At 39.3% G+C, this 230,686-nt stretch carries 192 protein-coding genes, 8 tRNA genes and 3 rRNA genes (2 of these 203 cut by a window edge); 138 read left to right on the plus strand and 65 right to left on the minus strand.

Annotated elements, in window-relative coordinates; all coding sequences use genetic code 11:
* Window positions 1–241, minus strand: the start of a protein-coding gene (gene rimM / locus T8I65_RS01900; RefSeq protein ID WP_322301810.1) for a ribosome maturation factor RimM. 287 nt of this gene lie to the left of the window's left edge; 241 of the gene's 528 nt are visible here — the first part of the coding sequence; the start codon lies at window positions 239–241; the stop codon falls past the left edge of the window.
* An 11-nt stretch (window positions 242–252) separates the two neighbouring features.
* Window positions 253–849: a 30S ribosomal protein S16 gene (locus T8I65_RS01905; protein ID WP_322301811.1), complete on the minus strand. Its 597-nt coding sequence runs from the start codon at window positions 847–849 to the stop codon at window positions 253–255.
* 255 nt (window positions 850–1,104) lie between these two features.
* Here T8I65_RS01905 and T8I65_RS01910 point away from each other — a divergent pair, with 255 nt between their 5' ends.
* The 7 genes from T8I65_RS01910 (at window position 1,105) to T8I65_RS01940 (ending at window position 11,644) form a co-directional block, all read left to right on the plus strand.
* Window positions 1,105–1,551 (plus strand): PA2169 family four-helix-bundle protein, encoded by a 447-nt coding sequence (locus tag T8I65_RS01910; protein WP_322301812.1) that lies wholly within the window; start codon window positions 1,105–1,107, stop codon window positions 1,549–1,551.
* Window positions 1,552–1,820: 269 nt separating this feature from the next.
* Entirely contained in the window at window positions 1,821–6,206 is a 4,386-nt protein-coding gene (gene dnaE, locus T8I65_RS01915) for a DNA polymerase III subunit alpha (protein WP_322301813.1), read from the plus strand.
* A gap of 206 nt (window positions 6,207–6,412) precedes the next feature.
* Window positions 6,413–6,730: a thioredoxin gene (gene trxA / locus T8I65_RS01920; protein ID WP_322301814.1), complete on the plus strand. Its 318-nt coding sequence runs from the start codon at window positions 6,413–6,415 to the stop codon at window positions 6,728–6,730.
* A 79-nt stretch (window positions 6,731–6,809) separates the two neighbouring features.
* The gene (locus T8I65_RS01925) at window positions 6,810–7,739 is read left to right on the plus strand and encodes a DUF58 domain-containing protein (RefSeq protein ID WP_322301815.1); all 930 of its coding nucleotides are present in this window, start codon (window positions 6,810–6,812) and stop codon (window positions 7,737–7,739) included.
* A gap of 86 nt (window positions 7,740–7,825) precedes the next feature.
* A tRNA-Asp gene (locus tag T8I65_RS01930) sits at window positions 7,826–7,899 on the plus strand.
* Window positions 7,900–8,167: 268 nt separating this feature from the next.
* Entirely contained in the window at window positions 8,168–9,364 is a 1,197-nt protein-coding gene (locus T8I65_RS01935; protein ID WP_322301816.1) for a GAF domain-containing sensor histidine kinase, read from the plus strand.
* 282 nt (window positions 9,365–9,646) lie between these two features.
* Window positions 9,647–11,644: a protein-disulfide reductase DsbD family protein gene (locus T8I65_RS01940; RefSeq protein WP_322301817.1), complete on the plus strand. Its 1,998-nt coding sequence runs from the start codon at window positions 9,647–9,649 to the stop codon at window positions 11,642–11,644.
* A gap of 212 nt (window positions 11,645–11,856) precedes the next feature.
* On the opposite strand, the gene T8I65_RS01945 is transcribed toward T8I65_RS01940, so the two are convergent.
* Together T8I65_RS01945 and T8I65_RS01950 are read right to left on the minus strand one after the other, a co-directional pair.
* The gene (locus T8I65_RS01945) at window positions 11,857–12,093 is read right to left on the minus strand and encodes a hypothetical protein (protein ID WP_322301818.1); all 237 of its coding nucleotides are present in this window, start codon (window positions 12,091–12,093) and stop codon (window positions 11,857–11,859) included.
* Between the two features lie 30 nt (window positions 12,094–12,123).
* The gene (locus T8I65_RS01950; RefSeq protein ID WP_322301819.1) at window positions 12,124–12,858 is read right to left on the minus strand and encodes an SDR family oxidoreductase; all 735 of its coding nucleotides are present in this window, start codon (window positions 12,856–12,858) and stop codon (window positions 12,124–12,126) included.
* Window positions 12,859–12,988: 130 nt separating this feature from the next.
* Between T8I65_RS01950 and T8I65_RS01955 the strand changes: the two genes are divergently transcribed.
* From T8I65_RS01955 to T8I65_RS01990, 8 genes are all read left to right on the plus strand, one after another.
* Complete coding sequence (locus T8I65_RS01955) at window positions 12,989–13,999, plus strand: hypothetical protein (protein WP_322301820.1); 1,011 nt, start codon at window positions 12,989–12,991, stop codon at window positions 13,997–13,999.
* Between the two features lie 150 nt (window positions 14,000–14,149).
* On the plus strand, window positions 14,150–16,714 hold the full coding sequence (gene topA, locus T8I65_RS01960; RefSeq protein ID WP_322301821.1) for a type I DNA topoisomerase: 2,565 nt from the start codon (window positions 14,150–14,152) through the stop codon (window positions 16,712–16,714).
* A gap of 3 nt (window positions 16,715–16,717) precedes the next feature.
* Complete coding sequence (locus T8I65_RS01965) at window positions 16,718–17,878, plus strand: formimidoylglutamase (RefSeq protein WP_322301822.1); 1,161 nt, start codon at window positions 16,718–16,720, stop codon at window positions 17,876–17,878.
* 117 nt (window positions 17,879–17,995) lie between these two features.
* Window positions 17,996–19,360 carry a gliding motility lipoprotein GldK gene (gldK, locus tag T8I65_RS01970; protein WP_322301823.1) on the plus strand — a complete coding sequence of 455 codons (1,365 nt, stop codon included), beginning with the start codon at window positions 17,996–17,998 and terminating at the stop codon, window positions 19,358–19,360.
* A 54-nt stretch (window positions 19,361–19,414) separates the two neighbouring features.
* A complete protein-coding gene (gene gldL / locus T8I65_RS01975; protein ID WP_322301824.1) occupies window positions 19,415–20,062 on the plus strand; it encodes a gliding motility protein GldL in 648 nt (215 codons plus the stop codon).
* 47 nt (window positions 20,063–20,109) lie between these two features.
* Window positions 20,110–21,660: a gliding motility protein GldM gene (gene gldM, locus T8I65_RS01980; RefSeq protein WP_322301825.1), complete on the plus strand. Its 1,551-nt coding sequence runs from the start codon at window positions 20,110–20,112 to the stop codon at window positions 21,658–21,660.
* 12 nt (window positions 21,661–21,672) lie between these two features.
* Window positions 21,673–22,566 (plus strand): gliding motility protein GldN, encoded by an 894-nt coding sequence (gldN, locus tag T8I65_RS01985; protein ID WP_322301826.1) that lies wholly within the window; start codon window positions 21,673–21,675, stop codon window positions 22,564–22,566.
* Window positions 22,567–22,624: 58 nt separating this feature from the next.
* Window positions 22,625–23,695, plus strand: a complete 1,071-nt coding sequence (locus T8I65_RS01990) for an FAD-dependent oxidoreductase (protein ID WP_322301827.1) — start codon at window positions 22,625–22,627, stop codon at window positions 23,693–23,695.
* Here T8I65_RS01990 and T8I65_RS01995 read toward each other — a convergent pair.
* Complete coding sequence (locus T8I65_RS01995; RefSeq protein ID WP_322301828.1) at window positions 23,692–24,078, minus strand: DUF983 domain-containing protein; 387 nt, start codon at window positions 24,076–24,078, stop codon at window positions 23,692–23,694. The two genes, T8I65_RS01990 and T8I65_RS01995, sit on opposite strands and share 4 nt — an antisense overlap.
* A 64-nt stretch (window positions 24,079–24,142) precedes the next feature.
* Between T8I65_RS01995 and T8I65_RS02000 the strand changes: the two genes are divergently transcribed.
* From T8I65_RS02000 to T8I65_RS02030, 7 genes are all read left to right on the plus strand, one after another.
* Window positions 24,143–26,059, plus strand: a complete 1,917-nt coding sequence (locus tag T8I65_RS02000; RefSeq protein WP_322301829.1) for an ABC-F family ATP-binding cassette domain-containing protein — start codon at window positions 24,143–24,145, stop codon at window positions 26,057–26,059.
* A gap of 50 nt (window positions 26,060–26,109) precedes the next feature.
* Window positions 26,110–27,282, plus strand: coding sequence for an efflux RND transporter periplasmic adaptor subunit (locus tag T8I65_RS02005; protein WP_322302817.1), 1,173 nt, complete (start codon window positions 26,110–26,112; stop codon window positions 27,280–27,282).
* Window positions 27,279–30,512, plus strand: coding sequence for an efflux RND transporter permease subunit (locus T8I65_RS02010; RefSeq protein WP_322301830.1), 3,234 nt, complete (start codon window positions 27,279–27,281; stop codon window positions 30,510–30,512). The genes T8I65_RS02005 and T8I65_RS02010 overlap by 4 nt, the downstream gene beginning before the upstream one ends.
* A gap of 33 nt (window positions 30,513–30,545) precedes the next feature.
* Window positions 30,546–31,880 carry a TolC family protein gene (locus tag T8I65_RS02015; RefSeq protein WP_322301831.1) on the plus strand — a complete coding sequence of 445 codons (1,335 nt, stop codon included), beginning with the start codon at window positions 30,546–30,548 and terminating at the stop codon, window positions 31,878–31,880.
* Between the two features lie 2 nt (window positions 31,881–31,882).
* Window positions 31,883–32,065 (plus strand): CPXCG motif-containing cysteine-rich protein, encoded by a 183-nt coding sequence (locus T8I65_RS02020; RefSeq protein ID WP_322301832.1) that lies wholly within the window; start codon window positions 31,883–31,885, stop codon window positions 32,063–32,065.
* A 68-nt stretch (window positions 32,066–32,133) separates the two neighbouring features.
* Complete coding sequence (locus tag T8I65_RS02025) at window positions 32,134–32,487, plus strand: STAS/SEC14 domain-containing protein (RefSeq protein ID WP_322301833.1); 354 nt, start codon at window positions 32,134–32,136, stop codon at window positions 32,485–32,487.
* Window positions 32,488–32,544: 57 nt separating this feature from the next.
* Window positions 32,545–32,617 (plus strand) — tRNA-Met (locus T8I65_RS02030).
* 63 nt (window positions 32,618–32,680) lie between these two features.
* Here the strand turns inward: T8I65_RS02030 and T8I65_RS02035 are convergent.
* Window positions 32,681–33,277 (minus strand): NAD(P)H-dependent oxidoreductase, encoded by a 597-nt coding sequence (locus tag T8I65_RS02035; RefSeq protein ID WP_322301834.1) that lies wholly within the window; start codon window positions 33,275–33,277, stop codon window positions 32,681–32,683.
* 94 nt (window positions 33,278–33,371) lie between these two features.
* Here T8I65_RS02035 and T8I65_RS02040 point away from each other — a divergent pair, with 94 nt between their 5' ends.
* Window positions 33,372–34,280, plus strand: coding sequence for a LysR family transcriptional regulator (locus T8I65_RS02040; RefSeq protein WP_322301835.1), 909 nt, complete (start codon window positions 33,372–33,374; stop codon window positions 34,278–34,280).
* Between the two features lie 226 nt (window positions 34,281–34,506).
* On the opposite strand, the gene T8I65_RS02045 is transcribed toward T8I65_RS02040, so the two are convergent.
* The 3 genes from T8I65_RS02045 to T8I65_RS02055 form a co-directional block, all read right to left on the minus strand.
* Window positions 34,507–35,052 carry a lipid-binding SYLF domain-containing protein gene (locus T8I65_RS02045; protein WP_322301836.1) on the minus strand — a complete coding sequence of 182 codons (546 nt, stop codon included), beginning with the start codon at window positions 35,050–35,052 and terminating at the stop codon, window positions 34,507–34,509.
* 313 nt (window positions 35,053–35,365) lie between these two features.
* Complete coding sequence (locus T8I65_RS02050) at window positions 35,366–35,560, minus strand: helix-turn-helix transcriptional regulator (protein ID WP_322301837.1); 195 nt, start codon at window positions 35,558–35,560, stop codon at window positions 35,366–35,368.
* A complete protein-coding gene (locus T8I65_RS02055) occupies window positions 35,557–35,967 on the minus strand; it encodes a hypothetical protein (protein ID WP_322301838.1) in 411 nt (136 codons plus the stop codon). The genes T8I65_RS02050 and T8I65_RS02055 overlap by 4 nt, the downstream gene beginning before the upstream one ends.
* Before the next feature lie 197 nt (window positions 35,968–36,164).
* Between T8I65_RS02055 and T8I65_RS02060 the strand changes: the two genes are divergently transcribed.
* From T8I65_RS02060 to T8I65_RS02070, 3 genes are all read left to right on the plus strand, one after another.
* A complete protein-coding gene (locus tag T8I65_RS02060) occupies window positions 36,165–36,797 on the plus strand; it encodes a DUF4403 family protein (RefSeq protein WP_322301839.1) in 633 nt (210 codons plus the stop codon).
* Window position 36,798: 1 nt separating this feature from the next.
* Complete coding sequence (gene deoC, locus T8I65_RS02065) at window positions 36,799–37,440, plus strand: deoxyribose-phosphate aldolase (RefSeq protein ID WP_322301840.1); 642 nt, start codon at window positions 36,799–36,801, stop codon at window positions 37,438–37,440.
* A 137-nt stretch (window positions 37,441–37,577) separates the two neighbouring features.
* Window positions 37,578–41,426 carry a triple tyrosine motif-containing protein gene (locus tag T8I65_RS02070; RefSeq protein ID WP_322301841.1) on the plus strand — a complete coding sequence of 1,283 codons (3,849 nt, stop codon included), beginning with the start codon at window positions 37,578–37,580 and terminating at the stop codon, window positions 41,424–41,426.
* Between the two features lie 70 nt (window positions 41,427–41,496).
* On the opposite strand, the gene T8I65_RS02075 is transcribed toward T8I65_RS02070, so the two are convergent.
* The 3 genes from T8I65_RS02075 to T8I65_RS02085 form a co-directional block, all read right to left on the minus strand.
* Complete coding sequence (locus T8I65_RS02075) at window positions 41,497–43,896, minus strand: glycoside hydrolase family 31 protein (RefSeq protein ID WP_322301842.1); 2,400 nt, start codon at window positions 43,894–43,896, stop codon at window positions 41,497–41,499.
* 64 nt (window positions 43,897–43,960) lie between these two features.
* Window positions 43,961–45,868, minus strand: coding sequence for a 1,4-alpha-glucan branching protein GlgB (gene glgB, locus T8I65_RS02080; RefSeq protein ID WP_322301843.1), 1,908 nt, complete (start codon window positions 45,866–45,868; stop codon window positions 43,961–43,963).
* Window positions 45,869–46,137: 269 nt separating this feature from the next.
* Window positions 46,138–46,764 carry a diheme cytochrome c-553 gene (locus tag T8I65_RS02085; RefSeq protein ID WP_322301844.1) on the minus strand — a complete coding sequence of 209 codons (627 nt, stop codon included), beginning with the start codon at window positions 46,762–46,764 and terminating at the stop codon, window positions 46,138–46,140.
* Between the two features lie 132 nt (window positions 46,765–46,896).
* Between T8I65_RS02085 and T8I65_RS02090 the strand changes: the two genes are divergently transcribed.
* On the plus strand, window positions 46,897–47,361 hold the full coding sequence (locus T8I65_RS02090; RefSeq protein WP_322301845.1) for an RNA methyltransferase: 465 nt from the start codon (window positions 46,897–46,899) through the stop codon (window positions 47,359–47,361).
* Here the strand turns inward: T8I65_RS02090 and T8I65_RS02095 are convergent.
* The gene (locus T8I65_RS02095; protein ID WP_322301846.1) at window positions 47,358–48,803 is read right to left on the minus strand and encodes a TonB-dependent receptor; all 1,446 of its coding nucleotides are present in this window, start codon (window positions 48,801–48,803) and stop codon (window positions 47,358–47,360) included. The two genes, T8I65_RS02090 and T8I65_RS02095, sit on opposite strands and share 4 nt — an antisense overlap.
* A gap of 173 nt (window positions 48,804–48,976) precedes the next feature.
* Between T8I65_RS02095 and T8I65_RS02100 the strand changes: the two genes are divergently transcribed.
* Window positions 48,977–49,423: a VOC family protein gene (locus T8I65_RS02100; RefSeq protein WP_322301847.1), complete on the plus strand. Its 447-nt coding sequence runs from the start codon at window positions 48,977–48,979 to the stop codon at window positions 49,421–49,423.
* Here T8I65_RS02100 and T8I65_RS02105 read toward each other — a convergent pair.
* The gene (locus T8I65_RS02105) at window positions 49,420–50,958 is read right to left on the minus strand and encodes a SulP family inorganic anion transporter (RefSeq protein ID WP_322301848.1); all 1,539 of its coding nucleotides are present in this window, start codon (window positions 50,956–50,958) and stop codon (window positions 49,420–49,422) included. The two genes, T8I65_RS02100 and T8I65_RS02105, sit on opposite strands and share 4 nt — an antisense overlap.
* A gap of 247 nt (window positions 50,959–51,205) precedes the next feature.
* Between T8I65_RS02105 and era the strand changes: the two genes are divergently transcribed.
* The 4 genes from era to T8I65_RS02125 all read left to right on the plus strand — a co-directional run bounded on the left by era (window position 51,206) and on the right by T8I65_RS02125 (window position 56,635).
* Window positions 51,206–52,093 (plus strand): GTPase Era, encoded by an 888-nt coding sequence (era, locus tag T8I65_RS02110; protein ID WP_141876728.1) that lies wholly within the window; start codon window positions 51,206–51,208, stop codon window positions 52,091–52,093.
* A gap of 78 nt (window positions 52,094–52,171) precedes the next feature.
* Window positions 52,172–53,476 (plus strand): ribosome biogenesis GTPase Der, encoded by a 1,305-nt coding sequence (gene der / locus T8I65_RS02115; protein ID WP_141876729.1) that lies wholly within the window; start codon window positions 52,172–52,174, stop codon window positions 53,474–53,476.
* 111 nt (window positions 53,477–53,587) lie between these two features.
* Window positions 53,588–56,326: an outer membrane beta-barrel protein gene (locus T8I65_RS02120; protein ID WP_322301849.1), complete on the plus strand. Its 2,739-nt coding sequence runs from the start codon at window positions 53,588–53,590 to the stop codon at window positions 56,324–56,326.
* Window positions 56,327–56,485: 159 nt separating this feature from the next.
* The gene (locus T8I65_RS02125) at window positions 56,486–56,635 is read left to right on the plus strand and encodes a hypothetical protein (RefSeq protein WP_322301850.1); all 150 of its coding nucleotides are present in this window, start codon (window positions 56,486–56,488) and stop codon (window positions 56,633–56,635) included.
* A gap of 129 nt (window positions 56,636–56,764) precedes the next feature.
* On the opposite strand, the gene T8I65_RS02130 is transcribed toward T8I65_RS02125, so the two are convergent.
* Window positions 56,765–56,837 (minus strand) — tRNA-Phe (locus T8I65_RS02130).
* Window positions 56,838–56,941: 104 nt separating this feature from the next.
* On the opposite strand from T8I65_RS02130, the gene T8I65_RS02135 reads away from it, so the two are divergent.
* From T8I65_RS02135 to T8I65_RS02165, 6 genes are all read left to right on the plus strand, one after another.
* Window positions 56,942–57,673: a type III pantothenate kinase gene (locus tag T8I65_RS02135; protein WP_322301851.1), complete on the plus strand. Its 732-nt coding sequence runs from the start codon at window positions 56,942–56,944 to the stop codon at window positions 57,671–57,673.
* Window positions 57,670–58,914, plus strand: a complete 1,245-nt coding sequence (locus tag T8I65_RS02140; protein WP_322301852.1) for an OmpP1/FadL family transporter — start codon at window positions 57,670–57,672, stop codon at window positions 58,912–58,914. Before T8I65_RS02135 ends, T8I65_RS02140 begins: the two co-directional genes overlap by 4 nt.
* An 18-nt stretch (window positions 58,915–58,932) precedes the next feature.
* Window positions 58,933–60,300: a hypothetical protein gene (locus T8I65_RS02145; protein ID WP_322301853.1), complete on the plus strand. Its 1,368-nt coding sequence runs from the start codon at window positions 58,933–58,935 to the stop codon at window positions 60,298–60,300.
* A gap of 1 nt (window position 60,301) precedes the next feature.
* The gene (gene lptC / locus T8I65_RS02150) at window positions 60,302–60,874 is read left to right on the plus strand and encodes an LPS export ABC transporter periplasmic protein LptC (protein WP_295181006.1); all 573 of its coding nucleotides are present in this window, start codon (window positions 60,302–60,304) and stop codon (window positions 60,872–60,874) included.
* A 189-nt stretch (window positions 60,875–61,063) separates the two neighbouring features.
* Window positions 61,064–62,350, plus strand: coding sequence for a hemolysin family protein (locus T8I65_RS02160; protein ID WP_141876736.1), 1,287 nt, complete (start codon window positions 61,064–61,066; stop codon window positions 62,348–62,350).
* Between the two features lie 94 nt (window positions 62,351–62,444).
* Window positions 62,445–64,565, plus strand: a complete 2,121-nt coding sequence (locus T8I65_RS02165) for a peptidylprolyl isomerase (protein ID WP_322301854.1) — start codon at window positions 62,445–62,447, stop codon at window positions 64,563–64,565.
* Window positions 64,566–64,616: 51 nt separating this feature from the next.
* Here the strand turns inward: T8I65_RS02165 and T8I65_RS02170 are convergent, their stop codons facing one another.
* Together T8I65_RS02170 and T8I65_RS02175 are read right to left on the minus strand one after the other, a co-directional pair.
* Window positions 64,617–65,540, minus strand: coding sequence for a GYDIA family GHMP kinase (locus tag T8I65_RS02170; RefSeq protein WP_322301855.1), 924 nt, complete (start codon window positions 65,538–65,540; stop codon window positions 64,617–64,619).
* On the minus strand, window positions 65,540–66,856 hold the full coding sequence (locus T8I65_RS02175; protein WP_322301856.1) for a hydroxymethylglutaryl-CoA reductase, degradative: 1,317 nt from the start codon (window positions 66,854–66,856) through the stop codon (window positions 65,540–65,542). The genes T8I65_RS02170 and T8I65_RS02175 overlap by 1 nt, the downstream gene beginning before the upstream one ends.
* Window positions 66,857–67,034: 178 nt before the next feature.
* Between T8I65_RS02175 and T8I65_RS02180 the strand changes: the two genes are divergently transcribed.
* From T8I65_RS02180 to T8I65_RS02195, 4 genes are all read left to right on the plus strand, one after another.
* Window positions 67,035–69,206 (plus strand): S9 family peptidase, encoded by a 2,172-nt coding sequence (locus T8I65_RS02180; RefSeq protein WP_322301857.1) that lies wholly within the window; start codon window positions 67,035–67,037, stop codon window positions 69,204–69,206.
* 18 nt (window positions 69,207–69,224) lie between these two features.
* The gene (locus T8I65_RS02185; RefSeq protein WP_322301858.1) at window positions 69,225–71,126 is read left to right on the plus strand and encodes a peptide MFS transporter; all 1,902 of its coding nucleotides are present in this window, start codon (window positions 69,225–69,227) and stop codon (window positions 71,124–71,126) included.
* A 12-nt stretch (window positions 71,127–71,138) separates the two neighbouring features.
* The gene (locus T8I65_RS02190; RefSeq protein ID WP_322301859.1) at window positions 71,139–72,926 is read left to right on the plus strand and encodes a peptide MFS transporter; all 1,788 of its coding nucleotides are present in this window, start codon (window positions 71,139–71,141) and stop codon (window positions 72,924–72,926) included.
* Between the two features lie 75 nt (window positions 72,927–73,001).
* Window positions 73,002–73,544 carry a thioredoxin family protein gene (locus T8I65_RS02195; RefSeq protein WP_322301860.1) on the plus strand — a complete coding sequence of 181 codons (543 nt, stop codon included), beginning with the start codon at window positions 73,002–73,004 and terminating at the stop codon, window positions 73,542–73,544.
* A gap of 7 nt (window positions 73,545–73,551) precedes the next feature.
* On the opposite strand, the gene T8I65_RS02200 is transcribed toward T8I65_RS02195, so the two are convergent.
* Genes T8I65_RS02200 through surE form a run of 5 tightly spaced genes read right to left on the minus strand, consistent with a single transcriptional unit; the run spans window position 73,552 to window position 78,338 of the window.
* Window positions 73,552–75,576 carry a ComEC/Rec2 family competence protein gene (locus tag T8I65_RS02200; RefSeq protein WP_322301861.1) on the minus strand — a complete coding sequence of 675 codons (2,025 nt, stop codon included), beginning with the start codon at window positions 75,574–75,576 and terminating at the stop codon, window positions 73,552–73,554.
* A 35-nt stretch (window positions 75,577–75,611) separates the two neighbouring features.
* Entirely contained in the window at window positions 75,612–76,169 is a 558-nt protein-coding gene (locus T8I65_RS02205) for a C40 family peptidase (RefSeq protein ID WP_322301862.1), read from the minus strand.
* A 3-nt stretch (window positions 76,170–76,172) separates the two neighbouring features.
* Window positions 76,173–77,282, minus strand: a complete 1,110-nt coding sequence (gene lpxB / locus T8I65_RS02210) for a lipid-A-disaccharide synthase (protein WP_322301863.1) — start codon at window positions 77,280–77,282, stop codon at window positions 76,173–76,175.
* The gene (locus T8I65_RS02215) at window positions 77,279–77,563 is read right to left on the minus strand and encodes a hypothetical protein (RefSeq protein WP_141876747.1); all 285 of its coding nucleotides are present in this window, start codon (window positions 77,561–77,563) and stop codon (window positions 77,279–77,281) included. Before T8I65_RS02215 ends, lpxB begins: the two co-directional genes overlap by 4 nt.
* Window positions 77,556–78,338: a 5'/3'-nucleotidase SurE gene (surE, locus tag T8I65_RS02220; RefSeq protein WP_322301864.1), complete on the minus strand. Its 783-nt coding sequence runs from the start codon at window positions 78,336–78,338 to the stop codon at window positions 77,556–77,558. Before surE ends, T8I65_RS02215 begins: the two co-directional genes overlap by 8 nt.
* Window positions 78,339–78,486: 148 nt before the next feature.
* Here surE and T8I65_RS02225 point away from each other — a divergent pair, with 148 nt between their 5' ends.
* Window positions 78,487–80,640, plus strand: coding sequence for a carboxy terminal-processing peptidase (locus T8I65_RS02225; protein WP_322301865.1), 2,154 nt, complete (start codon window positions 78,487–78,489; stop codon window positions 80,638–80,640).
* Window positions 80,641–80,776: 136 nt separating this feature from the next.
* Here T8I65_RS02225 and rodA read toward each other — a convergent pair whose 3' ends face one another.
* The 6 genes from rodA to purH are packed head-to-tail and all read right to left on the minus strand — an operon-like array spanning window position 80,777 to window position 87,830.
* Window positions 80,777–82,027: a rod shape-determining protein RodA gene (gene rodA, locus T8I65_RS02230; protein WP_322301866.1), complete on the minus strand. Its 1,251-nt coding sequence runs from the start codon at window positions 82,025–82,027 to the stop codon at window positions 80,777–80,779.
* Window positions 82,028–83,896, minus strand: a complete 1,869-nt coding sequence (gene mrdA, locus T8I65_RS02235; protein WP_322301867.1) for a penicillin-binding protein 2 — start codon at window positions 83,894–83,896, stop codon at window positions 82,028–82,030. It abuts the gene before it with no gap.
* Window positions 83,893–84,399, minus strand: coding sequence for a rod shape-determining protein MreD (locus T8I65_RS02240; protein WP_322301868.1), 507 nt, complete (start codon window positions 84,397–84,399; stop codon window positions 83,893–83,895). Before T8I65_RS02240 ends, mrdA begins: the two co-directional genes overlap by 4 nt.
* On the minus strand, window positions 84,389–85,213 hold the full coding sequence (gene mreC / locus T8I65_RS02245) for a rod shape-determining protein MreC (RefSeq protein ID WP_322301869.1): 825 nt from the start codon (window positions 85,211–85,213) through the stop codon (window positions 84,389–84,391). Before mreC ends, T8I65_RS02240 begins: the two co-directional genes overlap by 11 nt.
* A 14-nt stretch (window positions 85,214–85,227) precedes the next feature.
* Window positions 85,228–86,256, minus strand: a complete 1,029-nt coding sequence (locus tag T8I65_RS02250) for a rod shape-determining protein (protein ID WP_026914537.1) — start codon at window positions 86,254–86,256, stop codon at window positions 85,228–85,230.
* Between the two features lie 41 nt (window positions 86,257–86,297).
* A complete protein-coding gene (gene purH / locus T8I65_RS02255; protein WP_322301870.1) occupies window positions 86,298–87,830 on the minus strand; it encodes a bifunctional phosphoribosylaminoimidazolecarboxamide formyltransferase/IMP cyclohydrolase in 1,533 nt (510 codons plus the stop codon).
* Between the two features lie 146 nt (window positions 87,831–87,976).
* On the opposite strand from purH, the gene T8I65_RS02260 reads away from it, so the two are divergent.
* Window positions 87,977–89,233 carry an ABC transporter permease gene (locus T8I65_RS02260; RefSeq protein WP_322301871.1) on the plus strand — a complete coding sequence of 419 codons (1,257 nt, stop codon included), beginning with the start codon at window positions 87,977–87,979 and terminating at the stop codon, window positions 89,231–89,233.
* A 299-nt stretch (window positions 89,234–89,532) separates the two neighbouring features.
* Here T8I65_RS02260 and T8I65_RS02265 read toward each other — a convergent pair whose 3' ends face one another.
* Window positions 89,533–89,988, minus strand: coding sequence for a GAF domain-containing protein (locus T8I65_RS02265; RefSeq protein ID WP_322301872.1), 456 nt, complete (start codon window positions 89,986–89,988; stop codon window positions 89,533–89,535).
* Window positions 89,989–90,077: 89 nt separating this feature from the next.
* Between T8I65_RS02265 and xrtF the strand changes: the two genes are divergently transcribed.
* From xrtF to T8I65_RS02290, 5 genes are all read left to right on the plus strand, one after another.
* Entirely contained in the window at window positions 90,078–90,626 is a 549-nt protein-coding gene (xrtF, locus tag T8I65_RS02270) for an exosortase family protein XrtF (protein ID WP_322301873.1), read from the plus strand.
* The gene (locus T8I65_RS02275) at window positions 90,623–91,057 is read left to right on the plus strand and encodes an exosortase F system-associated membrane protein (protein WP_322301874.1); all 435 of its coding nucleotides are present in this window, start codon (window positions 90,623–90,625) and stop codon (window positions 91,055–91,057) included. The genes xrtF and T8I65_RS02275 overlap by 4 nt, the downstream gene beginning before the upstream one ends.
* A gap of 94 nt (window positions 91,058–91,151) precedes the next feature.
* Window positions 91,152–91,691 (plus strand): DUF3347 domain-containing protein, encoded by a 540-nt coding sequence (locus T8I65_RS02280; protein WP_322301875.1) that lies wholly within the window; start codon window positions 91,152–91,154, stop codon window positions 91,689–91,691.
* A 207-nt stretch (window positions 91,692–91,898) separates the two neighbouring features.
* The gene (locus tag T8I65_RS02285; protein ID WP_322301876.1) at window positions 91,899–92,219 is read left to right on the plus strand and encodes a four-helix bundle copper-binding protein; all 321 of its coding nucleotides are present in this window, start codon (window positions 91,899–91,901) and stop codon (window positions 92,217–92,219) included.
* A 113-nt stretch (window positions 92,220–92,332) separates the two neighbouring features.
* Window positions 92,333–95,065, plus strand: a complete 2,733-nt coding sequence (locus tag T8I65_RS02290; RefSeq protein ID WP_322301877.1) for a heavy metal translocating P-type ATPase — start codon at window positions 92,333–92,335, stop codon at window positions 95,063–95,065.
* Between the two features lie 70 nt (window positions 95,066–95,135).
* On the opposite strand, the gene T8I65_RS02295 is transcribed toward T8I65_RS02290, so the two are convergent.
* Window positions 95,136–95,561: a hypothetical protein gene (locus T8I65_RS02295; RefSeq protein WP_322301878.1), complete on the minus strand. Its 426-nt coding sequence runs from the start codon at window positions 95,559–95,561 to the stop codon at window positions 95,136–95,138.
* A gap of 108 nt (window positions 95,562–95,669) precedes the next feature.
* Window positions 95,670–98,162, minus strand: a complete 2,493-nt coding sequence (locus T8I65_RS02300) for a zinc-dependent metalloprotease (protein WP_322301879.1) — start codon at window positions 98,160–98,162, stop codon at window positions 95,670–95,672.
* Window positions 98,163–98,373: 211 nt separating this feature from the next.
* Here T8I65_RS02300 and T8I65_RS02305 point away from each other — a divergent pair, with 211 nt between their 5' ends.
* Window positions 98,374–98,580, plus strand: a complete 207-nt coding sequence (locus tag T8I65_RS02305) for a hypothetical protein (RefSeq protein WP_322301880.1) — start codon at window positions 98,374–98,376, stop codon at window positions 98,578–98,580.
* A 72-nt stretch (window positions 98,581–98,652) separates the two neighbouring features.
* On the opposite strand, the gene lysS is transcribed toward T8I65_RS02305, so the two are convergent.
* Window positions 98,653–100,344, minus strand: a complete 1,692-nt coding sequence (gene lysS, locus T8I65_RS02310) for a lysine--tRNA ligase (protein ID WP_322301881.1) — start codon at window positions 100,342–100,344, stop codon at window positions 98,653–98,655.
* A 120-nt stretch (window positions 100,345–100,464) separates the two neighbouring features.
* On the opposite strand from lysS, the gene T8I65_RS02315 reads away from it, so the two are divergent.
* Together T8I65_RS02315 and lipB are read left to right on the plus strand one after the other, a co-directional pair.
* Window positions 100,465–100,623 (plus strand): YqaE/Pmp3 family membrane protein, encoded by a 159-nt coding sequence (locus T8I65_RS02315; protein ID WP_084509746.1) that lies wholly within the window; start codon window positions 100,465–100,467, stop codon window positions 100,621–100,623.
* A gap of 7 nt (window positions 100,624–100,630) precedes the next feature.
* A complete protein-coding gene (gene lipB / locus T8I65_RS02320) occupies window positions 100,631–101,329 on the plus strand; it encodes a lipoyl(octanoyl) transferase LipB (protein ID WP_322301882.1) in 699 nt (232 codons plus the stop codon).
* A 2-nt stretch (window positions 101,330–101,331) separates the two neighbouring features.
* On the opposite strand, the gene T8I65_RS02325 is transcribed toward lipB, so the two are convergent.
* Together T8I65_RS02325 and T8I65_RS02330 are read right to left on the minus strand one after the other, a co-directional pair.
* On the minus strand, window positions 101,332–103,701 hold the full coding sequence (locus T8I65_RS02325; protein WP_322301883.1) for a hypothetical protein: 2,370 nt from the start codon (window positions 103,699–103,701) through the stop codon (window positions 101,332–101,334).
* A gap of 31 nt (window positions 103,702–103,732) precedes the next feature.
* Complete coding sequence (locus T8I65_RS02330; protein WP_322301884.1) at window positions 103,733–104,329, minus strand: ribonuclease HII; 597 nt, start codon at window positions 104,327–104,329, stop codon at window positions 103,733–103,735.
* Between the two features lie 170 nt (window positions 104,330–104,499).
* Here T8I65_RS02330 and T8I65_RS02335 point away from each other — a divergent pair, with 170 nt between their 5' ends.
* The 8 genes from T8I65_RS02335 to rrf all read left to right on the plus strand — a co-directional run bounded on the left by T8I65_RS02335 (window position 104,500) and on the right by rrf (window position 117,099).
* Window positions 104,500–107,577 (plus strand): TonB-dependent receptor, encoded by a 3,078-nt coding sequence (locus T8I65_RS02335; protein WP_322301885.1) that lies wholly within the window; start codon window positions 104,500–104,502, stop codon window positions 107,575–107,577.
* 3 nt (window positions 107,578–107,580) lie between these two features.
* Complete coding sequence (locus tag T8I65_RS02340; protein ID WP_322301886.1) at window positions 107,581–109,002, plus strand: RagB/SusD family nutrient uptake outer membrane protein; 1,422 nt, start codon at window positions 107,581–107,583, stop codon at window positions 109,000–109,002.
* A gap of 118 nt (window positions 109,003–109,120) precedes the next feature.
* Window positions 109,121–111,016 carry a putative porin gene (locus T8I65_RS02345; protein ID WP_322301887.1) on the plus strand — a complete coding sequence of 632 codons (1,896 nt, stop codon included), beginning with the start codon at window positions 109,121–109,123 and terminating at the stop codon, window positions 111,014–111,016.
* Between the two features lie 844 nt (window positions 111,017–111,860).
* Window positions 111,861–113,390, plus strand: a 16S ribosomal RNA gene (locus T8I65_RS02350).
* A gap of 99 nt (window positions 113,391–113,489) precedes the next feature.
* Window positions 113,490–113,563: transfer RNA gene (locus T8I65_RS02355), tRNA-Ile, on the plus strand.
* A gap of 122 nt (window positions 113,564–113,685) precedes the next feature.
* Window positions 113,686–113,759, plus strand: a tRNA-Ala gene (locus T8I65_RS02360).
* A gap of 233 nt (window positions 113,760–113,992) precedes the next feature.
* Window positions 113,993–116,827, plus strand: a 23S ribosomal RNA gene (locus tag T8I65_RS02365).
* A gap of 162 nt (window positions 116,828–116,989) precedes the next feature.
* Window positions 116,990–117,099, plus strand: a 5S ribosomal RNA gene (rrf, locus tag T8I65_RS02370).
* The 16S, 23S and 5S rRNA genes sit together here with 2 tRNA genes alongside, the layout of an rRNA operon.
* A 379-nt stretch (window positions 117,100–117,478) precedes the next feature.
* Here the strand turns inward: rrf and T8I65_RS02375 are convergent.
* On the minus strand, window positions 117,479–118,939 hold the full coding sequence (locus tag T8I65_RS02375; protein ID WP_322301888.1) for a glutamate synthase subunit beta: 1,461 nt from the start codon (window positions 118,937–118,939) through the stop codon (window positions 117,479–117,481).
* Window positions 118,940–118,942: 3 nt separating this feature from the next.
* On the minus strand, window positions 118,943–123,454 hold the full coding sequence (gene gltB, locus T8I65_RS02380; RefSeq protein WP_322301889.1) for a glutamate synthase large subunit: 4,512 nt from the start codon (window positions 123,452–123,454) through the stop codon (window positions 118,943–118,945).
* Between the two features lie 455 nt (window positions 123,455–123,909).
* Between gltB and T8I65_RS02385 the strand changes: the two genes are divergently transcribed.
* Entirely contained in the window at window positions 123,910–128,253 is a 4,344-nt protein-coding gene (locus T8I65_RS02385; RefSeq protein ID WP_322301890.1) for a hypothetical protein, read from the plus strand.
* Between the two features lie 70 nt (window positions 128,254–128,323).
* Here T8I65_RS02385 and T8I65_RS02390 read toward each other — a convergent pair whose 3' ends face one another.
* Window positions 128,324–129,466, minus strand: coding sequence for an acyl-CoA dehydrogenase (locus T8I65_RS02390; RefSeq protein WP_322301891.1), 1,143 nt, complete (start codon window positions 129,464–129,466; stop codon window positions 128,324–128,326).
* 92 nt (window positions 129,467–129,558) lie between these two features.
* Here T8I65_RS02390 and T8I65_RS02395 point away from each other — a divergent pair, with 92 nt between their 5' ends.
* The 10 genes from T8I65_RS02395 to T8I65_RS02440 all read left to right on the plus strand — a co-directional run bounded on the left by T8I65_RS02395 (window position 129,559) and on the right by T8I65_RS02440 (window position 136,672).
* A complete protein-coding gene (locus T8I65_RS02395) occupies window positions 129,559–130,623 on the plus strand; it encodes an anhydro-N-acetylmuramic acid kinase (protein ID WP_322301892.1) in 1,065 nt (354 codons plus the stop codon).
* A gap of 65 nt (window positions 130,624–130,688) precedes the next feature.
* Window positions 130,689–131,915 (plus strand): Glu/Leu/Phe/Val dehydrogenase dimerization domain-containing protein, encoded by a 1,227-nt coding sequence (locus T8I65_RS02400; protein WP_322301893.1) that lies wholly within the window; start codon window positions 130,689–130,691, stop codon window positions 131,913–131,915.
* Window positions 131,916–132,028: 113 nt separating this feature from the next.
* Window positions 132,029–132,730, plus strand: coding sequence for a MotA/TolQ/ExbB proton channel family protein (locus tag T8I65_RS02405; protein ID WP_322301894.1), 702 nt, complete (start codon window positions 132,029–132,031; stop codon window positions 132,728–132,730).
* A 1-nt stretch (window position 132,731) separates the two neighbouring features.
* Window positions 132,732–133,124 carry an ExbD/TolR family protein gene (locus T8I65_RS02410; RefSeq protein WP_026915097.1) on the plus strand — a complete coding sequence of 131 codons (393 nt, stop codon included), beginning with the start codon at window positions 132,732–132,734 and terminating at the stop codon, window positions 133,122–133,124.
* Between the two features lie 3 nt (window positions 133,125–133,127).
* The gene (locus T8I65_RS02415) at window positions 133,128–133,952 is read left to right on the plus strand and encodes an energy transducer TonB (RefSeq protein WP_322301895.1); all 825 of its coding nucleotides are present in this window, start codon (window positions 133,128–133,130) and stop codon (window positions 133,950–133,952) included.
* Entirely contained in the window at window positions 133,953–135,173 is a 1,221-nt protein-coding gene (locus tag T8I65_RS02420; protein WP_322301896.1) for a folylpolyglutamate synthase/dihydrofolate synthase family protein, read from the plus strand.
* Window positions 135,174–135,330: 157 nt separating this feature from the next.
* Entirely contained in the window at window positions 135,331–136,143 is an 813-nt protein-coding gene (locus tag T8I65_RS02425; protein WP_322301897.1) for a hypothetical protein, read from the plus strand.
* Window positions 136,144–136,273: 130 nt separating this feature from the next.
* Window positions 136,274–136,348, plus strand: a tRNA-Val gene (locus T8I65_RS02430).
* Between the two features lie 100 nt (window positions 136,349–136,448).
* Window positions 136,449–136,523: transfer RNA gene (locus T8I65_RS02435), tRNA-Val, on the plus strand.
* Between the two features lie 74 nt (window positions 136,524–136,597).
* Window positions 136,598–136,672: transfer RNA gene (locus tag T8I65_RS02440), tRNA-Val, on the plus strand.
* A 249-nt stretch (window positions 136,673–136,921) separates the two neighbouring features.
* Here the strand turns inward: T8I65_RS02440 and T8I65_RS02445 are convergent.
* Both T8I65_RS02445 and gldJ read right to left on the minus strand, forming a co-directional pair.
* Window positions 136,922–138,232, minus strand: a complete 1,311-nt coding sequence (locus T8I65_RS02445; RefSeq protein ID WP_322301898.1) for a UDP-N-acetylmuramoyl-tripeptide--D-alanyl-D-alanine ligase — start codon at window positions 138,230–138,232, stop codon at window positions 136,922–136,924.
* 65 nt (window positions 138,233–138,297) lie between these two features.
* The gene (gene gldJ / locus T8I65_RS02450) at window positions 138,298–139,992 is read right to left on the minus strand and encodes a gliding motility lipoprotein GldJ (protein WP_322301899.1); all 1,695 of its coding nucleotides are present in this window, start codon (window positions 139,990–139,992) and stop codon (window positions 138,298–138,300) included.
* Window positions 139,993–140,410: 418 nt separating this feature from the next.
* On the opposite strand from gldJ, the gene porV reads away from it, so the two are divergent.
* The 10 genes from porV to T8I65_RS02500 all read left to right on the plus strand — a co-directional run bounded on the left by porV (window position 140,411) and on the right by T8I65_RS02500 (window position 150,250).
* Window positions 140,411–141,565: a type IX secretion system outer membrane channel protein PorV gene (gene porV, locus T8I65_RS02455; RefSeq protein ID WP_322301900.1), complete on the plus strand. Its 1,155-nt coding sequence runs from the start codon at window positions 140,411–140,413 to the stop codon at window positions 141,563–141,565.
* A 73-nt stretch (window positions 141,566–141,638) separates the two neighbouring features.
* On the plus strand, window positions 141,639–142,121 hold the full coding sequence (gene cdd, locus T8I65_RS02460) for a cytidine deaminase (RefSeq protein ID WP_322301901.1): 483 nt from the start codon (window positions 141,639–141,641) through the stop codon (window positions 142,119–142,121).
* A 111-nt stretch (window positions 142,122–142,232) separates the two neighbouring features.
* Entirely contained in the window at window positions 142,233–143,234 is a 1,002-nt protein-coding gene (gene pdhA / locus T8I65_RS02465) for a pyruvate dehydrogenase (acetyl-transferring) E1 component subunit alpha (RefSeq protein WP_322301902.1), read from the plus strand.
* 3 nt (window positions 143,235–143,237) lie between these two features.
* Window positions 143,238–144,950 (plus strand): pyruvate dehydrogenase complex dihydrolipoamide acetyltransferase, encoded by a 1,713-nt coding sequence (locus tag T8I65_RS02470; RefSeq protein ID WP_322301903.1) that lies wholly within the window; start codon window positions 143,238–143,240, stop codon window positions 144,948–144,950.
* Window positions 144,951–145,013: 63 nt separating this feature from the next.
* On the plus strand, window positions 145,014–145,979 hold the full coding sequence (locus T8I65_RS02475; protein ID WP_322301904.1) for a M28 family metallopeptidase: 966 nt from the start codon (window positions 145,014–145,016) through the stop codon (window positions 145,977–145,979).
* Complete coding sequence (locus T8I65_RS02480) at window positions 145,972–146,655, plus strand: SDR family oxidoreductase (RefSeq protein ID WP_322301905.1); 684 nt, start codon at window positions 145,972–145,974, stop codon at window positions 146,653–146,655. The genes T8I65_RS02475 and T8I65_RS02480 overlap by 8 nt, the downstream gene beginning before the upstream one ends.
* A gap of 3 nt (window positions 146,656–146,658) precedes the next feature.
* A complete protein-coding gene (locus tag T8I65_RS02485) occupies window positions 146,659–147,258 on the plus strand; it encodes a SprT-like domain-containing protein (RefSeq protein ID WP_322301906.1) in 600 nt (199 codons plus the stop codon).
* A gap of 2 nt (window positions 147,259–147,260) precedes the next feature.
* A complete protein-coding gene (locus tag T8I65_RS02490; protein WP_322301907.1) occupies window positions 147,261–148,352 on the plus strand; it encodes a mannose-1-phosphate guanylyltransferase in 1,092 nt (363 codons plus the stop codon).
* A gap of 1 nt (window position 148,353) precedes the next feature.
* Window positions 148,354–149,787, plus strand: a complete 1,434-nt coding sequence (locus tag T8I65_RS02495) for a DUF389 domain-containing protein (protein WP_322301908.1) — start codon at window positions 148,354–148,356, stop codon at window positions 149,785–149,787.
* Window positions 149,788–149,929: 142 nt separating this feature from the next.
* Window positions 149,930–150,250, plus strand: a complete 321-nt coding sequence (locus tag T8I65_RS02500; protein ID WP_322301909.1) for a hypothetical protein — start codon at window positions 149,930–149,932, stop codon at window positions 150,248–150,250.
* A 216-nt stretch (window positions 150,251–150,466) separates the two neighbouring features.
* On the opposite strand, the gene T8I65_RS02505 is transcribed toward T8I65_RS02500, so the two are convergent.
* Both T8I65_RS02505 and T8I65_RS02510 read right to left on the minus strand, forming a co-directional pair.
* Window positions 150,467–151,231 (minus strand): ABC transporter ATP-binding protein, encoded by a 765-nt coding sequence (locus T8I65_RS02505; protein ID WP_322301910.1) that lies wholly within the window; start codon window positions 151,229–151,231, stop codon window positions 150,467–150,469.
* Window positions 151,232–151,234: 3 nt separating this feature from the next.
* On the minus strand, window positions 151,235–151,972 hold the full coding sequence (locus tag T8I65_RS02510) for an ABC transporter permease (protein WP_322301911.1): 738 nt from the start codon (window positions 151,970–151,972) through the stop codon (window positions 151,235–151,237).
* A 117-nt stretch (window positions 151,973–152,089) separates the two neighbouring features.
* Between T8I65_RS02510 and pafA the strand changes: the two genes are divergently transcribed.
* Window positions 152,090–153,721, plus strand: a complete 1,632-nt coding sequence (gene pafA, locus T8I65_RS02515) for an alkaline phosphatase PafA (protein WP_322301912.1) — start codon at window positions 152,090–152,092, stop codon at window positions 153,719–153,721.
* On the opposite strand, the gene T8I65_RS02520 is transcribed toward pafA, so the two are convergent.
* The 4 genes from T8I65_RS02520 to gcvP all read right to left on the minus strand — a co-directional run bounded on the left by T8I65_RS02520 (window position 153,710) and on the right by gcvP (window position 159,168).
* Window positions 153,710–154,573 carry a glycosyltransferase family 2 protein gene (locus tag T8I65_RS02520; RefSeq protein ID WP_322301913.1) on the minus strand — a complete coding sequence of 288 codons (864 nt, stop codon included), beginning with the start codon at window positions 154,571–154,573 and terminating at the stop codon, window positions 153,710–153,712. The two genes, pafA and T8I65_RS02520, sit on opposite strands and share 12 nt — an antisense overlap.
* A gap of 36 nt (window positions 154,574–154,609) precedes the next feature.
* Window positions 154,610–155,131, minus strand: coding sequence for a methyltransferase (locus T8I65_RS02525; protein WP_322301914.1), 522 nt, complete (start codon window positions 155,129–155,131; stop codon window positions 154,610–154,612).
* On the minus strand, window positions 155,131–156,189 hold the full coding sequence (locus T8I65_RS02530; RefSeq protein ID WP_322301915.1) for a ketoacyl-ACP synthase III: 1,059 nt from the start codon (window positions 156,187–156,189) through the stop codon (window positions 155,131–155,133). Before T8I65_RS02530 ends, T8I65_RS02525 begins: the two co-directional genes overlap by 1 nt.
* A 129-nt stretch (window positions 156,190–156,318) precedes the next feature.
* Entirely contained in the window at window positions 156,319–159,168 is a 2,850-nt protein-coding gene (gene gcvP / locus T8I65_RS02535; protein WP_322301916.1) for an aminomethyl-transferring glycine dehydrogenase, read from the minus strand.
* Between the two features lie 131 nt (window positions 159,169–159,299).
* Here gcvP and T8I65_RS02540 point away from each other — a divergent pair, with 131 nt between their 5' ends.
* The gene (locus tag T8I65_RS02540) at window positions 159,300–160,139 is read left to right on the plus strand and encodes a hypothetical protein (RefSeq protein WP_322301917.1); all 840 of its coding nucleotides are present in this window, start codon (window positions 159,300–159,302) and stop codon (window positions 160,137–160,139) included.
* On the opposite strand, the gene T8I65_RS02545 is transcribed toward T8I65_RS02540, so the two are convergent.
* The 5 genes from T8I65_RS02545 to T8I65_RS02565 all read right to left on the minus strand — a co-directional run bounded on the left by T8I65_RS02545 (window position 160,105) and on the right by T8I65_RS02565 (window position 164,913).
* Window positions 160,105–160,374 carry a hypothetical protein gene (locus T8I65_RS02545; protein ID WP_322301918.1) on the minus strand — a complete coding sequence of 90 codons (270 nt, stop codon included), beginning with the start codon at window positions 160,372–160,374 and terminating at the stop codon, window positions 160,105–160,107. The genes T8I65_RS02540 and T8I65_RS02545 overlap by 35 nt on opposite strands.
* 2 nt (window positions 160,375–160,376) lie before the next feature.
* Window positions 160,377–160,928 carry a sigma-70 family RNA polymerase sigma factor gene (locus T8I65_RS02550; protein ID WP_322301919.1) on the minus strand — a complete coding sequence of 184 codons (552 nt, stop codon included), beginning with the start codon at window positions 160,926–160,928 and terminating at the stop codon, window positions 160,377–160,379.
* Window positions 160,929–161,020: 92 nt separating this feature from the next.
* Window positions 161,021–163,051 (minus strand): M3 family metallopeptidase, encoded by a 2,031-nt coding sequence (locus tag T8I65_RS02555; RefSeq protein ID WP_322301920.1) that lies wholly within the window; start codon window positions 163,049–163,051, stop codon window positions 161,021–161,023.
* Between the two features lie 205 nt (window positions 163,052–163,256).
* Complete coding sequence (purE, locus tag T8I65_RS02560) at window positions 163,257–163,748, minus strand: 5-(carboxyamino)imidazole ribonucleotide mutase (RefSeq protein ID WP_322301921.1); 492 nt, start codon at window positions 163,746–163,748, stop codon at window positions 163,257–163,259.
* A 1-nt stretch (window position 163,749) separates the two neighbouring features.
* Window positions 163,750–164,913 carry a 5-(carboxyamino)imidazole ribonucleotide synthase gene (locus T8I65_RS02565; protein ID WP_322301922.1) on the minus strand — a complete coding sequence of 388 codons (1,164 nt, stop codon included), beginning with the start codon at window positions 164,911–164,913 and terminating at the stop codon, window positions 163,750–163,752.
* A gap of 122 nt (window positions 164,914–165,035) precedes the next feature.
* Here T8I65_RS02565 and T8I65_RS02570 point away from each other — a divergent pair, with 122 nt between their 5' ends.
* The 3 genes from T8I65_RS02570 (at window position 165,036) to T8I65_RS02580 (ending at window position 167,738) form a co-directional block, all read left to right on the plus strand.
* Window positions 165,036–166,148, plus strand: coding sequence for an adenylate kinase (locus T8I65_RS02570; protein WP_322301923.1), 1,113 nt, complete (start codon window positions 165,036–165,038; stop codon window positions 166,146–166,148).
* Window positions 166,149–166,151: 3 nt separating this feature from the next.
* Window positions 166,152–167,147, plus strand: coding sequence for a GTPase ObgE (gene obgE / locus T8I65_RS02575; protein WP_141876816.1), 996 nt, complete (start codon window positions 166,152–166,154; stop codon window positions 167,145–167,147).
* A 69-nt stretch (window positions 167,148–167,216) separates the two neighbouring features.
* Window positions 167,217–167,738: a DUF4136 domain-containing protein gene (locus tag T8I65_RS02580; RefSeq protein WP_322301924.1), complete on the plus strand. Its 522-nt coding sequence runs from the start codon at window positions 167,217–167,219 to the stop codon at window positions 167,736–167,738.
* Between the two features lie 85 nt (window positions 167,739–167,823).
* Here the strand turns inward: T8I65_RS02580 and T8I65_RS02585 are convergent, their stop codons facing one another.
* The 3 genes from T8I65_RS02585 to T8I65_RS02595 are packed head-to-tail and all read right to left on the minus strand — an operon-like array spanning window position 167,824 to window position 175,564.
* Window positions 167,824–169,518: an OmpA family protein gene (locus tag T8I65_RS02585; RefSeq protein ID WP_322301925.1), complete on the minus strand. Its 1,695-nt coding sequence runs from the start codon at window positions 169,516–169,518 to the stop codon at window positions 167,824–167,826.
* A 12-nt stretch (window positions 169,519–169,530) separates the two neighbouring features.
* Complete coding sequence (locus tag T8I65_RS02590) at window positions 169,531–170,463, minus strand: type IX secretion system membrane protein PorP/SprF (protein ID WP_322301926.1); 933 nt, start codon at window positions 170,461–170,463, stop codon at window positions 169,531–169,533.
* Between the two features lie 22 nt (window positions 170,464–170,485).
* The gene (locus T8I65_RS02595; RefSeq protein ID WP_322301927.1) at window positions 170,486–175,564 is read right to left on the minus strand and encodes a gliding motility-associated C-terminal domain-containing protein; all 5,079 of its coding nucleotides are present in this window, start codon (window positions 175,562–175,564) and stop codon (window positions 170,486–170,488) included.
* 213 nt (window positions 175,565–175,777) lie between these two features.
* On the opposite strand from T8I65_RS02595, the gene T8I65_RS02600 reads away from it, so the two are divergent.
* The 8 genes from T8I65_RS02600 to T8I65_RS02635 are packed head-to-tail and all read left to right on the plus strand — an operon-like array spanning window position 175,778 to window position 183,589.
* Window positions 175,778–176,614, plus strand: coding sequence for a hypothetical protein (locus tag T8I65_RS02600; protein ID WP_322301928.1), 837 nt, complete (start codon window positions 175,778–175,780; stop codon window positions 176,612–176,614).
* A 43-nt stretch (window positions 176,615–176,657) separates the two neighbouring features.
* The gene (locus T8I65_RS02605; protein ID WP_322301929.1) at window positions 176,658–178,010 is read left to right on the plus strand and encodes a UDP-N-acetylmuramate--L-alanine ligase; all 1,353 of its coding nucleotides are present in this window, start codon (window positions 176,658–176,660) and stop codon (window positions 178,008–178,010) included.
* A 35-nt stretch (window positions 178,011–178,045) separates the two neighbouring features.
* The gene (gene radC / locus T8I65_RS02610) at window positions 178,046–178,741 is read left to right on the plus strand and encodes a RadC family protein (protein ID WP_322301930.1); all 696 of its coding nucleotides are present in this window, start codon (window positions 178,046–178,048) and stop codon (window positions 178,739–178,741) included.
* Window positions 178,742–178,752: 11 nt separating this feature from the next.
* A complete protein-coding gene (locus tag T8I65_RS02615) occupies window positions 178,753–180,042 on the plus strand; it encodes a polysaccharide deacetylase family protein (protein ID WP_322301931.1) in 1,290 nt (429 codons plus the stop codon).
* The gene (locus T8I65_RS02620) at window positions 180,029–180,718 is read left to right on the plus strand and encodes a YjjG family noncanonical pyrimidine nucleotidase (RefSeq protein WP_322301932.1); all 690 of its coding nucleotides are present in this window, start codon (window positions 180,029–180,031) and stop codon (window positions 180,716–180,718) included. The genes T8I65_RS02615 and T8I65_RS02620 overlap by 14 nt, the downstream gene beginning before the upstream one ends.
* Before the next feature lie 42 nt (window positions 180,719–180,760).
* Window positions 180,761–181,312 carry a hypothetical protein gene (locus T8I65_RS02625; protein ID WP_322301933.1) on the plus strand — a complete coding sequence of 184 codons (552 nt, stop codon included), beginning with the start codon at window positions 180,761–180,763 and terminating at the stop codon, window positions 181,310–181,312.
* 1 nt (window position 181,313) lies between these two features.
* Window positions 181,314–182,720 (plus strand): DUF5723 family protein, encoded by a 1,407-nt coding sequence (locus T8I65_RS02630; protein WP_322301934.1) that lies wholly within the window; start codon window positions 181,314–181,316, stop codon window positions 182,718–182,720.
* Complete coding sequence (locus T8I65_RS02635; protein ID WP_322301935.1) at window positions 182,717–183,589, plus strand: hypothetical protein; 873 nt, start codon at window positions 182,717–182,719, stop codon at window positions 183,587–183,589. Before T8I65_RS02630 ends, T8I65_RS02635 begins: the two co-directional genes overlap by 4 nt.
* Here the strand turns inward: T8I65_RS02635 and T8I65_RS02640 are convergent.
* Entirely contained in the window at window positions 183,586–184,860 is a 1,275-nt protein-coding gene (locus T8I65_RS02640; RefSeq protein ID WP_322301936.1) for a replication-associated recombination protein A, read from the minus strand. The two genes, T8I65_RS02635 and T8I65_RS02640, sit on opposite strands and share 4 nt — an antisense overlap.
* A gap of 77 nt (window positions 184,861–184,937) precedes the next feature.
* Here T8I65_RS02640 and T8I65_RS02645 point away from each other — a divergent pair, with 77 nt between their 5' ends.
* On the plus strand, window positions 184,938–185,675 hold the full coding sequence (locus tag T8I65_RS02645) for a rhomboid family intramembrane serine protease (protein ID WP_322301937.1): 738 nt from the start codon (window positions 184,938–184,940) through the stop codon (window positions 185,673–185,675).
* Here the strand turns inward: T8I65_RS02645 and rlmB are convergent.
* The 6 genes from rlmB to T8I65_RS02675 all read right to left on the minus strand — a co-directional run bounded on the left by rlmB (window position 185,672) and on the right by T8I65_RS02675 (window position 196,541).
* Complete coding sequence (gene rlmB, locus T8I65_RS02650) at window positions 185,672–186,406, minus strand: 23S rRNA (guanosine(2251)-2'-O)-methyltransferase RlmB (RefSeq protein WP_322301938.1); 735 nt, start codon at window positions 186,404–186,406, stop codon at window positions 185,672–185,674. The genes T8I65_RS02645 and rlmB overlap by 4 nt on opposite strands.
* Window positions 186,407–186,500: 94 nt before the next feature.
* Window positions 186,501–187,973 carry a SusD/RagB family nutrient-binding outer membrane lipoprotein gene (locus T8I65_RS02655; protein ID WP_322301939.1) on the minus strand — a complete coding sequence of 491 codons (1,473 nt, stop codon included), beginning with the start codon at window positions 187,971–187,973 and terminating at the stop codon, window positions 186,501–186,503.
* Window positions 187,974–187,983: 10 nt separating this feature from the next.
* Window positions 187,984–191,238, minus strand: coding sequence for a SusC/RagA family TonB-linked outer membrane protein (locus tag T8I65_RS02660; protein ID WP_322301940.1), 3,255 nt, complete (start codon window positions 191,236–191,238; stop codon window positions 187,984–187,986).
* Window positions 191,239–191,455: 217 nt separating this feature from the next.
* The gene (locus T8I65_RS02665) at window positions 191,456–192,139 is read right to left on the minus strand and encodes a hypothetical protein (RefSeq protein ID WP_322301941.1); all 684 of its coding nucleotides are present in this window, start codon (window positions 192,137–192,139) and stop codon (window positions 191,456–191,458) included.
* Between the two features lie 91 nt (window positions 192,140–192,230).
* Window positions 192,231–193,637, minus strand: a complete 1,407-nt coding sequence (locus T8I65_RS02670; RefSeq protein ID WP_322301942.1) for a SusD/RagB family nutrient-binding outer membrane lipoprotein — start codon at window positions 193,635–193,637, stop codon at window positions 192,231–192,233.
* Window positions 193,638–193,652: 15 nt separating this feature from the next.
* Window positions 193,653–196,541, minus strand: a complete 2,889-nt coding sequence (locus T8I65_RS02675; protein ID WP_322301943.1) for a SusC/RagA family TonB-linked outer membrane protein — start codon at window positions 196,539–196,541, stop codon at window positions 193,653–193,655.
* A gap of 273 nt (window positions 196,542–196,814) precedes the next feature.
* Between T8I65_RS02675 and rpsL the strand changes: the two genes are divergently transcribed.
* The 40 genes from rpsL (at window position 196,815) to ctlX (ending at window position 223,817) form a co-directional block, all read left to right on the plus strand.
* Entirely contained in the window at window positions 196,815–197,189 is a 375-nt protein-coding gene (gene rpsL, locus T8I65_RS02680; protein WP_010230128.1) for a 30S ribosomal protein S12, read from the plus strand.
* Between the two features lie 23 nt (window positions 197,190–197,212).
* Entirely contained in the window at window positions 197,213–197,689 is a 477-nt protein-coding gene (rpsG, locus tag T8I65_RS02685) for a 30S ribosomal protein S7 (RefSeq protein WP_026915144.1), read from the plus strand.
* Window positions 197,690–197,695: 6 nt separating this feature from the next.
* Entirely contained in the window at window positions 197,696–199,807 is a 2,112-nt protein-coding gene (gene fusA / locus T8I65_RS02690) for an elongation factor G (RefSeq protein WP_322301944.1), read from the plus strand.
* A gap of 10 nt (window positions 199,808–199,817) precedes the next feature.
* Complete coding sequence (rpsJ, locus tag T8I65_RS02695) at window positions 199,818–200,123, plus strand: 30S ribosomal protein S10 (RefSeq protein ID WP_026915146.1); 306 nt, start codon at window positions 199,818–199,820, stop codon at window positions 200,121–200,123.
* A gap of 145 nt (window positions 200,124–200,268) precedes the next feature.
* The gene (gene rplC / locus T8I65_RS02700) at window positions 200,269–200,880 is read left to right on the plus strand and encodes a 50S ribosomal protein L3 (RefSeq protein ID WP_141876834.1); all 612 of its coding nucleotides are present in this window, start codon (window positions 200,269–200,271) and stop codon (window positions 200,878–200,880) included.
* Window positions 200,880–201,506 carry a 50S ribosomal protein L4 gene (gene rplD, locus T8I65_RS02705; protein ID WP_141876835.1) on the plus strand — a complete coding sequence of 209 codons (627 nt, stop codon included), beginning with the start codon at window positions 200,880–200,882 and terminating at the stop codon, window positions 201,504–201,506. The genes rplC and rplD overlap by 1 nt, the downstream gene beginning before the upstream one ends.
* Window positions 201,507–201,515: 9 nt before the next feature.
* Window positions 201,516–201,806 carry a 50S ribosomal protein L23 gene (gene rplW, locus T8I65_RS02710; protein WP_141876836.1) on the plus strand — a complete coding sequence of 97 codons (291 nt, stop codon included), beginning with the start codon at window positions 201,516–201,518 and terminating at the stop codon, window positions 201,804–201,806.
* 9 nt (window positions 201,807–201,815) lie between these two features.
* The gene (gene rplB / locus T8I65_RS02715; RefSeq protein WP_322301945.1) at window positions 201,816–202,652 is read left to right on the plus strand and encodes a 50S ribosomal protein L2; all 837 of its coding nucleotides are present in this window, start codon (window positions 201,816–201,818) and stop codon (window positions 202,650–202,652) included.
* Window positions 202,653–202,655: 3 nt separating this feature from the next.
* Window positions 202,656–202,934, plus strand: a complete 279-nt coding sequence (gene rpsS, locus T8I65_RS02720) for a 30S ribosomal protein S19 (protein WP_011710692.1) — start codon at window positions 202,656–202,658, stop codon at window positions 202,932–202,934.
* Between the two features lie 8 nt (window positions 202,935–202,942).
* Window positions 202,943–203,350: a 50S ribosomal protein L22 gene (rplV, locus tag T8I65_RS02725; RefSeq protein ID WP_141876838.1), complete on the plus strand. Its 408-nt coding sequence runs from the start codon at window positions 202,943–202,945 to the stop codon at window positions 203,348–203,350.
* A gap of 8 nt (window positions 203,351–203,358) precedes the next feature.
* Entirely contained in the window at window positions 203,359–204,078 is a 720-nt protein-coding gene (gene rpsC / locus T8I65_RS02730) for a 30S ribosomal protein S3 (RefSeq protein WP_026915151.1), read from the plus strand.
* 20 nt (window positions 204,079–204,098) lie between these two features.
* Window positions 204,099–204,518 carry a 50S ribosomal protein L16 gene (rplP, locus tag T8I65_RS02735; RefSeq protein WP_026915152.1) on the plus strand — a complete coding sequence of 140 codons (420 nt, stop codon included), beginning with the start codon at window positions 204,099–204,101 and terminating at the stop codon, window positions 204,516–204,518.
* A gap of 10 nt (window positions 204,519–204,528) precedes the next feature.
* Window positions 204,529–204,720 carry a 50S ribosomal protein L29 gene (gene rpmC, locus T8I65_RS02740; protein WP_026915153.1) on the plus strand — a complete coding sequence of 64 codons (192 nt, stop codon included), beginning with the start codon at window positions 204,529–204,531 and terminating at the stop codon, window positions 204,718–204,720.
* Between the two features lie 18 nt (window positions 204,721–204,738).
* The gene (rpsQ, locus tag T8I65_RS02745) at window positions 204,739–204,996 is read left to right on the plus strand and encodes a 30S ribosomal protein S17 (protein WP_026915154.1); all 258 of its coding nucleotides are present in this window, start codon (window positions 204,739–204,741) and stop codon (window positions 204,994–204,996) included.
* A 3-nt stretch (window positions 204,997–204,999) separates the two neighbouring features.
* Window positions 205,000–205,368, plus strand: coding sequence for a 50S ribosomal protein L14 (gene rplN / locus T8I65_RS02750; RefSeq protein WP_141876840.1), 369 nt, complete (start codon window positions 205,000–205,002; stop codon window positions 205,366–205,368).
* A 12-nt stretch (window positions 205,369–205,380) separates the two neighbouring features.
* The gene (gene rplX / locus T8I65_RS02755) at window positions 205,381–205,692 is read left to right on the plus strand and encodes a 50S ribosomal protein L24 (protein ID WP_141876841.1); all 312 of its coding nucleotides are present in this window, start codon (window positions 205,381–205,383) and stop codon (window positions 205,690–205,692) included.
* Window positions 205,693–205,694: 2 nt separating this feature from the next.
* Window positions 205,695–206,246 (plus strand): 50S ribosomal protein L5, encoded by a 552-nt coding sequence (gene rplE / locus T8I65_RS02760; protein ID WP_298248033.1) that lies wholly within the window; start codon window positions 205,695–205,697, stop codon window positions 206,244–206,246.
* 2 nt (window positions 206,247–206,248) lie between these two features.
* Entirely contained in the window at window positions 206,249–206,518 is a 270-nt protein-coding gene (gene rpsN, locus T8I65_RS02765; protein ID WP_011710683.1) for a 30S ribosomal protein S14, read from the plus strand.
* A 56-nt stretch (window positions 206,519–206,574) separates the two neighbouring features.
* Window positions 206,575–206,973: a 30S ribosomal protein S8 gene (gene rpsH / locus T8I65_RS02770; protein WP_141876843.1), complete on the plus strand. Its 399-nt coding sequence runs from the start codon at window positions 206,575–206,577 to the stop codon at window positions 206,971–206,973.
* Between the two features lie 19 nt (window positions 206,974–206,992).
* A complete protein-coding gene (gene rplF / locus T8I65_RS02775) occupies window positions 206,993–207,535 on the plus strand; it encodes a 50S ribosomal protein L6 (protein ID WP_141876844.1) in 543 nt (180 codons plus the stop codon).
* Window positions 207,536–207,546: 11 nt separating this feature from the next.
* The gene (rplR, locus tag T8I65_RS02780; RefSeq protein ID WP_141876845.1) at window positions 207,547–207,903 is read left to right on the plus strand and encodes a 50S ribosomal protein L18; all 357 of its coding nucleotides are present in this window, start codon (window positions 207,547–207,549) and stop codon (window positions 207,901–207,903) included.
* A 5-nt stretch (window positions 207,904–207,908) separates the two neighbouring features.
* Window positions 207,909–208,433 (plus strand): 30S ribosomal protein S5, encoded by a 525-nt coding sequence (gene rpsE / locus T8I65_RS02785; protein WP_011710679.1) that lies wholly within the window; start codon window positions 207,909–207,911, stop codon window positions 208,431–208,433.
* Window positions 208,434–208,447: 14 nt separating this feature from the next.
* Window positions 208,448–208,630, plus strand: a complete 183-nt coding sequence (rpmD, locus tag T8I65_RS02790) for a 50S ribosomal protein L30 (protein ID WP_026915162.1) — start codon at window positions 208,448–208,450, stop codon at window positions 208,628–208,630.
* Between the two features lie 9 nt (window positions 208,631–208,639).
* On the plus strand, window positions 208,640–209,092 hold the full coding sequence (rplO, locus tag T8I65_RS02795; RefSeq protein WP_141876846.1) for a 50S ribosomal protein L15: 453 nt from the start codon (window positions 208,640–208,642) through the stop codon (window positions 209,090–209,092).
* 11 nt (window positions 209,093–209,103) lie between these two features.
* Window positions 209,104–210,441: a preprotein translocase subunit SecY gene (gene secY, locus T8I65_RS02800; RefSeq protein ID WP_026915164.1), complete on the plus strand. Its 1,338-nt coding sequence runs from the start codon at window positions 209,104–209,106 to the stop codon at window positions 210,439–210,441.
* A gap of 2 nt (window positions 210,442–210,443) precedes the next feature.
* On the plus strand, window positions 210,444–210,659 hold the full coding sequence (gene infA / locus T8I65_RS02805; RefSeq protein ID WP_011710675.1) for a translation initiation factor IF-1: 216 nt from the start codon (window positions 210,444–210,446) through the stop codon (window positions 210,657–210,659).
* Between the two features lie 115 nt (window positions 210,660–210,774).
* Window positions 210,775–210,891, plus strand: coding sequence for a type B 50S ribosomal protein L36 (gene ykgO, locus T8I65_RS02810; protein ID WP_010519235.1), 117 nt, complete (start codon window positions 210,775–210,777; stop codon window positions 210,889–210,891).
* Window positions 210,892–210,893: 2 nt separating this feature from the next.
* Window positions 210,894–211,268 (plus strand): 30S ribosomal protein S13, encoded by a 375-nt coding sequence (gene rpsM / locus T8I65_RS02815; protein ID WP_322301946.1) that lies wholly within the window; start codon window positions 210,894–210,896, stop codon window positions 211,266–211,268.
* 8 nt (window positions 211,269–211,276) lie between these two features.
* A complete protein-coding gene (rpsK, locus tag T8I65_RS02820) occupies window positions 211,277–211,681 on the plus strand; it encodes a 30S ribosomal protein S11 (protein ID WP_026915166.1) in 405 nt (134 codons plus the stop codon).
* An 83-nt stretch (window positions 211,682–211,764) separates the two neighbouring features.
* Complete coding sequence (gene rpsD / locus T8I65_RS02825) at window positions 211,765–212,370, plus strand: 30S ribosomal protein S4 (protein WP_026915167.1); 606 nt, start codon at window positions 211,765–211,767, stop codon at window positions 212,368–212,370.
* A gap of 25 nt (window positions 212,371–212,395) precedes the next feature.
* On the plus strand, window positions 212,396–213,388 hold the full coding sequence (locus tag T8I65_RS02830; RefSeq protein ID WP_026915168.1) for a DNA-directed RNA polymerase subunit alpha: 993 nt from the start codon (window positions 212,396–212,398) through the stop codon (window positions 213,386–213,388).
* 98 nt (window positions 213,389–213,486) lie between these two features.
* A complete protein-coding gene (rplQ, locus tag T8I65_RS02835; protein WP_322301947.1) occupies window positions 213,487–214,023 on the plus strand; it encodes a 50S ribosomal protein L17 in 537 nt (178 codons plus the stop codon).
* 111 nt (window positions 214,024–214,134) lie between these two features.
* The gene (gene carA, locus T8I65_RS02840; protein ID WP_322301948.1) at window positions 214,135–215,250 is read left to right on the plus strand and encodes a glutamine-hydrolyzing carbamoyl-phosphate synthase small subunit; all 1,116 of its coding nucleotides are present in this window, start codon (window positions 214,135–214,137) and stop codon (window positions 215,248–215,250) included.
* Window positions 215,251–215,353: 103 nt separating this feature from the next.
* A complete protein-coding gene (locus tag T8I65_RS02845; protein WP_322301949.1) occupies window positions 215,354–216,571 on the plus strand; it encodes an outer membrane beta-barrel protein in 1,218 nt (405 codons plus the stop codon).
* A 75-nt stretch (window positions 216,572–216,646) separates the two neighbouring features.
* Window positions 216,647–217,183, plus strand: coding sequence for a hypothetical protein (locus tag T8I65_RS02850; protein ID WP_322301950.1), 537 nt, complete (start codon window positions 216,647–216,649; stop codon window positions 217,181–217,183).
* Between the two features lie 194 nt (window positions 217,184–217,377).
* Window positions 217,378–218,667: a phosphopyruvate hydratase gene (gene eno, locus T8I65_RS02855; RefSeq protein WP_141876852.1), complete on the plus strand. Its 1,290-nt coding sequence runs from the start codon at window positions 217,378–217,380 to the stop codon at window positions 218,665–218,667.
* 144 nt (window positions 218,668–218,811) lie between these two features.
* Window positions 218,812–220,371 carry a glycogen synthase gene (locus T8I65_RS02860; protein ID WP_322301951.1) on the plus strand — a complete coding sequence of 520 codons (1,560 nt, stop codon included), beginning with the start codon at window positions 218,812–218,814 and terminating at the stop codon, window positions 220,369–220,371.
* A gap of 233 nt (window positions 220,372–220,604) precedes the next feature.
* A complete protein-coding gene (locus T8I65_RS02865; RefSeq protein WP_322301952.1) occupies window positions 220,605–221,888 on the plus strand; it encodes a citrate synthase in 1,284 nt (427 codons plus the stop codon).
* A gap of 84 nt (window positions 221,889–221,972) precedes the next feature.
* Window positions 221,973–222,884 (plus strand): dimethylarginine dimethylaminohydrolase family protein, encoded by a 912-nt coding sequence (locus tag T8I65_RS02870; RefSeq protein WP_322301953.1) that lies wholly within the window; start codon window positions 221,973–221,975, stop codon window positions 222,882–222,884.
* A gap of 9 nt (window positions 222,885–222,893) precedes the next feature.
* Complete coding sequence (gene ctlX / locus T8I65_RS02875; protein ID WP_322301954.1) at window positions 222,894–223,817, plus strand: citrulline utilization hydrolase CtlX; 924 nt, start codon at window positions 222,894–222,896, stop codon at window positions 223,815–223,817.
* A gap of 6 nt (window positions 223,818–223,823) precedes the next feature.
* On the opposite strand, the gene T8I65_RS02880 is transcribed toward ctlX, so the two are convergent.
* From T8I65_RS02880 to T8I65_RS02890, 3 genes are read right to left on the minus strand one after another with little or no spacing between them, the layout of a single operon-like run.
* Window positions 223,824–224,906: a BCCT family transporter gene (locus T8I65_RS02880; protein WP_322301955.1), complete on the minus strand. Its 1,083-nt coding sequence runs from the start codon at window positions 224,904–224,906 to the stop codon at window positions 223,824–223,826.
* Window positions 224,837–225,304, minus strand: coding sequence for a BCCT family transporter (locus T8I65_RS02885; protein WP_322301956.1), 468 nt, complete (start codon window positions 225,302–225,304; stop codon window positions 224,837–224,839). Before T8I65_RS02885 ends, T8I65_RS02880 begins: the two co-directional genes overlap by 70 nt.
* A gap of 21 nt (window positions 225,305–225,325) precedes the next feature.
* Window positions 225,326–226,768: an SDR family oxidoreductase gene (locus T8I65_RS02890; protein ID WP_322301957.1), complete on the minus strand. Its 1,443-nt coding sequence runs from the start codon at window positions 226,766–226,768 to the stop codon at window positions 225,326–225,328.
* Between the two features lie 70 nt (window positions 226,769–226,838).
* On the opposite strand from T8I65_RS02890, the gene T8I65_RS02895 reads away from it, so the two are divergent.
* Window positions 226,839–227,042, plus strand: a complete 204-nt coding sequence (locus tag T8I65_RS02895; protein ID WP_295182145.1) for a hypothetical protein — start codon at window positions 226,839–226,841, stop codon at window positions 227,040–227,042.
* On the opposite strand, the gene T8I65_RS02900 is transcribed toward T8I65_RS02895, so the two are convergent.
* Both T8I65_RS02900 and T8I65_RS02905 read right to left on the minus strand, forming a co-directional pair.
* On the minus strand, window positions 227,043–227,675 hold the full coding sequence (locus tag T8I65_RS02900) for a MarC family protein (RefSeq protein ID WP_295182143.1): 633 nt from the start codon (window positions 227,673–227,675) through the stop codon (window positions 227,043–227,045).
* 103 nt (window positions 227,676–227,778) lie between these two features.
* Complete coding sequence (locus T8I65_RS02905) at window positions 227,779–228,204, minus strand: hypothetical protein (RefSeq protein WP_298525658.1); 426 nt, start codon at window positions 228,202–228,204, stop codon at window positions 227,779–227,781.
* A 112-nt stretch (window positions 228,205–228,316) separates the two neighbouring features.
* Between T8I65_RS02905 and argS the strand changes: the two genes are divergently transcribed.
* Both argS and ffh read left to right on the plus strand, forming a co-directional pair.
* Complete coding sequence (gene argS, locus T8I65_RS02910; protein ID WP_322301958.1) at window positions 228,317–230,095, plus strand: arginine--tRNA ligase; 1,779 nt, start codon at window positions 228,317–228,319, stop codon at window positions 230,093–230,095.
* Between the two features lie 113 nt (window positions 230,096–230,208).
* A protein-coding gene (gene ffh, locus T8I65_RS02915) for a signal recognition particle protein (RefSeq protein ID WP_295178098.1) crosses the window boundary here: on the plus strand, window positions 230,209–230,686 show its beginning. The gene runs 851 nt beyond the window's last position; the window shows 478 of its 1,329 coding nt (coding positions 1–478); its start codon is at window positions 230,209–230,211; its stop codon lies beyond the right edge, outside the window.

Consider the following 230,686-nt stretch of genomic DNA (forward strand, 5'->3'; position numbering starts at 1 on the left):
TCATGTCTTCCGCATCCTGCTCGGTATCGATATCTTCGATCTTGGCTCTTAGAAGAGTACTTTTGTGGAGGTAAGATCTTTCAATAAAAAATGGAACCAGGTTTTCGTTGTATTCAACGAAAACCGATTCCATTTCTGTGTAAAGTTCAGGTTCGTCAGTGTCTAATTTAATAAGCACCTCGCCCTTAAAACTAAATTTTGCGACGATGCGCCCCAGGTAGAAACAATCTTCCTTAGTCATCGTCTACTGTTTTAAGCGTCTTTCTTATCTTCAGTATTAGCTTCTTCTGCAGTTGCAGCGCCCACTTCTTCTTCAGCAGCTTCGACAGTTCCGTCATCTGTAGCTTCTGCAGTTGCAGCAGCTTCAGCTTCAGCAGCCGCTTTCGTTTCAGCTTCAGCAGCTTCTCTCGCTTCAGCGTCACGTTTAGCGTTTACTTCTTTTTCAGCTTCTAAAGCTTTCGCTTTTTCAGCTTCCTGTGCTTTCGTCAAAGATTCTTTCTTTGCGTCAACTTTTCCCTCTTTCTCTTCCATCCAGGCATTGAATTTCTCTTCAGCCTGTTCTTCAGTTAAAGCACCTTTCTTAACTCCACCTGCAAGGTGTTTTTTAAGTAAGGCTCCTTTGTAAGAAAGGATTGCGCGAGCAGTGTCAGTTGGCTGAGCACCGTTCTGCAACCATTTTACAGCTCCATCAACATCTAATTCGATAGTTGCAGGATTTGTGTTTGGATTGTAGATCCCTAATTTGTCAAGGAATTTACCATCTCTTTTAGCGCGAGTATCCGCGGCTACGATCCAGAAAAAAGGTTTTCCTTTTTTACCGTGTCTTTGTAATCTTATTTTTACTGGCATAAAAATTAAATTTTGAGGTTCTCGACCTCGATTATTAATAAGGCTGCAAAGATACTATATTTTTCTAATTCTGAACACTTTAGATTTTAAAATGGTTTACCGAAGTCTGGAAATTTACCATTTTGGCAGTAATTTTAGTTAAAAATAATGGTGGCTGTTAAAAGAGGTTAATTAGTGCTAAACCCTGTTAAATAGGTTGTTATCGCGGTTTCCTAAACATATCTTTGGGTAACTAATATGAAAAAAAATAAAGCAATGAGTTATTCAGAAAATGTATCTAAGAAACTTAATGAGTTACTAGAAAAGAATTATGACGCCGAGAAAGGATATAAACTGGCAGCTGAAAAAGTAAATAATCAACGATTAAAGAGTTTTTTCTCTGCTCGTGCACAGGAACGTTACGATTTTGGACATGAATTAAAATCTGAGATCAGCAATTTCGGGGAAGCTCCGGATAAAGGATCCAGTGTAGCAGGTGATCTTCACCGTGGATGGATGAATTTAAAAGCTAGCTTATCTGGTGATAAAGATGAAGCGGTTCTTGAAGAAGCTATTCGTGGAGAGAAAGCAGCTGTAGAGGAATATGAGGAGATCCTTAAGGATTCTGAAGTTCCTGCAAGTACTGGAAATGTATTAATGAAGCAAAAGAATGCTATTGTAGCATCTCTTAATGAAGTGAAGGCTCTAGAAGATATTGCCTAAAAACAAAATAGATCAGAAATTAACCAATCTGATCTTACAATATAATCAATGATGCGAACCATGTTTGATTGAAGTAGTAGTAGTTTTTTGTGTTCGTATCAGGCCTCACAGAATTTCTGAAATTTCAGGATTTTGTGAGGCTTTTTTTATGGTTAATAATTCCTTAAAACAAAGTTTTTTATCAGGCCTAAAGTTCATTAATTTAGCGCGGAAGGTTGGCAAAAACTAACCTCTTGAATATCTTCTTTTAAGGCTTTAAATACCAAAGAATGTACCTGATTTTTGACACTGAAACCACCGGTTTACCTAAGCGATGGGATGCCCCTTTAACCGATTCTGATAACTGGCCACGCTGTATACAGATCGCCTGGCAGTTGCATGATGAGATGGGTAATCTTATTGAGAATCAGGATTATCTTATACAGCCTGAGGGCTTTGATATTCCCTATGATTCTGAAAGAATTCACGGGATATCTACAGATCTGGCACGGGAACAGGGAATTTCTTTGGATGAGGTACTGGAGAAGTTCAATATTGCCATTCAGAAATCAAAGTTTATTGTTGGTCAGAATGTTGGTTTTGACCTGAATATTATGGGAGCGGAATTCATCAGAAGAAACTTTGATAATTCCCTTCAGGAAATGCCAGTTCTGGATACCTGTACAGAGAAAACCGCAGCGCTTTGTGAAATTCCTGGAGGTCGTGGTGGTAAATTCAAATTACCAACTCTTACCGAGCTACACGAGTTTCTTTTTAATGAACCTTTTGCTGAAGCGCACAACGCTACCGCAGATGTTGAAGCTACTACCCGGTGTTTTTTAGAACTTATCAGGCAAAGAATCTATACGCTGGATGAGCTCGATGTGCCTGCAGGCTATTTCGAAAACTTTTCCGAAGAGAATCCGGCGAGTATAGAGCTTATAGGCCTAAAGCATATTAACTTAAAGAAAGCTTCAGATAGAATTAGAAAAAGGCTGGAAAAACAGCAGCCTACAGATGATATTTCGAATGAAGAAATTCAGGAGAACCTGGAGAAGCTGGATGAGATACGTTTTGCACATCTTCATAACCATTCACAGTTTTCAGTTTTACAATCGACTATAAGTATACCTGATCTAGTTGCTGCGGCTGCTGAAGAGGATATGAGTGCAGTTGCCCTTACAGATCACGCGAACATGATGGGCGCTTTTCACTTCGTAAAGGAAGTTGGATCTTATAATAAAGGTGTAGCAGAACATAATGCAACGGCACAAGAGAATGGAGAGGAGCTAAAAAAACCATTGAAAGCCGTATTAGGATGTGAATTCTTTGTTTGTGAAAATCATTTAGATAAGAGTAGGAAAGATAATGGATATCAGGTCGTGATTCTTGCAAAGAACAAGAAGGGATACCATAACCTGGCAAAAATGTCTTCCAAAGCCTATACCGATGGTTTCTATTATGTACCTCGTATAGACAAGGAAGTAATAAAGAAATATAAAGAAGATTTGATCGTGCTTACTGGTAATCTATACGGTGAAGTTCCCAGTAAGATCCTGAATGTTGGTGAAAAACAGGCTGAAGAAGCTTTGTTATGGTGGAAAGAAGAGTTCGGTGACGATCTTTATATCGAGTTGATGCGTCATGATCAGGAAGATGAGAACAGGGTAAATCCCGTGCTCGTGGAATTTTCTAGAAAACACGGCGTAAAACTAATTGCAACCAACAATACCTATTACTGGAAACAGGAAGATGCCAATGCGCACGATATCTTACTGTGTGTAAAAGATGGGGAAAAGCAGGCTACGCCAATTGGCCGCGGAAGGGGTTATCGCTATGGCTTGCCTAATACCGAATATTATTTCAAGTCTGGAAATGAAATGAAGCGGCTTTTCAAGGATCTTCCAGAAGCTATTAGTAATATCCAGGAAATTGTAGATAAAATCGAGCCTTTTGAGCTGGCCAGAGACGTTTTACTTCCAGCATTTGAGATTCCTGAAGAGTTTCAAAGCGAAGAGGATTTGGTAGATGGAGGAAAAAGAGGCGAAAACGCGTTTCTGAAGCATATTACTTTTGAAGGAGCTCGAAAGAGATATCCAGAGATCACCCCAGAGATTGAAGAACGACTCAACTTTGAGCTGTCGGTAATTGAAAATACTGGTTATCCAGGTTACTTCCTTATTGTGGAAGATTTTATCAGGGCTGCACGGGCTATGGGAGTTTCGGTTGGACCTGGACGTGGATCTGCCGCGGGATCTGTAGTCGCATATTGTCTATGGATCACCAATATTGACCCGATTAAGTATGATCTGCTTTTTGAGAGATTCCTGAATCCTGATCGTGTGAGTATGCCTGATATTGATATCGACTTTGATGATGAAGGTCGAAGCCGGGTTATGGATTATGTGATCGAGAAATATGGTGCGAACCAGGTGGCGCAGATCATTACCTACGGAACCATGGCGGCAAAATCCTCCATAAGGGATACTGCAAGGGTGCTGGATCTTCCTCTTATGGATTCAGACAGGATTGCGAAACTTATTCCGAATACCAAGCTGGGAAAACTGTTTGCCATGGATGAAAAGACCATCCGGTCTAAATTTCGTGGAGATGAAATTGAAAAAATCAATGAACTTCTAAATATTGCTGAAGGGGATGATCTGGAAGCAGAAACAGTAAACCAGGCTAGAATCCTGGAAGGCTCAGTTAGAAATACAGGAATACATGCCTGTGGGGTGATCATCACTCCCGGGGATATTACGAATTATGTGCCAGTTTCGGTCGCCAAAGATTCAGATCTTTATGTTACTCAGTTTGATAACTCGGTCGTTGAAAGTGCCGGACTGCTAAAAATGGACTTTTTGGGTCTGAAGACCCTTACTTTGATCAAGGATACAGTGAAGATCGTAAAGGGAAGGCATGATATAGACCTCGACCCTGATAGTTTCCCTCTTGATGATGAAGAAACCTATAAATTATTCCAGAGAGGAGAAACGGTAGGTATTTTCCAGTACGAATCACCGGGTATGCAAAAACACATGCAGGCCCTAAAGCCCACGGTTTTTGATGATCTTATCGCCATGAACGCCCTGTATCGACCTGGGCCTATGGAATATATTCCAAGTTTTATTGCGAGGAAGCATGGCGATGAAGAGATATCCTATGACCTTCCAGAAATGGAAGAATACCTGGAGGAAACTTATGGGATCACAGTATACCAGGAGCAGGTGATGCTGCTTTCGCAGAAGCTGGCAGGATTTAGTAAAGGTGAAGCCGATATGCTTCGTAAAGCGATGGGTAAAAAACTTGTTGCATTACTGGCGCAACTAAAACCAAAATTTATAGATGGCGGGAATGCAAAGGGTCATCCTGCAGAAGTATTGGAAAAGATATGGAAAGACTGGGAAGCCTTCGCTTCATACGCATTCAATAAGTCTCACTCTACCTGTTACGCCTGGATCGCCTATCAAACCGCATATTTAAAAGCGCATTATCCTGCGGAATATATGGCAGCGGTGCTTTCCAATAATATGAATGATATCAAGCAGGTAACGTTCTTTATGGAAGAATGCAAAAGAATGAAACTGAATGTTCTTGGACCCGATGTAAATGAATCCTATTATAAATTCTCTGTAAACAAGGAAAATGCAGTAAGATTTGGAATGGGTGCGATCAAAGGAGTTGGATCTGGAGCTGTGGCAACCATTGTTGAAAACAGGAAGTCTAAAGATGGTCCGTACAGATCTATTTTTGACATGGCTAAAAGGATAGATCTACGATCTGCAAATAAAAAAGCGTTTGAGAATCTTGCCCTTGCCGGGGGATTCGATGGGTTTGGTGGTACACATAGAGCGCAATATTTCCATGACGATGGTAACGGAATGAGCTTCCTGGAAAAGGTGGTGAAGTATGCGCAGAAATTCCAGGAAAGTCAGAATTCCTCTCAGGTAAGTCTGTTTGGGGAAGCTAGCGATGTTCAGATTCCCGAGCCGGAAGTTCCACCTTGTAGTGAATGGGGAACTATGGAGAAGCTACGAAGAGAAAAGGAAGTGGTGGGAATTTATATTTCAGGACATCCATTGGATGACTTTAGAATAGAAATGAGTTATTTCTGTAATGGTAAATTGTCAGATTGCAGGGAACTGGAAAGTATCGTAAATAGAGAACTCACCATTGGATGTGTGGTGGTCGATGTACAGCATAGGGTCTCCAAGAATGGGAAAGGCTGGGCGATCTTCACGGTAGAAGATTACGAGGAGTCTTACGAGTTCAAAATATTTGGAGAAGAATATCTGCGTATGAAACATTTCTTTGTTCCTAATAACTTTATTCATCTTAAGATCTTTGTGAAAGAAGGTTGGACAAACAAGGATACCGGGAAAAAAGGAGAACCAAGAATACAGTTTCGGGATATTAGTTTGTTACATGATATCATGGACAAGAATGCGAAGAAACTAACTATACAGCTTAACGTTCAGGATCTGAAAGCTGAAAAGATCGATTGGTTAAATGACACATTTAATGCGCATGAAGGCGAATGTCAATTACAATTCATAGTTTATGACATGGCAGAGCAGGTAAAACTAAAAATGCCCAGCCGGAAACGTAAAGTGCAAATTTCGCAGGAACTTATTGACAAGTTGGAAAAGGAACAGTTTATATATAAGTTGAATTAGATTCGTAATTTGTGAATTGTTTGAGCCAGCGTTAGAGTCAAGCTACCATGTAGCGTCGAAAGCGCGGTCACGCGACAAGCGTGAGGCTCCCTTATAAAACCAAACAATATACTTATAGTCAAATGCAATATAGAGGCTGTAAGGATTCTTTATATTATTGACTACTTTTACGAATCGAATGTTAAACAAATAAAATTACAGATATTATGGCTATTGAAATAACCGACGCGAATTTCGAAGAACAAGTATTAAAGAGTGATAAGCCGGTAATGGTGGACTTCTGGGCTGCATGGTGTGGACCTTGTAGAATGGTAGGACCAATCATTGATGAGATAAGCACTGAATATGATGGAAAAGCAGTTGTTGGTAAGCTTGATGTAGATGCAAATCAGGAATTTGCTGCAAAATATGGTGTTCGTAACATCCCAACTGTTCTTGTATTTCAAAACGGAGAAGTTGTAGGTCGCCAGGTAGGTGTTGCTCCAAAGCAGACTTATGCTGATGCTATCGACCAGTTATTGTAATAAACAATGATCAATATATTCAAGCCTCGCAATAGCGGGGCTTTTTTTATTGAAAAAAACTACCTAATTTCAGTCTGAAATGAAAATAGAGAAGGAGCTGCACAATACCGGAGGTTTTATAAATCTCGACCTTTTAGCCAGACAAGTGGTTGAAGGTTATATATCGGGAATGCATAAAAGTCCGTTTCATGGTTTTTCAGCAGAGTTTGCCGAACATAAGATTTATAATAATGGGGAGAGTACCCGGCATATAGACTGGAAGTTGTTTGCGAAGTCTGAAAAACTGTATACGCGGCGATATGAAGAGGAAACAAACCTGCGTTGTCATCTTATAATCGACAACTCTGCTTCCATGCATTATCCTAAGATCGAAAAGCAGGACAGGCAGCACCTGAATAAGATTGGATTCTCTGTACTTGCCTCCGCATGTCTTATGGAGATTCTGAAAAGACAGCGTGATGCTATTGGAGTGAGTATTTACAGCGATGAGTTTGAATTCTACGCTCCGGAAAGATCTGGGGAGCGACATCATCATATGTTGTTAAACAAGTTTGATGAGATTCTAAAATCTGATAAGGTTCGAAGTTCTACTGATACCTATACCTACCTACATCAAATTGCAGAGAAGCTAAAGCGTAGAAGTCTCATTTTTCTATTTACAGATATGTTTCAGGAAGATACTTATGAGGAGAAGCTGTTCGAAGCTCTAAGACACTTAAAATACAACAAACATGAGATCGTTCTATTTCATGTAATGGATCAAAAAAAGGAACTTGAATTCGATTTTGAGAACAGTCCGCGTAGATTCACGGATGTGGAAACGGGTGCTGAAATAGATCTTTATTCTGAAAATATTAGAAATACCTACCGCGAAGAGGTTAAAAAGTACCTCGAAAATTTAAAATTGCAATGTGCCAAGTACCGGATTACCTATGTAGCTGCAGATATCAATAAAAATTTTGAAAATATTTTGACGACCTATTTACTTGAGAAACAAAAGTTTGGATAGATCATGAAATATTATTTTTAAAAAACTTAAAAAAACGTTTGCTCAATCTAAAAAGGGACGTATATTTGCCCTCGCAATAACGCAACGGTCTGGTAGTTCAGTTGGTTAGAATACCTGCCTGTCACGCAGGGGGTCGCGAGTTCGAGTCTCGTCCAGACCGCAAAGTTGCAAAAAAGCTCCTCTATACGGGGGGCTTTTTTTGGCGCTAAAGATTAGTTGTGTTGTTTTTGTTCCCTGAAAGGGGAATGTGTAGTTAACCGCCCTATAATCCTTGTTGTGTGGATTTGCGGTTAACCAATGAAAAGCTTTTTTCCACTTGGTGGGAGAAGGCTTTTTTGTTTTTGGGAATGATTGTACTTCATCTTGTTTAGTGATTCTAACTATATAGTCTTTAAGATTCATCTATCTTCGCAGCCGAAAATCTGGCTATGAGAATAACGAAAGCAGAGAGTCTTCAGAAGGAATACCTCAGAATAAAAAAATTAAGTGAGTTCGATCTTGATCTTTATGAGTTAAGAGAGCAATTTAAAAGCTTGATGGAACTCGCCGGGCATATCGCCGGCACTGAGGTCTCTGTGGTAAATCTTATAGATAACTATTCGCAATGGACACTCTCAGCTGTTGAGGACGAGCCTAAGCGTATTGCAAAAGAAAACTCCATTTGTGCCCATACCATAAGATCTAATAGTTTTATGGAAGTGCAGAGGCTTGATCTGGATGACAGGTTTAAGGATAAAGCCTATGTTGTTGGAGCGGAAGCTTACCGCTATTACCTGGGAATGCCGCTTACGTTAAGTTCTGGTGAGAATGTTGGTTCGTTATGTATGCTCGACACCCAGCAGCAAGATATAGGATTAGATAAAAAAAAGGCACTGGCTGTGATAGCTCAGGAAATTGTATTTAAGCTGGAACATAGAAAGAAGTTGAATGAAACTTTATATACACTTTCTGAAACTGTTCGAATCAAGAACCAGATTGCGCACGATGTTAGAGGACCGGTTCATGGAATCGCGGGTCTTGCCGAATCTGTGGAAGAAGAAGATCTTTCCGCAGATGAAATGAGGGAATACTTCTCTCTCATTAAAAATTCAGGAAATAGCATCATTGAATTGACCGATGAAATTTTGAATAGCGGGAGAGAAAATGAAATTCAGTCGAGCAGGAGAATTAATATGGCAGATCTCCAGGAACGGTTGATCCAGCTATATGATTTGCCGGCGAAATCCAAGAATCTTAGTTTCAGTGTATTTGCTAATCGCGACAAAGATCAGCTCAAGTTTAGTCGAAGACGTGTTCTCTCTATTTTTGGTAACCTGATTTCCAACTCGATCAAATTCACTCCCTCTGGAGGAAATATAGAGGTGCATATGGATATCATAAACACCCAAATTGGTAAACAACTGGATGTAATTGTACAGGATAACGGCGTTGGCATTAGCAGTGCGGCGCTGGAGAACTATTTCGAAGATGTTTCAGAATTATCCCAGGGAACAGGTGGGGAAAAAGGTTTCGGACTTGGTTTAAAACTGGTGAATGAACTAGTGCAAGAACTTGGAGGTACTATGAAAATCTCTTCAGAAATAGATAAAGGCACAAAAATAAGTATTCTGATCCCTATAGCTTAATGAGGAGAAATACTATAATTCCTTGTATGATGTACTGCCTATTTAATTTTAAATAGTTCCCTTATTTCTATTAATTATTCTTTGATTTTAGTCCTTACTTTAAACGACACTTATTTTTAAATGGTCGGTTAGTGTTAACTGATTTATTCGACTCAGTTAATTATTCAGCAAAGAACGAGATGGTTGTTTTGATCATTAAGAATGCTGATTTTCCACAGGCTTAAATCAGGTTAATTTCCTTATTTTTGAAGCCGTTCAAATTCATTTAAAGGCGCAGTTTATATGCATATTTCTTTAGGACATTTTAAAAAAGGTCTGTTTCTATTCTGTTTATTATTTACCATTGGCGCGACCGCTCAAATCCAGGATCCGGTAAAATGGACTTCTGAAGTTGAAAAAGTTTCAGAGAACGAATACGATCTTATATTTGAAGCCAGCATTCAAAATAAGTGGCATTTATACTCACAAACTCAGCCTGAAGGAGCTGTAAATTCTACGGTGTTTACCTTCGAAGACCAAAATGCTGCCTATGAACTAGTAGAGGAAACCAAAGAGAGTGAGTCAATTACTGAATTTGACAAGGTATTTGAAACAGATCTCAGCTATTTTCTGGACGAAGCAACATTTACTCAGCGTGTACGGGTTATCGATACCACCTTATCCACTATAATTGCCAGGATCGAATACCAGGCCTGCGATGATGAAGCCTGTATATTTGACTCGAAAAAATTTACTTTTCAGCTAAAGGAAGGCGCTAATCCGACAAAGCTTGACCTTGAAGAAACAGATAATCTTGATGCTGAAGAAAAACGTTCTTTCTGGGGAATATTTATTATAGCTTTCCTATCAGGATTTGCAGCTCTGCTTACACCATGCGTTTTCCCAATGATTCCTATGACAGTAAGCTTTTTCACCAAGCAGTCGAAATCACGTGCAGCTGGAATAAGAAATGCTATTTTCTACGGAATTTCCATCGTTGTTATCTATGTACTTCTAGGCTCATTGGTCACCCTCATCTTTGGAGCTGATAGTCTGAATGCTTTATCCACCAATGTGTGGTTTAACATGATATTTTTTATACTTCTTGTGGTTTTCGCAATGTCCTTTATGGGAGCTTTTGAGATCGTACTGCCAAGTAGTTGGGGAACAAGGATCGACTCAAAAGCAGATAGAGGTGGATTAGTTGGAATATTTTTTATGGCGCTGGCCTTAGCGATCGTTTCATTTTCATGTACTGGGCCAATTGTGGGAACTTTGCTGGTGGAAGCGGCTTCAAAAGGAGGTATTGCACCAATTATAGGGATGCTCGGATTTTCACTGGCAATCGCCCTTCCATTTGCTTTGTTCGCGGCCTTCCCGGGCTGGATGAACAGCTTGCCCAAATCTGGTGGTTGGTTAAATACGGTCAAGGTAGTATTGGGATTCCTTGAATTGGCACTGGCATTTAAATTTCTTTCGAATGCAGATCTGGTCTTGCAGTTGCATTTTCTCGAAAGAGAGGTGTTCCTGGCCATTTGGATAGCGATCTTTGCTGTACTTGCTTTGTATCTCTTCGGAAAATTACGTTTACCACATGATTCTCCACTCGAATTTATATCTGTTGGAAGATTATTATTAGGAATTATAGTTCTAACATTTACCATTTATTTGATCCCTGGCTTATGGGGAGCACCTTTAAAGATCATTAGTGGTTTTCCTCCGCCATTGCAATACAGTGAATCACCGGATGGTATAGGAAGTTCCGGAGGACTTAATTCGAACGTTAACTCCAACCTTCCTGAAGGAGCTGATTATGGACCTCATGATCTGGTTAGCTTCCATGATTATGAACAGGGAATGGCGTATGCAGAAAAGCAGAATTTACCAGTGCTTCTTGATTTTACAGGGCATGCTTGTGTAAATTGTAGAAAGATGGAAGAAAGAGTGTGGAGCGAAGATGAAGTGTTGAATTTACTTAAGAACGATATCGTATTGATTTCTCTTTATGTAGATGATCAAAGGGATCTTCCTGAGCATGAACAATATGTTTCTGAAGCTACTGGTAAGGAAATTGAAACCATAGGAAATAAATGGAGTGATTTCCAGATCACAAACTATAAGGCAAATGCGCAACCATATTATGTATTACTTGACAATGAAGGCAATAAATTAAATGATCCCATTGCTTACGAACCAGATGCTGATAAATATTTACAGTGGCTAAAGAATGGGGTGAATAATTTCTATGATGATGAATCAGTGGATAATTTGAATGAAAACTCTTCATCTATTTTTCAGTAAGCTATAGTTTCGTTCAAGGTTTTTAAACCTGAAATTGAACCTGGTTTCTTCCGTAGAGAGTCAAGCGCTTTATGACAGAAATTGAAAGCAAGGATTTTTGTAGTTCAAAATACTATATAGTAAAATTTCAGTATTAAACTTTATATACATAAAATTGAATACTGAAATTTCTATAATTGATCTGCGTATTGTTTAATTAAGGTGGATTAGACCTAGTTTTCTTTTACAGTTTCACGATCCCAACCTCTATCTACACCTAATTTTTTTTGTTCTTCTATGCTTTCTTTCCGAAGGTTATGAAGTGTGTACGCCAGGTAGCCGGCATAAAGAACAGAAAATACTCCGATACCTAATTTTCCTCCTTTGATTGCGGCTTTCTTACCAGATTTATAAATAATTCCTCTGACTAAAAATTTAGTTCCTAATTTCATTATATGTCCAATACCCATAATTTCTATTTTAATTGATTTTTATTAATTCTATGCTTTTCCGGTTGGTTTCACTAAAAGCTCATTCACATTTACAGAAGCTGGTTGTGAAACCGCGTAATATACTGCATTTGCTATGCTAGCAGGATCGAGCATGGGTTCATCACCTCCGTAGTCCTTATCTTCCAGTAATTCAGTATCTGTAATTCCATCTCTTAAGTTGGTGTCCACAGTACCCGGTTCGACCGCAGTAACCCGAATATTGAATTCGGGAGAAAGTTCCATTCTCATTGCCTTACTGAGTTCGATGATCGCAGCTTTAGACGCTCCATAGACGGCACCACCGGCAAAAATTTCCTTTCCATCCACACTGGCGATATTTATAATATGACCATCTTCCTGTTTTTTCATAAGTGGTAGAACAGAGTAAATACATCTAAGTGTACCCTGAACATTCACCTCTATAGTAGACAACCATTCATCCAGATGTCGGTTCTTTAAGTAGGTGAGTGGCATAATCCCTGCAGAATTAACCAGAATATCTATTCGGCCATATTTTTCGTCAACTTTACCAAATGCCTTGGTGACACTTTCTGTGCTGGTGACATCCAGTTCCACTACCATAGATTCACCTGGCAGTTCCTGCTGAATTTTTTCCATTTCAAGAACACTTCTGCTCGCAAGCACTACGGTGAAATTTTTATTAGATAATTTTATCGCGATCGCTTTGCCAATTCCGCTACTGGCTCCCGTGATAACTGCTACTCGATCCTTTTCATTCATCATTTTCATTTTGAGTAAGATGTCTATTTACCAGCGTTTTCTGCGTTAAAATAGATTCAAATAACACATATTTAACGAATTCGGACTTTTCTGAAATAAGATTCATTCTATCTTCGTAGAAAATTTTCAGGATTTGACGAAGCACCTTTACCTATTATTTATTCCGATTTTTCTACTTGCAGCATGCAGCAGTGATGATGATGGCAACCAGAGCGTGCAGACTTCGGCAACCGCCTGGGTGCTGGCCACGAACCATAACGGGGAAGTCAGGAAGTATGATATCAATAATGCGACTTCCAGTACTTTCAAACTAAATTCTTCAGATGCTGAAGGGATATATTATAATCCTGCCGATAATGGTTTTACGGTCGTGTCCAGAATTCCTGGTAGACTGGAATCTTATCATAACATAACCGATTATGCAAATAGTGTCGAGGTTGAACTTGATGCCGATATTCTCGGGAACATTCATTACCAGAGTGGGAGGGATCTTGCAGTTCAGGGTGATATTTATGTGGTTTCAGATAATACAGATCTGGATCTTGATGAAACTACACCAGAAGGTCGTTTATTCATTTATGTACGGGAAGAAAACTCCTTTAAACTGCGGAATGTTGTAACCACGAAATTTAAGCTCTGGGGTCTGGAGTTTATAGGGAACGATCTTTATGCAGCGGTGGATGAAACCAACAAAATTGCTGTTTACAGGGATTTTGCTGCTACTTATGCTACGAATGTGCCGGCGACTGCCAATAAGCAGGTGGCATTCCAAGGCCTGCTTCGAACTCACGGTCTGGACTTCGAGAATGGTATCATGGTGCTCTCAGATATTGGGGAAGCTGAATCTGCTACAGATGGAGGATTGCATATTATTCAGAATTTTGAAGAAAAATTTAATGCTGCTCAAAATGGTTTTGTGGCTCTTGAGGAGCAATTCCGGATCTCTGGAGATAATACATTGCTGGGTAATCCTGTTAATGTGGTGTACAATAGCGCTTACAACGTGATATTTGTTGCTGAAGCTGCAAATAATGGTGGTAAGATCCTTGCTTTCAACGATGCGACTTCAGTTTCAGGAAATATATCACCAGACCTGCAATACGATATGCCAGGTGTTTCTTCTGTATTTTTCCACACAGAATAATCTTTGCTGAAGATCCCTTCAGAAAAAAAATAAGTATTTCAATTGCCCTTTATCGCTGGTGATTTAAGCGGGCCTTCTGTCCGTTTTAATTGAAGTTTGATGGCAGATAAAAAAATTGATATACTTTTGCAACTACAAACCAACAGATTTATGGCTAAGAATTTAGTGATTGTTGAGTCTCCTGCTAAGGCTAAAACCATTGAAAAGTTTCTAGGAAGCGATTATAAAGTTGCCTCCAGTTTTGGGCATATCGCCGATTTGCCTACTAAGGAAATAGGGGTTGATACCGAAGGAGATTTTACACCTAAATACATTGTATCTAAAGATAAGAAGGATGTCGTAAAAAAGCTTAAGAGTCTTGCTAAAACTGCTGAAATGGTATGGTTAGCAAGTGATGAGGATCGGGAAGGAGAGGCAATTGCCTGGCACCTTGCAGAGGAGCTCAAGCTGGAAGACGATAAAACTAAAAGAATCGTATTTCATGAGATCACCAAGTCGGCGATCCTGAAGGCGATCGATAATCCCAGGAAAATAGATTATAACCTGGTGAACGCTCAGCAGGCTCGTAGAGTTTTGGACAGACTGGTAGGTTATGAACTTTCACCAGTACTCTGGAGAAAAGTAAAAGGTGGCCTTTCGGCTGGTCGAGTACAATCTGTAGCAGTAAGATTGATCGTAGAGCGTGAAAGAGAAATTCAGGATTTTACCGCACAGGCATCTTATAGAATTGATGCTGAATTTTCTACGGAAGAAGGAAAGTCCTTTAAGGCTAAGATTCCGAAGAACTTCGATACAAAAGAAGAGGCAGAACAATTTCTGAAGGATAATCTAGGTGCAAGTTTTAAGGTTTCAGACCTTACTACGAAACCAGCCAAGAAAACTCCTGCGCCTCCATTTACAACATCAACATTGCAACAGGAGGCTGCAAGAAAACTATATTTTTCAGTAAGTAAGACCATGACCATGGCGCAGCGTTTATACGAAGCCGGTCATATTACTTATATGAGAACAGATTCTGTAAACCTTTCCGAAGAAGCCAGAAAGGGAGCTAAAGAAGAAATTGAAAAGGCTTACGGAGATAAGTACGCCAAGGCAAGACAGTTTAAGGGCAAATCCAAGGGAGCTCAGGAAGCTCACGAAGCCATTCGTCCTACAAGCTTCAAAAAACATACAATTTCCGGGGATCGTGATCAGCAAAGATTATATGAGCTGATCTGGAAAAGAGCGATTGCGTCACAAATGAGCGATGCACAGCTGGAAAGAACCAATGTGAAGATTGAGGCAGATAAGCACGATAATCAGTTTTCAGCCAATGGAGAGGTTTTAAAATTCGACGGATTCCTGAAAGTTTACCTGGAAGGTAGCGATGATGAGGATGAAGAACAAAGCGGAATGTTACCGGCTTTAAAGGTTTCACAGGCTTTAAACAACGAATATATCACTGCGACCGAAAGATTTACCAGACCTCCTTATCGTTATACGGAAGCTTCGCTGGTTAAAAAACTGGAAGAACTTGGTATTGGTAGACCTTCTACTTATGCGCCAACGATTTCAACCGTTCAGTCCAGGAATTATATTGAAAAAGGTTCTGTAGATGGAACCGAAAGAGAATATTTGCAATTCACTCTGAAGAATCAAAAGGTTAAGGAAGAGAAATTAACCGAAACCGTAGGTAGTGATAAAGGAAAACTTGTTCCTACTGCAACCGGGATGGTCGTAAATGATTTTTTAGTGAATCATTTTTCTAATATTCTGGATTATAATTTCACCGCTAGAGTAGAAGAGAGTTTTGATAATATTGCTGAAGGAAATGAAGAGTGGAAGTCCATGATGAAGAACTTCTATAAAGATTTCCATCCTCATGTTCAGGATGTTGCACAAAATGCCGAAAGAGAAGTTGGGGAAAGAATTCTGGGTGAAGATCCTGAAAGCGGTAAACCTGTAAGTGTGCGCCTTGGTAAATTCGGACCTATGGTGCAGATTGGAAGTGTGGAAGATGAGGAAAAGCCTCGTTTCGCCAGTTTGAGCCCGGACCAGAGTATGGAAACGCTAACTTATGAGCAGGCAATGGACCTGTTTCAATTACCAAAAACACTTGGTGAGTATAAAGGCGAAAGTGTAGAGGTGAATAATGGACGTTATGGACCTTATGTACGCTTCGGTAAAACCTTTGTTTCTCTTGAAAAAGGAGAAGATCCTTTAAATGTCGAGTTTGACAGAGCTATGGAGCTTATCAAAGAGAAGGAAAAGGCAGATGCTCCTATTTATGAATATAAGGATCATCCGGTTCAAAAAGGAGTTGGTAGATTCGGACCCTATTTAAAGTGGAATGGAATGTTCATTAATGTGAACAAGAAGTATGACTTTGATAACCTTTCAGATAAAGATATCGAACAATTGATCGATGATAAGATTCAGAAGGAAAAAGATAAGTTGATACACCACTGGGAAGATGAAGGAATTCGTGTGGAAAAAGCTCGTTGGGGAAGGTTTAATGTCATCAAAGGCAAAGCGAAGGTTGAGCTGCCTAAAACTACCAATGCCCAGGAATTAACCCTGGAAGAGGTGCAGGATATTCTGGAGAAAAGCGGTAAGACCAAGAAAAAGGCTGTTAAGAAAAAGCCGGCCAAGAAGAAAGCTGCGACCAGGAAGACGACTGCCAAAAAAACCACGACCAAGAAAACAACTAAAAAAACATCACCCAAAAAGAAATAATATATGGAGTTCGATTTTCTTAGTCCTGTATCAGAATTTTTACTGGATGAGATCACTCACCTGAATGCGCAAACCATAGGTGCTCAATTAAAACTCCATACCTCTGAACAGGGTTTACCAGATCTTGATAAGGTTAGTGTAGCCATATTCGGAGTAAGAGAGAATCGCCGGGCTGTTAGAGAAGATTCAACACCCGACTTTGAGAGTTTACGCAGTCAGTTATATAGTTTATATCCTGGAAATTGGCGTTTGAACCTGGCAGATCTGGGAGACATTCAGGCTGGAGATTCAGTTGAAGATACCTATTATGCAGTTTCAAACCTGTGTGCAGAACTAATTAAGCAGGATATAATTCCCGTGATTTTAGGTGGAAGTCAGGATCTCATTTATGCGCAGTATCGTGCATATGATCATCTTGATCAAATGGTGAATCTGGTAAATATCGATAGCAAATTTGATCTTGGTGACGCAGATAAACCTATTAGTAATCAGTCGTTTGTAGGAAAAATCGTCGTAGATAAGCCGTATAATTTATTTAATTATAGTACGATTGGTTATCAGACCTATTTTAACTCCCAGGAGGAAATAGAATTGATGGAGCGTTTGTTCTTTGAAGCGTATAGATTGGGGGAAGTGACTTCGAATATTGGTCACATGGAACCAATAATGCGAAATGCGAATCTCGTAGGTTTGGATATAAGATCTATAGACTCTGCATCAGCGAATTCAGATTACTTCAGTAGCCCTAATGGCTTTAATGGCAGGGAAATTTGTGCTTTATCACGATATGCAGGAATTAGTGATAAAGTGAGTTCATTTGGTATTTATGAATATCAGAATGAAATGAATAAACTCACTGATACGTTGGTAGCACAGATCATCTGGTATTTCATTGAAGGGGTGAATTACCGTACAAATGAAAATACTATTTCAGCGAAAAAAGATTTTATTAAGTATCAGGTTCCAATAGATGATGAAATCCTGGTATTCTTTAAGAGTCCTGTGAGCGGGCGCTGGTGGATCGAAATTCCTTTTTTAAATTCGGTCAATAATAAATTAAAAAGGCATACGTTATTACCTTGCAGTGAAGAAGATTATCTGGAAGCTTGCAATCAGGTAATCCCTGAACGGTGGTATAAGGCTAAAAGAAAAAACGAAGTATAAAATATTAAAGTCAGGCATTATCGGTAATTGCTGTATTTTTATCGGAAATATTGTTTTTTAGAAAATATTTAGATAGGTTTACTGCCGTAAATCAAAATGTCTTAACCTAAGATAATTATGAAGAAGTATATTTCGCTCATTGCTGTTCTGGCCTTGCTTTCAAGCTGTGGCGGTGGCGATCGTGGACAGCTAGTAGGTGCGGAGGGAAAGAAGTGGAATCCGGAGAAACCTTATGGTATGACATTAATTCCTGGTGGTTCGTTCGTCATGGGTAAATCTGATGATGATATTGCCGGACAAAAGAATGCACCTCCGAAAACTGTGACTGTACGCTCATTTTATATGGACGAGACGGAGATCACTAATTCTGAATATCGGCAATTTGTTGATTGGGTGAAAGATTCTGTAGTTAGAGTAGAGCTTGCAAAAATGGCGGAATTGCAAGGAGCTACTGCCGGAGATAATGGTATTGGTGAGTTTGCCTTTGTAGACGCTGAAGAAGGGAATATGACTCCTTACGAAGAGTATATGTTGAATACTTACGGTCAGGGTGGTCCATCTGAAGATTATTCGAATAGAAGGCTTAATAAGGATGTTGATATCTACTGGGACACTGAAGATTATCCGGATGTCTACTATGCTGAGGTGATGGATTCGATGTATATCCCAATGGATGAAGTGTACAATGGACAGAGAACTATTGATGTCAAAAAATTAAAATTCCAGTATTCTTACATGGACATTCAGTCTGCCGCCAAAAAGCAGGGTGACCGTAGTAATTATATCAAGAATGAACAGGTTTCTGTTTATCCAGATACGACAGTTTGGATAAGAGACTTTAATTACTCATACAATGAGCCTATGCACAATGACTATTTCTGGCATAGTGCATTTGATGATTATCCGGTAGTAGGTGTTTCCTGGAAGCAGGCTAGAGCATTTACTCAATGGAGAACAAAGTATCATAATGACTTCCGAAGAGAAAAAGGCGATGCTAATGTACCTTCTTACAGACTCCCAACCGAGGGTGAGTGGGAATATGCTGCTCGTGGAGGTCTGGAAGGTGGAACTTATCCATGGGGTGGTCCCTATACTCTGAACGATCGAGGTTGTTTTATGGCTAACTTTAAGCCTCTGAGAGGTGACTACGCAGCAGATCAGGCTCTTTATACAGTTGAAGCTAAATCATATGATCCAAATGATTATGGATTATATAACATGGCGGGTAACGTAGGAGAATGGGTGGATTCAAGTTATGATCCCGGTTCTTACGAGTATATGTCTACAATGAACCCAACCGTGAATAATCCTCAGGATATGCGGAAGGTAGTAAGAGGTGGATCATGGAAAGATGTGGCTTACTTCTTACAGGTGAGCTCAAGGGATTACGAATACATGGATTCAGCAAGAAGCTATATTGGCTTTAGAACTGTTCAGGATTATCTTGGGACAGATGTTACGCTGAATCAATCCAGTAAATAACATTAGAACTTCAACCTATCAATAAACCAACAAGAAAATTTAAAGCTTAAAGTTATGGCAAAATCAAGAGGAGCAAAACGGGTGACCAACATGGTGTATGGTCTTGGTGCATCTGTAGTTATATTAGGAGCGCTATTTAAAATTATGCACTGGCCGGGTGGTAATGAAATGCTTATTGCCGGTCTTATTGTAGAAGCATTGGTATTTGCCTATTCAGCTTTCGAACCAATTGATGATGATCTTGACTGGTCATTAGTATATCCGGAATTAGCTGGGGGAACAGGAGCCAAAAGAGATGCTGTTGTTGTTGAGCAGAAAGAAGCTGAAGCATCCTTGTCCAAGAAACTTGATGCCATGTTGAAAGAAGCAAAATTGGATGCAGATCTAATGTCTTCTTTAGGAAATAGTATTAGAAACTTTGAAGGAGCCGCAAAAGGAATTGCCCCAACAGTTGACTCAATGGCTTCTCAAAAGAAATACAGTGAAGAATTAACTGTCGCTGCGGCTCAAATGGAAACTTTGAATAGTATTTATAAAGTACAGGTTGAATCCGCTTCTAAACAGGCCGAAGTTAATCAGGCTGTTGCAGAAAACGCTGGTAAACTTAAAGCGCAAATGGATTCGTTAGCAAATAATATGGCTTCTCTAAACAATGTATATGGAGGAATGCTAACAGCTATGAATGGAAAACCAAGAGTCTAATTGAATTTTCAATTAAGCGAATTATTAATTAAAATATCTAATTAGACATGGCATCCGGAAAACAATCGCCAAGGCAGAAGATGATTAACCTAATGTATCTGGTTTTCATCGCGATGATGGCACTAAATATGTCCAAAGAGGTTCTTACCGCTTTTGGAATGATGAATGAAAAATTGAGTACGGCAAACGCTACAGCAGAGAATAGAAATGCTGCATACATGGCCGGTCTTGCCGAGAAAGTAGATGAACAACCTGCTAAATACACCTCAATAAAAGAAAAAGCAGATAAGATCGACGAGTTATCCGCCCAACTCAATGATTACATTGAAGGAGTAAAGAATAATCTTACTGCTGAAATGGAGAAGGAAGAAAATGGGAAGTGGAATTATGAGGAAATGGATAAGTCTGGGCAGCTAGACGAAATGTTCTTCCAGAGCGGAAGAGTTTCTCCCGCTGGAGAGGAATTTGTAAATCAAATCGATACTTATCGCGAACAGGTTTCTGCAATCCTGGAAGACAAATATCCTCAACTTGCTGCTAATGTAAGAAGAGAATTTGCTACTAAAGAAGTTACAGACGGTGACGGTGTTACCAAACCGTGGTTATATTATAACTACCAGGGATTCCCTCTGATCGCATCTTTAACTAAAATGACTCAAATCCAGTCTGATATTAAAAGTACTGAAAGCGAAATTTTATCTCAAATGCTTTCTGGTCAGTTACAGAGCGATGTGTCATTAAGTAATTACCAGGCAATCGTTATTCCAGACAAACCGGCATTTTTTAGCGGTGAAGAATTTAGCGGTAAGGTAGTTCTTGGACGTTTTGATAATACATTGCAATTCGAGAAGGTAACTATCAATGGTAAAGAGGTTGAAAATACACAGGCCGGACAGGTTGTATTAAAATTCCCTGCAGGAAATGTAGGTGAGCAAAAAATCACGGGTGAACTTCAGTATCTTGAAAATGACTCTTTAAAAAGTATTGAGATATCAGATTCTTATAATGTAATTCCATTACCTAATTCAGCAGTAATCTCTGCAGATAAAATGAATGTGGTATATCGTGGAGTTCAGAACCCGATGACCATCTCAATTCCTGGTGTAAGCAGCGTTAGTGCAAATGCTCCGGGACTTAGAGCTTCAGGCGGCGCTGGGAGTTATATGATGGATGTTACTACTTTACAATCCAGAGAGGTTACAATTAGCGTGAGCGGTGAACTTCCAGGTGGTAAGACTGTTTCAGACAGAAAGACTTTCCGAGTTAAGGATATCCCTAGACCGGTTGGTACGATTCGTGGAGAAGATGGATCTGTATCTATGCAGAGAAATTCTTTGGAAATCGCTACAGTTGGAGCTAATCTTCCAGATTTCGATTTTGATTTAAATCTTAATGTTACAGGATTCAAATTCAAGGTACCTGGTCAGCCAACTATAAACGTTAGTGGTAGCCGACTTGATGACAGAGCTAAAGCGGCTTTAAGAAGAGCTGGTAGAGGTGAATCTGTTCAGATTTATGATATTAATGCTTCCCTTCAGGGGAACTCAAGTTATAAGCTTAAGAAAGTTGCGCCAGTCGTAATTGAGCTTACAAACTAAAAATTGAAGACAATGAGCTTGAAAGAAATTTTTGTTTATGGATTTGTGATGATGATGGGTGCTTCTTCTTTCGGTCAGGCAAACATCCTGAATGCGAATAAGCCTGAAGATATCGGGAAGAAATCGCAAGCTCAGGCAATGGTGGATCAGGAAGACAAACCTCTGGAATATGGGTACGTTGGTGACCGTGATATTTTATGGTCAAAAGGAACCTGGGAGATTATCGATTTGGATGAAAGAGTAAACTTCCCATTGTATTATCCAATAGACACCAATAACATTGGTTCTAGCAGAAGGTCATTGTATGATGTGGTTACTTCAGCGATCAAAGAAGGTAAAATTCAGAATGTTTATGCCGATTCTTATTTTACTGAAAAACGTACTTTAAAGGATATTAGCGCTACTATTTCGAAAGTTGATACAACAGATCTTGGGATTGAACAGTACAATGCTGGAGAAGAAGTAGATGCTCAGTTCATTGATCGTCGAGATCTAGGAGCTGCAGATATCGTAGAATATCATATTCGTGGGATCTGGTATTTCGACAAGCGTCTTGCAGAATTAAAGTATAGAATTCTGGGGATCGCTCCGGTAGCACCTGATGTAAACTTTATTGATTCAGGACAAACAGATCTTGTTGAGTTATTCTGGGTATGGTATCCAGATGCACGTGAAGTTCTTCACGATGCACAGGTATTCACTGGAGGGAACACGGCACAGACCATTACGTTTGATCACTTACTGAATGCCAGGCGTTTTGATGGTGTGATCTATAAAGAAGATAATGTACAGGGTGATCGTGAGATCGATGAGTATATCGCAGATAATGCATTTATGCAATTGCTAGAATCTCAGAGAATCAAGGAGCAGATTCGAAACTTTGAACAGGATATGTGGAGTTACTAACTTTACTTTATAATATTGAAAAGCGCTCTTCCTAGAGCGCTTTTTTTATTTTAGACTCATGGTAGATAAAAAGGTAGATTTTATAATCGTAGGGACCGGGCTTGCAGGGCTGGCCATTAGTCGTGAACTAAATTTTAGAGGTAACAGCTTTATCGCGTTTGATAACAGCTCTCAAATCTCGTCGTACGTTGCGGGAGGTATTTTTAATCCAGTGATTCTAAAGCGATTTACACCCGCATGGAAAGCTAAAGAACAAATGGAAATTGCCATCCCATTTTATGCTGAAATGGAACGGGAACTACAGCAGAATTTTATAAATCACTGGGATATCTATAGAAGATTTTATTCAATAGAAGAGCAAAATGACTGGTTTGTAGCTGCAGACAAACCTTTGCTCGCTCCTTATCTGGATCAAAACCTCGTAAAGAATTCTAATCCCTCAGTAAAGACAGATTATGGATTTGGACGCGTTAAGCATACTGGAAACCTCGATACCGAGGTTATGCTGGAGGCCTATCGAGATCAGCTTCAGAAGAAGCAGCTATTAAAAGCCGAAAAGTTTGATTATGATCTTGTGAAAATGGATGGTAATCGTATAGTGTATAAGGATATTCAAGCAAAATATGTTATTTTCTGCGAAGGATTTGGAGTAACAAGGAATCCGTTTTTCAATTATTTTCCATTACATGGGAATAAGGGTGAATATATCATTATCAAATCCCCTGAACTTAAGCTTGATTTTGCAATTAAAGCTTCGGTTTTTATAATGCCTATGGGGAATGACCTCTATAAGGTAGGGGCAACTTATAATAATCATGATAAAACTCCAGAACCAACTTCAGAAGCTAGAGAGCAATTGGAAGCTTCATTAAAACAGGTTATAAATGTGAGTTATGAGGTAGTGGATCAAGTGGCCGGCATACGTCCTACTTCGGGAGATAGACGCCCGGTAATTGGAAAACATCCGGAATTCGAGAATATGTATTGCTTCAACGGTTTTGGTAGTCGTGGGGTTCTAATAGCCCCTTATCTGGCACCAAAATTAGCAGATCATATTCTCGAAAACTCTACTTTAGAGCAAGAAATTGATATTGCCAGGTTTAAGAAAAGATATTTTAGAAGAAATTAGGCCTTACCAGCATTCTTTTTATAGCTGAAAAACAGGTTTATCCAGATATTGCGTGATAATCTCATGATTACGGGCATAAGAATAACCAGGGTTCCTACAATCGAGAAAAAAGACGCTAGAAGACTGGCGTTTAGAAATACGTAAGCTATGACAAAAGCTGCTACTGCGAATGCAATACCAACCGCGTAGCTAACATACATGGCGCCATAAAAGAATGATGGTTCTATCTTATACTTCGTGCCGCAATTGCTACAACGTTCGTGCATTTGATATACCCTATTAAGTTTATAAGGGTTTGGTTCCTTATACATGCTTTCTTCCTGACACACAGGACAGGTGCCTTTGGCAATACTATAAACTTTAGTTCCTTTAAGCATGTTCATTGTTTTTTTTGCAATTCAAATTTAAGCATCTTTGCACGAATCCTAAAGTTACAATAGTTACAAAATGCTCAATATTCATAATTTATCAGTATCGTTCCAGGGTGAATATCTCTTTAAAGAGGTAAGTTTTAGACTCGGTGCAGGAGATCGTGTAGGTCTTATTGGAAAGAACGGGGCTGGAAAATCCACCATGTTAAAGATTATTTCTGGAGAACAGGAATATGATACCGGGCAAATTGCTAAGGATAAAGAACTTAGAATTGGTTTTTTAAAGCAGGATCTGGAATTTGAACAGGGGAGAACTGTGATCGATGAAGCTCACCAGGCATTTGCAGAAATCAAGCAGCTGGAAGCGAAAATGGAGCATATTAATGAACAACTTGCTACCAGAACAGATTACGAAAGTGATTCCTATAGTCAATTGATCGAAGATCTAAGTGAGGTCACTCACCAGTATGAGATCATTGGTGGATATAATTATGAGGGTGAAACCGAAAAGGTTTTGCAGGGACTTGGCTTCCAGCGTGAAGATTTTGAAAAGCTAACACAAACTTTTTCCGGAGGATGGAGAATGCGTATTGAACTGGCTAAACTTCTTCTACAAAGCAACGATATTTTGCTATTGGATGAGCCTACCAACCACCTTGATATCGAAAGTATTATCTGGCTGGAAATTTTTCTGAATAATTATACGGGTTGTGTGATGCTGGTATCTCACGATAAAATGTTTCTGAATAATGTGACCAATAGAAGTATTGAAATTTCTTTAGGACACATCTATGATTACCGAAAGCCTTATTCTGAATTTATAGAATTCAGAAAAGAATTACGGGAGCAGCAACTTGCAGCTCAGAAGAATCAGCAGAAGGAAATTGAGAATACTGAAAAACTGATCGATAAATTTAGAGCTAAGGCCAGTAAGGCTTCCATGGCTCAATCACTTATTAAAAGGCTTGATAAAATAGATCGCATTGAAGTTGATGAAGATGACAACTCTGTAATGAGCGTAAATTTTCCTGTTTCGGTAACCCCGGGGAAAGTCGTTATTGAGGCAGAGGATCTTCAGAAATTTTACGGAGAGAAGCAGGTGCTCAAGGATGTGGAATTACTTATTGAAAGGCAAAGTAAGATCGCATTTGTAGGTCAGAATGGACAGGGAAAAACAACACTGGCAAAGATCATCATAGGTGAAATACCGCATGAAGGAACTTTAAAACTTGGCCACAATGTACAACTTGGATATTTCGCCCAGAATCAGGCCGAATATCTGGATGGTGAAAAGACCGTACTGGCAACTATGGAAGATGCTTCCAATGAAACGAACCGCACGAAAGTAAGGGATATGCTTGGCGCATTTCTCTTCAGAGGAGATGAAGTTGAGAAAAAAGTAAAAGTACTATCCGGTGGAGAACGAAACAGGTTGGCCTTATGTAAAATGTTACTGGAACCTTTCAATGTTCTGGTCATGGATGAGCCTACGAATCACCTGGACATAAAATCTAAAAACGTGCTGAAGGATGCCTTGAAGAATTTCGAAGGTACGCTGATCATCGTTTCACACGACAGGGACTTTTTACAAGGCCTTACAAGTAGAGTTTACGAATTTCGTGATCATAAGATCAGAGAGTATCTTGGAGACCTGGATTATTATCTGGATCAAAGAAAGATGCAGGATATGAGAGCTGTGGAGAAGTCGGATAAAGGAAGAAAGAACAAGCAGGATAAGACAAAGAATAAACAGTCTTCTTTTGGAGATCAGAAAGAAGCTAAAAGGCTTAAGAACCAATTGAGCAAAATAGAGGCAAAGATCACTAAGCTTGAAAAAGATATTAAATCTAAAGATAAGGAGCTGGCTCAAAATTATGAGAAGACCATCACCAGATCAGATTTTTTAAATAAGTACAACGAATCAAAAAAGAAACTGGAGAATTTGATGAAGGAATGGGAAGAAATTCAATTCAGCCTGGAAGAAATCAGCTAATTCAGTTATTTAATTAAACTATCGGGACTAAATTGAGTCCAACGACTACCATGGATAAACGCAAGATCATACTTTCTCTACTGGGCGTTGTGCTCATAGTAGGTGCCATATTTGGGGCAAAGGCTATCATAGACAGCAAAGAACAGCCTAAACCAAATATTCAGAAGACCGTAAAAACAGTATTTGTTGATACTGTCAAAAATTCGTCTATAGCGATCAAAATACCCGCGAACGGGAACCTGGTTGCCAAAGATCGGGTAGAACTCTACGCAGAAGTTCAGGGTGTTTTTCGCTATAGTTCTCAGGATTTCAAAGCAGGACAGGCATACCAAAGAGGGCAGACACTATTGAAGATCGATGCGGCCGAATACGAAGCAAGTGTACAATCGGCCAAAAGTGAACTTTACAATCAAATCACGGCGATCATGCCAGATCTTAGACTTGATTACCCGGAGATCTTTCCGAAGTGGCAACAATATCTAAATAATCTTGATGTTAATAGTTCTATTCCGCCATTGCCGGAACCAGCTAATGATAAGGAGCGTTATTTTATAAGCGGTCGTGGTATTAATTCCGCATATTTTAATATTAAAAATCTTGAGCAGCGCCTGGTAAAATACAGGATTACTGCGCCCTTTGACGGAGTTCTAACCGAAGCACTGGTTACCGAGGGGACTTTGATACGAAACGGGCAGAAACTGGGAGAATTTATAGACCCCGAGGTTTACGAACTTCAGGTTTCGATAGGAAAACAGTACGCAGATCTCTTGCAGGTTAATGAAAAAGTAAGTCTTACTGATAATAGCGGTAATAAATCTTACGAAGGTAAAGTAAGTCGGATTAATGCGAGGATAGATCAGGCTACACAGACCGTGAATGTCTTTATCGAAGTAGCTGCCCAAGGTTTGAAGGAAGGTATGTATATGCAGGCCAATCTGGATGCAAGAAATGAAGAAAATGCGATCGAAATTGATCGAAGCTTAGTGAATGATCGTAATGAGATATTTACCGTTCAGGATTCCGTATTAAAAACCATCGAAGTGAAGCCGGTATATTTTTCAGACCGAAAAGTGGTGATTAAAGGTGTACCAGATGGGGAAGTGATCATAACCAGACAGGTTTCCGGAGCATATAATGGGATGCCGGTAAAGATTGCTGAAGAAAATAATACGGCAGATACCGCAGCTAGTTCTGATTCCAATTCTGAAAGCAAGGTTCAATGAGAGGTATCATAAGTTACTTTATAAAGTACCACGTTGCGGTGAATGTTATGATCATCGCATTTGTGATATTTGGAGTTGTGGGAATGTTGCGAATGCAATCTTCTTTTTTCCCATTGATCGAATCTGAGATCATTACCATTAATGTTGCATATCCCGGGGCAGCGCCTGAAGAAATTGAGGAAGGGATTGTTCTTAAAATTGAAGATAATCTCAAAGGCCTGGTTGGAGTAGACCGGGTAACTTCAGTTTCAAGAGAGAATGGAGGTAGTATCACAGTGGAAATAGATTCAGATGAAGATATTGATGTGATGCTTTCCGAAGTGAAGAACGCAGTGGATAGAGTGCCCAATTTTCCGTCAGGCATGGAGCCATTGGTGGTGGCGAAACAGGAAAACATCCGTGAAACTTTTGACTTTTTTGTAAGCGGTGAAGGCGTAGATCTTGCAACTTTAAAGCAAATTGGAAGGCAGATCGAATATGATCTAAGGGCAATGGACGGTCTTTCTCAAATTGAACTGTCCGGATTTCCTGAAGAAGAAATTGAAATAGCAGTTGATGAAAATGACCTGCTGGCCTTCAATATTACTTTTACTGAAGTCGCCCAGGCGGTTGCTCAGGCCAATATACTTACCACAGGTGGTAGTATTAAAACACAGGAAGAAGATTTCCTTATTCGGGCAGATAATCGTTCCTACTACGGAAAAGAATTGAACAAGCTGGTAGTGAAGTCACAAGCTGATGGGACTACGGTTACTCTGGAAGATGTGGCAACTATTCGCGACAGGTTTTCAGAAACTCCGAATGCATCTTATATCAATGGACAGATTGCGGTAAGCGTCAACATATCTACTACTAATAATGAAGATCTTATTTCTGCGGCAGAAAAGGTTCGTAATTATGTAGAAGAATTTAACGAGAAAAATGATACGCTAAAGATCATCGTGGAAGATGACCGTAGTATCACGCTGAATCAAAGAACACAACTTCTTATTGAGAATGGAGCAGTCGGGATCATTCTGGTGCTTCTTTTTCTCTCATTTTTTCTGAATACAAGGCTGGCATTCTGGGTAGCTTTCGGGCTTCCAATTTCCTTTCTTGGTATGTTTATTTTCGCCGCAGGATTTGGAGTAACTATCAATGTGCTCTCATTATTCGGAATGATCATTGTTATCGGGATCCTGGTAGATGATGGGATTGTTATTTCTGAAAATATCTACCAGCATTACGAAAGAGGTAAAAAGCCTGTACAGGCAGCCATTGATGGAACGATGGAAGTGCTACCACCGATACTTTCCGCGATCATTACCACGATTTTAGCCTTTTCCACATTCCTGTTCTTAGATAGCCGAATTGGAGAATTCTTTGGCGAGGTTAGTACAGTAGTTATTTTGACCCTGGTTGTTTCCCTGGTAGAAGCGTTGATCATATTACCAGCGCATATTGCCCATTCGAAAGCTTTAGTTCGGGAAACTGAAGAAGAACAGAAAAAGAAGAAAGGACTTTCGAGGTTGTTTCTGAAACTAAGGATCATCAATAAATATGGAGATCAATTGATGGCTTATCTGCGGGACAAGCTATACGAACCTGTTATTCGCGCTACAGTTGCACATAGGTTTTTGAGTCTCTCTATCCTAATCACACTATTTATTCTAACTGTAGGTTCTGTAATGGGTGGCGTGGTGAACGTTACTTTATTTCCAAGTATCGCCAGCGACCGGGTAAGTATAGATCTCTTGATGCCAGAGGGAACGAACCCTAAGAAGACAGACAGTATCATTTCGATAGTCGAGGATGCTGCATGGAGAGTGAACGAAGACTTTACTGAACGCCAGACAGGAAATAAGCAGGTCGTTAAAAACATTGTTCGTAGAGTTGGACCGGGTAATAACAAGGCTTCATTACGAGTAAATTTATTACCAGGAGAAGAGCGTGATTTTGGTTCGCCCGAAATTACCAATGCAATTCGAGATGAAGTAGGACAGGTTTACGGAGTGGAGCGTTTAACCTTTGGTAGCGGTGGAAACTTTGGTGGAAAGCCGGTTTCTGTATCCCTTTTGGGAAATAACCTTGTAGAACTTGAGCGTGCCAAGGAAGAACTTAAAGAGGCTATGGAAGAGAATTCCACGCTAAAGGATGTAACAGATACAGATCCCGATGGGATCAAAGAGATCACAATAGATCTTAATGAGAATGCCTATGCTTTAGGCTTGAATCTTAGAGAGGTGATGAGCCAGGTGCGTGCAGGATTCTTTGGGTTACAGGCACAGCGATTTCAGCGTGGGCAGGATGAAATAAGGGTCTGGGTTCGTTATGATCGCGAGAATAGAGAATCTATCAATGATCTTGATGATATGCGTATTGTAACTCCAGATGGAAACCGTGTGCCATTTGGTGAGATCGCCACTTATGAAATTAGACGTGGTACAGAATCTATTAGTCACCTTGAAGGACTCAGAGAAATTAGGGTAGAGGCAGACATGGATGATCCGGATGCCAGTTCTACCGATGCTATTGCTAATATTGGAGAAAACGTACTTCCGGATATATTGTCAAAATATCCAAGTGTATCTGTTTCCTATGAGGGGCAGAATCGCGAAGCAGAAAAACTGACTAAATCTGCGGAAAAAGTATTTCCTATCATTTTGTTCCTAATCTATGCAGTAATCGCTTTTACGTTTAGAAGTTATAGCCAGCCGTTATTATTGATGATTATGATTCCATTCAGTATCATTGGTGTGGCCTGGGGGCATTATATACATGGTTTCCCTGTGAATATTCTTTCTTTACTTGGGATCATTGCACTGGTGGGAATTATGGTGAATGACGGGCTTGTACTTATTGGAAAGTTCAATTCCTATCTGAGGGAAGGCATGCGCTTCGAGAAAGCACTGATTGAAGCAGGAAAGTCGCGATTTAGAGCTATTTTCCTTACATCTCTAACAACCATTGCGGGTATTGCACCTTTACTTCTAGAAAAAAGCAGACAGGCACAATTCTTAAAGCCTATGGCAATTTCTATCGCCTACGGAATTTTTATTGCCACCTTCTTAACTTTACTGGTGTTGCCATTGTTGCTTTCTATTACCAATTCAGGTAAAGCCAGAGCAAAATGGTTAAAAACCGGGAATAAAGTGAGTCGGGAATCTGTAGAGAGAGCGATCAAGGAGAAAAATGATGAAGATGAGCGCCAGAGTGAGCTTGATGAGGCGAATAAGAATCAGAATTACTAGAAGATAATTGAACTTCAGAATAAATAATTTCGAATGAGATTGAGAAAATTTATCCTTAGCATTTTGATCGCACTTTTTTGGAGTGTTGGTGCTGTTGCGCAGGATAGCCTGCTCACTAAACAGGAAGTTATATCCAGAGCACTGGCTGAGAACTTTGGAATAAGGATCGCTGAGAATAATGTCGAAATTGCCGATAACAACCAGAATATTTTAAACTCAGGCTATTTGCCGACACTTACGGGGCTCGCCGGAGCGAATTACGACCTGAATGATCGTGTTACTGAACCTGAAAATGGTGAAACCGTAGATCAACGCGGGATCGAAAGTAACCGTTATAATGCTTCCATAAATTTAGGATATACATTGTTTGATGGTCTGGGTCGTTTGTATAATTATAAAAGTCTTCAGGAGCAATATGATCTCTCTCAACTAGAAGCCCGGGAAACTATAGAAAATACCATTCTACAGATCATGAGCGTGTATTATGAGGTCGCCAGACTTTCAGAAAACATCAATGTTCTTGAGGAGACTCTGGAAATATCCAAGAATCGTGTAACGCGTGCTCAATATCAATTTGAATATGGGCAGGCGAACAATCTTGTGGTTCTAAATGCAAGGGTAGACGTAAACAACGATAGTATTTCTTTGATAGAAACCGAACAATTGCTGAAGAATACCAAGCGGGATCTAAATGTACTTCTGAATAGAGAAATTACCGCAAACGATTTTTCCGTAGATACAACAGTAACATTTATAAGTGACCTTGAGCTGGATAGTTTTGTTACTGAAGCTGAAATTAACAATGTTTCATTGCTGCAGATCGAGCAAAGTCTGGAAATTAGTGACTATGATATCAAGATCAATAAGAGCGGTTATTTGCCTTCCATAGACCTTACCGGATCATATGGATGGAACCTGAACCGAAGTGCTGCAACCGCCTTCTTTCCGGGTAGTACAACTACTACAGATGGACTTGCTGCTGGAGTTAGTTTACGCTGGGATTTGTTTGATGGAGGTTTTAGAAATATTCAGGTTAGAAACTCTAAAATAAGATATGAGAATCAGAAAATTCAGAAAGAACAATTGATCAGTCAGGTTCAACGGGATATCGCGAATTCCCTCGGAAATTATCGAAATAAACTGTTTATTCTCAAAGTACAGGAAGAGAATGTTGAAACGAATTTGAATAACTTCAATCGATCTGAAGAGCAATATAAACTTGGAAGAATTTCTTCGATAGAATTCAGGCAGGCACAGATCAATCTTTTAGATGCCAGAACCAGTCTCAACCTTGCCAAGTATGATGCGAAACTGGCAGAGCTACAAGTTTTGCAGTTAACTGGTCAATTGTTGAATGTAAATCTCTAGCCATGTACGAACATTTCTTTCAATGTCCTTACTGTTGGGAAGAAGTCTCTGTACTTCTGGATCCTTCTGTGCGAAAACAAACTTATATCGAGGATTGTGAGACTTGTTGCAACCCTATAGAATTCAAGGTAGAATTTGACTCGAATGAACTGCAGATGTTCGAAGCTCAGCCAATCGAGCAATAAAACTTTGTAGCTTAGCGAACCAGAAGTCTTTTTCGGCTATCTTAGTAGCTAACCCTACACCATCAACCATGTTAGCAACTTTCGATCTTCCAGGTCATGTGATCGGGATTATTATAGACTCAGATCTTACAGATGAGGTTTTAGACGAAGTAATTCTAGAGATCAAAGCTCGTTTTGATCAATACGATAAGGTCAATGTTTACTTAGAGCTTGAAAAAGATCATGATATCGGTTTTAATGCACTTTTTAAAGGAATAAAATTTAAATATTCCAACGCAGATCTTTTCGGCAAAATAGCTATCGTGACAGATAGTTCTTGGTTCCAAAATGCTGTGAATGTGAGCGATATATTTCTGGATGTAGAGGTGAGGACGTATGATGTCAAAGATAGGCTGGATGGTCTCCAATGGATTTCAATATAATTTTTTAAAAAAGTTTGGTTAGAAACTAAAAAACGTCTTATATTTGCCGTCCAATAGCGCGGGATAGAGCAGTAGGTAGCTCGTCGGGCTCATAACCCGAAGGTCACTGGTTCGAGTCCAGTTCCCGCTACTAAGCAAAAAGCCATTCATTCGAATGGCTTTTTTCATTTCTATTATCGTCCTTGTTTGAATCTCAAATTTCATCAAATATCTTATGCAGAAACTGATCGTATCTTTTTAGCTCCCTGGGAACATCTGCGTTCTTTTCCATATCATGAAAATGCGTTGAAGCAATAAATTCCAGACCAATAAATTTGTTCATTTTATGAAAAGCATAAAGTGGTCCTTCATCAACACTCTTCTGGTCGAAAAATTCTCCCTCGAGTTTAAAAGCGTCTTCCGGGGCGTTCCAGCTAGTAGTTAATAGATACTTCTTCCCTTGCAGACTTCCTCCTGTTCCATAATTAGTAGAAGGATTCTTCCTGCTTCTTCCATCGCTTGTATATATTCCATTTTGATGCCCTGCAGTAAAGACCTTGTCTATGTACTCCTTAAATTTAAAAGGAACCTGAAACCACCAGATGGGAGTATGATAAATTATAATGTCTGCCCATTTATACTTCGTGACTTCTTCTTCTAAATTGTATTTTTCCCCAACATTAGTCGTCCTAACATCAAAACCAGGTCTATTTGTGAAATAATTGGTGGTATTCTGTAATAGTGTTTTATTGAAACGGCCGGGAGAGTGTGCGAAAGTATGTCCACCGTTTATCACAAAAATATTCTTCATAGCTTTTTAAATTATTAGTTCGGAACAAAATTAAAGGCTATCGTATTATTATAAAAATAGTATGATTTATACCTTTGTATTAAAATAGTAATAGATGGTGAATATGGAATGGTATCGCACCTTTGTAGCGATCTATGAGAAAAGTACCTTAACAAAGGCTGCTGAGACTCTATTTACAAGTCAGCCGGGCGTAAGCGTTCATTTAAATGCACTGGAATCCTATATAGGTCGTAAACTATTCGAAAGAACATCGCGGAGAATGATCCCGACAGAAGAAGGTAAACAACTTTACAATTTTGTTCTGGATGCGGTTAAGAACCTGGAAAAAGCTGAACAACATTTTAAGAAAACTTCGCATGAAGAAATTCCTTCCATTAATATTGGCATGTGTACGGAAACCTTTCAAACGATACTGGAACCTGAAATTTCAAGTTTGAACTTTAACCTGCTGGCAAAGTTTGGAGATCATCAGGAATTGATTAAAGATCTAAATAGTGGCATCCTGGATTTAGTCATAACTCCTAAGTTTGACACTAAAAACTCACTGGCAGATTACGAACCTTTTACGAAAGAGAATATCGTAATGATTGCTGGAAAAAATTCGGCATTAAAGGATATAAACACTTTAATCGACAATGAAAGTTTCGGTGAGCTGGAGAAGATATTAAAAAATCAAACCTGGTATAGCGCTTCTAATGAGATGGACCACTTTAGACGTTTTTGGTACGAAAACTTTAAAAAGAGGGTAGATTTTAAGCCGAATTATATTTTACCAAATTTTGGTTCTATTATAAGATCTATAGAGAATAATAAAGGGTTTGCAATAGTGCCTGATTTCTTAGTAAATGATTCACTCAGAGATGCTAAGATTAAACTAGTGTGGTCTGGTAAAAAAGAAGTTAGTAATATTCTCTACTTTGCTACTCGAAGTGATCTAAAGCATAAAGAAGAGACTGCAGTTATTAAGAGCATATTTAGAAGAAAAATGGTAAAGTTGAATTGAGGTGAATGCAATGAAATTTCAAGCTTCAAGTATTAAAAGCTTCTCGTGCTGCAATGTCTATAATCTAAATCTGCCAAAGCGTAGACATCCCTAAATTCCGGTTTCTTTAGTCAGATTCTACTATGTAGATAATTTAAACAGACAGTAATCGATTCGATGCTGAAAAGTATGGACATAAAAAAACCGACCCTAAGGTCGGTTTTTAACTAGTTTATAATATCCAATATTACATTTCGGTATATCCAAATCTCTGTCCTGCAACAGATACTCCAACCATCGCGCCTGCTTTGGGCATGGTTGCTACAGCTGTACCATCAGTAAACTTAATAGTTTTAGACTTTCCTTTCTCTAAAATTACTGCAGTAGCATTTCCAGATAATTCGTAATCTCCAGCTTTAAACTTGTTGAGATCTTCTTCATTTTCGAAGAAAATTACTTCTCGGTAAGCTTTTCCTCCAACCTGCAGTCCTACATCAACTTGCTTTAAGTTAGCGTATCCTACCATTGTTCCGTTTTCGTAGACAATTCCATTTCCGGATGCACCACCTATAATATAAGCACCTTTTCCAACATTAGGGAAAATTGCATATCCAGCTGAAGTTGTAAATAGTTCAGCAAGATTTGGTTCTGCCGCGGTCATCGCAGCTTTAGCTTCAGTAGCATCGGCTTTAAGATCGGTCATATCTCCCGTCTTAGTGGATCCACAACTAACTATTCCTATAAATAGCATTAGTAATCCGGTCTTCTTTAAGTAAACATTTAAATTTTTCATGACTTATTTTTTTGGTGATTCAAAACTAAATGAATCATATAACAAGTCCTGTTAAGCTCAAGTTATTTGGGAATATCTTAAAACCTAACCTAAATATGATGTTAAAAAATGCTCTGGAATCTTAACAATTAAGGTACTGAAAATTATTCATAACTAATTAGTAAATAGTGCACTACAAAAAGTCCATGTTGAATTGAGCTAATAATAAAAGCTATTGAGTTAAGTTGTACTCCACTTTCTGAATACTTTAGCTGCTGAATTTAGTTAAATATTAGGGGCTCGACTTGTAGGGAATCGGCCCCTTTTTTTATGCTTAGAGTTCAGCTTCAAAAATTTCTTCAATCGTTTTGTCAAACAGGTGGGAGAGTTTGAAGGCTAGAGGTAAACTGGGGTCAAACTTTCCCTTCTCTATAGCATTAATGGTTTGCCTGGATACGTTCAGTCTTTTTGCGAGTTCAGCCTGGGTCAAATCATGCTCTGCTCTTAAGATCTTGATTCTGTTTTTCATCGATACCTGTATTGTCCAATTACTACTCCGGCGAAATAGCTTAGACCAATCACTATTACCAGATGCGAAATTTCAGCATCGAAATTAATAAGGTTCGTCACATCCATTGTCGAGTAGCTAATTCCAAGGATGAGCGCAATCCCAAGTGATAGGCCCATGGCTTCGAGATGGATCTTTCTTTGTAACTCATCCAGGCTTTCCAGGTGCTTTATATTTGCGATGATCATTCCTACTCCAATTATTAGATTAATAATTAGTAAAATGGTCGTGATCGTGTTATTGCCTGTCCATAAATAAAGATTTCCAAATACCACCACTGCCAGGGATGTGACCCATAGTATGGTCCACAAAGCCAGTAGCTTTGTGCGCCCGGTTGCACAGTTTTTACTTGTTGATGTATTTCCCATGATGTAAAGTTTATTTGACACAAATATAGGAAAAGATTTAAATTGGAATGGTTTGTTTTACAAAAAGTAAATAAAACTTTACATTTTAATTATTTAAGCCCTACCTCTAACATGATAAGATTTTGCTAAACTGATCCTGTTTCCATTCTTAAACCTAAGTTTTCTATATCTTCGAATCTCTCAAATCATCGAAAATAATGACTGACACAAACCGAAAAATTTCTGAAGCCGACTTTGATATTACCATTCCTATCAAGATTGGTTATCCTGCGCTAAATGATTTTTTAAAGCAGAAATTGGTTGGGGAGATCATCAGTAAAGAGAATGAGGATGGCGAAAAGTCTAACTATGTCCAGATTCTGGACATTACTATTGAGAAAAGTGAAATTCCAGAGTACGATCTTTGTCTGCCAGTTACCGTGCAAACGCTTACCAGTTTCTTTAAGAATAAGCAGGTTAAATTTCTGTTCTACGCGAGTTTACACCTGGATCGTGAACTACAAAAAATTGAACTGGCAAATTATGAGATCGATGGACAGAACAACAACTGGCTTGTAAATCAGGCTTTAGAAACTGTAGTCAATAAATGGTTGTATGCTAAGTTGAAGGAAAAGATGAATTTTAATTTCATGCCTCAACTGGAAGAGCAGATGAATTCTTTGAACAATAAACTGGAAAATAAAATAGAAGCCAAGGAAGGTATCAATCTCATTGGCTTCCTCGAAGACCTTGAAGTTGCTCAGTTTAAGGCAGATGAGAATGACCTCTGGATCTCTATGCGTTTAAAAGCGAATGGTGTGGTTGAAATAGAAAAAATTAAACTTCCCTAAGATGAACCTAAATCAATATATCGATCATACACTTTTAAAACCGGATGCTAGTCCTCAGGCAATTATAAAACTTTGTCAGGAGGCGATCAAATATGAGTTCTATGCGGTTTGTGTTTCCGGATGTTATGCCAACTTAGCCGCAGAGCAAGTTGGGTTATCTAATGTAAAGCTAGCCGTTACTATAGGCTTTCCATTGGGTTCTTCAACTTCGGAAGCAAAAGTGCACGAGGCCAGGATTGCGGTGGAACAAGGTGCAGATGAGATCGACATGGTTCTGAATATTGGTTTTCTTAAAGCTGGTTTGACTGAAGAAGTTGAAGAGGAAATAAGATCAGTAAAGTCGGTAATGGGAGAAAAGATATTGAAGGTCATTCTGGAAACCTGTTATTTAAGTAATTCAGAAATTGCAACAGCCTGTAAGATATCAGAAAAAGCTGGTGCCGATTTCGTAAAAACATCTACTGGTTTTGGAACTGGTGGCGCAAGTATCGAACATATTAAACTCATGAAACAAAGCGTTGATGATCATATAAAAATCAAAGCTTCAGGAGGAATTCGAGATAAAGAGACAGCGATAACATATGTAAATGCTGGCGCAGATCGCATTGGAACCTCTTCCGGGATTCAAATTGTTTCCAGCTAATAGCTCTCATAAGATTTTTCTTACTTTATTTTGTTCATATCGTCTTAATAACTAGGTTCTAAAGTCTTTATTTACAGAGCTTTAATAAGTCGTTTTTTGCCTAAATTATTCCTGCTTAACTTTTAATTACTAGTGATTTGAGACTATCTAATTTAGTGTTCCGGTTATTCCTTGCAGTATTTATGGGAATGATTGTGAAGGGTACGGCGCAGGTTCATAAATCCTTGCAGGAAGTCAGCATGATCAATAGCTTTACAAATGCTGAAAATGTCCATATACAGCAGGCTAACGGGGATCATCTCTGGATCACTACGCCACTCAAAGTCATTCGATATAACTCTGCGGAAGTAGAGGATTACAATAAATTTCGGGGTATTCCATCTGAAATCGGGAAACAATATAGTGCTACTTTGACAGATTCCAGGGGTCAGGTGTGGCTTACCGGAGACAAAGGTATAGCTATTCTCGAGAGCGGAAAACAGGATTTTAGATATGTTAGTTCCATGCCCGGGAAGGTCTATGAGATGCTGGAGGACCCGGCGGGTCAGTTATGGCTGGCTGCAGAAAACGGTGTTTTCAAGCTGAACGTCGATTCTAAAGCAAAGGATTTTGGACTGTCAAGATTTGTTTCTGAAAATACTCAGGCAAGCACATCCACTATTTTTAACGATGAAATCATCTTTGCCGGGCCAAATGCTGTTATTGCCATTAATAGAAAATCCGGTAAATTCAGACGTCTTAAAACTTCGTATTATGAAAATTTGGAGTTTACAGCACTTTTACCACTCAGCAATAAATTGTTGCTGGCTACCAACAGGCAGGGGATGTTTGAATTCGATGCACAACTGGACAGATTTCAGAAAATCTACAGGTTACCATTCGATCTTACTAGGGGTCATATAACAGATTTACTCAAGACCAACGAAAAGATCATTGCCCTAACCCGTGACAATGGCGTGTACAAATTTGATGAGGAACTAAAATTTATTAAAAAAGAAGAAAGTTTTCCGAAGCAATTATTTGCAGCCCAGTTAAATGATGAAAATTTACTCTGGTTAGTTGGAAATGACGGACTCTATCTGAAAAATCTATCTTCAGAATCCATTTGGCAGCTACACCATGATCCTGCGAAATATTCGAGTCTGGCAGGCAATAGGTTGAGTGCCATGGCCACAGATTCTCGTGGATACGTGTGGTTTGGAACCAGTGAAGGCCTGAGTATCTGGAATCCTGAGACCGATCGCTATAGTCATATCAAAAATTTAAACTATAAAAAGGCCCGACAGAATCCCGATAAGATAACTTCCATTGCTGCTAACGGGCAATATGTTTGGGTGGCGACCAGTGAAGATGGCGTGTATAAGATTAATATCAATACACTTCTTAGAGCTCATTATGCACCAACCGCACTTTACAAAACAGAGGTTCTGGAAGCTAATACCTTATTTATTGATTCTTCTGAAAATACATGGATTGGTGGCGAGGCCGGCTATTTGACCAGGATTAGTACTTCCAATGAGATTAAAACCTTTCCTCTAAAAGAAGTTCAGGCAATTGCAGAACTCGGACCCAGGAAACTGATCGTCGCAACCAGGAATCGTGTTCATTCCATAGATCCCATTAGTGGTCGTATTAGCGATCTTGATAAGCTTACTGCCAGCGAAACGATGCATTATTATGCGATCAATCAATTGTACATCACGCAGGAGGGTATGGGCTTGTTTGCAACAGAAGGAACAGGTTTGATCGCGTACAATTTCGAAACGGAAGCTTTAGAGATCTTTGATGAAGACTTTGGGTTACCGTCTAATAATGTGGAAGGAGTGATCGTGGAGGATGAAAATTACTGGATCTCTACAGAAGAAGGTCTTGCCAGTTATGATCCAAGCGAAAAGAGCCTGAGAGTTTTTAGTGAATTGAACGGACTTACAACTTCTGAACTAACTACAGGTTTTACTAAAATGACGAACGGATCCCTTGTCCTGGGGACAGCGAAAGGGGTTAATATTTTTAAGCCGAAAAGTATGCTGGCGCAGCAGGAGCTGAAACCTGAAGTGGAATTTAGAACTCTTATGCAGGCTTCAGTTCATAATGAAAAGCAAAGAAGAATCTCATTGTTGAGTGGTTCGATCATCGAAGTAAAAGAAAATACTGGTTTTCAGGTAGCCTTCCAGGGATTATCATTCTGGTCGCCAGAGGATTTGTTATATAGCTGGAGAATGCAGGGAATTGAAGATGAATGGTCCAAACCTTCAAAAGTGAATTCAGCCAGTTATGCCGGTCTTCCGCCGGGCAATTACATGTTCGAAGTAAGGTCAAAACTACCAAATTCCAGTTGGTCTGAAGTTAAACAGATTCCCGTAGAAGTTGCTGCAGTATCAGGAGGAATTGGGGTTGTGTATTTATTTATGGGAATTGGAATTATAGCGGCCGTGATCATATTTGCATATGTATTCGTGCTTCGTTCGAGAAATGCCGACAGGCAGGCCAGGGAAGAACTTAGAGCAAAACTGCAACAGGAGTTTAAGAAACCTGTAGAAAGCGCGGTACAATCCTTAAGTAAGATCTCAGCTTCCACCGATGCCGACAAACAGGAGGATTTACAACGATATGCTGCAAGGTTTGATGATCTTTTCAACCAGATCCTGAATTTCAATTATGAAGAATCTGTTTTTGAAATTTCCAGTATAAAATTAGACGCACATCTTCCAGAGGTAGTAAATGAGATCGAACCGGTCTACAAATTGAAAGATCTTGATTTGATCGTTAATAACCATTGGGGAGAAGAACCTTTTTATTACAATCTCGAGATGCTGGATAAGATCTTTTTTAGTTTGATATCGGGCAGTGCCGGCTATTCGGTTAAAAAAGGAAAGGTTATTGTAAATCTTATTCGCACTGGAGTTGGAGATTTAAAAATTCAGATCACAGATACAGGAAAAGGAATCCCTGAGCAGGATATTAAAGTGCTGGAAAAGAAGCGTAGTCTGGATCAACGAATGAAATTTAGAGATAAGAGCGGACTTCGTTATATCCTCAAAGCTATGGAACTCATTAATAAAGCAGGGGGAAGCTTCAATTTTGAAACGCAGAGTAATGAAGGTTCCACATACACGGCTGTATTAAAGAACAGGCAGGAAGATTATCGCAGGGTGCCACAACGTGCTGCCGGTATCCTGCAGTCTAAAAACACTCAGAAGGCAATTTCTGAATCTCTTCCGAAGGAAATTGAGAATATTAGTGGCAGTAAGATATTGATCATTGATTCTGAAACTTCTTCCAGGGAGATATTAGCGAATTCCATAGGGCAGCATTGCCAGGTTTATCAGGCTGTAACGGCTGAAGAGGGCATTGAAAAAGCAAGCATGATCTTCCCAGATATCATTATTGCAGCGAGTATGCTATCAGATATGAACACTATTCAGCTATCTAAAATGCTTAGGCGTAATCCTGCACTCAATCATATCAATATTTTTATGATCACTAGCGAGGGACAGCAATTTGATACAGAACAGGTAGCTGAAATCTCAGAACTTATCAGTGAACCTTTGAATATGTCATTACTCATGAAAAAGATCGCTTCAACTTTGAAAAGTCAGCAGGAATTTCGAGAAGGCTTTATCAACAGTCATTTGCAAAGTGGTGACATAGTATACAAGTCTGAACGTGATAGAAAATTTATTCAGGAATCAAAACAGACTATCCTTGATAATATCGAAAAAGATAATTTCACAGTGCACGATCTTAGCGCATCCTTAGGTATTTCGAGTAACACATTGTTTATGAAACTTAAAAGTCTGGTGAATCTTTCGCCTCAGGAATTTATAGAATTCGTACACGCAGAATACGGTAGAGAATTGCTGAACGATGGAGATTTTACTACAATGGAGGTTGCCTACAAGGCTGGATTTTCGAGTCCAAAACGCCTTCAGGAAAGTCTGAAAAAGTTCTACGGAAAAGATTATAACTCTATTGTAGAGCGATAATTTATTCTGTCGATTACATAGAAAAGCCTGTTCGTCAAGAACAGGCTTTTTACATTCCAATTATAGTAATTTATCCTACCAGTTGTAGTTCACTAAAATCCTTCTTTATGATCATACTTTTTTCTTCAGCATTGTATTGAAGTGTTTCTAACGGCACTTCTTCATTTTCGTAGAATACTCGTCTAATTTCAAATGGAAGTCCGTGTAAATTCAGTTTAAAGGTGTCATAGGAAGCTGAGAACTTTCCGCTCTTATGCTGCTGGATGATCACCTCATCTTCCTTACCAGTCAGCTTGAATGTGCGAAGGCTATAAATATTTTGTCGGTATTCATACCCATCATGCGCATCTTCATAAAATTCGGAATTCTCTTTTCCCAGTTTGTAATATACATCAAGCGTCATTTGTTCGATCTCTACCTGATCTACATATTGCTGGATTGGGTATTTAGGAATTATCGCTCCGGCCTTGATAAATATTGGTACGATATCAAGTGGTGCGTCAACCCAAATTTCCTTACCACCATTTACCAGGTCGTCGCTCCAGAAGTTGTACCACTGGCCTCTTGGAATATACATTCTACGTCCCTGTACATTTGGTTCCTGAATTGGGCATACGAGGATCTGATTTCCAAAGATAAATTCATCAGCTCTATAGTGGGTTTGCACATCTTCCTGGTCAAAATACACCAGAGGTTTTAGAATTGGCTGACCTTCCTGTACATAGTTATAGAACGCGGTATATAAATATGGCAATAGCTGATAACGTAATTCTACGAACTTCCTGCTAATATCAAGTACGTCCTCACCAAAAAACCATGGTTCCTGTTCGCCATGATCTCCCGAGGAATGAACCCGGCAGAAAGGATGAAAAATTCCAAGTTGTATCCATCTGGTATAAAGTTCTCCGGAAGGCTGCTCGGCAAAACCGCCAATATCAGATCCGGCAAAGCTCATTCCGCTCATACAAAGTCTTTGTATCTGGACATTTGCAAGCCATAAATGTTCCCAGGTAGCTACGTTGTCACCTGTCCAGGTCGAAGTATAGCGCTGTCCTCCAGAATAATTTGCTCTGGTGATAATAAACGGACGCTTCGGGAAATTGAACTTTTTAACTCCTTCATAGGTAGCTCTCGCCATCTGCATTCCGTAGATATTATGAGCTTTTCTATGGCTACATGCATGACCATCATAATCATGTCTAACATCCAGCGGAAACGTTTTTCCTGGAACCTCCATTACTGCAGGTTCGTTCATATCGTTCCAGACTCCTTTTACTCCAATTTCACCAATAAGTTCCCTGTATAAACCGCTCCACCATTCACGTACATCTGGATTGGTGAAATCTGGGAAGTAACACTCTCCCGGCCAAACCTTACCTCGCATATATGGTCCATCTGCCCGGCGGCAGAAATAGTCTTTGTCTAAAGCTTCTTTAAAAACATCATAGTTCAGGTCTATTTTAATCCCTGGATCAATGATGGCAACGGTTTTAAAACCGTCTTCTTCCAGTTCACGAACCATTCGTTTAGGATCTGGAAAAAATTCTTTGTTCCAGGTGAAGCAACGGAAACCTTCCATGTAGTCAATATCCAAATAGATCGCATCACATGGAAAATTCAATTCCCTGAATTTTGAGGTGATCTCCTTGACCTTGCTTTCAGGATAATAACTCCATTTACACTGGTGAAATCCTAATGCCCACATTGGTGGCAATTCCGGTTTACCGGTAAGATCTGTATATGTTGTGAGGACATCAGTCATTTGCGGACCGTAAATGAAGTAATAATTCATCTCCCCGCCATCTGCCCAGAAGCTGGTTACATTTCTACGTTCACTACAAAAATCAAAATGTGTTTTAAATGTGTTGTCGAAAAATATTCCGTAGGAAATATTCTGTTGTAGCCCCATGTAGAAAGGAACAGCTTTATAAAGTTCGTTCGTATCTTTTCCGTAAGCATATTGATCTGTATTCCAGAGGCTTAGCCTTTTACCCTTCAAATTGAAGTTGGTAGGCTTGTCTCCAAGTCCGAAAAAGCTTTCCTGGTCTTTCGAAGATTTGCTCATTTTCACAAAGTTCCCTCCAAACTCAAAACTTTCTTCCCAGTGAAAACCTAGTTCGTCTTCCAGAATGATTTTGCCACTATGTTCATACATACCCACACGCAGATCGTCCTTTGCCACTTTACAAATGAACTTTTCAGTCTTTACGACCACGTGTGTGTCGTCTTCTGAAATTTCCAGGTGGTTAAAACCATGAGGATGGTTTTGATCTACTGCATATGAAAAGTCATTCTCAAAAATACCATTCGTGGTATATCGAAAACGCATCATGTTATCCCGAAGTATCGTTAGCTGCAGCCTTACACCATTTTTAGTGATAAAATTGACGGTATCCTGATCGTGTTCGTGAGATATCAGGCCCGAAGGGTATAAATTCCCCTTATGTTCAAGTTCTGTATTCGTAATCATTTTTCTTAGCTTCTAATTATTCCGGCGATCAATATTTGAGGCCAGAGGATGTTTTTTTTTGATATTATGCTAGTTTGAAGACCACTGTTGCGAGTGGAGGAATAGTAATTTTTGCTGAATATTCTTTCCCGTGGAAAGCTTCTTTATCGATCTTAATAGCATTATTCGTCACTCCAGATCCGCCGTATTTCGCAGCATCTGAATTGAATATTTCTTTTAGCCTTCCATTCTTCGGAAGACCAATAGTATATTCTTTCAAAACAGTGGGAGTAAAATTACAGACAACGGCCAGAATTTCTTTTTCTGAAGTTCCCTTTCTCAGATAACTGATTACCGAATTCTGATTGTCATCAAATGAGATCCATTCAAATCCTTCTTCACTGAACTGATTATCATATAATGCAGGTTGTTTTTTATAAAGTATGTTGAGGTCGGTAAGTGCTTTCTTGATACCATGATGAGAATCCTGCTCCAGCAAGTGCCAGTCCAGGCTACTATTGTAGTTCCATTCTGCATACTGTCCTAGCTCAGCTCCCATGAATAAAAGTTTCGCTCCGGGATGGGTATACATATAACTATACATCAATCTCAAATTTGCAAATCGCTGCCAGTCGTCAGCCGGCATTCTGCTAAGTAATGATTTTTTCCCGTAGACAACTTCATCGTGACTTAAAGGCAATACAAAGTTCTCACTAAATGTATAGGTCATACTAAAAGTGATATCATTTTGGTGATACCTGCGATGAATAGGATCCTTTTTAAAATATTCCAGTGTATCGTGCATCCAGCCCATCATCCATTTCATTCCAAAACCTAAACCTCCATGACTTACCGGTCTGGAAACTTTCGGAAATGAGGTGGATTCTTCAGCAATTGTTTGTACTCCCTGGAAGCTGCTATATACTTCAGTATTGAGATCTTTTATAAAGCTAATGGCATCAAGGTTTTCTCTTCCGCCTTCAGCATTAGGTTCCCACTCACCATCTTCTCTTGAGTAATCGAGGTATAACATACTAGCTACGGCGTCTACTCGAAGCCCGTCAATATGATATTTATCCAGCCAGAAAACTGCGTTGCTTATCAAAAAGGACCGAACTTCATTTCTGCCATAATTAAAAATTAGACTTTTCCAGTCCTGGTGATAACCTTTGCGGGGATCTGGGTGTTCGTATAGATGTGAACCATCAAATCTTCCTAGACCATGTTTGTCTTCAGGGAAATGGGATGGTACCCAATCCAGAATGACTCCAATTCCAGCTTTGTGAAAGGCATCCAGCAGTTGCATGAATTCCTGGGGATCGCCAAACCTGGAGGTAGGGGCAAAGTATCCGGTTAATTGATAACCCCAGCTCGGGTCATAAGGGAATTCCATTATTGGCATGAATTCTACATGCGTAAACTCCATTTCCTTTACATAACTTACCAATTCATCTGCCATTTCAAGGTAAGTAAGAGAACGGTTTTCAAGGGTGTTCTTTCTCCAGGAGCCAAGATGAACTTCATAAACAGAATAAGGCTTATCCAGTGCATTTACCTCTTCACGACGAGACATGAACTTCTTGTCATTCCATTTGTAATCCAGATCCCAGACAATAGAAGCCGTATTTGGTGGATGTTCACATCTTAAAGCGTAAGGATCAGCCTTTTCAAGAATTTCTCCGTTGTTATTTGATATTATTCTGAATTTATATTTATCTCCTTTCTTAGCACCCGGAATAAAACCTTCCCAGATGCCACTTTCATCCCAGCGTACATTTAAAGGATGGTCATCAATATTCCAGTAATTAAAATCTCCAATTACAGAAACCGACTTTGCTGAGGGAGCCCAGACAGAAAAGTAAACTCCTTCCTGTCCTTCATGTGTTATTAAATGAGCGCCGAACTTTTCGTACAGTCTGTAATGTTTACCCGATCTAAAAAGTGAAATGTCAAATTCTGTAAATAATGAGTAAACCTGTACTTCCTGTTTCATACGTCGTTTTTAATTGTATTTACGGTTAAATTTAATTTCTGAAAATTCTCTGTTGAATTAGACCCAGATTTGATTCCTGAAATTACCGATCAGGAAATAAAAATAACAAACTGATATTTAAAAATACCGGCAATCCTAAAGTTGTTTCAGTTTTAGAGCTTTAATTGAGGAGTTTATAGTGAAATCTTGTATTCGTTTATAATTTGCTGAGGATTAAGTTCTAAACGGTTAAATTATTGCAGATTTCCGAATAATATCGCTGCATAGAATCAGGTATTCTGGAGGCTATCTAATTTATTAGGTGCCACCGGAGTGGGCACGGCATTTTCAACTGGCTTTGTGGACTTCAAATAACGAAAAATCGACTCTAGATCTTTATCGGTCAGCTCGCGATAATTTTGCCATGGCATTGGAGGTAGGATCATCCTGCCGCCGGAATCTCCTTTGAGTTTCCCTTCTCTTATGGCAGTTTTAAACCTTTTCATGCTCCAGTTACCGAGTCCCGTGTCACTCGAGGTAAGATTTGAAGCATAACTAATTCCCCATGGACCTATGGCAACGGTAAGATCGCCGCTCATTTGTATCCATCCATTTTTTATCGCTTCTGAAGAAAACGGAGGAAGACTATCTCCTGACTGGTAACCTGAGAGTGCCAGCTCTGGTATAATCTCTGGACCTCTTTCTGTCATTCGTTTTGGAGAATGGCAATCATGGCAACCTATGGTGTTTACGAGGTATTCCCCGTGCGAAATACTGTCCTGAAGACTAAGTTCTTCAACTGGAACTTCAGCGTATTCCTTACTATCCTGGCAGGATATAAGTACAATATTTAAAGCTAAGAAGCCAGTAATTATAAACTTGAATAAGGTCGGTGAGATTTTTTTAGGAATTTTCATAAGATTACAATTAGTTGATTGTCAGTACTTAAAAATAATAAATTTCCCATTACTATCTGATTTTCTGATGATTGCACTACTGAATTTATACTTCTATTCTGAAATATGGAGCGCTAATATTATCTTTGCAAAATGACAACAAACAACCTCGAACAGGGATTTTTTGGAATTGGAATTCAAAATGGTAAAACGCCTGAAAATCTTGGAGTTTTATGGCGTTCAGCTCAAAATATGGGAGCGAGTTTTATTTTCACCATAGGAAACAGGTATGCGAAACAGGCTTGTGATACTCATAAAGCGGTAGGTGCAATGCCTTATTTTCATTATGAAACTTTCGAGGAATTCTATAAGCATTTACCAAAGGGTGCAATGCTTGTAGGCGTGGAACTTGCTGAAAGCGCAGTTCATCTGGAAACTTTCAAACATCCAAGACGCTGCGTCTATCTGCTTGGGGCTGAGGATCATGGTCTCTCCAATGAAGCGATCGAAAAATCACATCATCTGGTAAAGTTTAGTTCTACTTTAAGTTTGAATGTTTCGGTAGCCGGAAGTATTGTAATGTATGACCGCGGAATGAAATCTGAATTTTCTACCTAAGCTTCATTTTCTGATGCTCGTTCTTTACTGAATAAATTCTTCTCCTTGATCATTTTAGCGGTAAGGCCTGGAACCATTTCTTCCCATTGCGGATTACCTTCCCGTATCATTTCATAGACTTTTCTAGGATGAATTTCTAGAGAATCTCTATCATACTCGGTAATATCGATTACCTTGTTATTGTCTATAAAGAAATTATAGAGCTCTCGCATTCTTGGATGCACTTTTAAATTCGAGCTATCGATGATTTCCCCAGTTTTTTCATCAAGCATCGGGTAGAGGTATACCTTCAGACTTTTAAAGAAAAGTTTACCAAAGGCTTCCAGGATTCCACCGCTTAGGTGTCGGTAATATTTTTCATTGAAAATGTCCACGAGATTATCTGCACCCATGGCCAGACCCAGTTCTTTCTTGGTATGCTGCGCAAAATATTCCACAACTTTATAATATTCCTGAAAATTGGAGATCATTACTGTCTGTCCCGAAGCACATAGAAGATCTGCACGATCCAGAAAATCTTTTTCGTTTATTTCACCTTCAGCTTTAAGATTGTTCAGGGTCATCTCAAAAATGGTGACCGTATTTTCAGGATCGACCTCTTCCTGTTCCAGAAACAGCTTCCGCGAGGTCATGTACATATTTAGATTCAGATTGGTTACTGGACGAAAACTACCTCTAAGTGTAAGAATGTTCTTTTTATATAGTGCATTTGCAGGTAGAATATTGTTTCCGTCCTTGGAGAACATCACCGCATCTGTAATACCATCCTTGACAAGTTCCAGGCTCATCAGTCGGTTATCAACATCTTTAAAAACCGGACCGCGAAAGTTGATAGAATCAATTTCGATCTTATCTGTACTTAAATGATCATATAGTTTTTTGATAAGCACCTTAGGATCATTACTCTGGTAAAATGCAGCATAAATAAGGTTTACACCCATGATTCCCAGGCTAATTTGCTGTTGGGAAGCATTATTTTCATGAAACTGAACATGAAGTATAATCTCGCTATATTCCTGCTTTGGTTCTCGCTGAAATTTTATTCCCAGCCACCCGTGACCTTTGTATTTCTTTGCCCAGTCTATAGTAGCTACCGTATTAGCATAGCTGAAAAATAATTTATCTGGATATTTTTTTCTGGAAAGCCGCTTTTCGATCAAAGTTGCTTCATAATCGATCATGCCTTTTAATCGTGCCTCGGTAACATATCGGTTTTGAGGATCGAGTCCGTAGATCGCGTCACTAAAATCCTTATCGTAGGCACTAAGCGTTTTTGCAATTGTACCTTTAGGGTTTCTTGCTCTAAAAAAATGACGAACAGTTTCCTGTCCCGCTCCAATTTCAGCGAAAGTTCCATAGATGTTTTCGTTGAGATTCAGGCGTGTGCACTTATTCTCTACGGAAAGTATATTTTGGAATTCATCCTCGCTTAATTCGGCCATTTGCAGATTGTTTTGGTTGGTAGCTGAAAGTTAGGAATATTAAAACAACCGACTGCCCGTTTTAAGTAATGTTTAAAAGAATTTAACTCGATAAAGCTTCAGTAGAACGCCTAATTTTTACAGTTGAAAATTGCATTGAAATTTAAGTAACTTGAACTTCAAATAATTTTTCCATGAAGAAACTTCTAATTATCCTGATTGCATTTCTGGGTTACAACTGCAGTGCTCAGACTAATAACTTCAGTTTTAACAAGGATCATGACGCATTGCTTGTAAAAGATCTCTCTCGCTCGGCAAAATTTTATTCCGAAGTATTAGGACTGGAAGAAATAGATAATGGAGGATTGGCTGCCAGTATCAGGTGGTTTCAGCTTAAAGATTCCGTACAGATTCATTTGATCGAGAGCGAGGAAACTCCTGCTACCCACAAAGGTGTACACATGAACTTAAATACTTCGGAATTGGATAAGTTCATGAAGTTTCTACACGAGCAGAATATTCCGTTTGAAAACTGGCCGGGCATAAGTAATACAACAAATACCCGCCCGGATGGAGTTAAGCAGATCTACCTGCAGGATCCAGACGGTTACTGGATCGAGATCAACGACAATCAGCTTTAAGATTCATCTGCCGCCACTTTGTAATCAGGATCTTCCAGAATATTAACTTCTATGATTGCATCTGCATTTTTTAGTAATCTAATGCAGTCATCGCTTAAATGTCTAAGATGAACTTTTTTGCCCACCTTGCTATATTTCTGAGTCACGGCATTCAAGGCTTCAATCGCCGACATATCAGAAACGCGACTGTCTTTAAAGTCGATAATGATCTCTTCTGGATCGTTCAGAGCATCAAATTTTTCAGCAAAATTAGTGGTAGAAGCAAAGAATAAAGGTCCGTAGATCTCGTAATGCTTTACCCTATTTTCATCTATAAATTTTCTAGCTCTAATTCTTTTCGCACTTTCCCAGGCAAAGAATAGTGCAGAAAGGATCACGCCTACCAGAACTGCCAGGGCAAGGTTATGCAGGAATACGGTAATTAACGCCACGATAACTACTAGGAAAATATCCTTTTTAGGTACCTTATTAAAGATCTTCAAACTAACCCATTCAAAAGTTCCTATAGCCACCATGATCATTACACCAACCAGTGCTGCCATTGGTAGTTTTTCGATAATAGGAGCACCAAATAAAATGATCGCAAGAATTGTAAAAGCTGCAATAATACCAGATAAACGGGCTCTTGATCCAGCAGAAAGGTTTACAAGAGTTTGAGCGATCATTGGGCAACCACCCATTCCGAAGAAAAATCCGTTTAGAATATTAGAACCACCCTGGGCGATACATTCTCTGTTACCATTTCCTTTAGTTTCAGTGATCTCATCTACCAGGTTTAGGGTTAACAAACCTTCAGTTAAACCAACTGCTGCCATGATCATGGAATAAGGAGCAATCAATTCTATGGTTTCCCAGGTTAGAGGAATTTGAGGAATATGGAATGGAGGAAAACCACCACTTACAGAGGCGATGTCTTTTACTGTTTTAGTGTCTATTCCGAAGAAATATACCAGCAGAAACACTACAATAATGGCGACTAAAGAAGAAGGAACAGCTTTAGTGACTTTAGGCAAAAGCACAACGATGGCAATTGTTAAAGCGACCAGGCCACCCATTATATAAAGTGCAGTTCCAGAAAGCCATTCTATATCACCGTTCACCACGGTTTTAAACTGATCCAGCTGAGACATGAAGATCACGATAGCCAGACCATTCACAAACCCGAACATTACGGGATGAGGTACCAGTCTTATAAATTTACCAAGCTTGAATACACCAATAATTATCTGAAATACTCCTGCTAATGCTACTGCTGCAAGAACATATTCTAGTCCGTCTGACTTCATTAAGGCGATTAAAACAATGACTGTTGCACCGGCACCTCCAGAGATCATTCCCGGTCTGCCACCAAATATTGCGGTAACTAAGCCAGCAATGAAAGAAGCGTAAAGACCCATTAGCGGAGGAAAACCAGCCAGAATAGCGAAGGAAAGTGACTCGGGAATCATGGTCATAGCAACCGTTAATCCAGCAAGCACTTCAGTTTTGTAATTAACCTGTTGTTTGAAGTCGAATAAGTTCAGAACTTTTTTCATAATGAGGCTTTTTCAGCTTAATTTTAAGAAGCGGCAAAAATAGTCATTAAAAACAGAAGCGCAACTCAATCAGATTTTTGATTGAAATTTTTACTAAATTTTGATTATCAAATGATTATATTCATAATATCATACTAGAAAGGTGAGCTAAATAGCAAATTTCAGTGGGCTGAACGCCGAATGTTAGAAAATGAACAAACATTAGGTAACAGTTTACAAATGAAATACCTTTGCAAAAATTTTCATTATGGCACATAAGGCCGGTTTCGTAAATATCATAGGTAACCCCAATGTTGGGAAATCCACTTTAATGAATGCTTTCGTAGGTGAAAGGCTTTCAATAATTACTTCAAAAGCACAAACAACCCGTCATAGGATTCTGGGTATTGTGAATGGAGAAGATTTCCAGATGATCTTGAGTGATACACCCGGGATCATTAAACCAGCTTACGAGCTACAGGCTTCCATGATGGATTTTGTGAAATCTGCCTTTGAAGATGCAGATGTTCTGATCTATATTGTTGAAATTGGAGAAGAAGGATTAAAGGATGAAGCATTCTTTAAAAAGATCGAAAACTCTGAAGTACCGGTTTTATTATTACTGAATAAGATCGATAAATCAAACCAGGATCAACTTGAAGAACAGGTTAAGTACTGGAGTGAAAAAGTACCAACAGCCGAAATTCACCCAATTTCAGCATTGGAAGGTTTCAATGTTGCAGAGGTATTTAACAGGATCATCGAGTTATTACCAGAATCTCCGGCTTTTTACCCTAAAGATACGCTTACCGATAAGCCTGAACGATTTTTCGTGAACGAGATCATTCGTGAAAAGATTCTTATGCATTACAAAAAGGAAATTCCTTATAGTGTAGAGATCGAAACTGGAGAATTCTTTGAAGAGGAGAAGATCATCAGGATGCGTAGCGTGATTATGGTAGAACGAGATACCCAGAAGGGGATCATTATTGGTCATAAAGGTGCTGCATTAAAAAGAGTAGGAGTAGAGGCTAGAAAGGATCTGGAGAAATTCTTCGGAAAACAGGTTCATTTAGAACTTTATGTAAAAGTGAATAAGAACTGGAGAAGTGATGCCAGGCAGCTGAAGAGATTTGGCTATACAGATAAGAAGTAACTACATTTCAAGAATACGGGAAGTTGAGCTAATTAGCTTAAAATCATTAATTTTGCTTCCTGAAATCAATATCATATTATGGGCAATATTGTCGCCATTGTAGGGAGACCAAACGTTGGTAAATCTACTTTTTTTAACAGGCTTATACAGCGTAGAGAAGCCATCATCGATTCTGTTAGTGGTGTGACCAGGGACAGACATTATGGAAAATCTGACTGGAACGGTCATAAATTCTCCCTTATCGATACCGGTGGGTATGTGAAAGGTAGCGACGATGTTTTTGAAGCTGAAATCGATAAGCAAGTAGAACTTGCGATCGAAGAAGCAGATGCGATCATTTTTATTGTAGATGTGGAAACAGGAGTGACATCTATGGATGAAGAAGTAGCCAACCTACTTCGTAGAGTGGACAAGCCCGTTTTACTTGCAGTGAATAAAGTGGATAATAACAAACGTCTTGCAAACGCGGTAGAATTTTACTCGCTTGGTCTGGGTGATTATTTTCCAATTGCCAGTACAAATGGTAGTGGAACCGGAGATCTTCTGGATGCACTTGTAGAAGCTCTGCCAGTAATTGAGGAAGAGGAAGATACAGAATTACCAAGATTTGCGGTCGTTGGCCGTCCAAATGCAGGGAAATCATCATTTATTAATTCCCTTATTGGGGAAGATCGATATATCGTAACCGATATTGCCGGGACTACCCGTGACTCTATCGATACAAGGTATAACAGGTTTGGTTTTGAATTTAACCTTGTTGATACTGCCGGAATTCGTAGAAAATCAAAGGTTAAGGAAAACCTGGAATTTTATTCAGTAATGCGTTCTGTACGTGCGATCGAGAACTGTGATGTTTGTCTTTTAGTACTCGATGCAACCCGTGGATTTGATGGTCAGGTTCAGAATATCTTCTGGCTAGCTCAGAGAAACTCTAAGGGAATCGTAATTCTGGTAAATAAGTGGGATCTTCTGGATAAGGAGACCAATACGCTTAAGGATTATGAAGCCATGATTCGTCGTGAGATCGAACCATTTACAGATGTGCCGATTGTATTTATTTCTGTTCTAACTAAACAACGAGTTTTCAAAGCAATTGAAACTGCTGTAAAAGTCTTTGAAAACAGAAGTAAAAAGATCAAGACCCGTTTGCTTAACGATATCATGCTGGCGATCATTGAAAAGAATCCGCCACCGGCTTATAAAGGGAAATACGTAAAGATCAAGTTCTGTACACAATTACCAACACCACATCCACAGTTTGCATTTTTCTGTAACCTGCCACAGTATGTACGTGATCCATATAAACGTTTCTTAGAGAATAAGTTGCGTCAGGAATTCGATTTTCAAGGGGTGCCTATCAGCATATTTTTTAGAAAAAAGTAAAAGAAACCTTAAACTTTTAACGTTGTAGGTAGTCTAAATCTCAAACCAATGTTCAGTAATGAGCATTGGTTCAATTTTTATACTATTTATATGCGAAATTATTTCAGCTTAATGCTACTTTTAGTGAGTGCGCTAAGCTTTGCTCAGGAATTCGAAGTATCCGGAAAGATCGTTGATACAGAATCCAATCCTCTTGAATCTGCCACTGTTTATGTTGAAAAGATTGCTGATAGCAGTCTGGTCACCTACACGATTTCTGAAAAGGACGGGAGTTTCCTTCTTAAGGGAAATACCGAAAATAAAGCTGTAAATCTTTACGTAAGCTACGCTGGTTTTAAACCTTACCGTAAGCAAATAGAAATTACCAAAAAGCAGGATGTAGGTGCTATTTCTCTGGAAATTCTGGATAACGCGCTGGATGAGGTTACACTAACCGCTACAAGAGCACCTATATCTGTTAAACAGGATACGCTGGAGTTCAATGCGAATTCTTTCAATACCAGACAGGATGCTAATCTGGAAGAGCTCATGAAAAAGCTGCCGGGAGTAGAAGTGGATAGTGATGGTAATATTACCGTGAACGGAAAGCCTGTTTCGAGAATCCTGGTAAACGGTAAGGAATTCTTCGGAAATGATCCCAAGATCGCTACGAAAAACCTTCCGAAGGAAATCATAGATAAGATCCAGGTAGTAGACACCAAGACAAGAAGCGAAGAATTTACCGGAAAGGCGGGAGATTCAGAAAACAAAACCATCAATATTGAACTGAAGGAAGACAAGAACAAAGGCTGGTTTTCACGGGCAACTGCCGGTGGTGGTACAGATGACCGATATGAGCTTAGTGGTATCGCCAATTATTTTAAGGATGACCTCAGGGTAAGTGTACTTGCAAGTTCCAATAATATCAATAGTTCCGGATTTAGTTTTGATGAGGTTTTCGACATGATGGGTGGAAATGCCCGAAGTGTCAGGATCAACGGGAACGGAAGTTTCAGTATCAATGGAACCGGTTTTGGATCTAATAATGGGATTACGAAATCCGAAACTGGCGGATTCAACTTTGTAAATGAATGGGCCAATGGGATGGAGCTCACTGCCGATTACTTCTATGGAGGATCAGATACAGAGACCAGAACCAGGGTCGAACGAGAGAATATTCTTCCAGATTCCAGATATTTCACTAATTCCACTAGCTCCAGTAATTTACTGAATGATAGTCACAGAGCGACACTTCGATACGAAGTAGAATTTGATACTCTTACCAGGCTCTCTATTGCACCAAAATTTAATGCCAACATTGGGACGTCCTTTCGAGATAGATTTGAAGAAAATCTTGATGAAAACATGCAACTTCAGAATACCACACTTATTGATGAAACTGAAGATCTTACGAGTCTGGATTTTAGTAACGACATCAATTTTATTAAACGTTTTGGAAGCAGGGGTTCTTATCTTCAACTGGATCTGGACCATGCCCACAGCAAACAGGAGAATGAGAACATTTACTTTTCTGAAAGTACGTTCATAAATAATCCTGAAAATGATATCGTTCAGGATCAATTTATAGATCAGGATGAAAATTCCAATTCTTTTAGCGTTGGAGCTTCGAAAAGAAGTGTATTGGCAGATAAATTCTTTCTGGACATAAATTATGAGTTCGATACTCAAAAAAGTAGCAATACCAGAAGTGTTTTTGATGCTGTTGATGGTGAGTATACCAATTTCAATGAGCTGTTGAGTAATGATTTTGAATTCCGTAGTTTCAAACATACTCCAAACGTCGGTCTTAATTATGAAGGTGAGAAATGGCGCATTAGTTCTGAGGTTGGATTACTTAGTACAACTTTAAAAACTGAGAACTTTATGGAAGATATTCGCTTTGACAATACTTTTAATAATGTATATGTGGATGCCGATCTTCGTTATTCTCCGGAAAGATCCAAAAGTATAAGTATTGGTTACAGCACGAATGCCGATGTACCTTCGGTGAGACAATTGCAACCTGTGGTGGATAGAACAAATCCTACAAATATCATCATTGGTAACCCTGAGCTGGAACCAACTTTTAATCAGCGCGTGAACTTAAATTATAGAAACTTCGATTTTGCTTCACGAAGCGGAATCTTTGCATATGCCTATTTCAATTTCACAGATAACCAGGTGGCGGCAACCAGCAGCGTGGATAATTTTGTTAGAACTACAACTTATACCAATGTAGATGGAGTTATTAACGGAAATCTTGGAGCTTCTTACAGTAAAAGCTATAAGAAGGACGCTACAGAGTTTAGATATCGGATTGGAGCAAATGGAGGTTACAACAGGAATGTAGGCTTTATTAATGCTGTACAGTATGAATCTGATCAATTTACAGTAACTCCTACTTTGAGACTTACTTACGCGATCGATGAAGTTTTGGAGATCGAGCCAGGCTATTCGGCGACATTTAACGATATTCAGTACGATATCAATAGTGGAAGAGATCAAAATTATGTAAATCATAGTTTATCTCTTGAAACTACCACGTACTGGCCAAAGAACGTGGTTTTTGGAAATGATATTTCGTATAATAAATTCGGAAATGTTGCACCGGGATTCGACAGTACGAGTCTATTGTGGAATATGAGTCTTGGATACCAGTTCTTGAAAGACAATGCGACTGTCAAAGTAAAAGTGTATGATTTACTGGATCAAAATGTGGATACAAGAAGACTGGTAGGGGACGATTATATTCAGGATGTGAACAACCTCGTGCTGCAACGATATGCAATGCTAAGCTTTACTTATAAGCTAAGTAGTTTTGGAGGGGGTAAGGCGCCATCAAGAAGAGGAAGTAGAATGATACGTATGTAATTATTGAATGTGGTAGGTATTTCGGTACAGATTTTCGGGAATTTAACCAGATAAGTCCGTTCAACGATTATTCAATGACATAGCCGAAAAAATTATGATTTAACTACTTAAGTGTTTATATTATAGTGAGTTAAGTATAAATCATAAAACAACAGGCGTATGGAAATCTTTACTGAATTTGTGGACAACTACAAGATGAGTATTCATGGCCTGAACATTATCGCAAAGATACTGGTCACGCTTACCCTGCTATTTATTTTTGCCGCCATTGTTGGTGCAGTAATAAACGTAGTACTTCACACTGTTTGATAACACTGTATTCTGAGGAATCAGGTTATTATGCGAAAAGCCGGAATGCTAATTCCGGCTTTTTGTATTTTATATATTTCAGTTACATGCATAAAAAAACCCGATTCATCTGAATCGGGTTTTTAAAGGTGGTGCCTCCAGGAATCGAACCAGGGACACAAGGATTTTCAGTCCTTTGCTCTACCAACTGAGCTAAGGCACCAGTTGCTTTGTTAAGCGGTGGCAAATATAATTTCATTTTTAGGAACTGGCAAAGGAAATTTTAAAAAAATGCTTTTGTATTTTTGAAGTTGAACAAAATCAAGCATGAATTTAGTACTCGATGCCGGGAATACTTCAGTAAAAGCCGCTGTTTATCAAAACGATACACTTCAGAAGAAACTTGTGTTTAAAAAAGAATTTTTTTTACAGGAACTAGAAAAAATTTTCGAAGACTATCCGCATATCACTCATTCGATACTTTCCGAAGTGACAATAATTGACGAACAGGTCATTTTTGAACTGGAAAAAGCTACAGAATTTGTTCAATTAAGACATGATACACACGTACCTTTTCAGAATGAGTATCATACTCCACATACACTGGGGCTGGATAGAATTGCATTGGTGGCCGCGGCTGTAGATCAATTTCCGAAGAAAAATGTGCTAATCATTGATGCTGGCACTTGTATCACTTTTGATCTAAAAACGGCTAAGGAGAAGTACTTCGGCGGAGCAATTTCTCCAGGATTACAGATGAGATTTAAAAGTCTGCACAAGTTTACAGCAAATTTACCGTTAGTATCTGCGAAGCCGGATGTTGATCTTATTGGCAAAACGACCGAGAGCAGCATACAATCCGGAATTATTAACGGACTCAAAATGGAATTAAAAGGGGTTGTAGAAACCTATGCTTCTGAATTTGAAGATTTAACAGTAATATTTACAGGAGGGGACAGTCAACTTTTGTCTATACCAACTAAAAATAGCATATTTGCCAACTCAAATTTTTTGTTAGAAGGACTTAATTTCATTCTAGAATTTAACAAGACTCAATGATTAAACGATTTATAGTAATCGTAGCTTTATTTACAGGATTTATCGCTGAAGCTCAGGAAAATGTTTCTTCGCCTTATTCATATTACGGTATTGGTTTGACCAATTTCCAGGGAACTGTGGAAAACAGGTCTATGGGAGGTTTAAGCGTATTTATGGATAGTATCCACGTGAATTTGCAGAACCCTGCAAGTTATGGTCGATTAAAGCTTACAGATTTCACTATTGGTGCAAGTCACGATAGAGTAAAACTCGAAACTGATGGAGCCTCAGATAATTCAAAGATCTCATCTCTGGATTATTTAGCACTGGCATTTCCAATTAGCGATAAGATCGGGATTGGTCTTGGAGTGATGCCGTATACTTCTGTAGGATACAGAATTCTGGATGTAGAAGATGATGCTTCAAGTTTACTTACAGGTAGAGGAGGTATGAACAGAGTGTTCTTATCTGCGGGTTATGCCGTAAATGAGCACTTAAGTCTGGGTGTTGATGCTGACTATAACTTCGGAAATTTCCAGAATACGCAAAGTATCAATACTGAAGGATTACAATACGGAACCAGCGATGTGAACAGATCAGACATCAAAGGTTTTACTTTTAACTTTGGAGCCAATTACCAGCGCCCAATTTCAGAAAAGTTGAATCTTCATGTTTCCACTACATACGCACCAGAAATGGATCTTGATTCTGAAAATTTCAGAACAATTTCTACTATAGATTTTGCGAGTGGTACAGGAAGAACCATAGATCAGCGAGAACTTGACCTTAGTGAAACTCAATTCACATTTCCTTCAAAATACAGCCTTGGAGCCGGAATTGGTCAAACGAATAAATGGTTTGTTGGAGCTGAGTATTCCAATGTAGGTTCAAGTTCTTACCAGGATAGCTTTAGCTTCAGAAATGATGGAGGAGAGTATGAGGATGCGTCTCAATTTAGTCTGGGAGGATTCTATATTCCAGATTATAATTCTTTTACAAGTTACCTGGAGAGAGTGGTTTACCGTGCTGGATTCAGGTATGACGAGACCGGTCTTATAGTCAATGGTGAATCTATCAATGAGTTTGGCATGTCTTTTGGATTAGGATTACCGATTGGACAATTGTTCTCCAATGCAAACTTCGGAATCGAGCTTGGACAAAGAGGTACAAGAGATGCCGGACTAGTTCAGGAGAAGTTTTTAAGACTGTCTGTAGGACTCTCTTTAAACGACAAATGGTTCACGAAAAGAAAATTTGATTAACCACAATAAACTACAACGATGAAAAAGAATTTCTTAGCACTTTTGACAGTTGCCATGGTAGGAACTGGAGCTGTTAGTGCACAGGATTGTACAACTACCGCAGCTTTAGCTTATGATGCTGCTAAAGCAAAAAATTACGAAGCAGCTTATCCAAAACTTATGGAAGTGATGGAAGACTGTCCAAAATATAGTCTTGCAACTTACCAGTATTTGGAAAGAGCAATCGAATCCAAGATTGATAAAGCTGAAGAAGGTGATAAAGGCGAATTAGTAAAGGAATTAATCAAAGTATGGGAAACCAGACTTGAATTATATCCTGAAAAAACGAAAGCTGGAAAAGTATATTCAGATATCGCTCAGTTAAAATATGATAACAAACTAGGGGATAAAGAAGAACTTTACGTGGCTTACGACAAAGCCTGGGAAGAAGATGTAGAGAATTTCACCAGCCCTAAAGCATTATATGCATATTTTGACCTTGTAGTTGATATGCAGGATGCAGGAGATAGAAACCTTCAAGATGTTTTCGATCAGTATGATAAAGTATACGCTAAGATTGAGAAGGAAGAGAACGATGCTGCAGAGGCGCTGGCTCCACTTTTGAAAAAGCAGGAAGATGGTGAAGAGCTTACTGCCAAGGAAGAAAAGAAGATCAAGAATGCAGAGATCAACCTGAAAAACTACAGTATGGTTAGAAATGCATTGAACGGAAAATTAGGTGCAAGAGCAGATTGTAGTAACCTTATTCCACTATACAAGAAAGATTTCGAAGAAAAGCAGGGTGATGTGAAGTGGTTGCAGAATGCGAATGCTAGACTTTCTGCTAAGGATTGTACTGAAGATCCACTATTTATCCAGGTTTCTGAAGCTTTACACAAGTTAGAGCCTTCTGCGAAGTCTGCTTATTCTTTAGGTCAGTTAGCTGAAGCTAATGGAAATGCTTCAAAAGCTTTAGAGTATTACAACCAGGCGGCAGAGCTTGAAACTAATAAGTCTGATCAAGCGAAGATCTACTATAGAATCGCTGGTAACTATAAAGATAAAGGTCAGTATGGGCAGGCTAGAAACTTTTATAATAAAGCGATAGCAGCTAAGCCATCCCTTGGTAGCGCTTACTTACAGATCGCAAACATGTATGCTAAAAGTGCAAACAGCTGTGGTACAGATACATTCACTAAAAGAGCAGTATATTGGTTAGCAGCAGACTATGCTTCGAGAGCAGCGAGAGTTGATCCATCGATCGCATCTAACGCAAATCAGGCAGCAGCTTCTTATAAAGGTCTTGCTCCACAGAAGTCTGATATCTTCCAGTCTAAATACAAGCCTGGACAATCAATCACTTTTGGATGTTGGATTGGTACATCGGTAAAAGTGCCGAATCTATAAGATGAAGCTAACATATAGCAATATAATTTCAGGCATTGTCACGCTCTTAGGCGTGACAATGCTTTTTTCATGCGAAGGTAATCTTCGTGAGGTACGTGCGTTTAGCATGGAAGAAGATGCACCGCAGGCTACAGCCGAGGGTATCAATTTGAAGTTCACAGATTCCGGCAGACTGGTTGCGACCTTAAAAAGTCCGCGCATGCTGGATTTCACAAATAAAAGCTTTCCTTACCGTGAATTTCCCGATGGAGTGGAAGTAGAGTTCTTTGATGAGAAGGATGAAAAAAATACCGTGGTGGCAGATTACGGGATCGTTTATGAGGATACGAAACTAATCGATCTTCAGGGAAATGTGGTTATAATCACTGCCGATAGTACTAAGCTGGAAGCTAGTCAGCTATTCTGGGATCAGGACAGAAGCTGGGTTTTTACAGACAAACCAAACAAGATTAGATTCCCTGATGGTTCATATACTGAAGATCTCGGTTTTGATTCTAATCAGGATTTCAGTAATTTTCGTTCTAGAACCAATACGGGAATTCAAATTGTAGAAGAAGAAAAAGAAGATGAGTAAGTTTTTCAAATATTTTGAATATGCATATTTGCTGTTCGCTGCATTCTTTCTTTTTGAAGCAGTGCGCATCTGGAATGACCAGCGTCAAAGGGCTTATGTATTTCTGTTCTTTGTGGCCATTGCAATATTCATGTTCTTCTTCAAACGGCGATTTAGGCGTCGCTACGAAGAGCGTAATAAGTAGCCTGAATGGAGGTTGAAATACTAATCATAGTTTGCTCTTTAATTCTTTCTGCGTTTTTCTCAGGAATGGAAATCGCTTATGTTTCCTCCAATAAGATCTTTATAGAGATAGAAAAGCGTCAGAATGATTTTCTGGCGACCGTTTTAAAACGTCTTACCAAGAAACCTTCAAAATTCATAGCAACCATGCTTGTTGGAAACAATATAGCTTTGGTGGTTTATGGTTTTTTTATGGGTGACCTTTTGATGTACTGGCTTAGCGGTCTCGATCCGCAAAACAGTATCATAAATTATATTGTAGTAGATCTAAGTCTGCTTACTCAAACTGTTATTTCTACACTGGTAATTTTGCTGACTGCGGAATTTCTTCCGAAGGTATTTTTCCAGATCTACGCGAACAGCATGTTGAAATTATTCGCAGTTCCTGCCTATATTTTCTACCTGCTATTCAGTTTTGTGTCCTCTTTTGTCATCTGGATCTCAGATATTATTCTGAAGAGGTTTTTCAAAACCGATGGAGATGAAGTTCAATTAGCCTTCAGTAAAGTAGAATTAGGCAACTTCATTAGCGAGCAAATGGAAACCGTTGAAGAGCACGAAGATGTAGATAGTGAAATACAGATCTTTCAGAATGCCCTTTCATTTTCAGATATCAAAGCCAGGGAGGTGATGATCCCAAGAACCGAGATCATAGCCGTGGATCAAAACCAGGCGCCAAGTGATCTTGTGCAAACCTTTACTGAAACGGGACTTTCGAAATTATTGGTTTATAATGATACCATAGATGACATTATTGGTTATGTTCATTCCTTCGAATTATTTAAAAGACCTCGATCTATAAAATCCATATTACTTCCGGTGATATTTGTACCCGAAACCATGTGGATCAAGGATGTTCTGAATATTCTTATCAAAAAAAGAAAGAGTATTGCAGTGGTAATCGATGAGTATGGTGGAACAAGTGGTATGATGACCGTGGAAGATATTGTGGAAGAGCTTTTCGGGGAGATTGAAGATGAGCATGATTCAGCAGTTCTGATCGAAGAGAAGCTGGGTGACGATCATTACAAGTTTTCAGCAAGGCTGGAAGTGGATTACTTAAATGAGAATTACAGGACTGAAATTCCGGAGGGTGAAAACTACGAGACCCTGAGCGGATTTATAGTAAATCATACCGAAGAAATTCCGCAGCAGGGAGAGGTTATTAAGATCGAGGATTTCGAGATCAAAATCCTGGAAACTTCCAACACCAAAATCGAATTGGTTGAGCTGAAAATCAATCCGGAAGACTAAATATCGAAAGTTAAGAATTTGCTAATTTTAAATTTTATTATTAGCCTAAAAACCTTATTTTCGCCCCCTATATTTTGACAAATTTTATATTCAAATGGCAGTATTAAACAAAATCAGACAGCGGTCTGTTTTCTTGATTATTATCATTGCACTGGCTCTTTTCTCTTTTGTATTGGCCGATGTGATTAGAAACGGAGGCTTTAGTGGCCAGGATTCTCAAAATGTTATCGCTACCGTGAATGGGAACGATGTAGATAGAGAGGAATTCGCCCGTGAAGTTGAGGCTTTCGAAAGAAATATGGGTAATAATATTAGTACTACTCAGGCTGTAAACCGTATCTGGGACCAGAAATTACGCCAGGTGATTCTTGAAGAAGAAGTTGAAAAGCTTGGACTAAGAGCTGGAGAGGATCAGGTTACTGAACTTGTGCGTACTCAAATGGCTGGAAATCCAAACTTCTCTAATGAAGCTGGGATGTTTGACGAAAACAGATTGAGAGAGTATGTTGCTAATTTGAAAGAAACCTCTCCAGAAGCTTATGCTCAATGGCAGCAGTTTACTTCCAATCTTGCACAAACTGCCAAAATGAATGCTTACTACAATATGGTAAGTGCTGGTGTTGGGGCTACTCTACTGGAAGGTGAGCAGGCTTACAAGATGCAGAACGATAATATCAATATGAAATTCGTTCAGATTCCTTATTCTTCAATTCCAGATAGCGAAGTTGAAGTTTCTAAATCTGATATCAAGAATTATATCGAGAATCGTGCCTCAAGGTTCGAATCTGATGCTTCCAGAAGCATGCAATATGTGATCTTTGAAGAAGCTGCCTCTACAGATGATGAATCTGAAGCTAAAGAAGCACTATCTAAATTGAGAAGCCAAAGAGTTGAATATAATGCTGCGGTTGGTGCAAATGACACACTTCCTGGTTTTGACAGCACAGATAACTATGCAGATTTTATAGCCAACAATTCAGATCTTCCTTACCAGAACATTTTTAGATTTAGAAATGATCTGAAAGGCGAAAATGCTGAGCAGATCTTCAATCTTAATAAAGGTGAATCTTTTGGTCCTTATAAAGAAAACGGATTCTGGAAACTTAGTAAAGTTGTTGAGACTAAGAATATTCCAGATTCAGTAAAAGCAAGTCATATTCTTATTAGCTACACTGGATCTCAGTTGGGAGCTCCCGGGAATAGAACCAAAGCTGAAGCTGAAGCTTTAGCTGATAGTCTTGCTGGAGTTGTAAGATCAGATTCTGATAAATTTGCAGCTCTTGCTTCTGAATTTTCTGCGGATACTTCAAACAAAGAACAGGCTGGAGATCTTGGATATTTTGTTCCTGGAATGATGATCCCAGCATTTGAAAACTATGTATTTGATAATAAAACGGGAGATATAGGTGTTGTGGAGACACCTCTTGGGTTCCACGTAATCTCTATAGATGATCAAACTGAAGCTGCTAAAGCGGTAAAGGTAGCAACGATCGCAAGAGAGATCCAGGCTTCAGAAAAAACAATGAACGAACAGTTTAACGAAGTAACGAAGTTTGAGATCGCTGCTGCTGAAGGTGACTTTAGCAAAGTGGCAAAAGAAAGCAACTACGAAGTGCGTACGGTAAAAGATGTTAAAGCACTTGACGAAAATATTCCTGGTGCTGGTGCTCAAAGAAGAGTGATCCAATGGGTTTTTGAAGATGACGCTAAAGTTGGAGATGTAAGAAGATTTGACACTAATAATGGGTACGTAGTAGCACAACTAACAGCTAAGCAGGATAAGGGCTTGATGAGCGTAGAAGAAGCTTCAGCTGAAGTCACTCCAATTTTGATTAAGCAAAAGAAAGCGGAACTTATTAAGGAAAGACTTAAAGGAAACTCTCTACAGGAAATCGCCGGAAATCAAGGTGTAAGTGTTCAAACTGCAGATGCGGTAAATCTTAACAATCCTACTCTGGCAGGAGCAGGTGAAGAGCCGGAAGTAGTTGGAACTGTTTTTTCTCTTGAAAAAGGAGAGATGAGCGAACCGATTGCAGGAGAAAAAGGTGTTTATATAGCTGAACTTGTAAGTAAGTTTGAAGCTCCAAAGATGGAATCTTATAAAGCTTTCGCAAACCAGGAAAGTGCTTCCAGAAGAGCTCAGGCAACTACAAGAGTATTTGAAGCTTTGAAGAAAAAAGCAGATATTCAGGATAACAGAGCTAAGTTCTACTAAGACCTAGCGATTATACTTATAAAAAATCCTCATCGAACGATGAGGATTTTTTTATTTGATCATTTCAGAATAACTGAGAATATCATGATAGCCCTTATTTCTGAAGTAACTTTTGGAAGCTTCATTCCCGGTGGCAAGCATGAAATCCCCTCCCCAGCCGCCAAGACTTTTTATGAGTCCGTCATAATCTGGAAATAATTGATCCTGGATTCTCGGACTATTGATTGCTTTAGATATAAGGATCTCGTGAGCTTTTAGAAGCATTTTAAACTCCATTAAATGCTCACACTGCAATATTTGTTCGGTGATGCCAGAGATCTTCTCAATAAGCTGTGATCTGTTCGTCTGGCTTTGTTTACGATAATGTGCTATGGCCTCGCGACTGTTCTGCTTCCGATTTAGGTAAACGAAGAGCAGTTCCTCCTTAAATGGAGGATCAAAATCTACCGTGAAAACTGAAGCTGCTTCGTTTTTACGTTGAAAGCTGATGGGGTGGTCGTGCCTTGCTGCAGCAATATCGTAACCACTGCCACCAAAAGTTTCAGCTAGTAGTTTATAGGCATCGATTTCAAGCCAGTTCGCGATATTATTAATAAGCGTGGAGGAAGTTCCAAGTCCCCATTTTCTATTAAAATCCTGATATGTTTTAATGTCATATCCAGACTTAAACTTCTCTGGTTTTAAAGAATAACAGTATTTCAGGATTTGTTTTAAACGTTTCGCAATTTCTTGTTGTTCAGGGCTCTCCAGGGAGGAAGCTTCGGTTAAGAACTCACCTTTATTTATTTGAAAATTAGCTTTGAACCAGGTCTTGTTATTTTCATCAAGACTTTCCCAGGAAATGACTACAGACTCATTTGCCTCAATTTCCAACGACTGACCCTTCTTTGTGGGTAAGGCTAAAGATTTAGCGCCATCCAAAATGGCATATTCTCCGGTTAGTAATAATTTACCGTTGCTGTGATATTTCTGCATTAGCTTCTTATTCTTTCAAGTTGTTCGATCACTCCGCTATGTGTAATAGTGTTTTTGGTGAAGTAGGTGATCATTTGTTGTTTCTCGTCTTCGGTAGCCTGTTGCTGGTTGAGAATGTTCATCAAGTGCATTTTCATGTGTCCTTGCTGAATTCCCGTAGTAGTAAGTGATTTTACAGCAGCAAAATTTTGGGCTAACCCGGCAACGGCGGTGATTTTCATTAGCTCTTCCGCAGAAGGATCCTGTAGCATATTTAGTGCAAGTTTTACTAATGGATGCAGTGAGGTAAGGCCTCCAACTGTTCCCAATGCAAGCGGAATTTCCATCCAGAAATGGAAAATGCCCTCTTCGACCTTAGCGTGAGTCAGGCTTGTGTATTTTCCATTTCTGGAAGCATACGCATGAATTCCGGCTTCAACAGCACGAAAATCATTTCCGGTAGCCAGTACAACGGCGTCAATACCGTTCATAATCCCTTTGTTATGGGTAACTGCCCGATAAGGCTCGATTTCTGCAATTTTAATAGCTTGAATAAACTTTTCTGCGAAATCTTCTCCCTGTATTTCAGGATTGTCTGATAGTTGATCTACCGGACAGGAAACTTCTGCTCTAACAATACACTCTGGAACATAATTCGAAAGAATGCTCATAACAATTTCCAGCTGCTTTTCTTCTTCTGAAAAATAATCGGTCTCTCTGGCCTGTTTGCGCAGCACTTCTGCAAATTTCTCCAGGCAGGAATTAATGAAATTCGCACCCATAGAATCACGCGTATCGAATTTTACAAATAGCTGGTAGTAATTATCAAGGTCTGAAGTTTTATCTATTAATTCAAGATCCAGAATACCACCACCACGTTTTTCCATATTCCTGGTGATTGGAGCTACTGCGTCGATCATTTTTTGACGGTTTTCTTCAAAAAATTGATGCAGATGTTCCTTCCTGCCCTTGAACATAAAATGGACTTGACCAATTTTGGTCATATTGATAACTTCAGCTTTAAAGCCTCCGCGTTCTCCCCAGAATTTAGCAGCCTTGCTCGCTGCAGCAACTACCGAGCTTTCTTCAATAGCCATTGGAATAGCATAAAGACGATCATTGATCTCGAAATTGGGTGCGATCCCAAATGGAAGATAATAGTTGGAGATCGTATTCTCTATAAATTCGTCATGAAGCTTTTGAAGACTTTCATCTGTATTCCAGTAGTTCTGGAGAATGGCTACAGCTTCAGGAGTTTTTGAGAGATAGTTGTCAGCTAGCCATTCGATCTTTTGTTGCTTACTGAGTTTGGAAAATCCGTTAACGGGTTTGGTCATCTTAGTAGTTTTCAGGAGCACAAAGATACGAAGCTTGATTAACACCTGTACAAGACTGTTTTGATCATTCACTTTGAGTGATTTCTTTAACACTTACTTAGTAATTTACAAGAATCGATAGTCATTTTTTGGTTAAATTTTAGTAAACTTGGCCTGCATTAAATATTCTACAAATTTTATGAAATTCCCCTATACTTTTGTTGCCTTTCTACTCATGGCGACTTCAGTGCTATCTGCACAAAAAAAAGAAGTTAGTCTTGAAGAGATCTGGAGTGGTAGCTTCCGCCAGGAAAGACTTCAGTCCCTACAATCTTTGAATAATGGCGAGGAATATGTGGTGATGAATCGCGATCGCGAAACCGGTACGGTGAGCATCGATATCTACAGCTATAAAACTGGTAAAAAGACCCGTACACTTCTCAACAGTAAAGATCTTACCGAGATCAAAAGTTTTCAAAGTTTCAAATTCAGCGAAGACGAGAGCAAAATTTTACTTTCTACTGAAATTGAGCCTATTTACAGGCGTTCTTCCAGAGAAGTTGTTCATATCTACGATGTAGCTTCTAAGAAGCTTACAAAAGTTAGCGATGACAAAATTCAGGAGGCTTCTTTTTCTCCAGATAATTCCAAGCTTGCCTATGTTTTTGAAAACAACATTTATATTCTGGATCTTAAGTCTATGGAACGCACGCAGGTGACCATGGATGGGGAGATCAATAGTATCATTAACGGAATTACAGACTGGGTTTATGAAGAAGAATTTTCTTTTGTAAAAGCTTTTGCATGGAATCCAACCGGTGAAAAGATCGCTTACTTAAGGTTTGATGAATCGGCAGTTCCTGAATTCTCTATGGATCTCTTCGGAAAAGACCTTTACCCAACACAACAGGTTTTTAAATATCCAAAGGCAGGTGAGTCTAATTCAGAAGTTAGTCTGCATATGTACGATGTAGAAGCGAACTCTTCCGAAGAAATTAAACTGGGAGATTATGCCGACTTCTATATCCCAAGAATTAAATGGTCTTCAAAAGATATGCTGCTAAGCGTTCAGGTTTTGAACAGGCACCAGAATAATCTTGACCTTATTTTCGTGAATGCTGAAAATAATGAAGCCAGTGTTGTCTTGAATGAAACTGACAAGGCTTATGTTGATATTACCGATAATCTAACTTTTCTTGAAGACAATAGCTTTATCTGGACCAGCGAAAAAGATGGCTGGAATCATATTTACCACTATGCTGAAGATGGGAAGCTGATCAACCAGATTACTTCAGGGCAATGGGAAGTGACCAACTATTACGGCTATGATAAGAAAGCTAAACGCATCTATTTTCAAAGTACTGAAAATGGAAGTGTGAATCGTGATGTATATGCTATTAAGCCGAACGGTAAATCTAAAACCAGGCTTACAGAAAAGGATGGTACGAATTCTGCCGATTTCAGTGCAGATTACACCTATTTCATCAACACATTTACGAATGTAAATACTCCGCCGGTTTATACTTTGCACAAAGCAAAGGATGGTAAGCAGGTGCGTGAGATCCTGAATAATAACGAGCTTCTAAAAAATAATGAAGCTTACCAATTTTCTCCAAAAGAACTTTCCAGTATTGAAGTAAACGGCAACGAACTGAATATGTGGACTATTAAACCGGCGAACTTTGATGAAAATAAGGAGTACCCGGTATTGATGTTTCAGTATTCAGGACCCGGTTCACAGTCGGTTTCTAATTCATATTTTGGAAGTAATGATTACTGGTATCAATTATTGGCAAACAAAGGTTATATGATCGTTTGTATTGATGGTAGAGGAACCGGATTTAAAGGCGCCGACTTCAAAAAAGTGACTTACCAGGAACTTGGAAAATTTGAAGTAGAGGATCAAATCGCAGCAGCGAAACAATTAGCTGAAAAAAGTTATGTGGATGCAGATCGTATTGGAATCTGGGGTTGGTCTTATGGCGGCTTTATGTCTACCAATGCAATCCTGAAAGGAAACGATGTATTTTCTATGGCGATTGCTGTGGCTCCGGTTACAAGCTGGAGATTTTACGATACTGTTTATACTGAAAGATACATGCGTACTCCGCAGGAAAATGCATCTGGATATGATGAGAATTCCCCGCTAAGTCATGCAGAAAAGCTCGAAGGTGATTACCTGCTTATTCACGGTGGCGGAGATGACAATGTACATGTGCAAAACTCCATGCGCATGGTGGAAGAACTGGTGCAGGCAAATAAACAATTTGACTGGGCGATCTACCCGGATAGAAATCATGGAATTTACGGTGGAAACACCAGGCTTCATCTTTACCAGATGATGACAGACTTTATACTCGAAAAACTTTAATCTAATACTCTCATATTAATGGCAACTGAAGACGTACGCGCTAATCAAAAGGAATTATTTGGCCACCCGGTTGGTCTCTATATTTTATTTTTCACTGAAATGTGGGAGCGTTTTTCCTATTACGGAATGCGTGCTATTCTGGTACTGTATCTTGTAAGTGCTACTACAGGAGGAAATGCAGGTTTAGGCTGGACAGGTGGAGAAGCCATCGCGCTTTATGGCTGGTACACCATGCTGGTATATGTAGCATCCATTCCCGGTGGTATCATTGCAGATAAGCTATTAGGACAGAAGAAAACCGTGCTGGTGGGAGGTATTGTGCTGGTGGTAGGACATGGTATTCTTGCAGTGGAAGAAATGTGGGCTTTTTACTCAGGTCTTGCTTTGATCATCGCCGGAGTTGGAATGCTAAAACCGAATATTTCTACAATGGTTGGTGGACTTTATAAGGAAGGTGATATTAGAAGAGATAAAGGTTTTACCATATTTTATATCGGGATCAATCTTGGAGCTTTTCTTTCCAGTTTGATCGTAGGATATGTTGGAGAAGAAATAGGATGGCACTGGGGATTTGGTCTTGCGGGAATCGCAATGGCTTTAGGGCTTTTGGTTTATCTATGGGGACAGAAATATCTTGTGAATGTTGGTAACCTACTTTCTAAAGCAGAGCGTAGTGAAGGAGCTTCTCTTGGGAACATGTTCAGTAAATTGCTGAAATCACCATTACAACTGGGAATTACAGCTGTATTAATGGCAGGATCTGTATACTACCTGATCTTTGAATCCTTGCCTTACGGTTTACTTTATATCTTCCTTACCCTGGTTACAGCGTTAATGTTGATGGTCTACAAAGACCTTACTACCCAAATAATGAAAGATCGTTACGTAGTAATGATCTTATCATTTCTTTTAGTAGTTGTATTCTGGGGAGCTTTTGAGCAGGCTGGTGGATTGATGAATATTTACGCGCTGGATAAAACTGACAGATCGATCCCATTCGATTTACCTTTAATTGGTAGCGAAGTTCCGGCGACATGGTTCCAGTCATTAAATGCCATGTTCATTATCATATTTGGAGTGGTCATCGCAAACTTCTGGGCTAAGAGAAAACTTAAGAATAAAGAGGCATCATCTATTTTCAAAATGGCGACCGGTGTGATCATAATGGGTCTTGGATTCATCTTTATGGCTATGGCTGCGAAAAGCTATACTCCTTACGATGAAAAGGCTGCAATGTACTGGTTGGTTCTTGCTTATTTACTGCATACTATTGGGGAGCTTTGTTCTTCACCAGTTGCGCTTTCATTCATTACTAAACTTGCTCCGGTCAAATATGCTTCCCTTATGATGGGTGTTTATTTTGCAGCGACAGGTCTGGGGAATAAAGTTGCTGGTGTGATTGGAGAATTTTCACAGGGAGAGCCTATGGTGGTAAATCTTAATGCTACTGGTTCACAGATGACGCAGAATCTTCAGATCAATGATTCTGTAGTGGACCAACAACAGGATTTCCGACTTGCAGGAAATGTGTATGAAGAAAATGGGGAATTGAAACTTACCACGCTGGAAGGGAATGAGCCAATACTTGATTTCATTCAGTTTAAGGATAGTGAAAGAAGCAACGAAGTAATTGAAACCTTACAAGAAGAAAATGTAACTGCTGAAGATCCTTATCACGTATTAATAGATTTCAAACAAGGTGATGAGAAAAAAGGATGGAGTGGAAACTTCATAGTGGAAGAAATTCAAACCGATATGGAATACAAAACCTTCTGGGGTATTACCATATTTACGGCGATCTTCGGTTTACTTGTGATTCTATTATTGAAACCATTGAAAAGACTTACTCATGGAGTTGAGGATAATGAAGCTGAACTACCACAGCAGGAGAATTTTGAACTTGGTGATACGCAGTCTTAATATCATTTTAATATGGCAGCCAGCGGAGAAGTTAATGTAGAAAATGACTTTTTTAAAAGTAAAGTTCTAGGCCATCCTGCAGGACTTTTTGTCCTCTTCTTTACCGAAATGTGGGAACGCTTTTCGTTCTACGGAATGCGGGTACTTTTGGTGAATTTCCTAACGATGGCTATCGTAGGAGTCGATAATCCCGGTTGGGGATGGACAGCAGAGAATGCCGGAGCTCTCTTCGGAACTTATGCAGGACTGCTTTATTTAACTCCAATTCTGGGCGGACTCATCGCAGATAAATTTACTGGCTACCGTTGGGCAGTGATCATTGGTGCAGCAATAATGACCCTTGGTCATGCATCCATGGCGCTGGAAACTGAAACATCCCTTTACCTGGGACTTGGTTTACTGGTGATTGGAACTGGTTTCTTTAAACCGAATATCACCTCCATCATTTCTGAAATGTATGAGGGCAAACCTGACAAAAAAGATGGTGCATACACTATCTTTTATATGGGCGTAAATGCCGGAGCATTTTTTGGAATGATGCTTTGCGGATATCTTGCTGAAAAAATAGGATGGAGCTGGGGATTTGGCCTTGCCGGAATCTTTATGCTTCTAGGAACTTTACAATTCTGGCTTGCTAAACCTCTATTTGGAAAAATAGGTGGAGTGCCAGACAAGGAGTTAGAGGCAAAACACCTGCGAGAAGAAGAAAGCAAAGGAGTTAGTCATAAACCTAATCCATTTACATTACTCGATAAAATTCTTGTATTCGCATCTGCCACCATAGGATTGCTATATCTTATTAACGATCCAGTTTCGAGAATCGGTGATCTAAACTTACTGCCGGTCGTGATGCCTTTTGATCTTGGAGGTGAACCATTTTCAGGGCCAATTGGAATGGCAATGATCGGTCTCGTATTATTCCTGGTGCTGGTTATTTCAAGAATTTCTCGTTATGCGCCGATTGTTAGGGACAGATTGATCGCAGTGATCATCTTTGCCGTGTTTACCGTGTTTTTCTTCCTGGCATTTGAACAGGGAGCCTCATCACTTATCATCTTTGCAAGAGATAATGTAGACAGGGTACTTACCGGAAACTCAGCAATGATCTTTAATGTTATTAATGCACTGCTCACTGTAGTTCCGCTGGCAATCATTACCTGGGTACTTTATCTTTTATGGAAACAGACTTTTTCAAAAATACCCGGTTCTAATATCATCCTGGGAATATGCTTTGCGGGGATCTGGGCTCTGGTGATCTGGATGTTAGTGCGTGAATTTTCAGCTACAACGACCGAGATCACCGTATCATGGTTTAGTATTTTGAACTCCTTCTTTATAATAGTATTTGCCTCTTTCTTCTCGAAATGGTGGGAAAGTAAATACAATCCTTCTGCGGCTTACAAATATTGCTTCGGGCTTGTGCTTCTCGGACTCGGATTTGGGTTATTAGCTCTTGGGTCAAGCGGATTGGCAGAAGGAGCGAAAGTGAGCATGATCTGGCTTATTCTGGCTTACTTATTACATACACTGGGTGAATTATGTCTATCGCCGCTTGGACTATCTTATGTAAGTAAACTGGTGCCAGCAAGAATGATCGCCTTTATGTTTGGAATGTGGTACCTGGCAATAGCTATTGGAAACAAACTTGCCGGATCACTTGGAGGTATGATCGATTCTGTTACAGAACAATATGATCTTTCTACTTTCTTCTTAATATTTACAATAGTTCCTATCGCCGGTGGATTGCTAGTAGCGTTGCTAAATCCATTGCTGAAGAATTTAATGCACGGAATCAAATAATTACAGCTTTATCAAAGTGTTTCTATTAGCTTAGGAACGCTTTTTGCTTTTAGCTAAATTCAGTAATTTTAGCTTATGAAAAAACTAATATTCTTTCTAACGTTTTTATCGGCTGTTTCAGCGGTACAGGCTCAGGAGATTAACTGGATGAGCATGAACGAAGCTTTGGAAGCTCAGAAGAAAGAGCCAAGAAAGATCTTCGTAGATGCCTACACTACCTGGTGTGGCCCGTGTAAACTTTTGGATAAAAATACCTTTGGGAATAAAGATGTTGCTAACTATATCAATAAACACTATTATGCCGTAAAGTTTAATGCAGAAGGTAATGAGGTAGTAAAATACAACGATAAGGTATTCAAGAATCCAAATTACCAGGCAGATAAAAAAGGTAGAAATTCAGTACATGAATTTGCTCTGGCGATGGGAGTGAATGCTTACCCAACGATGGTGTTCTTCGATGAAAAAGGCAAGTTTCTTTCTCCTCTTAAAGGATATCTTACTCCTCAAAAACTGGAGATCTTTTTGAAGGTTTTTGCTTCCAATGACTACAAAAATGTAACTACAGAGGAAGACTGGAAAGCTTACCAGGAAAACTTCGAAAGTAAATTCTCTGGTTAGAAATTCATTACCTCATCATATAAGCTCCCTTTTCAGCAGTTGCATGGAAAGGGATTTTTTTATGCCTGGCAGTAGCTTTCCATTTCCTGATCATATATGGATAATTACTTCCATCGGCTATGATCTGTTTCGGTTGAGCATTCAATAACAACCTGTCGAAATTTACCTTTGGAGAATTCCGAAGTAAAAGAATTTCGGGATGAATTTCCATTTCTGGAAATGTAATGCTGTCACTTTGGATGTAAAGCAGACCTTGCGGAGTCATATAAAAATCCTCTAACTGGGTTTTCTCAAGCTTCTTTATTTTCCGTTCCCTGATATAATCAATTAGTTCGGGTGCTTCGGAAGTGCTTGTAGCCACTACTAAATTCTTGTTGTTCTTAAAAGTGATCAGACTTTCCTTGTAGCGATGCATGATCACTATTTCAGCTGAAGGATTCGAAAATTTATCTGCAATAAAACTAAGCTGAAGTATAATAATCCCTATGGCAAAGGCGATCAGGTTTCTGTAGTTTAATTTCTTCCAGATCATCATGATCCCAGCTAATAGTAAATAGAGGGCGATCGTTTGGAAAATGCTCAAATCAATATTGGAAAAAACGAATGGTTTGATAGAAGCAATTTCCGTTACTACCCAATTCATGACCGACAGCAGTTTGTTGAATAGCCACACCAAAAAATCTGGTAACCATCCAACATATGCTAGGATTAGTACAAGAATTCCGGAAATAAGTAGAACGCCCAGAAAAGGTAGAATAAATAGATTGGTGAGCAGGAATAGCCCGGGAAACTGATGAAAATAATAGATGCTAAGCGGCAGAACGCCTATTTGTGCAGCAATACTTACCGAACTTAGTTTCCAGAAATAATCAAAAACCTTATTATCGATGTTTACTAATTGATAAACTTTTGGCTGAATCAATAAAATACTGAATACCGCGAGATAACTCAGCTGAAAGCCTACTTGCAAAATATAATAGGGGTCTATAAGTAACATGAAAAAGAATGATAAGGCCAGGCTATTAAAAGCTCCAGTTTTCCTTTTTAGGTTAAGACCGACTGCAAGGAGGCTAAACATCGTTACTGCTCTTACAACCGATGGTTGCAACCCTGTTAGCACCGCGAAACCCCATAGTAATACGATGCAGAGCAATAGACTTAACCATTTACCAGCTTTACTTCTTTTAAGAGGTTTTAAAAGCCAGTTGAGCATCAATAGAAGGATACCAATATGAAGTCCGCTAATGGCTAGGATATGTACAGCTCCCGCAGCAGCGTAATCTTTGTAAAGTTTGTCGTTCAAATCGCTGCGTTGACCAAGAATTAAAGCTTGAAAAACTGCAAGCTCATCTTTCGAAAAATTATAATTACGAACATTGCCGATGAGGTTATTTCTAAAAGATCTGGAATAACTGTGTAAACTCCTATTAAAAGAAAGTACCTCTACTTGTGAAGGAGTTAATTGCACTTGGCGGTGGATCTTCAAACCTTTCAGGTATTCCCGGTAACTAAACATGAATGGATTGGCTGGTGATTTAACAAACTCCGGTATAAAGGGTAGCAACAGTATATCACCAGGCTTTAAACTTTCAGCTTCGTTTAAGTTTCTCCGTATGCTGAGAAGGATCTTTCCGGAAACTTGTTGATATTCATCTTTATTCTGAAGTGATATGGCTTCAATGATGTATCTGGAATTATACTGATTCGGTTTTAATTCTTCTGAAACTTCAGCTTTAAGAATTTGCCTTGCTTCAATTTTAAAATTGGTATAATGTGAACTAATGTTTTCCGGTTGCCTAAGCTGAACCGCAGTAAATCCTACACTTGCAATCAATAGAAAAGTGGCTATTCCGAAGAAAATATCAGGAAAGAGTAATTTCGCGCTTCTGTAATATGCAATGAAAAAGAGCAGGAGGCAGATCGTAGTTATCACTAAGCTCCAACGCAAATCGACATTAATAGAGAAGCCTAGCAGTATGCCTGCTAACAGATACAGGCTAAGCCTTATAAAAACGAATCCGGAACTTTTCAAGCAATGGAATTAATCGCCCGAAAGTAAGTAATTTTTCAAATCACGCGACGTGCCATCACAAAATTATCTTTCCAGTAAGTTTCTGATAATGAAGATATAATAACGCCTCTTGAGGTGGACGAATGAATGAAATAGATGTTATCTCGGTCCGCCTGCACAACCAAACCAACATGATTGATGACCTTTTTGTTCTTATTTGTTTCAAAAAAAAGCAGGTCACCCGTACTAACTTCCTTTAAATACAATCTTTTTCCCTGCAGAGACATTGCCCGGGAAGTTCTGGGTAGTGATAAGCCTTCTTGCAGAAAGCTCACATAGACCAGCCCCGAACAGTCCATACCTTTTTTGGTCGTGCCACCAAATTTATACTTTGTGCCTTCAAAACCTTTGGCATGTTGTACGATCTTTTCAGCCACTCTAACATCAGCATATGACTCAGCAGCATCCCTCGGACTTTCAAACTTCTTATCACTTCTTGAAACCCTAGTTTGTGCTTCTTTAGTGGTGATTACTCTTGATCTGCTTCCGCAGGAGCTTAGGGTAGCAATCAACATACAGGCAATCATTACTTTTAGAAGTATCGCTTTCTTCATAGATTATATGTTTTCCATGATGAGTTTGGCTGTATTTTTACTGGCACCAGCTCCACCAAGCTTCAATTCAAGTTCGTGGTACTCACTAAAAATCTTTTCACGTTTATCATCCTGAAGTATCTTAGTAAGTTCTTTTCTCAAATTTTCAGTATTGAGCTCACTTTGAATTAGCTCTTTCACAACCTCGCGATCCATGATCAAATTGACTAATGAGATATAATCCAGGTTAATGATACGTTTGGCTATGTGATAAGAGATATAACTACCTTTATAACAAACTACTTCGGGAACTTTAAAAAGTGCGGTTTCCAGAGTTGCAGTTCCAGAAGTCACTACAGCGGCATGCGCATGACTTAGCACATCGTAAGTTTTATTCATGATAAGACTTACATTCTTTCTGCGGGTAAATTCCTGGTAAAATTCACTATCCTGGCTGGGTGCTCCAGCAATCACGAATTGATAATCTTTAAAATGATCTGTAACACTAAGCATAATACTCAGCATTTTTTCAATCTCTTGTTTTCGGCTTCCGGGTAATAACGCAATAATAGGCTTATTACCTAAATTGTGTTCTTTTCTGAATTCTTCTGGTTGAGGGGGTTGCCTATCCTCTATGGCATCGAGCAGTGGATGACCTACAAATTCTACCAGGAAGTCATGTTTCTCTTCGTAAAATTGTTTCTCAAAAGGCAGAATTACGTACATATGATCAACGTCTCTTTTGATCTTTTTAATTCGGTTTTCCTTCCATGCCCATATTTGTGGAGAAATATAATAGTGGTTCTGGTAACCTTGTTTCTTAGCCCATTCGGCTATAAGCATGTTAAATCCCGGGTAATCGATATAAAGGATCACATCGGGTTCGTAATTTTTAATATCCTCTTTACATAATTTGATATTACTAAAGATCGTACGAAGGTTCATAATGACTTCAGCAAAACCCATAAAGGCCAGTTCGCGATAATGTTTTACCATTTTGCCACCCTGAGCCTGCATAAGATCACCACCCCAGAATCTGAAATCTGCATCTGGATCCTCTTGCTTCAGAGCTTTCATCAAATTCGATGCGTGCAGATCTCCGGAAGCTTCGCCGGCTATTATATAATACTTCATAACACGAATTTGTAAATCGCTACAGCGACTGCCACAGTAATAGTTGCTAATAGTACTCCGCGAGCATGGTAATTCTGTTTCTTCCTTAGAAATATATAAAATGGAAGGAAATTGAGAATAGCACCTAACGCAATGACCTTTCCGAGGTAGTCGTTGGCAACAGCATCGGCTAGCGTAGCATCGATCCCGGCATTAGAGAATAGTCCTGTATATACCAGGACACCGGCGATGTTGGCGGCCAGCCCGGTGATAAAGCCTGTTAGAATATTCTGTTTAATCATTAAACTCCCAGTTATTCAGTTCTTTTAGAAAATGGTGAGCAGTAAGATCGAACTGCACGGGAACTATGGAAACATACCCATCTGCCAGCGCCTGCTCATCTGTATCCTTACCTTCATCTTTATTTACAAAGGTTCCTGTTAGCCAGTAATAATCACGGCCCTGCGGACTCCTTCTTTTATCGAACTCCTCTTCCCAGTGTGCATTTGCCTGCCTGCATACCTTCATACCTTTGATATCACCAGATTCAAGTTTGGGAATATTCACGTTAAGAACAACCCCTTCTGGTAGACCATTTTTCAGTGTATTCCTAACGATCGCTTTTACATATTTCCTGGCAGGCTCAAAGTCGGCGTTTAATGAGTAGTCCAGAAGTGAAAAGCCAATTGCCGGTATTCCTTCAATTCCAGCTTCTACCGCTGCACTCATCGTACCAGAGTAAATAACATTGATAGAGCTGTTGGAGCCATGATTAATACCGCTTACACAAAGATCTGGCTTGCGGTCAAGAATCTCCTGGGTAGCGATCTTCACGCAGTCTGCCGGAGTTCCCGAGCAGCTATATTCTTTATGTTTGTAAGACTCCTTGATAGTGACCTGTTCGCAAAATAGAGTGTCGCTAATTGTAATGGCGTGACCCATTCCGCTTTGAGGACTATCTGGAGCGACCACCACCACGTCACCAATTTCCTTCATTACTTCGATAAGAGTTCGAATTCCGGGAGCAGTGATTCCATCATCATTAGTAACCAGAATCAGTGGTTTCTTCTTGTTCATGCAGTTTTATTTGGTTTAGCTAAAATAAGAATTTAAATAAGGAAACGTTATATTAGTGGTTTGACAAATTAGTCGGTTTCTAAGTGTCTGTTGGCACAGTTTTTACTGTACTAGATGTAACCACGCGATGACGAAATTAAAAAGAATTATGAAAAGGAATTTTAAATTACTGGCGGTCATGGTCTTCATGGCGGCTGCGTCCTGTAGTTTTACAACTAAGACTTTTGACGATCCAGATAAAGATAAATTATTGATTGACCTTATAACCTATGTTCTTAACCAGGGACACTATGATGCCAAGGAGATAAATGATGAGTTTTCAGCGAACGTATATGAGGACTATCTAGAAGGAATGGATCCTTCAAAAAGATTTTTCTACAAGGAGGATATTGAAGACTTCAGTTCCTTTAAGGATCAGATCGACGATCAAATCAAGGGTAAGAATATCGAGTTTTTCAATCTTACCTACGGAAGGCTTCAGCAACGAATGGAAGAGGCGAGATCTATCTACAAGGAAATACTTGCGGAGCCATTCGACTTTTCTGTTAATGAAAAGATCGATACAGATTATGATAACCTGAAGTATGTTTCTTCAAAAGCTGAATTAACCAAAAGATGGAAAGAGCAGCTGAAATTTAATACATTGATCACTTATCATGATCTAAAGGAAGATGAAGCGACCAAGAAGGAGGCAGATGAATCATATGAAGTAAAAGATGATGCTGAGCTGGAAAAAGAAGCTAGGGAGTCTACGCTCTCCAACATGGAACGTTATTACGATTTTACTGATGATCTTGAAAGAGAAGATTATTTTTCAGTATATATCAACGCCATTGTGGAAGAATTTGATCCGCATACCTTCTATTTCGCACCACAGGAAAAGGACAGGTTTGATATTGCCATGTCGGGTAAACTGGAAGGTATTGGTGCTAGATTGGTAAAAGACAGCGATAATATAACGATTACTGAAGTGATCTCCGGAGGTCCGGCGTGGAGAAGTGATGAGATTACTGAGGGTGACGTGATCCTGAAGGTAAAGCAGGAAGATGAGAAAGATGCCGTGAGTATCGTGGGAATGAGACTGGATGATGCAGTAGATCTTATCAAGGGTCCTAAAGACACGAAAGTAACGCTTACGGTGCGTAAAAAAGTGATGGGAAATATCGAAGATGTAACGCTGGTTAGAGATGTGATTGAGATCGAAGAAACGTACGCGAAGACTTCTATGGTGAAGAAAGACGGGAAGAACTTCGGAATTATTAACCTGCCGAAATTCTATTTCGATATGGAAGATTACAATAGCAGGAATGCTGCTTCAGATATCAAAGAAGATATTATTAGACTGAAACAGGAGGGAATGGAAGGTCTGGTTCTTGACCTTAGAAATAACGGTGGTGGTTCACTAAAAACCGTAGTGGATATCGCCGGGATGTTTATTGAGGAAGGTCCAATTGTTCAGGTGAAATCTAACGGACAAAGAAAAGAAGTGCTTAAGGATGAAGATCCTCAGGTTTTATGGGATGGTCCTTTGGTAATCCTGGTAAACGAACTTTCAGCCTCAGCTTCAGAAATTTTAGCTGCTGCGATGCAGGACTATAAGAGAGCTATTATAATTGGAAGCAAGCAAACCTATGGTAAAGGAACGGTACAAAATGTGATCGACCTGAACAGATGGTTACGAAATAATGAAATGGGCGATATGGGCGCTCTTAAGATCACCACCCAGAAGTTCTACCGTGTAAATGGTGGTTCTACCCAACTGGAAGGTGTGAAGAGTGATGTCGTGGTTCCAGATCGCTACAGTTTTGTTGATATTGGTGAGAAAGATCAGGAAAACCCATTACCATGGGATAAGATCGATGCGGCAGATTACGATATCTGGGATGGTTATGTTGGTTACGATGAAGCCATCGCTGCCAGTAAGGAACGAATGAGTTCTAACACTCAGTTAAAGATGATCGAGGAAAATGCTAAATGGGTAAAGACTCAGAGTGATGAAAGTACTTATCCATTAAATTATTCTGAATATGCTGCGCAAGCTGCGGAAGATAAAGAAATGGCGAAGCAGTTCGAATCTATTAGAGATTACAAAACAGATCTAACTTATAACTCATTACCTTTTGAAGAACAACTGTTCGCAACAGATACTATTCTTAAGGAAAAGAGACTGAGATGGCATGAAAGCCTTAGTAAAGATGTTTATATCGAGGAAGCTGTAAATGTACTTTCAGATATGAAAATGAACAACATCACCAGAAATAAAATGGCAGGTGTTGATAAATCCAAGAAAGTGAAAAGCTAATACAGAGAAACAAATATGACCCGGGAGAAATTCCGGGTTTTTTTATGCGCAATACTGAAATTATGAAACGAAAATATATCTATCCCTTTATCATTCTTCTAGTAGCAGCGATCCTGCTATTGGTAGAGCAGTGTACTTAATAAGATAACCGGTCGCTATCGAGTTTGATGAAAATAAACAGCAGGATAGTGAATCCCCACAAGCCTGAGCCACCATAACTAAAGAAAGGCAATGGAATACCAACTGTTGGAAAAATACCTATCACCATCCCTATATTCACCAGAAAGTGAATGAATAGGATACCAATAACCGAGTAACCGTAAATTCGGTAGAATTGATCTCTTTGTCTTTCTGCCAGAACGATAAGTCTCAACAATAAGCCTACGAACAGGAATACAACCATTGCGCTACCTAAGAAGCCCCATTCTTCTCCAACCGTACTGAATATATAATCTGTATGTTGCTCTGGCACAAAATGACCTTTTGTTTGAGTTCCTTCGGTCCAGCCTTTGCCAAACCATCCACCACTTCCAATTGCGATCTCACTCTGGTTGGTGTTATAACCAATTCCCCTTGCATCAACTTCTTTCCCGAGAACAATGTTGAAACGATCCCGGTGACGCTGTTCAAAGACATTCTCAAAAATATAACTTACTGAAAAGCTTAATGCAATGGATATGATCGCAAATACGCTGATAAGGACTTTGCCTGGACCCTTTCTGGACTTCATGAAGAACATTATTAAGGCAATGGTGGCAACTACTACACTAACCCATATAGGACCAATAATTAGCGTTAAAATGAATACTGCAACCGCCGAGAGTCCGGTTATAAGATAAAAGCCAGAAAGACCTTCACGATATAATGGGAAAAAGAAAGCAGCATAGACCAAGGCACTTCCTGGATCTGGCTGAGGTACAATTAGAATTGCAGGTATCGCGATTATAATAAAGGCTTTGACCTGGTGATCAAGTCTTTTAATGTTGGTTTGAATATCACTAAGGTATTTCGCCAGCGCTAGGGCAGTAGCAAATTTGGCAAATTCAGATGGTTGCAGTCCAAAGCTTCCAAAGGAATACCAGGAGGTTGCTCCTGAAATTGTTTTTCCGAAGACAAAGAGTCCGGCCAGTGAGAGAAGCGATACTAAATATATAATACTCGAAAAGCGTTGATAAAATTTCGCTTCTATAGACAAAATGATAATAACGAGAAAAATACTAAGACCAACGAACAGAGCCTGCTTTCCATAAGGCTGTTCAAGGTCAAAAAAAGAACCGCTGGTAGATCCCAATGAGGCAGAGTAAATATTGGCCCAGCCAAAAAGTATAAGTGCTAAATAGATTAAGATACTTATCCAGTCGAAACTGGCTCCATTGCTTCTCGCCATTTATCTGTTAATTATGAAGGGTTCGCCGCTTAATGGCTTGGCATATTCGTCTTCGAGGCTGTGTGACAGGATCCAGTCTTCCATATCTGTTCTGGTAATAGTTCCCTTCAGATATTTTTCGATCATCAAACTGGCAATTCTTCCGGCATAACGACCACCCCAATATCCATTTTCCACAAACACTGCAATTGCGATCTTAGGATTATCTACAGGAGCGAAAGCTACAAATATCGAGTGATCTGTAAGCTGTACCCTCTTTCCATCGATCTTGGTAAAGTTTTCCGCAGTTCCAGTTTTACCGGCTATTTCTATTCCCGGGATTCTAAGAGCAGAAGCTGTTCCGCTTTTGTAAACCTCGTGCATTCCTTCTACTACAGGTTCGAAATGTCTTTCCTCAATAGTGGTTATATTTTTCGTGGTGTATTTCTCCTCCTTAATTGGTTGCCCGTTAACCTCTTTCAGGATATGCGGAGTGTAGTACCAGCCTTTATTTCCAATAGTAGCCGCCATGTTTGCCAGTTGAATTGGTGTCATTAGAACCTCTCCCTGTCCAATCGCATTGGAAAGTGTAGCTGTCGCATACCATTTGTAAGTTGGATAATCGTAGATCTTATTATAATACTCAGAATCTGGGATTTTACCTGATCTTCCTGTACTAAGGTCTGATCCCAGATAATCTCCGAGGCCAAAGCTTTTTAAATGTGCATTCCAGGCATCCATTCCTTCCTGCGGACTAGGATATTTCTCTATGATTCTGCGATAAACGTTTGCAAAGTAAGCATTACAGGATTGCGCAATTCCGGGAATCATACTTAGCGGACTTTTATGTGCGTGACACCCCAGTTTCCTTCCGCGGCCATATGGATACCCATGATTACAGGAGAAAGAATCATCTACATCCACTACATTCTCCTGAAGTCCGATCAATGCATTCAAGGTTTTGAAAGGAGATCCGGGAGGATATTCAGCTAAAAGCCCACGGTCATAAAGTGGTTTTGCGTCTTCATCAAGGTATAATTTTGTGAAATTTGGAGAGCGTTTTCTTCCTACCAGATCTGCCGGATCATAAGTTGGAGCAGTGATCAGGGTTAGGATCTCCCCGGTATTAGGTTCCAGCGCAACAATACCTCCGCGTTTGTTTTCCATTAATTTTGTACCGTAATCCTGCAGTACCGCATCAATGGTCAAAGTGATATCCTTACCTTTCTCAGGCAAAGAGTCGAAAATACCTTCTTTATAGGGGCCAATATCTCTGTTGAATCTATCCTTTTGAATATATTTTACACCTTTCTCACCTCTTAAAAGTTCTTCATAATAACTTTCCACACCAGCCCGGCCTATAAGGTCGCCAGAAATATAATATGGGTTGTCATTAACGATCTTCTGGTTTACTTCAGCAATATATCCAAGCACGTTCGCGCTGTGATTAACCTGGTAATCTCTTAAAGATCTCTTCTGAATATAAAATCCCTGGTAGTTTCTCATTTTCTCCTGAAGTATCGCGTACTCACTTTTGGTAAGTTGCGGTATAACTACTGAAGGTAACATGGGAGAGTAAATTTTTGCCTTATCCAGTTTCTTTTCCAGGTCTTCGCGGGAAAGGTTCAGAATATTACAAAATTCGGTGGTGTCAAAAGGTTTGAGGTTTCTCGGGATAACCATGACATCATATGACGGCTGATTACTGACCATGAGTTCCCCATTACGATCGTAAATATATCCACGCTGCGGGTAATCGTAAATAACTTTAATGGCGTTATCCTGTGAGCGTATGGCAAGGGAGGTATCGATTACCTGTAGATAGAACAATCTCCCCAGGAATATAAGACCTGTGGTAAGGATCGTAATATACAGCAATAATTTTCTCATCGATGTTTTCTACTGAAAAGTGTTAACGACAGTAATATTAGAATTACTGAAAAGATACTTGAAAAAAGAGTTTTCTTGAGTATTAGAAGTATATGATTTACACTAAACATTTCCAAAGAAAAAAATACGAAATGGTGGATTAGTACGATCAGGGAAACATAACTGAATTTTGCTCCAAAAGGGGTAAAGGCCAGTCTGATATTCTGGTGATCATAACTTATTCCGAAGGAGAACCGAAGCAGATTAGGTCGGGCAAAAGCAGCGACCAAACATGCAGCTGCATTGATCCCGCCACTATCCTCAAAAATATCGATACTTAATCCCAGCAAAAAAGATAAGATGAGGAACAGGCTTTGGTTTCCGGCAAAGGGATAAAGTAGAATGAATAACACGTATAGATACGGATTGATATATCCCAGAAAGTTGATGTTATTCAGAATTAGAACCTGTAAAAATATCAGGATCACGAAGCGGGCAATATTTGATACTAATTTACTGTTCATCTGGCTCCTGTAATTCCTTGATTTCGTCTTTATTGATGTTCTCTATTACATAAACATAACCAATATTAGTCATGTCATTAAATAGTTTGATGTTGATGGTGTAATAGCTTTGAGTTTGATCCAATGTAAAATCTTCGATACTACCAATTGGTAATCCTTCAGGAAAAATTAGCGACCGTCCACCCGTAATGATTGTATCTCCTTTTTGAACCGGTGCCTGCCTGGGAACATCGATTAGCTGAACGATATTTGGATCTTCTCCATTCCACACTAGGCTTCCAAAATGATTGGTGCTGCTTAATTGCGCATTGATCCTGGATCTGCTATTTAGTATAGAAATGACCCGGGAATACTTATTATTGGCTCTATCTACGATCCCAACAATTCCCTGGCTGGTAATTACTCCAAACTCTTTCTGAATTCCTGAATTTTCACCCCTGTTTAGAGTCAGGTAATTATCAATTTTTGCGAAGTTGTTATTGATAACACGAGAAGGTCTGAAAATATAATCTCCTTCAAATGATGTACTGTCCAGCTGTTTTGAAATCGAAATACTATCATTCATATTAGAAATGATATTTCGAAGCTCGTTGTTTTCAGTGATCAGTCGTTCATTATACTCTTCCAGGTTTAAGTAGGTGTTGATACCATTGGACCATGAATATATACCACCGGTTACCCAGTTCGCAGAACTTATAAACCTGCTTTTATGGAAGGAATGATTTTGAACTGTGAGAAAAATAGAAACAGCAAACAGGAACAGGAATAGAATTGAATTCTTATTCCTAATAAGAAAATTGAAAATCTGCTGCATAAACTAAGCTTCTCCTACTTGATCAAAATGCCTTTATAGCGATTCAGTGTTTTTAAGGTAATTCCGGTACCACGAACTACGGCTCTAAGAGGATCTTCAGCAATATAAACCGGAAGGTCTGTTTTTTGAGAAAGACGTTTGTCCAGTCCTCTAAGCATAGAACCACCACCGGCAAGGTAAATACCTGTGTTGTAAATATCGGCAGCTAATTCTGGCGGTGTTTGGGAAAGAGTTTCCATTACGGCATCCTCGATCCTAAGAATGGATTTGTCCAGCGCTTTGGCAATCTCACGATAAGAAATATTAACCTGCTTAGGCTTCCCTGTTAGCAAGTCCCGTCCCTGAACGCTCATTTCGTCTGGCGGGACTTCAAGATCTTCAGTCGCAGCACCAATCTGGATTTTAATTTTTTCCGCAGTACGCTCACCAACATAAAGGTTGTGCTGTGTACGCATGTAGTACACGATGTCATTGGTGAATACATCTCCTGCGATCTTTACAGATTTATCACATACGATCCCTCCAAGAGCGATCACAGCAATTTCAGTAGTACCACCTCCTATATCAACGATCATGTTTCCTTTTGGTTGCATGATGTCTACTCCAATACCAATGGCCGCTGCCATTGGTTCATGGATCAAGTATACTTCTTTTCCATTTACCCTCTCTGCACTTTCTTTTACAGCACGCATTTCAACCTCTGTAATTCCGGATGGAATACAGATTACCATTCGAAGTGCTGGAGTAAAAAGTTTCTTTTTAAGCGCCGGGATCTCTTTAATGAACATCGTGAGCATTTTCTCACTGGCATCAAAGTCGGCGATCACCCCATCTTTTAGTGGCCTAATGGTTTTAATATTCTCATGAGTTTTTCCCTGCATCATCGCAGCTTCTTTACCTACTGCGGTAATTTTACCAGAGGTTCTGTCCCTGGCAACGATCGATGGGCTATCCACAACTACCTTATCATTGTGTATGATCAAAGTGTTGGCGGTCCCTAAATCGATTGCAATTTCTTCAATGAGAAAGTCAAAAAATCCCATAGTGTTTATTAAGTGTTGAGGTTTGGGTAAATGTAATGAATTTAATGTTTAAAATGGCGTGTCCCGGTCATCACCATTGCGATATTATTTTCGTTGCAATAGTTGATGCTCAGTTCATCCTTGATGCTTCCACCTGGCTGGATAACCGCAGTGATTCCGGCATTTCCCGCAATTTCCACACAATCTGGAAATGGAAAGAATGCGTCGCTGGCCATTACGGCACCATTAAGGTCAAAATCAAATGATTTCGCTTTGGCAATACTATGTGTAAGAGCGTCTACTCTGGACGTTTGCCCGGTACCACTTGCACATAATTGTTTGTTTTTCGCCAGTACGATCGTATTTGATTTTGTATGCTTGCAGATCTTGGAAGCAAATATCATGTCAGATAACTCAGAATCTGTTGCTTTATTGCTGGTTGCCAGCTTGAGATCTTCGATAGCATCGGTTTTTAGATCTTTATCCTGAACGAGAACACCGTTAAGACATGTTCTCACCTGATTCTTCGGAAGTTCAACTTCTTTCTGGATAAGCAGGATTCTGTTCTTTTTGCCTTTTAAAATTTCTTCAGCTTCCGAAGAGAATGAAGGGGCAATGACCACTTCACAGAATAGTTTGTGGATTTCTTCAGCAGTTTCGGCGTCTATTTCCACATTGCTAATTAAAATTCCTCCAAAAGCTGAAACAGGATCGCCGGCGAGGGCATCCACATAAGCCTGGTGGATCGAATCTCTTTGTGCGAGACCACAGGCATTGTTATGTTTTAAAATCGCGAATGTTGGAGCTTCACCTTTGAATTCGTCCATGAGGTTCACAGCAGCATCTACATCAAGTAGGTTATTATAACTTAATTCTTTCCCATGAAGCTGATCGAATATTGCCTCGAAATCACCGAAAAACGTTCCTTTTTGATGAGGATTTTCTCCGTATCTAAGTTCTTTGCCTTTCAGTTCGCTTTGTTTGAAAGAATTGATATCACCTTCAGCATTGAAATAATTAAAAATTGCCGAATCGTAGTGGGAAGAAATATTAAAAGCTTTGGCAGCGAATTTTTTACGATCAGCTAATTCAGTATTACCAGATTTTTCATTCAGTAACTCTAAAAATTCTGCATAATCATCTACGGAAGAAACGCAGGTTACATCCTTGAAATTCTTAGCCGCGGCTCTAATCAAAGAAATACCTCCAATATCGATCTTTTCTATAATATCCTGTTCCGCAGCGCCTGAAGCAACTGTTTTCTCAAAAGGATACAGATCTACAATCACAATGTCTATCTGCGGAATTTCATATTGTTCCAGTTCTTTTGCATCACCTTCATGATCCTGGCGATTAAGTATCCCTCCGAAAACTTTTGGATGAAGAGTTTTTACCCGGCCACCCAGTATAGAAGGGTAGGAGGTAACATCCTCTACAGGAACCACTTCTATCCCAAGATCCTTGATAAATTTCTCGGTTCCACCTGTGGAATAAATGGTAATGCCCAGCTCATCCAGCTTTCTCACGATAGGCTCAAGACCATCTTTACTGAAGACTGAAATTAAAGCAGACTTTGCTTGTTTTAATTCGCTCATTGTGTTGTGTTTGTTAAAGCTGCAAAAGTAACCAATAAAGCGAAAAATTTAAAAGTGCATCTAATGAATTATCGATAAATTTTGTAACGAAAATTTGGATCCTGCGTCCTATCTTAAATTCATGAGTTAATAGCAGATTTTAAATTATGCTGATCTATTTACGGGTACTTAAAGAGAGCTTCAATTTTGCAATTAGCGCTCTTACAAATAATAAGCTGAGAACCTTTCTATCCCTACTAGGGGTGACCATTGGTATCTTCTCCATTATCGCTGTGCTTGCAGCGGTAGATTCATTAAAAAAGGATATTACCGGAAGTCTGAGTTCACTGGACAATAGTACGGTGATTGTGATGAGGTTCAAATTTGGACCTAGTGATATACCCAGATGGAAGAGTCAGCAGTTTCCAGATGTAACTTATGAGGAATACCAGAATCTAAAGAAGAGCTTACCAGATCTTGATAATATTAGTTTTGCTCTGGGAATTCCCGGAGGAGCCGCGCTTAAATATCAGGATGTTACGAGTAGTGGTGTGGATATAGGAGCAGTTACTCATGAATATTATGACATTGAAGCACTGGAACTCGCAGAAGGACGGTTTTTTAACGAATCTGAATCTGTAAGCGGTTCAGGTGTTGTTGTTCTGGGTCATGAAGTAGCGCAAACGCTGTTTGGTGGTTCGAATGGAATTGGTGAAGAAATACGAATTTTTGGACGTAGAGCAACAGTGATTGGAGTGCTTAAGAAACAGGGGCAGTCCTTGTTTACTGGTTCCAGGGATGGGCAGGCTTTCGTGCCGGCGAACTTTGCACGACTGGTTTACGGAACTACGAAAGGAACGGTCTTTCCACAATTGGTGATGAAGCCTGAAAGTGGAGCAGATAGCGATGAATTTATCGCCTTACTGGAACAAAACCTTCGGAATATGCGCGGAATCAAGCCTGGAGAAATCAATAACTTTTTCGTTAATGAACTAAAGGGTCTTACAGAGTTTGTAGACAATATTACTGGCCAGCTGAATATTATTGGTTTAGTAATTAGCGGATTCTCTTTACTGGTTGGAGGTTTCGGAATTGCGAATATTATGTTCGTTAGTGTTAAGGAAAGAACTAACCTCATAGGTATCCAGAAATCTCTGGGAGCTAAAAACAAATTTATTCTCTCTCAATTCTTATTTGAAGCTGTCATACTCTCCGTGATTGGAGGATTGGTAGGATTGTTCTTTGTCTGGCTGGTTTCTATTGTGGCTTCACAGTTTACCGGTGACTTTGAATTTGTCCTTTCTCCGTATAATATGTTTATAGGAACACTAGTTTCGGCAATCATAGGATTAGTGTCGGGAATTATTCCAGCAATGTCGGCCTCAAAACTTGATCCTGTGGAAGCTATTCGAACCGGGATGTAAATATTATCTTAACGAAAAGCGATTTTCAGAGGTTATTTCACATAAATTATTCTAAAAAAAATTAAAGTTCGTTAAAGGTCTGATAGCGAAGACATAGCTTGTGTAATTTTAAAACAAAAAGCTATGGAAATGGGAAATGAGATCGAAAAGAACTACCTGCTATCTATATTACAATTAGTAGGATTTTTTGCATTTCTTTTCTTTATAATCGCACTTCAAATGTAATTTTGAATACGATATAAGAACAAAAAAACTCCTGAGAAATCAGGAGTTTTTTTGTTTTGGTAATTTAATGTGTTCTATAAGATCTCTGCTACTTTCTCGTTCACCCAAACCAGGAACTCTTCATCTTCAGCAGTAAAAGGATCGGCTGTGTGGCTATCAATATCGATCTGTCCAACGTTTTCACCATTTACAAATAACGGAATTACGATTTCTGCTTTTACATTAATGCTGCAGGCAATATAATTATCCTGTGCTTTTACATCTGGTACAACAAAATTCTGATTGCTTACTGCTACCTGTCCGCAAATCCCCTTCCCAAATGGAATGATCTCATGATCTGTTGGCTCTCCGGCAAAAGCCTTTAATTTTAGTTCTTCTTTATTTCCATTCTTGAAGTAAAATCCAACCCAGTCATAATAACTTATATTTTGCTCCAATAGTTCGCAAACCTGGGTCATTCGTTGTTTGACATCTATATTCGAGTCCTTTAGAATCTGTTCTACCTGTGGTCTTAATTCCTGAAAATTCATATTAACAATATTTGGTGCAAAAGTATTCAATTTGCTGTGTAAAGCATGGAGTCTAAATCTATAAATTTGTTAAAAACCAAGTCGCTACTTTGCTGAAACTCATCAAGAAATACAGAACGGTATTGCGTTTTATTTTTGTATTCCTGGGAAGCTATTTTCTTTTTTCCAGCGCTTACAATGCATTTCTATTGTTCTATGAGCAAACTCAGCCCGTACCCGATGCGCTCACAAGACTGGTGGCCTACCAAAGCGGAGATGTAATGCACGCTCTTGGTTACGACAACGTGGAGGTGGTGATGCATTATACCGGTCTTTCCATGAAATTAATGGTGGAAGGTTATTTTCTAGCCGGGATTGTGGAAGGTTGTAACTCAGCAAGTATCATTATACTATTCACATCTTTTATTCTGGCATTCTTTGGGAAAACCTCCACGACTCTAATCTATATTTTCGCAGGTGCCGCTCTTATCTATGCTACGAATATTTTACGAATCGTGATCCTCTCTGTGAGTATTCTAGAATATCCGCAATATTCTGGTTTTATGCACACTGTATTTTTTCCACTGGCGATCTACGGAATGGTTTTCCTCCTCTGGCTTATATGGATTCGAATTTTCACTAAATACAAAAAAGCATGAAGAAAAGATATAAGATAATTCTTATTGGCTTCATGGTTTTACTACTAGTGGCGATACGTTTTTTTGAAGATAGTCTATTCTATGATCCATTAATCGCGTTTTTCAGGTCAGATTATCTATTGGGTATTATTCCACCTATGAACATGGCAGAACTCATGATTCACCTCAGTATACGCTATGCGCTTAATAGTGCGATCTCACTAGGGATCATATATATCGCTTTTCAGAACAAGAGCATGCTCAAATTCTCGGTTATCCTCTACGCCTTGCTTTACCTGGGAGCTGTAAGCGCTTTTATATTTCTGGTCCTCAATATTGAAAGAGAGCATTATCTCGCCTTATTCTATGTAAGAAGATTTCTTATTCATCCATTATTCCTGCTCATCCTGCTTCCCGCATTCTATTATTACCGGATAAGTAAAAGAACCTAGCCTACAAAGTGAATTGAAGCTATTTGAGAGTTCTTTAGAACATTTTAAGATCCCAGCTAAATTGAAATCTTTAATTTTGTTTAAAACTTTAAAGATGAAAATAAAATATATCATTTTAGGATTAGCGGTAATTACAGCTCTAGGAATTTCGTCCTGTGGGGATGCTGAAAAGAAATCTGAGAACGAATCTACTTCTGAAGTTGTAATAGATACTGAAGAAGACATGGAGGAAGTGCAGGCAGAATTTGAAAACGATTCTGTGGCAAAAGTATACGAAGGCTACCTTGAATTAAAAGACGCACTGGTTCAAACTGATGCATCAGCAGCGGCAGAAGCGGCATCGAATTTACAATCTAAACTGAATGCAATGGGTAGCGAAGTTGCCACGATCGCTGAAGCTATTGCAACTTCAGATGATGTGAATATTCAAAGGGAGAAATTCTCAGAACTTACTGCGGCAATGGACTCTCTGTTGAAAAATGCAATTTCCGGAGGTAAGATTTTCAAACAGTATTGCCCAATGGCTTTTGAAGGTAAAGGAGATTACTGGTATTCATCTTCAGAAAAAATTAGAAATCCCTACTACGGTGATAAAATGCTGAAATGTGGCCGTGTTGAAGGGACCATTCAATAAACACTATACTAGCCAGGTTGTATTCAGTTTTTAAACTACCAGGTTTCAGAAAATTTTTGACCAGTTGCTGTGGTAGATCCTAAAAGTTCTTAATCTATGGCTGCGTAAGTTAAAAAGCTTTAAAACTGAAAGAACTTAGCAAAACTTTAAAAGTCATCATGATACTTCCGTGGTAAATTGAGTTTCAACCTTAAAAATCAATTGATTATGAGAAATGAGAAACTTATTAGCGCACTTGGAAATTGTATCAACCACTGTAACTATTGTGCAGATGCCTGTCTGGACGAGGAGAATGTCAAAAAGATGAAGGATTGCATCAGGACAGATCGAGTTTGTGCAGAAGTGTGTTCTACATTAAACCAAGTACTTGCGACCAATTACCAGGATGTCCAGGGATTAATAGATTATTGTAAGAAAGTTTGCCAGGCTTGTGCAGATGAGTGCGGAAAGCACGAACATAAGCATTGTCAGGATTGTGCGAAAGCATGCCGGGAATGCGTAGAAGCCTGTGAAGCTTACGCAGCATAAATTATAAAGCTCTGTATAACGGCAGAGCTTTTTTTAATTTCTGAAAGTTATTCGCATAGGATCGAAACTCACTTGAGACAACTAGCCTTATTTTTGCAAAGTAATGATGCCATATGAAAAGAACTTATAGAATTACGGGGATGAGCTGTAATGGCTGTCGACAGCACGTGGAAGAAACTCTGATAGGGATCGAAGCTGTCGATCATGTGGATGTGAATTTGCATAATGAAACTGCGACTATAGCGGCAGAACAGGATCTGAATATTTCGGTACTGAGAAATAAACTGGAGTCGGAAGGCGGGAATTATGGTATCGAGGAATTCAAAACGAATGATGATGGAAAGATTGTGGAAAAATATGATGTTTATGGAATGACCTGCAATGGTTGTAAGATGCATGTTCAAAAAGCACTCGGGAATCTTGATAAAATCGATTCTGCGGAAGTGGATCTTCATAATGAAGAAGCAATTCTTGAAATGAAAGAACCAGTTTCCCTGAAGGAATTACAAAATGCACTGGAAGAAGCAGGAGGGAACTATACGATCCATATGCCTGGTACAGAAAAACCAGTTGAAAATTCAGAAGTTAAAAAATCTGCTCAAAACGGGAAGGGTGTCTGGTATTGTCCTATGCATTGTGAGGGTGATAAAACCTACGATAAACCTGGTGATTGCCCTGTTTGTGGGATGGACCTTGTCGAGGAGGTAAATACCAATCAAAAGTCGGTTGAATTTACTTGCCCTATGCATCCCGAAGTAAGCAAGGATGAACCCGGAGATTGTCCAATTTGCGGGATGGATCTCGTGCCAAAGCAACCTGAACCTTCAGCCGAAGAAAAAGGTTATAAAAAACTACTTCGCAAATTCTGGATCGCCATAGGGTTTACACTCCCAATTTTTATTATTGCCATGTCAGACATGGTTCCGAATAATACCTTACAAAGCTGGTTTGATGCCAAGATCTGGAACTGGATCCAATTTGGACTATCTCTTCCGGTAGTATTTTATGCGTGCTGGATGTTTTTTCAGCGTGCATGGAGGTCTATCGTAACGTGGAACCTCAATATGTTTACACTCATTGGAATTGGAGCAGGAGTAGCCTGGATCTTTAGCGTTTTTGGAATGCTGGTGCCAGATTTTTTTCCGGCGCAATTCAGAACAGAATCGGGTACGGTACATGTCTATTTTGAAGCCGCCACCGTCATCCTTACTTTGGTATTAATGGGACAGGTGCTGGAAGCCAGGGCACATAGCAAAACCAATTCGGCTATCAAGGAACTATTGAAGCTGCAGCCTAATACTGCGCTCAGAATCAGGAACGGTAAAGAAGAGAAAATTTCCACCAGCAAGATTGAAAAAGGCGATCTTTTAAAGATCAAGCCAGGAGATAAGATACCTGTAGATGGTAAGATTTCTGAAGGAGAAGGCAGTATCGATGAATCAATGATCTCTGGAGAACCCGTGCCGGTAGATAAAATGAAAGGAGATGAAGTTCGCTCTGGAACGATCAATGGAAATCAATCTTTCATCATGCAAGCTGAGAAAGTGGGAGATGATACTTTGCTTGCCCAGATCATTAAAATGGTGAATGAAGCCAGTAGATCGCAGGCGCCAATTCAGAAATTAGCAGATAAAATTTCAGGATATTTTGTGCCAGTAGTGGTCATTATTTCGGTAATCACATTTATAGTCTGGTCAATATTTGGACCAGAACCACAACTGGTTTACGCGCTCGTAAACGCAATTGCGGTATTAATTATCGCCTGTCCATGCGCACTTGGTCTGGCAACTCCAATGTCTGTAATGGTTGGAATTGGTCGTGGTGCCGGTAACGGGATATTGATAAAAAACGCAAAATCTCTGGAGCGACTGAACAAGGTCGATACGCTCATAATCGATAAGACCGGAACCCTAACAGAAGGTAAGCCAAGTGTGGATAAAGTAGTTTCTGTTTCTTCGGAATATACTTCGGGAAGGTTAACAGCAATTATTGCCAGTCTGAACACGAACAGTGAACATCCGTTAGCACAGGCTACTGTAGACTATGCGGAAAAGCACGAAATAGAACTTTTAGAAACTTCAGATTTTAAGTCGGATACAGGTAAGGGAGTTACGGGAATATTAGAGCAAAGTAAAGTATTAATAGGTAACAAAGCTTTGATGGATTCCAACAACATTGAAATTTCCTCAGATCTTGCTGCCAGTGTTTCCGAAGAACAACAAAGAGGGAATACAGTAAGTTATGTGGCTATAGATGCTGCGGTGACAGGCTATGTAGTAATGACCGATAAGATCAAGGAAGGAACAAAGAAAGTGATCGCAGATCTTCAAAATCATGGCATCGATGTGATCATGATCTCAGGGGATCACGAAAATACTGCGGCTGCAGTGGCCAGCGAGATTGGGATTAAAAATTATAAAGCTGGAATGTTACCTCAAAATAAACTGGAGGAGGTCGAAAAACTGCAGAAAAGTGGAAAAATTGTCGCAGTTGCCGGAGATGGAATTAATGACGCACCGGCGCTTGCAAAGGCAGATGTGGGGATTGCCATGGGAACCGGTACAGATGTAGCTATAGAGAGCGCTGCTCTTACACTGGTTAATGGTGATCTACGAAGTATTAGAAAAGCGATTTTACTTAGCCAGAAAGTGATGAGAAACATTAAAGAAAATCTCTTTTTTGCACTTATTTACAACACAGTAGGTGTCCCCATCGCGGCGGGTGTCCTTTACCCATTCTTCGGAATATTACTTTCACCAATGATCGCTGCCCTGGCAATGAGCTTCAGTAGTTTTTCAGTAATAGCGAATGCCTTAAGATTGAAAACTGCCGATTTAAAGGGCTAAAAACAAAAACGGGATCTGCAAAGATCCCGTTTTTTCAACATAACTAACACTTAACTTAACACCTAAATCTTTAGTTTCGTTTTCTGACGTTGCCAGACCTTCTACCTTTACGTCTTTTTTCCTGTAGTTGTTCCCATTTCTGGAATTGATCTGCAGTAAGGATCTTTTGAAGCTCTGCTTTCATTTCTTCAGATTCGTTCTCTCTTTTTTCACGCACTTCTTCACGCTTCTCTCTCATCTCATCACGCTTTTCCATCATGTCAGCGCGTTTTTCAGCATTTTCTTCGCGACCTTCCTTCATAGTTTCCATTCTGGTCATATAAAGCGTTTTAAGCTTCATTTCCTGGTCTTCATTAAGATCAAGCTGCATAGCCAGTCTTTTTGCACTAAGCGTCGCCATTTCTTCATTACTTAGATCCTTACGGCCTTCTCCTCTTTCTTGGGCGAAAGTACTTAAGCCAAGCGCCAGAAATAATACGGTGATCATCCTTTTCATCTTCCAAATTTTAAGTTATACAATTAAGACTCTCTTATTCAAAAAAGGTTTAAATAAAAAAGGCAGGATTTTTGAATCCTGCCTTTTCTGCATATTTAAATTTTAAATCTATTTCATCGGGTTGAGGATGAGGTCAATTCTTTTCAATAGATCCTGCTTGTGATAGCGCGTTAGTGTATCTCCAGTATTTACTGTATTTCTAAGCTGTCTTTGTAGCGTAGTAAGTTCACCTCGAACAACTGGTCGAATGTCGCTTTGTGCGACATTTACATTACTTCTGGTAACCCAGCTTCTGTAACGTGCCGGGATTTCATCCTGCTCTTCAGTCATTAGTTCACCCATTTTTTCTACATAAGCACGTTGCAGGTTTCTTCGGTAACGATCTATAGATCTTCCATTATAGATCTCGCTCCAAAGTCCTTTTCTAAGCTGAGTCATCATATCCAGTAAAGAATAAGCATCTTTTCCATTGATCTCCTCATTTTCCATCAATCTCGCCATTCTTCCGAAGTCAAGAAGATTATTCAGCGTTCTTTCCTGCATTCCACGAATTCGTTCAATATTACCGTCAAATTCGATCTTATTGAAAATATCCTGGTTGATCATCCATTCCGGAGTTGTGAATAATTGCTCCTGAAGGAATTCCATAGCTCTTTCCTGTTTTTCGGCATCTACATGAGTATAAACTGCACCTTCCTGATCGTAGGTCTTGTAATACTCATACACGCCACCAATATTTGCGGTTACGTGCCCCATATAACGATTATACTGTGAAAGTACCTGTCCATAAAGATCATCAAGATCATCGTAATCCTTACCATCTTCAGCTGTCCACTCGATTAACTTAGGAACGATTCTTTTCAGGTTTTTGATACCGTATTCGCTGGCAAGCATTGCGTCATCACCAAGATCTTCAGTTTGAGAACTTGGATCTATCACACTGCTTTGTTGCCTTCCGAAGCGATATTTAGGATCTCCTGCATGTTCCAGGATCCACTGGTCAAGAATTTCTTTTTCTTCCTTTCCTTCTTTGTCAAGAATTGGTCTGTAACCCCATTCGATCGCATATTTATCGTATGGTCCAATCTCTGGCATTAAAGCTACATCACCATCTTCCGGCTGCGCTATATAGTTAAAACGGGCATAATCCATAATAGATGGTGCAGTTCCAAATTCTTTTGTGAATTCCGGATCTCTCAGGTCTTCCACAGCGTAAGCCACACTACTTCCCATGTTATGAGGTAACCCTAAAGTATGTCCAACTTCGTGAGAGGAAACAAAACGTATAAGTCTTCCCATTACTTCATCCTTGAAGGCAACTCCCTGAGCATCTTCATTGATGGCAGCAGTTTGTACGAAGAACCAGTTTCTAAGAAGAGTCATAACGTTGTGATACCAGTTGATATCAGACTCAAGAATTTCTCCTGAACGTGGATCACTTACGTGAGGTCCGTTTGCGTTTGGAATTGGAGAAGCAAGATATCTTACTGTAGAATATCTTACATCTTCAGGACTCCAGTCTGGATCTTCTTCTACTGTTGGAGCGTCCTTGGCAATAATGGCATTTTTAAAACCTGCTGCTTCAAAGGCAACCTGCCAGTCTTCGATTCCCTGCTTAATGAATGGAACCCATTGCTCTGGAGTTGCGCGGTCGATATAGTAAACGATCTGTTCTTTTGGTTCAACCAGTTCCCCATTTTTGAACTTCTTGATATCCTCGTCCTTCACTTCAAGTCTCCAGCGATCAAGATATTCTACCGTTTCACTTTTTTGAGCTGCAAGACCATAATCTGTTTGTTCTGTAGTGAACCAACCAACACGCTCATCAAAATATCTTCTTTCCATAGGAACTTCAGGAAGTAAGATCATCGAGTTACTGAATTCTAGAGAAATAGAACCAAGACTCTCATTGGATGGCGGATCTCCAGCATTATAGGTCTTTACGTGTCTAATTTCGATGTTTTCAGGATAAGATCTTATCGTGTCGATATAAGATCTATTGTCATCTAATCTGGAAACTTTGTACTGTTTCCTGGTTCTGTCTGGCAATCCAAGCGCCTGTACATCTTTCGTGTAAAGATCTGTAACATCGATCACGGTAGATTTCGAGATACTGTCTTTCCCTACTGTCTTGATGTCAAATGATTCAACGATTGGTTCAAAGTTTGAGTTTACTACCGCCTCGTGTACTGGAAGAGAATCTGCAGCGTAAATATCATAAGAAACTACTCTTAGCAGGACCTTATTACCCTTTTTCTGCCATCTGTGAACCTGGGTATTTTGTTTTCCACCACCAAAACCAATTCCGCTGGCAGTTTTGGCGATTCTTGTAACTGTAAGCATTTCGCGGTTAAAAAGACTGTCTGGAATTTCGTAGAAGTACTTTTCATCAACCTTATGAACGGTGAAAAGACCTTCGTCTGATTTCGCATCCTTGGTAATAACCTTTGCGTAAGGCTTCATTCCATCTTTGTCCTTTTTGGATTCTTCAGTTGAAGCAGTTTTAGTATCCTTTTTATCCTGTTTCTGAAAAACAGCACAACTGGAAACCGATAACGAAAGGGCGATAAGCATAAGCTTAAAGCTCTGATTCTTAATCATAAATAGTTTGTTTTTAGTTAATAAGTTGAGCAGAAAGTAAAGATCTCATATTCGTGAAAATCGTAAATCTTTTTGCCTTCGGCAGTTTTAGGACTAACAGAAACCTGAAAGGTTTAAAATTAAGTTAAATGAATTTATAATACTGGAGGAATTAAATTTAAAAGCTGTTTTGTTATATTTAGTTGATTTTAGAACTAAAACAACTCAAATTATGGAAGAAATAGTAAAAATGGTATCGGAAAAGGCTGGAATCTCTGAATCTCAGGCAAAAATTGCTGTTCAGGTGGTTTCTGGAATATTAAAGGACAGAATGCCTGAAACAATGTCGAAGCATCTTGATTCTTACTTAAAAGGTGATGGAGATGCAGGAAATATTAGCGATATTGCTGGGAAGCTTGGAGGAATGTTTGGAAAATAAGAACTTCTGGAGTATCAGAATGCAAAAAAAAAGAGGCTGAAAAGCCTCTTTTTTTAAATATTATTTTCAGATCTAAGCGATCTTGATGCTAAGAACTTCACCTTCTTTATACACTTCGATCATTTTATGCTTCCGAAGAGATTTTAAGGCTTTATCCCATTTCTTATTGCTCAATCCACTTTTCTCTTTAACTAAATTCATATCATGAACCTGGTCGTCCTTCAATAAGGTATAAACTGACTTTTCTTCTTCTGAAAGTTCTACCTGTTTCTTTTCAGGTTTCATTTGAGGGAAAAATAATACTTCCTGTATCGACTGGTTGTTAGTTAAGAACATGATCAACCTGTCCATCCCTATTCCAAGTCCCGATGTTGGAGGCATTCCATACTCCAGTGCGCGAAGAAAATCGTTATCGATAAACATCGCCTCATCGTCTCCCTTTTCAGATAGTTTCAATTGCTCTTCGAAACGTTCTCTCTGATCGATAGGATCGTTTAACTCAGAGTATGCATTTGCGATCTCCTTACCACAAACCATTAATTCAAAACGTTCTGTAAGCTCAGGATTATCGCGGTGAGTCTTACAAAGCGGACTCATCTCCTTAGGATAATCTGTAATGAAAGTTGGCTGTATAAAGTTTCCTTCACATTTCTCTCCAAAGATCTCATCGATCAGTTTTCCTTTACCCATGGTTTCGTCTACATCGATGCCCATTTTTGTGGCAGCCTCATATAGCTCTTTTTCAGACTTCCCGGTTATATCAAAGTCAGTGAACTGCTTAATAGCATCGGTCATTGTAACCCGCTTGTACGGAGCTTTGAAATCTACATTGTGCTTTCCGAAGGTAGCTTCAGTTTTACCATTTACCGCCATGGCACAATGCTCAAGCAGGTTTTCCGTAAATTCCATCATCCAGTTATAATCCTTATAGGCCACGTAAATTTCCATTGCCGTGAATTCAGGATTGTGAGTTCTGTCCATCCCTTCATTTCTGAAGTTTTTAGAAAACTCATATACACCATCAAATCCACCAACGATCAATCTTTTAAGATATAGCTCGTTTGCAATTCTTAAGTATAGTGGAATATCCAGGGCGTTGTGATGCGATACAAAAGGTTTTGCAGCTGCTCCACCTGGAATTGGCTGAAGTATTGGCGTTTCAACTTCAAAATATCCTTTATCATTGAAGAAGTTACGCATGGCGTTGAAAAGTTTCGTACGCTTTACAAAAACCTCTTTAACCTTAGGATTCACCGCAAGATCTGCGTAACGTTGTCTATATCGATGCTCGGGATCTGTAAAACCATCGTAGGTATTCCCGTCCTTATCTGTTTTTGGAAGTGGTAGAGGTCGCAAAGACTTACTTAACAGGTGAAAATCTTTAACCATTACGGTCATTTCTCCTACCTGAGTTTTGAATAACTCTCCCTCAATTCCTATAAAATCGCCAATATCAAGCCATTTTTTATAGAAATCATTGTATTTCGCTTTGTCATCACCAGTACAAATTTCGTCACGGTTAAAATACACCTGTATCTTACCATTGGAATCCTGAAGTTCAGCGAAAGATGCTTTTCCCTGGATTCTCCTTGACATAAGTCTTCCGGCGATCACCACCTTTTTCCCTTCAGCAAATTCTTCCTTGATCTTCGTAGTAGTATGATCTACTGGAAAAAGATCGGCTGGATATGGATTAATTCCGGCTTTGCGTATCGCCGATAATTTCTCACGTCTAATTTGTTCCTGTTCTGATAACTGCTGCATATAATTTTTTTTATGCATTCAACAAAAATGCGGATGCAAATATAGTGACTATCAGCCTGCCATACAATGCAATTAAAAGCCGAAATAATAATTCTATCTTTGCCTCTATAATTAGTGAAAATGAGTATTTGGAGAGTAATTCTATCAGTTTTATTTCCCCCGCTGGCAGTTTATGATCGCGGTTGTGGTTCAATTTTAATCGTGCTAATACTTACGCTGCTGGGATGGGTTCCCGGAGTAATTGCAGCGCTCATTATATTAAATAATCCCAAGTCTTAAAGAAAGTATGAATAAGGAAGTTGAAGTTAGAAACCTAGGCAGCAAGGATTATAAGGAGACCTGGGATTACCAGGAGCAACTGTTTAAGGATACTCTGGATCAAAAGATCAGGAACAGAAGGCAGAATGAAAATATCGCTACCCGAAATTATTTGCTGCTGGTGGAGCATCCTCATGTTTACACTTTAGGAAAAAGTGGTGATCATACCAATCTTCTTTTGTCTGAAGAGCAATTGGAGAAAAAGAACGCCAGTTTTTACAAGATCAATAGAGGAGGGGATGTTACCTATCATGGGCCCGGACAGATTGTAGGTTACCCTATTCTGGACCTCGATAATTTCTTTACTGATATTCATAAATACCTGAGATTCCTTGAAGAGATGGTGATTCTGACTCTTGCTGAATATGGAATAAAATCTGAAAGAAGCCCTGGAGAAACCGGTGTCTGGCTGGATGTAGGAACTCCGTTCGCCAGGAAAATATGTGCAATGGGTGTAAGGGCGAGCAGATGGGTAACCATGCATGGTTTTGCCCTGAACGTGAACGCAGATCTTGGCTATTTTGATCATATTATTCCCTGCGGAATTAAGGACAAAGCCGTAACTTCCTTAAATGTAGAGCTAGGTCAGAAAGAAGTTGATATGGCTGAAGTTCAACAAAAACTGATGAAACATTTCAGTCAGTTATTCGAAGCTGAGTTGGTTTAGTATCATAACTTATAGAGCAGGATCTCGTTGTCATCACCTTTTACGATCATTTCCAAGCGTTTATCCAGATCTGCATTTGCAAGATCAACTTCAGAAGTTCCATATACTGGAAAACCGGGAAGTAATTCAGCATTCTCATTAAATACATAGACCTTCTTAGCCTGGGTGTCGGTAATACTTACATAAATTTTGCGTCCTATTAGAAATAGCTGCGGATTGGTATACAATCCAAAATCAAGACTTACGCTGGAATTATTGATCGTAAGTTCGTTTTCATTCAGGTAGACAAGATGATCTTCATTTGCCACTAAACGATTGTTTTCTGCAAGATCAAGATTTTTCAAATTAACTTTTCCATTTTGATCCACCTCTATCAGGTTGCTTTCAGGTTGGGTGGTGATAAAATTAGATTGGTAGCCGTACCAATCATTTTCGGAAATATTGAAATTATTGGTGGTTGGAACACGAATGCTCCCCTGGCGACTTAGGATCTGTAATCTGCCCGACTCTTCCTGAATCAGGATATAATCTTTGTTCCCAAGGCGAATATGCTTCGGAGCTTTGATGATGGTGTTTTTTGTTCCGTCGAAATCAAACCCTTTAATACTGTTACCTTTTGGTCCGAGCACGTAGACTTTATTGTTCTGGGTGAGCACAAACCTGTATTTCCTGTTGTTATCGTAATCAAATACTGCCAGAGGCTGCGTAAGTGGATCATTGAATTTTTTTGGAAAAGGTTTTACATCGCGGCCTTTGCGATCCAAAACTTCAAGTTGAAAGCCGGTAGAAAAAGCCAGCTGTTTATTACCGTTTTTAAAGAGATCTACTTCGTGCACTTTTCCTGAAATTTGACTATCCAGTTGTTTGGACCAGAACATCCTGCCTTTATTGGAAAACAGGCTGAGTTGATTTCCCGTATCCTCCACAAGAATATCCATCTGGTCTGTTTCATGATTGCGGAAGAATTGAAGAATTCCTGCGATAGGTTGGCTGGTGGTAATTGTTGCGATCTGTTCAGCTCCTTTGGAAAGTCGGTCTGCCTCCGTTGGTTCTGTGATAATACCGTGTAGATGATCGTACTTTTCTTCTGAAATTACCTGAAATGCAGCCAGGCTGCCTTTTTTGAACTCTGATTCTTTAGCGATCCCAAAGTCCTTCGCTGCGGAAATAGTCGTTATTGCAAGCATGCTTGATTCTGATGCCAGAGAATTCATCATTCTAACATATTGCGGGTTTTCTAATAGCGTCTTACCATTTTGAAAATTGATAATTAAGTCTTTTAGAACGGAGATCTCTTCAGAAGATATTATAAAATGATCAATAACAATAAAATATCCCGAGCTTAAATTAACTTCAGAATTTAGCAACAATTCTGGCACAGCAAAACTTCCCTCGAAAATGTCTATTTCCCGGAATCGTTCGCTAAGTTGATTTTCGGAAAACAATCGGTTTTTGACCAATTCGGTATCAATTGCATTCCAAATATGGATATTTCCAGTTTTAAGCTTAATACTTGAAATATCACTTACTTTATCCAGAAAATCCAGGTTTACGGTTGTATCCTTGCTTTGAAGTTTCAGCCCTGGATTCATAGAAACTATGGTAATAAAGTTTTCCGGGCAAAACCTGGCGACTTCATGCTTAAAGTCGATTACAGGGGCAAAATCTTTGGAGGCTTCGGAATTGGCATGTATTGAAATTCCGTTGTAGATAAGTTGAGAACTATTCGCATGCAGTTCCAGTACCTTCCAGTTTCCATTTTTCTTTGGTAGATCAATCTCGGAAAACATTTTAGAAAAGAACATCACATTCATATTTGAATAGATGAATGAAGTCTTCCTGGGATCTGAGGCATCCAATGCTTTCTGGAATTCCTGCGAATTAGATTTATTACTTCGCTTAGCCTGAACGATCGCATGCTTGCTTTCACTTAAGATGCTAAAATTGGCTATATCACGCTGGTAAAATTCAGATTTCTCCAGTTTCACTTTTTGATATTCAATATCTTCTTTAAAAGTTTCAACCTGTTTGTTTTGAATACTATCCAGGATCAATGATGTGGAATCTTTCTGAATGATCAAAACTATATGTTTAGAACCTATACTGTCACCATTTAAGTAAAGTATGCTTTGTTTTTCAGATTTGATATACTTTAGAAGATCTTTGGATTCATTGGTTAAATCTTTCAGGTCTCCACTGTTAAAAGTAGCTTCGTGTTCCAGTAGATCTTTTTCAAGTTGCTCGCTGGAAGGAGAAACGAAGATCACTTCCGCAGAATCAGGTATAAAATCTGTATTAATCAGATTACTATCAGAATTTTCTGCACAGGAAATAAGGAGCAGGCAGAGAATAAGACTTAGAAACTTGTTCATATATAATAGGTAGGCTTGCAAAAATATAAACTTAGAATTCAATCTTCAATTGATCGGGGAGTAGTTTAAAACTTTTCCGGTGATATTTGGTAATACCATACTTTTCGATAGCTGCACGATGTTCCCTGGTAGGATAACCCTTATTCTTTATCCAATTGTACATAGGGAATTCTTCATGGATCTTTTCCATATACTCATCACGGTGGGTTTTTGCCAGAACAGAAGCCGCTGCAATGCTAAGAAACTTACCGTCACCTTTAATAATGCACTCGTGTGGTATGGAGTCCAGGGGTTTGAATCTGTTTCCATCAACAATGATGCAATCTGGTTTGGTATTCAATTTTATGATAGACCTCTGCATCGCCGTAATTGATGCGTTCAAAATATTTACTTTATCGATCTCTTCCATAAAAACATGGGTCACTGCAAAATCGAAGAAATTTTCATGAATTAGATTTCTTAAAAGGTTCCTATTTTTTAGACTCAGCACCTTGGAATCATTCAAAATCTTGTTTTTAAAGTTCTTAGGTAAAATGATAGCAGCTGCAGTAACAGGCCCTGCGAGGCAGCCACGACCGGCTTCATCGGTTCCCGCCACCAGTTTTGATTTATCATAAGATCTGAGCATATGCATTTAAGATTGTAATCTTTTAACAAATTTACGGGTTCATGATGCAGTGAAATCTCACGTTTTCATTGAGCCTGTTAAAATTTTAATAAGTTAAAGTGTAAGTTTTTTTGGAATGTTAAGGAATAATTAGCATTTTTGGCGCAGGCTAATTCAAATTTAACGAAATAATGAAAAAAAGATTACATGGATTTCTAACACTCTTACTGGTGTTAGTCGTGCAAATTGGTTTTGCACAGGAAAAAACTGTACGAGGTACGGTTGTAGATGGTGACGGTCTGCCGTTACCTGGTGTTAATGTTATTGTAAAAGGTACGAATAACGGTAAGCAAACTGATTTCGATGGAAATTATAGTATTAGCGTTGCGCCTACTCAAACATTAGTTTTTAGCTATGTTGGTTTTAAAAGTCAGGAAATTCCTGTAGGAAGTTCAAACCAATTAAATGTTACGCTTCAAGTTGATGCAGCAGCATTGGATGAGGTGGTTGTGCTAGGGTATAGTACAAAAGGAGTTGAAGAGGTAACAGGTTCTTCAGTTCAGGTTACAGGTGCCGAAATTGCAGATGTTCCTGTGGTTTCAGCAGATCAGGCATTACAGGGAAAAGTTGCAGGTCTTCAGATCTCCGCTTCTTCTGGTACGCCAGGTTCTACTCAGGATGTACGTATTCGTGGTCTTAGTTCCTTAGCCTCTTCGAACGAGCCGCTTTATGTTATTGATGGTGTGCCGGTTGTTAATAACAACAATTCAGGAAGTGCAAACCGTTCTTCTTTGAATCCATTGGCTGCTATTAATAGCCAGGATATCGCGAGTATTACTGTATTGAAAGATGCTTCTGCTACTGCTGCTTATGGTGCACGTGGATCAAACGGGGTTATCGTAATTACTACCAAGAGTGGTACTTCCGGTGATACCAAGTTTACTTTTACTTCCCAGGTTGGAGTTCAGAATGACGCTTTCAATGAAAGAGAGTCTCTTACTGGAAATCAAAGACTTGAGTTAACTAGAGAAGCTTTCGTAAATGCATACGGAGCAAATGGTACCAATGGTGATTTTGGTTTTACTAATGATAATGCTATTCAGTTAGGAGTAGATTTTGGTCTTCTTCCTGCAGGTTACCTTGATTTTGATGGGACTGATTATGACTGGGATGGAATCATTCGTAATGATGATGCCTTGACTCAAAATCATACTTTCTCTGCATCTGGAGGTAGTGATAAAGGATCTTTTTATGCATCTATCGGGTATAATGATACTGAAGCTACAGTTATTAATGTAGACTTCCGAAGAATCAACGGTCTTGTAAGTTTTGATAGACAGTTTAGAGATAACTTAAAGTTCTCTACAAGTGTGAACGTCTCTAATACAGAGCAGGGGAATCCAATTCTTGAGCAGGGTTCATTTTTCTCAAACCCATTTATCACTAGATTCTTAATGAATCCATTGAATAATCCATACAATGAGGATGGAACTCCAAATACTGAATTGTCTTATGGTTCTTTACATAATACACTTTATGTATTGGATAATAATATAACTCGTAACAAATTACTTAGAGGTATCTCTAATTCTCAATTGGACTGGGAATTATTTGAAGGTTTCACTTTTAGAAACACTTTAAGTTTGGATTACCAGTTAACTGAATTTAGAAACTACCAGAACAGATACGAAGGTGATTCTGCTCCTGTTAATGGTTCTTCTGAAGTTAGTGATGAGAAAAACTATAACTACGTTTACCAGGGATCTTTAAATTATGGATTTACTTTAGGCGATGTTCATAATTTCGATCTTACTGCTTTATTCGAATACCAGGAAAACCAGAACTACTATATGTACGGATATGGTGAAAACTTCCCTGCTGATGGTCTTACAAATATAGCATCAGCTTCTGCAAACTTTGATGCTTTTTCAAGTCTTACAGATTGGGTAAACGTTGGTTACCTAGGTTTGTTGAACTATAATTATGATGGTCGTTACGTAGTTGACGCAACTATTCGTCGTGAAGGATCTTCAAGGTTCGCTCCTGAAAACAGATTTGGTACTTTTGGATCTGTAGGTGCAGCGTGGAACATTCACCGTGAGTCTTTCATGGAAGGTGGATTGTTTAACACTTTGAGATTGAGAGCTTCTTACGGTCTTACTGGTAACAACGCTGTAGGTTTAAATAACTACCAGGCGCTTCTAGCGTATGGAGCTGATTACTCTAACAATGGTGGTGCTGAGCCATCTCAATTTGGTAATCCAGATCTAACCTGGGAAAAAGGTGAAAACTTTGATGTTGGTGTAACTTTTGGTCTTCTTGATAATAGAGTAAATGGTACTTTCACTTACTTTAACAGAAGAACATATGACCTTCTTCAGGATGTGCCATTATCTCCAACTTCTTCTTTTACTTCTCAGGCTAGAAACCTTGGTGAAATGACGAACAATGGTATTGAGGCTGAATTATCTGTTGATGTGATCAGAACGAATGATTTCGTTTGGAATGTATCAGCAAACTACGCGACTGTTAACAACGAGGTTACTGAATTAGCGATTGGAGCTGATGGTAATGAGATCGATCCTCTTGCAGGAAGTGGTTACAAATCTACAGTAACTGGATTGCCAGCGGCAGCATGGTATATGAGAACCTGGGCTGGAGTTGATACTGAAACTGGATTGCCAACATGGTACCTTAATGGTGTAGATGGTGAAGTGACTTCAGATTACAACTCTGCAGCAAGAGTATTCCAGGATGATGCTAGTGCATTGCCTACATACTCAGGAGGTTTCAGTACAAGAATTAGCTACAAAGGTTTATTCGCTGATGCTACTCTTTATACAGCTGGAGGTCACAAGATCTACGAGCAGTTCGCGCAATTCTACCTAAGAACAAACAGTTTCACTTTAGGTTCTTTCAACGGTGTTCAGGAATTATTGGATAGATGGCAACAGCCTGGTGACGTTACAGACGTGCCAGCGGTTAACTATGCCACCAACAATAACTTCCACGCAACAAGTTCAAGACACCTTTATGACGGGGATTACATTCGTCTTAAAAATGCTACAATTGGATACAGCTTGCCTTCAAGCTTAACTGATGGAATTGGAATTGATGCTTTGACCCTGACTCTTAGAGGTACAAACCTTTATACTTGGGTAAAAGAAGATGGATTGAAATTGGATCCTGAAGTTCGAGCGAATGGTTACACTACTTTAACCACTCCACCTGTAAAAACTTACTCTGTAGGCGTTAACGTTAAATTTTAAAAAATGAAAATGAAATTAAGATATTTAATTGTTTTCGGATTAGGACTTGGTCTAGCGACTACTTCCTGTTCTGAAGAGGATCTTGAGCCAACACTGGCTCAGTCCAAAAGTATAGAAACCAGTATCAATGCAACTGGTGACCTTCAAGCAGTATTAATTGGTGCTTATGAAAGACTACAGGAATCTTCATATTACGGTCGTGATAAGATCGTAATGGGAGAAATCATGTCTGATAATACTAGCTCTAACGCAAATTCGAACCGTTTTGTTACTGAAGCTCAGTTTTCTTTAACACCAGAGGCTGGGATCGCTGCGACATTGTGGACGAACTGGTACCAGGTAATTGGTTCTGCAAATATTGTTATTGGTGCTGAAGGTATTGATGGTGATGAAGCTACAATTAATCACTTGAAAGGTCAGGCTTACGCAATTAGAGCACTAGCTCATTTTGATCTGGTAACTTTTTACGGTCAGCAAAATGTTTCTGGTGGGGAGTCTGCCTTAGGTGTTCCTTACGTAACTAGCTTTAGAGATTCTGAAAATCTTTTCCCAGCAAGAAATACTGTTGGAGAAGTTAAGAACCTTGCATATGCAGATCTTGAAATGGCTGCTTCACTTATGACAGCTGGACTAGACGATCCTGCTAAAGAGTACATTTCTACTAATGCAGTTTATGCAATTGAAGCTAGAATCGCTAATTACTTTGGTGATCATGATAGAGCTTTAACAGCTTCTAAAATGGTAATCGATTCAGGTAATTATTCAGTAGCTAGTGAAGATGCGTTTTTAAGTACATTCTCTACAGATGGTGGTGCAAACGTTATTTGGGAAATTGCAAATACCGCTACAGATAATCCTGGAATCAATGGATTAGCTAACATCTATCAGGTAGGTGCTTATGGAGATGTGATCGCACTTCCTAACTTGGCTAATATCTATGATGAAGATGATATTCGTGGTGTTAGTGACTATGATCCTGCGACTGCAGTTGCTCCTTCTACTGTAATTGGGTTACATCCTGACGGTGCTTTTAGAAATGTTGGAAAATATCCATCATTCGCACCATATGAAGATAACGTACCAGTTATTCGATATGAAGAAGTTGTATTGATCTACGCTGAAGCTCTCTTGGCAACAGGTGGTGATGATGCATTGGATTGGTTAAACATGATCCCTGAAAACAGAGGTGCTGAATCTTACGATGAAGCGTCTTTGGAAAATATTCTACTTGAAAGACGTAAGGAGCTTGCTTTTGAAGGCTTCAGATTCCATGATTTAGTGAGAACTGGTATGGGTGTTGATGCTGTAGATCCAGTGTTACAATTGCATAGCGGAATTCCTTATGGTGATTTTAGATTAGCTTTACCAATTCCAACTTCTGAGGTTGGAGTGAATGCTAATGTAGTTCAGAACCAAGGTTACTAAATTTATCAATAGTTTAGATTATTAGAAAGCCGCTCATTTAGAGCGGCTTTTTTTATTCCCCAATTTCACAGAGTTTCTTACGTTATAAATTATAAATTTGCGTTACTATTATATTTATATGTATAGAGCCTTAACTTTTTTCTTTTTATTGATTTCATTTTCTGCTGCTAGTCAGGAAGATTTTGGACAGGATTCCAAACCACAAAAAAAACAAGATAGCATACCGCCGGTAGATCTTTATAAGATTATTTCTGTGAAGAATGACACTACTCACCTGGATACCACGCTTACCATACTTAAGGATTACAAGTTCAACTATCTTAGAAAAGATAATTTTGAGCTATTACCATTTTCAAATACCGGGCAAACTTACAATACCCTTAGTTATACCGAGGATAATACGAAAGCATTTCCTGGTTTTGGGGCAGAAGCAAGGCATTACAATTTTATGGAAGTGGACGATATTAACTATTATCAGGTTCCAACACCATGGACACAGCTTTATTTTAAAACCGTACCGGAACAAGGGCAGCAGCTCGATGCATTATTTACAATCAATACTTCTAAGAACCTGAATATGTTTATAGCGTATAAGGGAACGAGGGCATTAGGTAAATATCAGAATATTTTGACCAGCACTGGAAATCTAAGAATGGGGTTCTCCTATAATACAAATAATGATAGGTATCGTATAAAAGCACATTTCGTTTCTCAAGATCTAATGAATGAGGAAAACGGGGGGCTTGATAGCCTTGCGGTGCTTCAATATATTGCGGAAGAAGAAGAGTTCGATGATAGATCTGTACTCGATGTCAAATATGAGGATGCTGAGAGTACTCTCTTTGGGAAAAGGTTTTTTATTGATCATGAATATGAACTAACAGATCCCAGGGATTCCACCAATAATCTGAGTATTTCTCACATCTTTGATCATAGTTATAAAAAGTTTGTCTTTAATCAGGAAACTGCTGAAAATACTCTATATGGTGATTCTTTTGAGGCTACTAATCTACAAACATCTACTCGACTATATACAACGTTTAATGAAGTCGCAGTAAATTTTCAAAATGATGTACTTGGAAAACTCTCCTTAAAAGCCGGACATACTAATTACGACTATGGATATAACGCCGTCTATATAACAGAGGAATCTGTAGTAGGCAATAAACTTTTCGGAGATTTATTACATCTGGCTGCTACTTATCAGGAGCGTATTGGTGATTTTGATCTTAAAGCTGCAGGACGACTCAACCTCGATGATGATTTTTCCGGTAATTATCTGAATATTTCCGCTGGCTATGAATTCGATGATAAAAATAGTATCCGTTTCGGCTTCGATCAAAATAGCAGTTTGCCCAATTTCAATTTTCTGCTCTATCAGAACGATTATATAAATTATAACTGGCAGAACGATTTCGATAATGTAAGTTCACAGAGGTTATACGCCAGACTTTCTTCTGAAAAGTATGCGAACGTAAATTTTTTATTATCACAAATTGATAACTATACGTACTTTGCTGAAAATGAAAATGGGTCGGTAAAGCCTTTTCAATATGATCAGCCGGTTAGGCACTTAAAGCTGAAGGCTGAAAAAGAATTTGATTTTGGTCTCTTCGGAAGCTACAATACTATAATGTATCAGAATGTCCTGGAGGGAACAGGCGTTCTGAATGTTCCAGACCTGGTTACCAGGAATTCTATTTACTATAAGGACTTCTGGTTCGATAAGGCGCTTTATCTTCAAACAGGTTTCACTTTTAAGTATTTTACGAAGTTTGAAGCGAATGCCTATGATCCAATCCTGGCAGAATTTTATGTTCAGAATGAAGAAGAGATTGGTGGATTTCCTGTAGTGGACTATTTCTTCAATGCAAAAGTAGACAAAGCAAGGATCTTCTTTAAGTTGGAACATTTAAATTCTCTGGTTACCGGGAACAACAATTTCTCTGCGCCAGACTATCCATATACCGACTTTCTCGTAAGATTTGGCCTGGTTTGGGATCTTTTCCTGTAGTATTCTTAATGTTGTAATTATCATATCAAGTGCCTGTTTGATATTTAGTTGCTGAATTGATAAAAATACGCAGTTATCTGTTCTGTTTTGAATAGCTTTTTTCTGAAGTCTTTACGGTTAGCATAAATCGAATATTTTTTCCAAAAAGTCATTGTGTAATTAAAATTGGGGTGTATATTTGCAGCCGCTTTGGGAGCAAGGCGTATGTTCGTTGAGATTAGTAATGGTGGGTAATGCGGAAGGATCTGGCTTTAAAAAATTAAATTAAAATTTATTAAATTTTAGTTTGGTAGAAAGAAAAAAGTTAGTGTATATTTGCAGCCGCTTTGAGAGCAAGGCGTGAGTTCACTGAAAGGTATGTAAAGGGTAGGCTGTTGTTGGTCTAAGGCAAGAAAATAAAAATTAAATTTCTTTAAATTTTATTTGGCTGGAGAGCAAAACTAGTTTTATATTTGCACCCGCTTTAAAAACGAAGCGACGTTCTTAAGAAGGTTGGCGGAGTTTAAAGGTAGGAAAGCTTTAGAAAAAGAAACTAAAAATTTTATTAAAAAAGTTTTGGTGGATAAAGAAAAAGCGTTGTATATTTGCACCCGCTTTGAGAACAAGCAAACGTTCAAAAATTACAGATTGAAATTACTGAAAACCACCGGATGGGGTGAGAGAATAAGGTTCGATTCCTTAGGTTTTAACAAGACAGATTGGGAGACCAATTAAAGTTCATTGATATATTGAATTGACAAAGGGTTTTATCTTTAATTAGATAGAATCAAGTGTATAAGAATTAAGACTAGAAAAGTCATACTGAGCAATTTCTTTAGTAATTGTTGAATATATTTAAGATTTAACGATGAAGAGTTTGATCCTGGCTCAGGATGAACGCTAGCGGCAGGCCTAACACATGCAAGTCGAACGGTAACAGGAATTAGCTTGCTAATTTGCTGACGAGTGGCGCACGGGTGCGTAACGCGTATACAATCTGCCTTTAAGCGGGGAATAGCCCATGGAAACGTGGATTAATACCCCATAGTATGTAGACTTCACCTGGAGATTACATTAAACATTTATGGCTTAAAGATGAGTATGCGTCCTATTAGTTAGTTGGTAAGGTAACGGCTTACCAAGACCGCGATAGGTAGGGGTCCTGAGAGGGAGATCCCCCACACTGGTACTGAGACACGGACCAGACTCCTACGGGAGGCAGCAGTGAGGAATATTGGACAATGGAGGCAACTCTGATCCAGCCATGCCGCGTGCAGGAAGACGGCCCTATGGGTTGTAAACTGCTTTTATACGGGAAGAACCACATCTACGTGTAGATGCTTGACGGTACCGTATGAATAAGGACCGGCTAACTCCGTGCCAGCAGCCGCGGTAATACGGAGGGTCCAAGCGTTATCCGGAATCATTGGGTTTAAAGGGTCCGTAGGCGGGATAATAAGTCAGTGGTGAAAGTCTGCAGCTCAACTGTAGAATTGCCATTGATACTGTTGTTCTTGAATTATTATGAAGTGGTTGGAATGAGTAGTGTAGCGGTGAAATGCATAGATATTACTCAGAACACCTATTGCGAAGGCAGATCACTAATAATATATTGACGCTGAGGGACGAAAGCGTAGGTAGCGAACAGGATTAGATACCCTGGTAGTCTACGCCGTAAACGATGGTTACTAGCTGTTCGGCTCGATTGAGAGCTGAGTGGTTAAGCGAAAGTGATAAGTAACCCACCTGGGGAGTACGTTCGCAAGAATGAAACTCAAAGGAATTGACGGGGGCCCGCACAAGCGGTGGAGCATGTGGTTTAATTCGATGATACGCGAGGAACCTTACCAGGGCTTAAATGCAGTTGGACAGGTCTGGAAACAGACCCTTCTTCGGACTAATTGCAAGGTGCTGCATGGTTGTCGTCAGCTCGTGCCGTGAGGTGTCAGGTTAAGTCCTATAACGAGCGCAACCCCTGTGGTTAGTTGCCAGCGAGTCATGTCGGGAACTCTAGCCAGACTGCCAGTGCAAACTGTGAGGAAGGTGGGGATGACGTCAAATCATCACGGCCCTTACGTCCTGGGCCACACACGTGCTACAATGGTAGGGACAGAGGGCAGCTACCCCGCGAGGGGATGCGAATCTTTAAACCCTATCACAGTTCGGATCGCAGTCTGCAACTCGACTGCGTGAAGCTGGAATCGCTAGTAATCGCATATCAGCCATGATGCGGTGAATACGTTCCCGGGCCTTGTACACACCGCCCGTCAAGCCATGGAAGCCGGGGGTACCTGAAGTCCGTCACCGTAAGGAGCGGCCTAGGGTAAAACTGGTAACTGGGGCTAAGTCGTAACAAGGTAGCCGTACCGGAAGGTGCGGCTGGAACACCTCCTTTCTAGAGCTTTGCATGTTTACATGCAAGCGACAATTAGTAAAGGGAAGTTTAGAAGGCCAATTTGGTCTTGATTCTTATGTCAATTCGGTTATTATGGACAGTCTCATAGCTCAGCTGGTTAGAGCGCTACACTGATAATGTAGAGGTCGGCAGTTCGAGTCTGCCTGAGACTACTTGAAAGAGTAAGCCATCAGGTTTATAAGTTCATTTGAAAAACTGAAAGGAAATTTTAGAGGTTGAGTAGCCGTTATAAGTACTGTTAACTAATAACTGGTTAGCTGGATACTAAAATAATGGGGGATTAGCTCAGCTGGCTAGAGCGCCTGCCTTGCACGCAGGAGGTCATCGGTTCGACTCCGATATTCTCCACGATTCCTAGAGATAGAGTGGGTTATAGTTTTTACAAACAACCAGGAAACATAAGTTTTTAGTTTGTAAGATCATCGAGACTCTATTGTGAATACGGGAAAAAAGTTCATTGACATATTGAAGAAACAAAGAATACGAGAACACTATTAGATAGAAATATTTAATATAAGTAATACATTATAATACTTCTGTTCTAGCGCAAGTTAGGATAGATTAGAGCATTAAGCAAAGCGCATACAAGCTAGATAAGGGCGTATGGGGAATGCCTAGGCTCTCAGAGGCGAAGAAGGACGTGATAAGCTGCGAAAAGTCGTGGGGATTGGCACATACAAATTGATCCGCGAATATCCGAATGGGGCAACCCACTATATTGAAGATATAGTATCCGCAAGGAGGCGAACCCGGAGAACTGAAACATCTAAGTACCCGGAGGAAGAGAAAACAATAGTGATTGCGCTAGTAGCGGCGAGCGAACGCGCAGAAGCCCAAACCAATGAGTTTACGGACTTATTGGGGTTGTAGGACTGCAACATTGTTTGTACAATGAATTAGAACAAGTTGGAAAGCTTGGCCAAAGACGGTGATAGCCCGGTATAGGAAAGTTGATATAAAGCATAGCAGTATCCTGAGTAGTGCGGGGCACGTGAAACCCTGTATGAATCCGGCGGGACCATCCGCCAAGGCTAAATACTCCTGAGAGACCGATAGTGAACCAGTACCGTGAGGGAAAGGTGAAAAGAACCCTGAATAAGGGAGTGAAATAGATCCTGAAACCATACGCTTACAAGCGGTCGGAGCCCTTTAGTGGGGTGACGGCGTGCCTTTTGCATAATGAGCCTACGAGTTACCGTTGCCAGCAAGGTTAAGCAGTTCAGCTGTGGAGCCGTAGCGAAAGCGAGTCTGAATAGGGCGCTTTAGTTGGTAGTGGTAGACGCGAAACCGTGTGATCTACCCTTGGGCAGGTTGAAGCTGTGGTAACACATAGTGGAGGACCGAACCCGTTGACGTTGAAAAGTCTTGGGATGACCTGAGGGTAGGGGTGAAAGGCCAATCAAACTCGGAAATAGCTCGTACTCCCCGAAATGCATTTAGGTGCAGCGATATAGATAGTTTTATAGAGGTAGAGCTACTGATTGGATGCGGGGGCTTCACCGCCTACCAATTCCTGACAAACTCCGAATGCTATAAAATGTTTCATATCAGTGAGGGCATGGGTGCTAAGGTCCATGTCCGAGAGGGAAAGAACCCAGACCATCAGCTAAGGTCCCAAAATATATGTTAAGTTGAAGAAACGCGGTTGAACTGCCCAGACAGCTAGGATGTTGGCTTGGAAGCAGCCATTCATTTAAAGAGTGCGTAACAGCTCACTAGTCGAGCGGTTCGGCATGGATAATAATCGGGCATAAACATATTACCGAAGCTATGGACTATAGTTTACTATAGTGGTAGGGGAGCATTGTAACAGAGATGAAGGTGAGTCGCGAGGCTTGCTGGATTGGTTACAAAAGAAAATGTAGGCATAAGTAACGATAATGCGGGCGAGAAACCCGCACACCGAAAGACTAAGGTTTCCTCAGCTATGCTAATCAGCTGAGGGTTAGTCGGGACCTAAGGCGAACCCGAAAGGGGTAGTCGATGGACAAGCAGTTAATATTCTGCTACTTGCCCCACGTTAAAGCGGACGGAGGCGTAAATTTGGTGCGTACTGACGGAATAGTACGTTGAAGGGAGTGGTAACACCCCGATAGTACACAAAAGCTACGGCCGGCGTGATAATCCAGAGGAGCGACTTCCAAGAAAAGCGAGTGGAGGCAACCCGTACCCTAAACCGACACAGGTAGTTGGGATGAGAATTCTAAGGTGCTCGAGAGATTCATGGCTAAGGAACTAGGCAAAATTGGCCCGTAACTTCGGGAGAAGGGTCGCCCCCCTTATGGGGGGGGCCGCAGTGAAAAGATCCAGGCGACTGTTTATCAAAAACACAGGGCTCTGCTAAATCGAAAGATGACGTATAGGGCCTGACACCTGCCCGGTGCTGGAAGGTTAAGGGGAGATGTTAGCATTAGCGAAGCATTGAACTGAAGCCCCAGTAAACGGCGGCCGTAACTATAACGGTCCTAAGGTAGCGAAATTCCTTGTCGGGTAAGTTCCGACCTGCACGAATGGTGCAACGATCTGGATACTGTCTCAGCCATGAGCTCGGTGAAATTGTAGTATCGGTGAAGATGCCGATTACCCGCTGTGGGACGAAAAGACCCCGTGCACCTTTACTATAGCTTAGTATTGACTTTGAACAAGTGATGTGTAGGATAGGTAGGAGACTTTGAAGCTGCATCGCCAGGTGTGGTGGAGTCGTTGTTGAAATACTACCCTTTACTTGTTTAGAGCCTAACTTCCAACGGAAGGACAGTGCTTGGTGGGTAGTTTGACTGGGGTGGTCGCCTCCAAAAGAGTAACGGAGGCTTCTAAAGGTTCCCTCAGCACGCTTGGTAACCGTGCGTAGAGTGCAATGGCAAAAGGGAGCTTGACTGAGAGACATACAGGTCGATCAGGTACGAAAGTAGAGCATAGTGATCCGGTGACACCGCATGGAAGGGTCATCGCTCAAAGGATAAAAGGTACGCCGGGGATAACAGGCTGATCTCCCCCAAGAGCTCACATCGACGGGGGGGTTTGGCACCTCGATGTCGGCTCGTCACATCCTGGGGCTGGAGAAGGTCCCAAGGGTTGGGCTGTTCGCCCATTAAAGTGGCACGCGAGCTGGGTTCAGAACGTCGTGAGACAGTTCGGTCTCTATCTACAGTGGGCGTTAGAAATTTGAGTGGACCTGATCCTAGTACGAGAGGACCGGATTGGACGAACCTCTGGTGTATCTGTTGTTCCGCCAGGAGCACTGCAGAGTAGCTACGTTCGGAAGGGATAAGCGCTGAAAGCATATAAGCGCGAAACCCACCACAAGATGAGATTTCTTTAAAGGACCGTGGGAGACTACCACGTTGATAGGCTATAGGTGTAAAGGCAGTAATGTCATAGCCGAGTAGTACTAATAATCCGTAAAGCTTGATGCGCGATGGCTCTGAGGCCTTAAAACCTCAGAGCCGCCAAATGCTTATTTTATAGTTGTAGTACAGGTACTTGTAACTTTTTTGTTTCTTTAATTATGTCAACGATATTAGTTCTAATCTAAGTAATTAGAACAGTTTTAAGCTCGAAGCTTATAACTTACCTTTTAAGGTGGCTATAGCAACGGGGCTCACCTCTTCCCATCCCGAACAGAGTAGTTAAGCCCGTTAGCGCAGATGGTACTGCTGTATTGTGGGAGAGTATGTCGTCGCCTTCTTCTTTAAAACCCTTCATCATATCGATGAAGGGTTTTTTTATGTAATAAAGTCAGGGAATGGATAACACTTTGAATTCAACTAGAGGATTTCAACCGTGTAATTCAGCTAGCCAGTCTATCTATGTACAGGAAATACAATGTTATCTATGTATATTGAGGTAATTATGAATCTCTTGTAAATAGTCGAAATTCCTCTTTTGTATACATATTTTCTGGAATATACAAAGTGGAAGTGTCGATTACTTAAGTGACCTGATCAATTGCCCAATACAATAATACAAGAGAAGTTTTCTATTGAATCGAGTGGCAGTAACCTTTATATAATACAAAAGCAGCCGATTGGCTGCTTTTGTATTATAAGTCTCAGTTTATACCTGTCCTAAACTTGAGGAAGATCTCCCTCTCCCTTTACAGGTAATTTTGATTTACCCATCAGGAATTTATCTACATGATGTGCAGCTTCGCGACCTTCTGAAATTGCCCAGACAATTAGTGATTGTCCTCTACGCATATCTCCGGCAACAAATACATGTCTCTTATTAGTAGTATAGGTTTTACTTCCTTTAATATTAGTTCTTTCATCTATTTCCAGTCCCATTTTCTCAGCCAGAGATTTCTCTGGTCCGGTGAAACCAAGAGAGAGTAGTGCGAGATCACAAGGCCAGTCTTTTTCAGATCCTTTGACTTCTTTGAGTTCTGGTCTCGAACCTGGTCTTTTGATCCATTCTACTTCAACTGTTTTTAAAGCTTTCAGTTTACCATTCTCATCCTTAATAAATTCTTTGGTTTGGATACTCCAATTTCTTTCAACACCTTCTTCGTGGGAAGAACTTGTTTTCATGGTAAAAGGCCAGTAAGGCCATGGATTATCTTTTGTACGGTGTTTTGGAGGTAAAGGCATGATCTCGAAATTAATTCCCGAGTTTGCTTCTTGTCTATTAGATGTTCCAACGCAATCTGAACCTGTATCTCCACCACCAATAACAATCACATTCCTGCCATTAGCGTTATACTTGCTGTCCAGGTCATGCAATCCATCAATATGCTGGTTGTTATGAGTGAGGAAGTCCATTGCCTGCACAACGCCCTCGGCATCAGATCCCGGGATGGGCAATTTCCTCTTTTCCGTAGCACCTCCGCAAAGAACGACGGCATCAAATGTCTCCAGTTCCTCTATGTCGTAATTATTTCCAACCTCAGTTTCTGTTTTAAATATGATACCTTCAGCTTCGAGAATTTCCAATCTTCGATCTATTATCTTCTTCTCTAATTTAAAGTCAGGTATCCCATAGCGTAAAAGTCCGCCTGGTTTCGCCCCACGTTCTAAAACCGTAACTTCATGACCTGCTCTGTTTAATTGCTGAGCGGCGGCCAGTCCAGCAGGTCCGCTTCCAATGACAGCAACTTTTTTACCAGTTCTTACCGAAGGGATTTCAGGCTTTATCCAGCCTTCTTTAAAGCCTCTCTCTACAATATACTTCTCAATCATTTCAATCGCTACAGGGGGATCTATAATCCCTAATACGCACGCCGATTCGCAAGGTGCGGGACATAATCTACCTGTAAACTCCGGAAAATTGTTTGTTGCATGTAAAATAGTGAGAGCTTTTTGCCATTCATTCCTGTAAACAGCATGGTTAAAGTCCGGGATCAAGTTACCTAATGGGCAACCTGAATGACAGAATGGTATTCCGCAATCCATGCATCTACCTCCCTGTTTCTTAAGTTCCTCTGTTGGTAGCTCTTTCTGAAATTCATTATAATTCTTTATCCTGTCCTGAGGTAGTATCGTATCCTCATCTTTTCTTTCGTATTCTAAAAATCCTCTAATCTTTCCCATACCTTACGCCGTTTTAAGAGTTTGCTCGTTATGTCCTTTCATTTTCTGTAAAGCCTTCTTGTATTCTGTAGGCATGATCTTTATGAAGCCTGCAGAACTGGACTCCCAATTATTCAATATTTCTCGAGCTACATCACTTTCTGTGTATTGATAATGCTTTACGATCAAATCTTCTATTTCCGCAATATTTTCTTCGGAAAGTTCTTCGAATTCGATCATTTCCATATTGAACTTATTTCGATCTATTTTATGATCAGGATCGTAGATATAAGCTGTTCCGCCACTCATACCTGCTGCAAAGTTTCTACCTATTCCTCCAAGAATAACTGCAATTCCTCCGGTCATATATTCACATCCATGATCACCAATTCCTTCAATCACGGCCTTTGCTCCTGAATTCCGAACGCAAAAACGTTCTCCGCCAATACCGTTGATATAAGCTTCACCAGCGGTTGCGCCATATAAAGCTACGTTTCCAATGATGACATTTTCGTGTGAAGCGAAGGTTGCTTCTTTTGGTTTGCGTATAGATAGAACTGCGCCAGAAAGACCTTTTCCGAAGTAATCATTAGAGTTGCCCTCAATATTTAAGTTTAGTCCGCGAGCGGCGAATGCACCAAAACTTTGTCCTGCAGATCCTTTAAAATTCAAAGTCAAGGTGTTTGGAGGAAGTCCGTTTGCACCGTGTATTTTAGATATCTCATTACTAATAATGGCTCCCGTTGTACGATTAGTATTATCAATAGGATATTCCAGTGTTACCTGTTCTTTTCGATAGATTGCCGGGTGAGCATGCTTTAGAATATCAAAATCTAGAACACCTTCCAGGTTGTGTAGTTGCTTCTCAGTATTTGACAGTGGAACCTGTTCACTCAAGTTCGGCTTGTGTAGGATGTTTGAGAGGTCTATTCCCTGTGCTTTATAGTGTTTGATCGCTTTATTCATGTCAAGTTTCTGGCATTGACCTACCATTTCATTAATGCTTCGATATCCTAGCTGAGCCATGATCTCTCGCAATTCCTGCGCTATGAAATACATGAAGTTGATCACATTTTCCGGTGTGCCTTTAAAATTCTTCCTCAATTCAGGATCCTGCGTGGCAATCCCCACAGGGCAGGTATTTAAATGACAGGCTCGCATCATGATACATCCAGATGCTACCAATGGTGCGGTGGAAAAACCAAATTCTTCAGCTCCCAGTAAACATGCGATAGCTACGTCACGGCCTGTTTTTAATTGTCCATCACATTCAACCACGATCCTGCTTCTTAAATTATTCAGTAATAATGTCTGCTGGGCTTCCGCAATACCAAGTTCCCAGGGCAATCCTGCGTGTCTTAGCGAGGTAAGTGGAGAAGCTCCTGTCCCTCCATCATATCCAGATATCAGAACTACATCTGCTTTTGCTTTTGCCACACCTGCGGCAATAGTTCCAACGCCAATTTTAGAAACCAGTTTTACGTTAATTCTTGCTTCACGGTTTGCGTTTTTAAGGTCAAAAATAAGTTGTGCGAGATCTTCAATTGAATAAATATCATGATGGGGTGGAGGAGAGATCAATCCCACATAAGGTGTAGAATTTCTTGTTTTAGCAATATCGGGATTTACTTTTGGACCAGGTAATTGTCCTCCTTCACCGGGTTTTGCACCTTGAGCCATCTTAATCTGAATTTCGCGGGCATTGGTTAGATAGTCAATACTTACTCCAAATCTCCCTGAGGCAACCTGTTTTATAGCTGAATTTCTCCAGTTTCCATCAATATCCTTCTGGAAACGACCGGGATCTTCACCTCCTTCTCCAGAATTACTTTTTCCTTTAATCCGGTTCATAGCAACTGCCAGATTCTCGTGTGCTTCCTTACTTATGGAACCAAAAGACATAGCACCGGTCTTAAAACGTTTTACAATTTCTGTCCACGGCTCTACTTCTTCGATAGGAATGGGATTCAGTTCCTTGAATTTGAACATCCCTCTAATGGTCATCAACCTTTCAGTCTGCTCATTGATTATTTTTGAATATTCAGTATAAGTATCATAACTATTTTGCTTGACCGCCTGTTGTAGTTTTGCAACGCTGGCTGGATTGAAGACGTGGCGCTCACCATTTCTTCTCCAGCGATAATCCCCACCTATTTCAAGATCAAGATCTGAATCTGTTTCCGGTGGGAAAAAAGCATGTTTGTATCGTTTCTGAATTTCCTTTTCTACTTCATACAAACCTATCCCTTCAATCCTGGTTGGAGTATTACAGAAGTATTTATTAACAAATTTCTTATTGAGTCCCAGTATTTCGAAAATCTGAGATCCACGATAGGAAAGTAAAGTAGAGATCCCAATCTTATTCATGATCTTGATGATTCCCTTTCCAATAGCAACGTTGAAGTTTTCTACCGCAATTTCAGGGTCTTCAATGTTGATCTCTTTCCTTTCTACCAGGTCGTAAATGATCTCATTGACCATGTATGGGTTGATGGCGCTAGCTCCATATCCAAAGAGAGCTGCAAAATGATGAGGCTCACGAGGTTCAGCAGATTCGATAACAATTCCAAAACTGGATCTTCGGTTATAATCCTTCACCCTATGATGAACAAATGAGCAGGCTAGTAGAGATGGGATTGGCGCCAGGCTTTTATCCACATTTCTATCTGACAGAATAATTACATTACAGCCATCATCCACAGCCTCTTTGATCTCTACGATCATTTCTTCCAGCCGGTCTTCGAGACCATTCATTCCTTTTTCTGCGGAATAAAGCATAGAAATACTCTTAGCCTTAAAGCCTGGATAGTCTATATATTTGATCTTATCAAGATCTTCATTAGAAATAACCGGATTCTGAATTTTTAGTTTTTTAGCCTGTTCCGGAACGATATCAAATAGATTGATGTCCTCTCCAATAGTTAGACTAATATCTGTAACGATTTCTTCCCGGATTCCATCCAGAGGCGGATTGGTAACCTGGGCGAATAATTGTTTGAAATAGTTGAATAATAATTGAGGTTTGTCTGAAAGTACTGCCAGTGGAATATCGGTTCCCATAGATCCAATAGCTTCTTTTGCATTAGAAGCCATAGGGCTGATAATTGTGGTAATATCTTCGTACGTATATCCATGCAATTTCAGCCTGGTGACGTAATCCACATCTTCAACCGGAGTTTGATTTCCTGTATATTTTACGTCTGCCAAATGCAAAAGATTATCATCCAGCCATTCCTGGTAGGGGCGTCTGGAGACAATTTTCTCCTTGACTTCTTCATCTTCAATAATTCTACCCTCGATCATGTCAACCAGAAACATTCTTCCTGGTTCGAGTCTACCGTGTTTAAGAACATTTTCCGGCTTGATGTCCAGAACACCAGTTTCAGAAGACATTACCACGTAGCCGTCTTTAGTAACCGTATATCTTGAAGGTCTCAATCCATTTCTATCAAGTAAAGCACCAATATAGTTGCCATCGGTAAATGGAATAGATGCCGGGCCATCCCATGGTTCCATGATACAGGCGTTGTATTCATAGAAAGCTTTTTTACTATTTTCCATCGATGGATTTTTCTCCCAGGCTTCAGGTACCATCATCATGATAGCTTCCGGCAAGGATCTACCTGTTTGCAATAACAGCTCTAGCGCCATATCCATGGAAGCCGAGTCTGATTTACCTTCCAGAATTACCGGAATGATCTTCTTAATATCATCGCCAAAATCTTCACTTTCGAAAAGCTCTTCGCGTGCCTTCATTCGGCTTAAATTACCACGTAGCGTATTTATTTCACCATTGTGACACATATAGCGAAAAGGTTGTGCCAGATCCCACGTAGGGAAAGTATTGGTAGAAAAACGCTGATGTACCAGGGCAAGTTTCGTGATCACATCTGGATCATTAAGATCCTTGTAATAGACATTAATATCCTGGGGCATGAGTAGCCCTTTGTATATTATAGTATTGGTAGATAAACTTGAAAAATAGAAATAGTCACTTTGTGCCAGACCGGAATGTTCTACTTCATGTTCTGCAATTTTTCTAGCTGAGTACAATCTCTTATTAAAAGACTGCTCGTCCATCTCGGTTTTCTTGCCTATAAAAACCTGTTCAACAGCTGGCTCTACATTAGAAGCCATTTTCCCAAGACAAGTGTGATTAACAGGAACTTTACGCCAGCCTAGAATTTCCAGATCCTGATTAGCTGCATGCTTTTCAAATATAGTACGACAAAGATCAGCCTGATTCTTATTCTTCGGAAGAAATAACATTCCCACTGCATAGTCTCTAAAATCCGGAATTTCAAATTCACATACTTTCTTGAAATAGTCATGTGGAACTTCTATTAGAATTCCTGCGCCATCTCCAGTTTTTCCATCAGCACTAACAGCACCACGATGTTCCAGCCTGATTAGAATATCGATGGCTTTATGTATGATGTTATTGGTTCTTTCTCCATTTAAATTACATATAAATCCTGCTCCGCAGTTATCACGCTCATTTAGAGGAGAGTACAAGCCCTGTTCCTTTATTCCCATATCTTCATTTTCTATATAAATCTCTTAAAGTTAGTTAAAACTGATTAAAGGAAGAGCCTGATGGAAATCTAAACTACAACTTTTGAGGATATGATAATTTGAAAGTTTTTAATTGAGAATACTTGAAATATAAGGTCTTAAAATCGCTTTTTTTAATTGAGCATTTCGGTCAACATTTACTGGGTGGTTTCCCCCAATTTTAAACAGATCTTAAAAAAATTAGCATATCCATCGGTATTATTCACTAAATTTAAGTAATTAAAATTCAGTTCTTTATCTCCTGTTAGGAGTCTCCTTTAGTTCTGAAAATCTTTTCTACACCCCTCGATATACCAGTGCAAGTATGCACTACAAACTGTTCTATACAGGTGATACTCTATTTTCTCATTGATGACTGCTCGGTCTACTTTTACTTTTCAATGCTTGTTATGGTTCTAACCATTAAATCAATCATTATGGAAAAAATTACTCAATTTAGTCTTCTACGAAGCTTGGATTCTTTCAGATCACTATCAATTAAAACACTTAAAAGCATTTTAATGCTTGTCGTTTTGATGATTTCGATATTTGAAGCCGTAGCTCAAACACCTCCATTACCGCCCCAAACAGATTGTGTTTCACAAGATTTACTAGTAGTACAGGCGCGGTTGGATGCACCAACTTGCGTGGACTGCGATGAAGGTACACAACAAAGCTTCCCATTGATCTTATCTATTAATAATAAAACTGGTTCTTTCCGGCCTACATTTGCTTTTTTTGGTACGCTGGAAGTTAGAGATGCTGAAGGTAATTTAATTTCTACGGAAACAATTTCCGGCTGTAACGATACTGATGGTTTGCCGGCTAATACGATTACAGAACTGCCGTATCCTCCTATTAATTATACCTGTGGCACCAATTTAAAAATCACAAATTTATATCTGGCATGGACTGATGCATCACAGGTTACAGACCAGTCAAGTAAAAATAGTTGTACTAACATAACTACGAATACGACTTCCAAGGGAGTTCTCGATATTGCTCCTAAATGTGGTACTCTAGGGGAGCTGAACGTCGAAACACCACTTTCTGGAGCTGTTAGTACAACAGATTCCAGCTGTTATCAATTTGATGATGCGGAGATAGAAGCACTTCCTGTTGGCGGATTAGCGCCATACACTTATTCGTGGTCCAATGGAGAAACCACTAAAACTACAACTGGATTAGCACCAGGAACTTATTCTGTTACTATTACCGATGCTAATGGATGTACCTATGATACTGAAGGAATGGTAGGAGAACCTACAGAACTTCAGGCTATAGTCGATTCTTCAAATAATGTAAGTTGTAATGGATATTCTGATGGTGCTATCGATATCAGTGTGAATGGTGGAACAGCAGACTACACCTATGAATGGAGTAATGGTGAGACCACGCAGGATATCTCAGGCATACCTGCCGGAACTTATTCAGTGACCGTGACCGATGCTAATGGCTGTACCGATACTATAGTTGGTATCGAGATCACAGAGCCAGATGAGTTAATGGCCGAAGTGGTCGATACAAATAATTTAAGTTGTAATGGATATTCTGATGGTGCTATCGATATCAGTGTGAATGGTGGAACAGCAGACTACACCTATAAATGGAGTAATGGTGAGACCACGCAGGATATCTCAGGCATACCTGCCGGAACTTATTCAGTGACGGTGACCGATGCCAATGGCTGTACCGATACGATAGATGGTATCGAGATTACAGAGCCAGATGAGTTAATGGCCGAGGTAGTTGATACAACCAATGTAAGTTGTAATGGAGATTCTGATGGAGCTATCGATATCAGTGTGAGTGGCGGAACAGCAGACTACACCTATGAATGGAGTAATGGTGAGACCACGCAGGATATCTCAGGCATACCTGCCGGAACTTATTCAGTGACGGTGACCGATGCCAATGGCTGTACCGATACGATAGATAATATTCAGATCAGTGAGCCAGACGAATTGGTAGCTAGTGTGACATCAGTCACTAACGCGACTTGTAATGGAGAATTAGATGGCGCTATTGACATTAGTGTTGTTGGCGGGACACCAGATTACACATACTTATGGAGTAATAATGCGACTACTCAGGATTTATCCGGGGTGGCTGCAGGACTTTATTCAGTAACAGTGACCGATGCTAATGGTTGTACGGATACGATCAATAATATAGAAATAGAAGATCCTTCTACCCTTGAAGCCGAAGTGGACGCTACAACCAATGTAAGTTGTAATGGATATTCTGATGGATCCATCGATGTAAGTGTAAGTGGCGGTACGCCAGATTACACATATTTATGGAGTAATAATGCGACCACCCAGGACATCTCAGGTCTTACTGCGGGAACGTATTCAGTGATTATCACTGATACTAATGGCTGTATTTATAGTCTGAATGATATTCAAATAGGACAGCCAGATGAGTTAATGGCCGAGGTAGTTGATACTTCGAATGTAAGTTGTAATGGATATTCTGATGGTGCTATCGATATCAGTGTGAGTGGTGGAACAGCAGACTACACCTATGAATGGAGTAATGGTGAGACCACGCAGGATATCTCAGGCATACCTGCCGGAACTTATTCAGTGACGGTGACCGATGCCAATGGCTGTACCGATACTATAGATGGTATCGAGATTACAGAGCCAGATGAGTTAATGGCTGAAGTAGATGACGCTACCAATGTAAGTTGTAATGGATATTCTGATGGCGCTATTGATATCAGCGTGAGTGGTGGAACAGCAGACTACACGTATTTATGGAGTAATAATGCGACTACACAGGATATCTCAGGCATACCTGCCGGAACTTATTCAGTGACTGTGACCGATGCTAATGGTTGTACGGATACGATAGATAATATTCAGATCAGTGAGCCAGACGAATTGGTAGTTAGTGTGACATCATTCACTAACGCGACTTGTAATGGAGAATTAGATGGCGCTATTGACATTAGTGTTGTTGGCGGGACACCAGATTACACATACTTATGGAGTAATAATGCGACTACTCAGGATTTATCCGGGGTGGCTGCAGGACTTTATTCAGTAACAGTGACCGATGCTAATGGTTGTACGGATACGATCGATAAAATAGAAATAGAAGATCCTTCTACCCTTGAAGCCGAAGTGGACGCTACAACCAATGTAAGTTGTAATGGATATTCTGATGGATCCATCGATATAAGTGTAAGTGGCGGTACGCCAGATTACACCTATGAATGGAGTAATGGTGAGACCACGCAGGACATCTCAGGTCTTACTGCGGGAACGTATTCAGTGATTATCACTGATACTAATGGCTGTATTTATAGTCTGAATGATATTCAGGTCACAGAGCCAGACATTCTTGATATCCAGATTGTGGTAGAAGACGTGTCTTGCCCAGGATTTGATGATGGAAGTATTACTTTCACAGCGACTGGAGGAACGCCTCCTTATACCTCAGAACATGGAGATTTTAATGAGTTTGGAGTACTGATGCTAAGTGGTTTGACTCCTCAGGAATATGGTATTGTAGTTTCAGATGCTAATGAATGTGGATTAGCGATTGATGGTATTATTATTTCCGAACCTGATGAAATAGTGATTCCAGAAATTCAAACCCAACTTGCAGATTGTATTGGTGGTGATGGAAGCTTTATTTTCTTAGGTGATCCACAGAATCTTTATATAAGTTTTGATGATGGATTATCCTTTGATCTATATGCTGGAGCCATTTCACTTTCAGTAGGGCTTCATGATTTTGTAATCAAATTTGGTAAAGATGGATGTGTGAGCGATTCTGGACAAGTAGAAATTCAGCAAATACCTGCAACTAATTTCCCTCTTGATGTAACAATAACTCAACCCGATTGTGATACTGGTTTGGGTAATGTATTGATAAGAGTTGGAGCAAATTCTAATATCGATACAGAATTCTTTACCTATAGAATTACTAGTGGTGAAACTGTGTTGTACGCCGAAAAACAATCTCTAGCAGGATTTGATCTTCCGCCAGGTGACTATGTTATCTTCGGTTTAAGCGGTAATGGCTGTGATTCCGGAAGAACTGAGATTAGATTGGAAGAACCAATATGTGAAAATTTCCAGGGATGTACTTTAGGTTACTGGAAAAATCATACAGACAGATGGTCTTGTTATTCAACCTGCACCTTGTATTCTGATGTATTTGGAAATAGTACTCCTTCACAATTACAGGGTAAAACCTTGCTGGAAGTGCTGAACCAGGGTGGTGGCGGAATCTACAATCTAGGTAGACAATCTGTAGCTGCATTATTAAATATTTGTAATGGTGACGTGAACTACGAAATCCTTACTGAGGCTGAATTGATAGTGTATGTTCAGGATAATTTCAGTAACGCTGGTGCAGCTGGTAGTTATTTGGATGAATTGAACAACGCAGGTTGTACACTTCGTGGATCTAAAGCAACATCAGCCCCTTCAGAGGGATGTGAAGAACAGGAAGACACAAGACCAGGAAAAGGTAAGCCAGCCAAGAATTCCTCTTCGGTGACAAGTGGCTTCAAAGCTTCTCCTGTTCCTTTCAAAGAAAGGTTAACTGTACAATATGACTTTGAATATACTTCAAATGTTACTATACAGGTTTATGATCTTAAAGGTCAGTTATTAAGAACTTACAAAGATCGAAAAGTAACGAAAGGAGATAGAACTGAATTAGCTGTAGATTTCAGAATGAAAGCAAATCAGGTTTATATTCTTAGAGTTGCTACTGACAGAGAAGTGTTCAGTAAAAATGTGGTTTCTGCAAGGAGATAATTAATAATCAGCCAAAAATAGAAAGAGCAGCCAGTTGGCTGCTCTTTTGCATTATAAAATTCCGAAGAACTTAGTCCTTAAGAATACTTCTTGAGATCACAATTTTCTGAATTTCAGAAGTTCCTTCGTAAATCTGAGTGATCTTTGCATCTCGCATTAATCGTTCTACGTGGTATTCCTTTACATATCCATTTCCTCCGTGAACCTGAACTGCTTCCACAGTTACATCCATCGCAGTTTTAGATGCGTGAAGTTTTGCCATGGCACCTGAGAGATCATAGTTTTCTCCCTGGTCCTTGTCCCATGCTGCTTTCATAACCAGGTGACGTGCCGCCTCAATTTGAGTATGCATGTCTGCAAGTTTGAAGGCGATCGCCTGGTGATTGCAAATTTCTGTTCCAAAAGCCTTACGTTGCTTCGAGTAATCTTTAGCTAGCTCATAAGCTCCTGCTGCAATTCCAAGTGCTTGTGCCGCTATTCCAATCCTACCACCAGAAAGTGTTTTCATGGCAAATTTAAATCCGAAGCCATCTTCACCAATTCTATTCTCTTTAGGCACCTTTACATCATTGAAATTCAGAGAATGTGTATCACTTCCTCTAATTCCCAACTTCTGTTCTTTAGGTCCAATTTCAAAACCTTCAGAACCTTTTTCAACGATAAAAGCGTTGATCCCTTTATGTTTTTTCTCTTTATCTGTTTGAGCAATCACAAGATAAAAGTCGGCTGAACTACCGTTGGTGATCCAGTTTTTGGTACCATTAAGAATGTAATGATCACCTTTATCTATAGCCGTTGTTCTCTGTGAAGTTGCATCACTACCTGCTTCTGGTTCAGAAAGGCAAAAAGCACCTAGTTTTTCACCAGTAGTAAGCTTAGAAAGATATTTCTTTTTTTGCTCCTCATTACCGAAGGTGTCAAGCCCCCAGCAAACCAGCGAGTTATTCACTGATACCATTACTGAAGCTGATGCATCGATCTTGGAAAGTTCCTCCATCGCAAGCACATATGAAATGGTATCCATTCCACCACCGCCATATTCTGGTGACGCCATCATTCCAAGGAAACCAAGTTCACCCATCTTTTTAATAAGCTCCTTCGGAAATTCCTGCTTCTCATCTCTCTCGATAACACCCGGCAAAAGCTCCTGCTTTGCAAAATCACGGGCGGCATCACGTATCATTATATGTTCTTCGGTAAGTTTAAAATCCATCTGAAAAGAAATTTATAAAAAACTGATTTTTGGAGGGCAAAGATAGCTTTTTGGTATCTATAATTCAATTGATATTGAGTATTTTTACGAATATGAAAAAAAACGAGTATAGATTGCTTGGAATCATGTCTGGCACCTCTCTGGATGGCGTCGATCTCGTTTTTACCGAATTGAGCTTCAGCAATGCTACGAATTTCAAGATCATATATTCTGAAACTATTCCTTATTCTGAAAAATGGCTGAACAGACTGAAGAATTCTTCCCATCTAGAGCCAGCTGAATTGAATGATTTAGATCAGGATTACACGAAATATCTTTCTGAAGTTATTCTGAAGTTTATTGCTAAGTACGACATTGATCTTCTCGATGCGATCTGTAGTCATGGACACACTGTAAAACACAGGCCAGATAGGGGTTTGACGTTCCAGATAGGAAACTTACCTAAACTTTCCACTCTAACCGGCGTTCCTGTAGTCTGCGATTTTCGAGTGCAGGATGTAGAACTTGGTGGTCAGGGCGCTCCGCTGGTTCCAATAGGAGACCGAATATTATTCAGTAAATATAAATATTGTATCAACCTTGGAGGTTTTGCCAATATTTCCGAAGAAGTAAAGGGACAAAGAATAGCCTACGATATTTGTGCAGTAAACACGGTGCTTAATCATTACATGCGCAGCCTTGGTAAAAATTTTGATGAGGATGGCAAACTGGCTAGAACCGGAAAAGTAAATTTAGAATTGCTGGAGCATTTAAACTCCCTTAAGTATTTTCAAAAAGCTCCTCCCAAGTCACTTGGAATAGAATGGGTAGATAAATACGTATTGCCTTTAATCGATTCGTACTTCTTGGAAATACCTGATATTCTTCGAACGTTTACTGAGCATGTTTCAATACAGATCGCTGCATGTTTGAAAAATTCTTCAACTTCAGAAATACTTCTAACTGGTGGTGGCACCTTCAATAGTTTTCTAATTGAAAGATTGAGATCACATTCTGATGCTGAATTTGTAATTCCGAAGAAAGAAATCATAGATTTTAAAGAAGCTTTGATATTTGCACTTCTGGGTGCACTTAAATTAAGAGGAGAAATAAATGTCCTTTCGTTAGTCACCGGGGCAAAAATGGATCATTCTTCAGGACGTATTTACGAACCCTGAATATTTTATCAAATTCGGAATAGAGCCTGCTTAGTTTTTTATATTTGCTTCAAAATAATCCAAAAATGAAAGAATTACTCAAAGTATACGAGAATAAAGAACCTGAAATTGTTTTTAACTGGAAGGATTCAGAAACAGATGCTGAAGGCTGGACGGTGATCAATTCTCTTAGGGGAGGAGCTGCCGGTGGTGGTACCAGAATGCGTGTGGGATTGGATCAAAATGAAGTGCTTTCCCTGGCAAAGACCATGGAAGTGAAATTTACGGTTTCGGGCCCTCCAATTGGAGGAGCAAAATCGGGAATCAACTTTGACCCTGCAGATCCTCGTAAAAAGGGTGTTTTAGAACGCTGGTATAAGGCTGTTTCTCCATTATTGAAAAGTTATTACGGTACCGGTGGAGATCTAAATGTAGATGAAATCAATGAAGTGATTCCAATTACTGAAGATTGCGGGGTATGGCATCCACAGGAAGGTGTTTTTAACGGACATTTTCAACCTACGGAAGCAGATAAGATCAACAGAATTGGGCAATTGAGACAAGGTGTGATCAAAGTCCTGGAAAATACTAACTTCTCTCCAGACATCAGTAGAAAATACACTGTGGCAGATATGATCACCGGTTATGGTGTTGCAGAAGCTGTTCATCATTTTTATGAAATTTATGGTGGAGATATAAAAGGTAAGCGTGCGATCGTACAGGGGTTTGGAAATGTAGGTTCTGCTGCTGCTTATTACCTGGCGCAGATGGGTGCTAAAATTGTAGGGATTATCGATAGAGCAGGTGGTCTTATCAATGAGGAAGGTTTTAGCTTTGAAGAGATCCAGCAAATGTTTCTTGATAAAGATGGAAATGCCCTGCGTCACGACAAGGTGATGCCTTTTGAAGAAGTGAATGAGAAAGTATGGAAGCTTGATGCAGAAATCTTTGCTCCCTGTGCAGCTTCGAGATTGATCTCCAAGGAACAGATCACGAACCTGATTGATCGCAAACTGGAAGTAATTTCCTGTGGAGCGAATGTTCCGTTTGCAGATAAAGAGATCTTTTTTGGTCCTATTATGGAATATACTGATGAGCGAGTAAGTCTTATTCCAGATTTTATCTCCAATTGCGGGATGGCCAGAGTTTTCGCTTATTTCATGGAAAGAAGAGTGCAAATGACCGATGAGGCTATCTTTAATGATACTTCTATGACGATCAAGAATGCCATTCAGAATACTTTTAATAATAATAGTAGCAAGACTAATATTAGCAGAACAGCCTTTGAAGTTGCTCTGAAACAGCTTGTTTAAAAGTTTGTGCAAATAATTTGAAAAAGCCCGTGAAAGCGGGCTTTTCTTTATTTAAATTTGATTTACAATTTAAAGCGCGATAGCACGTTACATTACAAAACCCAATTATACATATGCTTAATTTTTTACAGCAGGACGAGGTGGTAGATGCTGCTCAGGTAGCAGAACCAGTCGTAGAGGAGAAAACTCTTTCCTTATTTGATTTGATGTTTAGCGGAGGTCTAGGTGGCCAGATCATCATTATCATTCTATTTGTTTTATTATTTGCGGCAGTCTATATCTATTTTGAAAGATTATTCGCGATCAAAGCGGCGAGCAGGGTGGATAAAAATTTTATGCTCCAGATCAAAGATAGTGTTCAAAATGGCAACATAGAATCTGCAAAGATTCGTTGCGCTCAAAGTGATTCTCCAGTGGCGAGATTAACCGAAAAAGGTATTTCCAGAATTGGGAGTCCGTTGGAAGATATCAATACCGCTATAGAGAACGCAGGAAGACTGGAAGTTTACAAGCTTGAGAAAAACGTAAGTATCCTGGCAACTGTTGCCGGAGCTGCTCCTATGATTGGTTTCCTTGGAACCGTTATTGGTATGGTGCTTGCTTTCCATGAACTGGCAACGAGTAGTGGGCAGGCTCAAATGGGAGCTCTTGCAGAAGGTATTTACACAGCAATGACCACGACGGTAGCTGGGCTTATAGTTGGTATTATAGCCTATATTGGATATAATCACCTTGTAGTAAAAACTGATAAAGTAGTGCACCAGATGGAAGCAACTGCAGTAGATTTTCTTGACCTGTTAAACGAACCGGCTTAATATGAATTTAAGAGGTAGAAATAAAGTAAGTCCGGAATTTAGTATGAGTTCGATGACCGATGTGGTTTTTCTACTACTCATATTTTTTATGCTGACTTCACCTGTGATCACTCCGGAAGCGCTGGATCTTATCTTGCCAAAAGCAAAGGGTAAGACCACCAGTCAGCAAACACTTTCTGTGAGTATCACAAAAGATCTGCAGTTCTATATTAATAGCGAACGTATAAGTAGTAGCGCGCTTGAATCTACACTGAAGACGAAACTTGCCGGAGAAGAGAACCCAACGATTATTTTGCGGGCTGAAGAAGGAGTGCCAATTGAGAAAGCTGTGAACGTAATGGATATTGCCAATCGTAATAGCTATAAGATCGTATTAGCAGTAAAACCTGAATAAAAAATGTCGATGCTGGAAACTAAACATGAGAAGAAGTCATTTACCATCACTGTAGTGTTACATGTGCTGCTTATTCTTCTGTTGATTTTTTTCGGAATGACGTATTTAGATCCACCGCCTGAAAATGGGATCGCGATAAATTTTGGTACTTCGGAAGTTGGTTCTGGCGACAAGCAACCTACTGAGCCGGTAAAGTCTGCTCCTAAGCAGGCAGCAGCTCAACCGGTGCAGTCTGAACCTGTGATCGAAAAGGAAGTTGTAACTCAGGATACTGAAGAAGCTCCTGTGATCGAGAAAAAGAAAAAACAACCGACCCCTGTAAAAACAAAGCAACCGGAACCTCCGAAGGAAGAGTCAAAGCCGGTAAAGAAACCGGAGCCAAAGCCAGATAAATCTACTAATGATGCCTTAAGTAGTATCTTGAACGGACCTGAAAGATCTGGAACTGCTACCGGCGGTGAGGGTAACGACAACCAGGCTGGAGATAAAGGTAGCCCAGATGGTGATCCCAACGCCAGTTCTTATTATGGGCAGGGATCAGGATTGGATGGTGACGGAAATTACAGGCTTGGAGGAAGAAAAGCTTTGAACAAAGAGAAATTTGTGCAGGATTGTAATGAGTCTGGAATCGTGGTGGTGAAGATCGTGGTAGATCAAACCGGACGCGTAGTAAGTGCTCAGCCCGGTATGAAAGGCACTACTAATAGTGCAACCTGTCTAACAGGTCCTGCTAAAAGAGCCGCTCTGGCAACCAGATTCAACAGTGATTCCAATGCACCTTCTAAACAGGTTGGAACCATAATTTATAACTTTAAACTTACCGAATAATTGAAATCCTATCAGGAAACCCTGGAGTGGATGTTTCAGCAGTTACCCATGTATCAGCGGGTAGGAAAAAGTGCGTTTAAGAAGGATCTTTCCAATACCCTTAAACTTGCAGAACACCTTGGGCATCCCGAAAATAAATTCCGAAGTATTCATGTAGCCGGAACAAATGGTAAAGGCTCGGTAAGTCATATGCTTGCTTCAATATTTCAGGAAGCAGGCTATAAAACGGGGCTTTACACTTCGCCACACCTGAAGGATTTTCGAGAACGAATAAGAATTAATGGTGTGGTGATTTCAGAAGAAGAAGTTGTTGGTTTTATTGAAGAGAATCAAAATTTTCTGGAAACCAACCGACTTAGTTTTTTTGAAATGACTGTGGGAATGGCTTTTGACTATTTTGCAAAGAGCGAAGTTGACATTGCGATCATCGAGACCGGGCTTGGAGGACGTTTAGATTCAACGAATATTATCACTCCCCAATTATCTGTAATAACCAATATTGGTCTGGATCATACTGCATTTCTGGGAACAGATTTGCCTGCAATTGCTATTGAAAAAGCCGGTATTATTAAAAATTCTGTTCCGGTTGTAATTGGCGAGAGACACGATCAAACCATGCCAGTTTTTATTGCAAAGGCTGCTGAAGTGGATTCTCCTCTGTTTTTTGCTGATGAATTTGAGCTACCTGAAGTTGATTCCGATCTTATAGGAACTTATCAGGAGTATAATAAAAAGACAGTTCTGGCAAGTATTGAGGTGTTACGCAAAGGTGGCTGGCAGATAACTTCTGAAGCTATTATTCTTGGTTTAAATAAAGTACAGAGCAATACGGGTTTAAGAGGCCGATGGGAGATATTGGGCAATGAGCCTAAGATCATTTGTGATACCGCCCACAACGCTGAAGGGCTTAAGCTGGTATTGCAGCAACTTCAGAAAGAAAATTTCACCCGATTACATATAGTTTTGGGAGTCGTTAATGATAAGGATTTGAACTCAATTCTACCATTATTACCCAAAAACGCCGACTTTTACTTTGCGAAGCCAGATGTACCTCGTGGAATGCCTGCTGAATTTCTGCAGAAAGAAAGTCTCAAATTTGGTTTGAATGGAAATGTATATTCTTCTATTTCCGAAGCATATATTAGCGCGCGGAAAAGAGCTGATACTGAAGATCTAATTTTTATTGGAGGCAGTAATTTTACAGTTGCTGAAGTTCTATAGACTAATGATAATGTGTTAGTTAACATTTATTTGTATCTTTAGAAGACTCTGTGATAGAGCGCTTCCCTACTTCTGAAATATCCTACAGGCTATTATAACTCCAATCCTACATTGGGCTAACCATTTTGCTGTGTTTTAATAACTAAAACTTGACAAAATGAAAAGCACTATTCAATTAAGCATTCTGTTATTCCTGGGCTTTCAGCTTGCAGTATACGCGCAGGAAACTGAAGAAACCGAGCAGTACGAACCGGTTTACATTACGATGACCACAACGCACTGGAGCGATGATCCTGATACAGATTTCTCGGGATGGTTAGATACTGAAAAGGAGTATTTTGAAAAGGTTACCAGTAGAAATGACCTTATTCTTAGTTCTGGCGTTTATACGCATTATTTTACTCCAGATAATTCGGAAGTTGTTCTTGTGAATGTTTACAGAACCTGGAACGATATAGAAGAGGCGAACAGCAGAACTGAAGAACTTATTGCTGAAGGCTGGAAAGATGAGGAATCCAGAAAGAAATTCTTTGAAAAACAACAGTCTTATTATTCTCCAGATCATCGGGATGAGATCTATCAATCCATGCAATTTTCAATTCCAGAAACTGTAGATAAAGAAAACTCAAAGATTTATTATGTAAGGACTGCAGATCTAAGTATGAATGGAGAGGGAACGCCAGAGAACTTTAAGCAGTATTACGAAAACATCACTAAAAAGAGTAAGAAATTAAAGGGTTACTATACGCACAGGCATCTCTGGGGATCAAATGCTCGTGAAATGAATGAAGTATTCGTATTCGATAAACTTGGAGATATTGAAGAGTTCTTTGAAGAGGAACAAGGTCTTGTAAATTCTCAATGGGCAGATGAAGATGAAAGATCAGAATTTATGGAAGAAATGGCTAAACTATTTACGGGAAAACATGGGGACTATGTTTATAGAAATGTTCCAGCACTTATGAAATAGTATACAACTTATTCATAATTAATAAGTTCCAATTCAGGAGTACTCTATCACAGTTTTTCTTTTGTAATTTCTTTAAAATTGTTTTGTGTAAATGAAAATGTAGTCTATATTTGCATCCGCAATCACGCAAGGGCGCGTAGCTCAGTTGGTTCAGAGCACTTGGTTTACACCCAAGGGGTCAGGGGTTCGAATCCCTTCGCGCCCACAGAATCAAAAGGTTTTCAGTAATGAAAACCTTTTTTTAGCTTAACTCAGTATACTTGCTGAGTAGTGTTTGCAAAAATTTATTGAATATCGATTTAATCGGGCGCGTAGCTCAGTTGGTTCAGAGCACTTGGTTTACACCCAAGGGGTCAGGGGTTCGAATCCCTTCGCGCCCACTTAGTAAAAAGGCTTCCATTTTTGGAAGCCTTTTTTTATGTTATAACTTTTGTTTATCTATATTTGGAATCAAGGGTGATTAGCTCAGTTGGTTCAGAGCACTACCTTGACAGGGTAGGGGTCACTGGTTCGAATCCAGTATCACTCACTATTTAATTCTTTTTAAACTGAAAAAGGTTCCCGAAGGAACCTTTTATTTATGTATTTTGTTTTACAGCTTTACGAAAGCAAGGTGCTAATCAAAATGATTAGTGCTATGACCGTGATGCTTAAAGCTGATATCAGAATTTTGTATTGTTTCTTTATCATAGTGCGAATCTAACCTAAATTAGCATACAGTCTTAGCTCCTTTCGAATAGATGATGCCGCTTTACGCTAGATTATGAACTATTTTAGTTTACCTCTTATTGGACTTTTCTGCGGGAATATTTTCCAGAACTCTTTCGAGAGCCATTCCTCTTGACCCCTTGATCAAAAAATAACAGTTCTTGAAATTCGTTTCTTCCAGGTGATTTTTCAAGGCTTCCATCGACTTGAATTTAAAGGTAAAGCTGCTGGAAGTGTCAGTTAGATTAAAATTATCTCCAATTAGGTATATCTCCGTCAGGTTGCCGTTTTCGGCATCTGTAATGATCGATTGATGCTCTACCGGCGCAGAACTCCCTAATTCGAACATATCTCCAAGAATGGCTATTTTTTGTTTATCTGTTTTGAGACTAGAAAAGTTTTGCAGTGCTGCCTGCATACTTGTTGGATTGGCGTTGTAAGCGTCCAAAATGATCGTATTGCTTCCAGCTTCGATCATCTCTGATCTATTATTATCTGGTGAATATGCGGCAATCGCCTTTTCTATTTCATCAAAAGGGACTTTAAAATATAGCCCTATGCACAAGGCAGCTGCCATATTCCGACCATTATAATTACCTGTAAGTTTACTAATGAAGTCTGTTTGATTATAATGTACGCCGGCGTATTTCTCACCGTCCAGATATTTTACCTGAACTTCAGATTCCGGATGTTCTCCAAATGCAAATGTGTGTTTATAATTTCTGTGTTTTTGTTGTACTTCGTCGTCCAGGTTAAGAAATATGAGTTTGGTCTCTTCCTGCAGATGATGGTAAAGTTCGGTCTTTGCTTTTACAACGCCTTCAAGGCTACCGAATCCTTCCAAATGGGCTTTGCCAAAGTTTGTGATATATCCATAATCTGGATTTGCGATAGTGCACAGAAAGGCAATCTCTAACGGATGGTTTGCACCCATTTCAACAATCCCGAATTCAGTTTGCTGATCCATGGATAGCAATGTAAGTGGCACTCCTATATGATTATTTAAATTGCCATGTGTAGCAATGGTTTTGAACTTTCTGGAAAGTACGGCGTTGATCAATTCTTTCGTGGTTGTTTTGCCGTTACTTCCAGTGATCGCCAGGATAGGAATCCCTAGATAGTTCCTATGGAACAGCGCTAGCTTTTGTAATGATTCTAGTACGTTCTTTACTAGTATGTATTGCTCATTTGACTCCGCTACCAATTTGTCATCAACAACCACGTAACGTGCGCCCGCAGCTAGTGCGTCTGCCGCAAATAGGTTTCCGTCGAAGTTTTCGCCCTTAAGAGCGAAGTACATGCAACCTTGTTTGATTTTTCTGGTATCTGTGTTTGCTCCGCTACATAATAGGAAGCGTTGGTGTAGTCTGGCTGTATTCATAAAATAAATCTATAAAAAAAGCCCTAAACAAGTTAGGGCTTTAAGTTTATTTTATGCTGAGAAGTCTAGTTGCTTCTTGCAGTTTTATTGTCATTAAGAGACTTTGAGCCAACTCTGGACATAGCGTTTCTAAAACCAATATAGTCTGTTGCCATATCCTGTGGGAAATATCTTCTTTGTGCCGGATCCAGCCAGTAAGCGCGATCTCTCCAGCTACCGCCTTTGTATACCCTTACTTCGTCGCTAACGAGTGTTGTTCTTTTCTCTGTGTCGTACCCCCTTTTAGATAAAGAAGCATCAGAACTACTATCAGCATAAGTGAAGTTGTCATACTTGGGAGAGTTGTACATTCTCTTGTTAGGATCTTCATCATCTTGCTGAAATGCCTGGTAATATCTGCTGGAACTCTTATCGCCATCACGGAAGTTTCTCTGGTCACTATCTGTAAAGTTAGTTCTCATATAAGTATCCTCTTCAGTAACTGCAACCTGTGCAATTTCACCTGGAAGATTTCTTGCCACAAGTTTCCCGTTACTTAAAGTGTCATATACAACGTCATCAGTCCCTACAACTTTAACTGAACCATCTTCATTAATAGCGTGTTTAGTGTAAACGTTACCACGGTAGTAGTTGAAATCGTTGAATTCATCATCTACTATAGGTCTGTAAACATCAGCTACCCATTCAGATACGTTTCCAGCCATATCATATAGACCAAAATCGTTAGGCTCATAGGATTTCACTTCAGCAGTAATATCAGCTCCATCATCGCTCCATCCGGCAATTCCGCCATAGTCACCATCACCTTGCTTAAAGTTAGCCAGCTGATCTCCCATTTTCTTTACATCACCATTTCTGGTATACTGTCCGTCCCATGGATATTTCTTACGTCCACGATAGGTGTTATAGCTTCTGATTCCGGTAAGACCCAGCGCTGCATATTCCCATTCTGCTTCCGTTGGAAGTCTGTATTCCGGATATATCAAACCACTTTCGCGACCTGGATAAACTTTTTTGATAGGATTACCTGCTTCGTTGGTTTCAGAAAGTCTGTCTTGAGATTCGTCTCCACCCTGGCTAATCTCTGTATTACCTCCGTAAGCTTTGCTAGGTGAATGAATATACGTATCGGTATTGAAAGTTGTACCTGCTGCTACACCTGTATATCTTGCACCCTCTTTTATAAAACCTTCTTTTTCGAGATTGCTTTCGTTTACACGGTCTGTTCTCCATTTGCTAAATTCGACAGCCTGTATCCAGCTTACACCTACTACCGGGTATTCAGCATACGCCGGGTGACGGAGATAGTTGGTAACCATGGTTTCATTATACCCTAAGCGGTTTCTCCAAACAAGAGTATCTGGTAAAGCACCGGTGTATATGTTTTTGTAATTCTCTTCACTTGGTGGGAAAACTTTTCTTAACCAATCTAGATATTCCAGATACATTTTATTGGTAACTTCGGTTTCATCCATGTAGAATGACTGCACGTGTTGTTGAGTTGGAGTGTTATTCCAATCGTGCATAGGATCATCTGCTACGCGTCCCATTGTATAAGTTCCTCCTTCTACAAATACAAGACCTGGTGCAGCATCCTGCTCTTCGTAATCTGTATTGTATTGAAAGCCACCTTCGTCAGAATTGATATCCCAACCGGTTGCTCTTGAGGTATTTTTGTAATTGTTCGATTTATTACAGCTCAGTAAGCTTACGCCACAAACCACAGCAATTACGGCTTTAAAAGCTACATTCAATTTCATAGTATTCCCTTCTTAAATGATAGAAAATTAGGCTTTGCAATATACTAATTAACGATAAAAGTACAAGATTATTTTGTTAATTCTAAAAGCTCTCTGAAAGCTATAACTGCCTGATATAGATATAGGTAACATTGATTTATAGAAGCTTAGTTACTAGGCTGTTAGGTTTGGATGAATATCTTCTTTAAAAAATGGATGGAAACCTGAAAAATTGTAGTGATGCATATAATTTCATTAAGCAATTTCAATTTATGCCAAAAAATTGCAATAAATGAATGTATATTGAGTTATAACTATTTAAGGTTTAGTTATCTCACGAAAGCTTCAGTTCGACCCCTATCTAAGGCATTTTAGCTAAATGGTGCTTTCTTAACAGGAATATTACTATATATTTGTTTATCATTCATTCATAAGGAAAATGAAAAAAACTACAATCTTATTGATCGCGACTATATTTTTTGTCGACTTTTCAATATTTGCACAGGAGGATAGTGGGGATCGTGTGATAACTACGGCTGTTCCCTTTTTGCTTGTAGCGGCAGATGCCAGAGCTGCGGGGATGGGAGACCAGGGGGTAGCTACTTCTCCAGATGTTTTCTCTCAACAATGGAATCCGGCAAAGTATGCTTTTGCAACCAGTGAAAACGGAGTTTCTGTTTCTTATACGCCTTACCTTAGTGAGATTGTGAATGATATCTTTCTTGGTAGCTTGAACTATTTTCATAAGATAGATGATAGAAGTGCGGCTGCAGCCTCACTAAGATATTTTAGTCTTGGTTCCATCGAAACCAGGGAAATCTTTGAGCAGATGCCAATCCTGGTAAATCCAAATGAACTCACTTTTGATGTTTCTTATTCCTTAAAGCTAAGTGATTATATTTCCATGGCTGTAGCCGGCCGGTATTTAAGATCTGATCTTGGTTTACAGGATAATGAAGATCTTGGTGCAGCCTCTACTTTTGGAGTAGATGTGGCAGCTTACTACCAAAGCGCAAATCTTACCTTCGCAGGTTTTGATGGGCAATGGAGATTAGGTGCCAATATTGCGAACATTGGACCTAAAATGAAATATGATGATGCCGGGCAGGAAAACTTTATTCCAACCAATTTAAAACTTGGAGCTGGTTTCGATTTTATTTTCGATGCAGATAATAAGCTAGGGACATATGTAGAATTCAATAAACTTCTGGTTCCAACTCCGCAAGATTTTAACGGTGACGGACAAATAACTGCTGAAGACGATCTTATTTATAATGAAACCAGTTCAATTGGTGGTATTTTCGAATCCTTTGGAGATGCTCCGGATGGTTTTTCAGAAGAATTGAAAGAAGTGACAGTTGCAGTAGGAGCAGAATATTGGTATCAGGAAAAATTTGCTTTGAGAGCAGGTTATTTCAATGAAAGTGATCAAAAAGGTTTTAGAAAATTCTTCGCACTTGGAGCTGGCTTTGCTTACGAATCTGTAGTTATTGATGCTTCTTATTTGTTCTCGACCTCTACAGTGCCTAGTCCGCTGGAGGGGACACTTAGATTCGGTTTAAGCTATAACTTCGGCGATACTTTCAATAATTAAAAAGAACATTTTAAATTATAAGCAAATCGGGAATCCTTTGGGTTTCCGATTTTGTTGTCTTTAATAATCACTAATGAAAAAATTAGATATTACTACCAGTCTCGAAATATATGATTCTGTCCAGGAGCTTTCCGAAGAATTACAGGGTCTTATGAAACAGGCAGTTGAAGTAAGAGACAAGGCATATGCACCATACTCGAAATTTAAAGTAGGTGCAGCAATCTTACTTGACAATGGTGAGGTTGTCGTGGGAAGCAATCAGGAAAATGCATCCTATCCCTCTGGTCTTTGTGCTGAAAGAACCGCAGTTTATTATGCTGGAGCGAAGTTTCCTGAATCCAAAATCCTGAAGATCGCAATTACTGCGCGTTCTTTGAACCAGGAAATCACCAAGCCAGTCCCACCTTGCGGAGCCTGCAGGCAGGCGTTGGTAGAATACGAAGTGAAGCAAAAGGAAGCTATCGAGCTGTATTTTATGGGTGAAACCGGAGAAGTGATGAAAGCAGCATCGGTCGCAGAGATTCTACCTTTAGTTTTCGACAGTAATTGTCTATAAGGTTTTCGTAATTTTTTGCTTTAAAACTGTTTTCGTTTCTTGTTGAAAATAGTATTTTTGTTATCCGCTCGGCAAAACCAATCTGTCTGGCCTTTTAAATATAAATTTTAGATGAAGAAAATTACAAAAGCCACATACTTAAAGTGGTACGAGGATATGTTGTTCTGGCGTAAATTTGAAGACAAGCTTGCGCAGGTTTATATTCAACAGAAAGTTAGAGGATTTTTACATTTATATAACGGGCAGGAAGCAATTTTAGCCGGAGCATTACATGCGATGGATCTTGAGAAAGATCGTATGATCACTGCTTACCGAAATCACGTTCAGCCAATAGGTATGGGTGTGGACCCAAAAAAGGTAATGGCAGAGCTTTACGGTAAGAAGACAGGTACATCCATGGGACTTGGTGGTTCTATGCATATTTTCGCTAAAGAACATAGGTTCTACGGAGGTCACGGGATCGTTGGTGGTCAAATTCCACTAGGTGCCGGTTTAGCATTTGCAGATAAATATCACAAGAGGGACAACGTAACCCTAACTTTTATGGGGGATGGTGCTGTTAGACAGGGTTCTCTTCATGAAACGCTGAACATGGCAGTAAACTGGAACCTTCCAGTAGTATTTTGTGTGGAAAATAACGGATACGCGATGGGAACATCTGTAGCTCGTACTTCTAAAGATACAGAGATCTGGAAGCTAGGTAATGGTTACGAAATGCCATGTGGTCCTGTAGACGCTATGGATCCAGTAAAGGTTGCTGAAGCTTTGGATGAAGCTATCACACGTGCTCGTAAAGGGGACGGTCCAACTTTCCTTGAGTTGAAAACCTACCGATATAGAGGTCATTCAATGAGTGATGCTCAAAAGTACAGAACCAAGGATGAGGTAGCCGATTATCAAAAATTAGATCCAATCACCAAGGTGAAGAAGATTATACAGGATAAAAAATACGCTTCAGATAAAGAGATCAAGGAGATCGATAAGCGAGTAAAGGAAAAAGTGGCAGAATGTGAGAAATTCGCAGATGAGTCAGATTTCCCAGATAAGAACATCATGTACGATGTTGTTTACGAACAGGAAGATTATCCATTTCTAGCACATAAATTAGATTAAGCTATGGCAGAAGTTATCAAAATGCCGCGTTTGAGCGATACCATGGAAGAAGGTACCGTTGCAAAGTGGTTAAAGAAAAAAGGAGATAAAGTAGAAGAGGGAGATATTCTTGCAGAGATCGAGACCGATAAGGCGACGATGGAGTTTGAATCTTTCTATGATGGTACTTTGCTTCATATAGGTGTTGAAGAAGGAGACGGTGCACCAGTTGACGAGCTTCTGGCAATTATTGGTGAAGAAGGAGAAGATATTTCAGACCTTATTGAAGGTGGTGGAAAATCTTCAGATTCTTCGGAAGATACAGAAGAGGCTAAAGATTCTTCAGATGATGATTCCGAAGAGAAGAAAGAAGAGAAGAAAGAGAGTGAATCTGATTCAGATAATGAATCTTCTGAAGATTCTGATTCTTCAGGAGGTATTCCTGAAGGAGTTGAGGTGGTGAAAATGCCACGTCTTAGTGATACAATGGAAGAAGGAACTGTTGCAGCCTGGCTGAAGCAGGAAGGAGATAAAGTAGAAGAAGGTGATATTCTTGCTGAAATCGAAACTGATAAAGCAACGATGGAATTCGAGTCTTTCTATGAAGGAACGCTTCTAAAGATCGGAATCCAGGAAGGTGAGTCTGCGAAAGTTGATAGCTTACTAGCTATTATCGGACCTGAAGGTACAGATGTTTCTGGTATTGATGGTTCTACAGATACTTCAGCCAAGAAGAAATCTTCAAATTCTTCCGAAGAAGAACAAAAAGAGGAATCGAAAGATTCAGATAAGCAGGAAAAAGAAGATAAGAAATCGAGTGATTCTTCATCTCACGATGGAAAACGAATTTTTGCATCTCCTCTGGCTAAAAAAATGGCCGAAGACAAAGGAATTGATCTTGCAGAAGTAGATGGTTCCGGAGAGAACGGTAGAATCGTTAAGAAAGATATCGAAAACTTTAAAGGAGCTGAAAAGAAGGAAACTGCTACAGAAGCAAAATCAGACTCTTCAAAAGAAACTACTGCTTCAGTACAGCCATACACGCCAGCAGGTGAGGAGAGCTATGAAGAGCGTAAAAACTCTCCAATGCGTAAAACGATCGCCAAGAGACTTGGAGAATCTAAATTTACAGCACCACATTACTATCTTACTATAGAAGTAGATATGGCAAACGCGATGGCTTCACGTAAACATATCAACGAAATGCCTGATGTTAAGGTGTCTTTTAATGATATGGTGATCAAAGCTTCGGCGATGGCCTTAAGAAAGCACCCGCAGGTGAATAGTCAGTGGACAGGTGATACGATGAAGCTTGCAAACCATATTCATATGGGAGTTGCGGTTGCGGTCGATGAAGGATTGGTAGTTCCAGTACTTAAATTCGCTGATCAAATGTCACTAACTCAAATTGGAGGTAATGTGAAAGATCTTGCCGGAAAAGCTAGAAATAAAAAGATACAACCAGCCGAAATGGAAGGAAGTACCTTTACTGTTTCTAATCTTGGAATGTTCGGGATTGTAGAATTTACAAGCATTATTAATCAGCCAAACTCAGCAATTCTTTCTGTTGGAACGATTGTAGAGAAGCCTGTAGTTAGAAATGGTGAGATCGTAGTTGGTAACACAATGAAACTTACCCTTGCTTGTGATCACCGTACAGTAGATGGAGCAACGGGAGCTCAGTTCCTGCAAACTCTAAAAACATATATGGAAAACCCAGTGACGATGCTGGCATAAGTTTAGCCGTCATAACTATATTTGAATCCCGCATAATTGCGGGATTTTTTTATCTTTAGCTTTATGAGAAATATTACATATAAAGGTAAAATAGTAGGTTTGACATTGGCAGTTGCAGGATTGTTATCCTGTAATGCGCAAACTGCTGAGAATGTTATAGACAGTAAAGAGGTTGCTGAACATCTGGAATACTTAAGTTCTGATGATTTATTGGGGAGAAAGACCGGTACAGCCGGAATCGAAGAGGCCGCCAGTTTTATAGAAAAAGAATTTGAAAGTGCCGGAATCAAACCTTATTTCGAAACTTACCGGGATAGCTTTCAGGTTAAAAATACTGATGGATTTAATATAGTAGGATACCTTGAGGGAAGCGACGAAAAGCTCAAAAATGAGTTTATCGTGATAGGAGCTCATTACGACCATATTGGGGAAGGAAAACCGGTTGATGGAGATGCTATAGCCAATGGTGCTAATGATAATGCTGCTGGAACCGTTGCAGTTTTAGCACTGGCAAAAGAGTTCGCCAAGCTTAACAATAATAAAAGAAGTATCCTGTTCACATTATTTTCTGCGGAAGAGATGGGATTAGTAGGATCAAAACATCTTGCTAAAAGATTAAAATCACAAGAGCTTGATCTTTATGTCATGTTCAATATAGAAATGATTGGGGTTCCAATGAAAGCCAAGGATTATCAGGCTTATCTCACCGGATTTGAAAAATCCAATCTGGCTGAAAAATTCAATGAATATTCTAATGGTGAGAAAGTACTTGGATTCCTGCCTCAGGCGCAGCAAATGAGTTTATTCAAACGCAGCGACAACTATCCATTCTACGAAACCTTTGGTGTGCCATCACAAACTGTTTCTACATTCGATTTTTCAAATTATAATTACTACCATCACGTAGATGATGAAGCTGAAAAACTTGATCCTGAATTTATGTCTGAGCTTATCAGTGCTTTGATCCCAGGGCTTACTAAAATGGCAAATTCTGAAGAGAAAGAAATTAAAATGACGAGTAATGAGTAAAATTGTGATTACCGGAACCAGTCGTGGAATTGGATTTGAAATGGTAAAGATCTTTGCAGAACAGGGTCACGAAGTTCTGGCACTTTCCAGAAATGATGAACCAGTCAAAAATCTAAGCCTTGATCAGGTGAATGGGCTCGCATTCGATATTACCAGTATTTCTGAAATTGAAAGTGTTGGTAAATGGATCGCTGAAAACTGGGACTCAAATGTTGATATTCTAATAAATAATGCAGGAGCACTTTTAAATAAACCTTTTGCTGAATCTACTATGGAAGATTTTTCAGAAGTATACAAAGTGAATGTGATAGGTTTGGCAGAGCTTACCCGCCAGTTATTACCATTTATGAGTGCTGGAGGTCATGTCTTGAATGTAAGTAGTATGGGCGGAATACAGGGAAGTATCAAGTTTCCGGGACTTGCTGCCTATAGTTCTAGTAAAGGTGCAATTATTACGCTTACAGAGTTACTTGCTGAAGAATACAAAGAGAATGGTCCGGCCTTTAACGTTCTTGCACTGGGTGCTGTTCAAACTGAAATGCTTGAAGAAGCTTTTCCTGGTTACGAGGCACCGGTTTCTGCTGAAAAAATGGCGAAGTATATAGCCGATTTTAGTCAGAATGGTCAGCAGTTTTATAATGGTAAAATTTTGCAGGTTTCTAATAGTACTCCATAAATTATGCGAGAAATTCTTTCAAAATATCTTCCGGCTAAGGCTGTAGAACCTATCTCTGAAATGATCAGGTTACATTCGGTTCATTTGAAGATCGTAAACGAAAGAGTGACGAGACATGGTGATTACCGGAGAATGCCAGATGGCTCTCAACAAATCACCATCAATTCCAATTTGAATAAATATAGGTTTCTAATTACGACCGTGCACGAGATCGCGCACCTGGTAGCTTTCGAAAAATATGGAAGAAGTATTAAGCCACATGGGCAGGAATGGAAACATTGTTTTAGAAGTTTGATGTTGCCTTTTATCAGACCTGAGGTTTTTCCAGGTTCTTTATTGCCGGTGATAGCGAATCACTTCAGAAATCCTAAGGCATCCAGTGATACAGATGCGCATCTTTCCGTAGCATTAAAAAGTTATGATCCCGAGAATGATAAGAATTATGTCTTTGAGATCCCTTCCGGAAGTATTTTCAGAATTCATAATGGAAAAACTTTTAAGAAAGGGGCTAGAAAAGTAAAAAGATTTGAATGTCTGGAAATTGATACCGGACGCATATATTTGTTTCAGCCTAATGCTGAAGTACAACTGCTAAAAGTTTAAACATGACTGGAACCAAAAAAGACAATTATTACGCTATTCTTATGGCCGGTGGAGTCGGTTCCAGGTTCTGGCCTGCCAGCAAGAAATCTTCACCCAAGCAATTTCTGGACATACTCGCTGTAGGCGAAACTCTATTTCAAACCACTTTTAAAAGACTGTCGAGATTAATTCCGCAGGAAAACATCTACGTGCTAACCAACGAAGATTACGTAGATGTGATCAAGGAACAGATTAGTTCGATCCACGATGATCAGATCGTTGCAGAACCAACTATGAGAAATACTGCACCCAGCATTTTACTGGGATCCATGAAGATCTACAATAAAAATCCAGATGCCAGTATCGTGGTTGCTCCAAGTGACCATTGGATCAAGGAAGAAGCGGATTTTATTACAGCTTTAGAAAAGGCCTTTTTAGAGGTAGAAAATAGTGATAAACTTATTACACTTGGTATTCAGCCAAATAGCCCCAATACAGGTTATGGGTATATAGAGTATGATAAAGATGAAAAGGCTGAAGTAAAGCCGGTAATCAATTTTACTGAAAAACCAGGGGAGAAGAAAGCACAGGAGTTTTTGGATGCTGGGAACTACGCCTGGAATGCAGGTATTTTTATATGGCGAGCGGAGACGATCATTGAGAATTTTAAAACTCACTTACGTGAAATGTACGATCTGTTCGCGAAGGCCGAAAAACTCTTGAATACTAAGGAAGAAAAACAATTTATAAAGGAGAATTATCACCTGGCAGCTAATATTTCTATTGATTACGGCATCATGGAAAAGTCGGATAAAGTATATATGATCCCTGCTAGTTTTGACTGGAACGACCTGGGGACCTGGTCTTCTGTCCAGTCTGAACTTCCAAAAGATGAGTATGGGAATACCTTGATCAAAGCCAGGATGCTTTCAGAAAACTCTCATAACAACATAATTTCCACTGAAAGTAATAAATTGGTAGTGGTACAGGGACTTGACGACTACATTATCGTGGAGGATAAAGATGTCCTAATGATCATACCAAAATCTAACGAGCAGCAAATTAAGGAATGGCGACAGAATGTTATGGAGAATTACGGTGATGAATTAGGTTAAGATGCAGGAACAGCAAGCTCCCAAAGAAGAACCGAAAGATAAGCTTTCGGAAAATCTCAGTAAAGACGCAAAGCAGATAAGAAGCCAGGCGCGAAATTTCCTAAGCCGATTGCTGGATATACGTCCGGATACCGATAGAGAATCGACGGTAGAAGCCGTGCAGAAGGATATATCCTTTAAAGGTCATAATGCCTGGATCCTGATATTCTCCATTTTTGTAGCTTCTATTGGTTTGAATGTAAGCAGCACAGCAGTAGTAATAGGTGCCATGCTTATTTCTCCCTTAATGGGTCCTATTGTTGGAATTGGGATGGCCGTAGCCATTAACGATGTGGATACACTAAGACGTTCGTTCGTCAATCTTGGAATAATGGTAGGACTTAGTGTTTTAACTGCCACTGTTTACTTCTTTATCTCACCTGTAAAAAACGAAACACCAGAACTTGTAGCAAGAACATATCCCACCATACTGGATGTACTTGTAGCGATTTTTGGTGGACTTGCGTTAATAGTAGCGAAGACCAAAAGAGGAACTATCGCCAGTGTTATTCTTGGAGTTGCGATTGCTACGGCTTTAATGCCACCACTATGTACTGTAGGATATGGTATAGCCAATGCTAAATGGGAATATGCTCTTGGTGCGTTGTACTTATTTTCAATTAATGCCGTATTCATAGCTTTATCAACATTTGTAGTAGCCAAATTGCTTGGTTTTCCATTGGTACGTTATGCGAATAGCAAGCGAAGGAAAAGAATCGCGCAGATTGCTTCCACTATTGCCATTATCGTGATGATCCCAAGTGTTGTTCTATTCGTTAAGCTTCTAAGAGAGCAGGTTTACCATAGTAAGGCTGAAGAATTTATTGCAAACAACCTTCGATATAATGGAGCTGAGATTATAAAAAACACCAGTGATTTCAAGGATAGGGAAATTGATATTTATTTTATAGGGAATCCTGTTCCAAACGCAACGATAGAAACCTGGAAAAGCCAGATGAAGGAAATTGAAGCATTGGCAGGTGCTGAGCTAATAGTTCACCAAGGGGCGGATCAATCACAGGATATGGATATGCTGTCGAGTCAGCTAAGAAGTGGTATTCTTGAAGATCTTTATGTCAAGAATCAGGAAGTGATGGCGAACAAAGACAAAAGAATTGAGCTTCTTGAAAAAGAGTTGTCCAAGTATCGCGGAGAAAAATTCAGTTTTACTGAATTGAGTAAGGAAGCAAAGATCAATTATGAAGACATTGAAGAAATAGGATATTCTAATCTAATTACCACGAATTTCCAGAAGACTGATACTATCCCAACCTTTACTGTAACCTGGGATAATAATTTGCGTGGGGAAAAGCTAAAAGTTCAGCAAGATAAATTTGGCCAGTGGATGAAGGTGAGACTCAAATTAGATACAGTAGCGATTAAGAATGTTCGCTGATCAAGATTTTTTGCTAATCTTCTTTATTTAATTTCCTAAGCTTAAAATTAAGATATTGGTGACTATTAGGTAATCTACGCAAGTGTAAATGAGTTCAATTAGGAAAATACTGACTTTTATTTTTCTGAAGGTCTGCTTGATTTTGAACTCAAGTTGCTCAGATGAAAAAAGTAATACAAATCTGGACTACGAAGATTACAACCCGAGGCACTTTTACGAAGTAACCGGAAGGGTTATAGAAAACAGGCGAAGCTACCATATTCCCAAAACCAATATTCTATTCTATGAATACTTTGTGGAGAAGGAAAAACCATTAAAGAGCCAGGAAGAAAATCTAAAAGTGCATCTAAATAGGGGTGAAAAGTTTATTGTTTTAGTACATAAAGAGGATAGTACGATAAGTTTCTTCGGATATGTTGATCCAAGGTTTAGAAAAGAGTCTTTTGAAATGGCAAAAGAATAAGCACGTCAGACTTTTAAATAAAAAATGCTTCAAGGAAAGAGTTTAGTTCATGACGTCAAGAAGGATCGAGACATCGCAATGTAGGGTAAGCTGATAAAATGTTATTAAAATTTTAGGAATATAATTAGTCTCCTAAGTAAGCTTTTTTACTCACGCAACTAGTGATAGCCCCACTTTTCAACAAGGCTAAAAAGTTCTATAACTATGTTTTAGTTTCTAGTGTCCTTTTAGCTGAGCTTCGCGAACCTTCTTAAATAGGTTTGATGAATAGACAAAGTCAGTTACTGTTTTATCCTCTGTAGTAAAAATTTCCTCCTTTGTTCCTTTCCATGCTAGGAGTCCGTCTTTGAGAAATGCTATCTTTTCTCCAATTTCAAGCACAGAGTTCATGTCGTGAGTAATCAAGACAGTAGTAATATCATTTTCATGAGTCAGCTGCTGTATTAGATTATCAATAACAGTTGCTGTCTGTGGATCCAGACCCGAGTTTGGTTCATCGCAAAAAAGATATTTGGGTTTATTCACGATTGCTCTGGCAATCGCTACCCTTTTTTGCATCCCTCCACTAATTTCTGAAGGCATTTTGTTTTCACTTCCATCGAGGTTGACACGTTCCAGTACTTCAGTAACCCGATCTTTCATTTCAGATCTTTTCTGGTTAGTGAACATTCGTAATGGAAACATCACATTTTCAGCAACCGTCATGGAGTCGAACAAGGCACCGCCCTGAAACAACATTCCAATTTCGGTTCTAAGTTCACGCTGTTCCTGATCTGAGAATGTGGAGTAAGGCTTTCCATCGTATTCAATGGTTCCTTGATCTGGTTTGAACAATCCAAGCATACACTTCAGAAAAACACTTTTCCCAGACCCAGATTGACCAATGATAAGGTTCGTTTTACCGCGCTCAAATTGATAGTCAATACCTTTTAATACTTCCTGACCGTTAAAACCCTTATGTAAATCCTTTACCTGTATCATCTGCTAGCTTAATAAAAGTTGTGTTATAACGTAGTTGGTAATGATCAAAACTACACTCGTCCAAACGAAAGAGGTAGTAGAAGCTTCTCCAACTTCAAGCGCTCCTCCTTTCATGAAATAACCATGATAAGCCGGAACTGTGGCCAGAATGAATGCAAATAATATTGTTTTTATAAAAGCATAGGTAAGATGAAAACCTATAAAGTCATCCTGTAAACCAGTTAGAAACTGATCGCTCGTAACAAATCCGCCATAAACCGCCGCAGTATAAGCGCCCGCAATTCCCAGAAACATCGATATAGCTATAACAAATGGGTACGTTAACATGGCAATAACCTTGGGGAATATCAAATAATTCTTTGAGTTGATTCCCATAACCTCAAGAGCATCGATTTGCTCTGTAACGCGCATGGATCCTATACTGGAAGTGATAAAAGATCCAACTTTACCAGCCATAATAATAGAAATAAATGTTGGAGCGAATTCCAAGATAATCGACTGTCTTGCCGCGAAGGCTACCAGTGATTTTGGGATTAATGGATTGTTAAGGTTTAAAGCTGTTTGAATAGCAACAACCGCTCCTATGAAAAAAGACAGGAATGCTACAATTCCCATAGAGCCCATAATAAGCTCGTTAATCTCCTTAAATATTAGATTTCTTAGAACCGAGCCTTTGGTCATTCTGCCAAAAACTCCCTTGAGCATTATAAAGTATTCCCCAATGGAGTACAGGTACGTCATCAATTCAATTTTGTCCAGCTAAAATACTAAAATTTCGGTCTAAAGTATTTAACGCTTAATTAAACTTTAGCGTTTCAAGTTTAGTAATTTTGGGAATTCAAACTAATTTTTTAAAGAATGAAACGAAGCTTGATCATACTACTGATGCTAATAAGTTTTAAACCTGTTAGTTCACAGATCACAAAAGAAAAACCGAAGCTGGTAGTTGGTATCGTTGTAGACCAGATGCGCTATGATTACCTAACCCGATTCTGGGATCAATTTGGAGAAAACGGATTTAAGAGAATGGTTAATAATGGCTATAACTTTAAAAATCATCATTTCAATTATGTACCTACCTATACCGGCCCTGGGCATGCGTCAGTATTCACTGGAACGACTCCGACAAATCATGGTATCATAGGAAATAACTGGTATAACAAGTTCGAAGATTCGTTTGTCTATTGCGCAGGTGATGATGGAGTGAATCCAATAGGGACTGCAGACCGTGCTGGAAAAATGTCGCCGCATCGTATGAAGTCTACCACTTTTGGTGATGAGAACAGGCTGCAAACCCAGGGAAAGGGAAAAACCATCGGGGTAGCTTTAAAGGATCGTGGAGCAATACTTCCAGCAGGTCATGCTGCAAATGCCGCTTACTGGTTTCATGGCAAGAATGAAGCGAAATGGATCACAAGCTCTTACTATATGGAGCAATTACCTCAATGGGTGCAGGATTTTAATGATTCTGGTATCGCGAAGTCTTATTTGAAAGAATGGGCGCCGTTGAAGGACATCACAACATATGAGCAAAGTGGGGTGGACCGTAATGAATTTGAGTTTGGTTTCGACGGAAAAGAAACTGCAGATTTCCCTTATGACCTGAAAACACTGGCCAAAGCAAATGGCGAATATGATCTAATCAAGGCCACACCTTTCGGAAATGATCTTACTGCCGAATTTGCTAAAGCTGCGATCAAAGGTGAAGAACTAGGAATGGACAATATTACAGACGTTCTTACTCTTAGTTTTTCCAGTACCGATTATGTTGGCCACAACTTTGGAGTGAATAGTAAGGAAATTCAGGATACCTACATGAGATTGGATGAGAATATTGCCGATGTTCTGCAATTTCTGGATACTGAGGTTGGCGCTGGGGAGTATGTGGTTTTTCTAACCGCAGATCATGGTGGAGTAGATGTTCCTGCCTATCTAAGGTCTAAAAAGGTGCCAGCTGGTTATTATGATGAATTAACCATGAAGGAAAAACTGAATAAATTTTCTTCTGAAACGTTCAAAAATGATAGTCTTATAAAAAATATAAGCAACAGCCAGATCTTCCTGAATTACGATGAATTATTAGCTGAAGATCTCAGTGTGGAAGAAGTGACTTCTAAAATGTCTCATTTCTTATTGAAACAGGAGAAAATATCTAGAGTATTCACGAGGCATGAACTTCAGATCGGGGCGTTTTCAAACCAAATTGGAGAACTTATTCAGCATGGGTATAACCAGAAGCGTAGTGGAGACCTGGTATTTGTAATCGATCCTGGTTATATTGTATACCCTGATAAGGGAACGACTCATGGAAGTGGGTTCGCTTACGACACACATGCGCCTCTTCTTTTCTTCGGAAAAGGTATCAACAAAGGTGAAACTTACGAGAAAACATACATTAGAGATATTGCACCTACTATTTCAGCGATGCTGGGAATTGCTTTCCCAAATGCCAGTACGGGAAAACCTTTAAAGGAAGTGTTAGAGAGGTAATTTATAAAGAAACTTATTTTTTATTGCGTCCCAACGCAATTTTCTAATAAAACGGCCTTCTTCTTCGGATACGAGAAAAGGTCGTTTTTTCTTTCTGGCATTAAAGAAACCAGATAGATAATGTAAAAAAGCGAAAGGATTCATCTTTAGAGCAGCAAGTTTAGCTGAAGCGATCATGCTTAAAGCAATTCCATATCGAAGTCTGTAGAATGCCTCTCCTTGCTTACGACCAGAATGCTCAAAGTAATTCATTCCAGTGGGACGAAGATGTTTTACCAGAAGATTTTCATCGGTCACAACTTTCCATCCATGAAATCTAGCCAGAAGTTCATCTGCTGTATCCCAGCCCATGGCAGGTTTAAGTTCCCCAATTTGTATAAAACAATGTTTGCTGTAAGCTTTTAGTGCGCCACGAATGTGATCCTTGCCTGTAAGATTTTCGGGAATCCATTTGTCCTTTCTCTGGACACTGCAAAAACCTCCAGCCATTCCAACACCCGGTTCCGACTCAAATATCTCAACGATCCTTTGCAGGTAGTTTGCAGGAAAAATAAGGTCGGCGTCAAATTTACAAATGATATCAAAGTCATCGTCTAATTGATAGAATCCCTGATAGAATGCATTGATAACCTTACTGCCAGGAGCATGTTCTACAGAAGATTCATTCTGAACGAGATCTATAAAGTCATATTTTTTAGCAAAACCCTCGACAATTTCTGAAGTTGCATCTGTAGAGTTATCATCCACAACCATTATTTTCGCAGGTTTCAACGATTGCTCAGCCAGCGACTCTAGTGTCCTGCCAATAATATTTGCTTCGTTATGTGCCGGGATAATAATATAGATTCTCACGAAATGGAAATTTCAGTAAGTGGCTAAGATAGAGTATTAGATCCTTTCAGCATAGACTGCATAGTACCTTGGAGTAAACTTCCGAAGAATAGGGCGTAACCCAATTTTCTTCACTGGATGTGCCCATTGAATACTGTCTTTTATCTCCCAGCCACTTTTTTCAAGCAACCAGTCAAACTGCCATTTTTCAAATTCATGATAATGCCGGTCCCAAGGATCGGTCTTGCTACGATAGGCCGGAGAAAACCATAATTTTAACGGAACGCTTACTACAAGTTTAGGAGCTTTGATCTCTTTCAGAATGTTATATGGAGCGAGTAGATGTTCGAAGATTTCGAATGCCGTAACGCAATCATAAGAATTTGTTTGAACCGCCCCAAAATGATCGTCCAGATCTTCTCCTTTGGTATTATTTACCAGAAAACCCTCCTTTTCCATAATTTTTGAAAACGGATTGGGAACTCCCAGATCCAGAATTCGTTCATCCCTGGAGATATGATTTTCTAAAAATTTCAGTGTTTTCTGAAAGCGTTTTTCCGGGAAACTTTGTTCGTACATTATACCTGGTAAGTGATCGCATTAATGTTCATTCCTGCACCAACGCTGGCAAACATTACAACGTCACCTTTCTCAAGTTTTTGATGGTCAATTTTACCTTTACGTACAAGGTCCAGAAGAGTTGGAACAGTAGCTACACTACTATTTCCCAGTTCGTGGATGGTCATAGGCATCACATGTTCAGGCGCTTGCATATCGTGTAATTTGTAGAACCTGTTGATGATAGCTTCATCCATCTTCTCATTCGCCTGGTGAATAAATACAGTTTTAAGATCTTCGATAGATTTACCGCTATTTTCCAGGCAGGTTTTCATCGCTTTTGGTACGTTGACCAGGGCAAATTCGTAGATCTTCCGGCCATTCATTTTTATAAAACGAATATCTTCGGAAGATTTACTGTTATTGGATTTTCCGAAGTAGATATACTCAGATTCCTGCAATGAGAATGTTGCCGACTCATGAGATAGAATACCTCCCGTCTCTTCCGAAGCTTCTAAAATTGCTGCTCCGGCACCATCAGAAAATATCATGCTATCTCTGTCGTGACTATCTACAACCCTGGATAAGGCTTCAGCACCAATTACCAGACATCGTTTCGCAATTCCAGCCTTAATAAATGCATTTGCCTGCACCATACCTTCGATCCAGCCTGGACAGCCAAAGAGAATGTCATACCCTACACATTTAGGATTGCTAATCTTCAATTTTGCCTTGACCCGGGTAGCTAAACTAGGTACGGTATCGCTTTGAACGGTGTTGGATTTAACGTCTCCATAATTATGAGCAACTATGATATAATCAAGAGTTTCAGGGTCTATTCCAGCATCTTCTATAGCTTTTTTACTAGCCAGAGTTGCAATGTCTGAAGTATTCATTTCAGGTTCAATATACCTGCGTTCTTCAATGCCGGTAATAGCTTTGAACTTGCGAATCGTAGTTGGATTGTCCTGAGGAAAAGAACTCCCGTCGAGATTAAAAAACTCATGTTGCTCAAAGTCAGCATTTCTTGTGACAACATTAGGTATGTAACTTCCCGTACCGGTAATTTTAAAATTCATCTGACTCTGAGATTATAAATATTTCACAATTTAATTAAATAGCCTTAAGCTACATTTATAATTTAAAACTTTTTGGTCGAAAAAAAACCTGCCAGTTGACAGGTTTTTATTTCTAAAGTGCTATCTGGCTTATACTTCGGCATATTCTTCAGTAGGAGGACAGGTACACATCAGGTTCCTGTCTCCGTAAGCTTCATCTACACGTCGTACACTTGGCCAGAACTTATTGTCATGCAAATGGCTTAATGGATAAGCTGCTTTCTCACGACTATACGGTAAATTCCATTCGTTAGCGGTAAGCATATGTATGGTATGCGGAGCATTTTTCAAAACATTGTTGGGTTCATCTGCAGATGCTTCGTCTATTTCTTTTCGAATTGAAATTAGCGCATCACAGAATCTATCCAGTTCAGGTTTTGATTCACTTTCAGTTGGTTCGATCATTACCGTTCCAGCTACCGGGAATGATACTGTTGGAGCATGGAATCCATAATCGATCAAACGTTTTGCAATATCTGTAACTTCAATACCTTTTTCTTTAAAGGGTCTGCAATCTACGATCATCTCATGTGCAGCACGTCCTCTTTCTCCGGAATAAAGGGTCTTATAATGTCCGTTCAAGCGTTCCTTTATGTAATTAGCATTCAAAATAGCATATTCTGTTGCCTTTTGAAGGCCGCCAGTACCAAGCATTTTGATGTATCCATAAGAAATAAGGCAAACGAGGGCTGAACCCCACGGAGCTGAAGAAATCGCACCAATCGCCTGATCTCCTCCGGTTTTGATCACCGGGTTTCCAGGAAGGAAAGGTTTCAACTGTTCAGCTACACAAATAGGACCCACTCCAGGTCCACCACCTCCGTGAGGAATGGCGAAAGTTTTGTGCAGGTTCAGGTGACAGACATCAGCGCCAATTTTCCCTGGATTGGTAAGTCCAACCTGAGCGTTCATGTTAGCGCCATCCATATAAACCTGACCGCCATTTTCGTGAATGATATTGGTTACTTCACGAATAGCAGATTCAAATACCCCGTGTGTAGAAGGGTATGTAACCATTAGTGCAGCAAGATTGTCCTTGTGTTTTAATGCTTTTTCGCGTAGATCATCAACGTCTATATTTCCATTTTCAGTGGCCTTGGTGACAATCACTTTCATCCCGGCCATTACTGCTGAAGCAGGATTTGTACCGTGAGCAGACGATGGGATCAGGCAAATATTTCTATGACTGTCTCCATTCGCTTCGTGGTATGCACGTATAACCATTAAACCAGCATACTCACCCTGCGCTCCAGAATTTGGTTGCAAAGAGGTTGCTGAAAATCCTGTAATTTCAGTTAACTGATCTTCAAGTTCTTTTAATATGGTTTGATAACCCTGAGCCTGGTCTACCGGAACAAAGGGATGTAAATTTCCCCACTGCGGATTACTTAAAGGCAACATTTCTGAAGCCGCATTTAATTTCATGGTACAGGATCCAAGACTTATCATGGAGTGGTTCAGGGAAAGATCCTTGCGTTCCAGCTTTTTAATATAACGCATCAATTCAGTTTCTGAATGATACAAGTTGAATACTTCGTGAGTTAAAAATTCGGTTGTACGTTGAAGTGACTCCGGAATTCTAATTTCAGAAGATAATTCAGAAACTTCATTAGCTTCTTTATCACTTAATTCAGCAAAAACTGCAATGATAGCGTTCAGATCGTCTGTAGTAGTGGTCTCATTGATTGAAATACAGGCACTTTCAGAATCAGGATAGAAAAAGTTTATTTCGTGCTTTTCAGCAATAGTTTTTAAAGATTTAGCGTCAACCTTTACATGTAGCGTATCAAAATATGCCGAATTCTGCTGTTCGAAACCAAGATTTTTCAGACTGTCCTCCAGGCTAACTGCAGTCGCATGAACAATACCTGCAATGTACTCCAGTCCGCGTGGTCCGTGATATACCGCGTACATTCCCGCCATAACGGCAAGAAGAACCTGTGCAGTACAAATATTGGAAGTTGCTTTATCTCTTTTGATATGTTGTTCACGGGTTTGCAATGCCATTCTAAGGGCACTATTCCCGTCAATATCTTTTGTAAGACCAATAATACGTCCAGGAAGGTTGCGTTTAAAATCCTCTCTGGTTGCAAAAAATGCTGCATGTGGTCCCCCATATCCTAACGGAATTCCAAAACGCTGCGTAGTTCCAACAACCACGTCTACTCCAAGTTCTCCCGGAGCCTGAAGCATTACCAAGCTAAGTATATCTGCCGCAAATGCAGTTTTGATATTAGCTGCTTTACAATTTTCAACAAATTCTTTATAATCGAAGATCTGTCCGAATTTCCCAGGATACTGAACAAGCGCCCCAAAGTATTCTTCAGAAAAGTCAAATTCCTCATGATCTCCAACAATCATGTCGATCCCAAGGAAGTTAGCACGCGTTTCCATTAGAGAAATCGTCTGAGGTAAAGTTTGTTGAGAAACGAAAAATTTATTGACGTTTGCTTTTTTCTGATCTCTTTCGCGAACAGAGAATAAAAGTGCCATAGCTTCGGCTGCAGCAGTAGATTCATCTAATAATGATGCATTCGCTAGCTCCATACCGGTAAGATCGCTTACCATGGTCTGGAAATTTAGAAGAGCTTCCAATCTACCCTGAGCGATTTCTGCCTGGTAAGGCGTATACGCAGTATACCAACCCGGATTTTCCAGAATATTTCTCTGGATTACCGCTGGCAGGATGCTTTGATGGTATCCTAAACCAATGTAGGTTTTATATAATTTATTCTTTTCTGAAAGCTTCTTAATATGTTCTGCATACTGGTTCTCACTCATTGCTTTTGGCAGATTAAGCGGGTTTTCCAGCCTGATATCATCAGGAATTGTTTCGTATATAAGTTGCTCTATAGACTCAACGCCAATAGTGTCCAACATTTCCTGAAGATTTCCAGCTTTGGGACCAATATGGCGTAATGCGAAAGAATCTGTTCTCATCAATAAATTAAGTTGTGTTTTTGTGGCGCAAAAGTACATAATTCCGAGCTAATTTAAAGTTGTTTAGAGGTATACAGTTGTTAAGATTTTTGGGTGACCAAAAACTAGTAAAGAATATGTAATTTCGTAAGATGAGGTACTTTTGCAAGGCTTTTGACTTATATATTAACAGCAGCATCCACGTTGCTCTTGCGGTGTTATGTTTCGCGCTTATAAGCATGCTGGAATACAACCTAACGATTGCCATTGATCTACTTGCTTTTATTTTTTTCTCGACAATAACCGGTTATAATTTCGTCAAATATGCTGGTATTGCGAAACTGCATCATTCCAGTCTGGCGGGAAACCTGCGAATCATTCAAATATTTTCTTTTGTAAGTTTTCTGGCGTTGATCTATTTTTCTCTTCAACTGTCAGTAAACGTCCTTGTAGCAACGGGGATCCTTGGCTTACTAACACTTTTGTATGCGCTACCGGTTTTTGGAAACAGCAGGAATTTGAGAAGTCTAGCGGGGATTAAAATATTTGTGATTGCAATGGTATGGGCTGGAACTACAGTTTTGCTGCCCGTAATCAATGTTCAGCAACTGCTGAATCAACCAGTGCTTATAGATTTCTTCCAGAGGTTTTGTATGGTGGTAGTGCTCACGCTACCTTTTGAAATAAGAGATTTAATCTATGACTCTGATTCTCTTGAAACCATTCCCCAAAGAATTGGAGTGCGAAAAACAAGGATCTTTGGGGTTGTTTTATCGATACTGATATGTGTTATTGAAATATTTCAGCGGCAATTCCGCGGTTATAGTCTTCTAGCTTTATTTCTGGTGTGTGTAATTATTGGAATATTCCTGCTAGGTAGTAGGGAACGGCAGTCTAAATATTATGCGTCTTTCTGGGTGGAGTCGACTCCCATAATGTACCTGGGAATTCTGTTGCTTATGAAGTATGTTCTTCCGAATGCAGTTTATTAATTCTTTCACGCCACTCTTTCTTTTTTTCTTCGGAACAACATTCCAAATTTGCTTCTTTCAGCTTACGGGTAAGTTTAGAATTTCTGCTGGAAAATGTGCGGCAGGTTCTGCAGAAGGCAAGATGGATGGTTAACTTGATCTTTTCGAAAAAACCGGCTTCATCGTACTGTGCTTTTGTGCAACAGGTAGCTGCTTCAGAACAGTCAACAAAAAGAGATTTACTTTTTTTACTCATAATTAAAACCAGTTTTTTTCCATGCATGCAGCCAGAGCAGTTCTGGCGCGGTGAATAATAACCCACAAATTAGACGGCGTGATATCAAATTCATTACAGATCGCTTCCGTGTCAACCCCATCTATAGTTTTACGCTTAAAAATTGCTGCTTGCTTTTCGTTGATAGAGTCCAGACAATCCAGAATTGCCAGTCCAAGTTCATTATTTTCCATGTCATCCTCGGCGGTACGGTCAAATTGATCTGGAACCTGTTCTTCCAGCCATTCACCTTCGCTATCTTCTCCAGTATAATTGATCTTAACTTCTGCCTGACCTTTCGCTGAATTATTACGACGATAATGATCAATGATCTTTCGTTTAAGGATTGAGATAAGCCAGGTTCTTTCGCTGGCTTCGCCCTTAAAATTCTTAGCAGATTTTAAGCCCGCCAGGAAGGTTTCAGAAATTAGGTCATTAGCGACCTCACGGTCATTTACACGCACGATCGTATAATTAAACAGATAATCTGAATATCTGTCTACCCATTTATTAGGATCAAGTTGGTTTGAAGGCATGTGTGCTTGTGACGGTTGCAACTCAAAAATATGAAAAGAATGGCGATCCCTAAGCTTTATGGTCAGGTTTTACCATTCTTTTTCAGAATTTTTTAATTACTGATTAGACCAGCTCTTCTTAATAGAGCATCTGGTTTTGGTTCTTTTCCGCGGAAGCGTTTGTACAGTTCCATTGGATGTTCTGTACCGCCTTGCGAGAGTATATTATCTTTAAATTTATCTGCGATATCCTTGCTGAATATTCCGTTTTCTGTAAAATATTCGAACGCATCTGCATCCAGTACTTCTGCCCATTTATAAGAATAATATCCTGCAGAATAACCACCCTGGAAAATATGGGAAAATGCTGTACTCATACAATTACTCGCCACCTCCGGGAATAATTTGGTAGGTTCGAATGCTTCTGTTTCATGTGCCTTTACATCACTTACATTCGAAGGATCCTGAGCATGCCAGCTAAGATCTAACATTCCAAAGCTTAACTGTCGTAAGGTTGCCATACCTTCCAGGAAGTTAGACGATTCCTTGATCTTAGTAATGTAATCCTGTGGAAGTGCTTCACCGGTTTTATAATGTTTTGCAAAGAGTTGCAATGCCTCTTCCTCGTAACACCAGTTTTCAAGAACCTGGCTTGGTAGTTCTACAAAATCCCAGTATACATTGGCGCCAGAAAGACTTGGGTAAGTTGTATTTGCGAGCATACCGTGTAAGGCATGACCAAATTCATGGAATAATGTAGTTACTTCATTAAAAGTTAATAATGAAGGTTGTTTCTCTGTTGGTTTAGTGAAATTGCATACAATTGATATATGGGGTCTCTCATTCTGCCCGTTTTCTATCGACTGTTGTTTGTAAATAGTCATCCATGCACCATCTCTTTTTCCGGGGCGAGGATGAAAGTCGGTATAAAACAGAGCAATATCATTTCCTATAGTATCGGTAACATTATAGGTTCGAACATCCTGATGATATACATCAACATTAGTTGTTTGTTCGAAATTGAGTCCGTAAAGTTTCCCTGCAATAGTAAACACACCATCAATCACTTTCTCTAACTGGAAATATGGTTTCAGCTTTTCGTCATCCAGATCAAATAATTTCTGTTTCAGTTTTTCTGCATAATAAGCCGAATCCCATTTTTGTAAGGTATCGATCTGGTCAAGATCTTTGGCGAACTTTTCCAATTGACTAAACTCTCGTTCTGCTGCAGGTCTTGCTTTTTCCAGCATTTCCTCCAGAAAAGACTCTACTTTCTGCGGGGTTTCTGCCATACGCTCTTCAAGTACAAAGTGCGCATGGGATTCAAAACCAAGTAGTTTTGCTCTTTCATATCTCAGTTTTGCGATATCAAGTACATTTTGCTGGTTATCCAGTTCATCACCTTTAAAAGCTCTCGAACCAAATGCGAGAGAAAGTTCCTTTCGCAACTCCCTGTCATCGGCATATTTCATGAATGGAATGTAGCTAGGGTATTCGAGACTAAATATCCAGCCTTCGGTATCTTTAGATTTAGCAATATTCCTGGCTTCTTCTTTGAAACTGTCAGGTAATCCACCTAAACGAGATTCTTCGGTGACAACCAGCTCATATTTATTGGTTTCAGCTAAAACATTTTCATCAAACTGCAACTTTAGCTTAGATAGTTTTTTGTCGATCTCACGTAAGGTCTGCTGATCTTCGTTAGTCAGGTTGGCGCCGTTACGCGTAAATGCTTTGTACTTCTGGTCCAGTAAGGTAATTTGCTCCTTGCTGAGGTCCAGCGATTCTCTTTGATCGTAAACCTTCTTGACTCTTTTGAAGAGTGTATTGTTCAGAATAATATCATTCTTGAATTCTGAAAGTAGAGGAGAAACATCCTGAGCGATCTTCTGAATTTCTTCATTAGTTTCCGCAGAATTTATATTGAAGAAAATGCTGGTAACACGATCCAGTTTCTTTCCGGAAAACTCTAATGCTTCGATCGTATTTTCGAAGGTTGGTTCTTCCTTACTGGAGGTGATAGCCTCAATATCTTTTTGGGCAAGTTCTATAGCCTTAAGAATGGCAGGTTTGTAATCTGATGTTTTTATGCTTGAAAAAGGAGCCTGATTAAAATCTTCCAGTAATATATTTTGAGAGCTCATGAATGTAAGTTTAACGCTTTTGCAATATTATATGAACGTTATTGCAAAAGATCTAATTAAAATTTCTATTTTAGCCTTTTAATCGATTAAAGATCAACTTATAACGATACAGTAGTATAACAAGTTCTGGTTAAAATTTAGAATGGTTAATAAATAATAACGGATTAAAGGTTTACTGCTTGGGGATCACATTGTGATCCCTTTTTTATTTCTTTTTCTGAACGCTTTTCGCGCCTTCGATCACCTTCTGTTTAAGACCTTCTTTGTAGACAAGGATCTTGTCCATTACGCATTTATCTGCCGTGCCCATTATTTGCGCAGCCAGGATACCTGCGTTCTTAGCGCCATCGAGTGCTACGGTCGCGACAGGAACACCGCCAGGCATTTGCAGAATTGACAATACTGAATCCCACCCATCTATGGAGTTTCTTGATTTCACTGGAACTCCAATTACTGGCAATGGGGACATGGACGCAACCATCCCTGGAAGGTGAGCTGCACCACCGGCACCTGCAATAATAACTTTGATATCTCTTTCATGAGCGTTTTTACTAAAATCGAATAATTTCTCGGGCGTACGATGAGCGGAAACGATATCTACTTCCACCTGTATGTCAAATCCTTCCAGTATATCGATTGCTTCCCGCATTACAGGCATATCGCTGGTACTACCCATGATCACAGCTACTTTTCCCATCTTATAATTTTTTACTAATAACTTGAATACTATTCTTTACTTCTTCAGCGATCCTTCGAGCTTCGCCAAGGTCTTCATTTACGATCGTTACATGACCCATTTTTCGAAAAGGTCTGGTAATTTTTTTGCCATAGATATGCGGAGTAACTCCTTCCATACCCATGATCTTTTCTATGTTTCTATATTGAACTTCACCTTCATGATCTTCATCACCTACCAGATTTACCATGATCCCGCCAAGTTTACTATCGGTTTTACCTAAGGGCAGATCCAGAATAGCTCTAATTTGCTGTTCGAACTGGTTGGTGTAGGAAGCTTCAATGCTATAATGACCACTATTGTGAGGCCTTGGAGCCACTTCATTGATCAAGATTTCATCGTCTTCAGTCTGAAACATTTCAACCGCAAGTAATCCTACGTGTTCAAATGCTTCGGAAACCTTTTCAGCCAGTTTCCTTGCTTTTTCAGCTACATTATTTTTAATACGTGCTGGACAAATGACATATTCTACCTGGTTTGCCGTGGGATGAAATTCCATCTCCACAACAGGATACGTGCGAACTTCACCTGAAGGATTCCGTGCCACGATAACCGCCAGTTCATTTTTGAAAGGCACAAGATTTTCAGCAATACATTCTGTATCGGGAAGATTGGCGAGATCAGCTTCTGTTCTTATAACCGATACTCCTTTTCCATCATAACCACCGGTAGCACTTTTCCAGACGAAAGGCAAGCTTACTTTTTGCTTGTTGACCTCTGATTTTAAATATTTCAGATTTGGAAATCTTTTGAAGGCTGCAGTTGGTAAATTGTGCTGTTCGTAAAATTCTTTCTGTACCGCCTTATTCTGAATTTTCTCAAGCGTTGCTGCGGAAGGGTATGTTTTAATGCCTTCGCTTTCCAGCTGTTTTAAAGCTTCTATATTAATACCTTCAATTTCGAAAGTTAATGCATCTGCTTTTCTACCAAACTGAAGCACAGTTTCATAATCCATTAGATCTCCCTGCTCAAAATAGTCGCAGGAAATTCTTGAAGGAGCCTCCGGACTTGGATCCAGCACAAGTGTCTGGATATCGTACTTTCGGGTCTCATAAAGCATCATTTTGCCAAGCTGGCCACCACCTAGAATTCCCAGTTTAAAGTCTGATGAGAAATAATTTACCATAAGTTAATTCGGCTTTTCGCAAAAATAAGTTATTCCTGATTCCTGCCATATTTATTCAGCAAGAATTCGGGAAGGCGGGCTTGTATAGATTCCTTATCTTTGCCACTTAAAATTGCTGAATTTTGATAAAGCTACACGATCTGGAATTCGAACCTTTTATCTCTGAGGATGAAATTACGAAAGCCATCGATACTATTGCTAAACGATTGAATGACGAATATGCAGGTAGAAAACCAGTATTCATCGGGATCCTGAATGGCTCGTTCATGTTTGCTTCCGAAGTGATCAAACGTTTTGAGACTGACTGCGAAATTAGTTTCGTAAAAATGGGTTCTTATGAAGGCACCAAAACTACTGGAGAAGTCAAAACCTTATTAGGCTTGGGACAGGAACTTGCCGGTAGGGAAGTTGTTCTTCTGGAAGATATCGTGGATACCGGTAATACGCTCGTTGAGGTTGATAGAATATTAACTGAAGCAGGCGTAGCTAACTACCAGGTGGCAACACTTTTTTTCAAACCTTCAGCTTACAAAAAAAATGTTCCGGTACAAATTATCGGGATGGAGATACCTAATAAATTTATTGTTGGTTACGGTCTTGACTACGACGGTCTGGGCAGAAACCTAACTCAAGTATACAAACGCAAAGAAAGCAAAATGACAAATCTAGTGCTGTTTGGCCCTCCGGGTGCAGGCAAGGGAACTCAGGCAACCATTTTAAAGGAAAAGTACGATCTTATACACATTTCTACGGGAGATGTATTCAGGTATAATATCAAGAATCAGACTGAACTTGGGCTGAGCGCAAAATCGTTTATTGATAAGGGACAGCTCGTTCCCGATGAGGTTACCATCAATATGCTAAATGCTGAAGTTGAAAAAAATGAAGGTGCTAACGGATTTATTTTTGACGGATTTCCAAGAACTGAAGCCCAGGCGGAGGCATTAAGCGAATCTTTGGAAGCGAAAGGTACTGAGGTAAATGCCATGATCGCACTGGAAGTAGAAGATGAGATCCTTGTGGAAAGATTGCTGGAAAGAGGTAAAACTTCAGGTAGACCAGATGATGCTGATGAGCGTGTTATTCGCAACCGCATCAAGGTTTATTATGCTGAAACTGCCATTTTGAAGAATTTCTACCAGAAACAAAATAAGTATTACGGAGTGAATGGTGAAGGTAGTATAGAAGAGATCACTGCTCGACTGAGTTCTGTGATCGATGATTTAATGAAATAAGATATGACTGAAGGGAATTTTGTTGATTACGTGAAGATTCATGTTTTCTCCGGAAAAGGAGGGAAAGGATCTGCGCACCTGCATAGAGAGAAATATATAACCAAAGGAGGTCCCGATGGTGGTGATGGTGGTCGTGGTGGTCATGTAATCGTAAAGGGGAATGAGAACCTCTGGACATTATTCCATCTTAAGTTTAAACGTCACGTTAAGGCTGAGCACGGTGGTAATGGGAGTAAACAAAGAAGTTCTGGTGCCCAGGGTACAGATGAGTATATCGATGTGCCATTAGGTACTGTGATCAGGGATACTGAAACTAACGAGATCATTAAAGAAATTACTGAAGATGGTCAGGAATTTATAATTGCTGAAGGCGGTAAAGGTGGGTTGGGAAACTGGCATTTCAAAAGTTCAACCAATCAGACTCCAAGATATGCTCAACCAGGAATTGATGGGCAGCAGGTGGATATTACCCTGGAACTAAAAGTTCTTGCAGATGTTGGTCTGGTAGGTTTTCCTAATGCTGGAAAATCAACCTTGCTTTCAGTTATTACTGCTGCAAAACCAAAGATCGCCAATTATGAATTTACCACATTAAAGCCAAATTTAGGGATTGTTCAGTATCGAGATTTTCAAACTTTCGTGGTGGCAGATATTCCAGGGATCATCGAGGGAGCAGCAGAAGGTAGAGGTCTTGGACATCGATTCTTAAGACATATCGAGCGTAACTCAACGTTGCTATTTCTAATTCCTTCAGATGCGAAGGACATTAAAGAGCAGTACGATATTCTAGTTGATGAGCTTAGGCGATACAACCCTGAATTAATGGATAAGGACAGGTTGATCGCAATTTCCAAAAGTGATCTTTTAGATGAGGAACTTAAGGCAGAAATGAAATCACAGCTTGATAAAGAACTTGATTTTCCATACCTGTTTATTTCTTCCGTAGCTCAAAAAGGACTGCAGGAGCTTAAGGATAAATTATGGCAAATGCTTAATTAAGCTTGTTTAATTCCTGTTAAACAGGTGTTTGCTCCGGCTGGTTTTGGCTATTTTTAGAAAAAACCGGTTATGAAGATTCTCAAAATATCTACGTTATTATTATTTATGGCTGCCTGTAATACACCACAGGCAGTCTACGATTATGATCAAACAGTTCAGTTCGATCAATACACTTCCTATTCAATTTATTCAGATTTACAAACAGGACTCAATCAGCTTGATCAGGATAGGCTTTTAAATGCTTTAAACTCTAAGATGCAGGAAAAAGGCTTCAGTAGATCTGAGACAGCCGGACTTCAGGTAAATGTATATACGCAGGAGTACGAAAGAGATAATCGTAGCAGAGTTGGTCTTGGCCTTGGTGGAGGCGGAGGTAATGTGGGTATGGGAGTGAGCGGAGGTATTCCTATTGGCAAAATGGATGCCTATATGAAGCTAACATTCGATTTTGTAGATATTGACAAGGATGCATTGGTCTGGCAGGCAGTAGTAGAAAGTAGTTTTGATGCAAACGCTGATCCGGAAAAACGTCAAAAGACTTTTGATAAAATAGTTGAGAAAGCTTTAGAAGGATATCCACCTAAGAAATAGTCAGCTTAAATCATTTAAATAAAAAAGCCCCATGCAATTGCATGGGGCTTTTCATTTTGATTGGTTAGTTAGTACAGTGTTGAACCTAGTTCTCGTTGTCTTCAATCATATTCTCATCCATAGAATCTTCAGAATCACCTTCTGTCATTGACTGACTTTCAGAATTTCTGTTCGAGACTACAAATGCGCTTCTTCTGTTCTTAGCATATTCTGCATTAGTACATCCGGTTGGTTGAGTACAGTCATTTACTGGCCGTGTTTCACCATAACCTTCAGAAGTTAGTCTGCTTCTGTCAATTCCCTTCTTCACAAGGTAGTCGACTGTAGAAGCTGCTCTTCTCTTAGATAACGCCATGTTATAGCTATCAGAACCTCTAGCATCTGCATGAGACTCAACTTTCACTTTGATATTCGGATAATCATTCATGTAAGTCACTACTGAATCCAGAACAACTTCAGACTCTTTCTTGATCGTTGCTTTGTCAAAATCGAAATAGATTTTGCTACCATCGATCGGGATAAGATCCTGACCGCTGGTTGGGTCAACTTCAGTAGGAGCTTCGACGATCTCATTCTCTTCACGTGTGAATTGATATAAATTATCTGTTCCTCTTCTATTTGAAGCAAAATATCCAGTTTCATCACTTTCTTTCACAACATATGCGAAGTCATCGTTACCACTGTTTATAGAAGATCCAAGGTTTTCTACTTCACTGAAGTCACCTTCAGTTCTGTAGATATCAAGGTTTCCAAATCCCTGATGTCCATCTGAAGTGAAGTATAATACATCATTTTCGCTAATGAATGGGAATTGCTCTCTGTGAGCAGTATTTACTCCCGCTCCGAGATTTTGAGGAGTTCCGAAGGTTCCATCTTCATTGATGTCTACCATATAGATGTCGAAAGATCCACTTCCACCAGGCATGTCGCTGGTAAAGTATAACTTCGTTCCATCCGCACTCAGGCTTGGGTGTTCTACGGAATATTCTTCACTACTAAAAGGAAGTTTTTCAACGTTGGTCCACTCACCATCGACCATTTCAGCACGGTAAATACTAATGTGAGCTACACGAACATCATTCTCATTTTTCACACGATCTTCATTCGTTCTGTCAAAATAGATAGTGTTTCCATCCTGGCTAAATGTTGCTGAACTCTCATGCTCATCTGTATTGATAACATCTGAGAAAAGAACTATGTCTTTCATTTCACCATCATCATTCATTTGAGCACTGTAAAGATCTAATGCAGGCATTTTATTCCATGGATAGATAGGACGCTCCTGGTTTCTTGTAGATGCAAAAGCCACTCGGTCACCATAAAATCCAATTCCGAAGTCGGAAGATGAAGCATTGTTCATGATCTGATCGTACTTAAATTTATGAGGAACTATAGTGTCAAGAGTATTCTTGAATTCTTCATGATTCCAGTCATTTCCAGTTAACTCGTTCATTAGCTCATCGGCTTTCACATAATTTCCCTGAGCCATCAATGCGTGAGCATAACGGAATTGATACTCCGGCGCAACTGCACCGGAATGTCTTAAAAATAACATCTCATATACTTCAGCTGCATTCTGCATCTGGTTTGTATAGAAGTAAGAGTCTCCAAGATTTTGAAGAATCTCCTGAGATTTCTCATTTACGTTTTCATAAGCATCAGCTGCATCGATATAAGCTGCATTGGCGAAAAACTTGTTTCCGTCCCTAATGTCAGACTTTTGACCGAAAGCTGTAATGCTCACGAATAAAATTAAAAGTGTACTATATATATTTTTCATCTTAGTCTGGTTTTAGAAGAATCTTGGTGATTTGTCATATCCTTTCTTAAGTCCGAATAGGTCCAGATCAAACAATAGCATGATCTCGTGAGAACCATCATCGCTCAGGTCATAAGTTGGATAATCGTATGCATACCCAATTCGCAATCCCGGAGTAACCTGAAAGTTTACCAAGCCTGTAACAGACTTATCGAATCTATAACCAACACCTGCTTCAAATCTGTCATAAAGCAATGCGTTCGCATTCACGTCAACAGATAGTGGAGATCCTTCAACCCCTCTAACCATAGTAGAAGGCTTTAGTTTAAAGTTTTCAGTAATGTCAAACACATAACCACCGGTAAGGTAGTAATGGATCTCTTCTGAACCTTTATCTCTTAGCAACTGGCTGTCATCAAGATGATCTGCTGTCAACAAGTTAGGCGCAGAAACACCTAAGTAATGCTTGTCACCAAACCAGAAAGCTCCAACTCCAAATACAGGAAATACTTCGCTGATATTTTGGAATGCTGCATCACCTGGATCATTTACATCTAAGCCAGCAAGGTTTGCGTCGAATGTCGTTAGACCTGCCTTTGCACCGAAAGATAACTTTGTGTTATCACCAGTTGGGATCACGTATGCGAAATCTGCAGTAATGTTATTTGTTTTCTCAACATCACCAATTTCGTCATGAACTACAGTTAATCCAAGTTCAACACGCTCACTCACCGGAGTGTGGGCAAAGAAGTTGAGGGTGCGAGGTGCACCATCAACATCTGTCCATTGCATTCTGTAAATCGCACCCAGGTTTAACATGCCTGGATCGTCTGTCGCATATGCAGGATTCACTACACTCATGTTGTACATGTATTGAGTGAAGAGTGGATCTTGCTGGGCCATACCCTTTATAGAGAAAAGGATAATGCCTGCGAATAATAAATATTTTGTGATTATTTTTTTCATCTCTTGTTCTTGTTTATCCTAATTATCTACTTAAGTATACTTTTCCTCTTCTTGGCTCAGTGCTACCATCTTTGAAGTCCAGGTAATAGAAGTAAACTCCTACTGGTAACAAACCGTCACCGAATGAACCTTGATTGCTGGTACCATCCCAGTTTGGAGTATTTGCATTCCCCTTGTAAACTGAGTCACCCCATCTGTTGTAGATCTCAATAGTATAGTTAGGATAGAAATCTTCGATATATCTAATCTCGAAATCGTCGTTTAATTGATCACCGTTTGGTGAAATACCTTCTGGTATGAAGAAATCACATTCCAGGCTAACGTTCACAGCAAGTCTTTGTGAGCTATCACAGTCTGATGCCGGGTCATATAGCGAAGCGAAATATGTTACTCCATCCTGAAGTGCAGTTCCAGTACTTAGTGGATCAGTGCTATCTGCACTTGCATACCAGGTTACATTTGAAGTCTGGTCTATTGCATCATTCAGGTCTGCGATCGTTGGATCGTCGAACTGGCAGAAAGTTTGATTTGCATCTTCGATCGTAGGAGTTCCAGGATCTGTAATGATAACGTTGAACGTAGTAGCCACAGATTCACAACCTGCTTCTCCACGCTGAGTTACATAGTAAGTTCCTTCAGTTAAAGGAGCATCTTCAGCAACCATCATTGTAAGATCAGCATCAGTATAGAAAGTTAGGTCTTCACTACCTGCAGTTAGATCTGCACCTGTTGGATCAAGGATCGCACAGAAAGTTGCATCACCAACTACTGGAGCGTCTCCTACTTCCTGAACAGTAATTGTAAACTCAGCAGTATCATCTCCACAATCATTGATTGCAGCTACAGTATAAGTTACAGTGTAAGTTGCTGCATCAAAAGCTGAAGGATTCATCATTCCATCTGTAACAACAGTACCATCTTCAAGAGTGAATTCACCATCTGTATCAGCATCAACTGATAAGAAATCAAACAGATTCTGTACACCATCGTTTTGACAAACTGCGATGTCCATATCCATTCCTGCAAAAGCAGCATCCTGTACAGTAATTGTAAAGGTTGCAGATGCTTCGCCAGTTGTACATGGAGAATCTTCAGTTAGAGTATATGTAATTTCGAAATCACCTTCACCCATCATAGTAGGACTAAATGTTCCGTCTTCATATCCTTCAAACGTTCCGTTTAGGTTTGCATCTTCAGGTAAATAAGAGAATAAATCTACATCTTCAGCATTTCTGCAGATTGGAGTAGGGTTCTCGATCGTTCCAATTTCAGCAGCAATTTCGTCAACTACGATAATTACAAGTTCAGCTGAGTCTTCACAGCCTCCATTGCCAACGGTATAAGTAGTAGCAAAAGTTCCTATTTGATTTTCTAAATAAGCCTGGCGAATATTTTCAATACTTGGATTGAAAGTACCATCTGTTGGAACTCCTTCAGAAAGAATATTTAAGAAGTAATTACGGACTTCCACGATAGTTGGATTTGAATCCAATCCAACTGAACATACCGTTGCATTCACATCTTCACCTGCATCAAAAGTTTCAGAAGTCACATTGATTGTAAAGTCAGCAGAAGCGCTTCCTTCAATACAATCTGCATCATCAGAACTAACATTGTAAGTGAATACATATTCACCATTTTCTACCATTGTAGCATCGAAAATGTTTCCATCAAATTCTTCTCCGTTCAGTACAAATGTACCACCCAGAGTACTATCCTGAGATAATGCGTCGTTTAGGTTATAAGAATTTTCGCTTGTACAAATATTGATAGAGTCATTTGCAGCTTCTGCAATAGCTATACCTGGTTCAACAATCGTGATACTAAAAGTTGTTGAGCTTTCAGTTCCTTCAATTACGCAAGGTGCTGTATCTGTTACAGAGTAAGTTATTAAATAATCACCGGCCTCCATTGAAGCGCCGAACATATTGTTTTCTACTCCTTCTCCGGAGAATGTTCCACCTACTGAAGAATCAGCAGTAAGGAAATCTGCCAGGTTAATCATACCTGAATCTGAACATACTGTTTGATCAGCGATGTCACCTGCATTTGCAGGACCTTCTTCCTGAATAGTTACAGAAACAGTTACAGATCCCTGACATTCACCACTAGAAACAGTATATATTCTAGTGAAGGTGTCAATTGGATTGTTGTTGTATTGGGTCAGAATATCTTCTGCAGAGGTTTCAAAAGTACCTCCTGAAGGCAATTCAGCAACTAGACTCATGTAGAATTGATCAATTGTACTTGGATCTAAATCATCAGGTACTTCTGAATCGCATAATATAGTAGTAATATCATTTCCAAAATCGAAGTCAGAAGTTACATCTATGGTAAAGTTAGCTGTAGCGCTTCCTTCGATGCAGTCTGCATCTTCCGAACTTACGGTATAAGTAAACGAATACACACCATCTTCTACAGTAGAAGCATCGAAAATGTTTCCTTCAAATTCTTCCTCATTCAAAAAGAATGTTCCACCTAAAGTGCTATTTTCCGATAACGCTGCGTTTAGATTAAAAGAAGTTTCGCTAGAACAAACATTAATTATATCATCATTTGCTTCAGCAATGGCTTGACCTGGATCAACAACCGTGATGGCCAACTCAACTGAATCACCGCATCCTTCAGTCCCAATAGTATAAGTCGTACTGAAAGTTTGGAAATTATCTGAGTTATAGTCAGCAATCAATTCTTCTATAGAAGGATTGAAAGTTCCATTTTGAGGAACACCTGCTTCAAGTAAGTCAAAATACAGATTTTCAACGTCAGTTGGTATATTGTTTACCAAACCTGGGATGTCTGCATTACATAGAGTGTTATCAGTATTATCTGATCCAGCATCTACAAGATCACCATCAATAATAGTAATTACAAAATTAGATACATCGGACCCGCAATTGTCGGTGTCATTTCCAACGGTATATTGACCTTCTATTGTAATACTAGAATCGCGATTTGGATTCGTATAAAATGCAAATAACGATGCGCCAATCTGATCAAAATCATTTCCAAGATTGCTTTCTATCCTTCCACCAGTTTCACCATTGAAATCAAATCTTCCAAATAGAGCTGGAATTATATTTTCAGGATTCTGAATGTTAGGTAGTACGATATCTTCTAATTCACTTAGACAAAGTGTTCCAGAAATATCTTGACCTGCATTGCGGCCTTGAATAACTTCTATAGTAAAAGTGGTTTCCATTGTACCAGAAACACAATCTAACGAATCATCAACAGTATAGGTTATTGTAACGTTTCCTGGTGCTACTGTTGAAGGATCAAAAGAATTGTTTGATACTCCCTCGCCCGAGAAAGTTCCGCCAGCAGTTGCATTAGAATCATTGTTGTTCAGTAAAGTAAGATCAATTGATTCTTCATTTGAGCAAACATTCTGAATATTATCAAAACTACCTGCGTTAGCATTCTCACCTTCAATAACTGTTCGGCTTAGCTCAATAGATTCTGAGCAACCATTGTCAATATTGGCGATAAAGGTAGCAGTAAATGTATCGATGTTATTTTGATTATATTGATCGATCACGGCTTGAATAGCTCCCGCCTCGAATTGTCCTGAAGGAACATTACCACCAAAATTCTCTAAAAATAAATCTTCAATATCTTCTGGGATTGCATTAACCAATGCAGGAATATCATCATTGCATAAAGGTGCAAGCTCAACTAATTCAAAATCTGCTCCTTCAAAAACAGTTACTTCCAGATTTGCTGAATCCTCACAGCTTGTTCCGTCACCTACGGTGTAAGTTATATTGAAGGTAACTTCATCAGAAGTATTATTTAAATCATCGGCAATAGCTGAAGGTAAAGGAGAAAACTCACCATTTTGATCAGCGTCATCACTAAGAAGTCCTATTAGGTAAGCTTCAACTTGAGCTGTAGTAATATTATCTCCAAGATCAGATCTACATAATGTATTGTCAAGACTATTCTCACCAGCCTCAAAGGTTTCAAAAACAGTCAATTCAATTTCTACTGTATCTATGCAACCTTCTTCAGTAGTAAAAGTTGCTAGTGTGGTAAAAGTTTGGAAAGGATTGCCGCTATAGGCAGTCACAATACTTTGTATAGATGGACTAAAGCTTACATTTGAAGGTAAATCTCTACCAGCAACTAAGCTCAAAAAGACTGCAGTAGGAGACTGGGTCTCTAAGCGAGTTTGTAAATCATCCTGGCATATTGATTCCGAAACATCTGGTCCAGCTTCAAAATTCGCAAGTTCTACCACCACTCTCGCTCTCTCACTCATTCGTGTTTCGCATGGAGGGAATGGGTCATTTCTATCATTTACAATTTGAGTAGCGAAATAGTCTTCACCATTAATCAATTCTACATCATCAGCTAAAGGTGAGTTAGAATTCATACTTCTGTACCACCTAATAGTTTGAGTATTAGGTTCAGTTCCAGATGCAACTAGGTCTGCAACCGTAGCACCTTCACAAAGTGTTTGAGTAGCTTCGGCGCTAGGAGTTGGAGCTTCCGTAGGACTGTACCCTACTGCAGCTCTAGTCGAAGGACAATTTCCAGCAACAGAACTTACTTGTCCTACAAAGTAACTCTGTCCGGGAGTTAATTCTTGTGAGTCTGGTAATGGCGTAGTTCCAAATTCCTCTTCATATACTTCCAGCTGATAGTCTGTATCTGCTATGAATTCATCCTCAAGATCTCCTGCTGTAAAATTAGAAGAGATACAAGGTGATAAGGAAAAATCATCTCTACCGGGAAAAATGGTATTTTCAGGAGTTGGAGCAGCATTTACAGTAACACTTACTGCAACTCTCTCGCAATCTTCTGTCGTGCTTCCAACAAAATAGGTGACTCCATTTGTTAACAGTTCGTCATCGTTAATAGGATCTGTGTCATTTTCAGTGTCCGCTGTTTCGAAAATAGCTGTGTTTGTTCCACTTCTTTGGATGTCATCTACGGTTTCTAGGTAACAGAATGATTGTTGGTTTCCGGCAGTATTGCTGTCTTCGTCCGTTACGGTAGCGCAGACTTGTCCATAGGAGGACAGAGTACCAAAAATTAAGGATAAAGCAAAGAGGTAAAAAACTTTCCCCTTAAACCTTAAAGTAAAATTTTGCATAGGCTAGGTGTTAATTATTAAATAAATTCGGTTAAAATAAAGTTGCACAAATATTAAAATAATTTTTAATATGCACAGTTAATTTAAGAAACATCTTAACGTTTGGCTCGTGATTTGCTATTTATTGCATCTCAGGTGTTTATACCTTATAAATTTACTAATATTTTCTATATGTTAACAAAAAACAGGATTACGCTTTTTTTAGTTATGCTAATGATGTCAATTACCTACGCTCAGTCCGATATTTCCACAGCAGAAAAGTTACTGAACTCTGGCGATGATAAGGAAGCTGAAATTCTGCTTCTTGAACATGATTCTGAACTAAAGGCCATTGAATTATTAGGTGATATTTATAGCTTCAGAAAAAATTGGGATATGGCGATCTCTAAGTATGAGCAACTTGTAAAAGCGAAGCCAAACAATAGTAATTATAATTTCAAATTAGGCGGAGCATTGGGGATGAAAGCCTATTATGGATCAAAATTTCAGGCAGCCATGCTTATTGGTGATGTTAAAAAACACCTTTTAAAAGCTGCTGAGCTGGATCCAAATCACTCTGAATCAAGGCGGGCGCTGGTAGAACTCTATATGCAGATTCCAGGATTTGTAGGAGGAAGCCAGACAATGGCAGAAAGTTACGCATCAGAACTTCATAGAATAAATGAATTGGATGGTCTTTTAGCAGACGCTTACATCTATAAATTCCTGGACTACCAAAAGCTCGCAGAGACTAAATACGAAGCTGCAATTAAACTCTCCAGAAGAAAACCGGAGTTGATCACAAGAAACTATTTAAATTATGAACTTGCTGAAGTTGCGGCAATCTACTCGATTGAACTGGATCATGGCCAAAGTCTTGTCAAGTGTTACATTGAAAACTACGGTTATAAAGACATCAAAGATCCTTCCTGGGCTTATTATAGATGGGCTCAGATAGAGAGGTTAAATAAAAATCAGGACGTCGCTTTGAATTATATCAAAAAATCATTGGAGATTGCACCTAACTTCGATAAAGCACTTATCGAGAAGCAGAAAATTCAGAGAATGTAATATTCAGCCCTCCATTACTTTTATATTTGTACAAATCTTTTCCATGAACATACATTTTATAGCCATCGGTGGTAGTGCAATGCATAGTCTTGCGATCGCGCTTCAGCGAAAGGAATATCATATTACTGGCAGTGATGACGCTATCTTTGAACCTTCCAGATCGCGTCTTGAAAACGAAAATATACTTCCGCAGAAAATGGGATGGGATGCTTCTAAAATAACTTCAAATCTGGATGCTGTTATTTTAGGAATGCATGCACGGGAAGATAATCCGGAGTTAACAAAGGCGAAGGAGCTGGGTATTAGGATATACAGTTATCCCGAATTTATATTCGAACAATCAAAGAATAAGACTCGGGTAGTTATAGGCGGTTCACATGGTAAAACCAGTATTACCTCAATGATCCTGCATGTGATGAATTACCATAACAGGGAAATTGATTACATGGTAGGTGCAACTCTCGAAGGTCTGGACAATCCTGTTCATTTGACCCAGGAGAATGATTTTATTGTTATAGAAGGAGACGAATATTTAAGTTCTGCAATCGATAGACGACCAAAATTTCATCTTTATCAACCAAATATTGCCTTGCTGAGCGGTATCGCATGGGATCATATTAATGTATTCCCAACGTATCAAAATTATGTAGAGCAATTTAAAATCTTCATCAATTCTATCGTTAATGGCGGAATACTGGTTTACAATGAGGAAGATCAAACGGTAAAGGAGCTTGCAGAGACTACGGAAAATCCCATTAGAAAGCATCCATATTATACCCCAGATTATCATACAGAAGATAATACTACGATACTTGATGCTCCGGAAGGTGAATTGCCTCTGGAGATATTTGGTAAGCACAATATGAATAATCTCGCAGGATCAAAATGGATCTGCCAGCATATGGGTATTGATGAGGATGACTTTTACGAAGCTATTGCCACATTTAAGGGTGCTTCGAAAAGACTGGAAAAAGTTGCTGAAACCTCCAATGGAATCATTATTAAGGATTTCGCACATAGTCCATCCAAAGTTGCTGCTACTACTGCGGCAGTTAAAGAACAGTATCCAAACAGGAAATTGATTGCCTGCCTGGAGTTGCATACTTACTCAAGCTTAAATGCAGACTTTTTAAAGGAATATAAGAATACTTTAGAAAAGGCTGATGAAGCGCTTGTTTTCTATTCTCCTGATGCGGTTGCGATAAAAAAACTGGATGATGTTTCTGAAGACCAGATTGAACATGCTTTTCAGAAGCAAGGTTTGAAAGTATATACAAGTCCTGAAAATTTCGAGGCTGAGCTGAAGGATTTAGGTTTTAACAATTCTGTATTACTAATGATGAGCAGTGGTAATTATGGCGGTTTGGATATGGAATCTTTAAAAGAACTTATCTAATGCTACTATTAGCTCATATTGATTTATTTTAGAGTATGAGCGAAAATTCATCGAAAAGTATTAAAACATGGGCGGAAGATGATCGTCCACGAGAGAAGCTTTTATCTAAGGGGCGTCTGGCCTTGAGCGATTCAGAATTACTGGCAATTCTTATTGGTTCTGGTAGTAGGAACGAATCAGCTGTTGAGCTGTCAAAAAGAATTCTTGCGCAGTCTGAAAATAATCTCAATCAATTGGGAAAGTTCAGCATTGGGCAACTATGTCAATTTAAAGGTATAGGAAATGCAAAGGCTGTAGTGATCACCGCCGCGCTGGAATTGGGAAGAAGACGACGAGTTGAGGAAACTCTGGAATTAAGTAAAATATCTTCGAGTTCTTCAGTTTACGAGATCATGCAGCCCATCATAGGGGAGTTACCTCATGAAGAATTCTGGATCTTATATCTTAATAACAGCAATAAAATCCTGGAGAAATTTCAGATAAGCAAAGGAGGAATTACCGGGACTCTGGTAGATGTTCGGATAAGCTTAAGAAAAGCTATAGAAATAGGTGCGGTATCTCTTATTCTGACTCACAACCATCCAAGTGGAAATTTGCGTCCTAGTGAAGCAGATAAGCAATTAACCCAAAAGCTTAAAACTGCCGCCGAAAGCCTTGATATAAAAATTTTGGATCATATCATTGTTACTGAAAAGTCATATTTTAGCTTTGCCGACGACGGAATTCTATAAGACTTCAATAAATGCTTCTAATTTATACTCAGAAAGTTACACCGCGAATTGTTTACATATTCAAGCATTTATGTACACACATTCTAGGGATTCCCATCAACTTCACATCCAAGATCGAAGAGTTTATTGCTCATGACGGTCCAAAATTAAGCTACGGAAAACAGGCGCTAGGGAACGAATTTTTTATTCAGAATGTAGATCTTCTCCTGGAGCAGGGTTTTTCAGAAATAGAAATTAAGGTGCAACCTTGGGATGATACGATTGGATTTTTTGCCCTGGCAGAATCCAGTGATCTACCCTTTGATATTTTTGCCGCTTCTTTCTATCTACTTAGCAGGTATGAAGAATACCTACCACACGTTAAAGACGAATTTGGAAGATTCCCGGCATCCGAAAGTATTGCATTTCAGGAAAACTTTCTGCATAAACCAATTGTGGATATCTGGGCTTATAAGTTTCAGGAAATCCTGATGGAACGTTTCCCACAGTTAGAACATAAAAAAAGAGCTTATCATAATAGCACCATTATTACTTCAGAAAATACATTCATCTTTAAAAATAAAGGTTTTCTAAGAAGTTTTGTTGGTCTGCTATCAGACCTTGTGCAGTTTAATATAGGTAAGGTGTTAGATAGATTGCAGGTATGGATCCGAATAAAATCAGATCCCAATGATACTTTTGAAGATCTTATTAGCATCATAAGAGAAGATAAGATCGAAACTTTATTCATGTTTCAACTAAGCGATTTTTCGAGGCATGATCGAAATATAAGCCATAATAGAATTCCTCACAGAGCGGTAATCAAGTCGGTAGCAGATTATTCGAAAGTTGGATTGTTGATGGGTTATTATGCCATGGAAGATATCAGAATTCTGCGAAAGGAGAAACTGAGACTAGAGGATATAGTGCATAGTTCAGTAGAACATGCGATGAATCATCAATACAACCTAAGGCTCCCAGATCAATACAATAACCTGATTGAGTTGGAGATCAATAATGATTACTCAATGGGTTATCTTGACAAACTTGGTTTTAGGGCTGGTACGAGCACTTCATACCTATTTTATGACATTAATATGGAAGTGACCACGCCTCTAAAGGTCCACCCGTATGCGTTCAATTCGAATGTAGTAGCTAAAATGACCCGGAACAAGCTAAAGGAAGATCTTCGTAGAATCATACTGGAAACAAAGGAAGTTCAAGGAACTTTAAGATCTGTGTTTTCTAATCATGATTTTTCGCAGTATGCAGATTCCAATTCTTATTATTCAGTATTAAACCAGATTCATGAGATTGACTAATATTAAGGACGTATATTTTGATCTTGATCATACGTTGTGGGATTTTGACAAAAATTCTTCCCTCGCATTTCAGGAAATTTTTGTAGATCAGAAGTTGGAAATAGAGCTTCAGGAATTTTTAAAGATCTATATGCCTATTAACCACCAATACTGGGAATCTTATCGAAATAATTTGGTTAGTAAAGAGGATCTTAGATACGGCAGGTTGAAAGACAGTTTTGAAGCTTTAAAGTTTGAGGTGAGCGATACTTTAATCTCTAAAATATCTGAGGATTATATCAATAACCTTCCTAATAATAACCATTTACTGGATGGTGCAGTAGATATTCTAAGGTATCTGTCAGCCTCCTATAATTTGCATATTATCACCAATGGTTTTGAGGAGGTTCAGCATTTAAAAATGGAGAAATCTGGCATCCTTAACTATTTTAAAACGGTGACAACTTCAGAAGAAGCAGGAGTTAAAAAGCCGCATTCGCTCATCTTTGAAAAAGCTATTGAAAAGGGAGTGGGTAAACCCGAAACTTCAGTAATGATAGGAGATAATTTCGAAGCAGATATTTGCGGAGGTCATCAATATGGTATGAAGGTTATCTATCTGGATTCCAGAGAGGGTAATTCCAGGACTGAACATCCCAGGATTCAAAAGTTAAAACAACTAAGGGATTATCTATAATAATAAAGATTAGGTATTTTCGTAGACTAAGAAAGCTTTCTCGTGTCTAGAAAAATCCACATTCCCAAAACAATTGCAGGTCTGTTTTTACTGGCGCTCTTCACCTCCTGTTTTAAAGATGTAGACCTTAGCCAGACAGAGGATATTCAAATTACTCCAGACATTGATGTCGATATCATTTATTACGATCTCAACAAAGATGACTTTCTGGATTCTGACACTGGAGAGTTCACGGCTATCATAAGAGATACGGTCAGGCTTGAATATCTTGATGACAGTTACATGCAGGATGGTCTAACCTATGCAGCATTCAGGTTTCGGCATGAAAATAGTTTTCCTTATGCTGTAAGAAGTGAGCTGAATTTTTTAAACGACCGGAACAGGAAGGAATTTGATGTGAACTATATCATCCCGGCTGGTAGCGATACGATGATCTCTGTAATTGATACGCTTCATATCGTGCAGGAGTCAAATATCAATCAGGTTAAGAATTCTATAGAACTTGCGGTAGAACTGGAACTTTTAGAGCCTTCTAAAAGTCTTGAAGGGAATTTGAAATTTACATCCAGAGGATTATTCAGACTAACTTTTTAACATGAGAATAGCAATAGTACTGCTTATCTTCTTCTATTGCAACTCTGTATCCGGGCAAAATAAACCCTTACTGTATAATGTGGATGACCTGCCACAGGCATTGCTTCAAAATCCAGGTGCCAGGATAGATTTTACAAGACATTTTGGAATTCCCTTGTTTTCGCAAATTCATTTTGCTGTAGGTTCAACAGGTGTTACTGCCAAGGATATTTTTGAAGATGACGGGCGTAATATCAATGCAAGAATTCAAAGCGCTATCAGGAACCTTACTTCTACAGATTTTTTTTCTATTAATGAGCAGATAGAAATTGTTTCTTTTGGTTGGAAAATGGGTAATAGAGGTTACTTTTCTGCAGGTGCATATCAGGAAGCTGATATCTTCGCGTACTTCCCAAGTGATCCTGCAAAACTTGCTTTCGAAGGTAATGCAGATTATATAGGGCGACCCTTCAGATTCGACGATGTTAGCTTTACAGGTGAGGTGCTTACCGTTTATCATGCTGGCTTTAATTATAAAATGGATTCTAAGCTAACCGTAGGTGGTCGAGTCAAACTGTACTCCGGGATTTTTAATGTTGAAAGCGTGGATAATGAGGGGACCTTTACAACATATGATACACCTGGGGAAGAAAACTTCTATAATCACGAAATTGATGATTTTAATATTTTAATAAATACCTCTGGTTATGCAAGTCTTCGTGATGAAGAAGATATGACTGTTGACCAGGCAGCTGGTGAACTTCTTAGCAGGTCTTTCTTTGGTCAGAATGTTGGAGTAGGAGTAGATGTTGGATTTCATTATAGAGTAACTGATCAGTTCTCTGTGAATGCTTCTATAAGAGATCTGGGCTTAATATTTCATCAGAAGGACATTGAAAATTCCAGATACTTTGGATCTTATGACTCAAGTGGTTTAGAGCCGCTTTTTCCTGAATTGGATAATGAAGAGACCATTCCTTACTGGGACGTTTTAGAAGAGCAATTTGATGCGAATCTCAAAGACGTAAAAACCTTTAGCGAATATAATACCTGGCGCCCATTGAAATACAATGCTTCCATACAATTTGGAACTGGCAAGTCGATCTTACCATGCGACTATTTGATTAGCAAGAAGCCGCGCTATATGAATTTATTCGGAATGATAGTTTCCGGAGTAAATCGTCCTAAGGGTCCTACTTATGGTGTTACTACTTACTGGGACAGGAAAGTAAATGATTATTTTAGATTTAGAGTGGCTTATGGTTTGGATCAATTTTCGCGGACAAAGTTTGGGGTAATGGCTTCGAGTAGATTTAAAAACTTTAATGCTTATATCGCAGTAAATGATATCATTGGCTATACCAACCTTGCCAATGCGCATAGTGCATCCTTGCAATTAGGCATACAATACGTATTCAAAGACTTATGAAAAAATTAATAATATTAGCAGCAATGATTTTTTATGGGAACATCTTTTCCCAGGCTCTGAATGATTATAAGTATATAATTGTCCCTGAAAGCTATGACATTCTTGGTAAAACGAATCAGTACCAATTAAATGCCCTTACAAAATTCCTATTTGAGAAGAATGGTTTTCAAACTATTATGAAAACTGAAACCTGGCCAGAAGATCTTCAGCAAAATCCCTGTCTGGGCATAAGTCCGGTTCTAGTGGAAGATTCTGGCTTGTTTGTAACCAAAATGCATATAGAACTTCAGGATTGTAAAGGAATGTCCGTCTATAAAACTCGTGAGGGAAAGAGTAAGGAGAAAGAATTTCAGGCTGCTTACCAGGAATCTTTTCGAGATGCTTTTCAGGACCTGGTTGATTTGCAATATGAGTATAAATCCAACTCCGGTATTGCTAAATCGGTTAAAAAGTCAAATGAGATTTCTTCTGTCATGGAGGAAAAGAATATAACTTCTGAAGTAAAAAATGAGGTAGTTCCAGAATCCGAAAGTAATGTCACTTCTGAATTATTAGCTTCCGAAAAAAATGATCTGCCAGCCGGGAGTGAAGTTGATGAAAATTTAACTTCTCTGGAAAATAGTCTATGGATCTATGGTGATGCTGTTTTTGAATTAAGAGCCTACAATTCCAACTATGCCTTATACCAACGGAATGCTCCCGAACCAATAGCGCTATTATTGAAGACCAATAAACCCAATAAATTTGTATATAGATCGCTCCTTAATAGTGGAACCGTATCTTATCGCAAGAATTCAGGATTAGAAATTAGCTACTTCGACAGTAAGACTAATCAGCAGAAGTCAGTACTACTAAAATCTAAAAATTAATAACCATACTTTTTTTGCCAGCGCTTCCGAAGAAATTCACGTTGAGCATTTTCACGCTGATTATTTCCGGGTTCGTAGAAGGTAGTGCCAGCGATATCATCTGGAAGAAACTCTGCTGCAACGAAATTACCTGCGTGATTATGGGCATATTTATAATCTTTTCCGTAACCTATATCTTTCATTAATTTCGTAGGGGCATTCCTGATCGCAAGAGGAACCGACAAATCACCTGTTTTCTTTACCAAACTTTGGGCTTTATTAATAGCCATGTAGGCTGCATTGCTCTTAGGTGAAGTGGCTAGGTAGGTCACGCACTGACTAAGTATGATTCTGGCTTCCGGATATCCAATTGTATTCACCGCCTGGAACGAATTATTGGCTATGACCAGCGCGGTTGGATTTGCGTTCCCAATGTCTTCGCTTGCCAGGATCAATAATCTTCGCGCGATAAACTTCACATCCTCACCTCCTTCGATCATTCTTGCCAGCCAGTAAACCGCAGCATTTGGATCACTCCCTCTAATAGATTTGATAAATGCAGAAATTATATCGTAATGCTGTTCCCCCGTTTTATCATATAGAACGGTATTTTGCTGAACCTTCTGAAGTACAAGATCATTAGTGATCTTTACATTTACTTCTTCTGAAGTGACTAGTAATTCAAAGATATTTAGAAGTTTCCTGGCGTCTCCACCGCTTAACCTCAATAAAGCTTCAGTCTCTTCTAGCTGAACATTTTTAGCCGAAATTACTTTGTCCTGCTCCATTGCTCTCTTTAGCAGATCTACCAGGTCTTCCTTTGAGAACGGTTTCAGAATATAAACCTGACATCTGGACAAAAGGGCAGATATAACCTCAAAACTCGGATTTTCAGTCGTGGCACCAATTAAAGTAACCCATCCTTTCTCTACAGCTCCAAGTAGAGAATCCTGTTGAGATTTACTGAATCTATGGATTTCATCAATGAATAGAATCGGACTTTTGGTGGTAAATAAACCATCACTTTTCTTAGCTTTTTCAATGATCTCACGTACGTCCTTTACGCCACTACTAATTGCGCTAAGGGTGAAGAATGGTCGGCCAGATTCCGAAGCTATGATATTCGCCAGTGTGGTTTTGCCTACACCAGGAGGTCCCCATAAGATCATGGAAGGAATAATTCCTTGTTTTATTTGCTGTCGCATAGCACCATTCTTACCAATTAAGTGATGCTGACTCAGGTAATCATCAAGAGTTTTAGGGCGCAATCTTTCTGCTAGTGGTTGACTCATGGGTGTTTTGTCTGACAACTTAACATCCTGAACTATTTGGATGCTTTTTTGTAATATTAATTAAAATTGAATAGAATTTGAAACCATCCTCTCCATTTGTTTTTACCAGCGGCACAATAGGATATCCTTTATTATTCGTGTTGATGATCTGGATTGTTTTCTGGGCAGAGCTTCGATTCAATTTGAATTTAGCCCCCTTCGGTGTAAGGCCGGGTGAAGCGGTAGGGCTTCGGGGGATCATATTCTCACCCTTCATCCACTCAGATATAAAACATCTTTTTAATAATACAATTCCCTTATTCATACTATCTCTCGCCTTATTTTACTTTTACAGACCTTTACGCTGGAAGGTGTTGTTAATTGGTCTCGTTTCAACAGGTTTGATTACATGGATTATAGGTCGACCAGCAAATCACATTGGAGCTAGTGGAATTATCTATTTACTTGCAGCATTCCTTTTCTTCAAAGGAATCTTTTCTAAGAATTACCGGCTCGTAGCCTTGTCGCTTATAGTAGTGTTTGTTTACGGTGGATTGATATGGTATGTAACTCCAATAGATCCAAAGATTTCCTGGGAGGGACACCTGGCGGGTCTATTGAGCGGCCTGGGTCTCGCTGTAGTTTTTAAAGAACAAATCGCAAAACCTCCTAAATATCATTGGGAATCTTCAGATTTTAAAGATTCTGATGATTTATTTATGCAGCATTTTGACGAAGAAGGAAATTTTGTTGATAACCTACCTTTTCAGAATATGGAAGAAGAGGAAACAGAGTATAACTACATTTATACTGAAAAGTCAGATGACAAGAATTAACTTCTTTGTCTAACAGTTTCGTAAAGGACTGCACCACAAGCTACAGATACATTCAAAGAAGCGATCTCTCCGAGCATAGGTAGTTTTGCCCTATAGTCGGCTAGCTTAAGAATTGAGTTTGATACCCCTTTAGCTTCATCACCCATTACGATGGCCACAGGTTGCTTAAGGTCAATATCGTAAACAGTGTCATCCGTTTTTTCAGTAGCTGCAACAATCTTTATATCATATGTTTGTAGATGAAATAAAGCATCTTTAATATGATCTACCTTGCAAATAGGGACTTTGAAAACTGCTCCGGCTGAAGTTTTTACCGTATCGGCATTAATAGGAGCAGATCCTTTTTCCTGGACGATGATGCCATCTACTCCACAACATTCTGCGGTTCTAATTATGGCTCCAAAATTCCGAACATCTGTAATACCATCCAGTAGAAGGTAAAGTGGAATAGTACTTTTATTTTGTACAGATTCTACAAGATCATTAAGACTTACAAAACTTATAGGAGATATATTAGCAACGACTCCCTGGTGATTACCCTTACTGAGTTTGTTTAATTTCTCAATTGGCACATAAGACACGGTGAAAGATCCGCTCTTAAGATGACGGTTCAATTCCTGAAACAAGCTTCCGGCTAAGCCTTTCTGGATAAATACTTTTTCAATACTTTTCCCACTTTCTATAGCTTCAATCACAGCTCGAATTCCGAATATTCTTGTAGTTTCTTCCATGCTTCAAAGTTAGTACAATTATATCCTTCGAGAAATGAATAATAAAAAAAAGCCACCCATTTGGGTGGCTTTTCATATTGAATTAATTCAATATCTATTCATCATCTTCCTCAGTCGCTGGACCAGGGTAAGTTGATTGATCTGGTGTAGTCGTATCCCAGAATACTGGAGTTTGAGCATCATCACCACCAATTGCACCAGCAGCATCAATGTAGTTAGCATTGTTTAAATTCTGCTCGTCGATTGGATAAGTGTATCTAAGTGGAACGAAAGTCTCATTATCTGTTGGGATATTGAAAACCGGATCGTCATATAATCTCCATGTAGACCATCCTTCAGCAGGGTTATCATACATTGCTATCCAGAACTGAGTTGCAAATTGCATTTCAGAACCATCGTATGCAACTTCAGGCTGTGATAGGTACTCTTCAGTAGCATCACCAGAAACACCCCAGTACTCCATAGATGCTGTAATTGCAGCATTGTAGTGAGTCTCAGCATCTCCAGGAACATTATATCCAAGTTCAGCAGCTTTAGATAGATTAAATCTAACTTCAGCATAGTCTAAAAGAATTCCTTCTCTAGTTGGATCAAGGAATGCATCTCCAATGTGAGTGAAGGAACCATAGTTATTACTTCCACCATAATCACCACCAATGTAACCATCAGCAATATTATCATCGAAATAAACCATTCTTCTTGGGTCTTCAAATTGATTCATGTAATCAACGATTGTCTCAGACGCAAGAAAGTCAGATCTACCGCTCTGTACCAAATCTTCCCAAAGTGGGTTTGTGTTTGGTGCATTAGATTGGTAATCAATCGTAGCATTGTCATCATTTGATGCGAAAACACCGGCTGATACAGCAGACTCAACAGTAGCTTGAGATAAAGAAGGATTTACATCCTGAAGTCTAATTCCCATTCTAAGTTTAAGAGAGTTAGCAAACAACATCCATTTGCTCATATCTCCTTCGTAAACAACATCTGAACCTGAGAATCCTTGTCCAGCTGAAAGCATTCCTCCAACAGCATCAAGTCTGGAAATAAGGTCTGCGTAAACAGTAGCAGCATCGTCATAAACAGGAAGTGAGAATTCACTAGGTTGCAAAGCCTGAGTATAAGGAATGTCTCCAAATCCATCAACTAATAAGTGCCAGGTATAAACCTCTATCACTTCAAGTTGTCCTAGTCTAGCGTCTTTTTGACCCTGAGTCAAGCCTTCGTTAGCATTCACAACTCTCTTAGCATCCTGAAGATCATAAATAACATCTGTGTAATATTCACTCCAAACTGCATCTGGATTTTGTCGAGCAGTAAAATCATAGTTAGGCTCATCAGTGTAAGTCGTTGTAGTCAAATATTGCCCAAGAAACCTATAAAGAGGTTGGTTTACGTTCGGGCTAGCGGTGTAATCACCAAGACTAACCGTAGCAGCAGTAAATAAGAAATCTGAAGCTACAGCATCGGGGTTCTTAGGATCCCGGTTTAAATTTTCATACTGTTCATCACTCTGGCAGGACCAAAGCATTGCAACAGCTGAAAGAGCAACAATATATTTTTTCATAGTATTTTAATTAAAAGTTAAATTTAAGACTAGCACCTATTTCTCTCATAGTTGGGTAAGCACCAGACTGGTATCCTTGAACGTTACCAGCACTTAAACCTGCTTCAGGATCTGCGTATGGAATGCTCTTGTCGATGATCCAAAGGTTACGACCAATGAATGATACAGAAGCTCTTGTAAATGGTAAAGCTTCAAGTACTCTATCACCAAAGTTATAAGTAAGCGTAGCTTCTCTTAACTTAACATATCCAGCGTCATAAACGTGAAGTGCATTAGGAGCACGTGCGTACCCATAAGGGTTAGCGTAGTAATCTGTTCTAGCTCTAGTCTCGTTTGGAGAAGTATTTGTTACTTCGTAAGTACCATCAGCGTTAAAGCTAACATCACCCTGAACACCATCTAGAAGAACACCACCACCGTTTTCGATAGTATTTCTAATTGGATTACCAAGTTCGTTAGTTCCTACACTACTTGCATAGATACCGGTAGCAGTACCATACCATTGGTCAAGTGAGAATACACTTCCACCTTTTTGAACATCAATTAAGAATCCAAGAGCTATGTTTTTGTAAGTGAATGTGTTTTGAACACCACCAATCCAATCTGGTTGGAAATCACCAATTACATAGTTTGAGTTAGGGGTTTTAGCATAGTAACCAGCAGAAGTGATCACTTTGTTCCCTTGATTGTCATAAACGAAATCTGTTCCTCTAATAGCACCGTAAGGTTCTCCAGGAGCAGCATTGATGGAAATACCACCTTGTAAGCTAGCTAACTGTAGGTTTTCAATACCATCAGCAAGTTCTAGTACTTCATTCTCATTCTTTGCCCAGTTCACGTTGACGTTCCAGTTGAAGTCTTCAGTTCTAATTGGGTTTAAAGTTAATGCAACCTCTATACCTTTGTTCTCAATCACACCTGCGTTAAGCAATTGCTGACTGAATCCAGTTGAAGGAGATACAGGAACTGGAGTAATTTGATCTTCAGTTCTTGATCTATAGTAAGATACGTCTAAACCAATTCTTCTATCGAAGAAGTTTGTTTCCAAACCAACTTCATAAGACTTAAGACGCTCTGGCTTTAAGTTAGGGTTTCTAAGAGTTGAATTGTTACTCGCCACACCAGCTCCATTGAAACCAGAATATATGGTATACGTGTTAAATACGTTGTAAGGGTTAGTATCGTTACCAACTTCAGCGTAGTTACCTCTAAGTTTTGCGAAACTTAACCAGTCTGCATCAATTAGGTTAGATAACAAAACACTTGCAGATACCGCAGGGTAGTAGAAAGTGTTGTTTTCTTTTGGTAATGTAGAAGAACGGTCTCTACGGATAGTACCTTCAAGAAAGTAAGTGTTGAATAAACCTACACTTGCTCTAGCGTAAACACCATCCAGCATTCTTACAGATTCGTACTCTGAAGGTGGGTTAAGTGGGCTTGCACTGTTACTTAGTGCGTAGAATCCAGCTTTATTTAATCCTCCGTTTGTTGAAGCGAAAATGCTATTTCTCTCGTTTCTTCTTAAGTTGAAACCTAAGTTACCATCAATGTTAACATCATCACTAATGTCTTTGTTGAAGTTTAGGATAAGGTCATAGTTGTATTCAGCAGCTCTGTTGTTATAACGGCTGTATTTAGCAATATCTGCTGATCCTACATTAATTCTTTCTTCCTGTAATTCGTCATACGTATCGAAAGTAAATCTACCTAGTATGCTGAATACATCATTCAGTTCATAGTTAAGGTTTACGTTACCAAAATATCTGTTACGAGTGTCAGTTTGAAAGTTTTCGTAGAATGTCCAGTATGGGTTATCAGAATAAATAGGTGATAGATCATCTGGAGAATTTGGGTTCCAGGTAATGTTCTGTCCTGTAGCCTCGTAAGCTCTTCTTTGCTCTTCGAAATCTACGTTAGTTTGGAACCACTGTCTGAACTGTTGCATAATGTTCAAAGAACTATATCCAGTTCCGTAACGTCCTTTACCATCAGTCTTAGTATAAGTAATGTTCGCCTGAGCGTTGAATTTATCTGTGAACTCATGAGAACCACTAAACTTAAGAGTGTTTCTCTTAATGTTAGAGTTTGGAAGGTTACCTTGTTGATTCAGGTGAGTTCCACTCAATCTGAAAGAAGAAGTTTCTGATCCACCATCTAAAGCAACAGAGTTTACAGAAGTGTAACCAGTTTGCCATACACTGTTAGGATCATTCTCACCAGCTACCCATGGAGAAGCTTGTTGGTAAGTGTCAAGATCAGGATAGATAGAGTTCCACTGGTAAATTTGTCTGTTAGGATCAAATGCAGCACCAAAAGAAGCATCTTCAGTAAAAGGAGTTGTTTCATCCAGGTTACCGTCACCGTCAACATCATAAAGGTTAAAGTATCCATCATCAGAAGCATAGTAAGCACCGTATCCAGCACCGTACTGATCCTGATATTCTGGAAGAGTTTCCATATCTGGATTCGTTACAGTAATAGAAGACTGTACAGATACACCAATACCTTTACCTTTAGAACCTTTTTTAGTCTCGATAATTACAACACCATTCGCAGCTCTTGCTCCGTATAGTGCAGTTGCAGCCGCACCTTTAAGTACGTTGATAGACGCAATGTCATTCGGGTTAATATCCGAAGCAGCGTTACCGTAATCATAACCACCACGACCAGAGGACTGACCGCTACTGTTAGGAGTGTTATTGCTAATAGGAGTACCATCAACAACAAAAAGTGCCTGGTTGTTTCCTGTAAGAGATGAGTTACCACGAATTACAACGTTCGTAGATCCACCAAGTGTTCCTGAAGACTTAATACTAAGACCAGAAACTTTACCTGATAGAGAGTTTACGAAGTTTTGTTGTGGAACATCAGATACAGCTTCACCACCTACTTCCTGAGTAGAGTAACCTAACTGTTTCTTTTCCCTCTTAATACCTAATGCAGTTACTACAACTTCATCAAGTTGAGCAGAATCATTCTCCATTACCACATCGATTTGATCGTTTGTGCTAACAGTGTATTCTGCTTGTTTCAATCCAACGAAAGAGAAAACCAATACATCTCCCTGAGTTGCAGTTATTTCATAATTTCCGTCGAAATCTGTTTGGGTACCCGTGCCAGTACCTTTAATAAGAACGTTCACACCAGGAAGGGGAAGACCATCTGAGTCAGTCACCGTACCCGCAATGGAACGCTCCTGTGCAAAAGTTATTTGCACCACGAACGCTAGTAATAGCGTTAAAATACTACTAAACTTTGTTTTCATTTTAAAATTTGTTTGAATTAGCCGACATCAAATGTGAGTAGAATAAAGCGTTAAAGCAAACATAATCTCATAATAAATCACGCAGATTAGCATAAGGAGCTGATAGCCAACAATATAAAGCGCCTACTTTAACATTATGGCTCTTTTAATCTTAACAAATTGCAATCATCTTATCGATATTAAACTTAAAATTTTATGATTAATGAATTAATATATTTTACAAAGTATAATAATATTCAAGGATTTTCACCAGATCCAGGATCGATTCAAAATCGATGTTATTCGAATCTATATAAGTCTTCAATTGATCTTTCCTATCCTTTAAAGCTTTGAGAATATGGTTTCTTTTTAGTCTTACTTCAACATATTGGTCTGCACGGTTGAGAATGTAATAATTAGTATCTAATTCATATTCGGCACTCAAAGTATTGTCTTTACTCGAAACCCAGCCACTCGCATTGGGATCATTTAAATCCTTTATATATTCAACGATAACATAATTCGAAGGTGGGCTTACAACATGGTAATAGCGATCTTCCCTCTTGGTTTTTTCAAATTTGCTGCCTTCAATTTTAGAGAATAATAACTCGGTATTCTTGTCTTTTAATATAAAGCCACTCATGGAATCATCTAATAATTTCATTGGTTCGCCATTGGTACCTGTTTTATATACCAGATTGTTACCATAGATATCATAATTCATTTGTTGTGGTCTGGTTGTAGACCCGTCTTTGTTTATTCCATATCCTACATACCATTCAGAGCTCAAAAATGGATCACCTTTTGGGGAGCTTCTTGTGATTTTAAATCCATCTGAAAGATTTCCTGAATTTGTTGGATTTTGGGATTGGACGGTAAGACATACAATAATGAGCAATAGGGTGGAAGAGAAGTTTTTCATAATTACATAGATTAATGACCTTCAATATAATACATAAATAAAAACCTGCTCCAATGAGAGCAGGTTTTTGCATTACTAAAATAAGTTGCGACTATTCAAATAACCAAATTTTAGTATTAAGTTCATCTGCACCCTGAGCTGATATTGCTTCCTGATAGCTTTCTTCGTTTAAAGATGCAGCCGTTGCAGCATATGCTTGTCTATCTGGAATATCTGTTGCATTACTCAGTAGATCAGCTGGAGCAACCAGTGCTTTTTCATAGCCCATAGCTTCCAGTCTTCTCCATTCTGCCCATGCTTCATATCCTTGAAAATAAAGGGCTACCCATTTTTCATAACCAATTGATTCAAAACCATTGTAGCTATTCTCACTTATATAATCTGCTGCATCATCAGAAGATTGTCCCCATTGTTGGAAGGAAGCTGTAATTGCTTGTGCATATAGATCCTCAGCATCCTCACTAGTCCAGCCTAGTTCTGCAGCTTCAGCCCGTGCAAAAAGTACTTCAGCATAAGTGAACATATAAAGGCTTGCTTCCTGGTTGTAGATGATGTCTTCAGTAATAAAAGAATAATCATCGGTAGCAGAGTTGGACATTCCATATGGCGCACCAACGAACGTTCCAGAATTAAATGCCGGTTCTGCCATACCCATTAGTCTTTCGTCTTCTGGATCTTCAGCAGAGCCATTACCAATCATAGCATCAACAAAGACATCGCTAACAAGATAATCCCTTCTGAAGCTTGGTGCCAGGAATCTATCCTCCCATGGATTATCATTATTCTCGTCTGCCAGATAAGGGTAGAAGAAATTTTCAGAATTACTCATGATTTCATTCCCTAAGGCTTCATTGAACTTTTCCTGTCCTAATGCAGGATTAGCATTTGATAATCTCAATGCCATAATCATTTTTAAAGTTTGTCCGAAGGACTCCCATCTGGATACATCACCTCCAAAAATATAGTCACCCTGAACTGATGAACCACCTGTCTCGATCATTGCTAATGCTGAATCAAGTTCAGAGAATAAACCATTATAGATTTCTTCCTGTGAGTCATAAGCAGGAAATTGATTTTCCAGGCCTTGAAGTGCTTCAGAATAAGGTAGTCTACCCCATCTGGTAGTCATGCCTTCCATTAAATATACCCTTAGAATGGTACCGGCCGCGATCTGGTTCGGATTATCGCTGATCTCAATCATACGATCCAAATCTGTTAATATACCGTACCAGTATGAAGTGTCCCAGTTTAAAGTCTGGTATCTCGATTCTTCATCATACTGTCCATTGGATAGATACTGAACATAAAGATTAGGAGTTGTTGCACTAACATATGCAGATACAGCACCTTCGGCACTAGCAAGCAGGCTTCCTGAAGATGGTTGAGTGGGTTCGTTCGGGTTCTCATTGATCCCATGAAAGTCAACCTTTTCACAGCTACCGAAGCATACTACTAAGGAAGCAAAAAGGACTGATTTTTTTATAAAGTTCATTTTCATTTTTATAGCTTTTAATTAGAAAGAAATATTCACGTTTAAACCGATAGTTCTTGTATTTGGTGATTGACCACCTTCAGTCCAACCGTAACCTGTAATCTGGCTGTCCTCTAATTCAGAAATATCAATATCGTCAATAGAGCTGTAGATTAACCAAAGATTACTTGCAAAGACACCAATATTCAGCTTCTTGATTGGCGTATTGTCGATCAAGCTACCTTCAACTTCATAGTCAATTCTAGCTTGTCTTAGTTTAACGTATGAAGCGTCATACAGCCATTCTTCATGTAGCGCAAACAATCTTCCGTAATAAGTTTGTGCTTCCACATAGTAAGAGGCAGGTTCGCCAGTTGTTTCATCTACTCCTTCTATAAGGATACCACCGGTTGAAGCATCTGCATCAGAAGCTGCAACTGCTGCACCTCCACCAGTAACTGCATCACGTAGCGGGTTGCCGGCTGCATTGTTACCTATAGTGCTTTCTCCTAAACCTGAGTAAGCATTGAACATTTTGGTAACGGAAAAGATCTTACCACCTTTCTGGAAGTCAAAATCCAATCCTAAAGATAAATTTTTGTATTGCATAAATGATGTAGCTCCACCAGTCCAGTCTGGTAATACATTACCCAGGTATTGATTAGAGTCGTAACGAGGGTTACCGGTATCTGATAATAGAATGTTACCTGCATCATCTCTACGGTAAGCTCTACCATATATTGCACCCCACTCTTCACCAACTCTTTCCTGTAGTTGTATTCCTCTCCAAGTTGTTGATAATACATTTACGTCTGTTCCTGGTGCGATCGCATCCACTGTTCTTTCTAAAGTCGCAAAGTTCGCGTTGATGTCCCAAACAAAGTTGTCATTTCTAACTGGTACCACATTGAAAGCTAATTCCCAACCTTTATAAGTCTGTTCCCCTGAGTTTGTAGAAAAACTTGTGAAACCTGTAGATGGGTCTAAAGATACTCCAGCAGGAAGTTGATCATCTTGCTTGTTGAAATAAGTAACATCAAGTCCAAGGCGGTTATTTGCGAACCTCATTTCAGTACCAAATTCATATTCTCTTCGTACACCTCCAGTTAATAGTGGATTGTTCAGGCCGCTTTTAACAGATAGTTTCCCGAAAGATCCATATGGTGTTCCAATGTTATATGTTTCAGATATCTGGAAAACGCCTGGAAATCTAGGTGCTTCAGCAATACTGGCTCTTAATTTTCCAAAACTAAGTATATCATTTTGAGGTAGTAATTTGCTAAAGATCAAACTTAGAGAACCTCCGTATGTTTCAACTCTGTTGTCTTCTGAGTTCGCAGTAGACTGCCAGTCTAGTCTGGCAGATCCATCCAGGTATAATAGGTTTCTAAATCCAATCGAGGCTTTAGAGAACACCGACTGTCTTCCTATTTCCTGATAGTAACTTGAAAGGTTAGGTCTATCTCTTGATGTATTTAAACTGTAGAACCCGTCTGCGGTAAGTCCACCGGCTGTTGAAGCTGAGATAGACTTTTCATTTCTATCGTAGATTTCAAAACCTGCGCTTGCGCTAATATCGAAGTCTTCAGTAAGGTCTTTTTGGTAATTCAGAATACCAAATAATTCATCTGTATTATTAGTTTCCTCGTATTCAGAGTAGAAAGGTTGAGAAAGACCACCAAATCCAGCTCTGTTTGAACTTTCATAGGTGTTTAATGTTTTTCTTACTTCAACACTGGCAGTGAAGTCTTCATTGAAGTTATAATTTAACCCTAATCTACCGTATAAAGCATTTTTATTTTGAGGGTTTACATTTTCATTAGTAATGAAATATGGCATATCCCAATACAATGGAGATGTGTTTGTAGGGCTATTAAGGTTCCATGAAACAACCTGTCCATTTCTTCTGTAATCCTTCAAGCGATCAATGTCAAGTTGCCTTTGCCACCATTGGTTAAAGTTTGACGCAATATTTCCGTATCCGTTAGATGGATAATTGGAAGTTCTTCTGTCCTGGTAATTTAAACTCGCAAAACCTTCCAGTTTGTCTGAAATATCCACACTCGCACTTAGCGATCCCTGAACAGTATTTCTTTCAGAATTAGGTATTACCCCAGTTCTGTCAATTTTAGCTAAACTAGCTCTTACTGAAAAACCTTCTCCACCTTTGGTAAAGGTTACATTGGTATTTGAAGTAATACCGGTTTCGAAGAAGTCGCGAACATTATCAGGGTTTGGTGAAAACGGTCTTAATTCTCCAAATTCGGGTGTGTTTGGAATCCAGGAATCCCAGTGTCTAACAAGTTGACCGTCCATCTTTGGTCCCCAACTTTCATCTGCATAATATTCAACCATAGACTGACCATCAAACGAACTCCAATCGGCTGGATGTATAGATGGATCAAAATTGAAAGTATTAAATTCTTGAGAGTAACCTCCTCCATATTCGTTTTGGTACTCTGGAATTTTATACACATTTTCAATGGCAGAACTATGATTTACAGAGATGCTACTTTGTCCTTCTCCTGCGCTTTTGGTGGTAATGATAATTACACCGTTAATACCTTGAGGACCATATAATGCAGTTGCTGCGGCACCTTTCAACACCGACATATCAGCTATATCATCAGTAATAATATCTGAAGCATCCTGGACTTTAACGTTATCAACAATATACAGCACACCAGTATTACCTCTTAATCGGATATTGGAGTTTCCAAATCCAGAACTAGGAGCTCCAGTAAACTGTACACCAGCAACCTTACCGGCAAGAGCATTGTTGATATTCGTTTCACGAGCTTTGATAAGGGATTCGCCTTCAACTGTTTGCTGTGCATATCCTAAGCTCTGCTTTTCTCGCTTAATACCGAGAGCGGTTACTACCACTTCCTGAAGCTGTGCGGAATCATTTTCCATCGTAATATCTATCAAATTTTAACTAAATAAATGCAATAAAAACTTAAATCGGCAAACAATAATGCAGTGAATTGGCAATTTGAAGGTTGTACATAGAGTGTTTCTGAAGCTAAATTTGGTAGGGAACAAGTTTTCAGCTGTCTTCGAGCACTTTATATCTATTCTGTACGAGTAGTGGTTTCAAAATTAAAGTGGGCATATATTTGATTATTAGCTTTTTATTTCTACCTTTGCAAACCCTAAAAATCGGGGGAATAAAATTTATTAATAATTAGTGTATAGGAAATTATGCCAACAATTTCACAATTAGTACGAAAAGGAAGAGCCAAAATAACCAAGAAGAGTAAATCGGCTGCTTTGGATTCGTGCCCTCAAAGGAGAGGTGTTTGCACACGTGTATATACCACTACTCCTAAGAAACCAAACTCTGCTATGAGAAAAGTAGCAAGGGTGAGGTTGACAAACGGGAAAGAGGTTAACGCCTACATTCCTGGTGAAGGACACAATCTACAAGAGCACTCGATAGTATTGGTTAGAGGTGGAAGGGTAAAAGATTTACCAGGTGTTAGATATCACATTGTTCGTGGTGCGCTAGATACTGCCGGTGTTGAAGGTAGAACTCAGCGAAGATCTAAGTACGGTGCAAAACGCCCTAAGAAGTAATTAAAAACTTTTAATGTAAAGAAATGAGAAAAAGACAGGCGAAAAAGAGACCGCTTTTACCAGATCCGAAATTTAACGATCAGCTAGTTACACGTTTCGTGAACATGATGATGTGGGATGGTAAGAAGTCGGTAGCCTTTAAAATTTTCTATGATGCTATCGCGATTGTAGAAGAGAAAAAACAAGACGAAGAGAAATCTGGATTGGAAATTTGGAAAGATGCTCTTTCTAACGTGATGCCTCATGTTGAAGTGAGAAGTAGACGTGTAGGTGGTGCAACATTCCAGATACCAATGCAAATTCGTCCAGACCGTAAGGTGTCTACTGCTATGAAGTGGTTAATTAGTTTTGCACGTAAAAGAAATGAGAAGTCAATGGCTGGAAAGCTATCTGCTGAAATTCTTGCTGCTGCAAAAGAAGAAGGAGCTGCTGTTAAGAAAAGAGTAGATACTCATAAAATGGCTGAGGCTAACAAAGCATTCTCTCACTTTAGATTCTAAAACAACATGGCACAAAGAGATTTAAAATTTACTAGAAATATTGGAATTGCGGCTCATATTGATGCAGGTAAAACTACAACTACAGAGCGTATCCTTTATTATACAGGTATAAGTCATAAAATCGGTGAGGTTCATGATGGTGCTGCCACTATGGACTGGATGGAGCAAGAGCAGGAGCGTGGTATTACTATTACCTCTGCAGCTACACACTGTAAGTGGATGTACCGCGATCAGGAATTTACTGTGAATATTATTGATACTCCAGGTCACGTTGACTTTACTGTAGAGGTTGAGCGTTCATTGCGTGTTCTTGATGGGGTTGTTGCATTGTTTTCTGCAGTAGACGGGGTTGAGCCTCAGTCTGAAACTGTTTGGAGACAGGCAGATAAATATAGAGTTCCACGTCTAGGTTTCGTTAATAAAATGGACCGTCAGGGTGCAGATTTTTTCAACGTATGTCGTCAGGTAAGAGAAATGCTTGGTGGTAACCCGGTGCCGCTTCAGGTGCCTATCGGTGATGAAATCGACTTTAGAGGTGTGGTTGATCTTATTTCTAAGAAAGCAATTATTTGGAATGATGAGGATCATGGGATGACTTATGATACTATTGATATTCCTGAGGAGCTTGTAGATGATGTTAATAAGTACCGTGCAGAATTAGTGGAAGCGGTTGCAGAATATGATGAAGCATTGATGGAGAAATTCTTCGAGGACGAAAGTTCTATTACTGAAGATGAGATCATCGCTGCATTAAGAGCTGCAACTATAGATATGAGCATCATTCCAATGATGTGTGGTTCTGCATTTAAAAATAAAGGTGTTCAGGCGATGCTTGACGCTGTGATGCGTTACCTTCCTTCTCCAGTGGATGTAGAAGCAATTGAAGGTACTAACCCAGATACAGGTAAGGAAGAAAGTCGTAAGCCAAATGTGGATTCTCCATTTTCTGCGCTTGCATTTAAAATTGCTACCGATCCTTTCGTAGGTCGTTTAGCCTTTTTCCGTGCTTATTCCGGTACTCTTGAGGCTGGTTCTTACGTGTTGAACGTACGTTCAGGTAAAAAAGAGCGTATTTCAAGAATTTACCAGATGCACTCAAACAAGCAGGAGCCAATCGATAGTATTGAAGCTGGAGATATTGGGGCTGCTGTTGGATTTAAGGACATCAAAACTGGTGATACTCTTACAGATTTAAACCATCCAATTGTTCTTGAATCAATGTCTTTCCCTGCACCGGTAATTGGTATTGCAGTGGAGCCAAAGACTAAGGCTGATGTAGAAAAGATGGGGATGGCTCTTGGAAAACTTGCTGAAGAAGATCCAACTTTTACTGTAAAGACTGACGAAAATTCCGGACAAACGATTATCTCTGGTATGGGTGAGCTTCACCTTGAGATTATCATTGACCGAATGAAGCGTGAGTTTAAAGTGGAAGTAAACGTTGGTGAGCCTCAGGTTGAGTACAAAGAAGCTGTACGTAGAGATGCTGATCAAAGAGAAGTTTATAAGAAACAATCTGGTGGTCGTGGTAAATTTGCGGATATCGTATTTACAATGGGACCAGTAGACGAAGACTTCGAAGGTGAAGGACTTCAGTTCGTAGATTCAATTAAAGGTGGACGTATTCCTAAGGAATTTGTTCCTTCCGTAGAAAAAGGTTTTAAAGAGGCTATGAAGAATGGTCCTTTAGCTGGATTTACTATGGATACTTTAAAAGTTGAACTTAAGGATGGATCTTTCCACCCTGTGGATTCAGATCAACTTTCTTTCGAATTGGCTGCTAAAATGGGATACAAAGCTGCTGCAAAATCTGCAGGTGCCGTTATTCTTGAGCCAATCATGAAAGTAGAAGTTGTTACTCCGGAAGAGAATATGGGTGATATTGTTGGTGACCTTAACAGAAGAAGAGGTCAGGTAAACAACATGTCAGACAGATCTGGAGCGAAAGTAATCAAAGCTGAAGTGCCGCTTTCTGAAATGTTTGGATATGTTACTACATTAAGAACACTTTCATCAGGTAGAGCAACTTCAACTATGGAATTCTCTCACTATGCTGAAACTCCTTCTAATATTTCTGAAGAAGTCATCAAAGCAGCTAAAGGAGCAGCAAACGAATAATCTTAAGGAAATGAGTCAAAAAATCAGAATAAAACTAAAATCTTACGATCATAACCTGGTAGACAAGTCTGCTGAAAAGATTGTAAAAACCGTAAAGACTACGGGAGCTGTTGTAACCGGACCAATTCCGTTACCAACAAACAAGAAAATCTTTACTGTTCTACGTTCACCTCACGTGAACAAGAAATCCAGAGAGCAGTTTCAATTAAGCTCTTACAAGAGGTTACTTGATATCTATAGCTCTTCTTCAAAAACGATTGATGCGTTGATGAAGCTTGAATTGCCAAGTGGTGTTGAAGTTGAGATCAAAGTGTGATAAAACAGTTCCGCGCACTACGGTGCGCGGTTAACATGTCCTAAGCGTTTCGCGAAGGAAAAACGGTGAAAGATACAATTCAGGGCTGAATGTGTTTTTCAGCCCTTAGTTTTTTAAATAAGTAAACAATTAATAATTAATAAATATGTCTGGGTTAATAGGAAAAAAGATCGGTATGACCAGCATCTTCGACGAGAATGGGAAGAACATCCCATGTACCGTAATCGAAGCTGGACCATGCTTGGTTACCCAAGTCAGAACCAAAGAGGTTGACGGGTATGAAGCACTTCAACTTGGTTTCGATGACAAAAAGACTGTTAATAAAGCTGCTGAAGGGCATGCTAAAAAAGCAGGAACCGTTGCAAAACGTAAAGTCGTTGAATTCCAGGGTTATAATGAAGATTACAAATTAGGTGACTCTGTTACCGTGGAACATTTTAGAGAAGGTGAATTTGTGGATATCGCAGGTACATCTAAAGGTAAAGGTTTCCAGGGTGTTGTAAAGAGACACGGTTTTGGAGGAGTTGGACAGGCCACGCACGGTCAGCACAACAGATTGAGAGCTCCTGGTTCTATTGGTGCAGCTTCTTATCCTGCGAGAGTATTCAAGGGAATGAAGATGGCCGGAAGAATGGGTGGCGAGAGAGTTAAAGTTGAAAACCTGAAAGTTTTGAAGGTTGTGGCAGATAAGAACCTTTTAGTAGTAAAAGGATGTGTGCCGGGATCTAAAAACTCATACGTAATCATTAGTAAGTAATGGAAGTAGCAGTTTTAGATATTAAAGGAAAAGAAACAGGCAGAAAAGCACAGCTTTCTGATTCTGTTTTCGCTATAGAGCCTAATGAGCACGCTGTTTATCTAGATGTTAAACAGTATCTGGCTAATCAACGTCAGGGTACTCATAAAGCTAAAGAAAGAGCAGAGATCGCAGGATCTACGCGTAAGATCAAGAAACAAAAGGGTACTGGTACAGCGAGAGCTGGTAGTATCAAGTCTCCTATCTTCAAAGGTGGTGGACGTGTTTTTGGTCCAAGACCTAGAAACTACGGTTTCAAATTAAACAAGAACCTGAAACGTCTTGCAAGAAAGTCGGCCCTATCTATTAAGGCAAACGACAAGGCTATCATGGTGATTGAAGATTTTTCATTCGATACTCCAAAAACCAAGAACTTTATCGAAGTTCTTCAGGCTCTGGGGATTGACAGTAAAAAATCGCTTATTGTGTTGGGTGACTCAAATAAAAATGTATATTTGTCGTCGCGCAATTTGAAATCCTCAGAAGTTATAAATAGCTCAGAATTAAGTACTTACAAAATACTTAATGCTAAGAGTATCGTCTTCGTAGAAGGATCTTTAGAAGGAATTGAGTCGAAATTAAGTTAATAAACCGTTATGAGCATCTTGATTAAACCTGTTATTACAGAAAAAGCTACTACAGATAGTGAGATGAACAATCGCTTCACTTTTGTAGTAAGTAACAAGGCAAATAAGATTCAGATCAAAGACGCAGTTGAATCTGCTTATGGCGTGTCTGTTACTAAAGTTCGAACTATGAATGTCCGCCCGGATCGTAAGACTAAATATACTAAGTCTGGTATGATCACTGGTAAAACTAATGCTTTCAAAAAAGCAGTAGTACAGGTGGCGGAAGGGGAAACTATTGATTTATACAGTAATCTTTAAGATTAAAGAATGTCAGTTAGAAAATTAAAACCAATTACACCTGGTCAGCGTTTTAGAGTAGTTAATGGGTATGACGCCATTACTACTGATAAGCCGGAGAAAAGCCTATTGGCGCCGATAAAAAAATCAGGTGGTAGAAACAGTCAGGGAAAAATGACCATGCGCTATAAAGGTGGTGGTCATAAAAGAAGGTATCGTGTAATCGACTTTAAGCGTGACAAGCAGGGAATTCCTGCTACAGTAGCTTCTATCGAGTACGATCCAAACAGAACGGCCTTTATCGCATTATTGAATTATCAGGATGGAGAGAAAAGGTATATTATTGCTCAGAATGGGCTTCAGCTTGGACAGAATATAGTTTCTGCTAATGAAGCTGCTTCTCCTGAGATCGGGAATGCAATGCCTTTGGCAAACATTCCACTTGGTACGGTTATTTCCTGTATCGAGTTGAGACCAGGGCAGGGAGCTGTGATGGCGCGTAGTGCCGGTGCTTTTGCTCAGTTATTGGCAAGAGAAGGTAAATATGCAACTATCAAGTTGCCCTCTGGGGAGATTAGACGTGTTCTTTCACTTTGTATAGCTACAATCGGAGCTGTATCCAACAGTGATCATCAGTTAATGATTGGTGGTAAAGCTGGTAGAAGCAGATGGTTGGGTATACGTCCAAGAACAAGACCGGTAGCGATGAACCCTGTCGATCACCCAATGGGTGGTGGTGAAGGTAGAGCTTCAGGTGGTCACCCACGTTCTAGAAAAGGTCTTCCTGCTAAAGGATTCAAGACCCGCTCAAGAACAAAAGCGAGTAATAAATATATTGTAGAACGTAGAAAGACTAGAAAGAAATAAGATATGGCACGTTCATTAAAAAAAGGACCTTTCGTTCATTACAAACTGGAACAAAAAGTGGCTCAGAATGTTGAGTCAGGAAAGAAAGCCGTGATCAAAACTTGGTCTAGAGCTTCTATGATTACTCCAGATTTTGTAGGACAAACTATAGCGGTACACAACGGGAAACAATTTGTTCCTGTTTATGTAACTGAAAATATGGTGGGTCATAAACTAGGAGAATTTTCACCAACACGTTCTTTCAGAGGACATGCAGGTGCGAAAAATAAAGGTAGAAAATAATTGAAGCTATGGGAGTTCGTAAAAGAGAAAGAGCAGAGCAAATAAAAGAAGCCAAGAAACAGGTAGCTTTTGCAAAGTTAAATAACTGCCCTACTTCGCCTAGAAAAATGCGTCTTATGGCGGATTTGGTTAGAGGAGAGAAAGTAGAAAAAGCGCTTCATATTTTAAAGTTCAGTAAAAAAGAAGCATCAAATCGTTTAGAGAAACTTTTAGTTTCAGCTATCGCCAACTGGCAGGCTAAGAACGAGGAAGCTAACCTTGAAGAAGCTGAGCTATTTGTGAAAGAGATTCGTGTAGACGGAGGAAGTATGTTGAAAAGACTTCGTCCTGCTCCACAGGGTCGTGCACACCGAATTAGAAAGAGATCCAATCATGTTACATTAGTGCTTGGAGCAAACAATAATACACAAAGCTAAGAGATAGTATGGGACAGAAAACAAATCCAATCGGGAATCGCCTTGGTATCATTAGAGGTTGGGAATCCAACTGGTACGGAGGTAATGACTACGGCGATAAACTTGCCGAAGACGATAAGATTAGAAAGTACATCCATGCTCGTCTTTCTAAAGCGAGTGTATCGCGTGTAATCATCGAGCGCACGCTTAAGCTTGTAACCGTTACTATCACTACTGCCAGACCTGGTATTATTATCGGGAAAGGTGGACAGGAGGTAGACAAGCTTAAGGAAGAGCTTAAAAAGATTACCGACAAGGAGGTTCAAATTAACATCTTTGAAATCAAAAGGCCAGAACTTGATGCGCATTTAGTTGCTTCAAGTGTTGCTAGACAAATTGAGAATAGAATCTCTTACCGTCGTGCAATCAAAATGGCTATTGCGGCTGCAATGAGAATGAATGCTGAAGGAATCAAGATTGAGATTTCCGGACGTTTAAATGGTGCTGAAATGGCACGTTCAGAATCATACAAGGATGGAAGAATACCTTTGTCTACTTTTAGGGCTGATATTGATTATGCTTTGATCGAAGCTCATACTACCTATGGTAGATTGGGGATTAAAGTTTGGATCATGAAGGGTGAGGTATACGGAAAAAGAGAGCTTTCGCCTCTAGTTGGTCTTGCAAAGAACCAAGGAAAGAAATCCGGTGCCGGACGAGGTGGGAACAAATCACGTCGTAGAAAGTAATTTTTTAAAGGAAAGAAAAAATGTTACAACCTAAAAGAACAAAATACCGTAAGCAACAAAAAGGCCGTATGAAAGGGCTTGCTCAAAGAGGGCATAGACTTTCAAACGGAACCTTCGGAATCAAATCAATGGATTCCAGCTTTGTTACTGCACGTCAAATAGAAGCTGCGCGTATCGCCGCTACCCGATATATGAAAAGAGAAGGTTCTATCTGGATCAAAATTTTCCCAGATAAGCCTATCACAAAGAAACCTCTTGAAGTACGTATGGGTAAAGGTAAAGGTGCCGTGGAATATTGGGCAGCAGTGGTTAAACCAGGAAGAATAATGTTTGAAATTGGTGGAGTACCAATGGCAACTGCTAAAGAGGCTTTACGTCTTGCAGCACAAAAACTTCCGGTAAGAACAAAATTTGTTGTAGCTAGAGATTATCAAGAATAATATTGGAATTATGAAACAATCAGAAGTAAAAGAATTGTCTGTTGCAGAATTGCAAGAAGAGCTTGGTAAGTCTCGAAAAGCTTATTCAGATTTAAAAATGGCTCATGCTGTTTCGCCTTTGGAGAATCCGATACAGTTGAGAACTGAAAGGAGAAAAGTGGCGAGATTAGCTACAGAGTTAACTAAAAGAGAACAACAATAATTGTTATTCTGCTGAAAGATGGAAAAAAGAAACTTAAGAAAAGAGCGTGTAGGGGTTGTTACAAGTAACAAAATGCAGAAATCCATAGTGGTTGCTGAAGTGAAAAAAGTAAAACACCCTATGTATGGAAAATTCGTTTTGAAAACGAAAAAGTACGTAGCACACGACGAAAATAACGACTGCAACGAAGGTGATACTGTAAAGATCATGGAAACAAGACCTTTAAGTAAATCCAAGACTTGGAGATTAGTAGAAATAATTGAAAGAGCGAAGTAAATCATGGTACAACAAGAGTCCAGACTAAAAGTAGCAGATAACACCGGAGCTAAGGAAGTCCTTACTATCCGTGTGTTAGGAGGTACAAAGAAAAGATACGCATCTGTTGGAGACAAGATAGTTGTCAGTGTAAAAGAATCTACACCTAACGGAAATATCAAGAAGGGTGCAGTTTCAACAGCAGTTGTTGTTCGTACCAAGAAAGAAGTACGCAGACCAGATGGATCTTATATCCGTTTTGATGATAATGCATGTGTACTTTTAGGTCCTCAGGGTGAAATGCGCGGTACTCGTGTATTTGGTCCTGTAGCACGTGAACTTCGTGATAAGCAATTCATGAAAATTGTATCATTGGCACCTGAAGTGCTTTAATACATTAAGAAAATGACAAAGCTTAAAATAAAATCAGGAGATACCGTACGTGTAATCGCTGGTGACCATAAGGGTCAGGAAGGGAAAGTGCAGAAGGTACTTATCGAGAAGAATAAAGCTATTGTGGAAGGGGTTAATATGATCTCTAAGCATGAGAAGCCTAGTGCTTCTAATCCACAAGGTGGAATTAAGGAGAAAGAAGCTCCAATCCATATTTCTAATCTATCACTTATCGACAAGAACGGTGATACAACGAGAGTTGGTTATAGAGAAGAAGATGGAAAGAAAGTGAGATTCTCTAAAAAATCTAATGAAGTAATATAGTTATGGCATACGTACCAAGACTTAGACAGGAATATAACGAGAGAGTTAAGAATGCTCTTAAGGATGAATTCAGTTACTCCAATATCATGGAGGTGCCAAAACTGGAGAAGATAGTAATTAGCCGTGGAGTTGGTGGAGCAGTGGCAGATAAGAAACTTATCGACCATGCAATCGACGAACTTTCCGCAATTAGTGGACAAAAGGCTGTTGCTACGATCTCTAAGAAGGATGTTGCATCATTCAAATTACGTAAAGGAATGCCAATTGGCGCTAAAGTAACTTTACGTGGGTATAGAATGTATGAATTCCTGGATAGATTGATTACTAGTGCATTGCCACGTGTTCGTGATTTTAATGGTATCAAATCTAATGGGTTTGATGGTAGAGGAAATTACAACCTTGGAATCACTGAGCAAATCATCTTTCCTGAGATCGATATCGATGCTGTGAATAGAATCGCTGGAATGGATATCACTTTTGTTACTTCTGCGGAAACCGATAAGGAAGCAAAAGCATTGTTAACCGAACTAGGATTACCTTTTAAAAAGAACTAATTATGGCTAAAGAATCAATGAAAGCCCGTGAGGTGAAAAGACAGAAATTGGTAAAGAAGTATGCTGAGAAACGCGCTGCCCTTAAAGAAGCAGGTGATTACGAAGGTTTACAGAAACTACCAAAGAATTCTTCTCCGGTTCGTTTGCACAACAGATGTAAATTAACTGGAAGACCAAAAGGGTATATGAGACAATTTGGTCTTTCTCGAGTAATGTTCAGAGAGATGGCTAATCAAGGTCTTATACCAGGTGTTAAAAAGGCAAGCTGGTAATATTATAAACTGGATGAAGGTTCAATAAGGAAAACCACATCCGCAAATAAATTTAAATGAATACAGATCCTATTGCAGATTACTTAACAAGAATCAGGAATGCAAATGCTGCAAACCACAGAGTTGTGGAAATTCCTGCTTCCAATGTTAAAAAAGAGATCACTAAGATATTATTCGATCAGGGATATATTCTAAGTTACAAATTCGAAGACACTACCGCTCAGGGAGTGATCAAGATCGCTCTTAAGTATGATAAGATTACTAAAGAGCCAGTAATTAAGAAGATTCAACGAATAAGTAAACCTGGTTTACGTAAGTATGCCGGATCAACAGAGATTCCAAGAATCCTGAATGGTCTTGGTATCGCGATTGTTTCAACTTCTCACGGAGTTATGACTGGAAAACAGGCTAAAGCCGACAAAGTTGGTGGTGAAGTACTGTGCTACGTTTACTAATACTTAAAAGACTAAAGAGATGTCAAGAATAGGTAAAAATCCCATTACAATTCCAGAAGGTGTGACAGTAGAGCACAAAGATGGTCTTGTTACGGTAAAAGGAAAATTAGGAGAGCTTAAGCAGCAGGTACAGGATATCGATGTTAAAATCGAAGATAATGTAATTACTTTTGAGCGTACTTCTGATAAAAGTGATCAGAAAGCAAAACACGGTCTTTATCGTGCTTTGGTAAATAATATGATTGAAGGTGTATCTAATGGATTCACTAAATCACTTGAACTTGTAGGTGTTGGTTATAGAGCTAGCAACCAGGGTAACAAGCTTGATTTGGCTGTTGGTTATTCTCACAATATTGTACTAGATTTGGCTCCCGAAGTTAAAGTGGAGACGATCTCAGAAAAAGGTAAGAACCCTGTCGTTAAACTTACTTCACATGACAAGCAACTTGTAGGACAGGTAGCTGCGAAGATCCGATCAATGAGAAAACCTGAACCTTACAAAGGAAAAGGTATCAAATTTGTTGGTGAGCAATTGAGAAGAAAAGCAGGTAAATCAGCATAATAAAGATAGTTATGGCAGTGTCAAAACAAGATAGAAGAAATAAAATTAGAAAACGTATCCGTAGGGATATCGTTGGAACAACAAGCCGTCCTAGATTATCTGTATTCAGAAGCAATAAAGAGATTTATGCTCAGATTATCGATGACGTTGAAGGTAAAACTTTAGCTTCAGCATCTTCAAGAGATAAAGATATCGTGTCTGCTTCTGCAGATAGAAAAGAGCAGGCTCAAATGGTTGGTAAAGCCATTGCTGAGAAAGCGAAAAGTGCTGGTATCGATACAATCTCCTTCGATAGAGGTGGATATCTATATCACGGTAGAGTTAAATCATTAGCAGAAGGTGCTCGCGAAGGAGGACTTAAATTCTAGAAAATATGTATCAAGATTATAAAAACGTAGAACATGTAAAACCAGGAGGTCTTGAATTAAAGGACCGTTTGGTTGGAGTACAACGTGTTACTAAGGTTACAAAAGGTGGTAGAGCCTTTGGATTCTCTGCTATTGTTGTAGTAGGAGATGAAAATGGTGTAGTTGGTCAGGGACTTGGTAAATCCAAAGAAGTGGCAGATGCTATCTCTAAGGCTGTAGAAGACGCTAAGAAAAATCTGGTACGCATCCCTTTACATAAAGGAACATTACCTCACGAACAAAAAGGTAAGTATGGTGGAGCAAGAGTTATGCTTCTTCCTGCTGCAGCTGGTACTGGTATCATTGCCGGTGGAGCGATTCGTGCGGTACTTGAGTCTGTAGGTGTGCATGATGTACTTTCTAAGAATCAGGGATCTTCGAACCCACACAACGTAGTCAAAGCTACTTTTGATGCTTTACTTCAATTGAGAAGTGCTGAAACTGTTGCAAAACAGAGAGGTGTTTCTTTGGAAAAAGTATTTAAAGGTTAAAATCAAGGAATAAGATGGGAAAGATAAAAGTCACTAAAAGGAAAAGTGCTATTAATCGCACGAAAAATCAAAAACTCGTGCTTGAGTCTCTTGGACTTAAGAAGATCGGGCAGACGGTTGAACATGACGATACGCCAAACATCCTTGGTATGGTAAATAAAGTTAAACACTTAGTTTCTGTTGAAGAAACAAAATAATAATCTCTCATGGATTTAAGTAACTTAAAACCTGCAGAAGGTTCAGTTAGAAAGAATAGCAAGCGTATTGGTCGCGGTGAAGGATCTGGTAAAGGTGGAACCTCTACCAGAGGTCACAAAGGAGCCAAGTCTCGTTCTGGTTATTCAAAAAAGATCGGATTTGAAGGAGGGCAAATGCCACTTCAAAGACGTGTGCCTAAGTTTGGATTCACCAACAGAAATCGTAAGGTTTACCAGGGAATTAACCTGGATACTCTTCAATCTCTTGTTGATGAAGGAAGAATTAAGGATACAGTTGATATGGACGTGCTTGCAGAAAACGGTCTTGCCGGAAGAAACGAGCTTGTTAAGATATTAGGTAGAGGTGAATTAAAGGCAAAGTTGAAAATATCTGTTCATAAATTTACGGCCTCAGCGAAAGAAGCTATCGAAGCTGCCGGAGGTGAAGTTGTTACTTTATAATAGATAATCAAATGAAATTCATCAATACGATTCAAAATATTTGGAAAATCGAGGAGCTAAAAAATAGAATTTTAGTAACCCTCGGTTTGCTTTTGGTATATCGTTTCGGGGCGCAGGTAGTGCTTCCCGGAATTGATGCCGCTCAACTTTCAAGTCTGGCTAACCAGACAGATAGTGGACTATTAGGTCTACTTAATGCATTTACAGGTGGAGCGTTCTCGAATGCTTCAGTATTTGCTTTAGGTATTATGCCTTATATATCAGCCTCTATTGTAGTGCAATTAATGGGGATTGCTATTCCTTACTTGCAAAAGCTTCAGAAAGAAGGTGAAAGTGGACGTAAAAAGATCAATCAAATCACCCGATGGTTAACCATTGCTATCACATTAGTTCAGGGACCTGGTTATATTTATAACCTGTTTGCTACCTTGCCTGGAGAAGCATTCTTGCTTGGCGATAACTTAACTTTTGTTATCTCCTCAGTAATAATACTTACCACAGGTACAATTTTCGCGATGTGGTTAGGTGAGAAGATCACAGATAAAGGGATTGGTAATGGTATTTCATTGTTAATTATGGTGGGTATTATTGCTACTCTACCTCAGGCATTCATTCAGGAATTCGCTTCCAGAGTATTTGAATCCAATGGTGGTATGGTAATGATCCTTATTGAACTGGTGATCTGGTTTGCTATCATCATGGCGTCTGTAATGTTGGTAATGGCAGTACGTCAAATACCTGTACAGTATGCAAGAAGATCTGCTTCTGGCGGATATGAAAAGAATGTGTTTGGTTCAAGACAGTATATCCCTTTGAAATTAAATGCTTCTGGGGTAATGCCAATCATTTTCGCTCAGGCGATTATGTTCATTCCTGTAGCTCTTGCTGGTCTATCAGACTCAGATACTGCTCAGGGTGTGACGGCAGCATTTCAAAACATCTTTGGTTTCTGGTATAACCTTGTATTCGCTTTATTGATTATTGTCTTTACATATTTCTATACAGCGATCACGGTACCAACAAATAAGATGGCAGATGATCTTAAACGAAGTGGTGGTTTTATTCCAGGGATCCGTCCAGGAACTGAAACTGCTGAATACTTAGATAGGATCATGTCTCAAATTACGCTTCCTGGATCTATATTCCTGGCTCTTATTGCGGTGTTCCCTGCAATAGTTTTCTCTTTGTTGGGTGTACAGCAAAGTTGGGCGTTGTTCTTCGGAGGTACTTCACTTCTAATTATGGTTGGAGTTGCGATAGATACTATGCAGCAGGTAAATTCTTATCTACTGAATAGACACTATGACGGATTAATGAAAACAGGTAAAAACAGAAAAGCAGTAGCTTAATTATGGCAAAGCAGGCAGCGATTGAACAAGACGGAACCATTATTGAAGCATTGTCTAATGCAATGTTTCGTGTGGAATTAGAGAATGGTCACGTAGTGACTGCACATATCTCTGGAAAGATGCGTATGCATTACATTAAATTACTTCCTGGAGATAAGGTGAAACTGGAAATGAGTCCTTATGATTTAACTAAGGCTCGAATAACTTACAGATACTAAAAAGTAATTTTCAGCCTTTTATAAATTTTTTATACTTTTGCACTCTGAAAAATTTATGACGGCTAAAATTTCACTAAAAGGATAATTCCTTGTAAGTGAATTAAAAAGAGATAAGATGAAAGTTAGAGCATCAATAAAAAAGAGAAGTGCCGACTGCAAGATTGTTCGCAGGAAAGGGCGCCTTTACGTTATTAACAAAAAGAATCCTAGATTTAAACAAAGACAAGGCTAATTATGGCAAGAATTGCAGGGGTAGATATACCTAAACAAAAGCGAGGAGTTATAGCGTTGACCTATATCTTCGGAATTGGCAGAAGCAGGGCTCAAGAGATACTTGCACAAGCTAAAGTAGACCAGAGTAAGAAAGTTTCTGAATGGGACGATGATGAAATCGGTAAAATTCGTGAAGCCGTTGGTCAGTTTACAATCGAAGGTGAGTTGCGTACTGAAGTTCAGATGAGCATCAAACGTCTTATGGACATTGGATGTTACAGAGGAATTCGTCACAGAGCTGGTTTACCTTTAAGAGGGCAGCGTACTAAGAATAACTCGAGAACCAGAAAAGGTAGAAGAAAAACAGTTGCTAACAAGAAAAAAGCAACTAAATAGTAATTAGTATGGCAAAGAAGACAAATCAAAAGGCCGGTAAGACTCAGAAGAAACGTAAAGTAATCGTTGAATCCAACGGTGAAGCTCACGTTACTGCTTCTTTTAATAACATCATTATTTCCCTTACCAATAAAAAGGGTGATGTTGTAGCGTGGTCATCTGCTGGTAAGATGGGCTTTAGAGGATCCAAGAAAAATACACCTTATGCTGCGCAGTTAGCTGCTGAAGATGCTTCGAAAGTAGCACATGAAGCTGGGATGCGTAAAGTTAAGGTTTATGTGAAAGGTCCTGGAAATGGTAGAGAGTCTGCTATTAGAGCAGTGCACAATAGTGGTATCGAGGTTACTGAAATTATCGACATCACTCCACTTCCACATAATGGATGTCGTCCTCCTAAGAGACGTAGAGTTTAAAAAAATTTAATCATAGAGAAGGATTAAGATTATCGAAGGACTTATGCCTTAATTCATAATCCCTTTTCAAAACAACTTAAGTAATGGCAAGATATACTGGTCCAAAAACTAAAATAGCCCGTAAGTTCGGTGAAGCTATTTTTGGTGACGACAAATCTTTCGAAAAAAGAAATTATCCTCCAGGACAGCACGGTAATAACCGTCGTAGAGGAAAGAAATCGGAATATGCAATCCAGTTGATGGAAAAGCAAAAAGCTAAGTATACTTATGGTATCCTTGAGCGTCAATTCCGTAATATGTTTGAAAAAGCAACCAGAGCACAGGGTATTACCGGTGAGGTTCTTCTTCAACTTTGTGAGTCTCGTTTAGATAATGTAGTGTACCGTATGGGTGTAGCGCCTTCAAGAAGAGCTGCTCGTCAATTAGTAGGTCACCGTCATATCACTGTAAACGGAGAACTTGTAAATATTCCTTCTTACCACCTAAAGGCTGGTGATGTTGTTGGGGTAAGAGAAAAATCTAAATCACTTGGTGTGATTCAGGAGTCATTATCTAATAGCAGTAATGTTTACGAATGGCTTTCATGGAATTCTGAAAAGAAAGAAGGTACTTTCGTTTCTGTTCCAGGAAGAGTTCAAATTCCTGAAAACATCAACGAGCAATTTATAGTCGAATTATATTCGAAATAATAATTCATCATACAGAAGTCGAAATATGGCAATACTAAATTTTCAGAAGCCCGATAAAGTTATAATGATTGATTCTACAGATTTCGAAGGGAAATTTGAATTTCGCCCTTTGGAGCCTGGATATGGATTGACTGTTGGTAACGCTTTAAGACGAGTGCTTTTATCTTCTTTGGAAGGTTTCGCGATCACTTCAGTAAGAATTGAAGGTGTAGATCACGAATTCTCTACCATCGCAGGTGTAGTGGAAGATGTAACTGAGATCATTTTGAACCTAAAACAAGTTAGATTCAAAAGACAGATCGATGAGATCGATAACGAATCAGTAACAATTTCAGTTTCCGGAGAAGAGCAATTAACTGCCGGTCACTTCCAGAAATTTATTTCAGGTTTCCAAATCCTAAATCCAGATCAGGTGATCTGTCATATGGATAAGAAAGTAAATCTGAACATGGAAGTTACCATTGAAAAAGGTAGAGGTTACGTTCCGGCAGAAGAAAACAAGAAGGCCAATGCACCACTAGGTACCATATTCGTAGATTCTATTTACACTCCTATAAAGAATGTAAAATATAGTATCGAGAATTACCGTGTGGAGCAGAAGACTGACTATGAGAAGCTGGTATTCGAAATCATTAGTGACGGTTCTATCCATCCTAAAGATGCTTTAACTGAAGCTGCGAAAACTCTAATTCACCACTTTATGTTGTTCTCTGATGAGAGAATCACTTTAGAGGCTGATGAGATCGCTCAGACTGAAACTTATGATGAAGAAAGTCTTCACATGAGACAATTGCTTAAAACTAAACTGGTCGATCTTGATCTGTCTGTTAGAGCGTTGAACTGTCTAAAAGCTGCTGAAGTTGATACTTTAGGAGACCTTGTTTCTTACAATAAGAATGACCTTATGAAGTTCAGGAATTTCGGAAAGAAATCTCTAACTGAATTAGAAGAACTTGTAAGTAATAAAGGTTTAAACTTTGGAATGGACCTTTCAAAATATAAACTCGATAAAGACTAATATAAAGGCGGGATCTCTCGCCTTTCTTTTATAATTCAAATCTGTCATATTTTGCTCCCCATAAAGGGTAGAAGCAAGATGGCAAAAGATAAAAAGTCATGAGACACGGAAAAAAAACAAATCATTTAGGTAGAAAAACAGCTCATCGTAAAGCTATGCTTGCGAATATGGCATGTTCCCTAATTGAACACAAGCGCATCAACACTACAGTTGCAAAAGCTAAAGCTTTAAAAGTTTTTGTTGAGCCTCTAGTAACTAAGTCTAAAGATGATACTACTCACAACAGACGTATTGTTTTTAGTAAGTTAAGAAGCAAAGAAGCAGTTAGCGAACTATTTCGCGAGGTTGCTCCTAAAGTAGGTGATCGTCCAGGTGGATACACAAGAGTTATCAAACTTGGTAGTCGTCTTGGAGATGCTGCTGAAATGGCCCTTGTCGAATTGGTTGATTTCAATGAGACTTACAACGTAAGCGGAGATAAACCTAAGAAGAAAAAGTCTACTCGTAGAGCAGGTAAGAAGAAAGCTGAAGAAACTACGGCTCAACCTGACGAAGCGAAGGCCGAAACAAAAAAAGAAGAGTCTAAAGCTGAAGAGCCTAAGACAGATAATAAAGAAGATAAAAAAGACGAATAGAAATGAATCTTTTCAACTTCTAATTTTTAAAAAGGATAAACTTTCAGAGTTTATCCTTTTTTTTATATCCATACGATAATTGTTTAATTTTATTGCCACAACAACATAACTATGAAATATCAGGCTAAAAGAAAAGCGATCATTTTACTGGAAGATGGAACGATCTTCTATGGAAAAGCAGTAGGTAATGCTGAAGGTGAGGCTTCAGGGGAAGTATGCTTCAACACCGGTATGACAGGATACCAGGAGATCTTTACTGATCCTTCTTATTATGGGCAGCTCATGGTGACCACCAATGCTCATATTGGTAATTATGGTACGAGTAAGGATGAGAATGAATCCAACGGAGCTAAAATTGCTGGGTTGATTTGTAAAAACTTTAGCTACGTACAAACCAGACCTTCAGCTGATCAAACACTACAGGAATTTTTAGATGCCAATAAGATCTTTGCAATATCTGATGTAGATACCCGTGCGCTTGTTACTTATATTCGCGAAAATGGCGCCATGAACGCTATTATATCGACAGATGTTGAAAATATTGAATCTCTTCAGAATAAGCTTAAGGGGGTTCCGGATATGAACGGTCTTGAACTTGCTTCGAAAGTTTCTACAAAAGAAGCTTACTATTATGGGGATGAAAATTCAGATTTAAGAATTGCAGCATTGGATGTTGGTATTAAAACGAATATTCTACGTCACCTTGCTCAACGCGGTGCTTACATCAAAGTTTTTCCTTATGACGCCAGTTATGAAGATATGAAATCATGGGACCCAGACGGTTATTTCCTGTCCAATGGTCCCGGAGATCCTCAGCCACTTGAAAATGCAATTCGGGTAACAAAACAGATCATTGAGAACGATCATCCTTTATTCGGAATTTGCCTTGGTCACCAGATCATTGCACTTGCTAATGGTATTGAAACTTACAAGATGCATCATGGTCACCGCGGAATTAATCACCCGGTAAAGAACCTGGTTACCGGTAAAGGTGAGATCACTTCTCAAAATCATGGTTTCTCTGTAGATAAAGCGCAAACCGAAGCTCACGCAAATGTGGAGGTAACCCATGTTTGCCTAAATGATCAAACGCTTGGTGGATTAGCTATGAAATCAAAGAATGTGTTCTCTGTACAATATCACCCGGAAGCTGGTCCAGGGCCACATGACGCTAGTTATCTTTTCGATGAATTCATAGATCGCATCAAGAAAAAGCAGTCAGCATAGTAAAAAGCCGGAGTTCACACTCCGGCTTTTTTATTACTCTTACAGGTAAAATAAATTTGGTATTGTAGATTTAAGTTCTAGTTTTGAACAACAAATCTAATTAATGAAAAATTTCGTCGCCCTATTTGCATTTCTAATATGTGCAACTGCATCTTCCCAAATCCAGTTTGAAAAAGGTTATTTCGTAACTATCTCAGGTGAAAGGGTTAATTGCTTAATTAAGAATTCAGACTGGGTATACAATCCAGAAAGCTTTGATTACAAACTAAGTAAGAACACAGAGGTCAAGACTGCTGAATTAAAAGAAATTCAAGAATTCAAAGTAAATGAGTTTTATTTTATCAATGAATCTGCAAAGATTGAAATGTCTTCCGAGAAAACAAGTGACCTAAGTAGCGATAGAAGCCCAGACTTTACTGTAAAGAATGTATTTCTAAGATTACTGATAGATGGTGAGGTTGATTTCTATGAATATGTATCCAGAAACAAGGTTAATTTCTTTTACAGAAAGAATGGAGAAAAATTAGAACCATTAATTCAAAAGAAATACCGAGTAAACAGTAAGATAAAAGAGAACCTAAGGTATCGTCAACAATTAATATCAGACCTTAAATGTAACGATAGGAATTTTGATGTAACTGACATCGCTTATAGTCGTAGAGATTTGATGGGCTATGTCCAAAATTTAAATAAATGTCTGGGATCAGATTCAGATATCTATTTTAATAGTCAGAAAAATTCAAAATGGGTCTTGTATCCGGTAGTAGGTTTAGGATTGGCAAACCTAGAAGTTGACAAGGGACTCGGCGCAGGGGGGACAAGTTTAAGTGGACTGGAATATAGTGTTGGATTGGAATTGGAGTATATTTTCAATTTTAACAAGTATAAATGGTCTACAGCTATCGAAACGACTTATAGAGGATTTCAGGATGAACAATTGATTGAGAATGCCGGTTACAAATCAGATTTAAGAGTGCGTTACAATTCAGTCTCCACATTTTTAGCTTTGAGGCACTATTTTTATCTGAGTGAAAAATCAAAACTTTTTGTCCATATAGGTCCTATAGTGGACGTCCCTGTCGGTTCGGAAATTTTATACGCAAATACTGGCAGAGCAATGGATCCCGTCCTAAATGAATTAGACACTAATTTTGGTCTTGGATTAGGAATTGGTTACACTGTATCCGATAAACTTAGCATAGGCGTTGATTACACTTCAAAAAATATTGCTGGTGAGAAGTTTGTAGAGGCCAACTACGATCTTGATTGGAAAAGTTCATATTCCAGTTTCAGTTTAAAACTTGAATACGCTATTTTCTAGTTTTGGGAGAGTTTCGATGAAATAGAAATCTGATTTCAATGGTGTCTGATAGCATAAAAAAATGAATTACCGATTATGAGGATAGTACTTTTAGCACTTGGATTGCTTATTAGCAATTTAAGCTTTTCACAATCAACAGAAAATCAGTTTTCTTTAAACATTTTAATGCCTTCAGCAGAATATGAGCTTGCCCTGGGTGATAATACCAGTTTTGATGCCAACCTTGGTTTTGGTTTCGGCTATCATTATTCAGACTTTACGGATGAAAGTGAATTCGGCGTTTATCCCAATTTAAGAGCGCAATACCGTTGGTACTATAATTTTGATAAAAGGATCGAGAAAGGAAAGATGGTATCCGAGAATAGCGGGAATTATGTAGCAGGAGTGCTATTGTTATCCAGTGGTGAGCCACTCTTTGGCGATATGGAATTACGAAATGATCTGTCAGGATTCGTTGGTCCAGCCTGGGGGCTACAGCGGGTATATAATAGCAATTTCAAACTAAACTTAAATCTTGGGATTGGTTATGGTTTTAACGATAATGGCGATGGTTATGTATCTCCGCTTATTGATCTTCAACTAGGATTTAAGCTAGGAAAAAATAGAAGCTAAAATTCGCTATGTTTCTTAATATAATTCTATTCCCGGTTTCAAACCGGGATTTTTAGTTTTGTTATGACTGCAACTTCGAAAACGTTTTAGTAGATTTCCTGTTATAAATGCTTTAAAACTAGCTCTCTCAGTCGGAATTTAATCCTTGTATTCGTATCTTGCCTGTAATTCAAATAAATATTAAAATACAGAACATGAGCGCAATTTTAGATATACATGCACGTCAGATTTTTGATTCAAGAGGAAATCCAACCGTAGAAGTAGATGTTTACACAGAAAATGGGATAATGGGTAGAGCTGCAGTTCCATCTGGAGCATCCACCGGAGAGCATGAAGCTGTTGAACTTCGTGACGGAGGAGATGACTTTATGGGTAAAGGAGTATCTAAAGCGATCGAGAACGTAAATGGGGAGATAGCTCAAAAGCTTTTGGGTTTTTCTGTATTTGAACAAAATCTTATCGATCAAACGATGAGAGACCTTGATGGAACTCCTAACAAATCAAAGTTAGGTGCTAATGCCATTTTAGGTGTTTCCCTAGCTGTTGCCAAAGCAGCTGCGAATGAACTTAATATGCCATTGTACAGATACATTGGTGGAGTTAGTGCTAACACACTACCTGTACCTATGATGAATATTATTAACGGAGGTTCACATAGTGACGCTCCTATTGCGTTTCAGGAATTTATGATCATGCCGGTAATGGCAGAGAGTTTTTCTCATGCTTTAAAGACAGGTACAGAGATCTTCCATAATTTGAAGAAAGTACTTCATGATCGTGGGTTGAGTACTGCAGTAGGTGATGAAGGTGGTTTTGCACCGACTCTTGATGGAACTGAAGATGCTTTGGATACCATACTAAAAGCTATTAAGCAGGCTGGATACGAACCAGGCAAGGAAGTAATGATTGCACTGGATTGTGCCGCTGCTGAATTTTTTGTGGATGGTAAGTATGATTACACCAAATTTGAAGGTGATAAGGGTAAAATTAGAACTAGTGAAGAGCAGGCAGAATACCTGGCAGAATTAGCATCTAAATACCCGATTATTTCTATTGAAGATGGTATGGATGAAAATGACTGGGAAGGTTGGAAAGCCGTTACTGATAAGATCGGAGATAAAGTTCAGTTAGTTGGAGATGACCTTTTCGTGACGAATGTAGAGCGTCTTGGAAGAGGAATTAAAGAAAATATCGCCAACTCAATACTTATCAAAGTAAACCAGATTGGTACTTTAACCGAAACTATCGCTGCTGTAAATATGGCTCACAATGCCGGATATACATCAGTAATGTCACACCGTTCTGGAGAAACAGAGGATAATACAATTGCAGATCTTGCAGTTGCGCTGAATACAGGACAGATCAAAACAGGTTCTGCATCAAGAAGTGATAGAATGGCTAAATACAATCAACTACTTAGAATCGAAGAAGAATTGGGTGAGGTTGCATATTATCCGCAAGACAAAGCTTTTAAGATAAAATAAGCGAAGCATATATTTTTCTAAAGCCTCTTCAGTTTGAAGGGGCTTTTTTTGTGAAGTAAATAGTATATTAACAATCATTTAATTAAAAGAATACTTCGGTATTCAATAGAATCCTTATTTTCAATTAAATAACCAACCATACTATTGAAATCTAAATTCTTATTTGTCGCTGCGGAAAATGATGCAATTCCACGTTGTAAAGCCGGGGGAATGGGCGATGTAGTAAGGGATGTTCCAAGACAGATCGCTGCTAGAGGCGATGAAGCAATTGTGATCACTCCATCTTACTCCAGGATCCATCTTCAGGATAGCAATCGTATCACTGAAATTAAATTTACTTTTAGAGGTGTTCCTCATACCGGGGAGTTTTATGAAGTTCAGGGGAAAAAGGAAATAGAAGGTATCAGGCATTTCGTAATTCATCATCACGATATAAAAGCGGGTGATATTGCGCATATTTATTTTAATGATGCTGACCAGCCATTTTTCACAGATGCTAACATATTTTCTCTCTTTTGTTCTGCAGTTGCAGCTACCATAAAAGATGGTGTCTTCGGAGAGATCAATTTTGTTCATTTACACGACTGGCACACCAGCATGTTATTATTCCTGCGAGAATTCGATCCTGAGTATAAACTTCTGAAAAGCATTCGCTTTGTGTATTCGATCCACAACCTGGCAATACAGGGGATAAGACCTTTCAGTAATAATTATTCCTCGGTAGATGCATTTTTTCCGAATGTCCCGTATGATCATGAACTTTTAATGGATAGAAGATATCCAGATTGTATCAACCTTATGGCTGTTGGGATCAGGCTGGCTGATGCAGTACATACAGTTTCGCCTTCTTACATGGAAGACATACAAAAACCGAGTGATCCGCCGCATTTCATTGGTGGAGAAGGTCTGGAAGAGGACCTTAAAATGGCAAATCACGAAAACCGACTTTTCGGAATCCTCAACGGAGCGAATTATACCAATATTAATTCCGTTGAAAAAGGGATACTATTTAGGCAATGTATCCGTCGACTTTTTCGCTGGTTACAGGAAGAGAACAAGGATTATAAATCACATTACTTAGCGCACACAGGAGAAAAACTTACGCGTTGGCAACAAAAGCAACCGGATTTTATTTGTAGTAGCGTAGCCCGGTTAACTGAACAGAAGTTCTTTTATTTCAAAGAAAACCCAGAACTTTTACCAGCTCTAATGAGAAAACTTGAAGAAGTAAATGGTATTTATCTTTTACTAGGTACAGGTGCGCCAGAGTACGAAACAATATTTAGAGAAGCCAGCTATAAATACAAAAATCTAATTTTCATCAATGCCCAGTCTGAAAGTGTGATCGATATGCTTTACCAGGAATCTGATCTTTACTTGATGCCAAGTCAGTTTGAGCCTTGTGGAATTAGCCAGATGCTGGCGATGAGAAATGGACAACCCTGTCTGGTTCATAATACCGGAGGTTTGAAAGACACGGTTATTCACGGTAAAACAGGATTTAGTTTTGATGGTGAAACTACTGCTGAGAAGACGGCTGACTTTTTAAAGCAGTTCTCGTATGCGGTGGATCTTTTCTTTCAGAATAAAAAGGAATGGAAGAAAATCAAACAGAATGCTAAAAAACAGCGCTTCACCTGGGATAAATCTGTAGATGCGTATTACGAGTTTCTGTATAAAGATGATGTTAATTCGGTAAATTGATTTCCTGATACTTTCCTGTCTGAAAACTGGATGCTAGTCGGCGTATTTTTTCCATATTATTTCCGGAATTATTAAATGAGGCCATACTTAATCATCAGACTTAGTTAAAATTCACGAAAACGGAAGAAAATAGGGGTATTTCTGAAATTTCGTTAGTCGGCTTAAAATAATTTTAACACTAAAATTCGTAAATTAGCAATCCTTAAAAATTAATCTAAAGAACAATATATAATATGTCTAAAACAGCAACTTTCGAATTTGACGGAAAGAAATATGAATTTCCCGTTACTGTGGGAACTGAAGATGAAATTGGTATAGATATCAAGACGCTTCGTGGAGAAGCCGGACTTATCACATTGGATCCCGGGTTTAAGAACACTGGTAGCTGTGAAAGTGCGATCACCTTCCTTGATGGTGAGAAAGGAGTGCTTAGATATAGAGGTTACGCAATTGAGGATCTTGCTGAAAAAGCTGATTTTCTTGAAGTAGCTTACCTTTTGATTTTTGGCGAGCTTCCAGACAAGTCACAACTTGAAAAGTTTACCAAAGATATTAAAGAGCAGTCTCATGTAGATGAAGAGATGAAGAAGATCCTTGATGGTTTTCCTAAGTCTGCGCATCCAATGGGCGTTCTTTCATCATTGACCAGTGCTCTTATTGCATTTAATCCGTCTTCTGTAGATGTTTCTTCAGAAGAGGATATGTACAAAGCAATTGTAAAGATTCTTGGGAAATTCCCGGTACTTGCTGCATGGACATTGAGAAAGAAGAACAGTCTTCCGCTAAACTATGGAGATGAAGATCTTGGATATGTAGAGAATCTGCATAAGATGATGTTCGAGAAGCCAAATAAATCGTACAGTGCAGATAAAGCGGTGATTGAAGCATTAGATAAGCTATTAATTCTTCATGCAGATCATGAGCAAAACTGTTCTACTTCTACTGTAAGAATGGTAGGTTCATCGCATGCTGGGCTTTTTGCATCTATTTCAGCAGGTATTTCAGCACTATGGGGTCCTTTACACGGTGGAGCTAACCAGGCTGTGATCGAAATGCTTGAAAAGATCAAGGAAGATGGTGGTGATACGCATAAATTCATGCAAAAAGCAAAGGATAAGGAAGATCCATTCCGTTTGATGGGCTTTGGACACAGGGTTTACAAGAACTTCGATCCACGTGCCAAGATCATCAAGAAATCTGCAGATGAGGTATTAGGGCAATTAGGTGTACAGGATCCTGTTCTGGATATTGCGAAAGGACTGGAGAAAGAAGCTCTTGAAGACGATTACTTCGTAAAAAGAAAATTATATCCAAACGTAGATTTCTATTCAGGAATTATTTATAGAGCATTGGGAATTCCAGTAGAAATGTTTACCGTTATGTTTGCTTTAGGTAGACTTCCAGGATGGATCGCACAATGGAGAGAAATGAGACTTAGAAAAGAGCCAATTGGAAGGCCTCGACAGATTTATATTGGAGAGAACCTTAGAAATTTTAAACCACTTGGAAGCAGATAATTTTCTGCCTATCATATTTTACGAATACCATAAAAAAGCTTCATCAACGTATGAAGCTTTTTTATATTTGTCAAAACCCTAGCAATGAAATTGCATATATCAAGTGAAACCTCCAGATTACGCGCAGTAGTGCTGGGAACCGCCAAAAGTATTGGCCCTATTCCAACTCTTGAAGAAGCATACGATCCCAAGTCTCAGGAACATATTATAGCTGGAACCTATCCAACTGAAGAAGATATGGTGGCAGAGATGGATGCTGTAGCCGCAGTGTTGGAGAAATACGATGTTCAGGTTTTCAGACCAAAGATCATTGAAGATTACAACCAGATATTTACACGGGACATTGCATTCGTGATCGATGATAAATTTATCAAATCGAACATTTTGCCTGACAGGGGTCAGGAGATCGAAGCTATAGAGCATGTAATCAAACAGATCGACCCAGCAAATATCATTACTTTGCCTGAGGAAGCTCATATTGAAGGAGGAGATGTGATGCCTATGGGGGATCACATATTTATTGGGACTTATAAAGGAGAGGATTACCGGAACTTTATTACAGCCAGAACAAACCAACAAGCTGTAGACGCCTTAATAAAAGAATTTCCTGATAAAAAGGTGATTAGTTTTAGTCTTAAGAAAAGCAATCATATTGCCAAGGATAATGCTTTGCACCTGGATTGTTGCTTTCAGCCTGTAGGTAAGAACAAAGCGATCATTTACAAAGGCGGATTTTTAATAGAAGAGGAATATAACTGGCTTGTCGATTTCTTCGGAAAAGAAAACGTCTATGAGATTACCCGTGATGAAATGTATCATATGAATTCCAATATCTTTTCTATTTCTGAAGATGTGGTAATTTCAGAAAAAGGATTTACACGACTGAATGCGTGGCTAAGAGAGCAGGGGATTACCGTAGAGGAAGTGCCTTATGCTGAAATATCGAAACAGGAAGGATTGCTTCGCTGTTCAACTTTACCATTAATCCGCGATTAACAAATAGCTATGAAACAGATTACAGATACCATTTTAATGGTTAGACCGGTAAACTTCAGGATGAACGAACAGACTGCGGTCAATAATTATTTTCAGAAGAAATTAGATAAATCTAATGTAAATAGTCTTGCAACTGAGGAGTTCGACACGTTCGTGAACAAACTGAGAGACGTGGGAGTAAAGGTGATCGTGGTGGACGATATTAAAGAAGAAGATACTCCAGATTCTATTTTTCCAAACAATTGGGTATCATTCCATAGTGATGGAGAGATAGCTTTGTATCCAATGTTTGCTGAAAACAGACGTAAGGAAAGACGACTGGAGTATTTCTCCAAGCTCGAGGAAGCTGGTCTTAAGATCAATAATATCGTAGATTATACTTCTGCGGAAGAAGATGATATTTTCCTAGAAGGAACAGGAAGTTTGATCCTGGATAGAGTGAATCAAAAAGCCTATTGTGCAATTTCACCTCGTGCAGATGAAGATCTGGTCATTGAGTTTTGTGAGGACTTTGAATACACACCGGTGATATTTAATGCCTATCAAAGTGTAAAGGACAAGCGACTACCAATCTATCATACCAATGTGATGATGTGTCTCGGTGAAGAATTTGCGGTTATATGTCTGGATACAATAGATGATAAGAAAGAGCGCAAAAATGTTGTAAAACATCTTAAAATGGATGGGAAAGAAATCATTTCCATTAGTGAAGAGCAAATGCACGAATTTGCGGGTAACATGTTACAGGTGCAGGGTGCAGAAGAAAAGTTTTTAGTGATGAGTGCCCGTGCACACAGAAGTCTTAGCGCGGAACAGGTGAATACTATAGAAAAGCACTGTAAGATCTTAAGTTCTGAGATCGAGACGATCGAAACTTGCGGAGGTGGAAGTGCTCGTTGCATGATAGCAGAGGTTTTTCTACCTAAAGCCTGATTTTTGCTAATTTTTCTTTTGTAGAAGTTTTTTACTGAAGAGGAAGATTATAATTACGCTTAATATCGCAAATGGAAGTGAACTTATGATCAGGAATTTTTGCATTGCCGTGAGTACGTTGGAATCTGGTTTAGTTTGACCAAGAACGATAATTGCTTCACAAAAAATGAATATTAATACCGCCCAACCCAGGCGGTATTTCTTTTTTGGTTCTGTGTTTCCTTTATCTGTAAACATACTAAGAACAAAGATGGCCGAGTCTACTGAAGTAACCAGGAAACTAATCAACAGTAATATGACGACTAAACTGGATACGGCAGGGAGAGGGTAATTTTCGAAAAAGATAAAAAGAGATGTAAAAACATTACTGAATTCATTATTGTAAGTAGCAATGTCTCCGATGATTTCAAATGCAGAAGTGCCAAAAACACTAAACCAGAAGAAACTTCCCAGTGAAGGAATCAATAGAACTCCAAAGATCAACTCTCTAATGCTTCTGCCTTGCGAGATTCTGGCTATAAACACACCGGTGAAAGGCGCCCAGGCCAACCAAAATGCCCAATAATAGTACGTCCAGTCGGTAAGAAATTGCTTTCCTGGATCAAGATTACCGCCGGCGAGACTTAGTGGGATAAAATCGAATATATAGTGATATAAAGAATTCAGGAAATTGGAGATAATTTCAGGGATGTTTCCCAGGATGAAAACAAATAAGAGCAATAAAATAGTGATATAAATATTCCAGTTGGAGATCCTTTTTATACCCTTATTTACACCAGCCCAGGCCGAGAAGAAGGCCAGTACACATATAACAAGAACGAGTAACAAGTTCATTAATAAGTTCCCGGGATCTTTTGATTGCAAATGGCTTATTCCTCCCTCTATCTGCGAAGTTCCAAGTCCAATTGCGGCGACTAAACCGATCATGGTGGTTAGAATCGTGAGAATATCAATAGATTTTCCCCAGTGATTGCTATGAAATACTTTGAAACTGGAACTTAGTCGTATATCCTGTTTTTCTACAAATAAACTGTAAGCAATGATATCAATGCAAATAATCCATAGAAGGCCCAGGCAGTAAAACCCCATTGATAAAATGTATATTCCAGAGAGATGATTTCTGGAGCAGAACCTGTTGCTATCGGAGGGTTCAAGAACATGTACACCGGTTCCTGAACAGCTCTCAATAAAATACCTGCTCCCATTCCGGCACTGTAAAGCATAGCTATCCAGGATAACCTGTCATACTCCGGTGGAGATTTTCCTAATCTTATCCTTCCGATTTTTGAAATAGCGATTATAAGGAGGAACAGAACGCAACCTAATCCAAGCCATAAGTAGAACGTTCCGAAGTATTCGCGAACCCATAAAGATCCATTTTCTATAGCTTCATAAAATTTGTCTGTAAATAGAAAGATGAAAACCGATCCTGATAATAAAATCGAACCAGAGAAGGTGAGTACTTTATTTCTAAGCAATTCTTTCATGGAACTTAAACAGAGCCGCCTTTAAGATTTTTTTCCAGAGGGGCCATAGGCGATCTTATTGATCATCCCCTCAAATATGAAGAAATGAAACGGGTACATCGCATACCAGTAAGCACGACCTAAAAGTCCTTTCGGTCTAAAAGTGGCATTTTGATGAAGCACATTGTTTTCATCGATCTTAAATTCCAGCCAGGCTTCCCCGGGAACCTTCATTTCTGCAAATAACAAAAGTCTTTTTTCTTCTTTATCGGCAAGTAAAACTCTCCAGAAATCTAGAGAATCACCTGCATGAAGTTTTGTAGCATGTGTACGGCCTCTGCGAAGTCCAACACCACCTGCAAGTTTATCCAGATATCCTCTAATCTTCCAGAGCCAGTTTCCATAATACCATCCGGTTAGTCCACCAATTGCCCATACTCTTTCAAGTACTTCTTCAGTATCGCTTATTTCCTTGCATTTCTTATCCTGCATACACCCGTATTTGGGTATTTGTATGTATTTGTTCAGCTCCCTGCGAAAACGACCACTACTCATGCTGTCTTTCCAGCTAGAGATGACTTCATTCTGTTCGATCTTATAGAAGGCCATTCTAATAGCTTCTTTATACGGAATAAGGTCAACGTTTAAAAGTTCCTGCAAACGTGTGTCTTTTGTGATCACTTCAACAGACATACTATCTACCAGGTTCTGCGCAAGTTTATAGGATGTTGAGGTTACAAAATATAGCCAATATGAACTTAGTTTTGGAGACATGATAGGCACACGAAGTATCCAAAGCTTTAATCTTCTGACCTCTGCATATTGTAGCATCATTTCCTTATAGGTGAGAATATCGGGACCGCCAATGTCATAAGATTCGTTATAGCAGTCCTCGCAGCCAATAACCCGAATGAGATACTGTATCACATTTCTTATAGCAATTGGTTGTATACGTGTGTCTACCCATTTTGGGGTCACCATCACCGGTAACTTTTCACAAAGATCGCGTATGATCTCAAAGGATGAACTCCCACTCCCTACGATGATCGCGGCACGGAGTACGGTAACATTAAATTCTCCCTTATATAGGATTTCCTCAACGGCCTTTCGTGATTTTAGATGTTTCGATAGTTCTTCTTCATTGATAATTCCACTGAGGTAGATTACTTGTTCTACCGAAGTTTCAGCCATCATCGTATTAAAGTTCGTAGCGGCTTGAGCTTCCTGTTTATCAAAATCTTCAGTAGAGCCGGTCATCGAATGGATGAGATAATAGGCGGCATCGATGTTTTTGATAGCTTCCGGAGCTTTTGTGTCTTCAAGATAATCGATCTCTACGATCTCCACTTTTTCCCGGAGTTCCTCATTGGAAGTGAATCTATGTTTATTTCGAACTGCACATACTACATCATGACCTTGTTCAAGTAATTGAGGCAGAAGCCTCATGCCAATATAACCGTTAGCACCGGTAAGTAGTATGCGCATTTGAGAAATTTGATCTTCAAATTATAAATTAAATTGCTACTTTCACCTCTGATTAGTAAAACTTTATTAAATGAATAACGTGCTCAAATTTGTTCTGCTCATCATTGGGATAGGGCTTATTGGCTATGGGTTGTATGATATTCTAACTCCTGAATTTTCCATCGATGCTGGACCCCTTCAGGTAGAAGCTCATGGTGATAACACACAATCTTATGCAATGATCGCATTTGGAGTGCTCGCTCTGGTAGGAGGTTTAGCATTTGGCAAGCGTTAATTACAGACTTATTGTTCTGAAGATATTGATCACAGAGGAACTTATATATTCAATTCCAATGGCGATCACAATAAAACCTATGATTCTGGAAATAGCATTAATCCCAGATGCACCAAGCATGGAAACTATATAATAGGAGCTTCTAAGAACGAGCAGCGTAGCTAAACAAACACTAAAAATTGCTCCTACCGCAATCATTTTCTCATTCCAGGTCGCATATTCCTCGTATAATCCAATCAAAAAAGATATGGAGCCAGGGCCAGCAAGCATAGGAATGGCCAGTGGAGTGAGCGATACGCCATCACGCTGAAAAGCGTCTTCCTGAACCTTCGGCTTATCCATACCTTTATGCTTAGCAAAAGAGCCAGTTAGCAAGGCAAAACCAGAAGTAGTAATAATTAAGCCTCCAGCAATTCTTAAAGAATCGAGGCTTATTCCGAAGAAATTAAGGATATATCTGCCAGTAAAAAAACTTATAAGCAGGATCACGAAAATATTGATCGCTGTAAGGAGGGAAGTACGAGACCGCTCAGATTTAGTGTCCTCTTTGGTAAGTCCAACGAAAATAGGGACAGTGCCCAGGGGATTGATCACAGAGAACAAAGCAGCGAAAACATAAATGAATAGTTCCATTGATTTTTTTCCGCAAATGTGCATCGATAAACGATTTTCCGCGGAAAGTTGAAATCAATTTTAGGTTAAGGAATTGTTTCGAAATTCGCTTGGAATTACACATTTATAAGTCATCGATCTGCGTAGGAGCATTGTCGGTCTTGTAGTTGATAATTTTCTGGAAGAACTTATGAATACCGGGCTTGTCTGCCTTGACCTTGATGAAATGATGATCCCTGTAAATACTATATTCATCAGCTTTTCCTTTATATAGATTTAATTTGTAATAAGGAATCACGAGAGCGTAAGTTTCAAGTAGTGATCTAAACATTACGATAATCCCGTTGCCTCTCATTTCAACATTGCAAACATTGGCATTATTATCTAAAATGAGCAGGTTGTAGATTTCTATACTGGAGGAAGTTATCTGTAATTTTGGAGATCCTGAGCCACGAAGTTTGACCCGTTCCATTAGCGTAAATGGTTTTCCTACTTCAGCACTAATCTTTTCTGAGATCGCAGGACGATTGTAAGAGATATTAATTAGCATTTCTTTTTTCCTAAATATAAGGATTTGCGCTAAAAGGCTGGCGACCGGAACTTCAATTCTTTTTATCTTTGCGCACTTAATAGAATACAAAACAGGCATAAAAGCGTTGAAAATGACCATAGAACAAATTCTTGCAGCAAAAGTTAATGAAGCAGTTACCAAACATTACGAGGTGGAAGCTCCAACCATTGAGTTCCAGCCAACACGCAAGGATTTTGAAGGAGACATCACTTTAGTTGTATTCCCAATGCTGAAACAAATCAAGACCAATCCGGCTCAGCTGGCAGAAAACATTGGTAGCTATTTAAAAGAAGAGGTAACTGAAGTAGCAGATTATAATGTAGTAAAAGGATTTCTTAATATCGTAATAAGCGATGCTTACTATATTAATTTCTTTAATCAAATCAAAGATCGATCAGATTTTGGAGTGTTGTTGCCCCAAAGTGATGCCAGTGGGATCATGATTGAATATAGTTCCCCGAACACCAACAAACCCTTACACCTTGGTCATATTCGAAATAATCTCTTAGGTTTTTCTGTAGCCGAAATCTTGAAGGCTGCGGGAAATACTGTCCACAAAGTACAGGTGATCAATGACCGTGGAATACATATTTGTAAGTCTATGGTGGCATGGCAGAAATTTGGAAATGAAGAAACACCAGAATCTGCCTGTTTGAAAGGTGATAAACTCGTTGGGAATTATTATGTAAAATTTGATCAGGAATATAAAAAAGAGATCGCTGAACTTAAGAAACAGGGGAAATCTGAAGAAGAAGCAAAGGCGGAAGCTCCGATTTTTGTTGAAGCTCAGCAAATGTTACGTAACTGGGAGGCGAACGATCCCGAGGTTGTAAAGTTATGGTCTACCATGAACCAATGGGTTTATGATGGTTTTGAAAAAACCTATGATTCTCTCGGAGTCGATTTCGATAAGAATTACTATGAAAGTGAAACCTACCTTTTAGGTAAGGATAATGTCATGAAAGGTCTGAAGGATGGAGTTTTCTATCAAAAGCCTGATGGCAGTGTTTGGATCGATCTAAGCGATGAAGGCCTGGATGAGAAGATCGTACTTCGAAGTGATGGAACTGCAGTTTATATGACGCAGGATATTGGAACTGCGATCCAGAGATTTGCCGATTTCGATATCAATCAAATGGTATACACAGTAGGAAACGAACAGGAATATCATTTCAAAGTATTGTTCCTTATTCTGAAAAAATTAGGCTACGATTGGGCAGATGCGCTTTATCATTTAAGTTACGGAATGGTGGATCTTCCTAGTGGTAAAATGAAAAGCCGTGAAGGAACTGTCGTAGATGCAGATGATCTTATCAAGGAAATGACCGAAACGGCTCGTACTATTTCTGAAGACCTTGGGAAACTTGATGGTTATTCAGATTCAGAAAAAGAAGAGCTTTATAGAATCATAGGTCTTGGAGCCCTTAAATATTATATTCTGAAGGTGGATCCTCGAAAAAGAATTCTTTTTAATCCTGAAGAATCTGTAGATTTCCAGGGTAATACGGGACCTTTTATTCAGTATACCTATGCGAGAATTCAGTCGATCCTTAGAAAAGCAGATTTTGATACTACCGCGTCGCTTTCCGAAGATTTTAAATTTCATGAGAAAGAGAAGGAGTTGATCAAACAATTACAGTTATTCCCGGAAACCATTGCACTGGCGGCAGATAATCACTCACCAGCGCTAATTGCCAATTATACGTATGAACTGGTGAAATCCTTCAATTCATTCTATCAAAATGTACAGATACTTGGTATTGATGATGAAGCTGAAAAGGTGTTCAGAGTACAACTTTCAGGAACTGTAGCCAGCGTCATCAAATCGGCTTTTAAGCTACTTGGAATCGAAGTGCCGGAACGTATGTAATGGTGATCGTGTAGTAGCGATATTTAAGAAGATGGACTTTATACTTCAGCTTCAAATCATTAAATTTGCAATTCGCTGCCAGTCAGCAGGAGAATAAAACCACAGGAAAAATTATGTTTGATAATTTAAGCGATAAGTTAGATAGTGCCTTTCACGTCCTTAAAGGACACGGGCAGATCACTGAAATAAATGTTGCGGAAAGCCTTAAAGAGGTTCGACGTGCTTTAGTTGATGCCGATGTTAACTATAAGATTGCCAAGGAATTTACCAGTACGGTGAAGGAAAAGGCGATGGGTCAGGATGTACTAAAGACGTTAAAACCAGGCCAGTTAATGGTGAAACTCGTAAAAGATGAGTTGACCCAGTTAATGGGTGGTGAAGCGGAAGGAATTAATTTAAGCGGGGATCCATCTATTATTCTTATGTCTGGTTTACAGGGTAGTGGTAAGACCACTTTTTCCGGTAAACTCGCAAATTTCCTTAAAAATAAAAAAACTAAGAAACCTCTATTGGTAGCCTGTGATGTTTATCGTCCGGCCGCGATCAATCAGCTGCATGTTGTTGGAGAACAGATTGGAGTGGAGGTATTTT

Source organism: Christiangramia sp. OXR-203 (genome assembly GCF_034372165.1).
In the GTDB taxonomy this organism is placed as follows: Bacteria; Bacteroidota; Bacteroidia; order Flavobacteriales; family Flavobacteriaceae; genus Christiangramia.

Excerpts from the sequence above, each read along its gene's own strand:
- T8I65_RS01905 (WP_322301811.1), bottom strand. The coding sequence starts at position 849 with ATGCCAGTAAAAATAAGATTACAAAGACACGGTAAAAAAGGAAAACCT.
- T8I65_RS01910 (WP_322301812.1), top strand. The coding sequence starts at position 1,105 with ATGAGTTATTCAGAAAATGTATCTAAGAAACTTAATGAGTTACTAGAA.
- dnaE (WP_322301813.1), top strand. The coding sequence starts at position 1,821 with ATGTACCTGATTTTTGACACTGAAACCACCGGTTTACCTAAGCGATGG.
- trxA (WP_322301814.1), top strand. The coding sequence starts at position 6,413 with ATGGCTATTGAAATAACCGACGCGAATTTCGAAGAACAAGTATTAAAG.
- T8I65_RS01925 (WP_322301815.1), top strand. The coding sequence starts at position 6,810 with ATGAAAATAGAGAAGGAGCTGCACAATACCGGAGGTTTTATAAATCTC.
- T8I65_RS01935 (WP_322301816.1), top strand. The coding sequence starts at position 8,168 with ATGAGAATAACGAAAGCAGAGAGTCTTCAGAAGGAATACCTCAGAATA.
- T8I65_RS01940 (WP_322301817.1), top strand. The coding sequence starts at position 9,647 with ATGCATATTTCTTTAGGACATTTTAAAAAAGGTCTGTTTCTATTCTGT.
- T8I65_RS01945 (WP_322301818.1), bottom strand. The coding sequence starts at position 12,093 with ATGGGTATTGGACATATAATGAAATTAGGAACTAAATTTTTAGTCAGA.
- T8I65_RS01950 (WP_322301819.1), bottom strand. The coding sequence starts at position 12,858 with ATGATGAATGAAAAGGATCGAGTAGCAGTTATCACGGGAGCCAGTAGC.
- topA (WP_322301821.1), top strand. The coding sequence starts at position 14,150 with ATGGCTAAGAATTTAGTGATTGTTGAGTCTCCTGCTAAGGCTAAAACC.
- T8I65_RS01965 (WP_322301822.1), top strand. The coding sequence starts at position 16,718 with ATGGAGTTCGATTTTCTTAGTCCTGTATCAGAATTTTTACTGGATGAG.
- gldK (WP_322301823.1), top strand. The coding sequence starts at position 17,996 with ATGAAGAAGTATATTTCGCTCATTGCTGTTCTGGCCTTGCTTTCAAGC.
- gldL (WP_322301824.1), top strand. The coding sequence starts at position 19,415 with ATGGCAAAATCAAGAGGAGCAAAACGGGTGACCAACATGGTGTATGGT.
- gldM (WP_322301825.1), top strand. The coding sequence starts at position 20,110 with ATGGCATCCGGAAAACAATCGCCAAGGCAGAAGATGATTAACCTAATG.
- gldN (WP_322301826.1), top strand. The coding sequence starts at position 21,673 with ATGAGCTTGAAAGAAATTTTTGTTTATGGATTTGTGATGATGATGGGT.
- T8I65_RS01990 (WP_322301827.1), top strand. The coding sequence starts at position 22,625 with ATGGTAGATAAAAAGGTAGATTTTATAATCGTAGGGACCGGGCTTGCA.
- T8I65_RS01995 (WP_322301828.1), bottom strand. The coding sequence starts at position 24,078 with ATGAACATGCTTAAAGGAACTAAAGTTTATAGTATTGCCAAAGGCACC.
- T8I65_RS02000 (WP_322301829.1), top strand. The coding sequence starts at position 24,143 with ATGCTCAATATTCATAATTTATCAGTATCGTTCCAGGGTGAATATCTC.
- T8I65_RS02005 (WP_322302817.1), top strand. The coding sequence starts at position 26,110 with ATGGATAAACGCAAGATCATACTTTCTCTACTGGGCGTTGTGCTCATA.
- T8I65_RS02010 (WP_322301830.1), top strand. The coding sequence starts at position 27,279 with ATGAGAGGTATCATAAGTTACTTTATAAAGTACCACGTTGCGGTGAAT.
- T8I65_RS02015 (WP_322301831.1), top strand. The coding sequence starts at position 30,546 with ATGAGATTGAGAAAATTTATCCTTAGCATTTTGATCGCACTTTTTTGG.
- T8I65_RS02020 (WP_322301832.1), top strand. The coding sequence starts at position 31,883 with ATGTACGAACATTTCTTTCAATGTCCTTACTGTTGGGAAGAAGTCTCT.
- T8I65_RS02025 (WP_322301833.1), top strand. The coding sequence starts at position 32,134 with ATGTTAGCAACTTTCGATCTTCCAGGTCATGTGATCGGGATTATTATA.
- T8I65_RS02035 (WP_322301834.1), bottom strand. The coding sequence starts at position 33,277 with ATGAAGAATATTTTTGTGATAAACGGTGGACATACTTTCGCACACTCT.
- T8I65_RS02040 (WP_322301835.1), top strand. The coding sequence starts at position 33,372 with ATGGTGAATATGGAATGGTATCGCACCTTTGTAGCGATCTATGAGAAA.
- T8I65_RS02045 (WP_322301836.1), bottom strand. The coding sequence starts at position 35,052 with ATGAAAAATTTAAATGTTTACTTAAAGAAGACCGGATTACTAATGCTA.
- T8I65_RS02050 (WP_322301837.1), bottom strand. The coding sequence starts at position 35,560 with ATGAAAAACAGAATCAAGATCTTAAGAGCAGAGCATGATTTGACCCAG.
- T8I65_RS02055 (WP_322301838.1), bottom strand. The coding sequence starts at position 35,967 with ATGGGAAATACATCAACAAGTAAAAACTGTGCAACCGGGCGCACAAAG.
- T8I65_RS02060 (WP_322301839.1), top strand. The coding sequence starts at position 36,165 with ATGACTGACACAAACCGAAAAATTTCTGAAGCCGACTTTGATATTACC.
- deoC (WP_322301840.1), top strand. The coding sequence starts at position 36,799 with ATGAACCTAAATCAATATATCGATCATACACTTTTAAAACCGGATGCT.
- T8I65_RS02075 (WP_322301842.1), bottom strand. The coding sequence starts at position 43,896 with ATGATTACGAATACAGAACTTGAACATAAGGGGAATTTATACCCTTCG.
- glgB (WP_322301843.1), bottom strand. The coding sequence starts at position 45,868 with ATGAAACAGGAAGTACAGGTTTACTCATTATTTACAGAATTTGACATT.
- T8I65_RS02085 (WP_322301844.1), bottom strand. The coding sequence starts at position 46,764 with ATGAAAATTCCTAAAAAAATCTCACCGACCTTATTCAAGTTTATAATT.
- T8I65_RS02090 (WP_322301845.1), top strand. The coding sequence starts at position 46,897 with ATGACAACAAACAACCTCGAACAGGGATTTTTTGGAATTGGAATTCAA.
- T8I65_RS02095 (WP_322301846.1), bottom strand. The coding sequence starts at position 48,803 with ATGGCCGAATTAAGCGAGGATGAATTCCAAAATATACTTTCCGTAGAG.
- T8I65_RS02100 (WP_322301847.1), top strand. The coding sequence starts at position 48,977 with ATGAAGAAACTTCTAATTATCCTGATTGCATTTCTGGGTTACAACTGC.
- T8I65_RS02105 (WP_322301848.1), bottom strand. The coding sequence starts at position 50,958 with ATGAAAAAAGTTCTGAACTTATTCGACTTCAAACAACAGGTTAATTAC.
- era (WP_141876728.1), top strand. The coding sequence starts at position 51,206 with ATGGCACATAAGGCCGGTTTCGTAAATATCATAGGTAACCCCAATGTT.
- der (WP_141876729.1), top strand. The coding sequence starts at position 52,172 with ATGGGCAATATTGTCGCCATTGTAGGGAGACCAAACGTTGGTAAATCT.
- T8I65_RS02120 (WP_322301849.1), top strand. The coding sequence starts at position 53,588 with ATGCTACTTTTAGTGAGTGCGCTAAGCTTTGCTCAGGAATTCGAAGTA.
- T8I65_RS02125 (WP_322301850.1), top strand. The coding sequence starts at position 56,486 with ATGGAAATCTTTACTGAATTTGTGGACAACTACAAGATGAGTATTCAT.
- T8I65_RS02135 (WP_322301851.1), top strand. The coding sequence starts at position 56,942 with ATGAATTTAGTACTCGATGCCGGGAATACTTCAGTAAAAGCCGCTGTT.
- T8I65_RS02140 (WP_322301852.1), top strand. The coding sequence starts at position 57,670 with ATGATTAAACGATTTATAGTAATCGTAGCTTTATTTACAGGATTTATC.
- T8I65_RS02145 (WP_322301853.1), top strand. The coding sequence starts at position 58,933 with ATGAAAAAGAATTTCTTAGCACTTTTGACAGTTGCCATGGTAGGAACT.
- lptC (WP_295181006.1), top strand. The coding sequence starts at position 60,302 with ATGAAGCTAACATATAGCAATATAATTTCAGGCATTGTCACGCTCTTA.
- T8I65_RS02160 (WP_141876736.1), top strand. The coding sequence starts at position 61,064 with ATGGAGGTTGAAATACTAATCATAGTTTGCTCTTTAATTCTTTCTGCG.
- T8I65_RS02165 (WP_322301854.1), top strand. The coding sequence starts at position 62,445 with ATGGCAGTATTAAACAAAATCAGACAGCGGTCTGTTTTCTTGATTATT.
- T8I65_RS02170 (WP_322301855.1), bottom strand. The coding sequence starts at position 65,540 with ATGCAGAAATATCACAGCAACGGTAAATTATTACTAACCGGAGAATAT.
- T8I65_RS02175 (WP_322301856.1), bottom strand. The coding sequence starts at position 66,856 with ATGACCAAACCCGTTAACGGATTTTCCAAACTCAGTAAGCAACAAAAG.
- T8I65_RS02180 (WP_322301857.1), top strand. The coding sequence starts at position 67,035 with ATGAAATTCCCCTATACTTTTGTTGCCTTTCTACTCATGGCGACTTCA.
- T8I65_RS02185 (WP_322301858.1), top strand. The coding sequence starts at position 69,225 with ATGGCAACTGAAGACGTACGCGCTAATCAAAAGGAATTATTTGGCCAC.
- T8I65_RS02190 (WP_322301859.1), top strand. The coding sequence starts at position 71,139 with ATGGCAGCCAGCGGAGAAGTTAATGTAGAAAATGACTTTTTTAAAAGT.
- T8I65_RS02195 (WP_322301860.1), top strand. The coding sequence starts at position 73,002 with ATGAAAAAACTAATATTCTTTCTAACGTTTTTATCGGCTGTTTCAGCG.
- T8I65_RS02205 (WP_322301862.1), bottom strand. The coding sequence starts at position 76,169 with ATGAAGAAAGCGATACTTCTAAAAGTAATGATTGCCTGTATGTTGATT.
- lpxB (WP_322301863.1), bottom strand. The coding sequence starts at position 77,282 with ATGAAGTATTATATAATAGCCGGCGAAGCTTCCGGAGATCTGCACGCA.
- T8I65_RS02215 (WP_141876747.1), bottom strand. The coding sequence starts at position 77,563 with ATGATTAAACAGAATATTCTAACAGGCTTTATCACCGGGCTGGCCGCC.
- surE (WP_322301864.1), bottom strand. The coding sequence starts at position 78,338 with ATGAACAAGAAGAAACCACTGATTCTGGTTACTAATGATGATGGAATC.
- T8I65_RS02225 (WP_322301865.1), top strand. The coding sequence starts at position 78,487 with ATGAAAAGGAATTTTAAATTACTGGCGGTCATGGTCTTCATGGCGGCT.
- rodA (WP_322301866.1), bottom strand. The coding sequence starts at position 82,027 with ATGGCGAGAAGCAATGGAGCCAGTTTCGACTGGATAAGTATCTTAATC.
- mrdA (WP_322301867.1), bottom strand. The coding sequence starts at position 83,896 with ATGAGAAAATTATTGCTGTATATTACGATCCTTACCACAGGTCTTATA.
- T8I65_RS02240 (WP_322301868.1), bottom strand. The coding sequence starts at position 84,399 with ATGAACAGTAAATTAGTATCAAATATTGCCCGCTTCGTGATCCTGATA.
- mreC (WP_322301869.1), bottom strand. The coding sequence starts at position 85,213 with ATGCAGCAGATTTTCAATTTTCTTATTAGGAATAAGAATTCAATTCTA.
- T8I65_RS02250 (WP_026914537.1), bottom strand. The coding sequence starts at position 86,256 with ATGGGATTTTTTGACTTTCTCATTGAAGAAATTGCAATCGATTTAGGG.
- purH (WP_322301870.1), bottom strand. The coding sequence starts at position 87,830 with ATGAGCGAATTAAAACAAGCAAAGTCTGCTTTAATTTCAGTCTTCAGT.
- T8I65_RS02260 (WP_322301871.1), top strand. The coding sequence starts at position 87,977 with ATGCTGATCTATTTACGGGTACTTAAAGAGAGCTTCAATTTTGCAATT.
- T8I65_RS02265 (WP_322301872.1), bottom strand. The coding sequence starts at position 89,988 with ATGAATTTTCAGGAATTAAGACCACAGGTAGAACAGATTCTAAAGGAC.
- T8I65_RS02275 (WP_322301874.1), top strand. The coding sequence starts at position 90,623 with ATGAAGAAAAGATATAAGATAATTCTTATTGGCTTCATGGTTTTACTA.
- T8I65_RS02280 (WP_322301875.1), top strand. The coding sequence starts at position 91,152 with ATGAAAATAAAATATATCATTTTAGGATTAGCGGTAATTACAGCTCTA.
- T8I65_RS02285 (WP_322301876.1), top strand. The coding sequence starts at position 91,899 with ATGAGAAATGAGAAACTTATTAGCGCACTTGGAAATTGTATCAACCAC.
- T8I65_RS02290 (WP_322301877.1), top strand. The coding sequence starts at position 92,333 with ATGAAAAGAACTTATAGAATTACGGGGATGAGCTGTAATGGCTGTCGA.
- T8I65_RS02295 (WP_322301878.1), bottom strand. The coding sequence starts at position 95,561 with ATGAAAAGGATGATCACCGTATTATTTCTGGCGCTTGGCTTAAGTACT.
- T8I65_RS02300 (WP_322301879.1), bottom strand. The coding sequence starts at position 98,162 with ATGATTAAGAATCAGAGCTTTAAGCTTATGCTTATCGCCCTTTCGTTA.
- T8I65_RS02305 (WP_322301880.1), top strand. The coding sequence starts at position 98,374 with ATGGAAGAAATAGTAAAAATGGTATCGGAAAAGGCTGGAATCTCTGAA.
- lysS (WP_322301881.1), bottom strand. The coding sequence starts at position 100,344 with ATGCAGCAGTTATCAGAACAGGAACAAATTAGACGTGAGAAATTATCG.
- T8I65_RS02315 (WP_084509746.1), top strand. The coding sequence starts at position 100,465 with ATGAGTATTTGGAGAGTAATTCTATCAGTTTTATTTCCCCCGCTGGCA.
- lipB (WP_322301882.1), top strand. The coding sequence starts at position 100,631 with ATGAATAAGGAAGTTGAAGTTAGAAACCTAGGCAGCAAGGATTATAAG.
- T8I65_RS02325 (WP_322301883.1), bottom strand. The coding sequence starts at position 103,701 with ATGAACAAGTTTCTAAGTCTTATTCTCTGCCTGCTCCTTATTTCCTGT.
- T8I65_RS02330 (WP_322301884.1), bottom strand. The coding sequence starts at position 104,329 with ATGCTCAGATCTTATGATAAATCAAAACTGGTGGCGGGAACCGATGAA.
- T8I65_RS02335 (WP_322301885.1), top strand. The coding sequence starts at position 104,500 with ATGAAAAAAAGATTACATGGATTTCTAACACTCTTACTGGTGTTAGTC.
- T8I65_RS02340 (WP_322301886.1), top strand. The coding sequence starts at position 107,581 with ATGAAAATGAAATTAAGATATTTAATTGTTTTCGGATTAGGACTTGGT.
- T8I65_RS02345 (WP_322301887.1), top strand. The coding sequence starts at position 109,121 with ATGTATAGAGCCTTAACTTTTTTCTTTTTATTGATTTCATTTTCTGCT.
- T8I65_RS02375 (WP_322301888.1), bottom strand. The coding sequence starts at position 118,939 with ATGGGAAAGATTAGAGGATTTTTAGAATACGAAAGAAAAGATGAGGAT.
- gltB (WP_322301889.1), bottom strand. The coding sequence starts at position 123,454 with ATGGGAATAAAGGAACAGGGCTTGTACTCTCCTCTAAATGAGCGTGAT.
- T8I65_RS02385 (WP_322301890.1), top strand. The coding sequence starts at position 123,910 with ATGGAAAAAATTACTCAATTTAGTCTTCTACGAAGCTTGGATTCTTTC.
- T8I65_RS02390 (WP_322301891.1), bottom strand. The coding sequence starts at position 129,466 with ATGGATTTTAAACTTACCGAAGAACATATAATGATACGTGATGCCGCC.
- T8I65_RS02395 (WP_322301892.1), top strand. The coding sequence starts at position 129,559 with ATGAAAAAAAACGAGTATAGATTGCTTGGAATCATGTCTGGCACCTCT.
- T8I65_RS02400 (WP_322301893.1), top strand. The coding sequence starts at position 130,689 with ATGAAAGAATTACTCAAAGTATACGAGAATAAAGAACCTGAAATTGTT.
- T8I65_RS02405 (WP_322301894.1), top strand. The coding sequence starts at position 132,029 with ATGCTTAATTTTTTACAGCAGGACGAGGTGGTAGATGCTGCTCAGGTA.
- T8I65_RS02410 (WP_026915097.1), top strand. The coding sequence starts at position 132,732 with ATGAATTTAAGAGGTAGAAATAAAGTAAGTCCGGAATTTAGTATGAGT.
- T8I65_RS02415 (WP_322301895.1), top strand. The coding sequence starts at position 133,128 with ATGTCGATGCTGGAAACTAAACATGAGAAGAAGTCATTTACCATCACT.
- T8I65_RS02425 (WP_322301897.1), top strand. The coding sequence starts at position 135,331 with ATGAAAAGCACTATTCAATTAAGCATTCTGTTATTCCTGGGCTTTCAG.
- T8I65_RS02445 (WP_322301898.1), bottom strand. The coding sequence starts at position 138,232 with ATGAATACAGCCAGACTACACCAACGCTTCCTATTATGTAGCGGAGCA.
- gldJ (WP_322301899.1), bottom strand. The coding sequence starts at position 139,992 with ATGAAATTGAATGTAGCTTTTAAAGCCGTAATTGCTGTGGTTTGTGGC.
- porV (WP_322301900.1), top strand. The coding sequence starts at position 140,411 with ATGAAAAAAACTACAATCTTATTGATCGCGACTATATTTTTTGTCGAC.
- cdd (WP_322301901.1), top strand. The coding sequence starts at position 141,639 with ATGAAAAAATTAGATATTACTACCAGTCTCGAAATATATGATTCTGTC.
- pdhA (WP_322301902.1), top strand. The coding sequence starts at position 142,233 with ATGAAGAAAATTACAAAAGCCACATACTTAAAGTGGTACGAGGATATG.
- T8I65_RS02470 (WP_322301903.1), top strand. The coding sequence starts at position 143,238 with ATGGCAGAAGTTATCAAAATGCCGCGTTTGAGCGATACCATGGAAGAA.
- T8I65_RS02475 (WP_322301904.1), top strand. The coding sequence starts at position 145,014 with ATGAGAAATATTACATATAAAGGTAAAATAGTAGGTTTGACATTGGCA.
- T8I65_RS02480 (WP_322301905.1), top strand. The coding sequence starts at position 145,972 with ATGAGTAAAATTGTGATTACCGGAACCAGTCGTGGAATTGGATTTGAA.
- T8I65_RS02485 (WP_322301906.1), top strand. The coding sequence starts at position 146,659 with ATGCGAGAAATTCTTTCAAAATATCTTCCGGCTAAGGCTGTAGAACCT.
- T8I65_RS02490 (WP_322301907.1), top strand. The coding sequence starts at position 147,261 with ATGACTGGAACCAAAAAAGACAATTATTACGCTATTCTTATGGCCGGT.
- T8I65_RS02495 (WP_322301908.1), top strand. The coding sequence starts at position 148,354 with ATGCAGGAACAGCAAGCTCCCAAAGAAGAACCGAAAGATAAGCTTTCG.
- T8I65_RS02505 (WP_322301910.1), bottom strand. The coding sequence starts at position 151,231 with ATGATACAGGTAAAGGATTTACATAAGGGTTTTAACGGTCAGGAAGTA.
- T8I65_RS02510 (WP_322301911.1), bottom strand. The coding sequence starts at position 151,972 with ATGACGTACCTGTACTCCATTGGGGAATACTTTATAATGCTCAAGGGA.
- pafA (WP_322301912.1), top strand. The coding sequence starts at position 152,090 with ATGAAACGAAGCTTGATCATACTACTGATGCTAATAAGTTTTAAACCT.
- T8I65_RS02525 (WP_322301914.1), bottom strand. The coding sequence starts at position 155,131 with ATGTACGAACAAAGTTTCCCGGAAAAACGCTTTCAGAAAACACTGAAA.
- T8I65_RS02530 (WP_322301915.1), bottom strand. The coding sequence starts at position 156,189 with ATGAATTTTAAAATTACCGGTACGGGAAGTTACATACCTAATGTTGTC.
- gcvP (WP_322301916.1), bottom strand. The coding sequence starts at position 159,168 with ATGAGAACAGATTCTTTCGCATTACGCCATATTGGTCCCAAAGCTGGA.
- T8I65_RS02540 (WP_322301917.1), top strand. The coding sequence starts at position 159,300 with ATGAGGTACTTTTGCAAGGCTTTTGACTTATATATTAACAGCAGCATC.
- T8I65_RS02545 (WP_322301918.1), bottom strand. The coding sequence starts at position 160,374 with ATGAGTAAAAAAAGTAAATCTCTTTTTGTTGACTGTTCTGAAGCAGCT.
- T8I65_RS02550 (WP_322301919.1), bottom strand. The coding sequence starts at position 160,928 with ATGCCTTCAAACCAACTTGATCCTAATAAATGGGTAGACAGATATTCA.
- T8I65_RS02555 (WP_322301920.1), bottom strand. The coding sequence starts at position 163,051 with ATGAGCTCTCAAAATATATTACTGGAAGATTTTAATCAGGCTCCTTTT.
- purE (WP_322301921.1), bottom strand. The coding sequence starts at position 163,748 with ATGGGAAAAGTAGCTGTGATCATGGGTAGTACCAGCGATATGCCTGTA.
- T8I65_RS02565 (WP_322301922.1), bottom strand. The coding sequence starts at position 164,913 with ATGGTAAATTATTTCTCATCAGACTTTAAACTGGGAATTCTAGGTGGT.
- obgE (WP_141876816.1), top strand. The coding sequence starts at position 166,152 with ATGACTGAAGGGAATTTTGTTGATTACGTGAAGATTCATGTTTTCTCC.
- T8I65_RS02580 (WP_322301924.1), top strand. The coding sequence starts at position 167,217 with ATGAAGATTCTCAAAATATCTACGTTATTATTATTTATGGCTGCCTGT.
- T8I65_RS02585 (WP_322301925.1), bottom strand. The coding sequence starts at position 169,518 with ATGAAAAATATATATAGTACACTTTTAATTTTATTCGTGAGCATTACA.
- T8I65_RS02590 (WP_322301926.1), bottom strand. The coding sequence starts at position 170,463 with ATGAAAAAAATAATCACAAAATATTTATTATTCGCAGGCATTATCCTT.
- T8I65_RS02595 (WP_322301927.1), bottom strand. The coding sequence starts at position 175,564 with ATGCAAAATTTTACTTTAAGGTTTAAGGGGAAAGTTTTTTACCTCTTT.
- T8I65_RS02600 (WP_322301928.1), top strand. The coding sequence starts at position 175,778 with ATGATGTCAATTACCTACGCTCAGTCCGATATTTCCACAGCAGAAAAG.
- T8I65_RS02605 (WP_322301929.1), top strand. The coding sequence starts at position 176,658 with ATGAACATACATTTTATAGCCATCGGTGGTAGTGCAATGCATAGTCTT.
- radC (WP_322301930.1), top strand. The coding sequence starts at position 178,046 with ATGAGCGAAAATTCATCGAAAAGTATTAAAACATGGGCGGAAGATGAT.
- T8I65_RS02615 (WP_322301931.1), top strand. The coding sequence starts at position 178,753 with ATGCTTCTAATTTATACTCAGAAAGTTACACCGCGAATTGTTTACATA.
- T8I65_RS02620 (WP_322301932.1), top strand. The coding sequence starts at position 180,029 with ATGAGATTGACTAATATTAAGGACGTATATTTTGATCTTGATCATACG.
- T8I65_RS02630 (WP_322301934.1), top strand. The coding sequence starts at position 181,314 with ATGAGAATAGCAATAGTACTGCTTATCTTCTTCTATTGCAACTCTGTA.
- T8I65_RS02635 (WP_322301935.1), top strand. The coding sequence starts at position 182,717 with ATGAAAAAATTAATAATATTAGCAGCAATGATTTTTTATGGGAACATC.
- T8I65_RS02640 (WP_322301936.1), bottom strand. The coding sequence starts at position 184,860 with ATGAGTCAACCACTAGCAGAAAGATTGCGCCCTAAAACTCTTGATGAT.
- rlmB (WP_322301938.1), bottom strand. The coding sequence starts at position 186,406 with ATGGAAGAAACTACAAGAATATTCGGAATTCGAGCTGTGATTGAAGCT.
- T8I65_RS02655 (WP_322301939.1), bottom strand. The coding sequence starts at position 187,973 with ATGAAAAAATATATTGTTGCTCTTTCAGCTGTTGCAATGCTTTGGTCC.
- T8I65_RS02660 (WP_322301940.1), bottom strand. The coding sequence starts at position 191,238 with ATGAAAACAAAGTTTAGTAGTATTTTAACGCTATTACTAGCGTTCGTG.
- T8I65_RS02665 (WP_322301941.1), bottom strand. The coding sequence starts at position 192,139 with ATGAAAAACTTCTCTTCCACCCTATTGCTCATTATTGTATGTCTTACC.
- T8I65_RS02670 (WP_322301942.1), bottom strand. The coding sequence starts at position 193,637 with ATGAAAATGAACTTTATAAAAAAATCAGTCCTTTTTGCTTCCTTAGTA.
- rpsL (WP_010230128.1), top strand. The coding sequence starts at position 196,815 with ATGCCAACAATTTCACAATTAGTACGAAAAGGAAGAGCCAAAATAACC.
- rpsG (WP_026915144.1), top strand. The coding sequence starts at position 197,213 with ATGAGAAAAAGACAGGCGAAAAAGAGACCGCTTTTACCAGATCCGAAA.
- fusA (WP_322301944.1), top strand. The coding sequence starts at position 197,696 with ATGGCACAAAGAGATTTAAAATTTACTAGAAATATTGGAATTGCGGCT.
- rpsJ (WP_026915146.1), top strand. The coding sequence starts at position 199,818 with ATGAGTCAAAAAATCAGAATAAAACTAAAATCTTACGATCATAACCTG.
- rplC (WP_141876834.1), top strand. The coding sequence starts at position 200,269 with ATGTCTGGGTTAATAGGAAAAAAGATCGGTATGACCAGCATCTTCGAC.
- rplD (WP_141876835.1), top strand. The coding sequence starts at position 200,880 with ATGGAAGTAGCAGTTTTAGATATTAAAGGAAAAGAAACAGGCAGAAAA.
- rplW (WP_141876836.1), top strand. The coding sequence starts at position 201,516 with ATGAGCATCTTGATTAAACCTGTTATTACAGAAAAAGCTACTACAGAT.
- rplB (WP_322301945.1), top strand. The coding sequence starts at position 201,816 with ATGTCAGTTAGAAAATTAAAACCAATTACACCTGGTCAGCGTTTTAGA.
- rpsS (WP_011710692.1), top strand. The coding sequence starts at position 202,656 with ATGGCACGTTCATTAAAAAAAGGACCTTTCGTTCATTACAAACTGGAA.
- rplV (WP_141876838.1), top strand. The coding sequence starts at position 202,943 with ATGGGAGTTCGTAAAAGAGAAAGAGCAGAGCAAATAAAAGAAGCCAAG.
- rpsC (WP_026915151.1), top strand. The coding sequence starts at position 203,359 with ATGGGACAGAAAACAAATCCAATCGGGAATCGCCTTGGTATCATTAGA.
- rplP (WP_026915152.1), top strand. The coding sequence starts at position 204,099 with ATGTTACAACCTAAAAGAACAAAATACCGTAAGCAACAAAAAGGCCGT.
- rpmC (WP_026915153.1), top strand. The coding sequence starts at position 204,529 with ATGAAACAATCAGAAGTAAAAGAATTGTCTGTTGCAGAATTGCAAGAA.
- rpsQ (WP_026915154.1), top strand. The coding sequence starts at position 204,739 with ATGGAAAAAAGAAACTTAAGAAAAGAGCGTGTAGGGGTTGTTACAAGT.
- rplN (WP_141876840.1), top strand. The coding sequence starts at position 205,000 with ATGGTACAACAAGAGTCCAGACTAAAAGTAGCAGATAACACCGGAGCT.
- rplX (WP_141876841.1), top strand. The coding sequence starts at position 205,381 with ATGACAAAGCTTAAAATAAAATCAGGAGATACCGTACGTGTAATCGCT.
- rplE (WP_298248033.1), top strand. The coding sequence starts at position 205,695 with ATGGCATACGTACCAAGACTTAGACAGGAATATAACGAGAGAGTTAAG.
- rpsN (WP_011710683.1), top strand. The coding sequence starts at position 206,249 with ATGGCTAAAGAATCAATGAAAGCCCGTGAGGTGAAAAGACAGAAATTG.
- rpsH (WP_141876843.1), top strand. The coding sequence starts at position 206,575 with ATGAATACAGATCCTATTGCAGATTACTTAACAAGAATCAGGAATGCA.
- rplF (WP_141876844.1), top strand. The coding sequence starts at position 206,993 with ATGTCAAGAATAGGTAAAAATCCCATTACAATTCCAGAAGGTGTGACA.
- rplR (WP_141876845.1), top strand. The coding sequence starts at position 207,547 with ATGGCAGTGTCAAAACAAGATAGAAGAAATAAAATTAGAAAACGTATC.
- rpsE (WP_011710679.1), top strand. The coding sequence starts at position 207,909 with ATGTATCAAGATTATAAAAACGTAGAACATGTAAAACCAGGAGGTCTT.
- rpmD (WP_026915162.1), top strand. The coding sequence starts at position 208,448 with ATGGGAAAGATAAAAGTCACTAAAAGGAAAAGTGCTATTAATCGCACG.
- rplO (WP_141876846.1), top strand. The coding sequence starts at position 208,640 with ATGGATTTAAGTAACTTAAAACCTGCAGAAGGTTCAGTTAGAAAGAAT.
- secY (WP_026915164.1), top strand. The coding sequence starts at position 209,104 with ATGAAATTCATCAATACGATTCAAAATATTTGGAAAATCGAGGAGCTA.
- infA (WP_011710675.1), top strand. The coding sequence starts at position 210,444 with ATGGCAAAGCAGGCAGCGATTGAACAAGACGGAACCATTATTGAAGCA.
- ykgO (WP_010519235.1), top strand. The coding sequence starts at position 210,775 with ATGAAAGTTAGAGCATCAATAAAAAAGAGAAGTGCCGACTGCAAGATT.
- rpsM (WP_322301946.1), top strand. The coding sequence starts at position 210,894 with ATGGCAAGAATTGCAGGGGTAGATATACCTAAACAAAAGCGAGGAGTT.
- rpsK (WP_026915166.1), top strand. The coding sequence starts at position 211,277 with ATGGCAAAGAAGACAAATCAAAAGGCCGGTAAGACTCAGAAGAAACGT.
- rpsD (WP_026915167.1), top strand. The coding sequence starts at position 211,765 with ATGGCAAGATATACTGGTCCAAAAACTAAAATAGCCCGTAAGTTCGGT.
- T8I65_RS02830 (WP_026915168.1), top strand. The coding sequence starts at position 212,396 with ATGGCAATACTAAATTTTCAGAAGCCCGATAAAGTTATAATGATTGAT.
- rplQ (WP_322301947.1), top strand. The coding sequence starts at position 213,487 with ATGAGACACGGAAAAAAAACAAATCATTTAGGTAGAAAAACAGCTCAT.
- carA (WP_322301948.1), top strand. The coding sequence starts at position 214,135 with ATGAAATATCAGGCTAAAAGAAAAGCGATCATTTTACTGGAAGATGGA.
- T8I65_RS02845 (WP_322301949.1), top strand. The coding sequence starts at position 215,354 with ATGAAAAATTTCGTCGCCCTATTTGCATTTCTAATATGTGCAACTGCA.
- T8I65_RS02850 (WP_322301950.1), top strand. The coding sequence starts at position 216,647 with ATGAGGATAGTACTTTTAGCACTTGGATTGCTTATTAGCAATTTAAGC.
- eno (WP_141876852.1), top strand. The coding sequence starts at position 217,378 with ATGAGCGCAATTTTAGATATACATGCACGTCAGATTTTTGATTCAAGA.
- T8I65_RS02865 (WP_322301952.1), top strand. The coding sequence starts at position 220,605 with ATGTCTAAAACAGCAACTTTCGAATTTGACGGAAAGAAATATGAATTT.
- T8I65_RS02870 (WP_322301953.1), top strand. The coding sequence starts at position 221,973 with ATGAAATTGCATATATCAAGTGAAACCTCCAGATTACGCGCAGTAGTG.
- ctlX (WP_322301954.1), top strand. The coding sequence starts at position 222,894 with ATGAAACAGATTACAGATACCATTTTAATGGTTAGACCGGTAAACTTC.
- T8I65_RS02880 (WP_322301955.1), bottom strand. The coding sequence starts at position 224,906 with ATGGGGTTTTACTGCCTGGGCCTTCTATGGATTATTTGCATTGATATC.
- T8I65_RS02885 (WP_322301956.1), bottom strand. The coding sequence starts at position 225,304 with ATGAAAGAATTGCTTAGAAATAAAGTACTCACCTTCTCTGGTTCGATT.
- T8I65_RS02890 (WP_322301957.1), bottom strand. The coding sequence starts at position 226,768 with ATGCGCATACTACTTACCGGTGCTAACGGTTATATTGGCATGAGGCTT.
- T8I65_RS02895 (WP_295182145.1), top strand. The coding sequence starts at position 226,839 with ATGAATAACGTGCTCAAATTTGTTCTGCTCATCATTGGGATAGGGCTT.
- T8I65_RS02900 (WP_295182143.1), bottom strand. The coding sequence starts at position 227,675 with ATGGAACTATTCATTTATGTTTTCGCTGCTTTGTTCTCTGTGATCAAT.
- T8I65_RS02905 (WP_298525658.1), bottom strand. The coding sequence starts at position 228,204 with ATGCTAATTAATATCTCTTACAATCGTCCTGCGATCTCAGAAAAGATT.
- argS (WP_322301958.1), top strand. The coding sequence starts at position 228,317 with ATGACCATAGAACAAATTCTTGCAGCAAAAGTTAATGAAGCAGTTACC.